Raw genomic sequence first — 230,686 nt, forward strand, 5'->3', positions numbered from 1 at the left:
ACGGGGACCATAGGGCGCCCGTGCCGAATCTCCAATATAGACGATTTCTTCATGGGGAAGTTGGCGCATGAGCTCGCTCACAACGGTCAAGCCCCCGACACCCGAATCCAAAAAACCAATTGGTCGATTATCCATACAGTCTTCTTTCTAGTCTTTTTTCTGATTGATAGTTCATTATGATTATTGATCCTTATGAACAGAATGATAGCCTAATCAACAACTATCTCTCTTAATCATAATCAAATATCAATAGAATGCAAGGAAAAAGTCTCACCCCTAAACCATAGCCAACATAGTGAGAAGTCTGGAACTTTCATCCCAGACTTTTCCTTATTTATTTTTTCTTTTTATTGTTAGCAAGGGCTGCCTTTTGTTGGCGGATGATTTGGTGGTAAACTTGTTGTACCTTAGCCTCGCTTGGTTTTTGACCATTTGCACTCAAAAGAGTACGAACTGCTTCAGCATTCAAACGTGGGTTGTCAGCAAATTCCTTTTCGATTTGCTTACGAACCAAGTACATTCCTCCAATAGCTCCTCCTAAAAAAGCTAGCACAATCAATACAATTGCTAAAAGTAAATCCATCATTTTTCTCCTGTTTCTTTTTGAGTCCCTTTCATTATACCACAAACTAGTCACCCTGACTAGTTTGTTTTACGCTATCAGGGATGGAATGTAATTCGAATGTGAGAATGTCTTTAGTAAATCGAACGTGAAAATGTCCCATTTGGTAGAAGCTTTTTAAAACTAAATGACTATATCAAGCAGATAGTAAAGAACCTTGGGCCTACTACTGGTTAGGAATCACTGGAGGGAAAGCTCCTGATTTTTTTTGCCCTTTCTCAAATTTCTGATCAATCCTATCTCATCCAATCTGAAACTTGTCATACCCAGACTACTGCAAAACTCATCTCAGACATTGTTCGCTTCGCTCAGATTACAAAATCCAATGAATTAGCTCAACTCCATATCATGGGACAACTCCATGAACTGATGTTTCATCTGGGAACTATTGCTCCCAATCAGAAAAAAGAATATTTCATCAACCTACCAACTCTATCTTGAATGCAAACGATTAATTGATAGCCACTATCCTCAATCACTTACAATTCAAGATTTAACAAAAGAACTATCCGTTCACAGAAGCTACTTATCAAGCGTATTCAAAGAATTTAATACCTTATCACCCAAAGAATACCTACTCTACGTTCGAATGCACCGAGCTAAACAACTTCTCGAAAATACCCAAGAATCCATCAAGGTAATTGCATACTCGGTAGGTTTTTCAGATCCACTACATTTTTCGAAAGCTTATAAACAATACTTTAATCAGACTCCAAGTCATACAAGAAAAGAATACTCTCAATACCAACTAGTGAGAAAGGCAACATTATGAAATCCTACCAAGCTGTCTACCAAATCCTATCTAAAGAAACCGACTATATCAGCGGAGAAAAAATCGCAGAAAAACTATCCCTAAGCCGAACATCAATTTGGAAAGCTATCAAGCGACTAGAACAAGAAGGGATTGAAATTGATAGTATCAAAAATAGAGGATATAAACTGATGAATGGTGACCTTATTCTTCCAGAGATTCTAGAAGAAAATCTTCCAATTAAAATCAGTTTTAAACCCGAAACAAAATCAACACAACTAGATGCAAAAGAAGCAATTGATTTAGGCTATGAAGCAAACACCCTCTATCTAGCTTCCTATCAAATAGCAGGGCGTGGCCGTTTTCAACGCTCCTTCTACTCTCCTCAAGGTGGCATTTATATGACCCTCCATCTTAAACCAAATCTTCCCTATGACAAATTACCGTCCTACACACTACTTGTAGCTGGAGCTGTCTACAAAGCCATTAAGAACCTAACTTTAATAGATGTCGACATAAAATGGGTCAATGATATCTACCTAAACAATCATAAAATTGGAGGAATTCTCACTGAAGCAATGACCTCTGTAGAAACTGGCTTAGTCACAGATATCATTATTGGAGTAGGTATCAATTTCACTATTAAAGACTTCCCTCAGGAATTAAAAGAAAAAGCTGCCAGCTTATTTAAAGCTACAGCTCCTATAACAAGGAATGAATTGATCATAGAAATCTGGCGTACTTTCTTCGAAACACCAGCAGAAGAGCTATTATACCTATACAAAAAACAGTCATTCGTTCTTGGAAAAGAAGTTACTTTCACACTAGATCAAAAAGACTACAAGGGACTTGCTAAAGACATCTCTGAAAGTGGAAAACTTTTGGTGCAATGTGATAACGGAAAAGAAATCTGGCTCAATAGCGGAGAAATTTCTCTCAAGAGTTGGAAGTAATAATAAATTAGAACAACCATAAAATCGACAATATATAAAGATTTTAGCTTTTCTTCAACCCACTACAGTTGACAAAGAGCCTGAAAACTTCAAAAAACGGATTTTTATCGCTCTGAACATCAAAAAAGAAAGGACGAAATTTGTCCTTTCTCGAGCTTAGCTGACTTCAACCCACTACAGTTGACAAAGAGCCAAATGAAAAAGAGAGTTACAAACTCTCATTAAAACGGAGAATAAGGGATTCGAACCCTTGCGCCAGTTACCCGACCTAACGATTTAGCAAACCGTCCTCTTCAGCCTCTTGAGTAATTCTCCAATTAATGGGCACGAGTGGACTCGAACCACCGACCTCACGCTTATCAGGCGTGCGCTCTAACCACCTGAGCTACGCGCCCAAGTTAAAAAACTTGGTAATTTGAACAAAGTTCAAAGCGGGTGACGAGAATCGAACTCGCGACAACAGCTTGGAAGGCTGTAGTTTTACCACTAAACTACACCCGCATAAATACTATCAATAAAATGGCGCGAGACGGAATCGAACCGCCGACACATGGAGCTTCAATCCATTGCTCTACCAACTGAGCTACCGAGCCTTATTGCGGGAGCAGGATTTGAACCTACGACCTTCGGGTTATGAGCCCGACGAGCTACCGAGCTGCTCCATCCCGCGTTAATATAAAAGGAGGATGTGGGATTCGAACCCACGCACGCTTTTACACGCCTGACGGTTTTCAAGACCGTTCCCTTCAGCCGGACTTGGGTAATCCTCCAATATTCAAATGGACCTTGTAGGACTTGAACCTACGACCACTCGGTTATGAGCCGAGAGCTCTAACCAGCTGAGCTAAAGGTCCGACAAGATCATTATAGCGGCGAAGGGAATCGAACCCCCGACCTCCCGGGTATGAACCGGACGCTCTAGCCAGCTGAGCTACACCGCCATGAAATCCCTCCACAAACCCATCCGTGGAAACTCACATCTTTCAAACAATATCTTCAGAAAAATAAAAAGGATTATGAAGAGTTTACTAGTGAGGAGCTTCATTCTCCTCAGCTACAAGTATAATCTATTTCTCGCTAAATGGGAAGCTGTTCCTTAAAGGAAATCACTCTATCCCTTACATTTAGGAGAGAGAAAGTAAGGAGTCTAAGACAAGCATTTCATTTGATAAGAGGCTTGGAGCTGTGAGGCTAATGAAAGCAAAATAATTGCCCTCAATCTCACCATTTTTTGGGGCATCATCACTTTCGATTGACACTACTTTTTTAAAATTTTTTAATTAATTTTACAACTGCTTCCGTTCGAGCTGTATGTGGGAACATATCGACCGACTGGATATAATGAAGATCATAGACTTCTACTAAGCGTACCAAATCACGAGCCAAGGTCGAAACATTACAAGAAATATAGACCATTTTTTCTGGTACATAAGTAAGAATAGTATCTAATAACTTATCATCCAGACCTGTACGTGGTGGGTCAACAATCAAAGCATCTGCTCGGTAGCCTTCCTTGTACCAACGAGGAATAATCTCTTCTGCCGTTCCAGCTTCATAATGAGTATTGTCAAATCCCATTCTTTTAGCATTTCGCTTGGCATCTTCAATAGCTTCTGGAATAATATCCATACCTCTGAGTGTTTTTACTTTCTTTGCAAAGGCAAAACCAATTGTTCCAACTCCACAATAAGCGTCAATCAAATGGTCTTCTTTACTAACATCCAGCGCTTTTACTGCCTCGCTATAAAGGACTTCTGTTTGTTCAGGATTTAGTTGATAGAAAGCTCGAGGGGATAGTGAAAATTCATAATCGAGTACACCTTCTTGAATACTCTCTTGCCCCCAGATAATCTCTGTCTTTTCACCATATATCTCACTGGTTTTAGCTGTATTTGTATTAACAGCTACTGTCACAACTTCTGGGAAATCTTTAACCAACTCTTTTACCAATTGGGTTAAATTAAGCTGGCGGTTTGTAACAATAATAATCTGAACCTGTCCGGTCTTTCTCGCGCGTCGGACCATAATAGTACGGACACCTAGAACTTTTCTCTCATCCGTGATTGGAATCTGGTGATAAGTAAGTAATTCTGCTAAGCGATTAGCAATCACTTGGGTTTCCTTATCTTGTACCAGGCAGTCTTTCAACTCTACTAAATAGTGAGAGTTTTGTGCATATAAGCCCGCCTTGACCTGATTTTTAAATTTTCGAGTCTGAAATTGTAACTTAGCTCTGTAATATTTTGGTTCCTGCATTCCAATAGTTGGACGAATTTCATAATTTTCATATCCTGCAGGAGCAAATTTTTTCAGCGCTTGATGAAGCAAGTCCGTCTTGAACTCCAGCTGCTTATCATAATGCAGGTGCATGATTTGGCAGCCTCCGCACTCATTATAAATAGTACAAGCTGGCACAACGCGGAATTTAGACTTCTTGTTGACCTTTAATAATTTCGCTTCAACAAAGTTGCGTTTAATAGAAGTAATCTGACAGTAGATATCTTCTCCTTTGAGAGCTCCAGGTACAAAGACTAATGTTTTTTGATAAAAGCCAATTCCCTCACCATTAATTCCCATACGCTTGATTTTTAATGGTATTTTTTGTTTTATTTTTAGATTCATAGGTCTATTATACCATGGAGTTTCTAAGATATTTAAGAATATGTTACAATAAAAGCATGAATTCAAAAACACCTCGCTTTAGTATACTAGATTTCCCTGAACAATTACGAAGCTATATCAAGGGAGCTAATCTCTCTGATAGTTCTTCTCATTCAAGTGCAACTGTCCTATATATAGATTCAGGTTACTATTTAAAAATAGATCAAAAAGGTAGATTAGCTCAAGAAGCTAAGATTGCAACTTGGTTCGAAACTGAAGGATTGGGAAACCCAGTGATTACCTATTTATCAGCAAAAAAGGACTTCCTTCTGACCAAAGAAGCCATTGGCAGAAACGCTCTCGATTTTTTAAATCAACCCGAAAAACTCTGTCAAACCCTGGCACAAGCATTAAACAAACTTCACAGTCTTAAACCACAATCTTTTCCGTCGGAAAATCATCTGAAGCGTTATAAAGAAGAAGCCTTAAAAAACTATCAGGAGGGGACTTTTTATAACAAGACTCTTCTGCCTCAATTTCATATTCACAGTCGTGAAGAAGCTTACCAACTGATACAAGAGAAAGGTCACCTTCTCAAAGCTGATGCTTTTATTCATGGAGATGCCTGCCTGCCAAATTTCATCTTGAAGGATGCCTCGCATTTTTCTTGCTTTATTGACTTGGGATTGGCTGGTTTTAGTGACCGACATATTGACCTCTTTTGGGCAATTTGGTCCCTTCATTACAACCTACAAGATGCTACGTATGCTGAATTATTTCTCGACTATTACGGTAGAGAATATGTAGATATGGATAAACTCCGACTTGTTGCAGCTTTCGAAGCATTTAGATGAAAGGAAATTATGAAAATCACAAAACTTGAAAAGAAAAAAAGACTCTATCTGATGGAGCTTGATAATGGCGACAAATGCTATATCACCGAAGACACAATTGTTCGTTTTATGTTATCGAGAGATAAGGTTATAAGTGAAGAGGAATTGAAAGAGATTCAGGACTTTGCTCAATTTTCTTATGGTAAGAATCTGGCCCTCTACCATTTATCCTTTAAAGCACGCACTGAAAAAGAGGTCAGAGAATATCTGAAAAAATACGATATTGATGAAAACATCGTTTCTCAAGTCATTGATAATCTCAAAGAAGATAATTGGATTAATGATAGCCAATACGCTTATGCTAGCATCAATGCCAATCAACTTTCAGGAGACAAGGGTCCTTATGTGCTGACTCAGAAACTAGCTCAAAAAGGGATTTCAAAATCTACTATAGAAGAGAACTTGAAAGAATTTGATTTTTCTGAAGTTGCTCAACGTGTAGCTAATAAACTATTGAAAAAATATGAGGGAAAACTTCCAGCTCGTGCCCTGCAAGATAAGATTATCCAGAACTTGACTAACAAGGGCTTCTCTTATTCTGATGCTAAAATTGCCTTTGACGACTTAGATAGCCAAATTGACCAAGAAACGACTCAAGAACTCATCTTCAAGGAACTTGATAAGCAATATACTAAGTATGCTCGAAAGTATGAAGGATACGAACTGAAGCAGCGTTTAACTCAAGTTTTAGCACGAAAGGGCTACGATTTTTCGGATATAGCAAGCGCTCTTAGAGAATATCTTTAATATTTCCAAGTGAAATTCACAGATTTTAGGTAATTTTATGGTACAATAGTAAATGATAAACTTATAAATTGTAGAAAGTTGGTTAGTTATGAAGCTTCCAAAAGAAGGCGACTTTATTACAATTCAAAGTTATAAGCATGATGGGAGTCTCCACCGAACTTGGCGGGACACCATGGTACTAAAAACAACAGAAAACGCCATTATTGGTGTCAACGATCATACACTTGTTACCGAAAGTGATGGTCGTCGTTGGGTCACTCGAGAACCGGCTATTGTTTACTTTCACAAGAAATATTGGTTTAATATCATTGCCATGATTCGTGATAATGGAACTTCTTACTATTGCAATATGGCTAGCCCCTACTATCTGGATGAAGAAGCACTGAAGTATATTGATTACGATTTGGATGTTAAAATTTTTACAGATGGGGAAAAACGTCTCTTGGACGTTGAAGAGTACGAGCGTCACAAACGCAAAATGAATTATTCTGATGATTTGGACTATATTTTAAAAGAACATGTCAAAATTCTTGTTGATTGGATTAACAATGGACGTGGTCCTTTCTCAGAAGCCTATGTAAACATTTGGTACAAGCGCTATGTAGAACTAAAGAATCGGTAAAGTTGTCAAAGGTCAGGAACAAAATCCTGACCTTGTTTTTTTGGTAGTATAAAATAAATTGTGTAAAAACAAAAAGGAATAAATCCATTATAGCAGAGTTACAACACCTTACTAGAAAGAGATTTATGCAGAATTCGTAAAATATATAAAACAAATAGATATACTGTTATTTTTTAATGTCTCTGTTCCTTGTAAGTTTACAACAAACTTATATCGTTTAATACAAAAAATACGAAGATGATTAGTATAAAAAATACAGGTCAACTTCGTATTTTTTTATTTCCACATAGCATCAATCACTTGGTACAACATTTTAAAAACAATATCTCGACAGAGAAAATGGTATTTAATCTACCAGCTCATTTAATCGTTTTTGAAAATATAAAGCAATACTTTTAGATTCAATAAACTCAAAATATTTTATGACATCGTTCATTTGTTTAATTCCAGATTCTTTAGATTCAGTCAGATATATTTTATATCCTTTTACAAATTTGAATGTAGATTTTTCAAAAACTTTTGTGTCATCTTTTAATAATTTTTTTAATTTCATTTCAAAGTAGTCTGCATATATTAGATGTGAATTTTCAAGGCAACAGAACCAAAAATTTAAACAAGCTGACACAACTAAATTTCTATTCTTACCGATTTTTTCGTAATAATGTGTACGCTCTAGTATTTCTTTTCCGACCATGTAAATATAATCTATTTCAAAAAGATGATATAAATTACCAATCAGCGTTATCTCATAGGACTCCCATCGTTCCTTTTGGAATAAATAGTCATATACTAAATTTAGATCATCTCTACTAACTACATGATTACAATCTATCTGATTTAATAATCCCTGGACCATAATTGTATTTATTTTATAAGTTTTTTCCCCACTCTTCTCAAAAAGTTTTTGTTGCTCATTTTTTATTTCCTCCAATCCTTTAGTATTCAAACTATAAAAATTCGGAGATAAATTAACCAAAAAATCATCAAGCTCCGATCTTTTATAATGTTCTAGGTAATTACAAAAATTCTCTATCGAAACATTGATATTTGATAATAATTCAAAAAACGTTGAAAGAGAAATTTCATTTTCTCCCCTTTCAAATCTAGAAAGTTGAGATTTTGATATAGAATCAGCTGCAGCATACTCTAAAGAATATCCGTTTAATTTTCTAAAATATCGAAAAGCTTCTCCGTAATTTTTCACACTTTCATTCCCTTAACTTTCTTTTCGAGCGATAAACATACCATATTCTTTAGGAATGATCAACATACCATTATTAAACTCAGTTTCCAATCTTTTACGTATTATTTCCTCTTCTAGTGAACCTATTTCTGAAATTCCTTTAAACGATTGGATGTATTTAACTAGGTCATCTATACTAGTTACCTGTAACTCATCATCATAGAGTAATGTATCGACAGAGTTAAAACACCTACTCAGGTACCTTTTACCATTTTGTAAAGTAAACGTTTTATTTTCTAAATCTTGATTAACCTCATCTTTAAATAAATTTGCCAAATAATCTACAACTCCATTTTCACCAAATGTAGCACAGTAAAAAACACCTCCTGTTTTTAAGACTCTATTCACCTCAGATAGCGCTCTAGGAATATCATTCACATGATGTAGAAGCATATTAGCAATAACAATATCAAACGTTTCATTCTCAAAAGAAATCTTTTGAATATCCATTATCTCATAGTTGACATTGTCTCTATTTCCAATCACTGACTTCGTTGATTTTACCATATCTTTAGAAAAATCTGTAACAATCAACTGCTTCATTTTATCTATAGAATCACTATTGCTTTTCCACAGTTCTCCTGTACCACATCCTAATTCTAGAACCTTTACTTCATCAGTGATTTGGTAGTTAGAAAATATCCAATTATTAAATCCCAATTTATTTTTTGAATACTTCTTATGCAATTCTACTCGAATATCAAGATTATCATGACTTTTATATTGTTCAATTACTTTATCAATCATTTTAAACGACCTCCACTCTATAATTTGACATTATATCACAAGAATAAAGATAGTGTTAAATAAGTTGTATAAATGCAAAAAAGGAATATTCCGTTATAGCAGAGTTGTAACACATTTCTATAAAGAAATTTATTCCTACGACTCAGTTTGGCATGCTTAACTTCCTAACTCAAAAACAAAGCATCGATTAATTTATCCGTTCTTCTTTTGAAACAGATTTGAACTGATAATTGCTCGTTTTAATTTAAGAAGCTCTTTTGAGCAAAACTTCATTTTTTTAAGAGTCCAACAATTTCTGTCTATCGCTTTTCTACTAGCAAAAAAAACTACCTTGAGGCAAGTTTTCATTTATATATCTAATTTCGTAATAGTATAGTAAAATGAAATAAGGACAGTCAAATCGATTTCTAACAATGTTTTAGAAGTAAAGGTGTACTATTCTAGTTTCAATCTACTATAAATTTGATATGAGAATAGTCTTTCTCAACATCCTTATCCAACAAGCATGCTGTGGCGTCCTTCTTAACTTGAACCAGGTCAATATTCTGGGCTTGGGCTGCATAGACGCAGCCACAATAATATTGACGATAGATGTCATACTCCTCACACATCTCTACTGAACGTTTGTAGCCTTGATTTTTCTTGAAATCGTTGGGAAGATAGTGGGTCGTGTAAATTTTTTGCACATCGATTCCGATGCTATTGATGGTTTGAGAATTCTTATGAGGACTGATGGTCAAGGCTGAACCAAAGTAGTCAAAGCCCAAGTCCATAGCCACTTGCGCTGTTTTATCCAGTCGGTAGTCAAAACAAACCTTGCAACGGTCGCCACCTTCAGGCTCTTCTTCCAGTCCTCTGACTAACTTACGTTATTCATTTGGTTCATAGGGAGCCTCTAGGTACTGAACCACATCTCCTGTCCTCTCATTGAAATCACTGACAAATTTCTTAGTAACATAGGCACGCTTATGGTATTCTGCCTTAGGATGGATATTAGAATTTGTAAAATAGATGGTCACATCTGCATACTTGGTCAAATATTCTAGGGTATAGGTACTGCAAGGGGCGCAGCAAACATGCATGAGAATGGTTGGCCGATGCTCATTTTTCTCTCATACTTGTACCATCTTCTGCATGACACGGTCATAATTAATCTTCTGATTGGGGTTCATCTTGCTCAGAATTTCTTCTACATCGATCATGTTATTCTCCTTTTTCTAGTCTTATACTCAATCATTTTCAAAAAGCAACCTTGTCCATTGTCTGCTGACAGTGGACTTTAAAACGCTTTTTTCCAGTCCTTGAATAACTTCTTGAAGCTTATTAATGACGGCTTCCAATGTTTGGAAAGCCTTATTTTTGTTTAGTACAGTATTATTTTATCATATAAATTAGGAGAGCTCAAATCAATTTAGAAGTGAATAGCATAAAAAGGAGGGGTAGGCATTCCCTCCTTTTGTGTTTTTTATAAGTTGTTTTCTATAGAAAGCTTACATCATGCCGCCCATCATGCTTGGATCCATTGTCGGAGCCGGAGCTACTGGTTCTGGTTTATTGGCTACAACTGCTTCCGTAGTCAAAATCAAGCTGGCTACAGATGCTGCATTTTGAAGAGCTGAACGGCTCACTTTAACTGGGTCGATGATTCCCTCTTCAATCATGTTAACCCACTCGCCAGTTGCTGCGTTGAATCCTATACCAAGCTCAGCATTTTTCAAACGATCGATAACGATAGAGCCTTCAAATCCTGCATTGTGAGCAATTTGACGAACAGGTTCTTCCAAAGCACGGAGAACAATATTACGTCCTGTTGCTTCATCTCCTGTCAATTCCAAGGTAGCAACAGCTGGAATCACATTGGCAAGAGCTGTTCCACCACCTGCAACAATACCTTCTTCAACAGCTGCACGAGTAGCGTTGAGGGCATCTTCAATGCGGAGTTTCATTTCTTTCAACTCAGTTTCAGTTGCGGCTCCGACCTTAATAACCGCTACACCACCTGACAATTTGGCCAAGCGTTCTTGCAATTTTTCACGGTCAAATTCAGAAGTTGTAGTTTCGATTTGAGACTTGATAACCGCAACACGGTGAGAAATCGCTTCAGGATTTCCTGCACCTTCTACAATAACCGTGCTATCTTTGTCCACGGTCACTCTCGCTGCTTGACCAAGAGCTTCAATTGTCGCATCTTTCAACTCAAGACCAAGGTCTTCTGTGATAACTGTTCCGCCTGTTAAGATGGCGATATCTTCAAGCATGGCTTTGCGACGGTCACCAAAACCAGGTGCCTTGACTGCTACTACGTTGAAGGTTCCACGAATCTTGTTCAAAACAAGAGTTGGAAGAGCCTCACCATCCACATCATCCGCAATAATCAAGAGTGGACGATTGCTTTGGAGAATGCTTTCCAAAAGTGGCAAGATTTCTTGGATATTGGAAATTTTCTTGTCTGTAATCAAAATGTACGGATTTTCAAGGTCAGCCACCATTTTTTCGCTATCTGTCACCATGTACTGTGAAAGGTAACCACGGTCAAACTGCATTCCTTCTACGACTTCAAGCTCTGTTTCCATACCACGTGACTCTTCGATGGTGATGACACCGTCTTTGCCAACTTTTTCCATTGCTTCAGAGATGTACTCACCAACTTTTTCAGAACGAGAAGATACGGCTGCAACTTGAGCGATAGCTTCTTTATTGGCAACAGGGATGGCGTTGTTTTTCAAAGCTTCAACTGCTGCGGCAACTGCTGTTTCAATCCCACGACGAATACCGATTGGATTTGCACCTGCTGTGACGTTTTTGATTCCTTCACGGACGATAGCTTGGGTCAAGACTGTTGCAGTCGTAGTTCCGTCACCTGCGATATCATTGGTTTTAGAAGCTACTTCTGATACTAACTTAGCACCCATATTTTCAAAATGGTCTTCCAATTCGATTTCTTTGGCAATGGTCACACCGTCATTGGTAATCAAGGGTGAACCGAATGACTTTTCAAGAACGACATTGCGACCTTTTGGTCCCAAGGTTACTTTAACAGTGTCTGCAAGAATATCGACACCACGAACCATGGCTGAACGGGCATCTGATGAAAATTTAATTTCTTTTGACATACTTACTTTCTCCTTCTATTCCTCAATGATTGCCAAAATGTTAGCTTCGCCTACGATGATGTACTTTTCATCTCCATCTTTGACATCAAGACCTGCGTGGGCTTCAACTAAGACACGATCTCCAGTTTTAACACTTGGAGCAACCAAGTCACCGTTCAAGGTACGAACACCTTGTCCAGTAGCCACAACTTGAGCTGTTTTGGTTTTTTCTTGGGCTGAGCCTGCAAGGACAAAGCCCCCAACGGTTTGTTCTTTTTCTTCTATTTTTAAGACCACACGGTCCCCTAATGGTTTCAACATCTGATTTCCTCCATAATGAGATAGATATTATTAGCACTCTTTGAACTTGAGTGCTAATTCATAATTCTATTGTATCACTTGGTCAGAAATAGTCAAGAAAAAAGTCTGACTTTCTCAAGATAAAAAGCCTGAGACCAACTCAGACTTTTTAATTCTTAAAATGGCAATTCTTCCTCTTCCAAGACTAGGTCTGCCAAGTCTTGACCTGCATTATTTTCACGCATGGCACGTTGAGCACGACTTTCCAAGAGTTGGAATCCAGTAACAAGTACTTCAGTCACATAGTTCATTTGACCATTTTTCTCAAAGCGACGGGTACGCAATTCTCCATCCACAGAAATAAGACTACCTTTGGTTGCATAGCTTGCCAAGGTTTCTGCTAGTCTGCCCCATAGAACCATATTAACAAAATCAGCTTCACGTTCCCCGTTTTGGTCTTTGTAACGACGGTTGACTGCAATAGTCGCTCGCGCTACTGACTTGTCATTGTTGGTTTTGTGCAATTCTGGTGTAGACGTTAAACGTCCAATCATGATAACTTTATTATACATATTTTTTCCTCCTACTTATCTATTCGTAGGAAATCAAAAAAAGTTACAGAAATTTGTAACTTTTCGAGAAAATTTTTTAGTTTTTATGAACCATGAAACCTGTCGCTTGTTGATTGGCCATGATGGTCATATCTGTAATCTGAACACGACGAGGTTGACTGGTCACATAGACTACTGTGTCTGCGATGTCTGGTGCCTGCAAGGCTTCGATTCCCTGATAAACCGTCGCAGCTCGTTCTTTATCACCGTGAAAACGCACTGTAGAAAAATCTGTTTCAACAATTCCAGGCTGAATGGTCGTCACCTTGATATCCGTTGCGATGGTATCAATTCGCAGTCCATCCGAAAAGGTCTTAACCGCAGCCTTGGTAGCTGAGTAAACAGCGGCACCAGCATAGGCATAAATTCCTGCGGTTGACCCCATATTGATGATATGTCCTTGATTGGCTTTTACCATTGCTGGCAAGAAAGAGCGAGTGACTGCCATTAAACCTTTGACATTGGTATCCAGCATGGTCAACATATCCAACTCTTCATAGTCCTGATAGGGTGCCAAGCCAAGAGCTAGTCCAGCGTTATTGACCAATATATCAATCTGACCTATCGTTTCTAGAATATCGGAGCAGACAGTCTTGACCATGGCCATATCCGTCACATCTAGTGAAAAAGTCCAAACTGTTTGATTTGGATAGAATGCTGCAAACTCCGACTTAAGAGTTTCTAATCTGTCTGTCCGTCGTCCAGTTAGAACGACATTCTCACCCTGCTCCAGATAAGCACGCGCAATTGCTTCACCAATACCTGATGTCGCTCCTGTAATCACTACATTTTTTGCCATCTTATTTCCTTCTATCTGGTCTATCAGATACTAACAACTTCTTAGGCAGTCCAGTGTTTAGCTGGGTCGAATGGTGTTCCGACAACTTGGTCTTCTGATAATTCAATAATACCACGTTTTTGTGGAGCATTTGGCAGATGCAATTCACGAGGACTGCACATCATTCCAAAACTCTTTTCACCACGAAGTTCGCCTGGGAAAATAAGATTGCCTTTGGGCATCATAGCTCCAGGAAGAGCGACAATGGTTTTCAACCCCACACGCGCATTGGGAGCCCCTGCAACGATTTGCACGATCTTATCACTTGCGACTGCAACTTGGCAGATGTTGAGGTGGTCACTATCTGGATGGGCTACCATCTCAACAATTTCACCAACAACAAACTTAGGTTCCTTGTCATTGACAATTTCTTCTGTAAAACCTTCCGCCTGTAATTCTTGGTTCAAACAAGCGACTTGCTCATCTGATAAAAAGACTTGACCTCGCTCTGCAATTTCAAACAAGCTCGAAACCTCAAAAATGTTCCAAGCTACTGTTTCCCCATTTTCTTTGAGGAAAACACGGGCTACCTTGCCTTTGCGTTCCACATTCAGTTTGGCATCTCCGCTATTTTTCACGATGACCATAAGGACATCACCGACATGTTCTTTGTTATATGTAAAAATCATTGTTTACTTTTTCTCCTATTTCAATCCTGCTAAAAAATCGTTAATTTGCTCCTTACTTTTACGGTCGCGATTGACAAAACGACCGATTTCCTTGTCCTTTTCTAGAACAACAAGGCTAGGAATTCCGTAAACATCCCAGAGTTTGGCCAAATCCATATACTGATCTCGGTCCATTCGAATAAAGGTGAACTCTGGATTGGTCTCCTCAATCTCTGGTAAGACAGGATAAATATAACGGCAATCGCCACACCAGTCTGCCACAAAAAGGAAGACCTTCTTGCCCGCTTTTTCCACTAAAGATGCTAATTCTTCTAAACTTGCTGGCTGTATCATAAGACTTCCTCCTCATAGACTAGGTCTTCATTTTCATAGACAAAGGTATAATGACGGCCATCCTCAAAAATGACGCCACCAAGCAAGCTCTCCAGACTGCTTTCGTAAACTTGAACATAGAGGGTCGCAATTTCCCCCATGTCGGAAAAATGGTCTCGCACAATCTCTGTCAACTCTTCCTGAGTCTTCATGAGCTTACGGTCATCTGCAACTTTTTTCGTAGCAAGAGCAAGGCTTCCGATACCTAGCAGAGCCAAGCCTGCCATCCACATTTTTTTAGCTTTCATACCATTCATTTTAACACAAAAAAGGCTTCAGGACAAATGAGGAAGCAGCAGAAAAGCAAGTAAAAAGCCTCTTCCTTTAAGGAAAAGGACTTCTTATACTAAGAGCAAACTAGGAAGCTAGCCGCAGGCTGCTCAAAGCACTGCTTTGAGGTTGTATATAGAACTGACGAAGTCAGCTCAAAACAGTGTTTTGAGGTTGTTGATGAAGCTGACGTGGTTTGAAGAGATTTTCGAAGAGTATTATTCTTATTGCCAGGCACCTAAGTTGCCAACGTAGTAACCATCAGGTGTGTAGGTATTGCGAAGCATCTTACCTGATGAAGCTAGATCATACCACTTGCCATTATCTTTGACCCAATCATTCGCAATCATGGCACCAGAAGAACTTACATAGTACCATTTTCCCTTGTCATAAACCCAAGCGCTTGCTTTCATGGCTCCTGAGCAATTAAAGGTTCAAAAAACTGTCCAATATCCTTCATTTTTTTAAAGCATTTTACACTACATCATCCACGCTGTAGGACATAGATACATCAAACGTAAGAGCCAAAATATCGAAAAATATACAACTTTTAAAGGCAACATTTCATTTTTTAAAGTCTAACAACCATAGAACTGAAATCAGAGCAAGGCTTCAATTTCCTACTCTTAGTACGCCTATTTTGATGATTGAAGTGAAGATTTTTTATTTAACGTAGACAATTCCCAACTTCCCAAAGGCCACATCTCCACGGATAATCAAGGTTTTGCTGGTTGGGGCTAGAGGGGCATCTGCCTTGGCTACACCACAGAAAGTTTCCACCTTCAAATCAACTCTCCAATGTTGGGGAACATAGATAACTGCATTGCCAAAACCAACTTCTACTTTCAGGGTTGCAGTGTCTCCTAAAATCTCTGCATTGTCGTAATATATCTTGGCATTTCCGAAGCCAACTTCTACTTGGTCTTCTACCAATTCTTGATTTTGCTTGTAGAAAGTCCCAGTCCCAAAAGCGACTTCCTTATCTGTAAGAATGGTCTTTTCACCATCATACCACCATTTTTTCCCGTTCCAAGTTCTGTTAGAATGAGTGAGTACGCTGACACCCATTACGATTAAAATACTAGCCCAGAACAATGACTGATTTGGAATCGGTAAAATGTCATAAAAATGATTAGCAATCATGAGAGCTACAAAAGTTGTAAAAACTGCTGATGTCAGATGACGACGAAGCAAAGCTTCAACTGATTGATAGGCAAAAAATGCAATACCAAGCAAGGGCCAAATATGCCCTCCCAGAGAAGGGATTCCAAAATTTCCTTGTAATAATATTAAAGCCGCCAAAATAAGCAACACAATACCAAATGCTTTCTTTTTCATGTTCTTACCTCATGTTTCTTAGATTTTCTTTTAGGAGGGATTGGTAATGCCGTGACACATGAACCTCCTTGTGGGTCTGATAAAAGGAAATGGTGCCCGTTCCTGAAAAGGACTTGTCCACCGAATAGATTTGCCGAATATTAGCGATCGTTGACTTGGATACCCGACTAAAATAACGAGGAAGGATAGCCTCTAACTCATAGAGTTTAAGCCGAACCTCGTAGGCGTCTTTCTGGGTATGGGCGTAAATCTTGCTACCTTCTGTCTCAAAGAAGAGAATTTCCGACAAGTCCAGATAATATTCACCTGTTCCCTTGTAAAAAATCAACCTAGGAGACTTGGATTCTTGCAAGAGGCGCTGTAAATCCGCAATCTCATCTGTCAAAGCCGCTGCCTTGATGACAATTTCAGTTTCCTCTAAATTGCTGTCAATTTCGATTCGTAACTTCATTCCATCTCCTTTCTGACTCTACTATATCAAAGGCAAAATAAGAAAACAAGAGCAAAAAAGCAAGTGGTTACTTTAGGCACGTAAGTGGTTCTAGGACCGCCTTATACTCTTCGAAAATCAAATTCAAACCACGTCAGCGTCGCCTTACCGTACTCAAGTACAGCTTGCGGCTAGCTTCCTAGTTTGCTCTTTGATTTTCATTGAGTATTAACTTACAGGTCAAAATAGAAAGAAAAGCACACCCCACACAAGACCACAAATATAACCAACTACTACATCCTTGGGATAATGCACTCCCCCTAAGACTCTCACTAGACCGAGGAGGGCTGATAATGTCAAACAAATCATCCCCATAGTTAGACTAGCATGCAAGCAAGCCATGGAGATAATGGTTGCTGAAAAGACATGACGACTGGGCATAGACTGACCAGGACTATCTCTGTCAAGCAAGGGTTTAATATCCCATTCCTCATAAGGCCTAGGGGCATTGATTTTCTTACGGAAAAGAGACAAAATTACAAAACCTGACGCAGGGACAAACACATAGATACAGACCTGTTTCCCTAAGCCTTCTTGGAAATAGGTAGTGGCTAACAAGGTTAGATAAACTATAGGCATAACTACTGTCATCAACCGATTGAAAGTTCTTAACAAGCTCAGAAGAAAGGGCTTATTTTCAATCTTACTAGCAATGTGGCCATACCATTCTTGATAATTTTTCATTTCAATTTCTCATATTTTTCTAGAACTTGTTGAGATGTTTTCCCCTTGGCAAGCCAATCTACTAATTTATCCAAGCGACGTATTTCTTGCAACAAAGGATCATCAATTTCCTCAATACTAACCCCACAAATCTTTCCTGTAATCGCTATCCGTTCAGGAGCATAAGACGGCGCCTGTCGAAAAAAATCTCCATCAGTAAGATCTTTATTCAGACAAGTGAGGATGTCACTCACTTCATAACCTGTCAGCCAACTGGTCACTTGGTGAACGGATTCTGCCCTTCCCCCCTTTCGCTCGACCTTGGCAAGCAAGGCTAGATAGACCGCAACAAATTTCATATTGTATAATTTCTGACTCATACTTCTCTCTTTCTATGTATACTAGTATAAATAAGAAAAAGAAGGCCGTCAAGCCTTCTTTCGATTTATTCTTCTGCTTCGTATTCTGTAAATTGACTGTTGTAGAGGTCAGCGTAGAAACCAGCTTGCGCCATTAGCTCATCATGATTGCCTTGCTCGATGATATTTCCATCTTTCATAACCAGAATAAGATCAGCATTACGAATGGTTGACAAGCGGTGGGCGATGACGAAGGAAGTTCTGCCCTCCATCAAACGATCCATGGCTTTCTGAATCAATTCCTCTGTACGGGTATCAACAGAAGAAGTCGCCTCATCTAGGATTAGGAGTGGCGCATCTTTTAACAAAGCACGAGCAATGGTCAAGAGTTGTTTTTGTCCGACAGACAAGGTCACTGTATCATCCAAGACGGTATCATAAGCATCTGGTAGGGTCATAATAAAGTGGTGAATCCCTACAGCCTTGCTGGCTTCAATCACACGCTCATCACTAATACCTGTTTGGTTATATATGAGATTGTCGCGAATAGTCCCTTCAAAGAGCCAAGTGTCCTGCAAGACCATTGAAAAGGCATCATGTACTTCCGAACGCTTCATCTCCTTGGTATCCACGCCATCGATGCGGATACTTCCCTTATCAATCTCATAAAACTTCATCAAAAGATTGACAATGGTTGTCTTCCCAGCTCCGGTCGGTCCGACAATGGCAACCTTTTGACCTGCATGAGCAGTCGCAGAAAAGTCATGGATAATGGTTCGCTCTGGTGTATAACCAAAGGAGACTCGATCAAAGACTACTTGACCTTTCATATCGCTCAATTGTCTTTCTTTATGGGATTCGTCTTCCATTTCCTCTTCAGCTAGGAATTCGAAGACACGTCCCATGGCTGCACTAGCCTGCTGCAAACTAGTAATCCCTTGGGCGATTTGTGAAAGAGGCTGAGAAAAGATACGAACGTAGGCCATAAAGGCAACGATAATCCCGATACTGATGTGCCCATTTAAGGCCAAGGCCGCACCAACGATAATCACCAAGGCATAGCTAAAGTTCCCAATAAACATCATAATCGGCATCATAATCCCTGAAATAAATTGAGATTTCCAGATACTATCATACAGACGATGGTTTAATTTCGCAAACTCTTCTTTCGTGCTCTCGATGGCATTGTAACTGGTCACCACATTATGGCCAGAGTACATTTCCTCCACATAGCCATTGACAGCCGCCAAATCCTGTTGTTGACTCTTAAAGAAGCCCTGCGATTTGCCCATAAAGACGAACACGAAAACAAAACCAATAAGGGTTGACACAACCGTCACCAAGGCTAAAATCCAGTTCATTCCAAACATGGTTACCAAGACTGCCACGACCAGTAAACTAGATGAAAGAACTGTTCCCAGACTTTGATTGAGGGACTGAGCTGCAGTGTCAACGTCATTGGTTACACGAGACAAAGTATCCCCCTGAGAGTGTCCATCAAAATATCCCAATGGTAGGCGATTGATTTTCTCTGCAATAGCTCTTCTCAAACGCTCTGAAAAACGTTGAATAGCTGTTGTAAACAGAAAGGCCTGTAAATAATTTGATAGAAGTCCGATCACATAAATCACGGCCAAAAAACCACCAATAGCTGCAACCGCCGCGACATCCACACTTGTTTCCAGACCACTGGCAATAATATTAGTCATTTCCTTGATGCGAATCGGCCCATAAACAGTAATGATATTGGATACGATTGTTGCTAGAAAGGCTATCAGAAGGGCAAACTGGAGGCCTGCAAGATAGGGTTTACTCTGTTTCCAAAGAGACATTTTCTTATTTTCCATGTTCCAATTCCTCCTTCGATAGTTGTGAATAGGCAATTTCTTGGTAAACTTCGTTATTAGCTAGAAGTTCCTTGTGGGTGCCTTGTCCCACGACTTTTCCTTGATCCAAGACCAAAATCAAATCAGCATCCATAATCGTTGAAATACGCTGTGCGACGATGAGTTTGGTCATAGACTTGGTTTTCTCTGCTAGCTCTTGACGAAGAACTCGATCTGTCTTGTAGTCCAAGGCTGAGAAGGAGTCATCAAAGATGAGGATTTCTGGCTTCCGAGCTAATGCACGCGCAATTGCTAGACGCTGTCTTTGACCACCTGAGAAGTTGGTTCCTCCTTGGGCCACTTCTGACGCTAAGCCCGCTTCCTTGTCTTCGATAAAGTTCTTAGACTGGGCCAATTCCAAAGCTTGCCACATAGCCTGCTCACTAAGTGGTGTTTCTTGACTCTGTCCAAAGTCTAGATTGCCCTTGACATCACCTGAAAAGAGAACCGCTTTCTGAGGAATATAGCCAACCTTGTTGCGCAAATCTTCTAAGGCATAGTCTTGAACATTGACACCGTCCACCAGAATTTCTCCTGCTGATACATCATAGAAACGTGGAATCAGATTGACCAGAGTTGATTTACCAGAACCTGTTGACCCAATAAAGGCCACTGTTTGACCAGCTTCTGCTCTAAAGCTAACATTCTCAATAACCGCCTCCGAATTTGCCGCATAGCGGAAGGTCACATCCTTAAATTCGACCTGACCTTGGAGGTTTTCATCAGCCTGCTGCACTTGAGCAGGATTTTGGATAGAAGAATGCAAATCTAAAACTTGATTAATCCGCTTAGCAGAGACCATGGTTCGGGGAAGAACGATGAAGAGCGCCCCCATGAGAAGGAAGCCCATGACAACCTGCATGGCATAAGACATGAAAACAACCATGTCACTAAAGAGAGGCAGACGCGCTGTCGCAGCAGCATCGTTGATTACATAGGCCCCAATCCAGTAAATCGCCACACTCAAACCACTTGAAATCCCCATCATGATGGGATTTAAAATGGCCATAAGACGGTTGACAAACAAATTCAAGCGTGTCAATTCATCATTTGCTGCTGCAAATTTTTCATTTTGGTAATCCTCTGCATTATAGGCACGAACGACACGAATACCTGTTAAACTCTCACGAGTGATACTGTTCAGTTTATCAGTCAGACTTTGAATCAAGGACTGTTTCGGAAAGGCTAGCGTCATCAAGACTGTTGTCATTAAAACGTTGACAATCACTGCCACAAGTACGGCCCAGAGCCAGTATTCTGAATGACCTAAAATCTTCCCGATAGCCCAAATAGCCATAATTGGACCACGCGTAACCACTTGCAAGCCCATAGTAATCAACATCTGAACCTGAGTAATATCATTGGTGGTACGAGTTAAAAGACTGGGAATAGAGAATTTCTTAATCTCTGTCTGCGAGTAATCCAAAACTCGGTTAAAATATCACTTCTCAGCCTACTAGTATAAGAAGCCGCCACTCGGGATGCAAAAAATCCAACTGCAACTACGGACAAGAAGGCAAGAAAGGACATTCCCACCATCATACTCGCCGGCTGCCACAACTCATCTAAATTAGTTCCTTGACTACCTAGCAAATCCGTAATTTTCGAGATATAGGTCGGCACTTCCAACTCCAGATAGACCGAAAAGCAAGTAAAGAGAATGGCTAGTAAAATCATCCCCCATTCTTTTCTACTAATTCGTTTGGCTAATTTCTTCATTCTCTCCTCCTATTCCCTTGATATTTGCCTGTAGTTGACCGAGAACTTTCTCAAAAATCAGTAATTCATCTTCATCAATGTCTTCCATCAACTGCTTGTCTATGCGTTCAAAAAAAGCCTTAACCTCTTGCATCTGAGAACGTGCTTTGTTCGTCAGACGAACAAATTTAGCCCGCTTATCGCTGGGATTCTCCTCCAATTCCACCAAACCATTTTGCACCATACGCTTGACCAAATTACTAGCAACAGACTTGGTAATATTGAGTTCCTGCTCGATATCTTTAATCAAGACCAAGTCTTGGTTTTTCTCACGATTATCCAAAAAACGTACAACCTGACCTTGAGGCCCACCCATAAATTCAATACCACAACGTTTGGCTTCCTTTTGCACCATGAGGTGAATCTGATGACCAAAACGCTTAAAGACTAACATCGGTTTGTCCATACAAACTCCTTTCTAACTATCACATTTAGTTCCCCTAGGAACTAAATAAGTTTCCGTGAGAACTATTTTACCACTTTGAAAAGAGATGTCAAGAAAAAGTTTCCTAGAGAACTATTTTTTTGATTTAAAAAATCCCAAGTGATTTTTTCACTTAGGATCATGTTTGCTAGGTTAATTTAGAACCCGTCTACGTTTGTGTAGATTTTTTGTACGTCTTCGTCGTCTTCAAGAACGCTGTAAAGTTTTTCAAAGGTTTCAAGGTCATCGCCTGACAATTCCACTTCTGACTGAGGAATCATTTCCAATTCAGTCACTTGGAATTCTTCGATACCTGACTCACGAAGGGCAACGATAGCCTTGTGAAGGTCAGTTGGAGCTGTGTAAACTGTGATTGTACCTTCTTCTGCTTCTACATCATCCACATCCACATCTGCTTCAAGCAATTGCTCAAAGACTGCATCGGCATCTTCACCTGCAAATACGATAACTCCCTTGTTGTCAAAGAGGTATGAAACCGAACCTGAAGCGCCCATGTTTCCTCCGTTTTTACCAAAAGCTGCACGGACATTAGCCGCTGTACGGTTGACATTTGAAGTCAAAGTATCCACGATCAACATAGAACCATTTGGTCCAAAACCTTCGTAACGTCCTTCTGTAAAGGTTTCGTCTGTGTTTCCTTTTGCTTTATCAATCGCTTTATCAATAACGTGTTTTGGCACTTGGGCTTGTTTAGCACGGTCGATAACGAATTTCAAAGCTGAGTTTGATTCTGGATCTGGATCACCTTTTTTAGCTGCTACATAGATTTCTACACCAAATTTTGCATATACTTTAGAGTTAGCTCCATCTTTAGCCGTTTTCTTGGCTACGATATTGGCCCATTTACGTCCCATTAGGAATCTCCTTTTTTCACATTTTAATCTTTCTTATTATAACACAAGTTTTTTCGATTTTCACTAGAGGAAATGGATTTTATTCAGTAAATCCAACTAGGATAGCACTTTTGTTGCCAAGATGGTCTTGCCTTTCCATCCTTATCAACATTCAAAAAACAAACTAGACCATTATCTGAAAATAGAAAGTTTCTACCAAGTTTGACAAAGTCCGCTCAAACTACTGTTTAGAGTTTGTAGATATAATCGACAAAAACAATCATACTGCACCTTTTATTGACAGTCTACTCCAGACATATCATAGTTCAAGTAAATACTTTGAAATTCAACAGTTCTTATAGGCGCTATTGTATTCTAAGAAATCAATAGAAGAATTTCTAACCAAACATCTATTACTCAATGAAAATCAAAGAGCAAACTCGAAAACTAGCCACAGGTTGCTCAAAACACTGTTTTGAGGTTGCAGATAGGGCTGACGTAGTTTGAAGAGATTTTCGAAGAGTGTAATTTATGTGTTCCTGAAACAGAAATCTATGCTCTTTTTGATTTCACATGATACTGAAGTTAGACTAGTACAACGGAACTTCTAAAACAAGCAAAAGGTAGCTAATCCCCTGTATAGCAAGGAGTTTCACTACCCTTTTTACTTTTTTACACATCCTGTTTGATAGACTTATTTTAACATCACGAGCATACTCCAATGGAAATCGCTAGGCAAGAGATTAACTTTGCAGATATTCGCAGAGAGATCATCGCCTCTTTTTGTCGCAAGCATTCTTCTCTCCTAATCATTTTCTACCTTATCCTCTACCTGAGGATAAAGAGTCGTTCCCCAAATAGAAATCGTCCGCTTACGCACTAGTGGCAAATCGGTTTTTTCATAAACCGTACGCCACCATTCCCAGGCAAGTCCGGTACACTCTCTAATTTTGATAGAGAGATTGCGAACATTCCCTTTTAAAGGAATACTAGTGGTAAAATGAGCCGTCAAATCCTGCCCATTTCTGTCCCAAGCCTTAGGAGTCAAGATTTCCTTACCTTGATGATCATAGGATAATTCATCCCAAGTAATGTAATATTGGGCAACATAGGCACCACTATGATCCAAGAGTAAATCTCCGTTTCTGTAGGCTGTCACCTTAGTCTCAACATAGTCTGTACTGTTTTGAAAGGTCGCAACTACATTGTCTCGTAAAAAAGAAGTTGTATAGGAAATCGGCAAGCCTGGGTGATCTGCTGTAAAGCGACTGCCTTCTTGAATCAAGTCCTCTACCATATCCACCTTGCCTGTTACAACTCGGGCACCCGAACTCGGGTCGCCCCCTAAAATAACTGCCTTCACTTCTGTATTGTCCAAAATCTGCTTCCACTCTGTCTGAGGAGCTACCTTGACTCCTTTTATCAAAGCTTCAAAAGCAGCCTCTACTTCATCACTCTTACTCGTAGTTTCCAACTTGAGATAGACCTGACGCCCGTAAGCAACACTCGAAATATAGACCAAAGGACGCTCTGCAGAAATTCCTCTCTGCCTCAAATCCTCTACCGTTACAGTATCTTGAAACACATCTCCTGGATTTTTAACAGCATCTACGCTGACTGTATAATAAATCTGCTTAAAATTAACAATCTGAATCTGCTTTTCGCCCGAATGGACAGAGTTAAAATCAATATCAAGAGAATTCCCTGTCTTTTCAAAGTCAGAACCAAACTTGACCTTGAGTTGTTCCATGCTGTGAGCCGTGATTTTTTCATACTGCATTCTAGCTGGGACATTATTGACCTGACCATAGTCTTGATGCCATTTGGCCAACAAATCGTTTACCGCTCCGCGAACACTTGAATTGCTGGGATCTTCTACTTGGAGAAAGCTATCACTACTTGCCAAACCAGGCAAATCAATACTATAAGTCATCGGAGCACGATCGACCGCAAGAAGAGTGGGATTATTCTCTAACAAGGTCTCATCCACTACGAGAAGCGCTCCAGGATAGAGGCGACTATCATTGGTAGCCGTCACGGAAATATCACTTGTGTTTGTCGACAGGCTCCGCTTCTTTCTTTCGATAACAACAAACTCATCGGGTAACTGATTCCCCTCTTTGATGAAACGATTTTCAATACTCTCTCCCTGATGGGTCAAGAGTTTCTTTTTATCGTAATCCATAGCTAGTATAAAGTCATTTACTGCTTTATTTGCCATCTTCTACCTCCTAATAAGTTCCTGGATTGAGTTGCATAAACTCAGACTTGTTTAGTGAAATCAGCTGTGGTTGGACTAGGTGATCCAAAACTTCCTCGTACAATTCTTCTGAGACATTGCGTCGCCGTCTGGCTAGATAAGAAGTCGGAATGACCGTATTATCCAACATAAATACCTTATCTAAGTCAATCAAGGTTGGTCTTGTAAAAGGATTACGAGCTAAATCCGGCTCTTCTATCATAAAGTTCTTGACCAAACGTCTGGTCAAGAGAGCTGGTTTGAAGGTCTGATTTTTAACTAACTCTTTGTTTTTAGTCATGCTGTTGTCAATACAAATATACATATGATTCTTCACAGCCAAATCGCTACTAATAGTCGGAAAAGGCATATAAAGAGCTACAACATCTCCTCTCTTAATCAAGTAAGAGCACCCCCTTTTCTCCTAATGTAACATAGACAGGATTGACCAAGTCTTCTGATTGACTCAGAATTTCCAAAGTTTGAGTTTGGCGCGCTGTCAATTTAGTAGCATCTTGTCTCTTCAATACAAAATGCTTGTCGCCAATTACCTTGACACTATAATCCTTCTCCAAAGCTGACTGGTAAATCCACATCAGATATTGTCTGTCCTGAGAACTCAAGAGAGAAGGATGTTCAAGTCTCCCTACAGACTGATAAAAATCAAAAACAGGAGCCAAAGCCTGCCAATCTGACTGGCTAGTTGTCAAGGCTAGAAAAAGGGCTTTGCGAGCTGATACTTCTTGGTTAGCCTTGAGAGTTCCTTTTCCCTCCAAGTTTTTTAGAAATTGGGAAACTCCAGAAAGCAAATCTTTCTCTAACTGCGAGAAATAAAAACCTTGCCTTCCCAGACATAAGTCTCTCAAGTCGCTTTCTCTAGCAAATAAGAGTTCAAACAGTTGATAATAAAAGAAAAATATCTGGCACTGGGTTGCGCTCATCTCTTCTTTATTAGCCTCTTTTTTTAACCAGAGCAAGGGCAATAGGTAACTGGATTGAAACATTTCCTCCACCTCCTACTCTTTTTTCCCTGGAGCTTCTGCACTAGCTGCCACTTCTTTTGACTGGATACTTTCCCACTGGTTGATTTCCTCTGAGATAAGACCTTCGCATGTCTTGACAAATAGGGCAAAAGCCTTGGTTTTTCCTGCATATTTCTCCGTTTGGCATTGATAGAGGAATTTTTCCCTTTCCAGGAGTTGCGCAGTCTTTTGGTAAGAAATCCAGTGTTCCTTTGCATTATACAGATTGAGAATCCCTTCACACAGCAAGCCTAAACTGGACAAGGCAACCGAAATCAAACGGTAGCGATCACCTGGCATAGGAATAGCACAGAAGACCGCTATGAGAAAACCTGCCACGATTTCTGTTATTTTTAATACCTTATAGCGCCTACGATGTTGAACACTTTTCTTTAAAAAATGAGCTATCTGTACATCCAATCGCTCTGTCAAGTACATTTCTTCTGGCGTCATGTTTGTAACCCCTTTCATTTACTTTAATAGTCATAGTATAACATATTTGAATATCAAAGTATAGTAAAAACTGGAAAGCTATAACTTATTATAAAATCCAAATATGAAATATTTGTGAAATGAGAGAAAAATATCACAAAAAGGATGGAACAAAAAGTTTCAAAATGATAAAAACGCATAATACCTTGCCTTAAAAAGCTTGATATTATGCGTTCTATCAGAGAAAGATTTTCTGAATGTTCACCTCAAATTGAGTTTTTCCAACATTCTATCAATCACTATTCTAGCTAGTTTCCGACTAGTCTAAGCTTGACTTATCTTAGTTGAGCAAGAATAGCTTTGAGTTTCTCAATCAACTCCTCTTCTGTGTGGTCAGACTCTTTCTCATTGGCTAGGAAGGCAACGGCTTGAGCGAGAGCTTCTCGTGCTTGGTCGAGAACTTTCGCATCTACACTTGTAAGGTCGCTTTCTTGCAGAACCTTAGTCAATTCCTTGGTCAATTTCTTGAGTTCTGACTCTTTCTTACGACGAGCGATGAGGAAGAGAAGGAGACCAAGAAGGGCGAGCAGGCTAGCAATCATGGTACCGTATGGGAGATGACCTTGCTCTTTGCTTGTTTCTTTCGTTTCTTCATCCTTAGTCGCTTGCTTGCCTTTCAAGGATTCGAGTGCTTCTTTGACCTTAGCAGTAATCTCTCTCAAGCCTGCCTCTGTCAAGTCAGCATTTCTAAGGGCTGCTTGACCCTCTCCGAGAATGACCTTCGCAGCGTCGATGACAGATTGATCAATACCATCCAAGTCTTTCAAACGAGTTTCCAAGTTTTGAATCAAATCTCTTAAGACGGATTTATCAACCTGTTTCTCTTGACTCGATTGAGCGCCGCCAGCAAAGGCTACACTTCTACGGCTACGGGCTGGAGCCATCACAGAACTTTCAGATATTTCTTGTGGAGACTCTGGTCCTGTCGCATTTCCTGCTTCCCTCTGTTGAGTAGATTGACCAGCAGCTTGATTCGTCGAATCACCTGAATTAGCTGGAGTGCTTGGAGTAGTAGACTGATTTTGGTTGTTTGAACCGTCTTGACTGCCATCATCAGATGGAGCTGGTCTGTCTCCTTGGCTAGCCGTATCCCCTCTACTATCTGAACCAGCTTGGTTAGCTCCATTACCTGGTGTGGATGAGTTTCTTTGGTTAATACGATCAGAAAGATTTTCAAGGATTTTATCTAGGGCGCTTAAGTTGGATTCACACCGTTGATATTTCCCAACCCCCGGCGCAAGGCATCATCCACCTTAATAAGGCTGTCGGCAATTTCAATATCGCGTGTAGCTTGGCGTGCATAGGTACTAACTGTTGCAGTGGCACCATCTCGCTCTACAGACGAAAGGTTTCTATTCTTAGTAAGACTATCATTTTTACGGTTTTTAGCTTGCTCTATTTGATTCTTAGCATCATCTTTTGCTTCCTTATATGTTCTGGAATGCCATTGGTTCAAAAGGAAAACTTCGCGGCCATATTGTCCTCGCAGCCCTGCTGCATAGTCTAGTTTACTAATATCAGTATTTCCCTCAGTTTCAAAGGTTAGCGTATAAGACCGGTTTGAGTTAGGAAGTTGGAAGTAATACAACGATGCATTGGCATCTTTTTTAATATTATTTAGCTTTTCATTGGATATAGCTTGAGCTTCCTGACTTTCAGCTTGTCTTTCATAAGGATTAGCATCATAGCGTCTTCCTCGGGCTAATTCTTCTAAACTACTACGCGGAAAAACCGTAGGCCCAAGTCTTCTAGGTAAGCCACTATTTGAAATAGTTCCTTTTGTTACATCTCCGAGTCCTATATTTGCATTCTTTAATTTTGCTACCAAATCTGGACCATCTTGAGACGGAGCGTAGGTTCCCCCACCACTTTCACTATAACTGATTCCCACAGTATTCGTTTTAACAGTTTGCCCGCTTGGGACAGTGAACCACACTTCTGTGTGACCTGGAAATGTCCTATTATTACCTTTGTTGATTTCAATTGTCCATTTAAAACCGTTATTAGTAGGTTTTACTGTGACGTTTAGATACTTATATCCCTCTTTAATAAATTTAGTAGAATTATCCCTCGGAACTCTGTCTGAGAAGAATACATAGGTGTACTTATCGTAAGGAGAATGCCCCTTTTCGCCCGTCATCTCAAAGTAACTTTCTCTAGCTGTTAGATAGTCCTCAGAGTAGTTTTCGCCGGCTCTTGCCGCCCTTGCAAACCTTCCAGCATTACGAAAGGCAGAGTAGCCACCATCACGTGGTTCGATATTTACCCTTCTAGTTGTAGCATCTTCTCCGTATTTGCTTTCCAGCACTCCTTCGATAAGGTCTCGAGATTTTTTAAGATCTACCAGGGCAGCATCAAAAGCATCTTGGCTGATGGTATCACCCTTAGAAAAAGCTTCATTGAACTTATCAGCTGCTGCTTTTGCTGCTTGGATTTTACTTTCTTCAGCCCCCTCTTTTCGAAGTTGTTTATAGATAAATTCCAACTCATCTTTTAGTTTATAGGCTCCATCACCCTGATTGCTATAGGTTGGAAGTTCTTGTCGACTAGGCTTTTCACTAGATTCAGTTTTTTCTGAGTTGCCTCCAGTTTCTGGGCTAGTCTGGTCTACAGCTGGTGTAGCTTGACTCACTCCCCCTCTTTTACGACGCTTTCCACCAGTTGCTTGCTCAGTTGCAGTTCCGTTTGGTTCGACAAGCTTATTATTTGTCGAACCTGCTTCTCCCAAGTCTGTCAATTTTGGTTGCGATGGCTCCAAGACTTGATTAACACGACGAATTAGGTCTTCCATCAGTCTTACTTGCTCATCAACTTGCGCTTGCGTCGCTTTTGGATTTTCTAAGACAGCCTTAGCTGCTGCTAGACCTGCTTCCACTTCATCGTGGAGCGCTTTCATGGAGCTAAGAGTTAGTTTTTCCAACAAAGCTTGCAGATTGCCTTGGAGTGATTTAGCTTCTGTCGTTTTAGTGGCAGATGTGGGCTGGTCTTGCTCTTTTACTGCTCCTCCTTGAGAAGTTTCTTGAGCTGCTGGTTTCGTCTCTGGTTTGGTAGGAGCAAGGTCAGCTGTTTCCTGCCCCTTACTAGCATCCTCGGCTTTAGTCTCTGGAGAGTTTGACTCCCCTGTAGACTGGAGCTCAGCCGACGGTTCAGTCTGAGAGACCTTCTCTGGCTCTTCCCCATCTGAATTTCCAGCAGATCCAGCAACTACATCACTGGCTGTTGCCGAAGATACTGCAGGTGCCTGCGCTTGCACCCCATTTGCAAAGAACATCAGAGCCGCAACCGCAACGCTAGCAGCCCCAAAATGGTATTTACGAATGGAATAACGGAAAATTTTCTCTCCATTACCATCATTCTTTTTCTTGAACATAAGTAAATCCTTTCCTCGTCTAAGTGCTTTCTCAAGCTTAGAAAGCGCGCAAAAAGCCGATAGACGATAATATATACTATATACTAACACTTCTGACATACAAATCAACCCCCTCGCTGACAAGATAGAGTCAGGAAATGCAAGAAAAAAGTAGACATTATATATATATATATATGCACAGACATATAAAGTCTTTTAATACAGCTTATTTTTCAACAAAGATACAAGAGTTATACTACATTTATATATGCTCAACATCCTCTGTGCCAATGTTACAATATTATTACATTTTGATTACACAAACATTTCGAAATATATGATAGAAGGCTGAGTATTTTATAGTAATTCTCTTCCTATCAATTAGGTCAACAGTCGAGTGTTACACCCTATCCTCATCAAAGGACTATGATCAGCATTTCCTAGCCACTAGGACGCTCCAAACCACCTATTTAAGTCCATCATCATAGCTTGGTCAGTAAAATACAGACTGCAAGGCGACGCTGATGTGGTTTGAAGAGATTTTCATTGAGTATAATTTTAACTTCTTACTTTTCATTCCTATTCCTTAAATAAAAAGCTCACTAAAAAAGTGAGCAACATTTCCAATGAGATACTTCTGTTGACGAGCGCGTCTCTCCGCCCCCTCATTGCCTTGCGAAGAGGCTTGGCGAATCGAAAGGAGGTGTTTTTTCCTGTTTTCAATTCTACTTATTTTTGCACATTTTTTTAATTTTATCAAACAAAAAAAACGCAAGCCGAAGCCTGCGAAAAGTTTTTTATAACCATTTAATTTCTTTCACATCTGTTTTACGAACTTTAGCATATTTCTTAGCGCTTGTAAAATGTAGAGTAACCGGTTTAAACACTCCACTTTTATCTCTTCGTAAACCTAAAATTGCGGATCTTTTGTTTCTATCTTCAAAAAATATGACGTCCAACTTCATAGTGTTTTTAGATAAATCTTTGGCTAGGATACAACAACTTGTTATCTTAGAATAGAAGATATCACCGATAAAACTATACAAAGATATCCTTTCTATAACATCGTTGTACATGGGATTATTTTTATATTCTTCCAAAATAAAAACACCAGCTTGAATAGCAGGTATTGTTTGACTAGCATAATCTCGTGTGATTTTGTGCAAGCCAAATAAGTGATGTAAATCAGTCAAGCAAAAATCTACTTCGAAAGTCTCTAAATGCTTATAATTCGTTGATACTTGACATGTTTTTCCATCGAATTTCTCTTGATAATCTAAAATACAATCAAGTAATTTCAACGACAAACTCCATATTTTCTCAAAATAAAAAAAGCACGGGGCAGTTCTCACTACTGCCCAAAGTGGATGATTAGAGTCGGCTTCTCTAACTCCCTATGTTGTGCTTATTAGGCTTATCGCAAGGGAACAGTTTTTAGCTCTGCCAAGCCACATAGCGTGCTTACTACTATGTGTCCATGTCTCCATGGATTGCCGAGCGGTTTAACGACGTTTTGGGAGTCGGGATAACGAGAAAAGTGATACTTTTACGTTTTTTCCAACTTAATTATGACATCTTTCTTTAAAAAAGTCAATATTTATCGCTTTCTTTAACGAAAAAAATCCCACAAGAACGAATCCTGTGGGGAGATACACATTTTAGAAAAGCTTTCCTTTATTCTACTATTTTTCTTGTATTTTATCATTCAGTATGATAAAATACAAGTTTTTTGATAAAATAACCAAAAACTACTCGCTATCCCTTCTCACATTACCCTACATATCGTTTGACATGCGACTGATAGTTCAGGGAAACTTCAAGGACAACTTTTCTCTCATCCCCTATGTAGGTCATTTCTACTCTTATAGGCTCAATTTGACACTTTTCTTCTTCGAATTGCTCATATTCCTCCTGAATAGTAAGTTCGATTTATCCAAATTTATTTTTGTCTATTTTGATGAACACTTCCACGAAGATAGTCTGAAAATGAATTTGCACCAATTTTTCTTCTCTTTTTAAGCATATTATTCCAGATATGATTGCCCTCTTGTTCAGTAATAAATTGCGCTTTAAACGCTTCAATCGGTTTACATTGTCAAATTTAGATTTTATTTGATCATAACTTTCTAGTTTGCTTTTTGATTTTTATTTAATATAGTAACAAAAATTGAAGGAAATATCTCCACAAGAAAACGCATACTATTAAGCTTTTTCAAGATCTAATAATATGCGCTGTTCTGATTTGAAAGACATTCCATTATTATTTTACTGTTATCAAGCCTTCAGGCTCGACTGTAAATTCTGGTCTGTCTGCTATCGTGCCATCTTCTTTAAGGTAATACCAGCCATCATTTGATTTGACAAAGGCATTAGAAACCATGTCCCCATTTTGACTATCAAGATAGTACCAAGTCTCCTTGTATTTGATCCAGCCTGTTTTCATAGCACCTTCTCTATCGAAATAGTACCACTTCTCAGCGATTTTCTTCCAGCCTGTAGCCATTTCGCCTGACTGGTCAAACCAGTACCAGTTCCCGTCTATGTGCTTCTTCCAGCGGTCTGCAAGCATATAGCCTGAACCGTCAAAGTAATACCAGGTACCATTGACTTTCTCAAACTTATCTTTTGGATAAGAACCGTCTGAGTGTACATACCAGGTGCCAGTATCGTTCTGTTGCCATCCTGCTTCAATCGTCAAGCCGTTTTCAATATCCTGCTTAAACTGCTCACGGCTAATACCCCATTTGGCAAGATAAGGATAGGGGTCAATGTGATCTGAGTTGTTGTCAGGTTGATTATTGGTGCAATATTCGTGTGTCTTGATACCTGCCAAGTCGTCTGTATCAAGTGTTTTCGGTATACCAGCTTCATCCGCTAGATTGCGCAAGAGTTCGATATAGAGACGATAGTCAATCAGAAACTCTTCTTTTGATTCATGGCTTTCAATCAGTTCAACTTGTGCATAACCTTCTGCATTCCAACCGCCCCCAACGTCCCAGGCACCATTATCAACAGGTCCTACCTGCATAATACGACCATTACCGACTACGTGAGAAAAGAAGCCCAATTCAGGATCTTTTCTGTAATGGTAGTCAGCCTCATTTTGCACCGTTGAGTTGCGGTTGCCTGTGGAATGGGCATGGACTTGCCTATATGGTTGCACCCCGACTTGAGGCAAATCTGTTCTTAATTTACTCACATCAATTTCCATATTCTACTCCTTATCAATTAAAACAACTTATTTTTTACAATCCAGAGCTAGAAACTCCTTTATTTCTACCTTACAAAGAAGACAATCCTAGTCACGATTAGGCTTGTAGATAGAACTTCAAAACGCACTATTTTGACACTGTAAATAGGACTGATAAGGTTTGCATTCTATCTACAATAACACCCCAGACTAAAAAGCTTTTCAAAAGTATATTTTTACAGTCTCTATATGTCCTTTTCATAAATACTATACTTTATTATATCATATAAAAGAAGTCAAAAGTATATTAAACTATTTTCAAGACCAAACTAAAGATGACAGCACAAGTTTTTTCGATTTTCACTAGAGGAAATAGATTTTATTCAGTAAATCAAGCTAGGATGACACTTTTGTTGCCAAGATGGCCTTCCCTTCTTTTATCAAGGGGTGACGGAAAAGCGAAAAGTACAGTTGAACTGTCATGGCAACCCAGATAAGGGGTTCACAAAGAATAACTCCTCTATAGCCTGCCCAAGGGATAATCATGACCACAAAAGCGATTTTCCCGATTAGTTCAATAAAGCTGGAAACCAGAGGAAGGATCTTTTGCCCCAAGCCCTGCAAACAATTACGATAAATCAACAAGAGACTCAAAATAGGATAGAAGGCTGAACTAATTTGCAGGTAGAGACTTCCATTTTCTACCAAATAGCTATCCATCGAACTGGCCAAGAAGGAAACCAAGGTAGGACTGGCAAAAAAGAGGAAGATACAAACAAAAACTGCCCAGAATATACTTAGAAGACTACCGATTCGAAGACCTTGAACAATGCGGTCTGGGCGCTTAGCACCTAAATTCTGAGAAGCAAAGGTCGTCATCGAGGCAGAGATAGCGGTCATGGGAAGAAGGGCAAAGGCCATAATGCGTCGAGCTGCCGTCTGGGCACTAATAATCACTGCACCAAAGGTATTAACAGAAGACTGTAAAATCACACTGCCTATAGATACAATTGAACTCATCAAGCCCATAGCCAAACCTTGCTCCAAAAGATCCGCATACAAGGCCTTGTCCCATTTGAAATGCTTGCGCTGAGGCAAAAGTTCTGGCACACTCTTACGGATATAATAAAAGCAAAGAACCGCTGATAAACCTTGCGAAATGATGGTAGCAAGTCCCGCAGATTGAACCCCCAGTTGCAGTTGCGTAATAAAATAGAGATCCAAAACCACATTAACCAGAGCAGAGAAAATCAGAAAACCAAGCGCTGCTAGACTGTCACCAATAGACCGCAACAAGCCTGCAAAGAGATTATAAGCAAAACTGACACCAACACAGGTCACAATCATAGAAATATATTGATAGGACTGGGGAAGAATTTCTGCAGGGGTATCTAGGTATTGCAAGAGAGGATACAAACCAAGAAAGCCCAGCAGCATCACTACAACACTCAAAAGAGCACCTAAAATCCAGGTAGCTGCTACTGCTTCCTTGATTTTAGTGAAATTCCGAGCCCCATAATAGCGGGCAATGACAATTCCCATGCCATTGCCAACACCAAGAGTAAAACCTACAATCAGGTCAAAAATCGCTGTCGTCGCCCCTACTGCAGCCAAGGAGTCTTGTCCAAGAAAACGTCCAACAATCAAGACATCAGCAGTGTTATAGAGCTGTTGAAAAATATTTGATAGCAAGATTGGGAAGGCAAAACTCAAAAGCGAAGGAAGAATCGGACCATGTATCAGATCCACTGTTCGTTTTTTATTCATAAGGCTATTATATCAGCTTTCTAGAGGAGCAACAAGAAACAGCAAACTATGCGTGAGCTGAAAACCAGAAAAAGACAACGAAAAAGCAGTGGATTTCTCCACTACTTTAAAAGCTTATTCTTCAATTTCGATTTCAAGTTCATCGCCTAGGTCAAGCGTAACTTCTTCATTCACGGCTTCTTCTTTCTTTGGCTCATCTTTTTTGTTTTCAGTATCTTGTTCTGAAGCTTCTTCTCCATCAATCAAGCCAAATTTAGAACGGACTTGCTTATCAATTTCATCAAAGATTTCTGGGTGCTCTGCCAAGTATTTCTTAGCATTCTCAGAACCTTGCCCAATTTTTTCATCTTTGTAAGAATACCAAGCTCCTGCTTTTTTGATAATATCCAAGTCGCTTGCAATCTTCAAGAGTTCACCAGTCTTAGAAATTCCTTCTCCGTACATAATTTCAACTACGGCTTCCTTAAACGGTGGAGCTACCTTATTTTTTACAACCTTAATCTTAGTTTCTTTACCGACATTGGTTTCTTTTTGGTCACCAGTTCCCTTAATTTGTGTATTACCACGAACATCCAATCGGACTGAAGCATAGAATTTCAGAGCACGTCCACCAGGAGTTGTTTCTGGATTTCCAAACATGACCCCAACTTTTTCACGCAATTGGTTGATAAAGATGGCAATTGTTTTGGTTTTATTGATAGAAGCACCGAGCTTACGCATAGCCTGGCTCATCATACGAGCCTGCAAACCAACGTGGTTATCTCCGATATCTCCATCAATTTCCGCACGAGGGACAAGGGCAGCAACCGAGTCAACCACGACAAGATCTACAGCACCTGAATCAATCAATTTTCCTGCAATCTCAAGACCTTGCTCTCCTGAGTCTGGTTGTGACAAGAGCAATTCATCAATGTTGACCCCAAGGGCCGCAGCATAAGCTGGGTCAAGGGCATGCTCCGCATCGATAAAGGCTGCAATCCCACCTTCTTTTTGCGCTTGCGCAACTGCATGAAGAGCAACCGTTGTCTTACCAGATGACTCTGGCCCATAGATTTCAATGATACGTCCCTTAGGATAACCACCTGAACCAAGGGCAATGTCAAGAGCCAAAGAACCTGAGCTCATCACTTGCACCTTTTGCTCGGCACGTTCACCCAAACGCATGATTGATCCTTTACCAAAGTCTTTCTCAATCAGTTTAAGAGCGTCATTCAAGGCCTTTTCACGTTCAGCCCCGAATTTTTTTGAAATTTCATCTAATTTTTTGGTTTTTTCGCCATTCTATTCTCCTACATTCTAATGGTCCTCAGACCTATCTACTATTATATCAAAAGTTAGTCACTTAATAAAGCCTTGCGAACTAGGTTAAAGGCATGCATAACCGCAATGTGACGTACATCTGCTCGACTTCTGCCTCCAATATTCACCTTGATAACCTCAGTTCCTTGCTCCTGTGCCAATCCTATGTAAACTGTCCCAGCTGGGTGCCCTTCTAGGCTATCTGGTCCTGCCACTCCAGTCAAACTAAGGCCAAAATCAGACTGGGTCTTGTTTCGTGCCTGCTCAGCCATCTTCTGAGCTGTAAATTCAGACACCACACCGTGCTTTTCCAAATCCTTGACAGGAATATCCAACATGTTTGATTTTTCCTCCAAGCTATAGGTCACAAAACCACCCTTAAATATACTGGAAGCACCAGAAAAATCCGCTACGGTAGCTTGGAAAAGACCTGCCGTCAAGCTCTCTGCAGCCGTGATGGTTTTCTCTTGTTTTTTCAGTTCTTCTACCACAATGCTGGCTAAACTAGTTTCTTCCCCATAACCATAACAAAGGTCTCGTAAAGAAAGATCTTCAAAGGTCTGGCGATCCAAGATTTGATTTTCCAAAATATCCAGCACTTGATTCGCCTCTTCTTGACTGCTAGCCTTTGTTGACAGACGCAAGGTTACCTCTCCTGTCTTGGCATAAGGTGCCAAGGTCGGATCGGTTTGATTGTCAATCAAATCAGCCAAAATGGTCACCAACTGACTTTCGCCAATTCCAAAAAAACGAAGAACTCGGGAATACAGCTTACTCCCTGTCATTAACTTGGGTAGAAGTTGGTTTAAGACCATGGGTTTTAATTCACTTGGTGGACCTGGAAGGACAACGTAGGTCACTCCATTGGCTTCCAAAATGCCTCCCACAGCCAGTCCTGTTTCGTTTGGTAGTGGAATCGCCCCTTCTACAATTTGAGCTTGTCTTTCGTTATTCGGTGTTCGGGCATAGTCTGGTCTCTGGGCAAAAAAGATATCCAACTTCTCCTGAGCCTGAGGATTGAAGACTAATTCTTTCCCTAAAAATTTAGCTAGAGTTTGTTTGGTCAAATCATCCTCAGTTGGTCCCAAACCGCCTGTCAAAATCACCAGACTGCTACGTTGACTGGCAATCTCAAGTAAAGACAAGAGACGAGCTTCATTGTCTCCTACAGCCGTCTGAAAATATACGTCTACCCCAATTTCTGCTAGTTTTTCCGACAAAAACTGAGCATTGGTATTGACAATCTGTCCTGTCAAAATCTCTGTTCCAACAGCAATGATTTCTGCTTTCATGTTTCCTCCTACCTATCTATTCGTATTTTTTTGAAAAAATCGCAGGAATTTTCCTACGATTGATTTTTTATTTGTATCAAAAGTTAATTATCTTCATCACCAACAGGGGCTCTGCCAAATAAATCTTCAAATAAAACCGCATTAGTTTCAAGCTGAGTGACTTCTTCTTGTCCCAAAGAACGTCGGAGTAAATTTTGCATTTCCAACATATGGGCTCTCGAAACAATCTGGTAAGAAACACCTTGAAGCATCTCTCCTTCACCCTGCAACTGCTGAGTTTCAATGGTTTTAAATGAATCTTTATACCCTAGCAAGTTAGGGATACTTTTTGCAGACAAATCAATATTGGTCTGCATATTGTCACTCAAAGCTTTTAGAATCTCTTGATAATGACCAACGCTATTTAAACTGAGAGCTTTTTCCATGACTTTTTGAATAACTTCACGTTGACGTTTTTGACGACCATAATCCCCCTCAGGATCTTGGTAACGCATTCGTGCATAGACTAGGGCTTCTTCTCCCCCAATATGTTGCTCCCCAACACCAATAGAAATGGTATTAAATTCTTCTTGGTCACTGATAGAAATTGGGAAACCTAGGGTATTATTGACTGTAATACCACCTACTGCATCCACTAGTTTTTGTAACCCTTTCATATTGACCATCACATAGCGATCAATATGGATATTCATCATTTTTTGAATGGTTTCTATAGCAAGCTCTGCTCCACCATCTGCATATGCTGAATTCAGTTTCGCTTCATGAACCTGACCATTCCCTGATTCAATGCGGGTCAGAATATCCCGCTCTAAACTCATCATCGTTGTTTTTTTCGTTTTAGGATTCACTGTCATCAAGATCATGCTATCACTTCTACCGACCCAAGTTTCAGTTCGTTCAGCATTTCCGGTGTCAACCCCCATTAACAGAATGGTCAAAGGTTCAGTCGCTTCAATAACCTTGGTTTCTTCGCCGATTTTTTTATAGGTTTTAGCTAAGGTTTCTGTCCCTTGTTGATAAATAGTATAAGCAAAAATACCTGCTCCTACTACAGTTACAGAAAGTAAAGCTAGCACCATTCCAATAATTTTTTTAACCATATTTCTACTAATCTATCAGTTTACCCATCAAGTAAACATCGATAAATTTCCCTTCTTCTATATATGCTCCACGCTCTTGGCGACCTTCAATTACAAAGCCATGCTTTTGATACAGATGAACTGCTGCTTGATTACGAGTTTGGACAGTCAGCTGGAGACGACGCAGAATGCCACTTGCTTGTGCCCACTCTATCGCTTCTTCTAGCAACAAACTTCCCAATCCATTATTCCAATATCTTTTGCCAATCACAATGAAGAGATCTCCAATATGATGGACTCTCTTGCGCTGGTCAGCTGTAATATTTACAATACCAGCAATTTTATCATTTAAGAATGCAAGTAAGGTTATCTGATTGTCCGAACTAGCTTGCTTGTTGAGGAATACTTCAATCTCCTCACTGGTCAAGAGAATACCATCTCCGTCTAAGCTGGTAAAATCTGTCTCCAAACTTACACGATTTAAAAAGGCCACTAATTCAGCTGCATCTTTAGGCTCTGCTTCCCTAATGAGCAATTCATACTCCATGTTGAAGCTCCTCTAAGAGTTTTTCTGCACGCAAACCCTTTGCCTGAAAATTTAAACGACGTCCATCTGCTTCTTTTAGAATTTCCAATTCTAAATAAGTATCTGGCAAGGCATCTCCTAAGAGATTTCCCCACTCGATGACAGTCACTCCGCCACCAAAGAGAAACTCATCCAAGTCGATAGAATCCGCATCTCCTTCAATACGATAAACATCTAAATGGAAAAGCGGAAGACGCCCCTCATACTCTCTTACGATAGTATAGGTTGGACTTTTAATCATTTGAGAAATCTGTAAACCTTTAGCAAGTCCTTTAGTAAAGGTCGTTTTACCTGCACCCAGTTCTCCAGTTAAGATTAAAACATCATTCTTTGCTAATAGATGACCCAAACGCTCCCCTAAGGCTTGTAGCTCTTCTTCATTTTTTGTGTACATACTCTTATTATACCAAAAACTTTTCTTTTGTGTCTATTTTCCTGCTAAACTTATACTCAATGAAAATCAAAGAGCAAACTAGGAAGCTAGCCGCAGGCTGTACTTGAGTACGGCAAGGCGACGCTGACGTAGTTTGAAGAGATTTTCGAAGAGTATTACCATCATAACATCCATAAAAACAAGCTTTCTCTAAAAGAAAATGAGCGTAGCAATGACCAATACAAGATCTCGGAAAATATGACCATAAAAGGAAACTTCCTTCTTGACCGAATTTGGGACAAGATAGGCTGCAAAAAACAAACCCAGTCCAATATACATCAGAAGAGAGACAATGGTCATTGGATTTCTTAAAAAGAGAAGTGTTGCTAAAATAGTCACCAACACTGTCTTTTTTCTGTCTAGCATAGCAAGAAAATCGCGCATGTATTTTTTCAAGGGTAAAAAAATCAGCAAATCTAGCCCAAATAGAAAGAAAAAGGATGGCAATAAAAAGTCAACTAATTCTTGCTGCAGCGTATTTTTAATGAACAAGTTATCTGACAAGACAAGGACAGCTCCTAATAAATTAATTAAGAGTAACATACTGTAAAAAAGCTTCACTGACTTCTTACTGGCTAGGACACTATGGACTTCTTGCTTACGGGTATAAAGATAATTTACTCCAGCACAGATTCCTGAAACGAAGACCATACTTCCGATGAAAAAAGCTGTACTTTGTTTAAAGGACAAGATGCATTCCTTCCATAGAAAACAGCTACTCAAACTGATTTGAATTAAAGCTAACAAAAATAAGATTCTCATTGTTTTCATCTTTTCTCTCCCTTCCTACCAATCATTATACTAGGAGAAAAGAGAGAACTGTTTTCAATCTTCTCAAATGTCTCTTTTAGACGCTAAACAAACATGAGAGACTACTACTCAATGAAAATCAAAGAGCAAACTAGGAAGCTAGCCGCAGGTTGCTCAAAACACTGTTTTGAGGTTGCAGATAGAGCTGACGTGGTTTGAAAAGATTTTCGAAGAGTATAAAGTCGCAACAACTGTGTCAATTGCACCAATTTAGTAAGAAAGTATAAAAAAAGAACACCCCGAAAGGTGCTCTGTATAAGTATAGTAATTCTTTCGAATTAACGTTTACTAAATTGTGATGCTTTACGAGCTTTCTTAAGACCTGGTTGGGGCACCACTTATTTCATCTAATTTCAAAGTGCTTTAAAATCAACGTTTTCATGGAGTCTCTAAAAATAAAATTTCAACTAATTTCAATCAATTTCATCAAAATAAGGTAAATTTTCATTAAAAATAAGCTAAAATCGAACCAGAATATCAAAAGTTTACCTTATTTAGTTTTACAGAAGTGAAATAGGGATTCACTACACGTCAATATACGGTAGAAACCTTGATTTAAAGCGATTCTTGAAATTTCAAATTTCACTACATTGCAATAAAAATCAGCCGAATCACTACCTTTTTTTGAAATAAGAATATTGATTCGGACAATTAAAAGTAAGAGGAACTCAAATGTAAATTGGAGTTCCTTTTTTGTATATTTTTCAAATAACGCCTCTACACTATTTGTAGCAAATTCACCACTACAGTTTTATCTTAGTTAAAATAAGTTAGAATATGTAAGTGAGTATCAGATATACCAAGACATCGTCACCATCTAAGGTATATTCAAAATACAAAAGTTGACCAACTAGATTTCTGAATATCCTTATATATCCATTCTCAAAATTGGTTTAAATAGCGTAGTCTTTTAAACTAGTTTTGAGAATCCAAAAAATCTTCCTACATATGTAAGAAGATTTTTTAGTTCAGAATGATTAGATTTAGCTAATGGATACCTATCCTACCCACTCACCGTTAGCATTGACTCGATAGCCATCGGGTGTAGTGGTGTTTACTAATAAATCTCCTGAATTATAGGTATAGTACCATTTACCAGAAACTGTAAACCAACCTGTCTTCATAGCTCCAGCAGTATCAAGATAATACCATGATCCTTTGTCTTTAACCCAACCAGTAGCCATTGAACCTGATTCGTTTAAGTAATACCATAAGCCTTTATCTTTAGCAGCGGCAGCCTTGAATGTATCAGATATAGTAGCAGGAACTCAGCCTACATCGTATCAAACGAGAGCAATGTTGCCTAATACTGGTATACGATCAGATAATACTACAGCTGCTCTAGGACTTCTATCAATCTTTGGAGCAGTAGGTTTACTCTTTTCTAAAAAGAAAAAAGATGATGAAGAAGCTTAAGTAAATGATTCTATTTGATTCTCAATCGCTTTTACATACACAATTTTTTATCAATTAAAAAGAACTAGGGTAATCTACACATTAGCTGGATATACTTACCCTACAGTGGATAGTAAAAAAGGGGCTCTTGGTCAACTGTAGAGTGTTGAAGTCAGCTAAGATCTAGAAAGGACAAATTTTGTCCTTTCTTTTTTTATGGCTTCAAGCCAGTTTTTCTCGTAGAGAAAAACAAGAAAACCACCAGCTATGCTGGTGGCTGACAAGGCTTCTAGCTTCCATTTATTTTTCCAAGTATAATCTAATTGTTCAGGTTAGATAAAGGAGGAAAAATAAATGGCTAAAACCAGTTACAGTTTATCACATACTAAATGGATGTGCAAATATCATATAGTTTTTACACCTAAGTATCGCCGTAAGGCGATATATTACAAAGTCAGGTCGGATTTGATAGATATTATTAAACATCTATGCGGTTGTCGTGGCGTGGAGATTATCGAAGGTCATATGATGCCAGACCATGTACACCTGCTTGTATTGATACCTCCCAAACTTTCGATTTCCGATTTTATGGGGTATCTCAAGAGCAAAAGTGCATTGATGATATTTGATAAGCACGCTAATTTAAAATATAAGTATGGAAATCGAAAGTTCTGGGCTAGGGGATACTATGTAAGTACCGTTGGACTAAACGAAAAGACCGTAGCTAAATATATTCGCGAGCAGGAAAAGAATGACATTGCACTCGATAAGCTGAGTGTAAAAGAATATGAAGATCCGTTTTCTGATGGCGGATTTAGAACAAGGTAAAAGCCCGTTGTGACGGGCATTAGTCAAGTAATATAGCACGACCTGAACGAAGTTCAGCGAGCGTCTTTAGACGCCGCTGGAGAGAAACGGCTTATAGCCGGTGTACAAGCCACCCGTTTTCACGGGTGGTTATGACTGATGTTCAGAGCGATGAAAATCCGTTTTTTGAAGTTTTCAAAGTTCCGAAAACCAAAGACATTGCGTTTGATGAGTTTAATGAGATTATTCGTTGCTTCCAATTTAGCGTTGGAGTAGAGTAGTTGAAGGGCGTTGATTTGTCTTTCAGAAAGATTGAGTTCGACACAGGCTCGTTTCTTTGTTTTCTTTCCTTTAGTACAGATTTTAAACAGCGAGCATTAGATTACATCAAAGAGGGGGCACAGCCATGTCGAGGCAGCCAAGGTTTTTGATGTTGGCGTCAGAACTCTCTTCACGTGGGAAAAGAACTTACGTGAACAAGGACACTTAGAGAGGAAAAAGCGAGTCGTCAAAAACCGAAAGATTCCTTTAGAGGAATTGAAATCCTTTGTAGAGGCTTATCCAGATGCTTTTTTACGGGAAATTGCGGCACATTTTAATTGTGCTACATAATGCCCATTCTCCAAGCGAAGATTTATAGCTTCAGGCCGCTGTTCGATGGATTGACCAGCAGGTTTAAAGTTGGTGCTAGCCTGTTTCTTATCAAGCGAAAATTTTTGGTTATGATAGTGGAGAATCTTTTCCTTTAGTTCCTTGGTCAAGCTTGATTTCTTGACCGAGCGCTTGCGATTGTTTTCATAAGACTGTTGAGCATAGTCGGCAGAATAAACCTCTTTGAAGCACCCTTTTCCAAGACATTGTCGGACTGTCCCACGCTTGATTTCAGTGTGGATAGTTTGAGGAACTTTTCCAAGCAGAAAGGCAATTTCTCTATTTGATTTCCCTTCCTTTTTCCATCGTTCGATTAAGCGACGGTTATCGATTGTCAAATGTTTGGCTTTTGTAGTATAATGGTTTTGCATCTCTGTGCCTTTCTTGTGTTTGTGGTTGAACAACAAGTATAACTCAGAGGTGTTTTCTTATGCCTAGAAGAGCTTTCATTTTAATGTGATAATCGGACAAGGAGACTACTATTTCTTCAAAAAATATGTCAAAAATACTTGACACTTTATATTTAAAAGAATATAATATAGTCAAATATATACGACATAAATCAGAAAGGAGACCAGATGAATCGTGTGAAAGAATTTCGCAAGGAACTGGGCATTTCCCAGCTAGAACTAGCCAAGGATATCGGTGTCTCGAGACAGACCATCAATATGATTGAAAACGACAAGTACAATCCAACCTTGGAACTCTGTCTCAATCTCGCCCGCAGCCTCCAAACTGACCTCAACAGTCTCTTTTGGGAGGATAATTTTTAAAAAAGGAGCAAACTTATGAAAAAAGAAACCTTCACGGAAAAACTGATCAAACGCATTTATGGCATTTCAGGACCACTTGATGAACACAAACGACGTGAGGCTGATCGTATCGGCAATCAAGTCTTTATCATCCTCTTTTATCTGATGACATTTGGAAATCTCATCCCCTTTGTCCTCGCTTATAAATACCCACAAATTGTCGCTATCGGCTATCCTCTTGTGGTATTCGGCATTTCGATGATTTCTGCTCTCTATGTGCTCTCCCAAACCAAAAAAACAGGGATTACAGCTATTGATCCAGATATGCTGAGCGAGAAAGAAAGCAAGCAACTACACTACCCTGGTCTGAAAGCAGGTCTACTCTATGGATTAATGAGTTTTTTTACAACCCCTCTTCTCCATATACTGCTAGGTGAGAGTCAGGACTATCTTCAGTCACTTCTTGCTTTTAAAAATATTTTTTCTAGTATTCTCCAGTCTTTCTTCTTCGGAGTGATTATACAAATTATCATCTCCCGTCGCATTGCAAAAACTAAGAAAGATCAAGATGAGGATTAGGAGGAAACTCATGAAAAAAGAAAAGAAACAGTTACGTTATCCTGGTCTGAAAGCAGGTTCGATTTATGGAACAGTGATATTTTTTATAATTCCACTCATTGATACCCTAACAAGTGAAAATCCAAATTTTATCAGTTCTCTTCTAAATACAAAACATATTTTTAAAACTATACTGGGAGCTTTCTTTTTCGGAGTGATGATACATATTGTCGACTCACTTCGCATTGCAAAAGCTAAAAAAGACCAGGATTAAGAGGTGACTTATGAAATCACTAGTAACTTTACTTACCTATCATCTTTTGTTCAGTTCTCTGCTCATCTTCATCATCATTTCAGGGGACTTACCAATCAGAGAGATATTCCTCCTTCTAGTCTTTATTCCAGCCCTCAACAAAGGACTGACTTATCTAAAGATTGACTCCCCAAAAACGCGCATACTCAACTTAGCACTATGCTTTATGATTCTATCTTTGCCACAACTGATGCTCGTCTCAGGCAATTGGAAATATTATTTACTGCTGACTATCGCTAGCATTTCTTCTATCACTTATCTTTATTATCTCTATCAATTCGTAAAAGAAAATCAGTAAAACTGCTCATTTAGGAGGTTATTAGCATGAACAAAGAAGACTTCACCACTCGCCTACTTCGAAATTTCTTTCATATCCAAGGGCCTTTTGATGAATGCCGTCAAGAGGTTATCTACAAGGCTTGCGCCCGTTCCATGATCCAAATCTTTTACTCTTCCTTCATTCTCTTCCTATTCTATATTTTGTTCGGAAGCTTTATCGAAATTGTTCGAAATGTTATACCCTACATCTATTTTGGACTCATTTTTTTCATTACCTTAAAAACTCAGAGAGCCGTCAAAGAACTCCAGCTGGAAAAAGATGACAAGTCAGAAATCATCCTCAAAACCTACAGCAAAGCCCAAATCAAATTCCGAAGTTGGATTGTGTTTATCGGTATTCAGATTGGCCTCTTTACCCTACTCATCTTTCATAAAGTATTCGTTCAGCAGATGTCCCTTTCAGATTTTGCGAAGTTGCTCATGCAATTCGATAAAAGTGTTCCTTTCCTGATGTATGGCCTGATTATCGGTAGTATTTTCGGAACCCTGACCTACGGATTTCTATCACTACAAGAGGAGAAAACTCCTAAAAATACCAAACAGAAGGAGAAAAGCAATCAATGACTTCACTATACGATTTTTCAGTCTTAAACCAAGACCATCAAGAAACCCCACTAGATGCCTATCGTGGAGAAGTTCTCTTGGTTGTCAACACTGCTACTGGATGTGGTTTAACGCCCCAGTACCAAGGACTTCAAGAACTCTATGATCGCTATCAAGAACAAGGTTTTGAGATTTTAGACTTCCCTTGCAATCAGTTTATGGGACAAGCACCAGGTAGCGCAGAGGAAATCAACGCCTTCTGTAGCCTACACTATCAAACCACTTTCCCACGTTTTGCCAAGATCAAGGTCAACGGTAAGGAGGCAGATCCCCTCTATGTTTGGTTGAAAGAACAAAAATCTGGCCCACTAGGAAAACGAATCGAATGGAATTTCTCTAAATTTCTCATCGGTCGTGATGGGCAGGTCTTTGAGCGCTTCTCTTCAAAAACAGACCCAAAACAAATTGAAGAGGCGATACAAAAATTACTATAATTCACAATCTCACTATGATTAGGTTTCTTTTAGCCTGATGAATAGTGAGATTTTTTGATTGGCTTTGACTTAAATAGAAAAACACCCCATGATATGAAACATGAAGTGTTGTAAAGTCTATGTTGTAGCTACTTATTTCACATTTTCAATGTGACCAATGATAACAAATACCATACCGAAGCTTCATATACACTAAACAAATAACTTTCTAATTATCTCAATTAGTTTTCGCTAGTAAATATTATTTCCAACAAACGCCCTCTCAATTCCTTATCCTGATGATGCAAGATATTCATTAAGTCATGAGAATTTTTGGCATTGATGAATTGATTTAACACTCTATCTTTTAATTCATATGGAAGAGAAGCCATTTTTAGTAGTCTAAAAACTTCATCATTTAGGGATGTCCTTTTATGATCTTTCCATTCAAATCTAGCTGTATCATTCTTATTTGGCAATTCAATTATAGGCACATTCGTTCCTTTAAAATGAATTCTATGCCTTCTATTACTTGGAACGATACTAGAATCTCCTTGTAATGTTAACTCTACCATCCCCATTTCCCAATCGATTGATAATCTTGTTTTATATCTTTGACCATTTTGATCTTCAAGCATTTCAAAAGAATGTTGTTTGCCTGGGAATACATACCAATCTACAACTTCAGGTAAATCAACACCCATATCTATCTCAGAACCAACCAAGGGAATGATTGCACCACTTTTTGCGAACACAGGTATCGTCGAAATGTCTCTATAAACACTCAACTTCACACCACCTGTATATTTTTTCTCTGAAAAGAAGTCATACCATTCACCTTCAGGGAACCATACATCTACTTTTGCAGATTGGAATGCCAAATCCATCTTTTCTACAATGGGAGCCACCATCAGTTCTGTTCCAAAAAAGTATTGATTTGGAACATTATAACTCTCATCATTCTCTGGGTAGAAATAATACATTGGGCTGATTAATGAGGCACCTTCCTCATGTGTCTTTACATTCATGGTATATAGATATGGAATCATCTGATGTCTCAAACGAAGGTATTTCTTCATAATCTTAGATGTTGTTTCTGAAAAAAACCAAGGTTCTTTACTATTGAAGGGACTTCTAGAACTATGTAATCGAGTGATCGGACTAAAAACACCAAACTGTAGCCATCTAGTTTGTAGCTCCCCGTCATAATCCCCCAGCATGTGCCCACCGATATCATGGCTCCACCAACTATAACCGATATTTGATGCTGTCGCTGTAAAATAAGGTTGAAATCTTAAGGAATTCCAACTAATAATAGTGTCCCCTGAAAAACCAACAGGGTAGCGGTAACTACCAGGACCTGCATACCTTGATAAAATCAAACCACCTTCTGCATTTTTACAACTATCCTGATAATGATAATGGTTTAAAAGCCATAGTGGATCCAATATGCCTTGAGTCCCTTGTTGCCAGTCAATCCACCAAAAATCTACTCCCTGCTTTTCTAGCTCATAATGAACATCTTTAAAGTAGGATTCCCTAAAAGATGGATTAAAAAAATCAAAAATAGCAGGTTCTTCTAGTTCTACATTTAACCCCAATCGTTTGGCGACTCGAGGATAAGCTTCTTCATAAGCCCGTATACCATCAGCAGGATGGACATTTAAGGAGAGTTTTAACTTTCTATCATGAAGTTGTTGCAATAACTGTTCTGGATTTGGTATTAAGTTTCTATTCCAACTATATCCTGTCCAGCCACTTCCAAAACGAGCTGGAATGTCAGTTATATGCCAATCCATATCTAACACACCGATAGATAATGGAATTTTCTCTGTTTCAAATCTATCTATTAAATCCAAGTATTCATCCGACGTATAAGGCCAATACCTACTCCACCAATTCCCTAAAGCATATCTTGGCAACAAAGGTGTTGAACCAGTCAAATGGTAAAAGTCTCTGATTGCTCCTCTATAATCATGCCCATAGGCAAAGAAATACAGGTCAATTTGATTTTCTCTCTCAATATAACCAGACTGTTCATCCCAAATAAATCCTTGAGAATCATCCAATAAGGCTATACCATTTCGGCTAATAATTCCATCTTCTAACGAGATTGCTCCATCTGCCTCATCCAGAGTCCGAGCTGTTCCTTTTAACGTTTCAATAGATTCACCAAAATACCATCGACTACCATATACGGCAAAATTTCCTTTTAATTCTATAAATAAATTTTCGGCGTTAAATTCTCCTTTATTAAAGTGCAGATGAAAATAGTCCGTCATAATATCTAGTACGTTTGATGTCTCGATATAATCTAACGAAACTTGGCCAAAATCTCTATTATAGATAAGTTGTGTCGTTCTATCCTCAAAACTTCCAGTTTGAGAGTATTCTAGCCTTACTAGCTTGTCTGTTAATACAGAGATTCGATAAAACTCTCCCTTAAAAATTTTCACTTTGTTTTCCTCCTTTTATGATAGCATAAAAACAGAACGCACCATTTTTGATGCGTTTTTCATTATTCTGAATGCAATGTTCTATCTGTTATATCTATGACAAATAATAGTCAATTGAAAAAATGTAGTGGACAAAATATCTTTTAACAAACCAAGAGTTTATTAAAGAGTTATCACTTTTCAACTTTTCTAAGCTTATGCAGTTGTGAAACAAACTACTTTTAAACTATTAACTAAGATAGGATTGATAAATAATTTCAAACTCTTACTAGCAATCATACGATATTCAAGCTCACATGCTTTTTTCCTTCCTGCTTATTTCTTAGAACTGAAGAACCCGGATCGGTATATAAATTATCCGGATCAACATAGTCATAAGATTCATAACAGTTGCGCTTCATTAAGTCATCCCCAGAGCAAGAGCTTCATCTCGTAATTTTTCAACATCACTAACCGTAGGTCGCCATCCTTCAATCATATTTGTACTTAAAGCATACCAAACACTCTTAAAAACGGATCTGTTTTCAAAAGCTATTCCCATGATTGTCATCTTTTCTTTATCTATATCTAAGGACATATGCTACCTCCTTATATTTCTTCAAATTCCTCCAAACAGTTGTTTTATTGCAATCTAGCAGATCCATGATTTCCTTATAACTCTTTTGAACAAAAATATAATCTGTAGACGTTTGTGATATTTGGCCTACGACGAATCTCTTAGGAGTTTTTCAATTTTCTGTATTTCTTCGTTTGTAAGATTAATAACTACTAATGTAAGATGTTTTTTGATTTTAGTCTAGTATTAACATCAGATAGATAGGCTAATTTCTTTGAAAAATTGGTTCATTGAAATACATTGAACATTAAGTTTTTCACATACATCTGGAACTTTAGCATTCCTGCTAGGGTTCACATCATTAAGATTGACATTTTTAATTTCATCAGTTACGATTGTATAATTCTCTTTTTTAGCAATAGCAATCAACCATGGATCAGCAATTCTTTCATTTGCCCAGCCTTTTTCCGATAAAAGAGCAGTATCTTTATATAAAGGACTATCTTGAATGTATTGAATTACTTCACTCCACTCTCTAGCATAAGATTTATGATCTATTAAATCTTTTTTGTAGTTTTCCTCTAACCACTCCCTAAACCATGGATTTTGATAATTCTCTGAAACCACTATTCTAGGAACTACCACATTTGAATTTAAAATACTGCCCAACTTAAGCCAGAAAGTTGGGAAAAATTCTTTACGATAATATCTATCATAAAAATTTATGTATATGTTTGAATCTAATAAATACATCTATCCCTCCCCCTTACTCAATATCTTATATCCTTTATAACCTACTCCAACAATATTAAAAGCATCTGTATATGTAATCTTATTTTGTTGAACAGCATTATTCACATATTTAAAAAAGTTGTTGTCAATTCTGAATCTAAGATTATTACTATAATTGCCACCACTAGAAGGTTTTCTATGTTTTTGTATTTGATTAAATTCTTCCTCTAGTTCAAAATTTATAGATTGATAAGTATCTTTGGAAATAATGGAAAAATCATATAAACGCCTTAAAATGACAAACTTACTAACCTCAGTTTTCTTTACAATAATTTCTAAATTATCTTTTATCGTTTTCTCTCCATCAAACATATCTATAATTAAAGATTTTGGAGCTAAAATTTCGGCTGTTATCGAGTTTATTACCGCCTCTTTTTTATTTTGCTTACCCACCTCTTCAGGTTCTAATAAGTCACTATCACCAAACAATACATGAATAAATTCATGTATTAGCGTGAATAATTGACCTGCTTTAGAATCTAACTGATTGATAAAAATAATAGGCGCCTTTTTATCAGACAGAACAAATCCTCTAAATTCTTTAACATTTAACGGGCGATGCGTGTTATCCTTATACTTACCATTTAAAAAAATATATATTCCTAATTTACCTAGCACTTTTCTGTAATATCTAAAACGATTTTGAGTAATCTCAGGTCCCAGAAGAGTTCGTGCTTTCTCTATTACTTCTTCAAGTTTACTATTAAAATCAAACATACCTACAAAATAACATTCATCCTCAACTGCATCTCTCAAAAACTCTTGTTTTTCTTGCATTTCAAGAATTGTAGCTTTTAATTCCGAACTCATTTCAGATATACGTTGTGAATTTAAAGTTCTAAAATCAACATCTAAACTAATAGGTATAATTTTTTCTTTGAGTACTAACAATCCAGTAGGAACATTAATAAGTTTCGAAAGTACTGATAATTGATTGAATGTTGGTTCTAAATCTCCAGATAAAAACTTATCTATATTAGGCAATTTTTTACGTATTAATTCAATAGGAGTATTAGAATTATGAATATATGATAATAAAACTTTAGTATTTATTTTTATACGTTGCGTCATAATACACCTCCTCGTAATATATAATCATGGGTATATTTCAATCCCAAGTTTTATTTGTTATCACTTGACTATTGCAAGGTTTTCTAGAACAATAGAGTCATGGAATGGACTCATGGTTTTTCTCCTTGTTGCTTGGACTTCATTAAAAAGTCTGTTACCCAAGCCTTGTTCAAACTTCCAACACACTAGCTGTTTCCACAGCTTGACTTCTGCATCTAGTAGGATGCAGGCGGCTCTGTCAGGCTGTGATAAGGATTCTCTTATGCGAGGATGTTGGAACAAGATGTTTCTGGGAAACCTTACAATAGTCAAGAAAACTTCCAAATCTAATAGAAAGGAGACCTTCCTTAATGAAATGTTTTGTCTGTTTAGACGTGAGCTCTACAAAATTAGATGTGTGTATCATGTTGAGTGATACTAGCACCCCTGTCACAGCTTCCCTCTCTAATGACCTTTCTGGGGCAACAGAGATTAAGAATCATATTCTTGATTTGAATCATGCCTTTAGATACATTATACCATGTTTCTATGTAGCTTTTAAAAATTTTATTTTGTTTGTCATATCTAAGTTTTCAGCACGCTTATCCTATTTTATAAGCCTCAAACCCAAATATAAAACGCATTCTTTTTGCTTTTTTACTATTGTATCGTATTCTACGATAACATACTTTACTGTATTGTTTTTTTAAAGTAACAGCAGTTCCCTGTTTATCAATTATTCAAACTACTTTCTATTTTGCTTCATACCCTACATAGCAAAAAAATAAAATGAAAAAGCAGAGAAGAATATCTTAAAAAGATCTCTTCACTGCTAATGTTAACACTCATTATTTAAACTATATGGATTTTATCATCGAATATGCTTTTTTACTTATTAAATACTTTGCTCCTCTTTCACCAATTTTTGATCATATACACGGATGAATGGAAGATAGACTAGGAATGCTGCAAATGCACATACTAGAGCAACTAATACAGCTCGAAGATCTGCTGTCCCTAAGAAAGCTCCAATCCCTACTGGAGTTGGCCATGGAACCTGTGCGATAATTGGCTTAATAAAGTTTAGAGAATTCGCTACGTAATAAATAGTAGCAGTAACCATTGGTGCTAAAATAAATGGTATAGCCAAGGCTGGATTATAGATAATAGGTAATCCAAAAATTAATGGTTCATTAATATTAAATAAGGCCGGAACTACAGATGCTCGTCCTATTGCTTTAAGCTGTTCAGATTTAGAGGCAAAAGCAATATATAAACATAGGCCTAATGTTGCACCAGAACCACCTGCAATTACAAACATATTAGAAAATTCACCTGCAACAGCGAAGTGCCCGCCAGCAGCATTTTCAGCCATGTTAGCAAGAGCAATTGGACTAACAAATGCAAAAACAATGTTCGCACCGTGGATACCTACAATCCAAAGTAGTTGAGTCAACAGATAAATAATCATTAAACCAATCCATGAATTAGTCAGATTGGATACAAAACCAAATGGAATTGCAATGACTTTAAAAATATCTGTTCCCATTGCTACAAGAAGACCGTTGATAAAGATAACAACGAATGCAACAACAAATCCTGGAATCAAAGCGGTAAATCCACGAGAAACTCCTTCTGGAACAGCTTCAGGCATTTTAATAACCCAATTATTTTTAACACACATACGATAAATAAGAACAGTCACAATTGCCATAATGATTGCGGTAAAAATCCCTGTTGTCCCAAAACGTGCGACTCCATTTCCCATTGCCCATCCATCTGCAATTACTGCGCCTTCTTTTAGACTTGTCACAGCCTTCATCATTCCACCATCAAAAATGATTTGCGGTACTGTCATGACAAAAGCCATCAAGGCAAGCAAGGCACCATTAAGAGGATTCATATTGAGTTCTTCTTCCTCTGCATAAATTTTTGTCAATTCATATGCAAGTGATAGAACGAAATAAAGAGATAGAGAACCCATAGTCGCATAGTTTGCAACCATGTAAAGTGATGTGAATTTATCAAATGAAGCAGAGAAAATATCTGCCACAATTGGCCAAAATGAGAAAGCTTGTGGCAAAATACTGAATACCAAAAACATTGATCCTACAATAGTAAATGGTACAGCTGCCATACCAGCAGCCGTGATAGCACGTACTACTTTAAACTGGGCAAGTTTGCCCATTGGTTCCATAACATGGTTTTCAAGGAAACCAAACAACCCGTTTTGTTGATCCATAAATAGACCTCCTTAATAAAACATAATAATTTTTACTTTTTGAAGACTAGTTTCAAATACAAATGATACTAGATCAGGATTATAAACGAAGTGAGTTCTTTTCCAATTGGACAAATTGTTGATAAGCCTTATCTGTTCGTTTATAAATTTTTTTAATTCTTCTAATGTCTAACAAACTCAGAACTAAACCTAATAGAAGAACTACAAAAACAAATAAACGTGCTACTTGGTTATTTTCAAAAATCGGAAAAAGATTCGTAAACCAACTTGTCCAAGTTAAAACAAGTAATCCTATTGAAATAAGCATTTGTATTCTAACAAACATTAGTGTTATTCCCAGCTTTTCTTTCCTATTTCCATAGAGTTTAAATTGTTCAATAGTTGCTAAAATAGAAAATACTATGAGCATAATGGGGAAAATAATAATAGGCGAGGGACTAATAAACTGATTCAAAAGCCAATAAATATTCCCAAAAAAGAAGAGTGCTATTGAATAACGTAGAAGAAGATATCGATTAAAAAAAGTATTAGTTAGAGCCATCTCTCGACGTTGTTGTTCAATTTTTTGTCGTTCTTTTCTATCCATATCATTCCCTCCTTATATTTAGTTAACTTTCTTATAAAGAGCTAACATTTCCTTTGCTACTTCTAATAATGTCATAGTGGTCATTAAATGATCTTGAGCATGTACCATGATAATTTCAATTTTAATTTCCACTCCACTTGCGTATTCTTGCAAGAGTTTGGTTTGTGCATGATGCGCTTCAAGAATTATCTCATTTGATTGATTTAATTTACTTTCTGCATCATCAAAACTACCTTCTCTCATTTTTGCAAATGCTTCATGTATTTCTGACCTTGCATTTCCCGAATGCAGGATAATTTCAAATGCTGCAACCTGCAGTTCCTCTTGATTCATATGAACCTCCTATTTTATCTTCTCAAATATGTTAATAAAATCTTCAAAGTTATTGCAAGATATTAGCTGATTTTGCAATTCATCATTCTCTGTCAGAGAGACTATCTTTTTAGTCACAGTTGCCAAACCTTCGTTCCCATATATTGATGGAGATAGAAGAAATACTAGCTGGACATGTGAACTTTGATTATCCCAGAGTAGCGAATCTTTACAAATTGCAACCGAAACCTTTCCCTCTGTACCAAAGGGCTGAATAGGATGCGGAACTGCAATTTTTTCAGAAAAAACAACTGAACTTAATTCTTCGCGCTGTTTAATTCCATAAAGTAAAGATTGTTCAAACTCATTTGATTCACCAACAGATAAACCCTCAACCATCTTTTCAAGTAAATTTACCTTGTCTGATTCAGTACATATTAAAAAATTTTCTTTACTAAAATACTGTCTAAAGCCGTTGTTTTCAAATTTGTTAATCTTTGATGATTGTACATAACTAGAAACTTGCATCTGATCCATAGCTTTTCTAATCATTTCCATCTCATCACTTTTAAGAAACACACTAACTTTAAAAACTGGGATTTGAAAATATAGATTTGATAAATCAACAGCTGACACTATAAAATCTATTCCTTTAAGTTTTTCTTGATTCAATTCATAGTAGCCTATTACATCAACAACTTCTACTCGCTTCCCAAACTCCGTTTCCAAACGATTTCTTAACATTTGGGCTGCACCAAATCCTGTTGCACAAATAGCAAGAATATTAAACTTAGTACTCTCTTTGCTACGTTCCATAGCAGCTAAAAAGTGAAGACTTACATATGCTACTTCATCATCTGATATTGTCCACTCCAAGAACTTGTCCATATTTGCAAGAATTTCTCTAGTCATAAAGAATATATCACTATAATTCTGTTTAATTTCATCTACCAAAGGGTTATTTAAGGTAATCCGGCTTTCTAAACGTACTTGTAGTGTCATTAGATGAGTTATCAATCCTTCAATTAGTTGGAAATCTGAAGAAAAGTTATACATATCATCTAATCCTAAATCCTGAAATGTTTTAAATAAAGATTTTTTTAAAACTTCTTCAGAAATATTCTTCTGATTTTTTTGACATTGTTGACTCTTAGCTAACAAATGCAAAGTAATGTAGTCTATTTCCTGAACTGGAAATTCCTGATTTGTTACTTCACTTACTTTAGAAAGAATTCTTTGAGCAACCTTTCTCTCTATTGCATCATCAGTCATCTGACAGTCTATATTTTTTATTTCAAATCCGGATTTTAAACGAATCATAGACAATGCTATGTGAACTACTAAGTTCTGTAGTACAAAATCAGATAGTTTTAGGTTGGCTTCTTGGCATTCATCCAAAACAATTCTAGCAAATTCTTCTAATGGTACAGTTTGATCAAAAAAGTTAAATTTCACATAACAATGTAATGTTTTAAAAAATTGATTCTCTAGGAAATAATGCATGATAAAACGTCGTTTATCACGTTCCTCGCCTGAGACATAAACTCCTTTATTCGCCCTACTCTCAATAGACAAATTATACTCTGATAACATCACTCGTATCTTTTTGAAATCATGAGATAATGTTGAACGACTAACGTAAAGTTCATCAGCTAAATCATCAAAAAGAACTGGAACTTGCTCAAATAATAATTTATTTAAGATAAATACTAAACGATCATCACCTTTTGAAACCGCAGTTTTCGTATAGTCTTCTTCCAGTTCATAAGTTTGTCTAAACTCCTGGTAAGCGCCTTGATTTTCAAAAAATATTTGATACCCTTGACCTTGTTTTGAAATCAACTGGACGCCTTGAATTATCATGGTCTTCTCAATTAGTTTCAGTGCATTACGAACAGTTCTATCTGAACAGGATAAATATTCTGCCAGTTCTTTGCTTGTAACAAAACGCTCCTTATTTTTTATTAAAAATTGAAGGATATCTTTCTCCTTAATGTTTAACACATTTATTCCCTCCTAAAACGTAGGTTTTCATATATTAAAGCATATTATACACTTAAATCAGTTTATATCAAACTCAAAACAATTTAGCTTAACTTAAATATTTAATGGCATTTTATATGTTTATTAAATATTCTCAAGAATCAAATTGGCCATTTTTTCAATACCCATTGGAATAGGAATATATGCTTGAGGAGGTATTTGTACAACTGGTTTTCCTGCTTTAGAACCAGCCTCTTCAAATTGCTTAAAGTACATTTTTGTTTGAGGGCTGACGAGATATAAATCAAAATCTGCTGCTGCGATAGCTTTCCCTCCTTCAGTAGCACTAACAGCATCAACTACAATATCTTTCCCTTTTCCTTTTAGAAACTCTGTTGTTTTCTGTGCCATAAGTGATGAAGACATTCCTGCTGCACAAATAATTAAAGCTTTTGCCATAATATTTTCTCCTTTTCTTAAATCCAATCAAAGCTGTGCTAAGTTGGCTTATTTGTTATCTAATCTCATTATAAGATAAAGCGTTTTCAATGACAATTCCCTCATTTTCCTAAATGATATGGAAAAAAATTATTTATACTTCAATTTATAAAATAAAATTATTCCTGAAAATAGAAATGAAACACTATTTGCTAAAATCAAAGGTAAATCACCTATACGAATACCATGAGCAAGCCACAATGCAATACCAATAACTTGCATAACATACATGCCTAGAGCAATAGATTCCGTATCCTTTGTCTTAACTACACGAAAAACTTGTGGTAAAAATGCAAATGTTGTTAAAATTGCTGCAATACTTCCAATCATATGTCACCCCAATATGCTAAACAAACTGAGAATAACCTCAGTTTGTTTACACTATTCTACTGATTCGCCGTTAGATGAAATAACTTCCTTATACCAGCCAAAAGATTTTTTCGGGGAACGATTATAACTTCCCTGACCATTATCATCTTTATCTACATAAATAAATCCATAACGTTTCCTCATTTCACCGGTACCAGCCGAAACCAAATCAATACATCCCCATGGAGTATATCCCATTAAATCAACACCATCTTCAACTACAGCTTTTTTCATTTCACGAATATGGGCACCTAGATATTCAATTCTATAATCATCATGTACCATACCATCTGCTGCAACTTGATCTATAGCTCCAAAACCATTTTCAACAATAAAGAGTGGTAAGTGATAGTGGTCTGTAAACCAATTTAACGCATAACGCAAACCTTCTGGATCAATTTGCCACTCCCATTCAGAAGCCTTAACATAATTATTTTTTACTAAATCCTCTGTTTCAAGATAATCAAAATAAGGATTATTTTCACGATGAGAGTCGATAGCAAAGGACATATAGTAACTGAAGCCAATGTAATCTACAGTCCCACCAAGTAAATCTTCTTTATCCTGGGCAGTAAAATCAACTGAAATACCTTTTCGTTCCCAATACTTGAAAATATGTTCAGGATATTTACCTAAAACATGCACATCAGCAAAATAATAACGCTTCTGCATAGCTTTCATTGCCATTAAGATATCCTTAGGATTGCAAGTAGCTGGATAAATTGGACACATCGCAATCATACAACCTATTTGAAAATCTGGATTAATTTCATGACCAATTTTTACAGCTCGTGCAGAAGCAACTAATTCGTAATGTGCTGCTTGATACATAATTGCTTCTCTATTATCACCTTCCTCATATACAATACCTGAGTTAGTAAATGGTGCAAAATCTTCCTGATAATTCGCTTGATTATTGATTTCATTGAAAGTCATCCAATATTTAACCTTATCTTTGTAACGTTTAAATACGACTTCTGCAAAACGAGCAAAGAAATCAATCAATTTCCTATTTTTCCAACCACCATATTCGGTCACTAAGTGATAAGGCATTTCAAAATGAGATAGAGTGATGACAGGTTCAATACCATTCTTTAAGCATTCATCAAAAAGATTATCATAAAACTGTAATCCTTCTTCATTCGGCTCTAACTCATCACCTTTTGGAAAGATACGTGTCCATGCAATAGAAGTACGGAAGCACTTGAATCCCATTTCAGCAAAAAGTGCTATGTCTTCTTTATAACGATGATAAAAATCTATCGCCTCATGATTTGGATAATATTTACCCTCTAAAACTCCCGAAGTAATTTCACGAGCTACTCCATGGCGACCAGCAGTCATAACATCAGCAACACTAATTCCCTTGCCACCTTCTTGCCATCCGCCTTCAAGTTGATGAGCAGCAACAGCACCACCCCATAAAAATCCATCTTTAAAAGTAGTCATCTTTTTTCCTCCTGACTTTGATACTCTTATTATAAACCTCAAACCAAAAGATTAAAACGCATTCTTTTTCCTTATTGTTAAGGAAAGAAGTAATTTCAAATGGAAATAGAACAATATCTTCTTGTATTCTCGTAATGATATCTTTACGATTTGCAATACTTTCAAACTACAAAAACTCTCACAATAATTCTAATCCCCCATGTCTATAAACGACTTATCGCTTTCTGGTATCCCAGAATCATCTTCTATATAACGTTCAACTTGCATCTGCAAGTGATATTTTTTTCTTAAATCTAAGATTTTCTGCATTGTCTTTGATTGATGATGTTTATCTAAAGCTTCTTGATTTGTCCACTGATCAATAAGGAGAATAGTTCACTCTTTTTCAATTGGTAAAAAATATTCGTATTTCAAGTTACCTTTTTGATTTCTAATTTCTTCAACAAGGCCACTATCAAGCATTTCTCTTGCAAACTTTATTTCACTATCTCCATCACCCTTATAATATACATGAATAATCAATGTCATCTCATATCCTCCAAAATCATCCTTCAATTTTTAAAAAACAAGTTTAGATGAGGATCTAAACTTGTTTTTTTATGAACTAATTATCTAACGTTTCGCCATTACTTTCAATCACTTCTTTATACCAATAAAATGATTTTTTCTTATAGCGATTTATAGTCAATTGAAACAAGAGCAGGACAAAAGAGCCCATGTTTTCTCAATAGGATTGTACTCAGGTGAGTAGGGAGGAAGAGGTAAAAGTTTATGCCCAAACTCTTCGCATAAAAGTTCTAGCTTCCCCATTCTATGGAATCTTGCATTATCCATAATAATAACCGATGGTGTGGTTAATGTTGGTAAGAGAAATTTCTGAAACCAAGCTTCAAAAAAGTCACTCGTCATCGTCTCTTCGTAAGTCATTGGAGCGATTAATTCACCATTTGTTAGACCTGCAACCAAAGAAATCCTCTGATATCTTCTTCCAGATACTTTACCTCTTATTAACTGACCTTTTAATGAGCGACCATATTCTCGATAAAAATAAGTATCGAATCCTGTTTCATCAATCTAAACAGGTGCTAGGTGCTTTAAACTATTAAAATTTTTAAGAAATAAGGCTACTTTTTCTGGGTCTTGTTCATAGTAGGTGTGGTTCTTTTTTTCGAGTGTAGCCCATAGCTTTGAGCGCATAGTGGATGGTAGTTGGATGACAGCCAAATTCAGAAGCTATTTCAGTCAAATAAGCGTCTGGATTGTCAGTAAGATAGTTTTTAAGTCTATCTCTATCAACCTTTCTTGGTTTTGTTCCTTTTACTTGGTGGTTTAGCTCTCCTGTTTTCTCTTTTAGCTTTAACCAGCCATAAATGGTATTACGTGAGATTTGGAAAACGTGTGATGCTTCTGTTATACTACCTGTTCGCTCACAATAAGAGAGAACTTTTTTACGAAAATCTATTGAATATGCCATAAAAGATTATACCACATTGTGTACTATTTTTGGTTCATTTTACTATATTTCTAAATACTTAGAAATAATCAAACGAATTAAATATTATTTCTAAATATTTGAAAATAATGTCTATTTGTATTATACTATCTTTGAGGTATCTATTTATGAACTATATTAAAAGACCACATTATTTAGATTTTTTAAGAAGACATCGTGACCGTCAAATCATTAAGGTTGTGAGTGGAGTTAGACGAGCTGGTAAATCTGTGCTTTTTCAACTCTATAAAGAGGAGTTACTAGCAACTGGGGTAGACGAGGATCAAATCATATCCATCAATTTTGAGGATCTGAGTTATTATGACCTCCGACATTTTCAAACATTATACGCTTATATAAAAGAGCAATTAGTTAGCGAGAAAACATACTATATCTTTTTAGATGAAATTCAACATGTTGAAAAATTTGAACTAGTTGCAGATAGCCTATTCATCCTACCAAATGTTGACCTCTATTTGACTGGATCCAACGCCTACTTTATGAGCAGCCAATTAGCAACAAACTTAACTGGTCGGTATGTTGAGATAGAGGTTCTTCCTTTGTCATTTGAAGAATATCTATCAGGTCAATCTCTCACAGAAAATCTGAATACAACAGAAATTTTTAACAATTATCTCTTTAGTGCTTTCCCTTACTTATTACAAACATCATCTTACGCTGAAAAAATTGACTATCTCAGAGGAATATATAACTCCATACTGTTAAATGATATTGTCACTAGATTGGGAAATCCAAATCCTACTATTATTGAGCGCATTGTCCGAACCCTTCTCAGTAGTACAGGTAGCTTAATATCAACAAATAAGATTCGTAATACCCTGGTCAGCCAAAACGTTTCAATCTCCCATAATACTTTGGAAAATTATTTGACGACTTTGACAGATAGTTTGCTTTTTTATTCCGTTCCACGTTTTGATGTAAAAGGTCGAGCATTATTGCAACGCTTAGAAAAATATTATCCCGTTGATTTAGGTTTACGACATCTCTTATTACCAGACCACAAGGAAGACATTGGGCATATCTTGGAAAATATGGTATATTTGGAATTAAGACGTAGATATTCACAAGTATATGTTGGTAATTTAGATAAATATGAGGTTGATTTTGTTGTTGTAACTGATCTTGGTCACTACGCTTATTATCAGGTCAGTGAAACAACACTTGCTCCAGAAACACTAGAAAGAGAACTTAGACCACTAGAAGCCATTAAAGATCAATTCCCAAAATATCTATTAACAATGGATACGATTCAGCCAACAGCAAATTACAATGGTATTGAGAAGAAAAATATCATAGATTGGTTACTAGAAAAATAGATAAATATAAATCATTCAGCTGACTAGATTTGCAACAGTCTGTTATCAATGATTCTACCCAAATCCTAACAAGATATAAGGAATTTAGAACATATTATCTAATACAGACACTTGAAGGATAAAATGAAATCTTTAACTTCTGGAAGAACTATTATTACTCAAAATGATGAATCTCCATAGAATTAATGAAACTATAAATCAAACGGAACTATAATGAAAAAGAGACTGAGCAATCAGTCTTTAAAACCCTAAAAAACGCATACTATCAGGTGTTGAATGAACTGCACCCGCATAGCGGGTGGTTTTTTTGTCTCGCACCTAACGGAGCGAGACGAACTAATAGTCACATAATCATAAGGCTGATAGTATTAATCTAACTATCAGCCTTACAGGCTATTTAATGTTTAAGTAACACTCCAATATCAAGATAAACTAAACAGCATCTAGTTCCTTCAAATAATTTTCTATCTTCATCAACATTAAAGCATTGTTATAAATCTTACATAACTCTCTTGCTTCTATATAATAATTTTTGACTTGTTCTTTGTCTAGAAATTTGGCTCCAGCATTTCCTACAAGAATAAGTAGAGGAGCCAGTTGGTAGCTTGTCTGTCTTTGTTTACAGAGTTCAATCGTCTCAAGAGCTTCTTGGATGGCTTCATTATATTTTTCCTTTGATACTAGGTAGTGAGCGTAGTTGTAACGAACTCTGATGTAGCCAAATAAAAACTCTTGATGCTCAAAATTTTTTGTCTGATATAACTCCATCAAATGAGAGTAGTTTGCCTCATATTCTTGTTCACGACCCTCTAAGGAATAGAAATTAGATAGAGTATTCAAGGCCTTTAAATAAATCAGAGTATTTGAAGAGACTTTTAATAATATATTTTCCAATGACGAAATTGCCTCACACTTACTGTCATATTGATAGAAGTCAATTATAGATTTAATCCATTCAAGGTAAGTTCGGTCTTCTAATGTTAGAAAAGTGCTTCGTTCTACCTCTATTTTATAAAGATATTCTAAATCGTCATAATTTCTGTCATCTAATAGGCGAGCAGATAGATGTTTGAAATTAGAGAGGTTAGACTTAACTTCGATTTGTTCATTGAAAAAGTAATCCAAAGGGACTTCAAGTCGTTGAGAGAGTTTGAATAACAAGTCTGCGGAGGGAATAAAATGACCTCTTTCAATTTTACTAATCTGGCTTTGTTCACAAATTCCTTCTGCAAGAGTTTGTTGGGAGAGTCTCAACTCTTTTCTTTTCAATCTGAATTTCTCTGCGAGTGTATTCATTAAAGATAATAATCCTTCCTATTTGCTTAATTTCATTATAAAATTTTTAGTTCAAAATAGCAAGTTAAAGGAATAAATAATTCTCTATAGTAATAATAAAAAAGTTCAAAATATAATAAAAACACTTGACTAAATAAAATATATCTGTTAGAATAAAAAGAAAGGGGTTTCATAATATAAGATGAGGAGAAATCGTGGAATTAAAAAAATAGTTATATTTGTATTACTAAGTGTTCTTGCATTTGGTAATACAATTCCCTATCAACAGTTTGTTCAGAAGAATAAACAATTGGAGATTCGAGTGCAATCGCAAAAGAAGTCCAATGGTCTTGATGTTGGGAAGGCTGATTAGTTGATTAAATGATGAAAATACTATTAACTATATAGTATTTCTGTTTTATCTAATTTTTAATTAGAAAGAAGGGATTCCGATGTACTAGGGTATGATTTGTTGATATTTCTAAATGCAGTCATTGTTATTGTTAGATTTTAAGTGAAAGAAATGAGGGCTTTACGATGAAGAAAAGCATAAAAAAAATAATTACAACATCTTTACTTGCACTGACTTTAGCTGGTGCAGGTGGTTCGATTGTTTCAGCTGCAACAGTTTGGTATAAAGGTACTGCAGTTTATTGGGATTATGGTCGTACTGCTGGCCTTTGGAGCTATTCAAATGTTCAGTCTAGTGTTTACGAACACTCAGCAACTGCTAACGGGGCATTCTCAGGTTGGCAATCACCTGGAGTAGAAGCACGTGTTTCTAAATTCATCGGAACTGCTACAGCTGAATGTTACTGGAATTGTAGGTAAGTACCTATGACATACAAAAACATGTTATTAGGTAAAATGAAATACTTAATCCTGTTTTTGATTGCCATCCAGAGTGTCTTACTTGCTCTGGTGGCAATTTTTTTAGCAGGTTTACAGTATCAACAGTCATGGCAGAGTTATAATCATCATTCCGAAACTGTAACAGTTTATCTTCAGAAGTTAACAGAAGAGCAATCACAAGATGTATTTAATTATTTTTTAGAACAGAGTGACTTGTCCATATGGACAAAACGTTCTGAAAGTAGTGATACAGGAGAAGGTCTAAATAGGATTTATATAGACATCCTTGGCAGCTCTGCTGGTTTTTCAGATTTTGAAAGTACGGGTAAAATAGTAGTCTCACAACAACAATTTGCAGATTTATTATCTCATAGTGATAATAGTATGACTATTGGACTTGACAAAGGCTCAAATAATATGCTTTACGAGCTTCCAGATTTATTATTTAGCACACCTGTAGTCATTGAACGATTAGATTATACTTTTCAAAACACTAATACGATCAATGGGATATACCATATCAATGGTCTCCACGATGCTGTCTCAAGAGATAACTTTCTGTTGCATCTTTCAAAGATGTCAGGTATTTCTGTTGAGGATTTGACAAAAGAAAGTTTTGGAAGTAGTACTGATCAGGGAATTTGGGGAATAATACTTGCTATCAGCATCTTAGTAAATGCCTTCATTTTACTGATTCTATTCTTAATCTGTGTTCTTCAATCCTTTAAACATTTCGGAACATTGATTCTTTTAGGATGGGATAGAAAAGAATTATGGTCTGCTTTTTTCAAAAATTCTCTACTATTTTCAATCTACATTATTCCAATTATCTCTTTATGTAGTTGGTTGTTGTCAGGCTGGTCTAGTTTTGGTTTATCATCGTTTATTCTAGTTTTTGCTGGAGTCAGCCTCTCAGTCTTGTTGCTACTATTGATATTCATTATTCCAACGATTATTGTTTATTCGGTTTCTCCATTAGCCGCAATTCATAAACGATTACCAATGAAGCCTTTAATGGTAACCTGCTTGTTATTCTATACCTTGGTAGCTGGTTTGTTAATCGCAGTCAGTTACTCTTTAGATGCTCCAACGAATCAGTTTATTGATAATATGAAAGTATCTAGGGAGTGGAAAAATGTTGAAGATATGTACGTTATCTCCAGCTTTGTTGAGGGAGATGATGTAGGTACATATGCAGGAACTACAAATTCCCTTGAGCGTAGTATGTATAACTTTTACCAGCGTATATCTGAGCTTCCAGGTGTCTATATTGCCCAAGGAAAATTTCTTAATCAGGAGTACCTTGATGCAGTCTATGGGACATACCAACATGTCCCTAAAAAACCATTTTGGTATTTGAAATTCTCCTATAATTACCTGCAAGAGTTAGGTATTCCCCTAAGTGATGAGGAGTTGCTAGAGATGAGGAATGGTACTCGACTTTATCTTCTACCTAACACGCTCAATACAGAAGAACTTGAGGCGATGAAGGCTTATTTACAGGAAAGTGTCACTGTAAAACCGGGAGATTTACAAACTAATTTCACAGAAAATCCGAAATTTATGTTCAAGGTTTACCAACCGTCTCGACCAATATTTACTTGGTCAGATTCCATTTCTTATGGTACAACTAGTGAGAATCCAGTTATTTTTGTCTCAACACCAGAGAATCTATATTTCATGGAGTCGGCAAACTTAGTTGTCAGCGGCTATAATGGTCTTTTGAAGATTCGTGATAGGGAAACAATGGAACAGGTAGTGTCCGTTTTAGAAACAGAATTTCCAGATTTAACGGATAATCGGTTGAGTTTTACAACTGTCAAGAACTTTATCAATGGTCTTCAAAAAGATCTGAGTTATACATTTTATCTTTTCGGCACGATTATAGCGATTATCATCATTACGATGATGGCTATTTTCTGGAGTTTTGTCTTAATGTACCGCTTGTTATTTGAAGAAAAATTGTATGTTCAATACTTTATGGGATTCTCACCATGGAAAAGATATATTGGTGTGGTTTCTCTCATTATTAGTTTTTCTGTGATGGAACTAATCGTTTCTATCTTGGTGGGTTCTAAGTTGGGAATAGTCATGACACTAGCTACATTTGCTTTTCAGATAATGCTTCTTTACTTCAGTTTGTTCCGTAAAGAAGGAGAGAGTATCATACAATCATTTAAGGAGTAATCTCATGTCTAGAATTTCAGTACAAAATGTATCAAAACAATTTGGTTCAAGAGAAATTTTCAAAGACTTAAGCTTTGATATTGAGGAAAATGAATTTGTAGCTTTAGTAGGACCTTCTGGTTCTGGAAAATCGACTATCCTCAATATGATTGGACTATTGGATACTGTTGACAGTGGTAAAATCCTAATCAACGGAAAAGTTTTGCCTAAGGTAAATTCGCAATCAGCAGTTCATTATCGAAGGAATGTCATCAACTATCTTTTTCAATCCAATGCACTCATTTCTACATCTAGTGTGAAAGATAACCTGATGCTTGCCATGACTTTTTCGAATTTCTCTAGACAGGAGAAAGAGCAGAGAATCAAGGAAACGCTAGAATTTGTTGGTCTACAAAATCGGTTAAATAGTAAAGTCAATGAATTATCGGGAGGTGAACAGCAGAGAATTGCGATTGTGAGAGCTATTTTAAAGCCCGGAGATATTGTCCTAGCAGATGAACCAACCGGATCGTTAGATCCTGAAATGTCTCAAAAAGCATTCGATTTGATTCGAACTTTGAGAGATCAATTTGGTAAAACAATTTTGATTGTTACGCATAACATGGAGCAAGCACGGCAATGTGATAGGATCATTTCACTGGAGTAGGTTCTTGTAAATTAACTCAAGCATTATTAGCACTTGATACGGTTACTTCTGAACCCGTTTCAAAAGAAAACTATCTTTATTCCATGTTATTTTGAGAAAGATATTGTGAAAGTCAAATATGATGATAAAGTTGAGTGGAATTTGTTAGAATTTCAAAAATTTAGAGCATTTTTGGCTTAGTAATCTGTGTTGAAGGCTCAAAACCTATGGTAAAAAAGTAGCTTTGAAAACGTATTGCCTCCAAAGATTTAGTTAAATAATGATTTAACACAAAAAGAAATTATTGAAATTCTGGAAAGATGTTGTTTCAGTATTGAGAAAAGGTGGGAAAAACTTGCGATTTTCACAGAGAAAGGATTGTTATAAATCTTGCATAGCTCTCTTGCTTCTATATAATAATTTTTGACTTGTTCTTTGCCAAGGAATTGTGTTCCACAATTTCCAACGAGAACGAGCAGGGGAGCTAGTTGGTAACTTGTTTGCCTCTCTTTACAGAGTTCGATAGTCTCAAGAGCTTCTTGGATGGCTTCATTATATTTTTCCTTTGATACTAGGTAGTGAGCGTAGTTGTAACGAACTCTGATGTAGCCAAATAAAAACTCTTGATGCTCAAAATTTTTTGTCTGATATAACTCCATCAAATGAGAGTAGTTTGCCTCATATTCTTGTTCACGACCCACTAAGGAATAGAAATTAGATAGAGTATTCAATGCCTTTAAATAAATCAGAGTATTTGAGGAGACTTTTAATAATATATTTTCCAATGAAGAAATAGCCTCACACTTACTGTCATATTGATAGAAGTCAATAATAGCTTTAATCCATTCAAGGTAAGTTCGGTCTTCTAGTGTTAGAAAAGTACTTCGTTCAATCTCTATTCTATAAATATATTCCAAATCGTCATAATTTCTGTCATCTAATAGTCGAGCAGATAATTGCTTAAAATTAGAGAGGTTAGATTTAATTTCAATTTGTTCATTAAAAAAATAATCTAATGGCACTTCGAGTCGTTGGGAGAGTTTGAACAAAAGGTCTGCGGAGGGAATGAAATGCCCTCTCTCAATTTTACTAATCTGGCTTTGTTCACAAATTCCTTCTGCAAGAGTTTGTTGGGAGAGTCTCAACTCTTTTCTTTTCAATCTGAATTTCTCTGCGAGTGTATTCATTAAAGATAATAAACCTTCCTATTTGCTTAATTTCATTATAAAATTTTTAGTTCAAAATAGTAAGTTAAAGAAACAAATAATTCTTTATGGTAATAATAAGAAAAAAAGTTCAAAATGCAATAAAAACACTTGGCTAAATAAAATATATCTGTTAGAATAAAAACAAGGAAAAAGAAAGGGGTTTCATTGCATGAGAAAAAAACGTGGAATTAAAAAATTAGTTACATTTGCATTGCTAGGTGTTTTTATGTTTAGTAATACAATTCCTTACCAACAGTTTATTCAGAAGAATAGACAATTGGAGATTCGAGTGCAATCACAAAAGAAGTACAATGGTCTTGATGTTAGAAAGGCAGATTAAAGAATAATGGAATAGAATTAGTCTCTAGTATATTCGCTTTTATTATTCATTAAAAATTGTAGGGGCAAGTTTGAAAAAATAAAAGTTAGTTGATTGATTACTTCTCTAAATTTTGGGCACACTAAAAAGAGGTCTTGATACCCAACCTTTAAAATTAAAGCACCTTGAATCCGTGCTGTTGTGCAAAACGAACGGCATCTTGGACAGACATTGTCTTATCTGAATTTCTTATTTCTGTAAGACCTTGTAATCTTGGATTATAACTCTCCTGTTTTAAAAGTACGTGGTAGATGGCAACCAATAATCTGCGACAGATAGCGATGATAGCTTTTCGATGCCATATAAATAATTTTTAACATGAGGGGGCTCCCTTCATAAAATTTGAGTCTGCCTATCCCTTGACTATTCTTTCCTTTCACAAACGAGTCGCTTATTCAATTATAAGTTTACGTGCTCCTAGTCACAGTTCTTGTGCTTGATGGAAAGAATGACACCTATAAAAATGCGAGGTAGTGGCTGTACCACTCACTTATTCACCTCCCCGTGATTTGTAGTAGTGATAGGCTTTCTCACTATTATTATAAAACAAAGAGCACAACACTTTTTCATTCTGTGTTGTGCCTTGAGTGAAACGAAAGGAATGAATTATAAAAATGAAGAAAACATTTTATCGCAAATTCGGTATTTCAATTATTGCTAGTACTTTATTAGCTAGTCAGCTACCGACAGTATCTGCGTTGACTGTTATTTCAAGTACAGGCGAGGAGTATGAGGTAAGTGAAACATTACAAGAGGATCCAGGAACTAATAATTTTTCACTTCCCGATGTTTCACCGACTTATGGTCAATATTATACAAATCAGTCAGAAGTCATTATTGGCAAAAATGATTTAGTTAAGGTAAAAAATACTTTACAATATCCTTACTCTACATCAGCTTATGTAAAAGCAACATTCAAATTTAAAAATGTCGATTCAGTAGAAATAGGTACAGGTAGAGGAAGTGCTTCCTTTATCAAAGACAATGTTTTGATTACAGCAGCTCATGTCGTTTATGACCGTGAATCCAAAACAGAAGCGACTGAAGTAGAGATTATGCCTGCGGCTACTCCAGATAGTAATCCATTTGGTGAAATAAAAGTCAAAGAAGTTCGTTATTTAAAAGAATTTCGAAATACTGATCCAGATGAGCTTACTACCTATGACTTAGCAGTTTTAATTTTGGAAGAACCGATTGGCGCTCAATTGGGGACGTTAGGACTTCCAAATAATTTAGAAAATACTAAAAATCTAGATGTAACAGTTACGGGATATTCTGCTGTTAATAAGGATATTAAGCAGATGTATACTGATACAAAAACGATACTTCAAGATACAAATGATTTTTTATTCTATCAAGTAGATACTTTGCGTGGTGCAAGCGGTTCAGCAGTATATGATTCTACCAATAGGGTTGTCGGAGTTCATACCAATGGGAGTGAGGCAGAACAAATGAATTATGCTGTCAAGTTAAATGAGAAGGCTCTATCTTTCATCTACTCTGTTATTCGAGGGCATTCTATTGATGGTTGGAAATTGATTGGTGGTACTTGGTACTATTATAAGAACAGTACGAAACAAACAGGTTGGCAAAAGATAAATGACACTTGGTACTATCTAGACGCCTCCGGTAAGATGCTCACAGATTGGCAAAAAGTAAATGGGAAATGGTATTATCTGGAAACCTCTGGTTCAATGGCAACAGGTTGGAAATATGTACGAGGCAGATGGTATTACTTAGATAATAAAAATGGAGACATGAAAACCGGTTGGATAAAAGTGGGAGGAAATTGGTATTATCTCAATTCAAGTGGAGCAATGGTTACAGGTAGCCAAACTATTGATGGGAAAGTTTATAATTTCGCTTCATCTGGTGAGTGGATTTAATATTGGAGGTATATATAAATGAAACTTTTGAAAAAAACTATGCAAGCTGGACTAACAGTAATTTTCTTTGGTTTGCTAGCTACGAATACAGTATTTGCAGATAACTCTGAAGGATGGCAGTTTGTCCAAGAAAACGGTAGAACCTATTACAAAAAGGGGGACCTCAAAGAAACGGACTGGCGAGTGATTGATGGGAAGACCTATTATTTTGATTATAATGGCGAAATGGTTGTTGGTTGGCAGTACATTCCAATGCCAGTTAAAGGATATACAATTGGTCCTTACCCTAATGGTATCAGATTAGAAGGTTCCCCAATGCCAGAATGGTACTACTTTGACGAAAATGGAGTGCTACAAGAGTTTGTTGGTTGGCAAGAATTAGAGCTAAAATATTCCTTAACCGTTGGGAAAAAACATGGTGAAGGCTGGGAAGGTCCCGAAGTTCTTAAATTAGCATACTACTACTTTGATCAAGATCATTATTTAAAGACAGGTTGGCTTTATGATCAATCTAACTGGTATTACCTAGCAAAAACAGGAAATTCTGGGAATAAGAATCTTGGTGGTGAAAGACGTGTAGGTTGGATAAATGATGGTTCAGCTTGGTACTATCTAGATTCAGAAACTGGTATCATGCAAACTGGTTGGAAGCAAATTGGCAATAAGTGGTACTACCTCCGTTCATCAGGTGCAATGGCAACAGGTTGGGCTTATGTTGGTAATAACTGGTACTATCTTCGTTCATCAGGTGCAATGTCCACAGGTTGGGTGAAAGATGGTTCAATATGGTACTATCTAAATGCAAGTAATGGAGATATGAAAACAGGCTGGTTCCAAATCAATGGTAAATGGTATTATGCCTATGGTTCAGGTGCTCTAGCTGTTAATACCACAGTAGATGGTTACTACGTAAACTATAATGGTGAGTGGGTTAAGTAACGAATGCTAATCGTAACTGTAGTTGATACTTAACTTATTAAAAAGAGCTTTTTTCTACCATTTGTCAACTCTATCAATTTTTAAGAATTAAATGAGTCAAGACAGTAGCTATTCAGTATATTTATCTACTGTAGTAGGTTGAAGAAAAACTAAGAATGAGAAAGGACGAAGTTAGTCCTTTCTTTTTTATGTGACTATACTTTCTATTCAAATGAGCTTTTAACCGATTGATTGAGCCAATCAACTCTTAAAACCAAAGAGCAATTTCTCGCTTAGCTGACTCTTCTGAATCTGAACCATGTACAACATTTTGGATAGTCTCATTTTCTCCAGCAGCTTTTGCAAAATCAACTCGAATAGTTCCTGGTAAAGCTTCTTCTGGATCAGTTGCACCCATCATGGTCCGCCAAGTTTCGATTACTTTGGGATCAGAAATGATACCTACAAGAACCGGTCCTGAAGTCATAAATTCACGAATCGGTGGGTAAAAACTTTGACCAACCAAGTCCTGATAGTGCTGGTCAATTAACTCTTCTGAAAGCTGTGTACGCAACTCCAATTTTTCAATTGTAAATCCACGTTGTTCGATACGTTTCAACACTTCACCCACTAGTCCTCTTTTTACACCATCTGGTTTAATGATAAAAAATGTTTGTTCCATACCTGTCTCCTTTGTCAGCTTCTTTCTTTTATTTTACCACATTCCATGGAAAAATGGAGAAAGTTTTCAGAAAAGAGAAAGAGAACCCGAAGGCTCTCTCATCTGCTTTTATTCTACTGTTTCTTCCACAGTTTCAACGGCAGTATCCACAACTACTTCTGTTGTTTCTTCATTCCCTTCTTCCTCTACTGGAGGATTAAGGTATTCTTCTTCGTTGATAGCATGTGGTTCAAGGTTACGGTAACGGGCCATACCAGTACCTGCTGGGATGATTTTACCGATGATAACATTTTCTTTAAGTCCAAGGAGATGGTCTTTCTTACCACGGATAGCCGCATCTGTAAGGACACGAGTTGTTTCCTGGAAGGAAGCTGCTGACAAGAAACTGTTTGTTTCAAGTGAGGCTTTGGTAATTCCCATAAGGACTGGTCGACCAGTCGCTGGAACTCCACCTGCGATAAGAACATCCTTGTTAGCATCTGTAAAGTCATTGATATCCATGAGGGTACCCATGAGAAGATCTGTGTCACCTGGATCCATGACACGCACTTTACGGATCATTTGACGAACCATTACCTCGATGTGTTTGTCACCGATTTCCACCCCTTGGCTACGGTAAACTTTTTGTACTTCACCAAGAAGGTAAGTTTCAACTGACAAGACATCGCGAACTGCAAGGAGACGTTTTGGTTGGATAGAACCTTCTGTAAGAGCAGCACCACGCGCTACTTGGTCCCCAACTTCAACACGCATACGAGCTGTAAATGGAACGACGTACTCACCTTCACCAGTTTCGCCCTTAACAAAGACTTTCTTGGTACGAGTTGATGCATCTTCTTCGATAGCAGTAACTTGTCCTTTAACCTCTGTGATAACCGCTTCCCCTTTAGGATTGCGGGCTTCAAAGATTTCTTGGACACGAGGAAGACCCTGAGTGATATCGGTATTTGAGGCAACCCCACCCGTGTGGAAGGTACGCATTGTAAGCTGTGTCCCCGGTTCCCCGATAGATTGGGCAGCGATTGTACCAACTGCTTCACCAACTTCAACCGCATCACCAGTCGCCAAGTTGATACCATAACAGTGACGGCAGACACCATGACGAGTGTTACATGTAAATACAGAGCGGATAGTCACTTCTTCCACACCAGCATTAACAATTTCACGCGCCTTGTCTTCTGTAATCAACTCATTTGGACCGATAATCACTGCACCAGTTTCTGGATGTTTAACAGTTTTCTTAGTGTAGCGACCATTGAGACGCTCTTCGAGAGACTCAATCATCTCCTTTCCTTCTGCGATAGAACGGATCAAGAGACCACGGTCTGTTCCACAGTCGTCCTCACGGATGATAACATCTTGGGCAACGTCAACCAAACGACGAGTCAAGTAACCTGAGTCGGCTGTCTTAAGGGCCGTATCGGTCATACCTTTACGCGCACCGTGAGTTGAGAAGAACATTTCGAGTACTGACAAACCTTCGCGGAAGTTTGAAAGGATTGGCAATTCCATGATACGTCCATTCGGAGCAGCCATCAGACCACGCATACCGGCCAGCTGTGAGAAGTTTGAGATGTTACCACGGGCTCCAGAATCCATCATCATAACGATTGGGTTCTTAGGATCTTGGTTAGCAATCAAACGTTTCTCTAGTTTTTCACGGGCAGCACGCCATTCAGCTGTAACGGCATTGTAACGCTCGTCGTCTGTAATCATACCACGACGGAATTGTTTTGTGATTTGTTCTACACGTTTGTGTGATTCTTCAATGATTTCAGCCTTGTCATCAACGACTGGGATATCGGCGATACCCACTGTCAATCCTGCAAGAGTTGAGTGGTGGTAACCGAGGTTCTTCATACGGTCAAGTAGGGCAGAAGTTTCTGTCGTACGGAAACGTTTGAAGATTTCAGCGATGATATTTCCAAGGTTTTTCTTCTTGAATGGAGGGTTAAGTTCAAGTTTTCTGATAGCTTCCTTGATGTCCCCACCTAGTGGCAAGAAGTATTTGGCTGGAACGCCTTCTGTCAAATTGGCATTGTTTGGTTCTTGCAAGTATGGTAACCCCTCTGGCATGATGTCGTTGAAGAGGATTTTACCAACTGTTGTAAGCAATACCTTGTGTTTTTGCTCTTCTGTCCAAGGCTTGTTGAGACTGTCTGTTGCGATACCAACACGTGAGTGAAGGTGAACATAACCATTACGGTAAGCCATAACCGCTTCGTCACGGTCTTTGAAGACCATTCCTTCACCTTCACGACCAGCTTCTTCCATAGTCAAGTAGTAGTTACCCAAAACCATGTCCTGAGATGGAGTAACAACTGGTTTACCATCTTTCGGGTTCAAGATGTGCTCAGCAGCGAGCATGAGGATACGAGCTTCTGCTTGGGCTTCTTCTGAAAGCGGTACGTGGATGGCCATTTGGTCCCCGTCAAAGTCGGCATTGTAGGCTTCACAGACAAGCGGGTGCAAGCGAAGGGCCTTACCATCAATCAAGACTGGCTCGAAGGCTTGGATACCCAAACGGTGAAGGGTCGGTGCGCGGTTCAAAAGCACTGGGTGTTCTTTGATCACTTCTTCAAGGATATCCCAGATACGCTCATCTCCACGTTCGACCAAGCGTTTAGCTGCTTTGACGTTTTGCACGATATCACGCGCAACAATTTCACGCATCACGAATGGTTTAAAGAGCTCGATCGCCATTTCACGTGGCACACCACATTGGTACATCTTAAGAGTTGGACCAACGGCGATAACGGAACGTCCTGAGAAGTCAACACGTTTACCAAGCAAGTTTTGACGGAAGCGTCCTTGTTTCCCTTTAAGCATGTGGCTCAATGATTTAAGAGGACGACTACCTGGTCCTGTGATTGGACGACCACGACGACCATTGTCAATCAAAGCGTCAACCGCTTCTTGAAGCATACGCTTCTCATTTTGAACGATGATACCAGGCGCATTCAACTCAAGCAAACGAGCCAAACGGTTGTTACGGTTGATAACACGGCGGTAAAGGTCGTTCAAGTCAGATGAGGCAAAACGGCCACCATCCAACTGCAACATTGGACGAAGATCTGGTGGAATAACCGGAAGGATGTTGAGAATCATCCATTCAGGTTTGTTTCCAGATTTGTAGAAGGCATCTAAAACATCCAAACGACGGATGGCTTTGACACGTTTTTGTCCAGTAGCTGTTTTCAATTCTTCTTTGAGTTCAGCAATTTCTTTTTCAAGATCTACTTGTTTCAAAAGGTCTTGGATGGCTTCGGCACCCATCTTGGCAACGAATGATCCATAACCATATTCACGCAAGCGCTCACGGTATTCGCGCTCTGTCATGATAGACTTGTGCTCCAGTGGTGTATCCTTAGGATCAATCACCACATAAGCCGCAAAATAGATAACTTCCTCGAGGGCACGAGGGCTCATATCAAGGGTCAAGCCCATACGGCTTGGAATCCCCTTGAAGTACCAGATGTGAGATACAGGAGCTTTCAACTCGATGTGCCCCATACGCTCACGACGAACTTTTGTACGCGTTACTTCAACCCCACAACGGTCACAAACAATTCCTCTGTAACGAATGCGTTTGTACTTACCACAAGCACATTCCCAGTCTTTTGTAGGACCAAAGATAACTTCATCAAAGAGTCCTTCACGTTCTGGTTTCAAGGTACGGTAATTGATTGTTTCAGGTTTTTTGACTTCTCCATAAGACCATGAACGGACTTTACTTGGAGAAGCTAGGGTGATTTGCATACTTTTAAAACGATTTACATCAACCACTATTTCTTCCCTTTCTATTCTAAGTGAACTGCCTATTCTTGTTCAGCAGCTTCTTCTGTTGCTTCCGCTTTTGTTGCTTTCTCAGCTTCTTCAGCTTCAAAAGCTGCTTTAGCCTCTTGGGCTGCTTTTTCGCGGGCTTTTTCAAGGTCATCTACGTGGATGACATCTTCGTCCATTCCTTCATCCAAGTCGCGAAGTTCCACTTCTTGGTCATCTTCATCTAGGACACGCATGTCAAGACCAAGAGATTGCAATTCTTTGACAAGAACTCGGAAGGATTCTGGAACACCTGGTTTTGGAATTGGTTTTCCTTTTGTAATAGCTTCATAAGCTTTCAAACGTCCGTTGATATCGTCAGACTTGTAAGTCAAGATTTCTTGAAGGACATTTGACGCACCGTAGGCTTCAAGAGCCCAAACCTCCATCTCACCGAAACGTTGTCCACCAAACTGAGCTTTACCTCCGAGTGGTTGTTGGGTAACGGTTGAGTATGGTCCGACAGAACGCGCATGCAATTTATCGTCAACCATGTGGTGGAGTTTGATCATGTACATGACTCCGACAGAAACACGGTTATCAAACGGTTCCCCAGTACGTCCATCGTAAAGGATTGTTTTGGCATCGCTATCCATACCAGCTTCTTTAACAGTTGACCAAAGGTCTTCAGAACTTGCTCCGTCAAAGACTGGTGTTGCGATGTGAATACCAAGAGTACGAGCAGCCATACCAAGGTGAAGCTCCATAACCTGACCGATATTCATACGTGATGGCACCCCAAGTGGGTTCAACATGATATCGACTGGAGTTCCATCTGGAAGGTAAGGCATGTCTTCTACAGGAACGATACGAGAGACAACCCCTTTATTTCCGTGACGTCCGGCCATCTTATCTCCGACCTTGATCTTACGTTTTTGAGCGATGTAGACGCGAACCAGCATGTTGACACCTGATTGCAACTCATCTCCATTTGCACGTGTAAAGATCTTAACATCACGAACGACACCATCGGCACCGTGTGGTACACGAAGAGAAGTATCACGCACTTCACGAGATTTATCTCCGAAGATAGCGTGCAAGAGACGTTCTTCAGCTGAAAGGTCCTTCTCACCCTTAGGTGTTACTTTACCTACAAGGATATCACCTTCTTTAACCTCAGCACCGATACGGATAATACCCATTTCGTCAAGGTCTTTAAGAGCGTCTTCCCCAACGTTTGGAATTTCACGAGTGATTTCTTCAGGCCCAAGCTTTGTATCGCGTGTTTCTGATTCGTATTCTTCAAGGTGAACAGATGTGTAGACATCGTCTTTAACCAAGCGTTCACTCATGATAACAGCATCCTCGAAGTTGTAACCTTCCCAAGTCATGTAGGCAACGATTGGGTTTTGTCCAAGCGCCATTTCTCCATTTTCCATAGAAGGTCCGTCAGCGATGAAATCGCCTTTTTCAACGACATCGCCAACTTTTACGAGAGTGCGTTGGTTGTAGGCAGTACCTGAGTTTGAACGACGGAATTTTTGGATGTGGTAAACGTCCAATGAACCATCTTCACGACGAACTTCTACCTTGTCAGCATCTGCGTAAGTAACTTTACCATCATACTGAGCAATCACAGCCGCTCCAGAGTCGTGGGCTGCTTGGTATTCCATACCAGTACCAACGTAAGGTGCTTGAGGATTGATCAATGGCACAGCCTGACGTTGCATGTTAGCACCCATGAGGGCACGGTTGGAGTCATCGTTTTCCAAGAAAGGAATACATGCTGTCGCAACGGCAACTACCTGTTTTGGTGATACGTCCATGTAGTCAACAACATTAGCTGGATACTCTTGGTTGACCCCTTGGTGACGTCCCATGACAATCTTCTCAGCAAATGTTCCATCTTCATTCAGACGAGAATTAGCCTGTGCTACAGTAAATTCATCTTCTTCATCGGCTGTCAACCAAACGATTTCGTTCGTAACAACACCTGTTTCACGGTCAACTTTACGGTATGGTGTTTGAACAAAACCATACTTGTTCAAATGTCCGTAAGATGACAAGTTGTTAATCAAACCGATGTTAGGTCCTTCAGGTGTCTCGATTGGACACATACGGCCGTAGTGAGTGTAGTGCACGTCACGGACTTCATATCCAGCACGGTCACGTGTCAAACCACCAGGTCCTAAGGCTGACAAACGGCGTTTGTGAGACAACTCAGAAAGTGGGTTGTGTTGGTCCATGAACTGTGACAACTGTGATGAACCAAAGAATTCTTTCACCGCAGCTGTTACAGGACGGATATTGATGATTTGTTGTGGTGTCAAGACTTCGTTGTCCTGAACAGACATACGTTCACGGACATTACGTTCCATACGAGAAAGTCCAAGACGTACTTGGTTGGCAAGCAATTCACCAACCGCACGGATACGACGGTTTCCAAGGTGGTCGATATCATCTACACGGCCAAGTCCTTCAGCCAAGTTGAGGAAGTAGCTCATCTCAGCAAGGATATCTGCAGGAGTGACGATACGAACCTTGTCATCTGGATTAGCATTACCGATGATGGTTACGACGCGGTCTGGATCAGTTGGTGCAACAACCTTGAATTTTTGAAGAACAACTGGCTCTGTTACTACAGCAGCATCATTTGGAATGTAGACAATCTTATTCAAGTCACCATCCAAATGGCTTTCAATGCTTTCAATCACACTACGAGTCATGATTGTACCAGCTTCGACCAAGATTTCTCCAGTTTCAGGGTCTACCAATGGCTCTGCAATGGTTTGGTTAAGCAAGCGTGTTTTAACATTGAGTTTTTTATTGATCTTATAACGACCAACTGCTGCCAAGTCATAGCGACGTGGGTCAAAGAAACGAGCTACAAGTAAGCTACGTGAGCTTTCAGCAGTCTTAGGCTCACCTGGACGAAGGCGTTCGTAAATTTCTTTCAAGGCTTCGTCTGTACGAGAGTCCATTGGATTCTTGTGGATATCTTTTTCAACAGTGTTGCGAACCAATTCGCTGTCACCAAAGATATCAAAGATTTCATCATCACCTGAGAAACCAAGTGCACGAACCAAGGTCGTAAATGGAATCTTACGAGTACGGTCGATACGAGTGTAGGCGATGTCTTTTGAGTCGCTTTCAAGTTCCAACCAAGCTCCACGGTTAGGGATAACAGTTGAACCGTAACCCACTTTACCGTTCTTATCTACTTTGTCATTAAAGTAAACACCTGGTGAGCGGACCAACTGAGATACGATGATACGTTCACCACCATTGATGATAAAAGTACCCATTTCTGTCATGATTGGGAAATCACCAAAGAAAACTTCTTGGGTCTTGATTTCGCCTGTTTCTTTATTGATCAAGCGGAAGGTTACAAAAATTGGTGCTGAGTAGCTAGCATCATGGATACGAGCTTCTTCTAGCGTGTATTTTGGTTCCTTGATTTCATATCCAACGAATTCCAACTCCATCGTGTCTGTGAAGTTTGAAATTGGCAATACATCTTCAAATACTTCCTTAAGACCGTGGTCTAGGAAAGCTTTGAATGAGTCAGTTTGAATTTCAATCAAATTTGGTAAGTCAAGAACTTCTTTGATTCTTGAAAAACTACGACGGGTACGATGTTTCCCGTATTGAACGTCATGTCCTGCCAAGATGATTCTCCTTTGTAAATAAGTTCCAAGCCTTGTCAATCAGGCTTTCTAATCGTCATATGGTTGTAAAACCCTTATCACCGTGTCCCTTTGATGAATTTTCAGAATTTTTAAGTCTTTATTACAAGTACTCAAAATCCTGAAAAAAAGCACAAAAAGAGCAGCTAAATCTGACTTTTTCAGAAGATTTAACTGCTGTGAGCCTTGTCTGGACAATATTTCAGACAAAACCTACGACAAATGATTATTTATATTATACCCTAATTAGCTAGATTTTTCAAGGGGATTCAGTAGATTTTTGGTAATCTTTTTCCCATAGAAAACTTAGCATTACATTCGAATCACACTATGGTACAAAAAACTGAAAAAACTATTGACTGAAAATCATTTTCAAGGTATAATAAGAAACGTTAAGGCGGTATAGCCAAGTGGTAAGGCACGGCTCTGCAAAAGCTTGATCGTCGGTTCAAATCCGTCTACCGCCTTCTATAACTTGATTTATCAGGTTTCAAATGAACAGAAAGCCCAATTTGAAGGGCTTTTTTATTTTTTCTTCTGATAAATACGGATAATTTTGAAAAACTTTTGGGGCAAAGTTCTTTCCATGACATAATTCCCTCATGAAATCAACTGAAAAAAGCTTCGTCACGTATGGTGACAAAAGCCTCTAGTTTACTCTGTTTCTTCTTCTATTTCGACTTCTGTAATTTGGATCTTTACCTTGGTAACACGTCCATTTTTCACTTTATCATTGGTTAAGATAAGTTGTTTGTTTTGGCTGACCAATTCATAGCTGAGTTTCTCAGTCGTCGGAATGGTTCCAACTCCTGTCAAATAGTAACCAGCGATGGTATCAACGTCATCACTTTCCAGTTCAACATCAAAGTAATTATTGAAATCATTGAGGGTCATAGTTCCTTGAACAATGTAGGTATCCTCACCAATCTGATGAACATCTATTGCTGCCTTGTCCGTTTCATCATCAATTTCACCAACAATTTCCTCTAAAAGGTCTTCCAAGGTCACCAAACCAGCCATACCACCGTATTCATCCAGCAAGATTGCCATTTGTCTTTGGGTATTTCGCAATTCTTTTAGCAAGTCATCCACAAAAATAGTTTCAGGTACAAAAAGTGGATCTTGTAAGATTTTCTTCCAAACAATATTATCAAAACCGTCCACAAAACCAGCCTTAAGGAGACTCTTGGTGTGAATGATTCCAATCACATTGTCCTTATCCCCATCGTAAACTGGTATACGGGAAAAGTTTTGTTTTAAAATACTTTGGATAATGGCTTGACTATCATCCTGAATATCCACCATAAAGGCATCCGTTCGAGGAACCATAACCTCTCGTGCCATCAGTTCATCGAGCGAAAAGACACCTTGTAGCATCTCAATCTCATCAGCATCCAACGTTTCTTCACTATTTGTCAGCATATAGGCAATTTCATCACGGGTCATCTTTTCATCCGCATCATCGAATGACATAGGAGTCAAACGGCTCAAGAAATTGGTCGAAGCAGCTAAAAGCCAAACAAAAGGACTGACTAGTTTTCCGATCCCAATGATAACCGGCGCTGTACGAATGGCCAAGGCATCCTTTAGATTAAGAGCGATTCTCTTAGGATATAATTCCCCAAAAACGATGGAAATATAGGTCAAAAATGCCAAGGATAGAAAAGTTGCCACGGCTTGTGCTGTTTCGCCATTCCCAAGCCAAGAGGCAATCACACGTCCTAGAGTATCAGCTAAACTCGCCCCTGATAAGATTGTAATCAGGGTGATTCCTACCTGAATGGTTGATAAAAAGTGGTTAGGATTTTCTAGTACCTTCAGCAGGCGGATGTAGCGTCTGTCTCCTTCTTCCGCCTTTTGTTCAACTCGGGCACGATTAAGAGAAACCATGGCCATTTCTGTAGCTGAGAAAAAGGCATTTAATACCGTCAAGATAAACAATAAAACAAATTGTAGCAACAAATTCTGACTACTTGGGTCTTCCATAGTTCTTCTCCTAAAATAGTATCTTATCCTTTATTATATCACAAAATTTTATCCAATACATATTATTTTTTTCTTAGCGTAACTTCTCAAAGTAACTTCCATCTCTCTCCCAAAACTGGAAGTTAGTTTTAGAAGTTACCATTTTTTCTTAGTACCTACTCTAGCCCTACTTAAACTAGAAAAAAGAACTCCTACATCCATAAGTGATATAGGAGTTTATCTTATCTTTTACTGATACTCTTCGAAAATCTCTTCAAACCACGTCAGCTTTATCTGCAACCTCAAAGCTGTGCTTTGAGCAACCTGCGGCTAGCTTCCTAGTTTGCTTTTTGATTTTCATTGAGTATGAGTAACAGTGACTTCTCCAGTTCGGTAATCCAGTTGAAGCCCCTTTTGAACATTGGGAACTAGAACATTAAATTCCAATTCTCCATCTGAAGACTTGGCTTCAATCTGTGAAGCTGAAGGAACTAAATCCTCGTTTGAAGCGTAGTAAAGGGTTACACGGTAACGGACACGCTTGTTTTGGTCCAAGGCTTTACGCACCTTACTTTCATAGTAGTTTTGACCAGTCGAATCCTCGGCCTGCGCCTGATTTGCCCAGGCTGTCTGAACAGCAATGTTTTTAGGATTGCTTGTCGAGGCATCAAAACCATCCAAACCACCGATTAAGGCATAGCCTAACAGATGACCTCTATCGACTGCATGGGTATAAGAGCCCTTTAGATTCTTGACCTGATGCCAGCCTGGAGGAGTCCATGAAGTCGAACCATTCCCAGTTTCTTCACGATTCTTGTACTGACGAGTAGCCTTAGACAAGAGGGCATTAGCCACGGTTGGTACGGTCTCCTTGCCCACCGTCTTTGTTTTATTATCAGCGTAGGGCTTACTTGAAACCTTGGCATTTAGGTTTGTTTTATTACCATTGACGATAAAAGCACCTGATCCGTTCCACTCCAGACTCCCTTTTACTTGGTTTTTGACTGCGTCTGTTAAGACACTCTCTGCCAATGCTTGACCAGGCGCGTCTGGTGATTGACTTTTCTGACTCATTTTTGTCTTAGCAGCCTGATTGCCTAGTTCATTCTGCTTGATATAATAGCTCCCCGCAGATAAGAGCAATAACACTAGCAAGCCAATCAGTGTCTGTCTTGTTTTTTTGTTCATATTTCTCCTTATCTTTATAAAAAGGCTGGTCTCCCAGCCTAATTTCCTGTAAATTTATGAATCAATTCCTGCCATTTTGCTGGAGACAGGATGGCCCATGGATCTTGACCCTTGCCCAAAATTCCATAGCCGACCATTAGACCGATTCCTAGGGCTAGAAGCCCTAAAACCAGTACCAAAATGACTAAAAGTAAACGCTTGACTACGTAGCTTGATTTCTTATTCATCTTCATCATTTGCCTCAATCCGCTGAATCTTAGCACCTAGCTGTGCCAACTTCACATGGAAACGGTAGTAACCTCTATCCAAGTGAACCAATTTACCAACCACAGTTTCTCCCTGTGCTACCAAACCTGTCAAAATCAAGGCTGCACTGGCACGAAGGTCAGTTGAAAGAACTTCTGCTCCCTGCAAAGCTTGTCCACCAACAATACGAGCTGTATCACGGATAATCTCCGAGTGTAAGCCCATACGACGCATTTCTTCTAGGTGTTGGAAACGATTTTCGAAAACTGTCTCCACCATGGTTGATTCGCCTTTTGCAACTGTCATCAAGGCTGTAAATTGAGCCTGCATATCCGTTGGAAATCCTGGGTGGGGCAAAGTTTTTACATGGACAGCTTTTAGATTTTCTAGTTGAGAGCGAACGCGAATGCCTTCAGTCTCCTCCGTCACTCCCACTCCCATTTCAAGCAATTTAGCAATCAAGGGACGGTTGTGCTCCCAAACAGCGTCTTTAATCAAGACATCACCACCAGTCATGGCAGCAGCTACCATAAAGGTTCCTGCTTCGATACGGTCTTGGACTACATTGTGAGTCGTACCATGAAGTTTCTCAACACCAGTAATGGTAATAGTCTCTGTACCAGCACCTTTGACCTTGGCTCCCATTTCATTGAGGAGAATGGCTAGGTCCACAATCTCAGGCTCACGCGCAGCATTTTCAATCACTGTCACCCCATCAGCTAGGGTTGCAGCCATCATCAAGTTCTGCGTAGCACCAACACTTGGAAAATCCATATAGATATGGGCACCATGTAAGTGATCTGCCTTAGCTTCGATATAACCAGCAGTCTGGCTAATCTTAGCCCCCATAGCTTCCAGACCTTTCAAATGAAGATCGATAGGGCGACTACCAATCGTACAACCACCTGGCATGGATACCTTGGCATGACCCACACGGGCAAGGATTGGCCCTAAGACAACTATGGAGGCGCGCATCTTGCTGACATACTTATAAGGGGCTTCCTCAGTGATGTCGCCAGTAGCATCCACCTCAACAAGATGGGCTTCCTCATCAAAGTCAACCTTGGCATTCAAACCACCAACTACCTGATTCATAATAAAGACATCCGACAAGATCGGTACATTCTGTAAGACTGTCTTTCCTTCACTTGCTAGAATAGTCGCTGCCAACAAGGGCAAGACTGCATTCTTTGCTCCTTCGATGGTTACACTTCCTACCAGACGATTATCGCCACCTTGAACCACAATTTTGTCCATACTCGTTTCCTTTACTCTTGATTTTATAATAATCCTCTAAGCGCTTCTTGCCACAACTGATATAGGCTGATAAAGAAAGAACTCAGGATGTAGCCCATGACAATGCTGAAAAAGGCTACTAATAAACGAACTTTTCTTGTATTCTCATCTGTCACTTTTAAAACCTTTTCCCATCTAACAAGATCCTTTAAAAGGTAAAAACTCACATAAATAAAGAGCATGTGACTGCTTAGAGTGAATAATAATTGAACCATTTGACTATTATACCATCTTCTCTGTTTGCGCGCTAGTTTGGAAATCCCCCTCAAAATCTAGGGATTGTTTTTCAAGTAATCAATCGCATCTTGTAGGGTTTTAACGGGCACGATTTTCATATCCGTCTTGATTGTTTTAGCCGCTTCTAGGGCTGTTTGGTAGTTGTTTTTCGCGTCCGGATGCGCCTTTTGTTCTTCTTCGCTAACTGGGTTATCAGGAGCAAAGAAAATAGCGGCACCTGCTCTAGCCGAAGCTACAACTTTCTTGTCAATACCACCAATGTCCCCCACATTCCCATCACGGTCAATGGTACCTGTACCAGCAACAATACGACCATTACGAAGACCTGGGTGAGCTATTTGAGTATAGATAGCTAGACTAAACATGAGACCTGCACTTGGACCACCGATACCAGCTGTTGAAAAGCGAATTGGGACATCACTGGTCACTTCTGTACGGTCAATCAAACCGATTCCAATCCCATTTTTGCCATTTTCTAGAGTAATGATTTTTCCTTCTGCAGACTTGGTTTGCCCATCCTCTTCATAGGTGACCTTGACGGAGTCCCCTAGTTTTTGAGAATTGACGTAATCAATCAAATCTTTGGAACTATCAAAGGTCTGATCATTGACTGCTGTAACTGTATCAGAGATGTTGAGAATCCCTTTAAAGGTCGAATTATCCGTTACAGTCAAGACATAAACCCCAAGGTATTTGAGTTCGATATCTTTACCAGCTGTTTTTAACCCTTGATATTTGGCCATATTTTGCGATGTTTGCATGTAAAATTGATTGATTCGCATAAATTCAACATCGGAAGAGCCACCTGTAGTCTCTTGGGCACTACGAATATCTGTAAAAGGCGTCAACCATGCATAAATCATATGGGCTAAAGTAGCGTGCTGGACACCAACCGTAACGAATTGATAGGCCCCAGCTTCCTTATCTTCTGTGTCATTTACTTTAAGGACTTGGCGAATATCTTCCGAACCACCTGGAACTTCTATATAGTAGGGCAAGGGCACTACAAATGCCAAGAAAGTCACAATTAAGGCCGCAATGACATATAAGGGCCATCTAATCTTTTTTTTCATTTCTTATTTCCTCCAAAATACTCTCGGGAACATAGCAAGCAATATCCTGACCAAATTTCAAAAGCTCTCTAACGCCTGATGAACTGATATAGAGATGTTCAGGTCGACTATGTAAATAAATAGTCTCTATATCAGGAGACAGTTGATGGTTGTAGTAATCAAAACTGGCTTCGTATTGCAAATCCGACGCATTCCTCAAACCCCGCACTAGACAAGTAGCCCCCAGTCTTTTCGCAACATCAACCACCAATTCATCATGAGAAGACACGACTTCAACATTTTCTAAATGTTTCAAAGCCTCTTCTAGCCCCCGTTTACGATTTTCGATAGGGAGAAATCCTTGTTTGTGGGGATTAAAAAAAATACCGACATAAAGCTTATCAAAGAGTCTGCTCGCCCGTTCAATGATATCCAGATGCCCATTTGTCATCGGATCAAATGAGCCTGTGAATAAGCCAATCTTATCTGACATAGACCGTCACCTTACTAATTCCATAAATTTTTTCCTTCCAGATGCCCAGGCAGGCAATTTCTTCTGGAAGCTCAACGGCCTTATCCGTCTCACACACGACCATGACATCTTCAGAAAAAAGCTCTCTCTCAGCCATTTTTTCAATATCTGCTACGATTTGTTCCTTGGCATAAGGAGGGTCTAAGAAAATGAGGTCAAATTCCCCAGATACCTGTTCCAATGCCCTTTCTGCATCCATCTTGAGGAGTTGAAATTTTCCAACTTCCTTGGTCATCTGAATATTTTCAGCTACGATAGCCTGAGCCTTACGGTCTCGTTCCACCAAAACAGCGCTGGACATGCCACGCGATACTGCCTCGATAGATAAACCACCACTACCTGCATAAAGGTCCAAGACTCGTCCCCCTTCAAAGTAGGGACCAATCATGTTAAAAATGGCTCCCCTAACCTTATCCGAAGTAGGTCTTGTCGTCTTTCCTTCTAGTGTCTTGAGGGGACGTCCCCCATAGATTCCTGATACGATTTTCATACCGTTTATTATACCAAATTATGGGCGAAAAGAGAAAGAAAACCGAACCTTGCGGTTCGATTCTCTACAAAATATTTTCGTAAGTATCGCGGACTTCTTGAGGCCAAACACTTGTTTGCACTTCTCCGATGTGTTTCTTGCGAAGTAGGAACATGGCCATCCGAGATTGTCCAATTCCTCCACCGATTGTCAATGGGAATAGGCCGTTCAACAAAGACTTGTGCCATTCCAATTCTAAACGGTCTTCATCACCTGTGATGGCGACCTGACGGCGAAGCGTTTCTTCATCTACACGAATCCCCATAGAAGACAACTCAAAGGCTCCACCTAAAGACTCATTCCAAACAAGAATATCACCATTTAGACCCTTGTAGCCATTTTCAGACTCGCTTGTCCAGTCATCGTAGTCTGGTGCACGCCCATCATGCGGTTTACCATCTGGCAACTCGCCACCGATACCAATCAAAAAGACGGCTCCAAATTCTTTACAAATAGCATTTTCACGTTCTTTCGGTGTCAAGTCTGGGTAGCGTTCTACCAACTCTTCTGTGTGGATAAAGGTGATTTGTTTTGGCAAGATAGACTCAATGTCATAGCGGGCTTCAACAGCTAGTTCTGTCAAACGAATGGCCTTATAAATCTTCTCAACTGTTTCTTTTAGATAAGCGATGTTACGCTTACCATTTGGGATAACCTTCTCCCAGTCCCACTGGTCAACATAAACAGAGTGGGTCGCATCCAACGAGTCTTCGTCTGGACGAAGGGCCTTCATGTGGACGAAAAGACCTTCACCTTCACCAAAACCAAAGCGAGCCAAGGTATGGCGTTTCCATTTAGCAAGGGAGTGCACCACTTCATAAGTAGCATCAGGGATTTGGAGAACCTTGACCGATACGGCGTTCTCCACACCTGATAAGTTGTCCTGCATCCCGTCACCGACCCTGCTCAAAATAGGACCTTGAACTTCGACAACTTCTAACTTATCTTTCAAATACTGGGTAAAAGTGTTTTTGACAAAGGAAATCTCTTCTTGTTGATGGATAAAACTTTTCTTCATAAACTACTCCTCAAAAAATTAATTAAAAACATTATACACCTATTTTCAAGAAAAGGAAAGAGCAAATACGAAAAAAATCAGTGCTCCTTCGAACACTGATGTTAGGGACCTTCTAGTCATTACGACCGAAGATACGTAAAATACTTAGGAAGAGATTGATAAAATCAAGATAGATACTGAGAGCCATTGACACAACCCAACCTGTCGCTACACGACCTTGTGATTGCTCATAAGCAAGGCGAATCTTTTGGTTATCCCAAGCAATCAACCCTGAGAAAACCAAAACCATGGCTACGCTAATCATATAATCAAAGAAGCCACTAGCCAAGAAAATATTGACTACCATAGCAATCAGTAAACCAATGAGAGCCGCCATCATCGCTCGACCAAGGCCACTCAAATCTTTCTTGGTGAAGATACCAACTGCCGCCATGACAAAGAAGAGAAGGGCGCTCGATACAAAGGCAGATAAAACTGTACCCGGAGTATAGAAGGCCACCACAAAACTGAGTGTAAAACCGTTTAAAACAGAGTAAAGTAAAAATACTGGAAGAGCAGCTGGACTATTCCTTGAAGCCATGCTACTGGCAACGAAAACCAAGGCCAACTCCGCAAAAGTAGCAATGGTCAACCAGAGACGCCCCTGCATCAAAAAGTAAACCAACTGAGACTGAAAGACCGTCAACATAAGGCCTGATACCAAAGCAGATAGTCCGATTCCTAGACCAACAAAGGCATAAACCTTAGCGTAAAATTGATTGAGACCTGCACGGTCATGTATAATAGTGTGATTCATCCTTTTCTCCTTTTCTATGAACATCTTTCCTTGATTATAACAAAAAAAGTTAAAATTAGCTTAAATGGAAAATCAAAATACCAGCTGCAATGGCAACATTCAAACTCTCCGCCTGCCCCTTCATGCTAATATGGACCAACTGGTCTGCACTTTCAGCCATAAGGGGACTAATTCCTTGACCCTCATTTCCCATGACTAGTACAAAATTTTCTATAGGAGGCAGTTCTCTGTAATCAACAGAATCTTTAGATAGGGTTGTTGCTAGCACTGGGATAGCTGCCTTTTTAGCTTCCTCGAGAAGCGCTTGACTAGACATCCGGTAAATAGGCAGATGAAAATGACTGCCTTGCATGGAACGTAGAGTCTTGAGACTGTAGATGTCTGCCGACTTTTCTGAAACAATCACTCCTGTATAGCCTGCTGCATCCGCAGTCCGAATGATCGTTCCCACATTACCAGGATCTTGCACATCTTCCAAAAACAAGAACTTGCCCTGACTCAAATCAGCTTGTACTACTTCTTCTTTTTGAACCACCGCAACAATTCCCTGAGGAGTCTGAGAATCTGCCAAATCTAGCAAAATATCCTCTGAAACCCAGACAGTTTGCGGAAAAGCAACTAACTGATCTCGGTAATTTTCTAGGGCAAAGATTTTCTCAATCGTCACTCCAGCTTGAACAGCTTCTTCAAACAAGTGCCAGCCTTCAATCAAATAGGAAGACTTGCGGTATTTTTTTTGGTGTAATTTCTTGGCATTTTTTACCACAGAATTGGCTTTTGAGGTTATAATAGTCATAGAAATATTATAACACAATCAAAGGGGTTTGGTATGCAAAAGGTTAGAATGATTGCCCAAGGTAGGGTGCAAGGAGTCGGCTTTCGTTGGGGTGTTTACAGCCTGGCGCTTGAAATTGGTGGCATCACAGGTCGAGTGTGGAATAACGACAATGGCACAGTGGAAATCTTAGCCCAAGCAGACTCATCTGCTATCATGGCAAAATTTATCCAAGAAATCCGCAAAGGACCCACACCTTTTTCAAAAGTCAGCTACTTAGATGTCAAACTGAGCAACTTTCCTCCCTACTCTGACTTTAAAATCGCAAATTAGGTCTCTAGAACTATTGTATATTTTGTAAAAAAACAGTAGAATAGAAAGGTATAATTTTTAAAGAAGGAATAAAAACAGTGAAATCTATTAAACGTTTTGCACTCTCAGCTATGGGAGTGGCTATGTTGCTTGTCTTGACTGGCTGTGTCAATGTTGATAAATCCACAGGCCAGCCAACAGGAGTCATTTGGAATACTTTCGGAGCGCCTATGGCTGAAGCTATCAAGTACTTCGCCAATGATAAAGCTCTAGGCTTTGGTGTCGCTATCATTATCGTAACCATTATCGTGCGCTTGATTATCTTGCCACTTGGTATCTACCAATCATGGAAGGCAACGCTTCACTCTGAAAAGATGAACGCCCTCAAGCATGTCCTTGAGCCACACCAAACTCGTCTCAAGGAAGCGACTACTCAAGAAGAAAAACTCGAAGCCCAACAAGCTCTCTTTGCTGCTCAAAAAGAGCATGGCATCAGTATGTTTGGTGGTGTAGGATGTTTCCCTCTCCTCCTTCAAATGCCTTTCTTCTCTGCAATTTACTTTGCTGCCCAACATACTGAAGGGGTTGCTCAAGCAAGCTACCTAGGCATTCCTCTAGGTTCTCCAAGTATGATTTTGGTTGCCTGTGCTGGTGTCCTTTACTATCTTCAATCGCTCCTTTCACTTCACGGAGTAGAAGATGAAATGCAAAGAGAACAAATCAAGAAAATGATTTACATGAGCCCACTCATGATCGTCGTCTTCTCCCTCTTCTCACCAGCTAGTGTCACACTTTACTGGGTTGTCGGTGGTTTCATGATGATTCTCCAACAGTTTATCGTCAACTATATCGTTCGTCCAAAACTTCGCAAAAAAGTCCGTGAAGAACTAGCCAAGAACCCACCAAAAGCAAGTGCTTTCTCTAAACCAAGTGGACGAAAAGACGTTACCCCTGAACAACCAACTGCTATCACAAGCCAGAAAAAACACAAAAATCGCAACGCTGGAAAACAACGTTCGAGATAAGAAGAAAAAGGCTTAGCTGATTTGCTAAGTCTTTTTGCAAGTCAAAAGCCCGATGTTTCCATCAGGCTTCTTTTCTATCCATGTACACGTTTCGTATAGTCTTGGTAACTTTCGGTATCCATGAGTTGTTTAGCGTTCTTAACGCGGTCTGCTGTTGGTGGTTTAACCCCTTCGAGGGAATAGGGAATTCCCAATTCACGCCATTTAAACTCACCCATGGTGTGATAAGGCAGAATTTCAAACTTATCCACATTTTTAAGAGTCTTGACGAACTTACCAAGTTCAATCAAGTCATCGTCTCTGTCTGTCAATCCTGGAACTAGCACGTGGCGAATCCAGACAGGTTTTCCAATATCTGATAGATACTGGGCACAGGCCAAGATATTTTTATTGGTTTGGCTAGTAACAATCTTGTGCTGTTCTTCGTTGATTTCCTTGATATCTAAGAGAACCAAGTCAGTGACAGCCATGAGTTTGTCAAACTTTTCAAGGTAACGTGGTTTATTACGGAAAGGAAGGGCACAGGTGTCCAAGGTACAGTGGATTCCTTGTTCCTTAGCCTTGGTGAAAAGGGCAATCAGGAAATCAATCTGCAAGAGTGCTTCTCCTCCGCTGACTGTAATCCCGCCCTTATTTCCCCAGAAACCACGGTAGCGCAAGGCTTCTGTCAAGACATCATCTACCGTCCGTTCACGTGATTTATTGGACTCCATAGCCCAAGTATCTGGGTTATGGCAATACTGGCAACGCATGTGACAGCCCTGTAAAAAGACAATAAAGCGAATACCAGGGCCATCTACCGCCCCAAAACTTTCTGTCGAATGCACCATTCCTGTCACTTGTCCATAATCAATTGTTTCTTCAGACATATCGTTACCTTCCTTGAAAACGTTTTATAGTTTTATTATATCACGACTTGAAGGAAAAACAAGATTTTTACCTATTTTTTAGAAAGCAATCTGTTTTTCAATTTCATTTTCAATCTATTCTCAGATTATTCTTCAAAATCAAAACCATACAAGGTTGCAAAATAGTCTTCAGGGCGCTCTGCACGGCGGATTTGACGGGCTTTGCCTTCTTCAGTATAAAGGATTTCCGCAGAACGAAGTTTGGCATTGTACTGGTAGCCCATTGAAAAACCGTGGGCACCTGTATCATGAATGACCAGCAAATCACCGATTTCTGTATAAGGCAGTTCGCGATTGACTGCAAATTTATCATTGTTTTCACAGAGTGAACCAACCACATCTACCACTTCAGCTGATCCATCTGGATGAGTCATGTTGCTAATATGGTGATAGGCTCCGTACATAGCTGGACGCATGAGGTTGACTGCTGATGCATCCACACCTAGATAGGTACGGTAGGTTTTCTTCTTATGAGTGACTCTTGTGACTAAAGCACCGTGAGGTGCCAGCATAAAACGACCCAATTCGGTGAAAATCTTGACCTGACCAAGACCTGCTGGCGTAAGAACCTCTTCATACACCTTACGAACTCCCTCACCAATCAAGGCGATATCATTTGGCTCCTGCTCAGGACGATAGTTGACTCCAATACCCCCGGAAAGATTGATAAAGTCTAGTGAAATACCCAGCTTTTCCTTGATTTCAACAGCCAATTCAAAAAGCTGACGCGCCAACTCTGGATAATAGAGATGGGTGACAGTATTGGATGCTAGAAAGGAGTGAATCCCAAAAGTCTTGGCTCCTTTTTCCTTCAAGATGGCAAAGGATTCAAAGAGTTGATCCTTGGTCATACCAAACTTAGCCTCCCCAGGATTATCCATAATGTCTGTCCCCAGTTCAAAAACGCCTCCAGGATTATAACGACATGAGATGATTTCTGGAATGCCTGCTGCTCGCTCCAAATGTTCAATATCTTCAAAGGCATCCAAGTTAATGATCGCACCTAATTCACGCGCATAGGCATATTCCTTATCTGGCGTATTGTTTGAAGAGAACATAATCTCAGAACCAGGGAAATCCAGTTTATGGCTCATCAAAAGCTCTACGTAACTAGAGCAGTCCACACCACAGCCTTCCTCTTGGAGAATTTTCAAAATAGCTGGGGTTGGAGTAGCCTTAACTGCAAAATATTCCTTAAAGCCCTTGTTCCACGAAAAGGCTTGGTTGACGGCTCTTGCCTTCTCACGAATTCCCTTCTCATCATATAAGTGAAAGGGAGTTGGGAACTCGGCTACAATCGCTTCTAAGTCTTCTTTATTAATAAATGGTGTTTTCATAAGTTTCCTTCTAATTCTATTTGCAAAGAAAGGCTGGGACAACCGTTCCAACCTTTATCCTTTATTCTTCTGTGTCAAAAATATTACCAATCTCAACATCGATGGCTTGGTTCTTGACATCAATATTGGTTACCTTCAAGAGTGACTTGTAGTCAAACTGCTTTTCACGTTCTTCTTGGGCATTGTCCGCAAAGACCGCTACACCTGCCAATTCTGAGTCGAATTCGCGCAAGAGACTAATCATCCCATTGACAGTTCCGCCGCCTTTCAAGAAATCATCCACAATCAAGACACGGCTACCTGCCTTGAGACTCCGTTTTGAAAGGAACATTTTCTCGATACGGTCACCACTTGAACCGGATACATAGTTGACGCTAACCGTTGAACCTTCGGTAATTTTCAGGTCACGGCGCACAATGACAAAAGGGACATTGAGGACATTGGCAACTGCATTTGCAAGTGGCACACCCTTGGTTGCTACTGTCATAACCGCGTCAATTTTTTGATCCATAAAGCTCTTGGCAATAATGCGACCAATATTTTTCAAGATGGCTGGTGTGCTAAGTAAATCAGACAGGTAGATGTAGCCACCTGGCAAGATACGGTCACTTTCTGACAACTTGGCACGCAAGTCTTCAACCATTTCCTTAGCATCATGGTTTGAGATTGATGGTGTAAAGATAACACCTCCGCCAGCCCCAGTCACAGTCTGGAGGTGACCGATTTCGATTTCCTCAAAGGCGCGTTTGATAATGACGATATCTTCTGAGATGGATGATTTAGCAGATTCATACTTTTCAGCAAAAGTATTGAGACTAGTTAGTTTATAAGGATGATTAATCAAATAGTTGGAAATGACAACCATCCGATCACTTCTTCTTAATTTCATTTCTATTTCCTATTCCATTTTTATTCAAAAAAATCAAAAAGCAAACTAGAAAGCTGGTCACTGGTGGTTCAAAACACTGTTTTGAGATTGTCGATAGAACTGACAAAGTCTGTAATATACCTGCATATATACATACGACAAGGCGATACTACCCTAGTTTGAAGAGATTTTCGAAGAGTATTCATTTTTGTCTTTTACTTATTATACCATATTCACAGAAAAAAACGAACATTCTTATTCTAAAAAATGTTCATTTTTCTTAAATTATAAATCTAAACCTGGTTTATAGAAGGAACGATTGTCCATAGCGAAGATTTTATTGGTCATCTCTCCTTTATCCACCAAAGCCAGAGCTGTTGACATCATCATCATGCTGGCATCCAGATTGTCAATCATATGAATAATCTCTGCTTCCATAATGCGTGGACGGACTGGGCTTCCATACTCAAGTAAGCCGTGGTGACTGAGGATGACGTGACGAAGCAAAACGACTTCTTCCTTGGTATCATCGATGCCGAGCTCCATAACCGTCTTGGTAATTTCGCTATCAATGAGAGCGATATGTCCAAGAAGATTGCCTCGCACTGTATACTCAGTCTGTTCTGGTCCCGTCAACTCGATAACTTTGGCCAAGTCATGCAGCATAATTCCCGCATAGAGCAGGCTCTTATTGAGCCGAGGATAAATATTGCTAATGGCATCTGCCAAGCGCACCATGGTCGCCGTATGATAGGCCAAGCCTGTTTCAAAGGCATGGTGGTTGGTCTTAGCTGCTGGATAGGAGTAGAATTCCTTATCATACTTGGTGTAGAGATTTCGGACAATCCGTTGCCAGACAGGATTTTCAATTTTGAAAATCATTTGCGACATGTAGTCACGAATTTCCTTGATATCAACCGGTGGCTTGACCTTGAAATCAGCTGGGTCATTGGGTTCACCAGCTTGCGGCAGGCGGAGAGTGATTTGATTGACCTGTGGAGTGTTGTTATAAACTTCTCGGCGCCCTTTCATGTAGACAACCCTACCTGCGGTAAAGGCCTCAATGTTATGAGGTTGGGCATCCCAGAGCTTCCCCTCAATCTCACCACTATCATCTTGGAAGGTAAAGGCTAGGTAGTTTTTCCCAGCTCGAGTTTGCCTCAGGTCAGCTGATTTGATTAAGTAAAAACCTTCAAACAGCTCATCTTTTTTCATGTGACTAATCTTCATATTCTTCCTCATTTTCTTGGAAATGGAGTAGATCAAGCGCAGGCTCACCTTCTGACAACTCAATGTGACGGAGCGTCCGCTCGATAGCTGTGGTACGACGGTTTAATAATTCATCAATATTGCCAGAGGCATGTTGGAGATGTTTTTGTGCCTTTACCAGAATACCACCAAACTTGCCAAACTCGGTCTTGACGCTGGCAAGAGTCTTACTGATATGGTCGGCACTCTTTTGGATATTGAGAGTTTTGAATCCAACTGATAGGGAGTTAAGAAGGGCTGATAGGGTACTTGGACCTGCAACAATAATCTGCTCTTCCCGCCTCAAATCATCAAAGAAGACAGGATTGCGGACAATTTCTGAGTAGAGACCTTCTGTCGGGACAAACAAAACTCCAAAATTGGTCGTCCGAGGTGGTGCTATGTACTTGCTCTTAATATCCTTTGCAAAGCGTTTGACGCTGGCTAGGAGCGACTTACGACAGCGTTCGATTTCGTCCTTGTCACCTGCTTCATAGGCTTCTTCTAAGCGATAATAATCTGCCAGTGGAAACTTAGAGTCAATCGGTAAGTAGACATATTCTTGGTCGCCTTGTCCGGGTAACTTGATGGCATACTCCACTCGTTCACTGGAGTTTTCAACTGTTGCGTATTCTCGTTCGTACTGGGCAGGTGTCATAATGTCTTCAATGATTTGCCCCAGTTGCAATTCTCCCAGAATCCCTCGTGTCTTGGTTCCAGAGAGAACCTTGTTGAGGGCGCCGACATCGCGGGCAACTATCTGCATTTCCCCCAGGCCACGATTGACCGACTCCAGTTGTTTGGAAACTGTCTCAAAGGAAGCCTGCAAGCGTGTTTGCAAGGTCTTTTCTAGTTTTTCCTCGACTGTCTGGCGCATTTGTTCCAAACGTTGCTCGTTTGATTCCTGCAAGGCTTGGAGACGTTGGTCGGTCTTATCTCTGGTTTGGAGGAGATTATCTGTCATTTCTTGACGGACTTGCGTCAGACCTTGGTGCAATTCGATTCGCACTTCTTGCAAACGGTCGCTGACAGCTACTTCCAAGTCTTTTTGATCTAACTGCCTGGCTTGTCTGGCTTGTTCAAAACGGTAATCCAACTGGTCTGACAAGTGATCTGCCTGATCCTCCAAGCTCTTGCTGAGATGTTTTTCCTGCTTATCTTGTCTTTGCCAAATCAGAAAGAGGCCAGCTAGGTTGGCAATCAATAATAGAACAAGTAAACTTTCCATCCTACCTCCTGTCCTTACTATGCAGCACGACCACATAGCCATCTGGGCAAGTCACCGAAACTTCCCTATCTATATATTCGTTAGAAGCGTACACTTTTTTAAAGAAAAAATTTTCCTCTGTCAACTCATACTTGGCACCAATAATAGTCAGCTGGCTATCCCGAACTGGCATAAAGGCTAGGTAGTCATAGTCTGAACGAGGTTCTAGCTGACTGGTTCCTTCTGGACAATAGGAAATCAAGTTTTGTCCATCTTCAATCGCTATCTGGCGCATATAGGGCGCCAACTTGGGATTACTAGGCAGAAAGACATTAGCCAGCATATGGTCAATACGACCACCCAAAGCACCGAAAATAGTGACCTGAGCCTGAGGATTTTGCTCAAAGATAGTCAAGAGAGCCAATTCCAAATCAGTATCATCTTTTTCTGGTCGGGCTTGAACAAAATGCTGGGCACGTTTTTGAATCACCTGTCGCTCTTCTTCGGTCACAGAATCAAAATCCCCAACCGCTAGAGCAAGAGGCAAGTCTTCTTCCAAGACCCATAGCGAGCCCCGATCCACACCAACAAAACCATCAAAGTCCGTCCGATAATGACCACGGTCTCCGCCTGCAAAAACGGCAACCCTAGTCCAGTTGTTTTCTGAGAGTTTGTACTCGCTCATTGACATCTCCCTTAAAGACATAGGAACCTGCTACAAAAACGGTCGCACCAGCTTCTTTGGCTTGAGCAATCGTTTTATCATCAATCCCACCATCCACTTCAATCTCAAATTTCAAACCTTTTTCCTGACGAAGAGCAACCAACTCACGGACCTTATCCATGGTCTCTGGTAGAAAGGCTTGCCCACCAAAGCCTGGGTTAACTGTCATGACTAAGACTTGGTCAACTAGGTGAAGGACGTGCTTAATGGCCTCGACAGGCGTACCAGGATTAATGACAACCGAAGGTTTGACACCTAGTAAGCGAATTTTTTGGAGGGCACCATGAATATGAGGCGTTGCTTCCACATGGATGCTGATGATATCCGCACCTGCACGCGCAAAGTCTTCCAGATGATGTTCAGGATTAGCTATCATCAAGTGGCAGTCAAAGACCATCTTACTATGAGGACGAAGGCTCTCGACCACACCTGCACCAAAACTGATTTGTGGCACAAAATGACCATCCATGATATCGATATGGGCATACTCTGCCCCAGTTGCTTCTAGGCGCTTGATTTCACGTTCAAAGTTGGCATAATCTGCTGCCAGAATTGACGGAGCAATCTTGTATTGAGACATAGGTTTCTCCTTATTTTGGAATTTTTTTGCTGACTTTTTTGTAGGTTTCTCTACGATTTTCAATCTCACTGAGGAATTGCAGGTAGTTGTCAAAACGGAAGGGCGCAATGGTACCTTCTTCAACTGCTGGTTTGACAGCACAGGACGGCTCATGGGTATGGGTACAAGTACGGAACTTGCAGTCTCGACTAACACTAGCAATCTCTGGAAAGGCCTGATTAAGGTCTTCCGCCCTTGATACTTCATAGTCCAAGGATGAAAAGCCTGGTGTATCTGCGATTTTACCCCCATTGAGGTTGTAAAAACTAACAGTTCGAGTGGTATGGCGACCGCGCCCCAGACTGTCTGAGATTTCTCCTGTTTCAAGGTTGAGGTCCGGTGCGATTTTATTGAGAAGAGTTGACTTTCCAACACCTGTCTGCCCCATAAAGACCGTAACCTTGCCTGTTAACAAAGGCAGGAGTTCCTCTTTACTGGTCACAAAGTCATAGCCGATGTCACCATAAGTCTGTTGGTAAAAATCCAGTTCTCCTCTATCTTCCAACAAATCCATTTTGGAAATATAGACGATGGGATGAATACCCTTGTGCTCCAAAAGAACCAAGAAACGATCCAGCAAATTGCTGTTAAAATCAGGTTCCTTGACGGACATGATTACTACAGCTTGGTCAATATTGACAATGGGCGGACGGACCAGACTGTTTTTCCGTTCGTGAATTTTGAGAATGTAACCCTCTGAATTTTCCTCGGCAGAGAAATCGACCCAGTCCCCAACGTAAGGGGTATGCCCTTTTTTACGAAAATTTCCACGCGCGCGTGTTTGATAGACCTGACCATCACTCTCTACATAGTAGAAGCCTGCCAAGGCTTTAATAATTTGTCCCTGCATCTTAGAGTCCTTGCCCTTTAAGTGCGTCTGCTAGGCTGGCAAACTCTTCCAAGCTGAGAGCTTCCCCACGCACACTTGGTGACAAGCCTGCTTGGTCCAAAGCCTTGGTCAGCTTGTCCTTAACTTCCTCAGTCTTGCCAAAGTAACCTGTCAGGTTATTCCATAAAGTCTTGCGTCGATGAGTGAAACTAGCCTTGGAAACCTTAAAGAAGAAGTTCTCGTCTTCTACTGCTACAGCTGGCTCTGGACGACGCACCATTTTCAAAATAGCAGAGTCCACGTTTGGCGCTGGCACAAAGACCGTACGAGGCACGATAAAAGCAACCTTGGCTGTCATGTAGTACTGAACCGCAATCGACAAGCTACCGTAAGCCTTGGTATTAGGCTGGGCCGAAATCCGATCCGCCACTTCTTTCTGCATCATAACGACAAACTCACTAAAAGGAATGCCACTTTCAATCAAGTGCATGAGAATAGGCGTCGTGATGTAGTAAGGCAAATTAGCCACTACCTTGATTGGCAGGTCAGGATTTTTAAAATTCTGGATATGCTGCGCCAAATCGACCTTGAGAATGTCCTCGTTGACTACGGTCACATTATCAAAATCACGCAGGGTATCCGCCAAAATCGGTACCAAACGGTGGTCGATTTCAAAAGCCATGACCTCTGCTGCACGCTCAGCCAGAAACTCCGTCAAGGCACCAATCCCTGGTCCAATTTCGATAACATTGACTTGATCATCAATCTCAGCCGTATCCACAATCTTTTGAAGGATATTGGTATCCGTCAGGAAATTTTGCCCAAAGGACTTTTTAAAGGTAAAACCGTGACGCTCCAGCACTGCCTTGGTCACGCTATAATCTGCAATTCTCATCTATTCTCTTTTCTATTATCTGTTACTACTATTGTAACACATTCCCCTTGTATTTTGGGGGTGAAAATCATATCAAAAAACTATCTTTCCTCATGAAGAAAGATAGTCTTGAAAATCTTTAAAGGTGGATTTATCGTTTCTCTCGAAACATCCGTTCGAAAAAATCAGCTTCTTTATAACTTCGATTTTCAGGTAGGGTCAAATCTACATCCTCCTCCACATCATCCACTGTCAGTTCAACCGTTTGAGGTAAATTTTTCAAACGATAATGCTTTTGCCTTTGCCCTTCAATGCTAGCAAAATCAAGCAAATACCCATTCACTCGGATTTGAACCAAAAGGAGATGATTGGTCATATTTTCCATGATGAGAATATCTTCTAAACCACCTCTGGCACTAGGATAATCAGATACCCTGCGAATACGGATTTTTTCACACATGAGCAAGCTCCCTCATATCAATGATTTCATCTGCCTTATTCCAGACTAGGGGATTATGGGTCGCAATGATGATCATTCTATTTTCATCTTTCAAGCCCACCAAAAGATTCATAACCTCCTCTGAATTTTCAGGATCAAGAGCTGCTGTTGGTTCATCTGCCAAAATCAAGGGTGGATTTTTCAAAATAGTCTTCGCAAGGGCAACTCGTTGGGCCTCTCCCCCAGATAAAGTATAAATTTTTTGTTCCAAATCCAAATATCCTAGATTAACCTTTTCTAAAGCCTCCACTTGCCTTTCCAAACGTTCTACTTTTGAGATTTTCTGACCGACAAAGCCCAAATCCAAATTCTCTTTGATTGATTGGTTTTCTAAGAGGCCAAAATTTTGAAAGAGATAGCCCATCTGGTCTCGAAAATACTCACGAGTGGGAATGGTTTTTAAATCTTTCCCCTGATAGAGAACCCTTCCACCATCTATCTTTTCTAGTTTGCCTAAGATATTCAGCAGCGTCGTCTTTCCGCTCCCACTCTTCCCGATTAAGGCATAGACCTTGCCCTTCTCCAGCTTGAGATTTAAGCCAGAGAAAATCGCGCGGTCATTAAATTTCTTTTCCAATCCTTGAATATCAATCATCTTATTTTCCTTTCAATACTGCCATGCTACCAGCTTCTTCTTTTTTATCCTGCCTTACTAAAATCAAGAGGGCGTTAAGAGTAAATAAAGCTACAACTAGAGCGCTAATCAAAGCATCTCCTGTCAAAATACTAGATAGGACTAGGCCAAGCAAGAGAACTCCTCCTTGCGCCAGTAAATACTTGCCATGAAGCTCATAGATTGTCATACCAGAAAGACGTTTAATCATAAGCTCCCGTCTGAACTGCTCAAAATAGAGAAGATTCATGGAATCAAATAACAAGATAGCCGTAGACAGGGTCAAAATCGTCCCAATAAGGAGAGAGTAAAACTCCACCCGTTTGTCATTTAGTACCTTGGCAAAAAATAGCTGGCTTTTTACCAAGTAAGAGACCTTGTGATACAGACCTTGCTCTTTTAGAGCGGTAATGCTGTCTCCATATCGATCTAGTTTCAAGGCACTATTAGCCGTAGTTCCCCACAACATCCCTGCAACAGGTCTTGTTCCAGTCGCTTGTGGCGTTAGAACTACAATAATCGGATCTTTTAAGTACTGGCGTGTCGTCTTGTACCCATCGTTATAGAGGAAGCGTTCCTGTCCTGTTTCTGTAAAATCTAGCCTTAGCTGTGGGAGGTAGTGTTTCTGACTCGTCACTTCTACACTTTCAGATGAAAATCTTTGCAGGTAATCTGTAAACAATCCTTGGTAGTAGGCAGACTGCTCTCGCAAGCTCTCAGGCAAAATCAGCCCAAACTCTCCCTCAGACAAGTTTTGCATCTTATCCATAAACTCTGAAGAAACGGTAATCTTTTCTTCTATCAGATAGCGCGGTGAGACATAGATGACATTCCCTGACGGTGTATAGTCATTGAGACGATTGCCATCTAGGTCCACTTCTGCTCCATCTGAGAAATTGTCAACATTGCTCATAATATAAAAAGAGTCTGTATTGGCTAACCGTTCTTCAGTAAATGTCTGCCACTCACGATTATCCTTACGCATTCCTTCTTCATCGGCAAATGCACTAGACCAACCAAAGGATAGACGGTAACGGTCTGAGGACTGGCTCCATTTATCGCTAGCTTTCTCCATCTCCTGCATTTCACGGTAGTGGGGTAGGAGAGTAGTCGCACTCGAACCGACAACCAATACAGCTAATAGTTGCCCCATCATCATCAATGTCATCATCCGTTTGAGAGGGAGTTTCCCTTTCAATAAATCCACCAGACTATTTTCCTGTAATCCAAGTAGATACACGACACTTAGTAAGGTAGAAATCCCGGCCAAGGTCAATCCATAAAGTAGAAGAGCAATGATGACCAGTTGCACCGTTGCCATAAATAAGGCACCTTGATACCAGAGAATCCCCAATCCCAAAAGACTGGATAGCAGCACTGAGCAGATAAGCTGTCTCACATCTTCTAACACTGGTCTAAGAGCCACCCCAAACAAGCTCTCACCAGCGATTAAGCGAATCCCTGCCTGACGAAGGGACTTGATCCGATAAATCAGGGTCAGACTCATAAAAGTCAGCAGAAAAATAGCTAGACTCAGTAGCCCCATTGGGGTAGCAGCCAAGAGGACGACCATCGAAAATGCCTCCGTTCTATTCGAGACAACACCATTATAACCAAGTTCTTGCAGGGCGGTCTGTAAGCTCACTCCATCCAAACTTCCTGATACAATCAAGTAAGACCCTAATAAATCACTCGTTTCTGCACTCTCCTTGGAGGAAATGGTCAAACCTTCTGGAAGCTCTCCCTGACCATAAGTGGCATAGGTAAAGCGTGTTTCTCCAGCTTCATTTGGCTCAACAATCCGACGAGCGATGAGACTATTGTGCTCTACCGCCAAGTGACTCAAAGCCTCTGTCAGTTTTTCTCGATCAGCTACTGATTGGTCTAGCCCAGTACCCATCACATCAACAGAGGGATAGTTACCAAATAAAATCTCTTCTCGATGATCAACGGAATTTATCACCATATAAAGCGATACCAATACCATTGAAATCAAAATAAATAAACGTTTCATCATTTCCTCCAAAAAGTTACTTGGTCACCTGCTAGAGAGATGACCAAGTAAAGCATTGTTATCAACTCACCCAGAAATGTTTTTACTTTCTCGTGTATAATTTTTAATAATCATAATAAAAGCTTACTTGCTCGCCCCACGCAGTACGAATCCAAGCTCGAGATGTTCCTCCTGCATCAGCATATCCCTTATCAGATGAACTATTCCATCTGCTAGAAACTGTTGAACTATGGTATTTTGAGGGGTGATAGTAGTTTGAGTAAGCACCTCCGTTAGCCGAACCATACGTCCAGACACCACCACCTGGATACTTAACCGCGGCCGATACTACTGCTACTCCTCCACCTAATGTTGCTACAAGACTCGCTACAAGGGCTAATTTTTTAACTGTTTGTTTCATATTGATACTCCTCTATTTTTTATTATATCATAAATATTTATTATATATTGTCTATTTTCTATTCAAGTAAAACTAAGTCATGGATTATAGACCTTTTCAAAGCAACACCTCATTACATTCTCCTTTCTATCCGTGCCACCAATCTCCAAAACTAAAATATGTTAAAAACATGATAAAACCAAACATATCACACCTCCTTATTTCTATGTCATCTATTATAAAACTTATATCAATAAACTCCAAGGACACCAATGTCCTTAAAATCTAACTATTTCATATTATTTTTAGCTTATATCTAAAAAAACAGTTCTAAAGACGAACTTTAGAACTGTTTTGATGCGAGAACAGGGACCTTTTTGTCACTGATTCACTATGTTTATAAATATTTTTTGACATCCTCTTGCCATTCCTCTGTCAATTTCTTTACTAGAAATTCATCTCCAATTAGCTGCGCAAATGTTTTAGAAGACTGATAAAATGATTCAGCTAAACTAAAATCTCTTTCTTCTCTTAATGCTTGCTTCCACAAAAACATAAATATAAGAGGTTTCTTTTGATAATCTTGAGTTTTATCCATAATTTCTTGTAAACACGATAGATAATCATTAAAACAATCAGTTACTCCTACCTTTTCAAGACAACACATTCCTGAAATAAGAGTATCTCTAATTATAAAGTAATTCTCTATTTGAGTTACCTTCTTCTGTTCCAAAAGAAAGAGCATTAGCTTTTCGATTTGATTTATAAATTTGGCAAGATCTTTTCTAATGAGCATTTGATAAAAAAACAAACGAATCAACAACATATCATTTGTTGAATAAACTTCTTTTTCTATGATCTGAGGCATATGTTCCTCAAGTATTAACTCTGCATATTCAGGCCTTCTAGTTCTAGAAGTATCCAAACACGCCTGCAATACTTCACATGCTAATTGTTCTTCTTTAGGAAGATTATCAAAGTATGTTTTATAAATCTCTTCCAAACACGCTTCTTTCTTATCATACTCCTCTTCTTTACCATAGATTGGTTCACGTAAAATCTGGTATTTCAATTCTAAATAAGCAGAAGGAAGAGCTGAAAAATCTGGCATAAGGCTATAAGCTGGAACTCCTAGCCGGCGAGCAATATAGTCTAACTTGGGCAAACTCGGTTGCGAAGCTCCACTCTCAATTCGCGACAGTTGACGAACTGTCAGTTCTTGCTCATCTCCACAGAAATCTGGACGACTAATTCCTTTTTCTATCCGAATCTCTTTAATTTTTTGACCAATTAACATCAGACACCTCCTCTTCTACCTGCTTCGAAAAATACTGTGAAACTTAAAAAATTGTAACGGCTACATCTTTCCTACTCATAAGATTTCATAGCTTCTTCCACTTCTGCCAAAGTAACCCCAAATAACTCTAGGCGTTTGAGGAGTTGCTTGCCGTTGGAATAACCGATTCGGAGAGCCTCTCCCAGATACTCTCTGCGTCTACGACTGTCTGCTCCCGCTAAGAAACCTAGGCGAATCAAGTCGCTACGACTAATGTCAAACTGACTCTCATGTTCAAATTGTTCTGTCACCTGAGCTAGAGCCGTTTTCAGGTCTTCATAGCTGGCATGCTCAATTCCCAGAGACCGCCCCTTGGTCTTGGACTTGGGAACAGCTTCATCTCGCTTGAGAAAGGCATGCCGAACTGTTGGAATGGCCGTCATAATCATGCGCCGAATCCGCTCCCCATTAAAATCTGGGTCTGTAAAGACAATGACTCCATGACGTTGGTGTAGACGCTGAATCCGCTCTATATCCTGATCATTGATGGCAGAACCTCGTGTCTCATAGGTCTCTACATCGAAGTAACGTTTGAGATTGGCCGTATCATCGCGACCTTCAACCACGATAACTTGGGAAATTTTCTCTTTCATTACTTGCTGTCCAATCCAAAAATTCGCTCTGCATTTGCAGTCGTTGCCGCCGCTAACTCTTCTGCCGTCATCCCACGCAAGGCAGCAATAAAGTCCACCACATAGCGAGTATAGGCTGTTTTGTTTTCGCGGCCACGCTTGGGTACAGGAGCCAAGTAAGGCGCATCTGTTTCCACCAACATCTTGTCCAAAGGTAACTCTTTAGCTGCTTCTTGGATATCAGTTGCCTTCTTGAAAGTCACCACTCCTGAGAAGGAAATAGTCATGCCAAGCGCGACAAACTTCTCTGCCCATTCAAGAGTTCCTGAGAAAGAATGCATGATGCCACCTCGAGGGCCAACTCCCTCACTTTTGATGATCTCATAGGTATCTTCCAGCGCATCACGGGTGTGGACAACAAAAGGCAAATCCAAGTCCTTAGATAACTGAATCTGACGACGAAAAACCTGCTCCTGCACCTCTTTGGGCGCTGTCATCCAATGATAATCCAAACCAATTTCACCTAAAGCCACAACCTTGGGATGCTTGAGCTTGTCAAGCAAGTAAGCCTCGACTTCCTCCGTGTAAGTCCCTGCTTCTGTAGGATGCCAACCGATAGTCGCATAGAGCTGGTCATACTCATCTACCAACTCCAAGGCACGCTCAATCGTCGGTTGATCAAAACCAACAATATTCATCTGTGTCACACCCATCTCAGCAGCCAAGGCAATTTCTTCTGCCTCACGACCTGCAAATTCTTCTACATTCAAGTGTGTATGTGTATCAAAAATCATCTCTTCTAACCTCGTTTTCTATCTTCTATTATACCAAAAAAGAGGAGGGGTACCCAATTTTTCGGTTTCCCTCCTCTCTTTAATAGAGCTATTCTGCTAGCTTTTCTACTCGATATTACCCATCTCCTGTCCCACAGTTAGAGACAGAAGAGACTGGTTACATTGATAGAATATCCCTTTTCAGCTAAAGTGTGCGATTATCTTGGGTTCTCACTTTTCTCACCCATCACTAGGATTGATGATTTCTCCAAATCCCCCTTATAATCTAACTTTAAGTAGAGAATAGAATTTTCTAGCTATCCTATTTTCTACGTCTAGCCTTTCTTCCTAGCAAAGCAAAACCACTTGTTGCCACCACTAGACCAAGACTAGCAAGTGCTGCACTTGATGCTGAACCTGTGTTAGGTAATTATTTGCCAGCAGGCACTTTAACAGTTGATTTTTCATCAGTAACTATGTACTACTCTAGATTCAATCTATTATATAAGAATGTTGAGTTACTAGCTCATCCTTCCATTATCTCTTATATTACAAAATACTCCATAATCTCCAGTAGCATAAATCTGGCTAGAGATTATGGAGTTATTTTCAGCCTTAATATCCTATCAAAAAATAATATTAAGATTCATTCAGTTAGATTTAGTTTACCAATTCACCATTAGCATTGACTCTATAGCCGTTTACTGTTGTATTGACTGCAAGCATACCTGATTCATCTACATAGTACCATTTCCCACTAACTTGGAACCATTGGCTAACTTTCATATCGCCATTACTATTGAGGTAGTACCATGAACCATTGTCTAGTAACCATCCTGTGGCCATTGAGCCATTACTATTGGTTACTTTGACTGGAACTTCTTCTTTCGAGCCATCTGGATAGGTTACCGTTACTTTACCGGTAATCTTGTTTCCTGGTTTAGCTTCTTTTGGAATTGTAACAGTGACTTTTCCTTTATCATCTACTGTGATTCCTGGTGTTCCACTTTCGAAGGTTGTTCCCGTTGGAATGTCCTTACCATTTTCTTCTGTTAATGGAATTTCCACCTTAGTTCCTGGTTTGCCATTTCCATCTTCGTATTTCGGTGTGTAGATATCTTTATCTTGTTCACCTACTGTAACCGTTACTGGAACTTCTTCTTTCGACCATCTGGATAGGTTACCGTTACTTTGCCGGTAATCTTGTCTCCTGGGTTCTTATCTGCTGGAATTGTGACAGTGACTTTACCATCTTTATCTACTGTGATTCCTGGTGTTCCACTTTCGAAGGTTGTTCCATCTGGAATTTTCTTACCGTTCTCTTCTGTTAATGGAATTTCTACATTAGTTCCTGGTTTGCCATTTCCATCATTGTATTTCGGTGTGTAATCATCTTTATCTTGATTTGTTACCGTTACTTTGACTGGGACTTCTTCTTCTGATCCATCTGGATATCTTACTAGAACTTTTCCTGTTATTTCATCACCTGGTTTTTTATCTTTTGGAATTGTTACGGTTACTTTTCCTTTGTCATCTACTGTGACTACTCCTGGTGTTAAGCTTGTGTATGTTGTGCCTGATGGAATGGTTTTTCCGTTCGCTTCTGTTAATGGGATGTCTACTGATGCTCCTGGTTTACCACTACCATCATTGTACTTCGGTGTGTAATCATCTTTATTTGGACGTCCTACAACTACTGGAATATTTACTGTATCATGTGAACCATCTGGGTATGTTACTTTCACTACCGCATTTCCTACATTACCTGATGTATTTGTTGACGGTTTACTTTGTACCGTTAAAGTTCCTGGAGCAAAGTTTTGTACTTTTGCCTTCACTTCATCATCCGTAATGTTATGGTTATACGGAACTGTTAATGTTTCTCCTGTCGGATTATATTTGCTAGCTTGCTCTTCAACAGTGATTCTTATTGTTTTTTCTGAAGAATTATTATTTTTATCATATGCTTTAATTTTTACAGTATAGAATCCTGTCGCAGCATTCGTAGTCCCTGTAATCTTGCCATTTTCATATTTTAATCCTTGTGGTAAATTGCTTACCTCTATTGGATTATTATCACGCAAGCCAACACCACCTGTATTATCTACAGCTGTTACAGGGATTGGAGTAATTGGTTCGTTTTTAGTTACTGTAGCATCTGCTGCTGTAATGGTTGGTCCCATCTTATCACCAGCTGTGACAGTGAAAGTAAAGGTCACAGGTTCTGCTGAGTGCCCTGCTTCATCAGTAGCCTTGAAGGTAATTGTATGTGTACCAACATCTTCTGGTAGGGCTTTAAGGGTGATTTTTCTGATTTGATTAGTATCTGTGGTTCCTGATGCGTCTACAAATGCTTTCCCCGTGTTAAATCTATCACCATATTTTGTTAGTATATCACTAACATCCAGCTTAGCCTTCTTATCATCTGTTGCTGTAACTGTAAATGTTACCCATTCACCTTCTGCTACTGTTTGGTTTTCTGGTGTGATGGTCAAGGTTGGGGCTTGTTTGTCTGGTGCTTCTGTCGGTGTTACAGCCTCACTTCGGTCTGAAGTTACTGCTGAAACCATTGTTAACAATGGTTTCAGCAGTAATAGGTTTTCCAGGTAAAGCTCCTTCAACTGTAACCACTGCGGTTTGACCTTGTGTTCTACCTTCTCCGATGACTTTATCTCCATCGTAAAGTTTCACTATCGAGCCATCCTTTACTCCACTTCCTACATTCACTGTAAGTTGTTGTCCAGTGAGACCTTTCTTGTTCTCAAAGCCTGTGATAGTCGGTTTTTTAGGTCTAACGTTTAATGTAACTGTTCCGTCTGAGCCTGAGTTAGCATCTTCTGATGATGAACTATCCCCATATCTGGCAATTACTTTATAAGTAAAGACTCCAGCTTGATCTGTACTTGGTTTACGATTGTCTTTCCAGTTCCAAGTCATTCTTGGTGGGAAGTCTTTACCAGTTTTTGAAGTGACATACTTATCAGCTACAGGGTTATCTGTATTTGGAAGACTATCTCCCACCGTTTTGGTGTGTGAACTACCTTGGATAGGGTAGGTTTCTGCCTCTGTGGTCGTTTCTAACCTAGCACCCATTGCCGCCATAATATAAGACTGATTAGTCGTGTTTCCGTATGTTGTCGTGGCTGCGTAGACACGACCGTATTTAGCTGCTTCATCAGCAGTCACATCGTCTTTAAGTCTAATCTTCGCATGCATATGAACAGCATAATCTATACTTTGTTCTCCAACCTTAATCCCCAAATAATATGATAGTCCTGGATAATTACCATTTTTATCTCTTGTAAGAGTATTTAGGACAGAGTTGTCTTGGTTATTTTTGAATACATACCAACGCTGGTCATCTCTAGTTACTCCTGAACGTGGATCATACAAACTGATATAATCATTGTTAAAGATATATTCCTTCTGTTCCCACTGTTTATCGATGAAGGCTGTTTCTCCATATTTTTGAAATCCGCTATTCCCATCAGAAAGCCTTCTTCCACCATATTTCTTGTATCGAGTGAAACTCAAGTCTTTTACCGTGTTAGAGGAATGCATGATATTAAACGGAGCTTGGAAATAATACTGTTGCTGGTATGAGCGATTCACCATTCTTTTTCCATCGTTATTAAAGAAGACATCGTAGACCATCCATTTTTGTCCATTTTCTTCCTTATAATTTGCTCTGATTACTGTCTTATCCCTAGTGAAATCTTCATCATTATTTCTTGTTTTGTTACCATTGTTAGCAGATGGATCAACAGAAGCAAAGTATCTGACATCAGACAAAGCACCTTCGTTAACAGTACCTGGGATAGATTCCAGAGCCCTCTTAGATCTTCTAGATCTCTTAGGTTTATCTTCTGCTCCAGATGCAGAAGCAGCCCTGTCTGAACCCTCCTCCTTATGGTCGCTCCTTTCAGAAGAGGCATTTTTATCCGCTGATTCACTTCCCTGCGGCTGACTTTCTTCTTTAGAAGATTTTGATAAGACTGCCAAGTCCTTTTCCAAGTCCTCAGCAAGACTGTCAAGCTCCCCTTGACCTGCATCAGCACGGGCTAATAATTCTTTTCCTTTTTGAAGTCGCTCCTTAATAGGACTTACAACTGAAGGATCGTGCTTCGAGTCGGTAGAAAGAAGAGCACTTACCTCTTCCATTAGCTTGCTCAAGCGGCTGCTATCAACTGTAGCAGCTTTCTCTTCAGCAGGTTGAGCTTCTTTATTTGCTGAAGGCTCACTGGCTACTTCGGCTTGATTTTCATCCCTTGCCTGCCCTGCTTCAGACGACTGCTCCCCATCTTTCGGGCTAGCTAGACCAGTAGTCGATGACGACGTGTTTTGGCTTGGGCTATCTGCACTCACGACGTTGGCTCCCATAAACATAAGAGCCGCAACCGCAACAGAAGCTGCACCAAAGCTATATTTACGAATAGAGAAGCGCAAGACTTTTTCGCGTTGATGGCGCTTTACCCTACTGAGTGAATTCGATTTATCTTCCATGTTACCTCCTTAAGAAGACTAATGATATAATAAAAAATAAGTTTCCCAACTCCCACTCTTTCAGAGAGTGAAGCTAGAAACAGCACCGTGATTCTTACTAGTGAGTAAATGATAGGAGATGATACTAGGTCCCCCTTAAGCCTCAAGTAACTATAATATCACAGCTATCACAGCTATCACAGCTATCACAGCTATCACAGCTATCACAGCTATCACAGCTACATTATACCACTTTGATAAAATTAGTCAACACTTATCCTGACACTTTTATCATTTTTTTCATCGCTGAATCTCACTGAAAGTTCTATAAGGAAGTTAGCCATCCATCCCTCCTAAAAATGAGATGGTTCAACTTGAGATGGTTCAACTATAGTGAAATGAAATAAGAACAGGACAAATCGGTCAGGACAGTCAAATCGATTTCTAACAATGTTTTAGAAGTAGAGGTGTCCTATTCTCGTTTCAATCTACTATAGCTTATGACGAGCCCTTCCTTTACCAGACAGATCTATAGCGAAAGGAAATAAAAACGCAACAGATTGATTAGGAAATGCAAAGCAATTTCTAGAACTGTTTTAGCAGTCGCTATCTACTTTCCTAGCTTCCAGCTACTCTATCTTTGACACCGGACTCATCTACTCTTGCCCCTATTTTTAAGCACAATAAAAGCCAGTAGACTCGAGTTCCTACTGACTTTCCTTCTCCGTGGTTTGGACTAGGCAGCCAAAACGTTGCGTCCTTTACGACGACGAGCTGCCAATACGCGACGACCATTTTTAGTTGACATACGGTTACGGAATCCGTGTTTGCGCGCACGACGAAGTTTACTTGGTTGATAAGTACGTTTCACGATGAATACCTCCTCATAGATTTTGTATTCGTTTAGCCGGCTATAAAGTGATCAGTTACTAAACATACTTTACCATTCTATCTGATTCTGTCACTTTTGTCAATAGCTCTAGGCAATTGTTTCCAGCTTTTTCTCATGTAAGCCCTATCTGCGATACTGTTTTAAGAAACGAGTCATCTTTTCTTGGATTTGGGCTAGTTCCTCGACACGAGGAAGGTAAACGATACGGAAGTGGTCTGGTTCCTGCCAGTTAAAGCCTCGACCATGAACCAAGAGCACCTTTTCCTGCTTCAAGAAATCAAGGACAAACTGCTCATCATCATCGATACGGTACATATTGCGGTCGATTTTGGGAAAGATATAGAGACCCGCCTTGGGTTTAACGGCAGACAAACCTGGAATCTCTTGAATGGCATGGTAGATGAAGTTTCTTTGTTCATAAATCCGTCCACCAGGAAGGAGCAATTCATCGACTGATTGGTGACCACCTAAGGAGGTTTGGACGACTTGTTGGGCCAAAACGTTAGAGCAAAGGCGCATATTGGACAGCATATTGAGCCCTTCGATATAGCCCTTAACATGAGTCTTAGGGCCAGACAAGACCATCCAACCCACACGGAAACCAGCGATACGATGCGATTTTGACAGACCATTCATGCTGACACAGAAGAGATCCGGTGCCAAACTCGCCACAGGCGTATGCACATGTCCATCCATGACCATGCGGTCGTAAATTTCATCCGCAAAGATAATCAAATCGTTTTGACGGGCAATCTCAATAATCTCCAACAAGAGTTCCTTAGGATAAAGGGATCCAGTTGGGTTGTTTGGATTGATAAGGACGATTGCCTTGGTATTGGAAGTGATTTTTGACTTGATATCGTCAATATCTGGGTGCCATTCTGCAGCTTCATCACAGATATAGTGAACGGCATTTCCACCAGCTAGGCTGACAGCGGCCGTCCAGAGAGGATAGTCTGGCATTGGCACCAAGACCTCGTCTCCATTGTCCAAAAGCCCCTGCATGGACATGACAATCAGCTCACTGACACCATTTCCAAGGTAAATATCATCAATATCTACGTTTGGGAATTTCTTCAGTTGGCAGTACTGCATGATGGCCTTACGGGCTGAAAAAATCCCTTTGGAGTCAGAATATCCTTCACTATCACGCGCATTCATAATCAAGTCATGAATGACCTCATCTGGCGCTGTAAAACCAAATTCTGCTGGATTTCCTGTATTCAGACGTAAAATCTTTTCTCCATTTGCTCGCATCCGCATGGCTTCTTCCAAAACCGGACCACGGATATCATAAGCAACATGCTCTAACTTACTAGACTTGTTATATTCTTTCATCTTGTTTCCTCCATTCATCAGACTAGTAACATTATACCACTAGAAAAAGAATGCGACAAGTTTGCTGGAAGCTGTTACTAGATTTATATAGAAGAAAATCCTCGCTAAAAGCGAGGTCAAGACAAGTGAGATAGCAGGTGTTTTGCCAAAGAAAGATCACATACCAAAAGATAAACCTAGAAAAAGCAAGCCTAAAAAGGAGTCATAAAGAAGATTAAACATGAGGAAAAGCCCCCATATCATCAAGTAATCCCAGCGACCACTTCTTTTAGCGACTAGGAATAATATCAGATGGTAGAATACATGAAAGACTAAAAAGCCAACAAAACCTGGATAAAGAAGCGGTACCAGACTCTCTAATTGCCAAATCATGATCACTTCTACCAAGACCGAAGCTAAGATGATTCCATAATAAAGGAAATTTATTTTTTTTGATTTTTGAAAAGAGTTTTTCATAACCACTCCTCTCCAATATATTCTATCTTTACTCTCACTCTTTTTTATATATTTTAACATATATACATATATATGTCAAGCGCTAACATTTTTTGAAAAATACTTTTTTTGCTTTACTTCTATAGTGAAAAGGTTTACAATTGTAGTAAGAAAATTTCAGGAGGTTTCATTATGACACAACGTTACCAAAATATCATGGTCGCAATCGATGGTTCTAAGGAAGCAGACTTGGCTTTTGTCAAGGGAGTTCATTCTGCTCTACGAAACGACGCTAAACTCACCATCGCCCATGTCATTGACACACGCGCTCTCCAAAGCGTATCCACCTTTGATGCTGAAGTTTACGAACAACTCCAAGTCGACGCTGAAAGTCTGATGAAAGAGTACGAAAAACGTGCTAAAGATGCTGGTGTGGCCGATGTTCATATCGTCATTGAAATGGGAAATCCAAAGACCCTACTAGCACGTACTATTCCAGATGCTGAGGAAGTGGACCTCATCCTCCTTGGCGCAACCGGTCTCAACGCCTTTGAACGCCTCTTGGTCGGCTCTTCATCTGAATACATCCTCCGCCATGCTAAGGTCGATTTGCTGGTGGTGAGAGAACAAGAGAAAACCTTATAATTACAAAGAAAAGGAGCTCAGCGCTCCTTTTTGTTTACTATTTATACTCTTCGAAAATCTCTTCAAACCACGTCAACTTCCATCTGCAACCTCAAAAACATGTTTTGAGCTGACTTCGTCAGTCTTATCTACAGCCTCAAAGCAGTGCTTTGAGCAACCTGCGGCTAGTTTCCTAGTTTGCTCTTTGATTTTCATTGAGTATTATTTCTCTCTTTATGGCGTTCATACGCCTTGAGCTGGCGCTGCAGTTCCTTTTTAATAGCAGGTTCTGGAGCATATTTTTCTTCCCAATCATCTGGTTTTAAGATTTTGTGGGTCACTGGATCAAAATGAGCCTTGCCATCTGGGAAGATTTTCCCCATATTGGCCTGGTGGACAATATCAAAAATACGTTCTGGATCCACCCCCATCAAGACAAAACTACCGTAGGTAAAGTAAAGCGTGTCAATCAAGGCATCCACTTGCCCTATCAAATCTTGCTGGGCAGGCGTCTTCTTGGCTACTTTATCTGCCGCCTTATCAAGAGCCTGATGAAGTTGCGATAGAGCTTGACCAAAGTCCTCTTCAGAAGGACTGGCTGCTCGAACAAACTCCACCAATTCTTCTATTTTAAAGCCAGCCCTATGGGTTGCACCTTCTAAATCCCAAGCTCGAGGTTCTTCTTGAGTCCGTTCATCCATCATATGGTGGAAGGTCTTGACCTTATTGAAATGATAGTCACGGCTGACAAAGACTTTTTCTGAAGCCAAAACACCAAAATGTTCCAAGGCCTTGTGGATTCCGTCTTGTTGATTGCTGGTGGTAATGTGCTTGGCAACTTCCTTGACACTGCTACTACCATTTCCCATAGCGACCGACATCCCAACACCTGCCAGCATTTCAAGATCGTTATCTGAGTCACCAAAGGCCATGACTTGGTTGAGGTCAAAGCCATATTCTTTCCCGACTAGTCGAATGCCTTCCAATTTAGAGTTTCCTTGATTGATGACATCCGCAGCAAAAGGATTGCTACGTGTCAATTTCAAGTCTTCAAAATCAGCTGCCGCCTTCTCAGATTCTTCTGGCGTCATCAGCATCAAGACTTGATAAATAGGCTGATTCATCAGATGAAGCAGGTCTTCTTCCTTTTGGGGAACAACCTTACTGACCATGCGATTAAAGGAATGACTCACCGTCCGAGTTAAAACAGAGGGAACGAAGCGACTGATTCGTTGGGAAAAAGAACCCAAACCAAAAGACATGATTTTGGAACCCAACATGGCATCCTTGGTCCCTAGGGCAATCTCCTTGCCCTCTTTTTTAGCATAGCTAATTAGATGGCGCAAGTGCAACTTGGAAATAGGGCTCGTGAACAAGACTCTGTCTTTACTAAAGATGTACTGGCCATTATAGGTTACCGCAAAATCCAGGTCCAAATCGTCCATCAATTCCTTAACAAAAAAAGGTCCTCGTCCTGTCGCTACACCGACAAGCACCCCTTGTTCTTTAACAATCTTAATCGCGTCCCTAGTGGATTTCAAAACACTCTTGCGATTGTTGACTAGTGTTCCATCGATATCAAAAAAAACAGCTTTGACTTCCATCCTATCCCAATCTCCCCTTTTGTGATACAATGATTATACCACATTTCAGAAAGAGTAAGTAAATCATGCCTAAGAAAATCCTTGTTTTACATACGGGTGGGACTATTTCCATGCAGGCCGATGCTTCTGGCGCTGTTGTGACGAGTTCAGATAATCCTATGAATCATGTGTCCAACCCACTTGAAGGAATCCAAGTTCATGCCTTGGACTTTTTTAATCTACCAAGCCCTTATATCAAACCCAAGCATATGCTGGCTCTCTACCAAAAAATCAAAGAGGAAGCAGATAACTACGATGGGGTGGTGATCACACACGGAACCGATACTTTAGAGGAAACAGCCTATTTCCTTGATACCATGGAAATCCCCCACATGCCCATCGTTCTAACAGGAGCCATGCGCAGCTCCAATGAACTCGGTAGTGATGGTGTTTATAACTATCTGAGTGCTTTACGGGTAGCTAGCGATGACAAGGCTGCTGACAAAGGAGTTTTGGTCGTTATGAACGATGAAATCCACGCTGCCAAGTATGTCACCAAAACACATACGACCAACGTCAGCACCTTCCAGACCCCAACACATGGCCCCCTCGGTCTCATCATGAAACAGGAAATCCTCTACTTTAAAACAGCTGAACCTCGTGTTCGCTTTGATCTTGATCACATACAAGGCTTGGTGCCTATCATCTCGGCTTATGCTGGTATGACAGATGAGCTGATTGATATGCTGGATTTAGAACACTTGGACGGTTTAATTATCCAAGCCTTCGGAGCTGGTAATATTCCCAAAGAAACGGCTCAAAAATTAGAAAACCTTCTGCAAAAAGGAATCCCAGTCGCCCTGGTTTCACGATGCTTTAACGGTATCGCTGAGCCTGTTTATGCCTACCAAGGTGGGGGCGTGCAATTACAAAAATCTGGTGTCTTCTTTATTAAAGAACTCAACGCCCAAAAAGCCCGCTTGAAACTCCTCATTGCCCTCAATGCCGGACTAACAGGGCAAGCTTTGAAAGACTATATGGAAGGCTAAGACTCTTGAAAAATCTCTTCAAACCACGTCAGCTTCCATCTACAAGCTCAAAGCAAGGACTTGAGCTGACTTCGTCAGTTCTATCCACAAGCTCAAAGCAGCGACTTGAGCTGACTTCGTCAGTTCTATCCACAAGCTCAAAACAGGGACTTGAGCTGACTTCATAGTTCTATCCACAAGCTCAAAGCAGCGACTTGAGCTGACTTCGTCAGTTCTATCTACAAGTTCAAAACAGTGTGTTGCGCAGTCTTTAACCAGCCGCCTAGTCCGCTCTATGGTATTCATTAAGTCAACATCTCTTGTTTAAGAGCACAAAATCAGGAAATCTTCTCGATTCCCTGATTTTTTCTATTTACGTTTTCGTGTTGAGCTACGTTCTGTTAATCCATGAGATAATAGAACTTCACGTTCTTCCAACACTTCCTTGTGCATAATCTTAGTCAACATACGCATACTAATGGCACCAAGGTCATAAAGAGGTTGGGCAATAGTTGTCAAGTTTGGACGGGTAAAGCGAGAGACTTGCGAATCATCACTGGCAATGATCTCAAATTCTTCTGGTACTGACACACCTTTATCAGCCAAACCGTTCAAGACACCTGCCGCCAACTCATCACCTGTTACAATTGCTGCAGTTGCATTTGATGAAATCAAGCGCTCTGCCAAGGCATAGCCATCTTCATAAGTGTATTTAGATTCAAATACCAATCCTTCGCTATAAGGAATATCTGCTTTTTTCAAAGCTTCCTTGTAGCCAACCAAACGAACCTTACCATTGATGTCATCCACTAGTGGACCACTGACAAAAGCAATGCGCTCATTTTCTTTAGCGAGGTAGGTCACTGCATCAATCGTAGCTTGTTTGTAGTCAATATTGACACTTGGAAGCTGATGCTCTACATCCACAGTTCCTGCGAGAACAATCGGAGTACGTGAACGCGAAAATTCTGAGCGAATTTTATCTGTCAAGTGATACCCCATAAAGATAATGCCATCTACCTGCTTTGAAAAGAGGGTATTGACAACAGAAACTTCTTTCTCGTTATCTTCATCGCTATTAGCTAGGACAATATTGTACTTGTACATTTCTGCAATATCATCAATCCCCTTAGCCAAACTCGAAAAATAACCATTGGTAATATTTGGAATCACGACACCGACAGTGGTTGTCTTTTTACTTGCAAGACCACGCGCAACTGCATTTGGACGATAATCCAAACGATCAATTACCTCTAACACTTTTTTACGGGTATTCTCTTTTACATTTTTATTGCCATTAACCACACGGCTGACCGTCGCCATGGAAACACCTGCTTCACGAGCGACATCATAAATGGTTACTGTATCATCTGCATTCATTCCTTTTCCTGCCCTTTCTATCCCACACATTCTTTTACAAGTAGAGGCACCGATTGAAACTCTATATCTACTTACAAAAGTGAAGATGTGAAAATTTCGTTTTCATATTTTTACTTATTCCATTCTATCACTAATTGTAAACACTTTCAAGTGTTTTTTGAGGATTGATTGAAAAAATTTCATAGAAAGCCTAGGTTTAGCTCCTTGCTACCACCTTAGACGAAACAAAAAGGAGGAAACTAAGCCCCCTCAAGTTACAAATTGTTTGATTGAATAATTTTAATTTTAACACATAATGGTTTTCGCGTTATGATAGTATCACAACCAACCAGATTCTTTCGCGATATTAGCTGCCTCTGTTCGATTACCTGCATCTAGTTTTGAAAGAATATTGGTGACATAGTTTCGAACTGTTCCGTTGGATAGATAAAGTTGATCTGCAATTTCTTGGTTAGAGAAGCCTTGAGCAATTCCCTTTAAAACAGCAATCTCTTGTTCTGTTAATGGATTGGGATGCGTCATCACCACTTCCATCAATTCAGGCGAATACTCCTTGCCTCCTTCGAGGACAGTATGCAAGGTTTGCATGAGGTCTGCAATGCTTCTTTCTTTCAAGACATAAGCATCCACTCCAGCCTTAACCGCACGTTCAAAATACCCAGGACGTTTGAAGGTCGTCACCACAACCACCTTTGTTTCAAGCTTTTCTGCTCGTATCCACTCCAAGACTTCAAGACCTGTCTTAACAGGCATTTCTACGTCAAGGATGGCGATATCTACAGACTCCTTTTCTAATAGTTCGATTGCTTCTTGCCCATTTTTGGCTTGAAAGACAGACTCTATATCCGGTTGAAGCGTGAGCAACTGGCACATGGCATCTCGCAACATACTTTGATCTTCTGCGACTAATACTTTCATCTACTTTCTCTCCTTATAAGGTAGTCGAACCTGAACTTCTGTCGGTTGTTTCTGACTAATCACATTTACCTCTCCCGAAAATGGAAGGACACGATCTCGAATTGTATGGAGCTCATCCCCCTTTATAGAAGTAAAGCCACAGCCATCATCTCTCACTGTTAGAATGAGTTCTTTCTCTGTCCGTTCTAATTTCAGGTAGGCCTTCGACGCTTTGGCATGTTTGATGATATTGGTCACTAACTCAAGCAAAATCATGGAAGCCATTGACTCCAATTCTTGAGTAAGGCTAGCAGTATCTAGTTGGTTATCCGTTTCCACCTCAATTCCAGCAATTTCTAACATCTTTTTCACATTCTCTAGTTCGGATGTCAAAGTTCTAGACTTAAGATTTTCCACAATGGTTCGCACTTCACGCATTGATTCTTTGCTAATTTGCTGTATTTCTCTTAATTCCTTTTCCACCTGTGGATAAGCCTGTATTTGAAATAACTGCAAGGCTAGATCAGTTTTGACACTCAGCATAGCAAAAGTGTGTCCCAGACTATCATGCAAATCTTGACCGATACGACTGCGTTCATTTTCTGCTAGCAATAGATTTATCTGGGTATTTTGCTTGACCTGAGCTTCTTTCAAATCCTCGACAAGTCGAATCCGAACCGAGCCCAAAGTCATCAAATCAACAAAAGCAAGAATTACAAGCAGATAGACTAGAAACTCAACTTCGATTCTCTGAAAAATCAAAAGTTGCCCCACAACAAGGACTTGAGCAAGGAGAAATGTCCATACATGTAAAGACTTTAAACTACGTAGGCCAAAATGATAAATTAAGAGATTGGAAAGGAAAAAGAAAAACCAGATATAATTCACAGCAACAAAGGCGGTATTCCCAGCTACATAGACCAGCATGATCCCCCAGAAAAGCCATGATATGCGCTGGCTCTTAGTTGTTAAAACACCCAAATACGCCACTACAAATAGAATATCAATCAATAAATGCCAGGCAGAAAGCCATCCAGTCACTACAGGTAGGATGGGGAAAATCATAAAAATTAAACTGGCCCAAAACATATAATGTATGCTTTTCAGTCTTTCAAGCATTAAGCATTCTCCTTATGACCTTGAAGGTAAATGGTCAAACCAAATAAAACTGCTGAAAAAACAAGTAAATAAACTGTGGCTGATAGATTGATACCACCCTCGTTTAAAAAGGTCTTGAGCAACTCCATCAACTGATAGGTCGGGAGACACTTACCGACTGCTTGCATCCAGTCTGGAAATAAAGAGATAGGCATCCAGAGCCCACCTAAAACAGCCGACCCTAGATAAAGAAGATTGCCCACAACAGACATCAGCTGACTAGTCGGTAAGAGCGTCAAGGTCAAGCCAAGCGCTACAAAAGCAATACTTCCCAAAATAAGCAAAATCGCAGCACCAACCCAACTTGCTAAAGGCATATCCACACCTCTTACAAAATGCCCAACTGTAAAAACAACCAAAATTGAAACCAAATAATCAACCAGCATACTTGTTATCTTTGATAGATAATATTCTACCATATTTACAGGGCTATGACGCAATGTTTTCTGCCAGTTGTTCATCTTATCGGTATGTAAGACAGCTGGGAATGAAAAGATAGCGGTCGACATCATGGAAAAGGCAGTCATGGAGATGAGGTAGTCGCGCATAAAATTAGCCGGTCCACCTGGTGTGTCCTGGTACATGCCTGAAAAGAATAGATAGAAGGCTGTCGGCATCCCTACGGATAATAGATAATAGACTAATTGTCGTTTGGTCAATAGAAATTCTATCTTATTTAATGCGATCCATCGTTTCATCTTAGTCATCTCCCTTCTGTGTTTCTTCAAAGATTGTATCTAGCAAACTACGGTTATTAACTTCGATTTCTTGTATGCTACATCCTGCTTGAACTAACAGTTCCCAAAAAGCATTTGCCTCTCGTGTGACTACTTGCAGAGCATCTTGTTTTTGTACCCAATTTTCAACCAAGTTAGACTGCTCAACAATTTCCTTGTATGCCAGAGGAAGGATAAAATGCTTTTCAATTCCCTCACTACGCATAGCTAGAGGCGTCGTATCACGAATCAACTCTCCCTTATTCAAGACCAAAATCCGGTCAGCTGTATGCTCTACCTCTTCGATGTAATGGGACGAATAAAGAATGGTGACTCCCTGCGCTTTTAGGTCCTGAACAATTTCCCAAAAACGTAGACGAGTAGAGGTATCCATAGCAGCAGTTGGCTCATCTAAAAATACAAGCTTTGGTCTGCCAATCAAGGTCAAGACAAATGAAAAGAGACGCTTTTGCCCACCTGACAATTTTTCTGCAAATTGCTCTTTCTGTTGCTGATCAAACTGCAATAGTTGATCGATCTCCTGCTTGCTCAAGGGATTTGGATAAATACTTTGAAAGAAAGCAATCAACTCTTTGACCTTTAATTTCTGAACGATAACATTTTCTTGAGGGAGATAGGATCTTGTGTAGTCTAACTGAGAACTCGTCACTGGCAAGCCTTGGATGGATACTTGACCGCTTGTGACCAGTTTATCTCCAAGCAAACAGTCCAAGAGTGTCGTCTTCCCAGCACCATTGGGCCCAATCAAGGCGACGCATTCACCTTCAGCTACCTCAAAGGAAATATCCTTCAAAATAGCCTTGCCCTTGATGTTTTTATTTAGGCTTTCTACCTTAATCATGTTCATGATATTCTCCTTTCAGCCACTCCTTTCCCATAGGAAAGGCGATAAAAATCATAAATCCTAATCCCCATGCACCACGGATGAATTGGTAAAGGAAGTCTTGATCAAACCAACCTGTAAACATTTCTACCAACCATACCAAGAGTGACAGACCAATAAAGAGATAGATAATCGCTTTTTTCATTCCTCAAACTCCTTTTTCACATCTGAGACTAATTTCAAACCTTCTCTAACAAGCCAAGACATCATTCCAAATCCAGCAAAGACCTCCCAAGGAAAATGGTAGAAATCCTCATCCAATCCCGAAAACATGAGATAGGTCATAACTCCTGCTGCTACTAAACTTACAGCGATAATCATTTTATTTCTTATCTCTTCTTCCTCCATTTGGTACTACAATTATAGTCTTTTGAAATCAGAGGAGATAGAAGCTTCTGTCACTAGAAAATATGACAAATGTCATAAAAAATTATGTTCAAAACAAGCAAGATACACTATACAATAAAACACAATTAGAAAAATCTAAGGCAACTTCCTCAAAAGAGATATCAAACCCAATTCACACCATAATGTAAACTAATACTTATTTAAAATCAAAAAAGTAGAAATTTTTATCAGGCAAACATATATATTATACGTTGAACAAAACCCTAAAATTTATAAGAGTTATAAAATCTGTTAAATTTCAATGTGGATACCTAAACTACGGTATTTATTGAAAAGACTGGAGACAAAAAGTATACGCTACCAAAATGAATTACTGAAATTCAAAAAAAGAGAGAACCAAACTGATTCTCTCTTAATGTATATAATATCTAGTTATAAAATACACACTCACCTATCTCTGTAATGTAGGAACTTTTTTAAGTTTTTTAAAACTTTTTTCATCAAGTGTTTCAACCGCAACATACCCATAGTCCGTACGGGATTCGAACCCGTGTTACCGCCGTGAAAAGGCGGTGTCTTAACCCCTTGACCAACGGACCAGAGTTGTTATTTTCAACTCTTACTATTATACAGGCTTTTTAAACTTTGTCAACACCTTTTTTAAAATTTTTTACTTTTTTGCATGAATTCCTAATGAGTACGGATGTCAAACTCTTTAAACACAATACGTAAGTCCTTTAGCACTCTTTGACGCCCTCGGAAGCGTTCATCTCTTAAGACGCGTTCTAACTCTTCTTGTTGCTCTTTAGTTTGTTTGTTTCTATAATCTCTTAGTGTTTCATGAAAGAGATAACAGTCATCTAGCCACAGACCTCCCTCACTTATACGATGACTTATCTCACCCACTTCATCATAGGGTTCTTTATCATATCTTCGTTTGTGGCTTTCTTGTTTACGGATATGGTCTAAAATTCGATTACGGAATTTAGTTTTGAAGTATTTACGTAAACGAGGAATATCTTCTACTAGTCCTTCTTCTCTACTAATCAATTCATGTAAGCAAATCATTCCCTCTTGGTCCCAGTCCGATAGCTCCCATAAATGAAGGTAATATTCATTTCTACACTTATATATAATTCCCTGGACTTCTTCATACAATTCTTTAATCATTCTTTTCCCCTTTCTGTGTACAGTCTAACAGATTCAGAAACACTTTTGGCACATTTCATCCATTCTGTTCTCTACACCGTCTCAACTGCACAAAAAAGAGAGGTCTTGCCTCTCTTTGGGTTATAATTCTGCGATTTGGTTTAGGTTTACTTCTGCAACTGTGTCATTACCAAACATAGAGATAATCATCTTCACTTTGTTATTATCAATTTCTGTAATCTTACCAGTGTAGTCTGCAAAAGCACCATCAATAATACGTACGGTTTGACCAACCTCAACATCGAAATCAAATTCTTGAACAGTTTGTCCCATAGATACCAAAATGTCACGAATTTCTTGTTCCAATAATGGAGTTGGTTTTGATCTGTTCCCGTGTGATCCGACAAATCCTGTAACGTTTGGTGTGTTTCGCACAACAAACCAAGCTTCATCTGTCATGACCATTTCTACAAGAACATAACCTGGAAATCGATTTTCTTCTACTTCTTTTCTCTTTCCATTTTTTTCAACTTGCACTGTTTGCGTTGGAATTTCAACACGTAAAATATTATCCAACATATTGTAGGTTTGCGCACGTTGCAATAGATTTTCTTTTACCTTATTTTCATAACCAGAATAAGTTTGTAAAACAAACCACCCTTTATCAAAACTATCCATGATATTTCCTTTCATAAATAGAAGATTTCTAGTGTAATTAACTCCACTAACCTTCTAAAAAATGTTAATAAATCGAATCAAACCTGAAACAATCAACTGGTCAAAAATGTAAATAATTACTACAAAGAAAGCTGTGTATTCCATAATAGAACGAAAATCTCTCCAGCTTTCCTTGCGAGTTGGCCATGTTGTGTCTTTAAGAAGTCTAAAAATATCTCCAATAAAACGCATCGCTCTCTCCTATCTCGTTTCTCTGTGTGTAGTGTACTTGCCACAATGTTTACAAAATTTATTTACTTCTAGTCGTGTAGGCTTGGGGGTTCCACTGATCTTGATTGAATAGTTTCTCGAACCACAAACCGCACAAGCTAGGCTTGCTTTTTTTAGTGCCATAACGCCTCCATCTTATCTATTATAACAAGAAAGCTAGGCTTTGACAAGCATCTTAGCGAAATAGATTGACTACCGAATCCCATATTGTTTGAGCCTTTTCCTTAATCTTCGCATCCGAGATAGCCCGACTAGCCTCATCTACTAGACTTTGCGCACGTCCTCGAATATCAGACAAATTATCATCTGTCTGGCTATTATCATTGGTTTGTACTTGTCTTTTTGTATTGGCTGGTGCAATTCCATTTTGCTTATAAGCATTTTCAACCGTAAAGGTACTTCCTGGCGTATAAGGTAAAATGGTATTTGCAATATTTCTAAAGACATGGGCTGCACCGTTTGAAGTAGAACCTGCTAGATAGTGATTTTCATCAGTGGTCGGAAAACCAAGCCAATGACTAATCACCACATCAGGAGTATAACCAATCACCCACTGGTCACTTGTGTACTCCGGATTGAAAACTGCTTCAGTTGTTCCAGTTTTCCCTGCCATGACATAATCTGCAGGCGATGAACTAATACCGGTTCCGTTAGTGAATGTACCCAACATCATACTGGTCATCTTATCAGCTACAGACTTATCAAGCACCCGTTTTTGTGAATTTTTATGGCTAGCAATAACTTGTCCACTAGCATTTTCAATTCTACTAATAAAATGAGCTTCCGGCATTAAACCTTCATTTGCAAAGGCAGCATATGCTTGAGCCATTTGCAGAGGATTGGTTTCGACACCACTTCCTAAAGCGACGCCGAGAACACGGTCGACCTTTTCCATGTTGAGTCCAAATTTTTCTCCTGCCTCAAAAGCCTTGTCAAGGCCCAAATCATTAACAGTGGCAACAGCAGGTAGATTAAGCGATTCTGCCAAGGCTTGATACATAGGAACTTCTCGACTCGTTTTAATTCCTGCATAGTTATCAACCTTATAGCTGTCATACTGCATGGTATGGTTATCCAAGAGCTTATTCAAAGCCCAACCTGCCTCAACTGCTGGCGTATAAACAACTAAAGGCTTAATTGTAGAACCAGGGCTACGTTTTGATTGAGTTGCATAGTTGAAATTCCGGAATCCAGTTTTATCATTGTCAGCAACTTGACCGACAACTCCACGAACTCCTCCTGTTTTCGGTTCAAGAGCTACACTTCCTGATTGAGCAAATGTTCCATCCTCTGCCCTCGGAAATAGCGAGGTGTTTTCATAGACAACCTGCATATTTGCTTGGTAGTTTTGGTCCAGCTCTGTGTAAATGCGGTAGCCATTATTGACAATCTCTTCCTCTGTTAGATTATACTTGGAAACAGCTTCATTAACCACCGCATCAAAGTAAGAAGAATAGCGGTAATCTGAGATTTTTCCTTCATACCTATCGTGCAATTGCGAAGTCATATCAACTTCAGTAGCTTCGGTTTCTTGGTTTTTATCAATATATCCTGCTGCAACCATATTTTGTAAGACAGTGTCGCGACGATTAGTTGAATCTTCTACGGAATTCAAAGGATTATACAATTCCGGTCCTTTGAGCATCCCTGCCAGAGTCGCAGCTTGATCCAGACTCACCTCTGATGCAGAAACTCCAAAGTATTTCTTACTCGCATCTTCAACGCCCCACACACCATTTCCAAAATAAGCGTTGTTAAGGTACATGGTTAGAATTTGATCCTTACTATATTTTTTTGTTAATTCTAAGGCCAGGAAAAATTCTTTTGCTTTTCTCTCAACAGTTTGATCCTGAGACAGATAGGCGTTTTTAGCCAGCTGTTGGGTAATAGTAGATCCACCACCTGAACGACCAGCAGTGACAATCGCCAAGAAGAAACGACCATAGTTAATCCCGTCATTTTTATAGAAAGAGCGGTCTTCTGTCGCAATAACAGCATTCTGCAAATTTTTACTGATGTCAGTCAGTTCAACATAAGTTCCTTTTTGACCAGACAAGGCACCAGCCTCTTTTTCTTCACGGTCAAAAATGATAGTCCGAGTTTTCAAGGCGTTTTGCAAATCGTTAACATTGGTTGACTTAGCTACAGCAAACAAATAGGTTCCAACTAGCAAGCCTGCACTCAAACCTAGTATAAGGACAATCTTTGTTAGATGATAGCGACGCCAAAATTTTCGAATTGGACCCACTTGGGCTAATTTTTTTCGATCACTGCGAGAACGACGTAAGCTAGTAGAATCAGAATCCTCTAGTTCACTTGTTTCTTTTTTAAAAAGAGAAAGAAATTTCTCAAATAATTTATCTAATTTCATGCGTTTATTTTATCATCTTCATCATTGGAAGACAAGAATTTAGCTATTTCCTATCCAAATAGGGCTTTTTTTGTTACAATATCTGTATGCAATTCACATTTACATTACCAGACTCTCTACCTCAAATGACGGTAAAGCAATTACTGGAGGAGCAACTCCTCATCCCTAGAAAAATCCGTCATTTTTTAAGAATCAAGAAACACATTTTGATTAATCAGCGAGAAGTTCATTGGAACGAGATGGTAAGTCCTGGAGATGTTTGCCAGTTGACTTTTGACGAGGAAGATTATCCCGAAAAAGAAATCCCTTGGGGCAACCCAAACCTCGTTCAGGAAGTTTATCAAGATCAACACTTGATTATTGTGAACAAACCAGAGGGGATGAAAACGCATGGTAATCAGCCAAACGAAATCGCCCTTCTTAACCATGTCAGTGCCTATGTTGGCCAAACCTGCTATGTCGTTCATCGTCTGGACATGGAAACCAGTGGCTTGGTTCTCTTTGCCAAAAATCCTTTTATCCTGCCCATTCTCAACCGCTTATTGGAGAAAAAAGAGATTTCTAGGGAATATTGGGCGCTTGTTGACGGAAATATCAACAGCAAAGAACTTGTTTTCAAAGACAAAATTGGGCGTGATCGCCATGACCGCAGAAAACGAATAGTTGATACAAAAAATGGGCAATATGCTGAAACGCATGTAAGCAGATTAAAGCAATTCCCAAACAAAACGACCCTTGTCCGTTGTAAACTAAAGACAGGGCGAACCCATCAGATTCGTGTGCACCTTTCGCATCATAACTTCCCTATTTTGGGCGACCCTCTCTATAACAGCAATTCAAAGACGAGTCGGCTTATGCTCCACGCCTTCCGACTGTCCTTTACCCATCCGCTTACTCTAGAGAAATTAAGCTTCACTGTCCTATCAGATACTTTTGAAACAGAATTAAAAAAGAATGGATGATTGTGTCATCCATTTTTAAATATTTGAAAAGCAAGACCAAGAGGCCTTGCTTTTTATCGACTCAAGAATTATTTAGCAATTTTTGCGAAGTATTCAAGAGTACGAACAAGTTGTGCAGTGTATGACATTTCGTTGTCGTACCATGATACAACTTTAACCAATTGTTTACCGTCAACGTCAAGGACTTTAGTTTGAGTTGCGTCAAACAATGAACCGTAAGACATACCTATGATATCTGAAGATACGATTGGATCTTCTGTGTAGCCGTATGATTCGTTTGAAGCTGCTTTCATAGCTGCATTCACTTCATCAACAGTAACGTTCTTTTCAAGAACAGCTACCAATTCAGTAACTGATCCAGTTGGAGTTGGAACGCGTTGTGCAGATCCGTCAAGTTTACCGTTCAATTCTGGAATTACAAGACCGATAGCTTTAGCAGCACCAGTTGAGTTAGGAACGATGTTTGCAGCACCAGCGCGAGCACGGCGAAGGTCACCACCACGGTGTGGTCCGTCAAGGATCATTTGGTCACCAGTGTAAGCGTGGATAGTAGTCATCAATCCTTCAACAACACCAAAGTTGTCTTGAAGAGCTTTAGCCATTGGAGCCAAGCAGTTTGTAGTACATGAAGCACCTGAGATAACTGTTTCAGTACCGTCAAGAACGTCGTGGTTAGTGTTGAATACAACTGTTTTAACGTCGTTTCCACCAGGAGCAGTGATAACAACTTTTTTAGCTCCACCTTTAAGGTGTTTTTCAGCTGCTTCTTTCTTAGCAAAGAAACCAGTAGCTTCAAGAACGATTTCTACACCGTCAGTAGCCCAGTCGATTTGTTCTGGATCACGTTCAGCAGAAACTTTAACGAATTTACCGTTAACTTCGAATCCACCTTCTTTAACTTCAACAGTACCGTCGAAACGACCTTGAGTTGTGTCGTATTTCAACAAGTGTGCAAGCATAACTGGATCTGTAAGGTCGTTGATGCGTGTAACTTCAACACCTTCTACGTTTTGGATACGACGGAAAGCAAGACGACCGATACGTCCGAAACCGTTAATACCAACTTTAACTACCATTAGTGATTTCCTCCTTATGAAAATCATGAAATTTTTATTGTGAAAAGAGTAACTTGAATCACTACAAATCACCTTTCAACAAACCTATTATATAACTATTTGAGTTGAATTGCAAGTATGGGCATTGTTTTTCTATGTTTGTTTCTTTTTAAGGCTATAAATCAAGAACTTCCTTACTATTCATATCGTAGCGATTCTACAGGATCCATTTTACTAATTTTACGCGCTGGGAAGTAGGCTGAGACATAACCAAGTAATAGAGCGAAAGCTAGAGTTCCTAAAACAGATAAAAGATTTAATTCAAAAACCTTAGTGATAGATGGGTAAAAGTGATTTACAACCGCATTCGCCAAACTTCCCACCCCTTGTGCAACCAAAAATGCCAGCAGCAAGGCGATCCCTACAATCCAGATAGCCTCGTAAATAAAAATTCCTTTGACATCACGATTTTGATAACCAACTGCCTTCATGACACCTATTTCCTTAGAACGTTGCATGATATTGATGTAAATAATGATACCAATCATGACCGCTGCTACCACAATAGCTTGTGATGAAAGTACAATCAACAATCCCTGAATGACACGAATAAAAGTAATCACAATATCAAGAACCTTCTGTTGAGAAAGAACAGTATACTTCTTGTTTTTCTGCAATTCTTCTGTTATCGCTTTTGTTTGTGATGGATCTTTGAGTTCCAAGATAAAATAAGATACAGCTTTTGTAAATCCAGCCTCTTTCAAAATCGTTTCCATTTGATGAGACGGCATGAAACTGTTGCTGTCCTCCAAGTCATCTTCATCATTGATTACACGTACAATCTTTGTTTGAAATTGAGCAGTCTTGCTAGCTTCAGCATCATTTTCTACAATGCTGGCTGAGACTGATTTGCCAATAATATCACTAGCTGTCAGATTTTTTCCTGTCTGTTCATTCCAATTTTTTAGTAAACTGCTTGGAATCGTCAATCCCTGTTCATTTGAATCCGTATAGAGGGAACCGGCTAATACTTTGTCCGCCTCATTACTACTAACAGAAATACTTGTATCCTCATATAGACTCACTACTTGAGCATAAGAAGGCATCGTTTGACTCAGATCCGTTTCTTGACCATCTATAGTCATATTTGACATGGTCATCCCAAAAGGACTCTCCAAATATTTAATAGCTTCTTTCCCAACTGTATCCGTGATATAGTTCTTATCATCTTGGTTCAAAAAGCCTCGTCCAACATTTTTTGTGTTTAAAGCAATCTGAACTTGAGAAGGGATTTGACCTCCATTCGTATTTTCATCAATCATCGAAATCAATGCATTTCCCAAGCCGAAAGAAATTAAGACTCCTACAAAACCGATTGAGGTTGCTAGCGCAATCAATAGATTACGCCACTTTCTTTCCATAAAGTTATTTAAAGAAAGTTTGAATTTGTTTTTCAATGATAATCCTTTATTTTTTGACTTCTTCAACGATTTCACCATCCTTCATTTTGATAATCACATCTGCATACTCGGCAACCTCTGGATTATGGGTTACGATCAATACTGTTTTCCCTGTTTGGGCTAAATTTTTAAATACCTCCAATACCATTTCTTGAGATTGAGAATCCAGCGAACCCGTTGGCTCATCTGCTACAATCATATCTGGCTGATTTACCAGTGCACGCGCGATTGCTACACGTTGCTTTTGCCCACCAGAAAGTTGTTTAACATTTTTAGCTACAAAAGGCTCCATGCCCAAGTTACTTAATTGCTCCTTTGCAACCATTGTCATCTCCCTGTCAGATAAATCTTTGACATAGAGAGGTAGCTTGACATTGTCCAAAACAGACTGATGAGGAATGAGGTTAAAGTTTTGAAACACAAATCCAATCTTATCTTTACGAAATTGAGTTAGTTCAATCTCTGATAAGTCACGGAGGGATTCCCCTTTAAACTCTAAATCTCCTTCATATTGTCTATCTAAACCGCTGATGATATTGAGTAGACTGGTTTTGCCACAGCCTGATGGACCGTAAATCGCTGTAATTTTACTTTTTGCAATCTGCAGGTTAACATTTCTTAGAGCCTGCTCTTGATGTTTACCGTCCAAAGTGTAAAACTTTGAAATATTTTTAATGGATAAAATGGACATTCTTTCCCCCTTATTTAAAACTGTTATCATTATACATCATACTGATAGAAAATCCTTCAAGTTGATTGACCCTATGGGTCTACTACTTAGAGTTTCCTCTCTATTGCCTCGTTTGCTTCTGGATGTATATCAAGTAATACTCTTCGAAAATCTCTTCAAACCACGTCAACGTCGCCTTGCCGTACTCAAGTACAGCCTGCGGCTAGTTTCCTAGTTTGCTCTTTGATTTTCATTGAGTATGAAATTCATTTTAACAAAAAAGCGACATTTCCCCAATGACAGAAATGTCACTCCTATAAACTCTTTAACGATATCTCTCTAGATCCTCGGCCCATTCATTATCTAAACTAACGATTAACTTCTCATTGCCAAACATCCTCGCCATCATTTTTGCTTCTTCATACTTTTGTTTGGCTGTATCATAATCCGTCTGAATATAATATTTCCACTCCACCATCAAGACAATCGGTTGTTTTTGAAAATCTCGTGTTTTTTGCCCTATTTTATTTAAGGTCTCGACTGCCCTCTTAAAATAATGAAGCAACCCCATAATCTCTATACAAGTTAAAGAAGCTAACAAGGAGTCTCTAAGTAAGTCCAAACAATCGAACTCTATCTTATCAACCTGAGAACTTAGTTTGTCATGAAAACAAAGAATGGTTTCATGCTCAGATTCTTTTATCTCACCCATATTTAAACCATCCATTAACTGACAGTTGAAATACAGTCTCAGTTTCAACAAGTCCTCGGCTTTATATACATCTCTGGATAGTAAGTCTTGAAGACTGTCCTCAATCACACTGCTTCCATATAAGGAATTACTAGTCATTCTCACTGCATCTATAGCTTGAAGACAATCCACTAGCACTTTCTCATCACGTGGCAAATCATCATAAAAATTCTCAAAAATCTCATCGAAATATTCTTCCTTTTGTTCCTGCAACTCCTTGTCTCCATAGTCAGGATGATGTAAAAGAAAGTACTTTAATTCTTGGTAGCGTTTAGGCAATTCCTTATAATCTGGCATCAAGACGTAGGACGGAATTTCTAATCTATCTGCAATATATTCTAGGGTTTTTATCGTCGGGCGAAATTCTCCTTTTTCAATCCGCACCAACTGACGCACTGATAATTCAGACTCATCTCCGCAAAAAACTGGACGACTAAGGCCTTTCTCCTCTCTTAAAAGTCGCACTTTATCCCCTAACTCATTTATCTTGTTCATTTGCCCCTCGCATGATTATTAAAGATTTGATTTTCAAATAAATATATGCGATGATTATACCATTTTTCAAATAGAATTACAAAAAAGAGACAGGATAACTCCTGCCTCTAAACTGATAAACAATTATTTACGGCGTCCTGGTCTTTCTTTGTAGCCATAATATGCATCTGCCATAATTTCTTCCATGTCAGCTACCATTGGCAAGCGTGGGTTAGCAGGAGAACATTGGTCTTCATAAGCAAGCAAAGCAATTTCATGCAAGCTGTCTTTCCAAGCTTTTTCATCAATTCCTTGATCCTGGAAGTTCATCTTGATACCTACTGCAACACCAAGTTCGTAAACAGCTTTAGCGTATGCCTCAACTGCTTCTTCTGGAGTTGAGTGAGGCAAGCCAAGCATTTTCGCGATGTCTTGGAATTTCTCATCAGCTTTCCAGTAGTTGTATTTAGGCCATGTAGTAGTCTTAGCTGGACGAGTTCCGTTGTAACGGATAACGTACGGAAGCAAGATAGCATTTGTACGTCCGTGAACAGTGTGATGAACACCACCAATCTTATGGGCCATTGAGTGGCTCATTCCAAGGAAGGCATTAGCGAAGGCCATACCAGCCATTGTAGACGCATTGTGCATTTTCTCACGAGCTTCTGGGTCAGCTGTCTTAACAGATTTTTCCAACCATTCAAAGACAAGTTTGATTGTTTGAAGCGCAATACCGTCTGTATAGTCGTTAGCAAAGTTTGAAGTGTAGGCTTCAGTCGCGTGTGTCAAGACATCCATACCTGTATCAGCAGCGATAAAGTCTGGAACTGATTCAACCAAAGCAGGGTCAACAATGGCAATAGTCGGTGTCAATGAGTAGTCAGCCAATGGGTATTTGCGGTTGTTTTTCTTATCAGAGATAACGGCAAATGGTGTTACTTCTGAACCAGTACCTGAAGTTGTTGGGATACCGATGTACTTCGCTTTCTTACCAAGTGATGGGAAGCGGAAGGCGCGTTTACGGATATCCATGAATTTTTGAACCAAGTCACGGAAGTCGATTTCTGGTTGTTCGTAGAAGAGCCACATTACTTTGGCTGCATCCATTGGTGAACCACCACCAAGAGCAATGATTGTGTCTGGTTCAAATGCTTTCATCACCTCAGCACCACGTTCTACAGTTGTGATGTCTGGATCTGGTTCAACATCTGAGAAGACTTGGATAGTTACACGGTTGCTACGTGCGTTCAATTGATCGATAACACGTTGAACGAAACCGAGTTTTTCGATAGATTTGTCTGTAACAATCAGAACGCGTTCAATATCTTCACATGTTTGAAGGTATTGGATAGAATTGCGTTCGAAGTAAATTTTTGAAGGAACTTTAAACCACTGCATATTATTTCTCCGTCTTCCGACTTTTTTGATATTCAAGAGGTTAATGGCACTAACGTTATCCCCAACTGAGTTGCGTCCGTAAGAACCACATCCAAGTGTCAATGATGGCAAGAAGGCATTGTAAACGTCCCCGATACCACCGAAAGTAGAAGGTGAGTTACAGATAACACGAATAGCTTTAACAGCTTTACCAAATTCTTTAGTCAATTCGTCGTCAGCTGTGTGGATGGCTGCTGAGTGGCCAAGACCGTTAAATTCAACCATTTGACGAGCCTTAGTAATACCATCTTCACGGCTTTCAGATTTCAAAACTGCGATAACTGGTGACAATTTCTCACGAGTCAATGGCTCATTTTCGCCAACTTCTTTACATTCTGCAGCAAGAATGTTTGTTCCTTCTGGAACTGTAAATCCTGCTTGCTCTGCAATCCAAGTTGCTGGTTTACCAACGATGTCAGCGTTCAATTTTGCACCAGCACAGTTTTTGCTGTTTGCTTTGACGCCGAAACAGAATTCTTCAAGAAGAGCTTTTTCTTTTTTATTTACAAAGTAAGTGTGGTAAGATTTGAACTCTGCTACAAATTCATCGTAGATTTCTTTGTCAATGATAACCGCTTGTTCAGATGCACAGACCATACCGTTATCAAATGATTTAGACATGACGATATCGTGTGCTGCTTGACGGATATTTGCTGATTTTTCAACATAAGCTGGAACGTTTCCGGCACCTACTCCAAGAGCTGGTTTACCACATGAGTACGCAGCCTTCACCATGGCGTTACCACCTGTTGCAAGAATTGTCGCAATACCTTCGTGGTTCATAAGCGCACTAGTTGCTTCCATAGATGGTTCAGTAATCCACTGTACACAGTTTTCAGGAGCACCAGCTGCGATAGCTGCATCGCGGACAATACGTGCTGCATGAGCAGATGATTCTTGTGCTGATGGGTGGAAGGCAAAAACGATTGGATTACGTGTCTTCAATGAAATCAATGATTTGAAGATTGCTGTTGATGTTGGGTTTGTTGTTGGGGTAATACCACAAACAACACCAACTGGTTCAGCAATAAGAGTCAATCCTGTTACATCGTCTTCTTCGATAACGCCAACTGTCTTAGTGTGGCGCATGTTGTTTACTACGTGTTCACAAGCAAACAAGTTCTTAGTTGCTTTATCTTCAAATACACCACGTCCTGTTTCTTCAAAGGCATGTAAAGCCAATTCTCCGTGGGCATCCAAAGCTGCTACTGATGCTTTGGCAACGATGTAGTCAACCTGCTCTTGATCCAACTTACGCATTTCTTCAAGAGCAACTAGAGCTTTTTGCACCAATCCATCGACATGCTTTTCAGCAGCGAGTTTCTTTTCCTCTGGTGTCACAGTTTTTTTATCAGCCATATTTTCCTCCATAGCTTTCAAGGATCGATATCCTTTGTTAATTTTTTCACAAGTTTATTATAACGCATTATTTCAACTTTGTAAACAGTTTCATAAACATTTCACAAAGAATTTTTAGCACCTTGTGAAATGTTTGCTAGTTTCTTTTCTTAGCAAGCTTTTTCTTTAAAGTTTGTGAAATTTATTTCAAATATTTTTTTATTTCACAAACTTGCTTGGAAGAGGAGCTTGGAAAGAAAGGGATTTACAGGTAAGCGCTTACTTATTTGGTTTTAACAATACCTCCTTTGATAAGGAGGCTTTATTTTTGTTGAAAAACGCCTTGTTTAAAAGTCCCTTCATAAACGACTTCTTGTTCTGTTGTTAGTTTCCCTTTTCCTTCAGCTTGACCATTTACAAAATCCCCTTCGTAGGTCCAGCCTTCTTTAGATTGAAAGGTACCTTTTCCGTTGAAGGCTCCATTGTTGAAGCCACCTGTATATTGGTCTCCATTTTGGAAGGTAATGGTACCTTGGCCATTCATTTTACCACGGACAAGACTGCCGTCGTAAACAATCGTTCCATTATCAAGCTTTAGAACACCTTTTCCGGGAATATTTAGAAAAAAGACGAGTAGAGCACAAAAAACAATGGCAACTACTGCTAAAAGCTCTAAACGTGGACGAGTCAGATAGACACGATACTTGTTGTAAAAATTCTTAAGATTTTCCATCTTCACTCTCCTTTTCTAAACGTTCTAGCCAAACTTGACAACCCTCTTGAACACGTCGATAGGTTTCCTCAAAATCTCCTGTATACCAAGGGTCTGGAACACTTTCAGATGCAAATGAGTAAATCTTATCTTGACAGTCTACTGGACACATCTGACGTAGGTCAGAAACATTTGAAGCGTCCATTCCGATAATATAATCAAAGGATTCAAAATCTTCCTTACTAATCTGAAGCGATGTTTTGGCTTTGTCATAAGGAATCTCATACTCTTGAAAAATCCCTTGAGTTCCCTTATGAATCGGATTGCCATGTTCCCAAGAGGACGTTGCTCGACTTTGGATTTCGTAGTTATCTGTCATTGATTTCATCACAAACTCAGCCATAGGACTGCGGCAAATATTCCCCAGACAGACAAAGACTAATTTTTTCATCCCATTTCCTTTCTTTTATAGAAAAACGGGAGTTCGTGATCCCGTCTTATTTTTCAATTGCGCCTTCTAGTGAAGCTGTTTCTTTCAGCGGTAATACTGTCTTAATAGCAGCTAGTTCAAAAGTCAAGTAAACTCCATCTACGTCAAGAACTATTGTTCCCTTCTCCGTATCCACTTCATCGACTGTTCCATAAAGTCCACCGATTGTAATAACTTCATAGCCTTTTTGTAGTTTATTCAAGCTTTCCATACGTTTTTGTGCTTGTTTCTTTTGAGAGCGTTGCGTAAAGAACATCAAACCCAGCATAGCTACAAGCATGATTAAAAATGTATAATTTGGATTCATTGTCTTCTCCTTTGTCTTTTACATAGGACTACTATATCAAATTTCAGCTACTTTTACAAGATTGTACCTTACTTTTCTAGTAAGAAAAAACCAGAGCTTGCGCCCTGATTTTTAGAATTATTTCAAGTTTTGAACGACTTTTACTAGATTTTCGACAGTAAAGCCATATTCTGCCAATACTTTTGGTGCTGGGGCAGAGGCTCCGAAGGTATCAATACCAAGAACAGCACCATCTAGTCCAACATATTTGTACCAGTTTTGAGTTGCACCCATTTCGACTGCAACACGACGGCGAACTGCATTTGGAAGAATTTCTTCCTTGTATGCTGCATCTTGTTTATCAAAGACATCTGTAGATGGCATGCTGACTACGCGGATGTTTTCGCCTTGACTAGCCAATTCTTTAGCAGCTGAGACAGCAAGATTAACCTCTGAACCTGTCGCAATCAAGATGGTATCAAAGTCGGCTGCATTTTCATAGACAACATAAGCACCTTTAGCAACCTTGTCGAAGTCTGTTCCATCTTCAACAGTCAAGTTTTGACGTGTCAAGACAAGGGCAGTTGGTGTTTTCTCACTTGTCACTGCAAGGTACCAAGCTGCTTGCGTTTCACGCGCATCTGCTGGACGGAAAACATTTAGATTTGGCATAGCACGAAGACCGGCTAAGTGTTCAACTGGTTCATGAGTTGGACCGTCTTCCCCAACTGCGATTGAATCGTGGGTAAAGACATAAGTCACAGGAAGTCCTTGCAAGGCTGACAAGCGGACAGCTGCCTTCACATAGTCAGAGAAGACGAAGAAAGTTCCACCGTATACACGAAGTCCACCGTGAAGAGCCATCCCGTTCAAGATCGTTCCCATGGCAAATTCACGAACACCAAACTGAATGTTACGGTTCAAGCGATTGGCATCGTCTTGAAGTCCGTCAGTCTTGATATAAGTCATGTTTGAGTGAGCAAGGTCAGCTGATCCACCTAGGAAGGTTGGTAATTTAGCTGCCACAACATTCAAGGCATCTTGACTTGAATTACGAGTTGCTTGAGAAAAACCATTTTCTAAAGCTGGGAAGTCTGCTGGAGTCACTTCGACTGGATCACGTCCGTCGATGATGGCTTCTACTTCTGCAGCCAGTTCTGGATGCGCTTTTTTATAATCTGCAACTAATTTAGTCCAAGCTTGATAAGCTGATGCGCCACGGTCTGCAACATGTTCTTTGAAATCAGCATATACTTGTTCTGGAATTTCAAATGGTTCGTAGTCCCAACCGAGGGCTTGACGAGTTGCTGCAGTTTCATCTGCTCCAAGAGGAGCACCGTGTACGGCATTAGTTCCCTGTTTGTTTGGAGAACCGTATCCAATAACCGTCTTCACTTCAATCAAAGATGGTTTGCCTGAAGCTTTAGCTGTTTCGATAGCAACATGGATTGCTTCTAAATCTGTTCCATCTTCAACCAAGGCAGTATGCCAACCGTAGGCATTGTAACGGTCACGAACACTTTCTGTAAAGGAATCCTTTGTCTCACCATCCAAGTTGATATCATTTGAATCATAAAGAACAACCAACTTATCCAGTTTTTGCAAACCTGCGTATGAAGCCGCCTCGCTTGAGACACCTTCCATCAAGTCTCCGTCTCCACAGATAACGTAAGTATAGTGGTCAAAGATATTGTAGCCTTCTCGGTTATATTTGGCTGCCAAGAAACGTTCTGCTTGGGCAAAACCAGTAGCAGTTGAAATCCCTTGCCCTAGAGGACCTGTTGTAGCATCAATCCCTGCTGTATGGCCAAATTCTGGGTGACCTGGTGTTTTTGAACCCCATTGACGGAAGCTCTTGATCTCATCCATACTAACATCTTCAAAGCCAGAAAGGTGAAGAAGGGCATAAAGAAGCATTGAACCATGACCAGCTGAAAGAATGAAACGGTCGCGGTTAATCCAGTTTGGTTGAGCTGGATTGATACGAAGTTGTTTTGTCAAGAGGCTGTAAGCCATCGGAGCTGCTCCCATAACCACACCTGGGTGACCTGAGTTGGCTTTGTTGATAGCGTCAATACCTAGGAAACGGATTGCATTAACAGATAGATTTGACATAGAATTTCCTTTCTATTTGAGGTGATTATTGAATCACACATTCTATTCTACTATTATATGAAAAAATACATAGAATAGCAATTAAACAATTCGACGTAAATAAGTATTCTATTTGCTACCCTCTGGTCGCCTGATAGTAGGGAAGTAAGCGCTCATAAGCTTCATCTAATTTTTCTAAAATCACTTCCAATGATTGATTTTCAATAAAAGAAACATCTGCCTTAACTAGCACTTTTCGGACTTCCTGATTGGATAGTTTATTTCTTAAAATTTGACGATTTTCTTCGTTCGCCTCCCACCGTTGACTTTGGCCATCAGAGTAGGCTAGATAATAAATTCCTTTAACGGTTGGAATGTCTAAAATCTTGGCCTGTTTCTCTAAAGTTTGCTCATCCTTCTTACGTTCGATGAAACTGACTTCCAAAGAAATTCCAAAGTCAGTAGATATCCCATACAAACGTAAGGCCATCATAGGTTCTGTCACTTGTCCGTCTCTCTGTAGATAAACCCAAAAATGTGGTCTCAAACGCTGGGCCTGATTCATCCACTGACTAGTCTGTTGGAGTTGCCATTCTGGATGGCTTGCTTGAAAGGCTTTGGCCAGTTCTGTAAAAGCCTTTCGGGCCTCTTGTCCTTTGTGGCGGAATGCCAGCATCTTCTCTCGCTCTGCTCCCGCTTTATCAGGATTACGGTACTGCAAACCAGCAAAGTCTAAATAGTCTCTTATCTTATTCAACATCAGTTTAACCTCCTCTAGCTAGCAAAAAATCAGGTCAACCCTGATTTTACTTATTCTGTATCTACAACGACATAGCGATTGGGCTCATCACCTTCAGAGTAACTAGTCACACCATCCATACGTGAAATAATACGATGGATAATCTTGCGTTCGCTATTTGACATTGGATCTGTTTTATGACTGCGCCCTTCTTCCAAAACACGAGTCGCCAATTTTTGCGCATAGGTCTGCAAAACTTCTGCACGGTGTTCAACATAATCATTGACATTGATTGTAATATAGAAGGTTCTTGAATAGCTATTATAAAGATAATTTTGAGCCAACAGTTGCAAGGACTTCAAGACTTTACCATGGTAACCGATAATACGACCTGGTTCGTTGGTGTTAATTTGTAGATTGATGCTACGACGGTTATAGTCATTTGAAATCGTCGCCTCAACGTCCATGTCATCCACAATCGCTTGAACATAGGCAGTCACATCCGTAGCCACCTGGGCAATATCAAAGCTCGGTTCAACTTTCAAGCCCATCTCTGTCAAGTCTTGATTTTCAGTCTGGTCTTGCTCAGTTTCAAGGTCATCAGCGCCCGTTTCTTCCCTCATCGCTTCCTCGATTTGAAGTTCATTTAAAATCTCAATGTGACCAGTTTCTTCTAAGATAGTGCTGGCATGTCTTTCATGTTTTAAGATTTCAGCCTTGACTTCATCAGAAATACCTTGACCTTCTTCCTCAATCTTTTTAATTGCCTCTACAACATGACCCAAATCAACGGTCGCTTCACTAACTGTTTTAACAGGCTCATTCAAATCATTGATTTGTTTTGGAACTCCCTTTACAGCTTGTTGATTTGCTTTGACAACAGTCGTTTCACTAATCGCTTCAATATGCACTTGGGCTGGTTTTTTACCAAATAAACCAAGAAACCCTTTTTTCTCACGAGAAATGACTTTAATATGTGCCTTCTTCCTTGGAATATCTAATTCCTTCAATCCTTTCTGGATTGCTTCTTCAACAGTTGAACCTGTAAATACTACCATTACCAGATTCCTCCTTATTATTTCGTTTTCTGAGCCTTTTTCTTGGCTTTTCTTTTTCTATTTTCCAAATCTTTCTGTGCCTGTACTACAGCCTCGCGCTCTGCGATAATCTTGAATGGATTGTTCAAGAAATAGGTTTGCAAGACTTGGTAAGCATTGGACACTGTCCAGTATAGGGCAACTCCACCTGGCGCATAAACTGCAAAGATAAAAATCAAGACTGGAATCCCATACATCATCGCTGTCGTAGCTCCATTACGCTCAGACAAGGCTTTGTTGGACAACCAAGTACTTAAAAAGGTGAATACTGCTGCTAAAATCGGAAGAACAAGGGTTGTATCTACACCACCAAGGTTAATCCATAAGAAATGACCTGTCTTTAAAAAGTCAACTCTTGATAGGGCTTGGAACAGGGCCAAAATAACCGGCATCTGAATCAAAATCGGCCAAAGAGAGTCTGACTGTCTGACACCCATTTCTTTAAATACTTTACGCATTTCCTTCTCTAGTTTGGTTCTGCTTTCCATATCTCGACCTGGATATTGTTCTCGAAGCGCCTTAATGCGTGGCTGAGCTTCCTGCATTTTCCTAGAAGCCACCATTTGCACCTGAAAGACTGGCAAGAGGACTGTACGAATCAAGACCGTAAAGAGAATAATCCCCACTCCGATACTAATATCAAACGATAAAAAGCGAATGATTTCCGCAAAGAAGTAAACAAATTTACTCCAAAAATCAGCCGAATTGGCTGTAATATCGCTAGTTGTCCCACTAGTCGCACAGGCTGTCATGATCAATAGAGACAGTCCTAGCAAACTAGTCAACTGTAGTTTCTTTTTCACTCCCATTTCCTTCCTGGTAAATCTTTGATAATTTTAATACGTGGAGTAGATTTCTCTCCATCTCTGCGTATCCCAAGGTTTCAACCCCTTTTCGAGCAATGACAACAAAGTCGACATCTTCTACCAGACTCCCTTTTGCATTCTGGATAACATGCCGAATCCGTCGCTTAATTTGATTTCTAGTGACGGCATTCCCCAGTTTTTTGCTAACTGATAGACCTACTCGAAAATGGTTTTTCTGGTTTTCCAACTGGTAGACAACAAATTTGCGATTGGCAAAACTTGTCCCCTCCTTGAAAATCGCCTTAAAATCTTTCTCTCTTTTTACACGAAAGTTTTTCTTCAAAACTCAACTCCATCTATTAAATTACTACTATTATACCATATTTTTCAAAAAAGCCAATCATAGCAAGGTTTTGGACAATTTCATCAGAAAAAGGAGCCGGAAAATCTCTTTCCCAACTCCTTGTCCTAAATATTTTTTCTAGTTTTACTTATTTTTTCAAGCGTTCAACGTCACGGGCAATGACCAATTCTTCATCAGTTGGAATAACCAAAACACGGATTTTCGCTGCATCTGTTGAGATGTCTCCTGTCACACCAAAGACATTCTTTTCATCATCAACATCACAACCAAACCACGAAATTCCTGAGATTACATCACGACGGAAATTCGCTGCATTTTCACCGACACCTGCTGTGAAAACAATGGCATCTGCTCCATTTAGCACTGCAAGGTACTGACCGATATGTTTTTGGATACGGTCAACATACATTTCATAAGCCAAGCTAGCGTCGTGATTCCCTTCTGCTACAGCTGCTTCTATATCGCGCATATCGCTAGAATTAGCAGAAACTCCCAAAAGACCTGATTCACGATTCAGAACACGACTAATATCTTCTGGTGTGTTAAAATCATCTGTATATTGCATTAAGTAAGGAATGATAGCTGGATCAATGTCCCCTGTACGAGTTCCCATCATAATACCACCCAGAGGAGTGAAGCCCATAGAAGTGTCGACAGACTTACCAGCTTTCACAGCTGTAATTGAGCCTCCGTTACCAATATGACAGGTAATCAACTTCAAGTCTTCTAATGGACGTCCCAAGAGTTTTGCTGCTTCTCCTGCTACAAACTGGTGACTTGTACCGTGGGCACCATATTTACGCACCTTGTTTTCTGTGTAATATTTTGTTGGTAGAGGGTAGCGATAAGCTTTCTCTGGCATACTTGTGTGGAAGGAAGTATCAAAAACAACTACACTGGTAATGTCTGGCAACAATTCCTTAAAGGCACGAACACCTGCCGCATTGGCTGGATTGTGGAGAGGAGCCAACAAGCTCAACTCTTCAACTTTTTCTAAAACATCCCCCTCAACAACTGTTGATTCTTTGAAATATTCTCCACCGGCAACAACACGGTGTCCAACACCTGTAATCTCGTCATAAGTCTTGATAATATCGAAACGAATCAAGTCATCCAATAAGATTTTAACAGCTTGTGTGTGATTTTCGATATCTAAAATTTGTTGTTCAGAACGACCATCAAATTTTACAGTTGAAATTGAATCTTTCAAACCGATACGTTCAATCAAACCTTTGGCTAATACTTTTTCTTCTGGCATTAAGTATAATTGCCATTTCAAACTTGAACTTCCTGCATTGATTGCAATTGTTTTTGTCATAACATGATACCTCTTTTTAAGCGTTTTCATCTATTATAACAAAATCTATTTTATATTTCAGTACCTTGAGTCCATTTTTGAAAATTTTCTTTAAATTTCATTAAAACACTTGCATCTTGCAAGCTAGCAAGTGGATAAATAAAAGGCTCCACTGCTATTTCACTTTTCTTCTGTAGGATAAAAATAGTCTTAGATTGTTTGGCATTAGCAAAGAGATTTTCAGGCAAACTAATCATAGCAACCAGACTTGCTTCTTCTTTCAACCACCCTTTCAACAAATCACTTTGAGGGCTGGTCAACAAATCACTCGGAGCTAGAAAAATAGCATATCCATCTGACTTGAGGTACTTAAGTCCTTGTTCCATAAGCAAGTGATGGGCGTAAGTATGTTCTTGGCTAGAAGCAACTTGATGGCGCGCTGCAACGGCATCATCAGGATAATAGCCGACAGGCAAGTCGCTGATGACCACATCACTTTCTTTGAGCATTTGTGGACGAACGGCATCTCCTTGGACAAAACCAGCCTGCAAACCAATTACATCTGCCATGCTAGCTGCCAAATCAATCAGCAAATCATCCACTTCCATTCCCAAGTAATCCACTTTCTTAGCAAGAGAGGTTAAGAAAGTAGCGCCCAGAATTCCCATCCCAGACCCCATTTCGAGGATAGTAATTTCCTCCTCTTTAAACAACTCTTCCACAATAAACACCAAAAGCAAAGCAATGACATCTGGTGTAAACTGGTGATTGGCCTGCAAGGGTTCTGTTTGCCCAGCCTTCATCAAGAGAAACTGGTAGGTCTTGAGCCATTCTTCTTTGCGAAGCGCTAAGCGTTTAAGGGCTTGATTGTTGTCTTTGACCTGGTTTAGCTCAGTCTCACCATCCAAATAGATGCTATTTTGCTCCACCAAGGCGTCATAAAAGTTGGTCGCCAAATCACTTTGGATAATTTGGACATTCTCTAGTAAATAGGTATAAGCTTGTTCAATTTTTTCAAAATCCATATTCCTATCTTATCAAATTTCCCTTCTTTTTTCCATCCTTATAGAAAGTCCTATATGAAAGAGTATAAATGATAAGTTGGGCATCTAAATCTGATAACAAAAGTTTTTCTATAGACCCTTGGTAAGGATGCTTATTCCGGCAAATGGTACTAGAAATATATCCGCCCAACTTCCCTAGAGAAAAAACGGAACATGAATTGACTTACTATTTTTACAGAGTTTTCCAAGTGTTATACTAAGTTTCCATTTATATCTTTTCCCGTTTTCCCAACAAAATTTTAAAGAATTTTTATTTATTGTACAATAAATAAAAACTGAAAGGAAGTTTGAGATGAAAAAATTTTTAAGATTTGTACCCATTTTATTATTGGCTATGGATATCATCATTATTGTTGGTGGATAATTCTTATCTATATAGGCATGGACGTGTTCATTATTCGATATCTCATACAACTGCTAAATAAGTTATATGAGATTAATTCAATAAACTTAGAATTATATTTAGAAAAAGGAGAAATGGGTTGAGCCTATCGTGGAGTAATTATAAGAAAAATTTTTTGATAATACTTTGTTCTACTTCATTCATAAGTTTTGGGAATGGTATGTTTAATATTATCGTTGGTAAACTTTTATATGATAGAACTGGTTCAAGTGCTGCATTTGGATTAACTTTTATTATTGAGGCTCTTATTGGTATATTGTTGCAGGTATTTGCGGGGACTGCTATAGATAAACTTAATCCAAAATGGATTATGAATCTATTTGGTTTTATAAAGGGATTTTCTACTCTTTTGACTTCATTATTAATCATATTTACAGAGTTTTCACCGATAGTATTATTAGGTATTCTAGTTATTATTATTAATTTCGGAAAACCATTTGAAAGAACTGGTTCGTTTGTAGTAGTAACAGAAGTAGCTCCTAACCATAGTGAGTTGATGAAACTCAATGGCTATAATGCTAGCTTGTTACAAGCAGGACAAATTCTAGGAGCTTTTGTAATAGGACTATTATTAAGTTTAGCTAAAGCTGAATACTATTTAATTTTAGTTAGTATATGTTATATCGCTAGTGCAACATCGTTGTTATTCCTTGATATAATTAGTAGCTTATCAAAAAATATATTGCATATTTTTTCAATAAAGGAAAATTTTAAATCATGGAAAAAATTTATAGGAACTGTATCAGTCAATAAAAAGTTGGTGTCATTGATTATATTAAATGGAGGGGACTATAATTTTTCAAATTTTTTCACACTTTCTATTGTACCTGCAACTTACATGTTTTTTAATAATGACAATAAAATGCTTTCTTATATCGATGTAGCATATGCTCTTGGCGCAATATTATCTGGCCTTTTCATATCAAAAATATCCCGAAAAATCCAATTAAGACATATAAATATATTAGGTATGATTATTACAGGACTCATGTTTCTTTCCCAAGCAGAGTTTCACAATAAAATATTCTTTTTATTCACATGTCTTATTTTAGGCTTTAGTAATGCTTCTTCCTACACTACATTCTTAACTCTAATACAAAAAAATACTGAGTCCGATAATAAAGGAAAGATCGCTGCATTACGTAATTTTTCTTTTTCTCTAACCTCACTATTTTTTATACCTATTATTACATATTTTCAAGACATCTCTATTTATCTTGGATATATTTCTTCAGCTATTACTGCGTTTTTATTCGCTCTAATTTATAAATTGACAATTAAAAAAGGAGAGTAAATTGATACCATTTAAAAATTGGGAATTACCCAAATTTGATTTATTAAGAGACAATTTATATTCTGCTAGTTTTTTCTTAATGAAGCTAATGCCTGCTCGTTACATTATTGAATCTTCCCTTAAATCAGGTGAACTCCGTGAAGGAATGACAGTTATTGAAACTACTTCTGGCACTTTTGGTCTAGCTTTAGCAATGATTTGTGCTGAAATGAAAATACCATTGAAATTAGTTAGTGATCCTGCAATTACTCCTGAGTTTAAACGTAGGATAGAACTATTAGGAGCAGAAATTCATATAATTTCAGTGGATAATCCTGAAAAATATGGTGGATATCAGCCCCTTCGATTAAAGAAAATTAAAGAATTCTTAGATAAAGGGAATTATTTCTGGCCAAATCAGTATGACAATCTAAATAATCGGAGGAGTTATTTCAAGTTGGCTGAATATATTTCTAATAATTTTTCTAAATTAGATTATATTATTGGTCCAGTAGGTTCTGGTGGTTCAATGAATGGTTTAGCCATCTATTTAAAGAATTATTTCCCTCATTTGAAGTTTGTTGGTGTTGATACTCCAAATAGTATATTATTTGGACAAAGAAACGGAAAAAGAGAACTAAGAGGATTAGGAAATAGTATTTTACCTGCTAATCATAATATTAATAATTTTGATTTAGTAACTTGGGTACCACCTCAGCAGGCATATTATTATACGCGAGAGTTATATAGAAAGCACGGTCTTTTTATGGGTCCAACAAGTGGAGCAGCGTATTCCTTTGGACAGTGGCTCACTCAAAAAAATAAGAATTGTAATGTATTATGTATATTTCCTGATGAAGGATATAGATATTTTGATACAGTTTATAATGATGAGTGGATAATGAATAATAAATATAATATTATTGACTCAAATGATTTAATACCAAAAGAAGTTTATAACCCCATGGAAAATATAGGGAGTTGGACATACAAGTACTTAACGAAAGAGGACAAAGATGAAAGTAATTATTTTGAGAAATAGTTTGACATGTTTAGATGAAAACAATATTCTAATTGGTAATGCATTTCTTGAATTAGGACATGAAGTGAGTTTTGGATTAATAAATTCAGTCTACTCTCAAAACTACAGTGTAGCTGTCAAAGGAATTGAATATAAAGAAAAATTAGAAATTGATTCAAATCTAGTCGGAGACCTTAAAGACATGTATTTAATTGATTTTAATTTAGTCTGGGTAATGAATCAGCCACATCCTAATTTAGAAAAGGATGTTTATCAATTACTATGGCTAGCCAGCCAAAAAGTAAATTTTGTAAATAGTATTGAAGGAATCTACTTCTTAAATAATAAGAATAGTTTAGGATTTGTAGACGATATAAAAGAATATTTAATTGAGAGCTATACTTCAAATGATTTTAGTTTTATTAACAGATTAGTTACTCTTTCTGATGATAAGTGGGTTCTCAAACCAACAAATTCTGGCTGTGGCTCAGATGTATTTGTTATTGATAGAAACGAATCAAACACTAGAGCCTTGTTACAGTCGGCAACTGGGAATTCGGAAATGGGAGCTGTTATTTCTGGAGATAGTATTTTGGGGATTACTGAAAAATATACCGTGCTTCAAAAATACATTAGAGAGGTTAAAAAAGGCGAAAAGAGAGTTATTTTATGTGCTGGAAAGATAACTGCAGTACATGGAAGAGAGATTCAAAATGGAGAGAATCGTTCAAATATTAGTCAAGGTGGGAAACTAACTTCAGCAGAATTAAATAATGAAGAAACCGAGATGTGTGAACTAATTGGAGAGGCATTGTTGGAAAAAGGAATTAGATTTGTGGGGATAGACATTTCGTTCCCATATCTGCTAGAATTCAATATTGTTAATCCTGGTGGTCTTTATGATTGTTACTTATCAAGCGGAAAAAACAATTCAAAGCTTGGAGTTTATAATATATTAAGTTTTTTTGATTTATTGTGAGGTTATAAATGAGATATAAGCATTTACTTATTATAAGTGGTAGAGACACTAGTCTAAAGTATATTAGTCACTTGCCAATAAAAGTTACTATGGTTCAGACCTTTTCAAGAGTCACTAGTTTTCAAAAATCTACGTGTAGTAATATGATTTTAGTTGATGATATAGAACAAAGCGAGCAAGAGATATTACTAGAATTAAAAAAAATTCATGAAATTAATCAGTTTGACGCAGTCATCTCATTCTTAGAATTTTATTTAGAATTTGCAGCGAAAATTTCAAGAGACTTGAATATTTTAGGTAATAGTGTAGAATCAGTTCAAATTTGTAATGATAAATATCTGATGAGACAAAAATTGGATCAGCTTGATATTCCTAATATAAAATATAAAAAAGTAAATACAATTGAAGATATAGCAGAATTTTGTAATGACAATAAGTATCCCTTTATTTTAAAACCTAAAAGTGGATATGGAAGCATTGGGGTATATAAAATTAATTCATCCGACGATTTAGAAAAGGCTTTTGTATGGAGTAAACATTCCTCTGATGAATTAATAATTGAGGAATTTATTGAGGGAGACGAATACAGTATTGAGGGATGGATGAATGAAAAAGGTGACCATGAAATATTGGCAATAACAAAAAAAATAACATCCTCTGAGCCATATTTCATTGAATTAGGTCATACTCAACCAACTAATTTATCTTTTCCTATTGAGGATAAAATTAGACACTATACAGATAAATTTTATAAAGGGATCAATAATAAAATTGGTCCTACACACACAGAGATAAAAGTTATTGAGAATAGTGATATAAAGTTTATTGAAGCTCACACGAGATATGGAGGTGATAGAATTTGGGAATTGTTATTGATGACTCAAGGGATCTCTATACAAAATTTGGTTATTAGTTCACTATTTTCTTTTGATATAACAAAGTATAATCGAATTGCTAAATATGCAACTATTTTATTTTTATTTTCGGACAAGGAAAGAAATATTGTAATTGAAAAAATTAACGAAATCATCTCGATCACTGATCTTATAGCTTATGAATTACCTAGGAACACTGAAGTGTCAAAATTAGAGAAATCTGATGATAGATTTGGATACGTCATTTGTAAAGGAGAAACTGAGGCTAAGAGTTTAGAGAATGCAATGAAAATATTACGTAGAGTAGAAGATAGTATTAGAGAGGTATAAATGAAGCTATTGAAGAACGTGAAGTATATATCTAAATTCTATGCACATCATGGAGAAATTATTCAGGGAATATTTACTGATTCATGTGATCATGAAGTATCTGCACTGGTAACTTTACCTTTTAACTTAATGTACTCAGAAGCAAAGTTTCAGATTATTGAAGGTATGAGAGAAATATATGTACTTCCTAAAAGTAAGAAATTTTCTCAAGAAACCATAGATTATTTGAAAGATAAGTACAAACTTTACAATAAAGGCGGTATAATAGAATTAACCAGTAACATAAGGGAAACTAAAGGATATGGTTCTTCCACGGTAGATATCTGTTGTATTATTTCAGTAATATCTAAGGCCTTTGCTTTAAATATCACTGAAGATAAAATGGCTAAAATAGCACAGAAAATTGAGAAGGCTTCTGACTCCACAATGTACATAGATAAATGTATTTTATTTCAGCAGAGAGAAGCTATAGTAAAAAAAGAATATACACATAAACTTCCTAAAATGATCATTGTTGGTGTTGATACAGATGTGAATAGCAAAGTGATTACTTCAGATTTGGAAGTTCCAGATTATTCTTTGGAGGAGAAAAAGATGCTCAATCAAGCATTACGGTATTTTGAGGAATCTCTTCTAACCGAATCTGTAGATTTATTGGGTGAAGCTGCAACGATAAGTGCAAAAATTAATCAAAAGTATCTAAAAAAGCCAAAATTTAAAGAGTTGTTAGAAATAAAAAACAAATCAGCAGCGTTGGGGCTGCAAATAGCACATAGCGGTACGTTGGCTGGTTTAATTTTTTCTCCTGAGCAAAAGGATTTAGACGACAATCTAAGATTGTGCAGTAAGTTACTAGATGAGATAGGTTTAAAAAAGCATTATATTTTTGAGGTTGAGTGATATGAAAACATTAGTAATAATTGAAACGACTACAAGTGGAGCAGGGAATAAAATAATTAAATCAGGAATACAACATGGTTATAAAATTATTTTCCTTTGTTCAAATTTAGACAGGTATGTTAATCTCGAATTAGAACAGTTCTCTAATTTTGAAATCATCATTACAGATACAACCTCATTAGAGCAGGTAATATCTACCATTAACAATATAAAAAACTTAACGGAAAACCTTTTCGGGATAATATCTCTATCTGATTCTTATATTGAAATAGCATCAAAGGCAGCAGAATATTTTAATCTTACCTCATCTAATTCTGAATCTTTAGAAATGATAAGAGATAAAGGGAAGGTACGAGAACTTTTTAAGGGTTATAAATTTTCTGTAGAGAATAAGGTGATATACGATGTTAAAGAGCTTGAAGAGTGGAATACTTTTCCAGCAGTTACAAAGTCAGTAAATGGAACAGGAAGTATTGATGTAAAAGTCTCTTTACATAAGGATGACTTATATAAAGAGACAAAAAAGATGCTAGCAAAATATGGAGAAGTACTTATTGAAAAGTATGAAACAGGTAATTTAATTAGCCATGAATTACTAGTACAAGATGGTAGGATGTTAAGTTTAGGATTTACAAATAGAATTCTTGGGCATATACCACATTTTGTTGAGGTTTCCTATTCTTTCCCTTATATATTAGATTTACAAGAAAAACAAAAATTGGAACAATATAGTGATATAATTATCTCTTTACTTGGTTATAGAAATGGCGCACTTCATATTGAATATATTCTAACTGAGAATGGACCAAAACTAATTGAAATAAATGGTAGATTAGGTGGTGGAATGCTCGGTCCAATGATTTCAAAATCTTTTGGAATAGATATCTATGACTACATCATTAAGATTTTTTGCTCTGAAAAAAATGTGGAAATGAAACACTTCTTACCTCAAAAAGCCTATTCTACTACTGTTATTTACTCCCAAAAAGAGGGAGAATTATTATATAAAGATGATTCACTGGTACATAGTTACCCTAATATTGAAGAATTCTATTTTAGTGCTAAAATTGGTGATTACTTAAAAGAACCTACTAATTTTAAAGGTGATTTAGGTTATATAATGTCTTTTGGTAAAAATACTGAGGAAGCATATCTTAAGGGGCAGTCAGCGTTATCTACCTTAATAATGAAAATAAAGGACTAAAGTAATAACTCTAAATATATCTGATTTTTATAGGACATTTCATAAAAAAATCTACATACCTAGAGTCCTATTTAGTTATGTATCTTACATAAAGAGAAAGGAATTAATTATCATGAAATTATCTTTGTATAGTGAAGTTGACCATTACCATTCTTTAAGTTCTTATTCTTTAAATGATATTACACATACTGATACCCCAAAAAATATTATTGAAAAGTCTAAAAAAGATAAGTATAGATACCCAATAGTAATACTTAATAAAGAACATAAAGTAATTGGATTTTTTTGCCTACACCTAAACACTGGTCCTAAAGAGTATGGCTATTATCAAAATGATTATGCGCTTATTAGAGGATTTTCTATTGATGATAATTTCAGAAATCAAGGATATGGTTCTAATGCTCTGAATAAAATATTTGAATTCATAGACTCAACTTTAAAATTAGAAATTAACCATATTGTATTGGCTGTAAATGAAAAAAATATATTGGCTCAAAAAGCATATAGAAATTCAGGTTTTTTTGTTGTGAAAAAAGATTTAGAAGGAAAAAAGGGGAAATTAATTATTATGGAGAAAAGCAGAAACTAGTATCATTGCTAATTTCTGCTTTTCACTAAGTCTGCTATAAATTTAGTATCCTAGCTTATTTGCATATTTGAGAGAAATGCCAAATTTCAATTTAAAAATTTTTTAAATTTGTTTCTTATAGTTTGTCTTTTAATAATTTTATTATATAATAGATGTATTTTAAATAAATATTGGTTGTGAAAGTTGGAATATCGACATGAAATCAAATTTTGGACAAACCTTACGAAAAATTAGAAAAAGTAAAAATATCTCCATCACTCAATTAGAAGATGGTTGTTTATCGAAATCTCAAATTTCAAGATTTGAACGAGGAGAGTCTGAAATTTCATGTATAAGACTGATTAATCTTCTTAATAAATTAAATGTTACTATTGATGAGTTTATTTCAATACATAACAATAATACGTTGCCTCATTTCCCAACACTAATTAATAACATAAGAAAACTCTATTCTCGAAATGACGTGGAATCGTTAAAAATCTTACTTAATGCAAACTCAAAATACACCACTAACTCTCTAGAAAATACGATGCTGAAATCTCTATTATATACACTTACTCCTGACATTTCACCAAGTGAAGAGGAATTACTTGAATTAACTGATTATCTATTCTCAGTTGAAATTTGGGGTTTTTATGAAATAGTGCTACTTGGAAATTGTGTTAGAACCCTCAATTATAACACTGTCTTCTTGTTAACCAAAGAAATGCTCAAAAATTACCACTTTTCAGTAACTAATAAAACTAATAAAATTTTAGTGACTCAGCTCTCAATAAATTGCTTAATAAGCAGTATAGATAATGAGATTTTTAGTAATTGCCAATTCCTTATCAAAAAAATTGAAAATCTACTCCGAGATGAGTTAAACTTTTACGAGGAGACTGTTTTTATCTATGCTAATGGATACTATGAGCATAAACTTGGACTAAGTACAGGTAAGAAAAAGATGGAAAAATCCCTTAAAATCTTAGAACTATTAAATAAACATCATTTGCATTCAAGTTATAAGAAACATTACCTAGAACATATAAAACAATAAAGGCTTATCGCTATCTACTGTTTAGTAGCAAACACGGCAAGTGTACGGACACTTACTGAAAAATTGACGAAGCAGGCCTTTTAAGGTACTGCTTCGTCAATTTTTATATTAGGAAGAATCCTACCTCTACTCTTTCAAATTTAAAAGAGATCTCATTATGACAAATTGCACTTTTCAAAGAGAAGTTGACACAAAGTCATACCAAAACTATGACTGAGTTTTTTATAAAATGTGTTTCTGAGGAACATATCTACATCATTAATATCAGGCTGAGCAAAAAGTCTTTAAAATCAGAAAAACGCATAGTATCAGATATTCAAGACCTGATATTATGCGTTTTATTTCACTTCATTTTCTCCTGAAATTGAGTTTTTCCCATCCTCAACATCTTCTAGCCAATATTGCCAACAACACCAATTAAATGGCAAAGTATGTGAACACCCTTATAGAAAAGACGTGGGCTAGGAATTCTCTTTCTTTTCAAGCTCCTCTTCTGATTTTTTCTTCTCTACTTTTTCGCTTGAATCGGTCGCTACCTCCTCCTTTTTATCCTTTTTCTCTTCTTTGATTTTGACTGAGGGAAATAGGAACTCATATTGACTCTTAGGCGTACGAACCGTCGTCACCAAGCTTGTTTTCTTATTTTGATAGCTCACCTGACCTAGGTTATAAACCTGTTCTCCACTTTCTTGCTCAACCTTATCTTTGGTTCGCTTGGCCATGGCAAAAGCAATTAACTTTTCTTTATTTAAAGCATAGTCTCGATGGTGGACGACTTGTCGGTTCAAGTAAAATTGTAACAAAAGACTAAAGATGGCTGCCATGGTGACTGCATAGAGGAGAACACCTGCCTTAACTTTTTTCTTTTTCCACACGATAGATGAACTCCCTTTCTAAGCCTTTTTTGAACTGGAAACGAAAGCGAACCACTTGATTGTCCTCTGTAATCTGTGCGGATTTGAGGCCATAAACCATCGGCTGATAACCCCGTCCACTGGCATCGGTTTTCCGAAAATCATCTGATTTAGACTTGCCTATCGCAATTTCCTTGCCATCCTGCTTCATATAGAGGCGATTGCCTTCTACTTTTTCGAACTGCGAACGGTCTAATTCTACCTCCAACTGGTCCACAAACAAGAGCCACTCTTTTTGCTCGCTTTGCTGCTGATAGCGAACATCTGAAATGAGGAGCTGACTCATGGCTTGAAAGAGAAGTAAGCTTCCACTGATGACAATGAGGGCAATCAAGGATTCTAACAAGGTAAAAGCCTTGACCTTATGGCTCTTTGATAGCCAACAACTGTTCTGAACCATGATAAACCTCCAATCCCTTTTCACTAGAAAACACCTGAATCTCAACTCCATTTATGTTTACCTGATTTTGACCTGTCTGCAAGGCCATCTTAGCTACCCTCAAGACTTCTTCCTTTTGCAAGATTTTTGCTTCTTCTTGTCTATTTTTTTGAATTTGTCCCAAAAGGAGGGTCGCAATGCTGGCAAAGATAGCTAGAGCGACTACTGCTTCCAGTAAAATTACTGCCCTAATTTTTTGTTTCCTTAATGCGTTTAATTTTTCCATTTCCTAGATATAATTGATAACGAATCGCTCCTTTACTGGTCTGAAATTCAACCTTAGCCAGGGACGAATTGCCCCCAGCTCGGTCAAATGTAATACTTTGTCCCGATGGTGACTGAATCCCTTTAGGGACTGTCAACTTTTGACTGCCATTGCTAATCGTCTGCCCATCTAAGTTCAGACTAGTCTTTTGCTGACTAGCTACACTGCGTTTTTGGGTTTCCCGATAGAGTTCTTCAAACTCCATAAAGAAAATCTGCTCCTCTACCGCCGCAAAAGTAGACTGGACAGAGCCTGACAAGCCCAAGGCAAGGATACTCACAAGTCCCAAAACCAAGAGGCTTTCCAGCATGGTAAAGGCCTTAATCTGCAACGGTTTGAGTCTTATTTTGTTTTGCATGATATTCTTTATAAGCTTTAGCTTGCTCTTCTGTGATTCGATCATTTGCTTGTAATTTGCTTAGGCTAGCATCTTCATTTTTTTCTAAGCTATAAAGCTCTGCCTGGCTTTCCACTACCTTAACAACAGCAGCTTTTCCTTTATCATTGACAGCCTCTTTTTGCTTGGTCAAATTTGGTACAAAGAGTAATAGAAGCACGCTGATGATGAGCAAGACCACCAACATCTCCACAAGTGTAAAAGCTTTAACCTTAGCTTTTTTCAAGAATGTCATCATTTTTTTCATTTTAAAAATTTACCTCCATATTTTGATACATGGGCATGAGCATTGCCGCATAAAGTAAAACGATAATCAGTGCTACAAAGATAAAAACCAGTGGCTGCACCAAATTCATGGTGCGGTTGACTCGGGTAAAAAAGGCTTCCCAAGTTTTTTCAGCATAGATTTCCAACTCACTCCCCAGCTTAGACTTGACTTCACCATACTCGATGATGAGACTCAACTCCTTTTTAAAGAAAGGATAGGTTCCTATAGTTTGAGAAAATTCTCGACCATTTTGGAGAGAATGAGCCAAATCTTGACCGATTTCTTTAAAGAACTGGGAACCTTGTTCCTGCATCATTTGAAAAATCTGCGTCAACTCCATTCCCTGTGAAATCATATTCCCCCATTCACGTGCATAATAGGCTGTCAAATAGGTCTGCACAAAGATTCCAATAAAGGGAAGGCGCGCTAAGATAGAAAAGACGCGCATCTTAGAACTTCTTTTATAAAAAGTGAGTGCTAAAAGGACACCTACTGAAACAAAAACTATCATTCCTAGAAAGATTTGTGGCAGATTACCGATAATTTGGGTGGCAATATTGCTACTATCCAGTTGTGGGAGCAGGTAATTCCGTAACCCCAGCATAATTAAGAGAAGAAAACCCAGCAAAATCAAGGGATAGGTCGCTACTTCAATCAATTTTTTCTTGACCTTAGCCAGATTGTCCAGATATTCTTCTATCTTTCCCAAACTCAGGTGGAGATTGCCATGAACTTCAGCTAGGGATAACTGGGTGACAATGGCACTTGAACATCCCAAACTTTCCATCATTTCTGAGAATGATTTCCCCTGAGACAAGCCCACACGCATCTGGGTCACACACTGCCTGTCCAACAAAGCACTCCTATCTAAAAAGGAGATGGTCTCCACCAGATGAAAACCGCTAGAAAAGAGATTGTTAAATAGGGTGATGATATTTTTTTGCTTAGCTGTAGCTAATTTTTTCCGTCTCAGCCTGAAGACTTGTGATATGTCCATCTTTAAGAAGCTGGTCAATTTGCTCATTCCACTTGGCTGCTTGGTGTTCTTGATAATCTCTGCTTGCAAAGTCAACGATTCCTCCTCCCCCGATTAATCTCTGGTAGCAGACTCCTTGCAGAACAACTGCCAATTCTTCTTCACTCACACCCAACTCCAGCAGACGCTCATAAACACCTCGGATACTCTTGGCGTGAATGGTTGAAAAAACTGTTGCACCTGTCAAACTAGCTCTGACCACTGCACGCGCCGTCTCGCTGTCCCGAATTTCTCCGATAATCAAGAGATCTGGTCGATGACGCAAGGAAAGTTTGATTAGATTTTCATAGGTTAGGCCGATTGCTTCGTTCAACTGCAACTGAAGCATGTCGTCCTGCTTGATTTCTACAGGATCTTCGATGGACATAACTTGTTGCCCCTTAAAGAGTGACTTGGACAATTCATGCATCAGGGTCGTCTTACCACTCCCAACCGGGCCAGCAAAAAGATAGAGTCCCCGTTGCCTGTACTGCTTGCCTAATTCTTCAATATCCTGAAACCAAAAATGCAAGTCCTGCTCTTCATCGTGCAACAAGCGAATGACTAAACTCTCATGCCCTCGATAATCGCCTACGGTAGATAAACGTAGGGACGCCATCTTCTGGTCATATTCATAGTCACAGGAACCGAGTTGACTACGTCGCTTTTCTCCCACATTCATACCCGCCACAAACTTAAAGTGACTGATGACGGCCGCAAATTTTTCGAAGTTATAACAGCCAATTTTACAGCGCTCGTCTCCTACCCTCATATGAAGCTCATAGGCATCTAACTTAGGGACAAAATAAATATCTTGCGCTCCTTTTTTCCGGGCCGAACGAATGATTTCTTGTGCAATTTCTTGAACCATACCTACCTCCTCACCTATACTATTCGCAAAGATTTGGGAAAAATAAAAAAGCAACTCCAAAAAGTTACTTTTTCTCTATTTTACTTTCATACGGCAAGAACGGTGCCTTTCCTTACCTGTTTGTTTTTCATAGCCTGGACGTAGTTTTTCATCTGGAATAACCTGCTCATCCTGTAAAAGAGCCAAAGAATGGTATTGTTGTAAATACTCGTCACATTCATCACACCAGCGTTGGTCTTCTGGGTCCCAAAAAATGGTCATCAAATCACTTCTACTTTTATAAAGAGGGGATTCTTGTTCCAATCTAAACCAGCAAGTTTTGTAGTATTTGAGAGCATCATAATACTGGTCAAATTTCTTACTAGCTACAATATCTTCTTCCCAACCTTCTAAGAACCACCAGGGTTCAAAATCTCCGTACATTTCTATAACACGATACATATTCATTCATTCCTTTGTACCGTATATTATAACCAATTCCGCTAAACAAGGAAAGAAATATGCTCATTTCTTAATTTCTTGATAAAAAATCCAGCCATCTGATGGATGACTGAATTTCTATTTGCTTGTGTTCCAAAATCTTTTTACTACCTATGCTTCAGAAATATCGTTTTCGATGATGACCTTAATGGCATGGTGGTCTGCTGCCTTACCGAAGACTTCGTAGGCTTTTTCAATTTCACTGAGTTTGAAATAGTGAGTTACCAATTTTTCTGGTTCAATCTTATGACTTTCAAGTGCTTTCAACAATTGTGGAGTTGTATTTGTAGATACCAAACCAGTTGTTACATTGATGTTGCGAATCCAAAGTTTGTCCAAATCGAATTCAACTGGTTTACCATGTACACCACAGTTGGCAACTGTTCCGTCTACACCGATAATCTTTTGACAGAAATCAAATGTTACAGGAATACCAACAGCTTCGATAGCGACATCCACACCACGACCATCTGTCAAATCATAAATTTCTTTAATGGCTTTTTCAGGATCTGAAGAATTAACCTTATGAGTCGCACCGAATGATAGGGCAGTTTCCAAGCGGTTATCATCTAGGTCTACCATAATCAATTGAGCTGTCAAAAGTGCAGCCAATCCAACTGGTCCTGAACCAATAATAGCTACGCTACAACCAGGTTCCACTTCCCCTTTTAAGACACCAATTTCATATCCAGTAGGCAGAATGTCTGATAGCATAACCAAGGATTCATCTGACAAGTCTTCTGGAGTATGGTAAAGAGTGTTATCTGCATGAGGGACACGTAGATATTCAGCCTGCATACCATCAATCAAGTGACCGAAAATCCAGCCCCTTCGTCTTCACAGTGGGCATAAATTCCTTTTTTACAGTAGTAGCATTTACCACAGGCGCAGACACAAGAAATCAAGTCCTTGTCGCCTTTTTTGAAGTTAGAAACTCCTTCCCCAACTTCTTCAACAATCCCAATCCCTTCGTAGCCAAGAATGGTACCACTTTGACAAGCAGGAACATCCCCTTTGATAATATGGAGGTCTGTTCCACAAATAGTATTTTACGATACGCACAATAGCGTCTGTTGGCTTGCGAAGCACTGGTTTATCTACATCAACAAAAGAAGCAAGTCCTGGTTTAACATAAGTATAGGTTTTCATAAAGCACTCCTCCGTTTTTTAAATGTACTATTTATAATATAATTGCAAGCCTTTTCAATTGGCTCTTTAGGTATTTTTGTGATATTTTTAACTTTTTTATTTACCGGTAAAGCAATGTAGATAAAAAAGCAGAAGCTAGCCTCTAACTTCTGCCTTCTCTCTTATGACTCATCTCCAATTTTTCTGATACCTGCAACAAAAATCGAAGATAATAATAATTGGGTAACACTCAACTGATCAAATCCAAAAATGTAATGTTCTAGCAAATGAAATAAGAAAACAAACAAAAACAAAGATAATAAAATCTTACACATAGATTTAAGCCCAGAAATTAATCCGTCCATTATTTGGATATACATCCCTAGCATCAACCCATTGAGCTACCGCATAACCTACATTGTAGAAAATGTTAATATAATCAAATATACGTTCAAGAAGTTCAGCTAACCGATTGCTATAAATGCCTAAACGAATAGCAGCTTTTTTAGCTACCCTACTTAAAGTAGCTTTAGCAACTGCCAATCCTTTTTTCTTTACCAAATTACCAATGCCTGCCACACCACCGGAAATAGCAGTAGCAATTAGATTTTCTACTTTTTTAAACTTTTTTCATTTTTTCAAGTACAGTTTTTCAAATTATAGTAAAAAGAGCCAGAATTATACTGACTCTTCTATTGATTATTAAACTTAGAAGCACGTTCTTCTCCCCACCAATAGGGCATTAGTTCTGCGACTTTCACTGTCTTTCTTGTATCGTAGTCCATCATGAATTCTGCATCTTTATTTTCAGCGTTCAACTCTAATAGGAATTCTCTGCAAGCTCCACAGGGCATTCCTGAACTTCCACCATAAGGTGGTTTGTCGCGAAAGGCTAATACTTTTTTAACCTTAGTTTGTCCTGAAAATTGGTACATATTGAAGAGAGCTGCCCGCTCTGCGCAGAGATGGAAAACACCACAGGTTCCCTCCATACAGAATCCTGTAAATATTTGTCCATCTTCTGCTTCTACTGCGGCAACGACATGATTAGCATAAACAAAATCAGATACTTCATGTGGATTATACAATTTCTGTGCTTCTTCGTACATCTTTTCCCAGATGTCCATTATTGCCTCCTTCTTATTTAGAGATCTCTTTTAGCATGTTTTCGATATGCTGAATTGATTTTTTACGTCCAAGCAAGAAAATTGTATCTGGTAATTCTGGTCCATGCATTTCACCTGAAACTGCGATACGAATAGGCATGAAAAGATTTTTCCCTTTAATACCTGTTTCTTTTTGGACTGCTTTAATTTGTGGGAAGATATTCTCTGTCACGAATTCATCGTCTGTCATCGATTCAAGTTTTGCTTTGAAGGCTTCAAGAACTGTTGGGACTGTTTCCCCCGCCATGACTTCGCGCTCTGCTTCGGTCAATTCTGGGAAATCTGAGAAGAAGAGATCTGTCAATGGGATAATCTCATCTACTGATTTCATTTGTGGTTTATAGAGCTCAACTAATTTTTCAGCCTTGTCAGTCAATCGACCCGCTTCTTCTAAGAATGGTTTTGCCATTTCAAAGATGGTTTCTAGGTCCGCATTCTTGATATAATCATTGCTCATCCAGTCTAGTTTTTTCTGGTCAAAGGCAGCTGGAGACTTGCTGAGGCGGTTTTCATCGAAAAGTTTAATAAGCTCTTCACGAGAGAAAATCTCATCTTCGCCACCTGGGTTCCAACCAAGAAGAGCAATAAAGTTAAAGACTGCTTCTGGTAAATAACCTTTTTTACGGTAGTCTTCGATAAACTGAAGGGTGTTGGTGTCACGTTTAGACAATTTTTTACCAGTTTCAGAGTTGATAATTAAGGTCATGTGACCGAACTCTGGAGCTTCCCAACCAAGTGCTTCATAAACCATAAGCTGTTTTGGTGTATTAGCAATGTGGTCATCTCCACGGATTACATGAGAGATTTGCATATCGTGGTCATCGATAACAACGGCAAAATTGTAAGTTGGGTAACCGTCTTTCTTTTGGATAACCCAGTCACCACCGATATTGCCACCTTCAAATTCGATATCTCCTTTGACCATATCATGCCACTTGTAGATACCTGATTCATTGACAGCCAAACGAACCGTTGGGATGATACCAGCAGCTTCGCGTTCTGCGATGTAAGCAGCTTTTTCCTCTTCACTCATACCAAGGTATTCATTGATGTAACGAGGGGTTGCACCAGCTACTTCTTGGCGTTCGCGTTCAGCTGCCAACTCTTCTTCTGTAACGTAAGATTTGTAGGCCTTTCCTTCAGCTAGCAATTGGTCGATGTATTTTTGATACAAGTCCAAACGTTCAGACTGGCGGTAATTTTCATGTGTTTCTGGGCTTTCATCCCAATCCATGCCCAACCAACGAAGGTTTTCAAGCTGTGAACGTTCTCCATCCTCGACATGACGTTTACGGTCAGTATCTTCGATACGGATAATAAAAGTTCCACCGTGATGACGGGCGTATAGGTAGTTGAACAATGCTGTACGGGCATTTCCGATGTGTAGTAGTCCTGTTGGACTTGGTGCGTAACGTACGCGGATATCTTTTGACATAGTTTCTCCTATAAAGTATCTAGGCGTCTGCCTTTTTGCTCTCTATATTATATCACAAGTCTTGGCTGAGTCCAATTTCTATGGATAAAGAGAGTAAAAAGAGTGGGCAAACCACTCTTTTCTTCTCTTCTATTATAGACGTGCGTTAAGTTCTTTGCTCAATTCTTCAAATCCTGGTTTTCCAAGAAGGGCAAACATGTTACGTTTGTAAGCTTCAACACCTGGTTGGTCAAATGGGTTGATGGCATTCAAGTAACCTGAAAGGGCAATAGCCAATTCGAAGAAGTAGATAGTGTATCCAAGAGTGAAAGCATCTTGCTCAGGAAGAGTCACGTACATGTTTGGTACATCACCATCTGTGTGGGCAAGAAGAACACCATCAGTTGCTTTTTTGTTTACAAAATCAACGTCTTTTCCTTGAAGGTAACCAAGTCCATCAAGATCTTCTTCCAAAGTAGGGATAATCACGTTCTTACGAGGTTTGTCAACACGAACAACTGTTTCAAACATGATACGAGTTCCCTCTTGGATAAATTGACCCAATGAGTGCAAGTCAGTTGAGAAGTTGGCTGAAGTTGGATAGATACCTTTTTGGTCTTTTCCTTCTGATTCACCAGCCAATTGTTTCCACCATTCTGAGAAGTATTGAAGTGATGGCTCGTAGTTTACCAAGATTTCAGTTGCATAGCCTTTACGGTAAAGGATGTTACGAACGGCTGCGTATTGGTAAGCTTCGTTTTCAGAGATTTTGTCTGAAGTGTAGTCTTTACGAGCTGCGTTGGCACCTTCCATAAGGGCTTTGATATCAGCTCCTGACGCTGCGATTGGAAGCAAACCAACTGCTGTCAATACTGAGAAGCGTCCACCGATGTCATCTGGAACCACGAATGTTTCCCAACCATTGGCATCTGCTTCAACCTTAACAGCACCTTTTTGGCGGTCAGTTGTTGCATAGATACGTTTGTTGGATTCTTCTTGTCCGTATTTCTTAACCAAGAGTTCTTTGAATACACGGAAAGCGATGGCTGGTTCAGTTGTTGTACCTGATTTAGAAATCACGTTTACTGAGAAGTCTTTGTCTGCAACATACTCTACCAAGTCAGCAAGGTAAGTAGATGAGATTGAGTTTCCTGCGTAAAGGATTTGTGGAGCTTTGCGTTCTTCTTTTGTTTGCAAGTTAGCAAAATGGTGGTTCAAGAAGTCGATTGCTGCTTTCGCACCAAGGTAAGATCCACCGATACCGATCACAACCAAAACATCGCTGTCTGACTTGATTTGCTCAGCAGCTTTCAAGATGCGGTCAAATTCTTCACGGTCGTAGTTTTCAGGAAGGTCCAACCATCCCAAGAAGTCGCTACCAGCACCAGTTCCTTTACGGATCAATTCATCTGCTGCTGTTACTTGTGATTGCATGTATTCCACTTCATGTGGTGCAACAAATTTGTCTAAAACTTTTGAATAATCAAATTTAATATGTGACATGTTATTCCTCCAATATTTCTTCTTTTCTATCATAACGCTTGCCTTCGTTTTTTTCAAGTTTTTTTGTCGAATTTCTCCAATTTTTATCATAATTCAAACGTTTGCGTAAAAATCCCATATTCAAAAAAATTGAAAAAATAAAATAAAGAACGACCAGATACACCAGCCGTTACAGTTCATTCAATAAATACTCAAATAATTTTAAATTGCCATCTTCTTCATTAACTAGAAACTCTGGATGCCACTGCAAACCGATAATACGGTGTTCGTCGATAGACTCAATCGCTTCGATGGTTTGGTCTCTTGGATCAATAGCAGTTACACGGAAATTAGGTGCTAAATCTTTAATGCTTTGACGATGGACGGAGTTGACCTGACTTTCTTTTCCAAATAGCTTAGCCACCACGCTTCCTTCCACTGTCTCAATAGAGTGAGATGTCCCGAAAGGTAGTCCTTGCCAGTGACCTTCGATTTCTTGATTGAGGGTTCCACCAAAGGCAACATTGACAAGTTGAACACCGCGACAGATTGCCATAATTGGTTTGTTCTGACGGAGAGCTTCCTTCAAGAGTGCCAATTCAAATTCATCACGGACCAGATTGTAATCATCGCTCTCGATGGTCTTTTTCTCTCCATAAAACTGAGGATGGACATTTTGCCCACCTGTCAAGATGAGCTTGTCAATCATTTCTACATAATCGCGCACGACTGACTCATCACCGACAGGAATGACTAGAGGGAGACCGCCGACTTGACGAATGCTCTCTGCGAATCTACAAGATACAGATGAATGAATGTTTTTGCCTTCTGCGTCTACGGGACATAGATTTGCAGCAACTCCTACAACCGTTCTAGCCATGATGTCTCTCCTTTCGAATGTTAATACTCTTCGAAAATCTCTTCAAACCACGTCAGCATCGCCTTACCGTATATATGTTACTGACTTCGTCAGTTCTATCTACAACCTCAAAGCAGTGCTTTGAGCAACCTACGGCTAGCTTCCTAGTTTACTCTTTGATTTTCATTGAGTATAACGATAGTCCTATCATATCACTCAAAGCGTCTTTCGTCTAATATGTTTTTTTTAAGACTGTGATAAAAATTTTTTATGGACAAGAAAAAGCTGCCCCATAGGACAACTTCTTTCTTATTCAAAAACAAATTGATTGTGATAGAGTTCTGAGTAGAATCCACCTAGTTTCAAGAGTTCATGGTGGTTACCACGTTCAATGACCTCTCCATCTTTAAGGACAATAATCTGATCAGCATTGAGAATAGTTTTCAAGCGGTGGGCAATAACGAAACTGGTTTTGCCTGCTACAACTGCCTCCATGGCATGCTGAATCTTGCTTTCTGTCACCGTATCTACGTTTGAAGTGCCTTCATCGAGAATGAGAACTTCTGGATCTGTCATCAGGGTTCGAGCAATGGAAATCAATTGCTTCTGCCCTGTCGAGAAGATACTCTGCTCATCATCAATAAGAGTATCGTACTTATCAGGCAAACTTTCGATATAGTCGTGAATGTGGCTTGCTTTGGCTGCTGACTCAACCATTTCCTGACTGGCATCTGGCACACCGAAACGGATATTGTCTCGAATGGTTCCGCTAAAAAGAACGGAATCTTGCAAGACAATTCCCACTTTACTTCTAAGACTATCTAAATCATAGTCACGAATGTCTTTATCATCAAAATAAATACCGCCAGCATCAACATCATAAAAGCGATTGATGAGGTTCATAATAGTGGTTTTCCCTGAACCCGTTGGCCCAACAACTGCAGTCATCTGGCCTTTAGGGGCAGAAATGTTGACATCTTTCAAAATAGGTTTATCAGGCAAGTATGAAAAATCGATATGACTGATTTCAACACCTTCTTGCAACTGAGTGAAGATTGGAGCCTTTTCAGGTCGGATTTCTTCCTCTGCATCAAACATTTCCTGTATCCGTTCAGCCCCTGTAAAGGCCAACTGAAGACTTCCCCAACTAGCTGCAACTTGAATAATAGGCTGGTAGTACTGTTGTGAAAATTGGGCAAACATCACAATCAAACCTAGGGCTGTACTTGTTTCAATAGTCTTATCGTTTAATAGAACGGCCGAACCAGCAAAGATAACGACGGCTGTATTAACCAGACTCATCCCATTCATGACAGGGAACAGAATTCCTGAGAACATCCTTCCTTTAAAGGTTGCCTTGCGTACGCGCTCATTTTGTTCAAGAAATCCTGCCATCATATCCTCTTGAATTCCTTGCACAATCACGGCTTTTTGGCCTGAGATACTCTCATCCATATAGGCGTTGAGCTTCCCTACCTCTTTCTGCTGGAGATTGGTGTATTTGCGTGCCATTTTCACGATGAAAATCAGCATAAGGAAAGCCAATGGGGTGCTGGCAATGGTGATAAGAGCCAGCGTCACATTTCTCGAAAACATGACAAGAATCAGACCAATGTATAAAACAATATTGCTCATGACCTGAATCAAGCTTTCGTTAAAGGCTTGGAGGATATTATCCAAATCACTGGTAAAATGAGACAGGATATCGCCATCTTGTCGGCGGTCAAAGAAAGAAACCGTCAACCGAGCAAGCTTGCCAAAGAGGCCTTTGCGCATCTCGTTGGTCGACTCTGCAATCACGCGCGTCATGAGACACATGTATATGACACTGGAGATAAAGAGAACCAAAACCAGCAGACCAAGATTGACCATGATTCCTGATAGACTTTGCCAAACAAGTTCTGAATTGCCATCTTGATAAGCTTGAACTAAATTAGCTAGCTGCGTCACTGCTTGTCCAGAAAAGACTGGAAAGAGGGCTTGGGCAAGAGTCGCTAGAACAATCATCAGAATGACAACTACAAATGATAGCTTATAGACTTTAAAATAATGCCAAAAAAATTGAACTGTCTTCATTTTACTCCTCCTTTCCTTTCTGTGTTTCATATATTTCACGGTAAACAGCATTATTGACAACCAAGTCTGCATGCGTGCCTTGACCAATCAATCGTCCTTGATCTAGAACCAAGATTTTATCTGCATTAACAACCGAGCTAATCTTTTGCGCGATGATAATGGTTGTTGTTCCCTTCAAGTCCTTATTCAAGGCTTCTTGAACCAGGCGCTCTGACTTAGCATCCAAGGCCGAGGTCGAATCGTCAAAAATCAGAATACGTGGATTGCTGACAATCCCACGCGCAATCGACATCCTTTGTTTTTGTCCACCTGAGAAGTTGGTTCCTCGTTCCTCAACTGGACTTTCAAAGGTTTTCTCCATACGATGAATGAATTCACTGGCTTGGGCAATATTGGCTGCACGCTCCATTTCAAATAGAGTGGCATCTCCTTTGCCCTGTCTCAAGTTATCTGCAATGGTTCCACTGAAGAGAATAGCACGTTGGAGAACGATAGAAACAGTTTTACGCAGGGTTCCTTCACTCACTTTGCGAATATCCTTGCCTCCGATTTTGATAGCCCCTTCCTGCGGGTCAAAGAGACGTGGAATCAATTGAGCCAAGGTTGACTTTCCTGCACCAGTGGCTCCAACTACACCAACCATCTGACCAGGTTCAATAGTAAAGCTCACATCTTTCAGCATCGGTTCCTTATCCATTGGATAGGTAAAGGTCACATTTTCAAAGCTAAGACTTCCGACCAACTCTTCATCTGGGACATCCTTGAAGGTCATGGCTGGCTCTGCGTCAAGAATTTCTCGAATACGACGCATAGAAATCATGGCACGACTGACAGAATTTCCTAAAAATCCAACCATAACAATGGTAAAGATAATCTGGCTCAGGTAATTAACAAAGGAAGCAATAGAGCCAACAACTGACGGATCCGACTGAACCATCCCTGCAACTAGCCAAATAGAGAGGAATACCGCCCCATAACCGACCAACATCATGAAAGGTTCCACTACTGAAAAGGCATAACCAATGTAAAGGTTTTGACCAAGAAGCTCGTCTGAAACCTCCGTAAACTTAGCAAATTGCTCTTTTTCTTGGACAAAGGACTTGACCACGCGAACGCCACGCAGATTTTCCTTGGCAATGGCATTGATACGCTCAAGAAGGGTTTGAAACTTGGCAAAACGAGGCCCCATCATTCCCATCATGACAGCAGTCAAACCAAAAATCAAGACTACCATGAGAACAATCACCCACCACAGAGAAGGTAAGGTTTGAACTGCCAAGATAAAGGAACCGATGAACAAGAGGGGGAGTCTGAAAAGAATTTGGAAGGTCATCATGACGACGTTCTGAATCTGGTTGATATCATTTGTCATGCGAACGACTAGATTTCCCGCATTAAATTGTTCAATATTAGCATAAGAAAAGGTTTGGATTTTACGGAAGGCATCCTCCCGAAGGTCAGATGAAACTCCTTGGGCAATATAGGCTGCGAGGACAACATTGAGTCCACCAGCAACTAGACCGACTACGGCCACACCAATCAACCAAGCCCCGATACTATAAATAGCTTCATATTTTCCAGCAAGGAGGGCGTCTAACACTTCCTGCAGGTAACGCGGTTGCAAAAGTGAACTGGCAACCATCAAGCCTGTCATCAGGAGCGAAGCCAAGGCCTGCCACTTGTAGGTTTTTATTTTCTGAATCAGCATACTTTCTCCTTAAAAAATAGACAAAAGGGAGCGACAATGCGTCAGCTCCTTTTCATTCTGTTTGTGTGATGTTATTCTAGCAAAAAAGTGGGAACTTGTCAAAGAAGTCTCCTTGATACAGCTAGACTAACTAGTGAGTCTTGGTTTTATAGTTTCTGTTTTAACTCAACTAAGACATTCATAGCCTGCATAGGTGTCATATTGTAAACATCCAGTTTAGCTAATTCTTCTAGGATAGGATGTTCTTCAGTCGTATCAAAGAGTGAAATCTGTTCTGTGACAGCACTTGTTTGCCTCACGGGAGCAGGACTTTCTGTCCCTTGATTCTCTAACTGAGTCAAAATCTTATCCGCCCTTGCTAAAAGGTCTGCCGGCAAGCCAGCAATCTTGGCAACATGGATACCGTAGGATTTATCAGCTGGCCCTGGTTCAATCTTGTGAAGGAAGGTAACCTGCCCATCCTGTTCCAAAGTTGCCACGTGGACATTGACTAAGTGTTCCAAGCTAGACTCCAGACTAGTCAACTCATGGTAGTGGGTCGCAAAGAGGGTCTTAGCTCCGATGCGCTCATGGATATATTCGATGATAGACTGAGCAAGAGCCATCCCGTCATAAGTTGCAGTTCCACGTCCCAATTCATCAAAGAGAATCAAGGAATTTTTGGTCGCATGCGAAATGGCATTGTTGGCCTCCATCATCTCCACCATAAAGGTTGACTGACCTGAAACCAAGTCATCGGCTGCTCCGATACGGGTAAAGATTGCATCAAAAATCGGTAAATAGGCGCTTTCTGCTGGCACATAAGACCCCATCTGGGCCATAACCGCCGTCATAGCCAGCTGGCGCATGTAGGTAGACTTCCCACTCATGTTTGGCCCTGTAATCAGTTGGATACTGGTATCTTCTGCCATCTGAATCGTATTTGGAATATAGGTCTGAGCCCCCATAACCTTTTCAACGACAGCATGGCGCCCTTTCTGGATATCAATTCGCGAATCATCTCCGAATTCAGGTCGAATCAAATGCTGGGTTTCGGCCACAACTGCTAGACTTTGCAGGACATCAACTGTCGCTATGCCTTGAGCTAAAGCCTGCAAACGCTGGATATACTTGCTGACCTCTTCACGAATACGCATAAAGATTTCGTATTCTAGGTTGGCTGACTTCTCACGCGCCTCCAGCATATCGCCCTCGATACGGGCCAATTCTTCAGTCCCAAAGCGTTCCGAGTTTTTCAGCGTCGCCTTGCGGAAAAAGTGGGCTGGCACATTCCCCAGTTGTGAATTGGTCACATGGAAATAGTAGCCATCCTTTTTATTGTAGTCAATCTTGAGCGTGCTGATACCAGAGTTTTCTCGCTCCTTAGCCTCAATTTCAGCAATCCAACCAGTCCCTTCTCTGAGCACACGACGGTACTTGTCTAAGGTATCGTCAAATCCCGTACGGATAATGCCCCCATCTGTAATCACATGAGGGGCTTCAGGAGCAATCGCTGCGCTAATCAAGCTCTCCAACTCAGGGATTCCATCCAGTTGTTCGATGAGATAAGCTAGAGCAGGTTGCTCCATCCCTTCTAAAATCGCACGAATCCGTGGCACACTAGACAAGGTGGTCGCCAACTGCAAGAGATCCTTGGGATTGGTTTTGCCAAAAGAAACCCGACTAGCCAAACGTTCGATGTCATAAACACCCTTGAGACTGTCTGTCAAATCACTACGCTCAAAGAAATGGCCGAGAAAGACCTGCACTACTTCTTGACGTTGGACGATTCGTTCCTTATCAATCAAAGGACGATGAATCCAAGAACGCAAGAGACGCATGCCCATAGCCGTCTTGGTTTCATCCAAAAGCCAGAAAAGACTGCCTTGCTTCTTGCCTGAACGGGCATTCTCAACCAAATCCAGACTAGCCTTGGTCGCATAATCCATCTGCAAGAAATCTTTAATTTCATAACGGATAACAGGCTTGAGGTGGTTCAATTCCCTCATCTGAGTCCGATGAACATACTGTAGCAGCTTACTGGATGCCGCTTGCTCCACCGTTGCCAATCGCGAATCCAGTAAATGAAGGTCTTCAAAGTTTTCTTTTTCATAAGAGAGCACCAGATTCATCTGGCGGCTGAGGATTTGTTCTTCTTCCTCAGACAAGTCATAACCCAGCACCACTTCTCGCGCCTTGAGATTACGGATTTCCCCACAAACCAGCGTAAAATCCAAAAGACCTGTCACATAAAAATCACCCGTCACCAGGTCCATATAAGCTAGGCCAAATTGATTGCCTTCGCGGTCTATGGCAACCAAAAAATTATTCTGACTGTCTGGCTTACTACTATCGACCACTGTCCCTGGCGTAATGACCTGAACAACCTCTCGTTTCACAACCCCAACTGCTTGTTTAGGATCTTCCATCTGCTCTGCGATAGCCACCTTATAACCCTGCTCAATCAAGACATCAATATACTGTTGGGCAGAATGATAGGGAACACCCGCCATAGGGATCGGATTGTCGGCATTCTTGTTACGACTCGTTAAGGAAATTTCCAGAATCTGCGCAGCATTGACCGCATCCTCATAAAATAATTCATAAAAATCACCCATACGAAAGAGCAAAAACGCATCTGGATATTGCTTTTTAATCTCCACATACTGTTGCATGCCAGGTGATAGCTTTTCTGTCGCCATTGTCCGTCTCTCCTTGTCAAAAATAAGTCTTGAGAGCAACTCCCAAGACCTTACTTATCTTTCATCAAATCTAGCAAACGATCTTCCATGAGTTTGGCAACGTGCTGGTCTCGACAAATAACCAATAAGGTATTGGCACCAGCAACTGTTCCTAAAATCCATTCATCCTTGTTTGCATCTACAATATTTGCCAAAACAGAGGCTTCTCCTAATTTGGTATGAAGTACCAAGGTAAACTCTGCTCTTGCAACACCTTCTAAATGATGAGACAAGAATTCCACCAAATCAATCTTTTCTGTCTCATTTGCTAGTACATAATACACCATATCATTTTTCTTGACCTTGGTCAAGCCGATTTCGCGCAAATCACGAGACAGGGTTGTCTGCGTCACAAAAACATTGTGCGCCTCCAACCGATCTTGAATTTCTTTTTGTGTACTTAATTTCTCCTCAGTAATCATTTTTTTTATTAACTGATGACGATCTCTTTTTCTCATAAAATCCTCTTATGTGAATATTTATAACTATTTTTATAACTATATTATACCAAAAAAATAGGAGATTTCAAAAATTTTTTCTTCTTTCTTTAAAATTGTGATAAAATAGTAGAAAAGTCCAAAAAGGAGCTCTTAATGAATACAAAAGAATTGATTGCTAGCGAATTGGCTAGCGTCATTGATAGCCTGGACCAAGAGGCTATTTTAAATTTACTGGAAACCCCTAAAAACTCAGAAATGGGAGACATTGCTTTCCCTGCTTTTTCACTTGCAAAAGTCGAACGTAAAGCACCTCAAATGATTGCGGCTGAACTGGCTGAAAAGATTAACAGCCAAGCCTTTGAAAAAGTTGTTGCAACAGGACCTTACGTCAACTTTTTCCTTGATAAATCTGCCATTTCTGCTCAAGTGTTGCAAGCTGTTATCACTGAAAAAGAACACTATGCTGACCAAACTATTGGCAAACAAGAAAATGTTGTTATCGACATGTCTAGTCCCAATATCGCTAAGCCATTTTCTATTGGTCACCTACGCTCAACTGTCATCGGAGATAGCTTGTCACATATTTTCCAAAAAATCGGTTATCAAACAGTCAAGGTCAACCACTTGGGAGACTGGGGTAAACAGTTTGGGATGTTGATTGTTGCCTACAAAAAATGGGGCGACGAAGAAGCTGTAAAAGCTCATCCAATCGATGAACTCCTTAAACTCTACGTCCGCATCAATGCTGAGGCTGAAAATGACCCAAGTTTGGATGAAGAAGCACGCGAATGGTTCCGTAAACTTGAAAATGGAGACGAGGAAGCTCTCGCTCTTTGGCAATGGTTCCGTGATGAAAGTTTAGTGGAATTTAACCGCCTTTACAATGAATTGCAAGTCAAATTTGACAGCTACAACGGAGAAGCCTTCTACAATGATAAGATGGATGCAGTTGTAGACATTCTTTCTGAAAAAGGACTTCTTGTTGAGTCAGAAGGTGCCCAAGTTGTCAACCTTGAGAAATATGGAATTGAACATCCCGCCCTCATCAAGAAGTCTGATGGTGCAACTCTCTATATCACACGTGACTTGGCTGCAGCCCTTTACCGTAAAAACGAATACCAATTTGCTAAATCTATCTATGTCGTTGGTCAAGAACAATCTGCCCACTTTAAACAGCTCAAAGCTGTCTTGCAAGAGATGGGCTACGACTGGAGTGACGACATTACTCACGTTCCTTTTGGTCTGGTTACAAAAGAAGGGAAGAAACTCTCTACTCGTAAAGGGAATGTCATCTTGCTAGAGCCTACTGTTACAGAGGCTGTTAGCCGTGCCAAAGCCCAAATTGAAGCAAAAAATCCTGAATTGGAAAATAAAGATCAGGTAGCACATGCTGTTGGGGTTGGAGCCATTAAATTCTATGACCTCAAAACCGACCGTACAAATGGATACGACTTCGACCTAGAAGCTATGGTATCCTTCGAGGGTGAAACTGGACCTTACGTTCAATATGCCTACGCTCGTATCCAATCTATCTTACGTAAAGCCGATTTCAAACCAGAAACAGCTGGCAACTATAGCTTGAATGATACTGAAAGCTGGGAAATCATTAAACTCATTCAAGACTTCCCACGTATTATCAACCGTGCGGCAGATAACTTTGAACCTTCTATCATTGCTAAATTTGCAATTAGCCTGGCTCAATCCTTTAACAAATACTATGCACATACACGTATCTTGGATGAAAGCCCAGAACACGACAGCCGTCTAGCCCTCAGCTACGCAACCGCAGTCGTTCTCAAAGAAGCCCTTCGCTTGCTTGGAGTAGAAGCGCCAGAGAAGATGTAAATCGCCAAAGTTACTTGATTGCAAAGCAATCTAAGTAACTAACGCCAAATCCTATTCGGACTTTGGCTAGGCGCTTCACTAGTTTTAGGACATAAATATGATCGATTTATGTCCTAAAACGAGGAGTTCTTGAAATCGTAAAACCACTTTGAACAAGAGTTACTTCAACCCATTGGCCCCGATGGATAAAGAAGACTTGATAAGAACTCTAGAGTTAGCTCCCCATGTTGAAGGTGGCTATTTTAGACAAACAAAAAAAGCTTCAGACACTATAAACCTTGCTGGTAAGGGAAGGGCGCTTTATACCAGTATTTATTTCTTATTAGAAGAAACGAATCCTTCACATTTTCACCGATTGACAGCAGATGAAATCTGGTATTTTCATGCAGGATCCCCACTTACTGTTCACATGATTACAGCAGATGGTCACTACGAAGTAGTCACTTTAGGCCTGGACATATCCAAAGGGCAACAACTTCACTACTGTGTTCCTAAGGGCACTATTTGGGGATCAACAGTTGATAAGGATTATGCTCTGGTTTCTTGTCTTGTTGCTCCTGGTTTTGAATTTGAGGATTTTGAATTATTTGAAAGGGCAGATCTACTGGCGACCTATCCAGAGCACAAGGAGATGATTGAGCATTTGACCAGATACTAGTCTTGATAAGCAAATTTAATCTAATTTAGCAATGTTAGGATTTCTGATAATTGTGTTATAATGTTACCAATAGGAGATAATAGATGACAAAACAAGTCTTATTAGTGGATGATGAAGAACACATTCTGAAATTGCTTGACTACCATTTAAGTAAGGAAGGCTTTTCTACTCAATTGGTAACAAATGGACGGAAGGCCTTAGCTTTGGCAGAAACAGAACCCTTTGATTTTATCTTGCTTGATATCATGTTACCACAATTAGATGGCATGGAAGTTTGTAAGCGGCTGAGAGCCAAAGGCGTCAAAACTCCAATTATGATGGTTTCTGCGAAAAGTGATGAATTTGATAAGGTTTTGGCCTTGGAATTAGGGGCTGATGACTACCTGACCAAGCCTTTTAGCCCTAGAGAATTGCTGGCGCGTGTCAAGGCTGTCCTCAGGCGAACTAAAGGAGAACAAGAAGGAGATGATTCAGATAATATCGCTGACGATTCTTGGCTATTTGGGACCTTGAAAGTATACCCTGAGCGTCATGAAGTCTACAAGGCGAATAAGTTACTGAGTTTGACCCCAAAAGAATTTGAACTCTTGCTCTATCTTATGAAACATCCCAACATGACACTGACTAGAGAGCGTCTTTTGGAACGTATCTGGGGGTATGACTTTGGGCAGGAAACACGTTTGGTGGACGTTCATATTGGTAAGTTGAGGGAAAAAATTGAAGACAATCCTAAAGCCCCTCAATTTATTCGAACCATTCGGGGTTATGGTTATAAGTTCAAGGAGTTATAGATGAAACACTACCTTCAATTTTGGCTAGTCAATCTAAGTGTTAGCCTCATTCTGATTGCAGGGATGGCATTAACTTGGATCAGTAAAGGCATCGGTCTCTTTCTTCTAGCCCTTTCTTTGGGACTGGGTGGCTACTGGCTCTTTTGCCTTTGGAAATGGGAAGTTGCTTTTGAGACCTTGCACCAACCTCTCTTGACCAGTAGTGAATACTTTTTAGAAAAAGGGCAAGAAGACTTAAAGTCTTTGGCTCAGTATGTGTCTGGCCTAAAAACCAAAGTCTCCCAACAGGATCAGCAATACAAGGACCTAGCCGAAACAATGGAGGTTCTTCTGTCGCACCTAACCATGGGGACGTTTTTAGTTTCCGCTCAAGGTCAGATGTTATTATCCAGTCGCTCTCTGCCTCATTATTTTCCCGATGTGGACGGCGACATAAGTTCACTTGATGACCTCAAACGGATGGATATTCGGAATTTAGTTCACCAAGCCTTTGATCAAAAAACAAGGTTAAAACAAGAAGTAAGTGGGTTTCATGAGGGTGACTTGATTTTAGAAGTGACAGCAGTTCCCGTTTTTAGCCCCACCCAATCTGTGGAAGCTGTGCTCGTCTTGCTATATGATTTAACAACGATTAGAACTTATGAAAAGTTAAATTTAGCCTTTGTCTCAAATGCCTCCCATGAATTGAGGACACCAGTTACTTCGATTAAGGGCTTTGCTGAAACCATTAAGGGGATGTCAGCTGAAGAAGAAGCGCTCAAGGATGACTTTCTAGACATTATTTACAAAGAAAGCTTGCGTCTTGAGCATATTGTTGAGCATCTTCTTACCTTATCTAAGGCTCAACAAATGCCTATACAATGGACGACCCTTTCTTTGGCAGAATTTGTACAGGATTTGACTCAAAGCTTGCAACCTCAGCTCAAGAAGAAGGATTTACAGCTAAAGGTGCAGGTGCCAGATGATGTCACCCTCGTATCAGATAGTCAATTACTTTCCCAAATCTTACTCAATCTTTTATCCAATGCCATCCGTTACACTGAACAAGGGGGGAAAATTGAGGTCAAGACCCAAAAGGTGAACGAAGGCATTAAGATTTCTGTATCAGATACAGGGATTGGTATTAGTCAATTAGAGCAGGATCGTATTTTTGAACGTTTTTACCGAGTTAATAAAGGTCGAAGCAGACAAACTGGTGGCACTGGTCTTGGCCTTGCCATTGTCAAAGAACTCAGTCAATTATTAGGTGGTCAAGTCACGGTGACGAGTCAGCTTGGCAGAGGCAGTTGCTTCACGATTTTTCTTCCTAACCAATCTTTCGCACAGGACTAATAATTTTTAAAACTATTTTTAGGAGCAGCCATTTTTCAAAAGTGGCTTTTTTTGATTCTTTACACAATCTTTACATGAATCAGGGATAAACCTTTACAAAGACTTGTTAGACTATAAATGTAGTAAGCCTACACAAGAAAAATACATAGAGATAAAGGTGATTATTATGAAATTCAAAAAAATGCTTACTCTTGCAGCCATTGGCTTATCAGGATTTGGGCTTGTTGCCTGTGGCAATCAGTCAGCTGCTTCCAAACAGTCAGCTTCAGGAGCGATTGAGGTGATTTCACGAGAAAATGGCTCTGGAACACGGGGTGCCTTCACAGAAATCACAGGGATTCTCAAAAAAGACGGTGATAAAAAAATTGACAACACTGCCAAAACAGCTGTGATTCAAAATAGTACAGAAGGTGTTCTCTCAGCAGTTCAAGGGAATGCTAATGCTATCGGCTACATCTCCTTGGGATCTTTAACGAAATCTGTCAAGGCTTTAGAGATTGATGGTGTCAAGGCTAGTCGAGACACAGTTTTAGATGGTGAATACCCTCTTCAACGTCCCTTCAACATTGTTTGGTCTTCTAATCTTTCCAAGCTAGGTCAAGATTTTATCAGCTTTATCCACTCCAAACAAGGTCAACAAGTGGTCACAGATAATAAATTTATTGAAGCTAAAACCGAAACCACAGAATATACAAGCCAACACTTATCAGGCAAGTTGTCTGTTGTAGGTTCCACTTCAGTATCTTCTTTAATGGAAAAATTAGCAGAAGCTTATAAAAAAGAAAATCCAGAAGTTACGATTGATATTACCTCTAATGGGTCTTCAGCAGGTATTACCGCTGTTAAGGAGAAAACCGCTGATATTGGTATGGTTTCTAGGGAATTAACTCCTGAAGAAGGTAAGAGTCTCACCCATGATGCTATTGCTTTAGACGGTATTGCTGTTGTGGTCAATAATGACAATAAGGCAAGCCAAGTCAGTATGGCTGAACTTGCAGACGTTTTTAGTGGCAAATTAACCATCTGGGACAAGATTAAATAAAATGTTTGCTCCATAAATCTCTAAAGAGATGCAGACGTTTCATCGTACAATAAGATAAAGAAGGCAAGTAGGGAGGTGTCGTATCTCCCTTACTTTCTTCACTAGAAAGGACAAAATGTGACAAAACAAGCCTTCAAGGAAGCAGTTTTTAGGGCAATTTTTTTCATGAGTGCAACAGTAGCTGTTGTAGCTATTTTGCTAATCTGTTTCTTTATTTTTAGTAATGGCTTACCTTTCATGGCTAACTACGGCTTTGCCCGTTTTTTATTAGGCAGTGATTGGTCGCCAACGAACATTCCGGCAAGCTATGGTATTTTACCAATGATCGTTGGTTCCTTATTAATTACCTTAGGAGCGATTGTGATTGGGGTGCCAACAGGCATCTTGACATCGGTGTTTATGGTTTATTATTGTCCAAAGCCCGTCTATGGCTTCTTAAAATCAGCTATCAACTTGATGGCGGCCATTCCATCTATTGTTTATGGTTTTTTCGGCCTACAATTATTGGTGCCTTGGATTAGAAGCTTTTTAGGAAATGGCATGAGTGTCCTAACCGCTTCGTTACTATTAGGAATAATGATTTTGCCAACCATTATCAGTTTGTCAGAATCTGCTATCCGAACAGTTCCCAAAACGTATTATTCTGGTAGCTTGGCTCTAGGAGCTAGTCATGAACGGAGTATTTTTAGTGTCATCTTGCCAGCTGCGAGATCTGGTATTTTATCAGCAGTTATTTTAGGAATCGGTCGCGCAGTAGGTGAAACCATGGCAGTTATTTTGGTGGCAGGCAACCAGCCAATTATTCCAAGTGGACTCTTTTCAGGAACCAGAACCTTAACAACCAATATTGTTCTGGAGATGGCTTACGCATCAGGTCAGCATAGGGAAGCCCTTATTGCAACCTCAGCAGTTCTCTTTTTCCTTATTCTCTTGATTAATGCCTACTTTGCCTACTTGAAAGGAAAATCATCTTATGAGTAAATACCTGCTAAAACTTCTCGTTTATTGTTTTTCAGCTTTAACCTTTGGCTCTCTCTTTTTAATCATTGGTTTTATCCTCATCAAAGGCTTACCTCATCTAAGTCTATCCCTCTTTTCTTGGACTTATACTTCTGAGAACATTTCCCTTATGCCAGCGATTATTTCCACCGTTATTCTGGTCTTTGGTGCTCTTCTTTTAGCCTTGCCCATAGGGATTTTTGCTGGTTTTTATCTTGTGGAATATACAAAAAAAGATTCCCTTTGTGTTAAAATCATGCGATTGGCCTCAGATACCTTGTCTGGGATTCCTTCCATTGTTTTTGGTCTGTTTGGCATGCTCTTCTTTGTAGTCTTCTTAGGTTTTCAATACTCTCTGTTATCAGGAATCTTAACCTCAGTCATCATGGTGTTGCCAGTCATTATTCGCTCAACAGAAGAAGCCCTTTTATCTGTTAGTGATAGCATGCGTCAAGCAAGTTATGGACTTGGGGCAGGTAAGTTACGGACTGTTTTTAGAATTGTTCTACCAGTTGCCATGCCAGGTATTTTAGCTGGAGTGATACTAGCTATTGGCCGTATCGTTGGTGAGACAGCTGCCCTCATGTATACATTAGGTACCTCTACCAATACGCCAAGTAGTCTCATGTCTTCAGGTCGTTCTCTAGCCCTGCATATGTATATGCTGTCAAGTGAGGGGCTACATGTCAATGAAGCCTATGCTACCGGTGTGATTTTGATTATTACTGTTTTAATGATAAATACTCTATCAAGCTTATTATCTCGAAAACTTGTGAAAGGAGCTTCCTAGTATGGGAACATTTTCAGTCAGACACCTAGACTTATTTTACGGGGACTTTCAAGCCTTAAAAAATATTTCGATTCAATTACCAGAAAGACAGATTACTGCCTTGATAGGCCCATCTGGTTGTGGTAAATCAACTTTTCTAAAAACCCTTAATCGGATGAACGATTTGGTTCCTTCTTGCCATATTGAAGGCCAAGTCCTCTTAGATGAGCAAGATATTTATAGTAGCAAATTCAACCTTAATCAGCTACGTAAGCGTGTAGGGATGGTTTTTCAACAGCCTAATCCCTTTGCCATGTCTATCTATGATAACGTGGCTTATGGCCCAAGGACACATGGTATTCGAGACAAAAAACAATTAGATGCCTTAGTGGAAAAATCTTTAAAAGGGGCAGCCATTTGGGACGAAGTCAAAGATAATCTTAAAAAGAGTGCCATGTCCTTATCAGGCGGTCAGCAGCAACGCCTTTGCATTGCGCGAGCTTTAGCAGTAGAACCTGATATTCTGTTAATGGATGAGCCGACTTCAGCCTTAGACCCTATCTCCACTTTAAAAATTGAAGACCTCATTCAGCAACTAAAAAAGGATTATACGATTATCATTGTTACCCATAACATGCAACAAGCTTCACGTATTTCAGATAAAACTGCTTTTTTCTTAACAGGAGAAATTTGCGAATTTGGAGATACCGTTGACGTGTTTACCAATCCAAAAGATCAGCGCACAGAAGACTATATTTCAGGACGGTTCGGATAAGGAAGGAAAAACCTATGAGAAATCAATTTGATTTAGAATTGCATGAATTAGAACAATCCTTTTTAGGACTAGGACAACTTGTCCTTGAAACAGCTTCAAAAGCCTTACTGGCCTTAGCCTCCAAAGACAAGGAGATGGCAGAGCTAATTATCAATAAGGATCATGCTATCAACCAAGGTCAAAGCGCTATCGAATTGACCTGTGCCCGTTTGTTGGCCTTGCAGCAGCCACAAGTGTCTGACCTTCGATTTGTGATTAGCATCATGTCTTCTTGTTCAGACCTTGAACGTATGGGAGACCATATGGCAGGCATTGCTAAAGCTGTTTTGCAACTAAAAGAAAATCAACTAGCCCCTGACGAAGAACAGTTACACCAAATGGGTAAATTATCCCTCAGCATGCTAGCCGATTTATTGGTTGCCTTTCCTTTGCACCAAGCCTCAAAAGCTATTAGTATTGCTCAAAAAGATGAACAGATTGACCAATATTATTATGCCTTATCAAAGGAAATCATTGGACTTATGAAAGACCAAGAAACCTCAATTCCCAATGGAACTCAATACCTTTATATCATAGGGCATCTGGAACGCTTCGCTGATTACATTGCTAACATTTGTGAACGCCTAGTCTACCTAGAAACAGGAGAACTAGTGGATTTGAATTAATTCAACTAATCCTTAAAAGAGAAGAGTACGATTAAGTGCTCTTTTTTATGGTTGTAAAAAAGTTCATTTGACCAATTTAAGCAGTGTAGATAGTGAGGAGCTGTTTCAATTCTATCGTGAACGAGGGAATGCTGAAAACTTTATCAAAGAAAGGAAAGCAGGATTCTTTGGGGATAAGACAGATAGTTCGACCATGATTAAGAATGAAGTACGTATGATGATGGGCTGTCTGGCTTATAATCTCTACCTCTTTTTAAAGCAGCTAGCTGGTGATGAAGTAAAGGCCTTGACTATCAAGCGTTTTCGACCTCTCTTCCTTCATATTGCCGGAAAATATGTCTCTACTGCTAGACGACATATTCTCAAATTCTCAAGTCTATATTCCTATTCAAAACAGTTTCAAGCCTTATTTGATACAATCTGCCAGATAAATCTGATACTCCCTGTTCCATATAGAGCTAGAGGGCAGGGGAAAACATGCCTAACAGAATAAGTCACCTTATTTTAAAAATCGAGCATCAAACCAAAGGAGGAGTCTGCCCTTTTTTAGGAAAAAATCAAGACAAATCTCCTCAATCATGTCTCGAACATCAGAAATTAAGCAAAATCACCAGAAGGACAGTATTTCAACTAGCTTTTCTGGTAATTTTTGAACTGTGTAGTTCGTTAGTGCCAGATATGAATAATTTGGGATGATAAATCTTTCTTCCTCAGGTAGCCTATCATAATACTCTTCAAAAATCTTAGCAAAAACACTCTCTTTCTTTTGGGCGATAGTTTCATCTTCGTATGTAGGAGTCCTCATCAAGAAATACTTCAATTCTAGGTATTCCTTATCCAACTCTATATAACTTGGCATCAACTTGTAATCTTCAACCCCCAAACGTTCAGCGATATATTTTAACTTTGTTAGTGTTGGTCTGGATTCTCCATTTTCAATTCTAATTAATTGACGGATACTTCATTCAGACTCATCACCACAAAATTCTGAACGACTGATTTTTTTAGCCAAACGTAATCTTTTAATTTTTTCGCCAAACTCTCGCAACCTACAAGAACCTCCTGAGTTGTTTACCTCTATTATAAGCATATACTGAATCAAACTATCTATCAGATTTCTTCTCACTTTAACTAAAGACTGAGAGTTTAATACTAGCCCCGGTTTTTGTGTATTTTTGAAGTCACAAAGACACCACTTCCCAGCAATGCAAGTGCAAAATCCTCTAGAATATGATAGAATAATGGAAAGGACTCTATTAAGGAGGAAATCATGAAAAAACAAACCGTCGCCGTCTTGGGGCCTGGTTCCTGGGGAACTGCCCTTTCACAAGTCTTAAATGACAATGGACACGAGGTACGTATTTGGGGAAACATTCCCGAACAAATCAATGAAATTAATACCTATCATACTAACAAACACTACTTTAAAGATGTCGTTCTAGATAAAAATATCATTGCCTACACCGACTTAGCAGAGGCACTGAGAGATGTGGATGCGATTTTGTTTGTTGTCCCAACAAAAGTGACACGACTTGTTGCCCAACAAGTTGCACAAACATTGGACCATAAGGCTATCATCATGCACGCATCAAAGGGATTAGAACCTGATAGCCATAAACGATTATCAACCATCCTTGAAGAAGAAATTCCTGAACATCTCCGTAGTGATATTGTCGTTGTTTCAGGCCCTAGTCATGCAGAAGAGACCATTGTACGTGACCTGACTTTAATTACTGCTGCTTCTAAAGATTTACAAACAGCTCAATACGTTCAGGAGCTATTTAGTAATCACTACTTCCGACTTTATACCAATACGGATGTTATCGGGGTCGAAACCGCTGGTGCTCTCAAAAATATTATCGCTGTCGGTGCCGGAGCTTTACATGGTTTGGGATTTGGTGACAACGCTAAGGCAGCCATCATCGCTCGAGGCTTGGCAGAAATCACCCGCCTAGGGGTAGCACTCGGGGCTAATCCACTGACCTATAGCGGCTTATCTGGTGTGGGAGATTTGATCGTAACAGGAACCTCCATCCACTCTCGTAACTGGAGAGCCGGAGATGCTCTTGGTCGTGGAGAATCCCTAGCTGATATCGAAGCCAATATGGGCATGGTGATTGAAGGAATTTCAACGACTCGAGCAGCCTATGAGCTAGCGCAAGAACTTGGAGTCTATATGCCGATTACGCATGCCATTTACCAAGTTATTTACCAAGGAACCAATATCAAAGATGCCATTTATAATATCATGAACAATGAATTTAAAGCAGAAAATGAGTGGTCTTAACCCTCTAGAGAAAGGATTCTTATGGCACTGAAAGTTAGAAAAGCAGTCATTCCTGCCGCTGGACTAGGAACTCGATTTTTACCAGCAACCAAGGCCCTTGCCAAAGAAATGTTGCCAATTGTAGACAAACCAACTATCCAGTTTATCGTGGAAGAGGCTCTCAAATCAGGTATTGAAGATATTCTGGTTGTCACTGGTAAGTCAAAACGTTCTATTGAGGACCACTTTGATTCAAATTTTGAGCTTGAGTACAACCTCAAAGAAAAAGGTAAAACAGATCTGTTAAAATTAGTAGATGAAGCAACTGGCATGCGCCTTCATTTCATCCGCCAAACTCACCCTCGTGGTCTTGGAGATGCTGTCCTACAAGCCAAAGCTTTTGTGGGGAATGAGCCCTTCGTTGTTATGCTGGGCGATGACCTTATGGACATCACAGATGAGAATGCCGTTCCTTTGACAAAACAACTGATGAAGGATTACGAGCGGACACACGCATCAACCATTGCTGTCATGCCCGTACCACACGAAGACGTTTCATCATATGGAGTCATTGCTCCTCAAGGTGAAGGAATCAACGGACTCTATAGCGTTGAAACTTTCGTTGAAAAACCAGCGACCGAAGATGCACCAAGTGATTTTGCAATCATCGGTCGCTATCTACTCACACCTGAGATTTTTGATATCCTCGAAAAGCAAGCTCCTGGTGCTGGAAATGAAATCCAACTTACTGATGCTATTGATACGCTCAATAAAACACAGCGTGTTTTTGCCCGTGAATTTACAGGAGCTCGTTACGACGTTGGGGATAAGTTTGGATTTATGAAAACATCTATTGACTACGCCCTCAAACATCCACAAGTCAAAGATGACTTAAAAGATTACCTCATCCAACTGGGAAAAGAATTGGCTGAGAAGGAATAATACTCTTCGAAAATCTCTTCAAACCACGTTAGCTTCACCTTGCCGTACTCAAGTATAGCCTGCGGTTAGCTTCCTAGTTTGCTCTTTGATTTTCATTGAGTATAAAATAAAAAAAGATAAGGTTCAAAAAATGCCTTATCTTTTTTCATTTCACAAATTTTCATCCCATTCCCTTGTAGAGAAGTAAGACTGCGAGTCCTACGAACAAGACTAACGCTCCTAATCTCTGGCTGGCACTATACATCCGTCTTTCTCCTCGAACTGGAAAGATAACTGCTAGAAATGCGCCACCTACTGCACCACCGATATGGCCTGCTAGGCTGATTCCTGGAATCAGAACACTTCCAATAATGTTAATCACAAAAAGTGTCAGATAGGATTGACCCAACTGCTGGATATAAGGATTGCGAGTTGCATAGCGAAGAACAATAATGGCAGCAAATAGTCCGTAAAGAGAGGTGGATGCGCCTGCTGCTAAGGATTTGGGACTAAACTCAAAAACAAAGAGATTGCCCATCATTCCTGATAAGAGATAGAGAAAGAAAAACTGCTTAGAACCGAAAATCTCCTCTACTTGCCTACCAAGATAATAGAGAGAAAGCATATTAACAATGAAATGCTCCCACCCAATATGAACAAAAATGGCAGAAAAGAGACGCCAAATCTGCTCAGGAAAGAGGCGAATGACAGGCCCATACATAGCTCCAAATCGAAATAGGGTATCTGCCCTGTAAAAGTTTCCTCCTGTGGTCACCAACATTAGTAGAAATACCAAGGCCGTCACTAAGAGAAAGAAACTCGTCACAGGGTAACGCCTATCAAAGATTTCCTTCATCAATCAGAACCTCCTGAACAGGAATATCATGCTTTTCAGGACTAAAGTCCTGAACTTGATAATGATAAACCGTACTCAAAGTATGACCAGTAAACTGTTCCAGATAGCGGTCATAATAGCCTCCGCCATAGCCAATCCGATAGCCTTCCATCGTAAAAGCCAGCCCTGGAACATGAATCAAATCAATTTGAGAGGCATCTACCACTTCCAAATCTCCCTGTGGTTCCAGTAATCCAAAGGAAGTTTTTACCAACTGCTGTGGATCATAGACCACAAAGTCCATGCGCCCCTTGGGATATGTTTTGGGTATCAGAACCTTCTTGCCATCCTTCAGCGCCTGCTCAATCAGTTCCTGCGTTTGAAACTCATGAGGAAAAGAGAGGTAGGTTGCGATGACCTTGGCTTCTTGGTAGAAGGGATGGTGTAAAAGCCGCTCGGTTAAAGCTTGGTCTATAGCCTGTTTTTGCTCTTGAGATATAGCCTTCATTTCATGCAAGACTTGCTTGCGTAATTCCGATTTCATAGACAAGCCCTCTATTCTGCTGCCTTCTTTTTCAGGAAACTAGACACCGCAGCCACCCCAATAGCTAAGACTTCTTCCTTAGGACTCATTTGAGGGTGATGAAGAGCGTAGGGACTATCGATACCTAGCCAAAACATCACGCCATCAACCTTTGAAAGGAGATAACCAAAGTCCTCGCCTGTCATAGCAGGTTCGATATCAATCAACTCGATTCCGTCTTTTTCGTCAAAGAAGTCCATCAGTTCACGCGCCAAGGCTGGATTGTTCTCAACAGGTAGGTATCCACCTTGTTTGAGTTCCACATCAACTTCCATACCAAAGGCTGCTGCAACTCCTTCTGCAACTGTTTTGACCCGCTTTTGCACCAAGAGACTCATGTCCTGTGTCAAGGCCCGAATAGTTCCATGCAAAAAGGCTGTGTCTGTGATGACATTGTTTGTTGTTCCAGCCTGGAAAACTCCAAAGGTCACCACTGCTCCCTCGATTGGGTTAACATTGCGGCTGACAACTGACTGCACCTGAGTCACAAAGTAACTAGCCGCCACCAAGGCGTCATTAGCTTCATGTGGAAAGGCTGCATGTCCTCCTTTACCTTTGAAACGAATCTTCACCTCACAGGTCCCTGCAAAGAGTGTATGAGTATTGGTCGCAATCTGTCCAACCTTCAGATCTGGTCGCACATGGAGCCCATAAAACTGGTCTGGCAACCAGTCTCCAAAAGCGCCATCCTCATACATAAGCATGCCACCAGCTTCATTTTCTTCAGCAGGTTGAAACAGAAAGAGCAGATTATTCTTTGGTTGCTCCTCAAGGGCGCGCTCTAGACAGCCTAAGGCAATAGTCATATGAAAATCATGTCCACAAGCATGCATGCGACCTTGATGCTGAGAAGCAAAAGGAAGGCCTGTTTGTTCGACGATAGGCAGGCCATCAATATCTGTTCTCCAACCAATGGTACGCTCTGGCTGACTTCCCTGCAAATAAACCAAAATCCCTGTCCGCCAAGTACGAACTTGAACAAAATTCTTGCCCGCAGTCAATTTCTCAATCACATCTAGCAAATAAGCATGAGTCTTGAACTCCTCCAAGCCAATCTCTGGAATCTGGTGCAAATCTCGTCTAGTCTGAATCAAATCTAACATCTATCTATCCTCCTATATAGCAGAAAGAGGCTGGAAAAAGGGTCCCGCCTCTATTTTTCTTTTACAAATTACAAGGTACGAAGCGCATCCTCTAGCGCTGTTTTTTGTTGAGTTTGGGCATCAATCTCTTTGATAATGCGAGCTGGAACACCTGCTACTACTACATTTTCTGGAACATCTTGGGTAACGATAGCTCCTGCTGCGACAACTGAACCACTACCGATTTGGACTCCTTCGATAACCACTGCATTGGCACCGATAAGAACATTGTCTCCAACACGGACTGGTTCTGCGCTAGCTGGCTCAATCACACCTGCTAAAACTGCACCTGCACCAACGTGGCTGTTTTTCCCAACGATGGCACGGCCACCAAGGATAGCCCCCATGTCAATCATGGTTCCTGCACCGATTTCAGCACCGATATTGATAACAGCTCCCATCATGATAACAGCATTGTCACCAATTTCTACCTGGTCACGGATAATAGCGCCTGGCTCGATACGAGCGTTGATAGCACGTTTATCTAGCAAAGGAACTGCAGAATTGCGAGCATCTTGCTCAACAACATAGTCTTGATTTTCTACCAAACCATTGAGAAGCGGAGCCACGTCCTTCCAGTCTCCAAATAAAACATTCCCTAGTCTAACAACCGAGCTAGGTACAGCAGTTGCGAGTTGTCCCTCAAAAGTTACTTTCACACTGGTTTTCTTCTCAGCATTAGCGATAAATTGGATAATTTCTTGAGCATTCATTTTTGTAGCAGTCATAAAAAAACCTCTCATTCTTTATAATGATAACTATTCTACCAAAAAAAGCCTCAAATTTGAAGCCTTTTTGTCTGTTTTTAGGTATGATTTTTTAGGGATGTGAGATAAAACGTGCTGTCGGTAAAAGCAAACCCCTACCGATACAACCTAAAAACACTCTTCACAACTATCTCCCCGTGTTTTATTGACTATTCTAGTATAGCACACTTTTAGAATTAAGAAAAGACTTTTTATCTACTTTCTTTCGCTTCTTCTATAGACAAAAATATCATGGGTAAAATAATCAAGGCCATAGCTAGAAGAAGTGACCAATCCACTACCAATCCTAAGAACAAAACACTCAAGAGAGCAGAAGAGAGAGGTTCACTGGCACTGATAACGGAAACCACCAAAGGAGAAACCAAGGACACAGCCTTCATGGAAATAAAAAAAGCAAAAGCCGTCCCAAAGAAAGCGATAATGAGGCAAATCAAGATACTCCAAATATCAAGAGTAAAGGAAAGCTGGTAAACCGGCGAGAGGACATTGCTAAATAAACCGGCCAAAATCATTCCCCACCCGACCGTGGGTACAAAACCATAGCGCTTCGCGAAAGGCTGGGGTAGGATAACATTAAACATAACACCCATGGCACTCAGCAAACCCGTCACAAGTGCTAGTGGTGTCATGGATAATTGAGAGAGATCGCCCTTTGTCGCCATCAGGCCAACACCCAACATGGCAACCAAAACATAAAAAATAGCGCTTTTTGACGCTCGTTTTTGATAAACCAAGCGATTGTAAAAGAGGATAAAGACAGGGCTGATAAACTGTAAAATAGTCGCTGTAGCAGCATTAGAAAATTCTACACAGAGATAGAAAAAATACTGGACTGAGAAAATTCCCAAAATAGCGTAGGCCAAAAAGGGCAGGTAATTTTTCTTATCTCGCCAAATATCTAGCACTTGTGATTTTAATTGCATTGCAGACCAAATGAGCACAAGACTTCCTGCCAGTGTTAAACGCATAGAGGTAATCCAGCCAGAGGACACCTGATAATGAGTAAAGAAATACTCTCCTAAAATCCCACAAATTCCCCAGATTAAGCCAGATAAGAGCGAATAAATGGTTCCTTTAACAATCTTTTTCTGATACTGATTCATACCTTTATTGTAACACGAAAGGAAAAAAGAAAAAAGTGGCAATCAATTGATTAGCCACTTCATTTAGCACAGTTTATAGAACTTATCGTCTCGCCCTTGAAGAAGAAGGTCGTGTAGTACTTGAGTTACTGCTATCGCTAGAACTACTACTTGAACTGCTGGAGCTTGATGGAGTTGGTAGACTCCCCACAATGCTTGACCAAGCATTTTGATAATCCGCATCACTTCCGCCAATAGCAAAGCGATAACTGGTCGTTGGCGCTCCTGCCTTATTAGCCCAATAGCTGGTAACAGTCGAACCTGTGACCTCTACTTCTTTTCCTTCAACAGAAACCTTCCCTGGTTTTTGACCTGTTGATTTCAAGACTTCGGATTTTACGACACTAGGATCTAAAGCGAAGCGCTCGTTCCCCCAAATGCTTGGTGAGGCTTGCTGAATCGCATTTACCAGATGAGCCATGTAATTAGAGTTATTGGAATAACCTGCTCTACGTGACAGTGAATGATTATCATCATGCCCAATCCATCCACCTAGGGTTAATCTAGGTGTCGAAAGCATGAGCCACATATTTTCGTCTTGGTTGGTTGTACCAGTCTTCCCAATCCAATCTGCATTAGCCAGAGTAGGATTTAAAGAAGTCAGATTCGTCTTGAAGGTTGTTGTCACACGAGAGGATAGAACTTCTCGCAACAAGCCCTGCATAATCGTCGCAGTAGCTTTTGAATAGACTTGAACCGGTTTATCCTGATACTCATACACCACTCTACCATCTGCTGCTTCAATCTTTGAAATCACATGCTTCTGATGATAAACTCCGTTATTAGCTAAGGTCTGATAGCCATTGGTATGCTGGGCAACTGTGACTTCAATACCACCACCCATCGGCAGGCTCTCAATACCGTACTCAGGAATCTCGTAACCCATCTTTTCCATATACCCCTTGACATCAACCCCCTTTTCACGAAGCATACGATAGGTCCAGTAAGCAGGGATATTCCATGAATAGTTCAGAGCTTCTCCCAAGGTCATCATTCCTGTTCCCTTGCTATTAGCATACATAATCGGATTACCATTAGCAAAGTTTGTTGGATAGTTAGATAGAATCGTTTCGCTTCCCATCAAGCCCTGGTCAATAGCAATACCGTAGGCCAGCAAGGGCTTGGTAGTAGAAGCTGGCGAACGTTTAGTATCAAAGGCATGATTATTTTGATTTTCTTGATAATTACGACCACCTACAAAGCCTAGAATAGCACCTGTTTGGTTGTCCATCAAGACATTCCCTACTTCTACACGACCTGTTCCATCGTCTAAAAGATAGCCATAATCAGCAACCGCACTTTGCATAGCAGAATGAATTTTCTGATCTATAGTAGTAGTAATCTTATAACCACCATTTTCAATTTCCTTGGCTGCCAAATCGCGATAAAACTTCTGAGTTGCCTCATTTTTCAACTCCTTAGCGGAGACATTGTCTCTCTGAGCTAGATAGTCATACATACGTTCTTGAGCTTCCGCCAAAGTTGTAAAGTATAAATAGTCTCGCGAAATTCCTGTGACCGTGCCCGATGGTAAAAAGTCCTGTTTAAGATCATAATCCTTGTATTGAGAATACTCGTCTTTGCCTAAGGCACCTGTACGATACATACTGTAAAGAACTGCCTTAGCCCGTCTTAAGCCAATTTCTAGGTCTTCATCACTCTTCAACTCCCCAGTATTTTCATAAGGAGAGTAAGTAATGGGACTCTGTGGAAGTCCTGCTAAAAATGCTGCTTGAGGAACCGTCAACTGACTCGCATCTACACCGAAAATCCCCTCGGCTGCCTGCTGAGCTCCTGCAATATTCTGCCCCTTATTATTTCGACCAAAGGGAGCCACATTGAGATAGGTCGTTAAAATCTCATCCTTATTCATGGCACGTTCCAAGGCAAGAGCATCCACAATCTCTGTCGCCTTACGAGCCAAGGTCGGCGCATCCCCAACCACCTGCTGTTTAATTAGTTGCTGGGTCAAGGTTGAACCCCCACTTGAGGAACCCAAACCTACAAATTTCCCCAAGGTCGCACGAATCACCGCCTTCGGCACTACACCCTTATGTTCTTTAAAGTGTTCATCTTCTGTCGCAATGATAGCCTTCTTCAGATTTTCCGAAATTTGCTCAGATGAGATAGAAGTGCGCAACAAATCACTCTCTATGGAAGCAATTACCGTCCCGTCCGCATAGGTAATCTCTGAAATAGAAGAGATGTCCTTGACCTGATTCACCAATTCTTCTGTCTGAGGCACACGTACCTTGTCAAATAAGGCCACTCCGTACCCCAAAGCAATCCCAGCTCCCAACATTCCTCCTAGAAAACCGAGTACAAAGAGTAAGTTAAATAAGGCTTTTATACTCAGTAAAATAGCTGGAAAAATGGCTGGCTTCTCTAAGGATTTAGATTTCTCAGCACTTGAACCTTTCTTGGCCGGCCTAGCTGATTTTTTATGTTTTTGTTTTTGCTGGAAAAATTCCAGCATTTTTCGTTTTAATTCATTTAATTGATTTTGCATGGATTTCCTCACTCTATCTATTATACCACAAAAGGGAAACTTTCAATAAAATAGCCACTTTCTTCCCTATTCTGCTAGGCTATTGCCCAAGTTTGTGATACAATAGGTAGAAACAATAATTTTAAAAAGGAGAAAAGACACATGCACATTTTTGATGAGCTAAAAGAGCGTGGTTTGATTTTTCAAACGACTGATGAAGAAGCTTTGCGTAAAGCCCTAGAAGAAGGTCAAGTTTCTTACTATACTGGCTACGATCCAACTGCTGACAGCCTTCACCTAGGCCACCTTGTCGCAATCTTGACAAGTCGTCGCTTGCAACTAGCAGGTCACAAACCTTATGCGCTCGTTGGCGGTGCTACTGGTCTCATCGGAGATCCGTCCTTCAAAGATGCTGAACGTAGTCTCCAAACAAAAGACACAGTAGATGGCTGGGTCAAGTCTATCCAAGGACAACTTTCTCGTTTTCTTGATTTTGAAAATGGCGAAAACAAGGCTGTCATGGTCAACAACTACGACTGGTTTGGCAGCATCAGCTTCATTGACTTCCTCCGTGATATCGGAAAATACTTCACTGTCAACTACATGATGAGCAAGGAATCTGTGAAAAAACGAATTGAAACAGGAATTTCTTACACTGAGTTCGCTTACCAAATCATGCAAGGTTACGACTTCTTCGTTCTTAACCAAGACCACAACGTAACGCTTCAAATCGGTGGTTCTGACCAGTGGGGAAATATGACAGCTGGTACCGAATTGCTTCGTCGTAAAGCTGACAAGACTGGCCACGTAATCACAGTACCGCTTATCACAGATGCAACTGGTAAGAAATTTGGTAAATCAGAAGGAAATGCCGTCTGGCTTAATCCTGAAAAGACTTCTCCATACGAAATGTACCAATTTTGGATGAACGTTATGGACGCAGACGCTGTTCGCTTCTTGAAGATTTTTACTTTCTTGTCACTTGATGAGATTGAAGACATCCGTAAACAATTTGAAGCAGCTCCACACGAACGCTTGGCACAAAAAGTCTTGGCTCGTGAAGTCGTTACACTTGTTCACGGAGAAGAAGCTTACAAAGAAGCCCTCAACATCACTGAGCAACTCTTTGCAGGAAACATCAAAAACCTTTCTGTCAAAGAGCTCAAACAAGGACTTCGTGGTGTGCCAAACTACCAAGTACAAGTAGATGAAAATCACAATATCGTGGAACTGCTCGTGTCATCTGGTGTGGTTAACTCAAAACGTCAAGCCCGTGAAGATGTCCAAAACGGAGCTATCTACGTAAACGGCGACCGTATCCAAGACCTTGACTATGTCTTGAACGACGCAGATAAGCTTGAGAACGAACTGACTGTTATCCGTCGCGGGAAGAAAAAATACTTTGTACTGACTTACTAAACTGTTCAACATTTACCTATAGAAAAAAGGAGTTGCCCTCGAGAAAGGTAACTCCTTTTTGTTGTTGATAATCACATCTATCTAGCCTTAATAGACAGGCTACGCAGGACTATGCGTAAGGTTGTTAGATTATGTAAGATAGAGAGATTTGAAGGACTGAGCCAATTAAACAAGCCAAAGCCAATCAAACTACTATTTACGACAACGGTATCTTGAATATTCTTCTTGATGAGTGTTTGCAAAGATGATGATAGCCAATCCAACTCTTGGAAGAAATCCAAACGATTATCTAACAATAAGATATCGCTCATCTGCTTAGAAATATCTGCACTCTCATTCATCACCACACCGATATCTGATAGGGTTAGAGCAGCTGAGTCATTCAACCCATCCCCAACCATCAAAATAGTGTGACCTGCTTTCTGCAGTTCCTCTACTAACTCAAATTTCCCATCAGGTTTCAAGTCTGTATAGACCTGATCAAAGGGCAAATCTTTGACTAATTCCTCTGTTCTAACCAAGGTGTCCCCTGTTGCCAGAATCAATTTTTTCCCTTGTGCCTTAAGTTTCTCCAAGGCTGCTTTTGCTTCTTTTCTCAAAGGAGTATGAATACAGAACATTCCAATCAATTCATTCTGATAAGCCAAGAATAAGAGATTGTAGTGACTCTTGTACTCTTCAATTAAAGCATGTTGTTCTGAACTGATATGAATCTGTTCATCCTGCATCAAGACATAATTCCCAATAAGAACTGGTTGCCCATCTATATGAGATTTAATCCCCTTGCTTGCGATATATTGGAGTTTCCCATGCATTTCCTCATGTTCAATCCCCTCTATCTCAGCTTGCTTGACGATGGCATTAGCAATAGGATGATAAATGTGTTCCTCAAGACAGGCACTGATTCTGAGAATATCTTCCTCACTATAGTCTCCAAAAGGTAACACCTTTTCAACTATCGGATAGCTAGTTGTGATTGTTCCCGTCTTATCAAACAAGAAAGTATCAACTTCCAGATATTTCTCCAGAACATCCCCATCCTTAATCACCATTTCACGATTCAACCCCTCCTTGATAGCTGTTAAATAAGCTACAGGAGTAGAGATTTTCAAAGCACAGGAGAAATCGACCAATAGGAAAGAAATAGCCTTAGAAAAAGAACCTGTCAATAGGTAAGTCAGCCCAGCCCCCAAGAAATTATATTTGACGACCTTGTCCGCCATCTTGATGAAATAGCGTTGTTTCGTTTTCTTGTTTTCTTCAGATTTCTTCATCAACTCAATCAGTTGTAAAATCCGGCTGTTCATCTGATTATCGGTTACACGAATGCGTAACTCTCCAGTTTCTAATACTGTATTTGCACAAACCAAATCAGACTCTCTTTTTTCAACTGGAAAACTCTCTCCCGTCAAGGAACTTTCGTTGACCATACCTAAACCTGAAACTACTTGTCCATCAAACAAAATTTCATTTCCTTGAGATAGGACCAAGACATCTCCTATTTGAACATCGGAACTCTTGATACTAACGACCGTATCGCCCTGTACTAAGAATACGTCGCTCTCTTTTGCAAGAAGGCTCTGTTCTAAATCTGTTGCCGTTTTTTTCAAGGACCACTGATCTAAATGATTCCCCAAATCAAGCATAAACATGATATTGCTAGCTGTCTTGGATTGGTTCATAAACAAGGACAATAAAATCGCCGAACAGTCTAAGACTTCCATCGTTAGTTCCTTACGCGCTAGTGTTTGATAGGCTTCTCTAATATAGCCAAAAGCCTGATAACAAGTCCATATATAGCGAATAGGATATGGCACAAAACTACGAAAAAGTATACGCTTAATCGCTGCACCTGAAACAATAGAATAAGCACTCTCTTCTCTACGAATGGGAAGAGTCATCAACTCAGAAACTTTCCCTTTATCAATTCTTTTTAAAAAGGCTTCTGCATTATCTAATACAGAAAAGCCTTCTTTTATACGTAGAGTAAAGTGCTGTTGATCCATGTAAAACTGGATAGACTCAATCCCCTTTTCATCTCTCGCCAAGGAACGAAGATAGTCTTGAATATCCAAGGTGAGTGAAAAAGAAGATGATAGTCGGATATGTTGGTATCCTCTATGTAGCACTTTAAAAGACATATTATTCTCCTATAAGGCTATCTAATTGCTCTTCTTTTTTCTCTTGCTCGTACAAATATTTGGCATCTTGCAAGACATCGTCTCCATGTTGCTTCACAACAGAAACAGATGCGTCTAGCCCGTCTTTCAACTTGTAAGCCTTAGCCAAAGCTTTAGAATAACCTTTTTTAGCTTCCTTACTTGCCAAGATTTTCAAACCAAGGGTACCAAATGCGACACCACCCAAAAATAATGAAGATTTTTTCGCAACTTTTGCAACGGTTAATACTTCTTTTAACATACTTATTTCCTCCTTATCATTATTATATAGCAATTTAGATATAAAAGCAATTTCATTCTATAAATTGGAGAATTAGTTTTATTTCTACTGAATCTCCCATCTACTTATTCCTAAAGTTGCTTTCATTTGCCTCTTTTGATACACTTAAACTATGAATACAAATCTCAAGCCCAAACTTCAGCGTTTTGCTTCTGCGACTGCCTTTGCCTGTCCTATCTGTCAAGAAAATCTGACTCTGTTAGAGACTAGTTTCAAGTGCTGCAACCGTCATTCTTTTGACTTGGCGAAATTTGGCTATGTCAATCTGGCACCTCAAATCAAGCAATCTGCTAACTATGACAAGGAAAATTTTCAAAACCGTCAACAAATCCTAGAAGCCGGCTTTTACCAAGCTATCTTAGATGCTGTATCTGACTTGCTTGCAAGCTCAAAAACAACCACAACAATTTTGGATATCGGTTGTGGTGAAGGATTCTATTCTCGCAAACTACAAGAAAGTCACTCTGAAAAAACTTTCTATGCCTTTGACATCTCCAAAGATTCAGTCCAAATCGCTGCTAAAAGTGAACCCAACTGGGCAGTCAATTGGTTCGTTGGTGACTTGGCTCGTCTTCCTATCAAAGACGCCAGCATGGATATCCTACTAGATATCTTTTCACCTGCCAACTATGGAGAATTTCGTCGCGTTTTATCCAAAGACGGTATCTTGATCAAGGTTATCCCAACTGAAAATCACCTCAAGGAAATCCGTCAGAAGGTACAAGACCAGCTGACAAACAAGGACTATTCCAACCAAAATATCAAAAATCATTTCCAAGAACACTTTACCATCCTATCTAACCAAACTGCCTCTCTGACTAAGACTATCACAGTAGAACAACTCCAAGCCCTACTCAGTATGACTCCTCTCCTCTTTCACGTTGACCAGAGCAAGATTGACTGGAGCCAACTGACAGAGATTACTATTGAGGCTGAGATTCTGGTTGGGAAAGCATTCTAAACTAGACTTCCCAAAGGTATAAAACTTACCGAAAATCTTCAATATTACAAAAACGCATAAGAACAGGTACTCAAACCTTAATCTTATGCGTTTTGTTATGCAAAAATCACTGGAGTTTCTATACACATTAAGAGGAAATAGTTGAAATCAGTTCTTTTAATAACCATTGAATACCATATACTACATTTACCTCAAATATGATATAGGCCGTATAAATCAAGTATTTCGATTTCTCCCGCCTCAAAGAATAAATCTTGTACAAGATAAATAAATTTAAAATAATAAATAATAGAGACAAAATCTTCCTCCAAAATCAATATTAAAAGTAGGCAGTCAGGCATATACCTCATATTTATTTTCGATTCGAGATAACAAACTTATCAATAAATAGCAAGTGATATAAGGCAAGTACAGACCCCCAGAAACTACCTCGAAGAGAGATTTCTTGATGATTGAGAGGAAACAAATCATGGTTACCTATATAGAGGCAGGTCAAAATAACAAATAAAATCCAAAACAAATCCGTCCATTTATATTTTGAAAAATATTTTTTTAACATAAAAACACCTTCTTTCTTTACTACACTTACATTATATGATAAAATGTAAGTGAATACAAATAAAAAGGAGAAAAGCTCATGAAAACTACTAAATTTTTTGCAGTTGCTATTTCTGCAGGTATCTTAACTCTTAGTCTCGCTTCACCGTCTCTTGCCTTTGCGCAAAGTGTGGCACACCCACCAAAATCTCATGATGCAAGACTCCAGACTAAGCGACTTGTTCTTGAAGAAAGTAAAGTTTATAGTTTACAGGATGTATTCAATTCATCTAATTTAAGTGTTGAAGAACAAGAACAAATTACTAAAGATGTTTTAAACTTCGTTGAAATTGAAGGAAATTCAATGGATAGAACTATTATGAGGACTGTTATACGAAGATTAAGTCCTTCAGAAGTTAAAGAGATAGCACTTTCTAGTGATCCAGCTGGGACTCTAGTAGGAATGCTCCCTGGTATAGGTAATGTGTATTCGGCCTTAAAATATTTATCTGACGATATGTATCTTACAGCGGCTAGAAATGGTTGGGGATTGGAATACGTGATTGCTGTAGATAGAGATAACCCAACATCTACAGGAATAAACTTTTATTGGAACTACGTTAAATAAAATTTAAAGAAATTGCCTTATTCAATTAATATTCCTATAAGAAAGCAGATGATTCCAATGTACAAACTATAATTATCAACTCTTAATATCCAACTTAGTTATGAAAGAATGGTAGGTGATTGTCATGAAAAAATACTAGTTACTCTATTATTTAGTTGTTTCGCATTATTTTGTTTGCCTATTTCTGTAAATGCCGACACTAATAATAATCTTGTCATAAAATTCAATGAACTAACATTTACTTCTGGATTATAATATCCCTAATCCAGAAGTAGTATATTCGAAATCAGGATTCAACGAAGTTGCAACTGTTATTGATAGTGATACTGGAAAGGTTGTTGAAACTATTGAATTTATTCCAGATCTCTCTCGATCTACAGTTACTTCACACACATTAAAAAGAAGTGCAACATTTGCTAGAACTACAGTTCAATTAAGTGTAAACATTGAATTATATAATGAGGGTTCTTTCCGTCAGATTAACTCAGTTCAAGGTTATTACTTAGGAATAACAAATTCTATTACAAACACATATATTGAAGGACAAAACGTTGATGTTTGGTCTCCAAAAGGATACCCCACAACAAGTATAAAGTATGCTTATAATGGTACTTTAACAGCAGCTATAAACAGTAGTGGTTCAGCTCAAGTTAAAGCAGAGTTGTTAGGAGCTGGATTTACATTTGGAGGTACTATTGGAGGTACATCATATTATAGAGTTCCATTTAATCAAAACGGAACTATTAGTCTATACAACTATTAGTCTATACTAACTTAGGAGGTAGTCGATATTATGAATGAAAAAAAACGTACATATTTTATTTGTGCAAGTATTATTATTTCATCTATAATTTTAGGACTCTTTATTTATAACGGACTTGACGTTTTGGGTCAATTTATAAACGATGGCCTCAGGGTAATTAATAGTAATAGGTAGTTAATAGAATTTAAATAAAAAAACGGTAATTTAGTGAATGAACTGCACCCCAAAAGTTAGACAGAAAAAATCTAACTTTTGGGGTGTTTTTATTATGAAATTAACTCATGATGATAAAGTTCAGATCTATGAACTTAGAAAACAAGGATATAGCTTAGAGAAGCTTTCAAATAAATTTGGGATAAACAATTCTAATATTAGGTACATGATTAAATTGATTGATCGTTACGGAATAGAGTTCGTCAAAAAAGGAAAAAATCGTTACTATTCTCCTGATTTAAAACAAGAAATGATTCATAAAGTCTTACATGAAGGCTGGACTAAAGATAGAGTTTCTCTTGAATACGGCCTCCCAAGTCGTACGATACTTCTTAATTGACTAGCACAATACAAGAAAAACGGGTATACTATTGTTGAGAAAATAAGAGGGAGAGTACCTAAAATGGGACGTAAGCCAAAAAAGAGACCTGAAGAGAGAACAGAATTAGAACGTCTTCAAGCAGAAAATGAGTACCTGAGAGCGGAGAATGCCATCCTAAAAAAGTTAAGAGAACTCCGATTGAAGGAGGAAAAAGAGAAAGAAGAAAGACAGAAATTGTTCAAGAATTAATGACTGATTTTTCGTTAGATATTCTTCTAAAAGCCATTAAATTAGCTCGTTCGACCTACTACTATCACTTGAAACAGCTAGACAAACTAGATAAGAATCAAGAGCTTAAAGCTGAAATTCAATCCATTTTTATCGAACATAAGGGAAATTATGGTTATCGTCGGATTCATTTAGAACTAAGAAATCGTGGTTATCTGGTAAATCATAAAAGAGTTCAACGCTTGATGAAAGTACTCAATTTACAAGCTAAAATGCGACAGAAACGAAAATATTCTTCTCATAAAGGAGATGTGGGTAAGAAGGCAGAAAATCTCATTCAACGTCAATTTGAAGGCTCTAAAACAATGGAAAAGTGCTACACAGATGTGACAGAATTTGCCATTCCAGCAAGTTCTCAAAAGCTTTACTTATCACCAGTTTTAGATGGCTTTAATAGCGAAATTATCGCCTATAATCTTTCAACTTCACCCAACTTAGAACAAGTAAAAACGATGTTGGAACAGGCCTTCACAGAGAAACGCTACGAGAATACGATTCTCCATAGTGACCAAGGCTGGCAATACCAACACGATTCTTATCATCAGTTTCTTGAAGGTAAGGGAATTCAAGCATCCATGTCACGTAAGGGTAACAGCCCAGACAATGGTATGATGGAGTCCTTCTTTGGCATTCTGAAATCGGAGATGTTTTATGGTTATGAGAAGTCATTTCAGTCGCTTAAGCAATTGGAACAAGCCATTGTAGACTATATTGATTACTACAACAATAAACGAATTAAGGTAAAACTAAAAGGACTCAGTCCTGTACAATACAGAACTAAATCCTTAATCTTATGCGTTTTGTTATGCAAAAATCACTGGAGTTTCCATACATATTAAGTGGAAATAGTTGAAATCAGTTCTTTTAATAACCATTGAATACCATATAGTACATTTACCCCAAATATGATATAGGCCGTATAAATCAAGTATTTCGATTTCTCCCGCCTCAAAGAATAAATCTTGTACAAGATAAACAAATTTAAAATAATAAATAATAGAGACAAAATCTTCCTCCAAAATCAATCATAAAAGTAGCCAGTCAGGCATAGTTCTAATATTTATTTTCGATTCGAGATAACAAACTTATCAATAAATAGCAATTGATATAAGGCAAGTACAGACCCCCAGAAACTACCTCGAAGAGAGATTTCTTGATGATTGAGAGGAAACAAATCATGGTTACCTATATAGAGGCAGGTCAAAATAACAAATAAAATCCAAAATAAATCCGTCCATTTATATTTTGAAAAATATTTTTTTAACATAATAGCATATTTTTTTGACTATAATAACAGTATATGATAAAATGTAAGCAGATACAAATAAAAAGGAGAAAAGCTCATGAACAAATTAATGAAATTTATTTCGGTTTTTTTGACGTCAATTGTGTTAATTGTATCAGCGATTCCAAGTGTTTCAGCTGTATACGCTTCTGAACAAGTATCACAAATTGAAACAAATATGGAACTTCAACCTGTCACTTCTCTAACAGAAGAACAAATCAATACACTTGCAAACGAAATCCAATCTTTTCATCCAGACGTCTCACAACAATGGATCAAAGAAGTAATTAACCGACAATTACAAGGCGATTATACAATCCCACCTACATACTCTCCATTTAGAGCAGCTTGGCAAGGTATTACAGTTAATCAAATGGGTGCTCTATTAGATACTGCAATAGCTTTAGCATTAGGAGGAACTACTGCAGGCCTTGCAAATCTAATTAAAGTAAAAGGAAAACATGTAGCAAAAAGTGCTATTCGTTCAGCAATTTCTAGATATCTAGGTAGTTGGTTTGTAAATGATGTTGCTTTAGAATTCGCTATGAATTTATTATCACCGGGGACTTATTTAGCACAATTATGGGATAAAAATGATGCCATTCCTAACAACGGAAGGATTAACTTTTAATCATGAGATATACAATAAAATTAATTGGGTATAACGTATTTTCGTTGTTTATATTCTTTATCTTATCAATGTTGTTTAAAGTTCCCTTTAGGTGGTGGATCAGCATTGCAATGACGACTTCGTCGTACATTGTATATAATTACTTAAAGAAAAAGAGAGAAAAGGAATGATCTTATACCAGATCATTCCTTTTCTGCTTTCTGTAAATCCCTCGGAGTGTGTTTGGCGCTTTGATACGAAGTGTCAAAGCTGTATAAACGTTACTATTTCCAAAAAAGTAACAGAAAATTCCTGCTTTGTAGGACTGCTTTGGGTGAGTAATAGACATGTCGACTCACCCTATCTCCTGATGGCGAAAAGAATTTAGCAATGATGCAAGTTGTTCTGAACTCGAGAAAAAACATGCCGAAATCGAAGAAAAGCGTGCAGAACTTGAAGCGAAGAAGCAAGAAATGTTGAAGCGCTTGGATAAATAGAATTTAGAAAACAGAAAAAACTAAAAAGAATGTAGGGTTTATTTCCCTACATTCTTAAAATAACTTAGTACATAAATGACAATGCTGCCACTGCCGTCAATATTGCAAAAACTATTTTCCAAATTTTTTTATTTTTTCCAAAAATCTTATCAGGTAACAAGCTTATTACAAGAAAGGCAATAAACAACACCAATTTAAGTGTGTATATCATAAAAACACCTTCTTTCCTACAATTATATTATAATACTTTATGTAAGCGAATACAAGAGATATGAGGTAACCAACTACGAAAAAATATAAGGCTGAAGACAGTAAAAACCAGCATTTAAAGCCTTCACTGTATCTAGGATTTCCCTATTTTTAGACAAGATTGACCCAAATCTACATCATTAAAAAAGCGAATTTCAATCGAAACTCGCTTTTTTACAAAATGTATTCGTATAAATTTGTATCTTAGTTCAAGTGCCAGATATCTTCGTTGTACTGAGCGATTGTACGGTCAGATGAGAAGAATCCTGCTTTAGAAATGTTAACAATGACTTTATCCAACCATGCGTCACGGTCTTCGTAGTCAGCCAACATTTGCTCTTTCACTTTGATGTAATCTTCTAAGTCAAGAAGAGTCATGAACCAGTCTTTGTTGATCAATTCATTGTAAAGACGTTCCAAGCGCTCTTTGTTTCCAGCTGCAAGAACTGCATCGCTAACGATGAAGTCAACCAATGGTTTGATAGCTTTACGAGCGTAGAATTCGCTTGATTTGTAAGCTGCTTTTGCGTAAAGGTCGATAACAGTTTCTGAATCTTCACCAAAGATGTAGATGTTTTCGTCACCAACCAACTCAGCGATTTCCACGTTAGCTCCGTCCATAGTACCAAGAGTCAAAGCTCCGTTCAACATGAATTTCATGTTACCAGTACCTGAAGCTTCTTTAGAAGCAAGTGAGATTTGTTCTGAGATGTCACATGCTGGGATAAGGAAGCTTGCTGCAGTAACGTTGTAGTTTTCAACCATAACTACTTGCAAGTGTGGAGCTACTGCTGGATCGTTAGCAATAACTTCTGACATGCAAAGAATCAAGTGGATGATGTCTTGAGCGATTGTGTAGGCTGGAGCTGCTTTACCACCAAAGAAGATTGTGATTGGACGAGCAGGGATGTTACCAGCTTTGATGTCAAGGTATTTGTGGATTACGTACAAGGCATTCATTTGTTGGCGTTTGTACTCGTGAAGACGTTTGATTTGGATATCAAAGATAGAGTTTGGATTGATTTCCACACCTTGGTGTTCTTTCAAGTGACGTGCCAATTTACGTTTGTTGTGAGCCTTGATGCTTTCCAATTTTTCTTTGACAGCTGCTTTGTCTTCATAAGACAAGAGTTTTTCAAGCTCATCTGCTTCATGGTGCCAACCATCTCCAAGAATCTCATCCAAGTAGTGAGACAATCTTGGGTTAGCATGCATGAGCCAACGACGGAAAGTGATACCGTTTGTTTTGTTGTTGAATTTTTCTGGGTAAAGGTCGTAGAAGGCTTTCAACTCAGAATTTTTCAAGATTTCAGTGTGAAGTGCTGCAACCCCGTTAACGCTGTATCCGTAGTGGATATCCATATGAGCCATGTGAACACGTCCGCTCTCATCGATGATTTGAACAGCTGGATCTTTGTATTCTGCTTTCACGCGACGGTCCAATTCTTCGATGATTGGTACCAAGTGAGGAACCACTTCTTGCAAGAATTCAAGAGGCCATTTTTCAAGCGCTTCAGCAAGGATTGTGTGGTTAGTGTAGGCAGTCATGCTACGAACGATTGAGATTGCTTCGTCAAGCTCGATACCACGTGCAGTCAAAAGACGGATCAATTCAGGGATCACCATTGATGGGTGAGTATCGTTGATTTGGACAACTGCGTAGTCAGCAAGGTCATGCAAGTTGCTTCCTTTTTCGATTGCTTCGTCGATGATCAATTGCGCACCGTTTGAAACCATGAAGTATTGTTGGAAGATACGGAGCAATTCACCTTGACGGTCACTATCATCTGGGTAAAGGAAGAGAGTCAAGTTGCGAGCGATATCTGTCTTGTCAAAGTTGATACCATCTTTAATAATAGAAGAATCAACTGAATCCAAGTCAAACAAACGCAAGCGGTTCTTCGTTTCTGTCTTGTAACCAGGAACATCAATATCATAAAGAGTTGATGTCAAAGTAAAGTCTGCAAATGGTACTTGGTAGCTACGGCTTGAGCGAACCAACCAGTTTTGCTCTGTCAACCATGCGTTTGGAATTGTTTCTTGTTGGTTGTTTTTAAGAACTTGTTGGAAAAGACCAAAGTGGTAGTTCAGACCAACACCGTCACCATTCAAACCAAGAGTCGCAATTGAGTCGATAAAGCAGGCAGCCAAACGTCCCAAACCACCATTACCAAGAGATGGTTCCAATTCAACTTCTTCAACTTCGATCAAGTCTTTACCTGCAGCTGCAAGTTCTTTTTTGACATCGTCGTAAAGACCAAGGTTAATCAAGTTGTTTGACAAGAGTTTACCAATCAAGAACTCAGCTGAGATGTAGTAAACTTTTTTCTTACCAGTGTTAACTGGTTTTTGGCTACTTGCAAGCTTGCTGTAGTTAAGAAGAGCAAGGTAAAGCTCTTCATTGCTACATTCTGCAATGGTTTTATTGTAACGATTTTGTACAAATTCTTGTAGTGATAACATGTTTAAGATGTCTCCTGATATTGTATTATTTCTTTAATTCTACCAAATTTTCATTTATTCGGCGATAGATTGTTGTTAAGTCAAGCAAACCTTCCTCAACAGCTGGTGTCAATTGCTCTTCAGTCATACGCCAAGACCAGTTTCCACCAAGGGTAGATGGGAAGTTCATACGAGCCGCCTCATCCAATTCTAGCAAATCTTGCATAGTTGCAATTGCCATGAAGCTAACTGATGAAAAGACTGTACGAAGCATAGCATGTGGAACTGTTTCGTATTCTTTACGGTTCGTGTAACGAGCCATGTACTCACGAGTCGCATCATCAATCTCGTTACGGTACCAACCAAGAACCGTATTGTTATCGTGTGTTCCTGTGTACATAACTGAGTTAGCAGGTGCCAAGTGTGGGCTATCAATGCTTTCGTCTTCTGGGTTGAAGGCAAATTGAAGAATCTTCATTCCTGGGAAGCCAGTACGTTCACGCAACTCAATAACTTCATCTGTCATGAAGCCAAGGTCTTCTGCGATGATGTTTAGCTCACCAAGTTCTTCCTTAACGGCTGCAAAAAGCTTGTAGCCAGGACCTTTCACCCACTCACCAGGTGCTGCTGTATCAGAACCAGCAGGGATTTCCCAGTAAGATTCGAAACCACGGAAGTGGTCAATACGAACGATGTCGTAGATTTTGAAGCTTTCACGCAAGCGTTCAATCCACCATTTGTAACCGTCTTTATCCATTGCTTCCCAGTCATAGATTGGGTTACCCCAAAGCTGACCAGTTGCAGAAAACTCATCTGGCGGGCATCCTGCGATGCAAGTTGCTTTACCGTTGACATCTGTCTTGAAGAGATGTGGATTTGCCCACATATCGCTTGAATCTTCTGCTACGTAGATTGGCATGTCCCCAACGATTTCGATGTGGTTGTCGTTAGCGTAAGCTTTCAATTTCAACCATTGTTGGAAGAAGAAATATTGAGTCACACGGTGGTAAACCAACTTGTCTGCCAATTGCTCACGGTAGCTTTCAAGTGATGAAGCTTTACGAGCACGAGCATCTGCATCTGGCCATTCTGTCCAAGCAAGATTGTCAAAATGCTCTTTGATAGCCATATACTCAGCAAAGAGCTCAAGCCATGATTGGTTATCTTGAGCAAATTTCTCAAAATCTTTAACATCTCCGACTTCAAAGAAACGTTTCACAGCTTTTTCTAAAAGAGGACGACGTGCATAGTAGATTTTAGCATAGTCAACTTCAGACGCATCGCTACCAAAGTCAACTCCTTCAAGGTCACTGGCTTCCAACAAACCTTGCTCCATCAAGATATCTAAATCGATAAAATGAGTGTTTCCTGCGAAGGCTGAGAAAGATTGGTAAGGAGAATCCCCGTAACTAGTTGTTCCTAATGGAAGGATTTGCCAGTAACGTTGTTTTGTACGAACCAAGAAATCAACGAAGTCGTAAGCACTTTGACCAAATGATCCGATTCCGTAAGCTCCTGGAAGAGAAGAGATGTGCATCAACACACCACTTTGACGTTTTTTCATAATAGCACCTCATGTGTTAAAATTAATGGAACGTTGCGTATTTTTGCAGACGCAAACGTTTGCGCTACTTATAAGTATACTCCTTTTCAAGCATAATTGCAAGCGTTTTTAAAAAACTTTTTTGATTATTTTTAAGGAGATTAACCCATTTTAGCAAAGATAACTTATACTCAATGAAAATCAAAGAGCAAACTAGGAAACTAGCCGCAGGCTGTACTTGAGTACGGCAAGGCGACGTTAACGCGGTTTGAATTTGATTTTCGAAGAGTATTAAAACTATCTAATCCTAAAATTTGACTCTCACAGAATCCGTCTACAAACTGCAAATCCTCCCCTAGAAAACTTGAATTTAGATGCAAGGAGGCACAAAGGTCTATAGAAAATAGATAGGAATTAGAAACAGGGAGGTAGCCCCTCCTGATTTCCTTCTTTAGATAGATTACATCTATTTTTTATTAAAAATACTGTATTCTTATCTATTTCACACTTTTCTTCTATTAAAAAGCAAAATCATGCTATCAAATCAAGCTTAAAAATTTTTTAAAATTTTTGTCAAAAACACTTGCAACCGTTTTCTATTTGTGCTATACTAAGGTCATAAAGGAAAACGTTTGCGTTTCCTTATCAATAAAACTTGTTATTCTTTAGGAGGAATACACTATGTCATCTAAATTCATGAAGAGCGCTGCGGTGCTTGGAACTGCTACACTTGCTAGCTTGCTCTTGGTAGCTTGCGGAAGCAAAACTGCTGATAAGCCTGCTGAGTCTGGTTCATCTGAAGCGAAAGAAATCACTCTTTACGTTGAGGACCAATACAAAGCTTATGCTGAAACAGTTGCTAAAGCTTATAAAGAGCAATCAGGCACAACAGTTAACATCAAATCTGGTGACCAACTTGGTGGGCTTGACAAACTTTCTCTTGACAACCAATCTGGTCAAGCTGCTGACGTTATGATGGCTCCATACGACCGTGTGGGTAGCCTTGGTTCTGACGGACAACTTTCAGAAGTGAAATTGAGCGATGGTGCTAAAACAGAAGATACAACTAAATCTCTTGTAACCGCTGCTGACGGTAAAGTTTACGGTGCTCCTGCCGTTATCGAGTCACTTGTTATGTACTACAACAAAGACTTGGTAAAAGACGCTCCCAAAACATTTGCTGACTTGGAAAACCTTGCTAAAGATAGCAAATATGCCTTCGCTGGAGAAGATGGAAAAACTTCTGCCTTCCTAGCTGACTGGACAAACTTCTACTATGCATACGGACTTCTTGCTGGTAACGGCGCTTACGTATTCGGACAAAACGGTAAAGACCCTAAAGACATCGGTCTTGCAAACGACGGTTCTATCGCAGGTATCAACTACGCTAAATCTTGGTACGAAAAATGGCCTAAAGGTATGCAAGATGGTACAGCTGCTGGAAACCTAATCCAAACTCAATTCCAAGAAGGTAAAACAGCTGCTATCATTGATGGGCCTTGGAAAGCTCAAGCCCTCAAAGATGCTAAAGTAAACTACGGTGTTGCGACTATCCCAACTCTTCCAAATGGAAAAGAATATGCTGCATTCGGTGGTGGTAAAGCTTGGATCATTCCTTCAAGTACTAAGAACCTTGAAGGCGCACAGAAATTTGTAGACTTCCTTGTTTCAACTGAACAACAAAAAGCTTTCTACGATGCAACTAACGAAATCCCAGCTAATACTGAAGCTCGTTCATACGCTGAAGGTAAAAACGATGAGTTGACAACAGCTGTTATCAAACAATTCAAGAACGCTCAACCAATTCCAAACATCTCTCAAATGTCTGCAGTTTGGGAACCAGCTGCTAACATGCTCTTTGATACTGTAAGTGGTCAAAAAGATGCTAAAACAGCTGCTAACGACGCTGTAACATTGATCAAAGAAACAATCAAACAAAAATTTGGTGAATAAAAAATTTGTTCAAGGGGGGTGGAATTCAAATCCCCCTTTGAATTTATCAATAGAGACACAAATAATTTAGCTTTCTTATAAAAAAAGTAGTATCCTATGAAAGGAGTTATTATGGAAAAGCAACAACCTAGTAAAGCAGCCCTGCTGTCTATCATTCCTGGGTTAGGACAGATTTACAATAAACAAAAAGCCAAAGGTTTTATCTTCCTTGGTGTAACCATCGTATTTGTCCTTTATTTCCTAGCACTTGCAGCACCTGAATTGAGCAATCTCATCACTCTTGGTGACAAGCCCGGTCGTGATAATTCCCTCTTTATGCTGATTCGTGGTGCCTTCCATTTAATCTTTGTAGTCGTTTATGTACTCTTTTATTTCTCAAATATCAAAGATGCATATACGATTGCAAAACGCATTAACAATGGAATTCCAGTTCCACGTACCCTCAAAGACATGATCAAAGGGATTTATGAAAATGGTTTCCCTTATCTCTTGATTATTCCATCTTATGTTGCCATGACCTTCGCGATTATCTTCCCAGTTATCGTAACCTTGATGATCGCCTTTACCAACTATGACTTCCAACACTTACCACCAAACAAATTGTTGGACTGGGTTGGTTTGACAAACTTTAGTAATATCTGGAGTTTGAGTACCTTCCGTTCTGCCTTTGGTTCTGTTCTTTCTTGGACCATCATCTGGGCTTTGGCAGCCTCAACTTTACAGATTGTGATTGGTATCTTCACAGCTATCATTGCTAACCAACCATTTATCAAAGGAAAACGTATCTTTGGTGTTATTTTCCTTCTTCCTTGGGCTGTCCCAGCCTTCATCACTATCTTGACATTCTCAAACATGTTTAACGATAGTGTCGGAGCTATCAACACCCAAGTATTGCCAATCTTGGCTAAATTCCTTCCTTTCCTTGATGGCGCTCTTATTCCCTGGAAAACAGACCCAACTTGGACTAAGATTGCCTTGATTATGATGCAAGGTTGGCTTGGATTCCCATACATCTACGTTCTGACCTTGGGTATCTTGCAATCTATTCCTAACGACCTTTACGAAGCAGCTTATATTGACGGTGCCAATGCTTGGCAAAAATTCCGCAACATCACTTTCCCAATGATCTTGGCTGTTGCGGCACCTACTTTGATTAGCCAATACACCTTCAACTTTAACAACTTCTCTATCATGTACCTCTTCAACGCTGGAGGACCTGGTAGTGTCGGTGGTGGAGCTGGTTCAACCGATATCTTGATTTCATGGATTTACCGTTTGACAACAGGTACATCTCCTCAATACTCAATGGCGGCAGCTGTCACCTTGATTATCTCTATCATTGTCATCTCAATCTCTATGATCGCATTCAAGAAACTACACGCATTTGATATGGAGGACGTCTAAGATGAATAACTCAATTAAACTCAAACGTAGACTGACTCAAAGCCTTACATACCTTTACCTGATTGGTCTATCAATTGTCATTATCTATCCACTTTTGATTACCATTATGTCAGCCTTCAAGACTGGTAACGTAGTAGCCTTTAAACTAGACAGCAACGTCGACTTTAGTTTTGCTAACTTCCAAGGCCTCTTCACTGAAACCTTGTACGGTACTTGGTACCTCAACACCTTGATCATTGCCTTGATTACCATGGCTGTTCAAACAAGTATCATCGTACTTGCTGGTTATGCCTACAGCCGTTACAACTTCTTGGCTCGTAAACAAAGTTTGGTCTTCTTCTTGATCATCCAAATGGTGCCAACTATGGCCGCTTTGACAGCCTTCTTCGTTATGGCGCTTATGTTGAACGCCCTTAACCACAGCTGGTTCCTCATCTTCCTCTACGTTGGTGGTGGTATCCCGATGAATACTTGGCTCATGAAAGGCTACTTCGATACAGTGCCAATGTCTTTAGACGAATCTGCAAAACTAGACGGTGCAGGACACTTCCGCCGCTTCTGGCAAATTGTTCTTCCACTTGTTCGCCCAATGGTTGCCGTACAAGCTCTCTGGGCCTTCATGGGACCTTTCGGGGACTACATCCTCTCTAGTTTCTTGCTTCGTGAGAAAGAATACTTTACTGTTGCCGTAGGTCTCCAAACCTTCGTTAACAATGCGAAAAACATGAAGATTGCCTACTTCTCAGCAGGTGCTATCCTCATCGCCCTTCCAATCTGTATTCTCTTCTTCTTCCTACAAAAGAACTTTGTTTCAGGACTTACAAGTGGTGGCGACAAGGGATAATTTATCCCCGCCACCCTTTTTCATTTTATACTCTTCGAAAATCTCTTCAAACCACGTCAGCTTCCATCTGCAACCTCAAAGTTGTGCTTTGAGCAACCTGCGACTAGCTTCCTAGTTTGTACTTTGATTTTCATTGACTATTAGCTATTGTCACTGTAAATAATATCCTTACAACAAGCAATTTTTCTCCTAGACTTGAAATAAAGCGAATTTAACTATATAATACTCATATAGAAAACACCTTTTAGAAAGATACCCATGCTTCCATATCCATTTTCCTATTTTTCAAGTATTTGGGGATTTCGTAAGCCCCTGTCCAAACGTTTCGGGCTCAACTGGTTTCAACTACTCTTTACCAGTATCTTCCTTATCAGCTTGTCTATGGTACCCATTGCCATCCAAAACAGCTCCCAGGAGACCTATCCGCTAGAAACTTTTATCGATAATGTCTATGAACCTCTGACAGATGAGGTTGTCCAGGATCTCTCTGAACATGCTACAATTGTCGATGGCAACTTAACTTATACAGGAACTGCCAATCAAGCCCCTTCTCTTGTGATTGGTCCAAGCCAAAGCAAGGAATTACCTAAAGACTTGCAACTGCATTTCGATACAAATGAGCTAGTCATCAGCAAGGAAAGCAAGGAACTGACCCGCATCTCTTACCGAGCCATTCAGACTGAGAGTTTCAAAATCAAAGACAGCTTGACCCAAGCAATTTCTAAAGACTGGTACCAGCAGAATCGTGTCTATATCAGTCTCTTCCTAGTTCTCGGTGCCAGCTTCCTCTTTGGTTTGAATTTCTTTATCGTCTCTCTAGGAGCTAGTCTTCTCCTTTATATCACTAAGAAATCACGCCTCTTTTCATTTAGGACCTTTAAAGAGTGCTACCATTTTATCTTGAACTGTTTAGGATTGCCGACTCTGATTACACTTATTTTGGGATTATTTGGCCAAAATATGACAACCCTGATTACTGTACAAAATATTCTTTTTGTTCTGTATCTGGTCACTATCTTTTATAAAACACATTTCCGTGATCCAAATTACCATAAATAGGAGATTTTTATGCCCGTTACGATTAAAGACGTGGCCAAGGCTGCTGGTGTTTCGCCTTCAACCGTAACCCGTGTTATTCAAAATAAATCAACCATTAGCGACGAAACAAAAAAACGCGTTCGCAAGGCTATGAAGGAGCTCAATTACCACCCCAACCTCAACGCTCGTAGCTTGGTAAGCAGCTACACTCAGGTGATTGGTTTGGTTCTTCCTGATGACTCAGACGCCTTCTACCAGAATCCTTTCTTTCCATCGGTTCTACGTGGCATCTCTCAAGTCGCATCTGAAAACCACTATGCCATTCAGATAGCAACAGGAAAAGATGAAAAGGAGCGTCTCAACGCTATTTCACAAATGGTCTATGGCAAGCGTGTAGATGGGCTAATCTTTCTCTATGCCCAAGAAGAAGATCCCCTCGTCAAACTCGTAGCAGAAGAACAGTTCCCCTTCCTTATTTTAGGTAAATCTCTATCTCCTTTCATCCCACTTGTCGACAACGACAATGTTCAAGCTGGTTTTGATGCGACTGAATATTTCATCAAAAAAGGCTGCAAATGCATTGCCTTTATCGGAGGAAGTAAAAAGCTCTTCGTGACCAAAGACCGTTTAACAGGCTATGAACAGGCGCTTAAGCATTACAAACTGATCACTGACAACAATCGCATCTACTTTGCCGACGAGTTTCTGGAAGAAAAGGGCTATAAATTTAGCAAGCGATTATTCAAGCACGATCCACAAATTGATGCTATCATCACAACCGATAGCCTCCTAGCTGAAGGTGTTTGTAACTATATTGCCAAACACCAGCTGAATGTCCCTGTTCTCAGCTTTGACTCGGTTAATCCCAAGCTCAACTTGGCAGCCTATGTCGATATCAATAGCCTAGAACTTGGTCAAACATCATTTGAAACGATTCTTCAGATTATCAACGATGCTAAAAGCAATAAACAAATTTGTTACCGCCAGTTGATTGCCCATAAAATTATAGAAAAATAAGAGACTGGGCAAAAAGTTGTTAAAAGCAAAAACGCATACTATCAGGTATTGAAAAAACTTGATACTATGCGTTTTAATGTGGGAAGATTTACTTTTTTTCTTCTGAAATTGAGTTGTTACCCAAGATCTTTTTATACTCAATGAAAATCAAAGTGCAAACTAGGAAGCTAGCCGCAGGTTGCTCAAAACACTGTTTTGAGGTTGTGGATAGAACTGACGAAGTCAGCTCAAAACATGGTTTTGAGGTTGTAGATGAAACTGACGAAGTCAGTAACCATACCTACGGCAAGGTGAAGCTGACGTGGTTTGAAGAGATTTTCGAAAAGTATTAATCACTAATTATCTATCTCAACAAATCGTCCCAGAATATGAACATTCTCCGAGACAGAGACAAAGGCGCTTGGATCTACTTGTGTCATAATCTGTTTAAATTCATTAAACTCTGCACGTGTAATGACAGTAATTAAAACTGCCTTTCTCTCGTGATTATAGGTTCCTTCTGCATCGTGGATCATGGTTGCTCCGCGGTGCAATTTTTTATGGATTTTTTCAATTACCTTCTCTGGATGATTTGTCACAATCATGGCCTGCATACGCTTTTGCTTAGTAAAGACCGCGTCTGTCACACGGCTAGAGACAAAGATGGTAATCATAGAATAAAGAGCGTATTTCCAACCAAAGGTCAAACCTGCTATCAGCATGATAGTTCCATTTACCAAGAAAGAAATACTACCGACATTCTTACCCGTTTTCTTGCGAATAGTCAGGCTGACGATGTCCGTCCCACCACTGGAGATATTGTTTCGAAGAGCAAAACCAATCCCTAAACCCATAACACCACCCCCAAAAAGGGCATTGATAATGGGATCCTCCGTCAAGGTTGCCACAGGGACAAACTGGATAAAGAAGGAACTCATAGATACCGTGATAAAGGTAAAGACGGTGAACTTATGGCCAATCTGATACCAAGCTAAGACCATCAAAGGGAAGTTAATGGCGTAGAAGGTTAGCGAAATCGGAATATGAAAACCAAACCAGTGATTACTCAAGGCAGAGATAATCTGTGCCATACCTGTTGCACCACTCGAATACACATGCCCTGGTTGGAAAAAAAATTAACTGCTACTGCTGATAAAAAACCATAGACCAGAGAGGCCGAAATCTTCTCATCATACTTTTCTCGAGAAATACTTTGTAAGACACGTAAAATTTTTATCTGATAAGCAAAGCGGCGCAGATAATAGCGCCACCGCTTAATTCGTTTTGCTTGTTTCATCTTCTTCTACTTGTAAGCTGAGTTCCTCTAGTTGGTTGAGAGCGACTGTTGATGGAGCTTGTGTCATTGGGTCAGTTGCCTTGTTGTTCTTAGGAAAGGCAATGACTTCACGGATATTTTCTTCTCCAGCAAGCAACATGACAAAACGGTCAAGCCCGATAGCCAAACCACCGTGTGGTGGGAAACCATAGTCCATGGCTTCAAGAAGGAAACCAAACTGGTCATTGGCTTCTTCAGCTGAGAAACCAAGGGCCTTGAACATGCGTTCTTGAAGGTCTTTTTGGTTGATACGAAGGCTACCACCACCAAGCTCATAACCGTTCAAGACGATATCGTAAGCAATGGCATGAACCTTAGCCAAATCACCTTCTAATTCGTGAGCAGTCTCTTCCTGTGGAAGTGTGAATGGATGGTGGGCGCTCATGTAGCGGCCTTCTTCTTCAGACCATTCAAACATCGGCCAGTCAACCACCCAAAGGAAGTTGAACTTATCATTATCAATTAAGCCAAGCTCTTTAGCAATACGTCCACGAAGGGCACCCAGTGTTGCATTAGCCACTTCAAGCGTATCCGCCACAAAGAGAACCAAGTCCTTATCTTCAAGAGCAAGCGCTGTTGTCAATTCTTCTTGGATACCAGTCAAGAACTTGGCAACTGGTCCGTTTAATTCTCCATCAACCACCTTGACCCAAGCAAGACCTTTGGCACCATACTGTTTGGCTACTTCCGTCATCTTGTCGATGTCTTTACGTGAATAGTTGTCCGCAGCTCCTTTGACCACAATGGCTTTTACAGCAGGTGCTTCTGAAAAGACTTTAAAGTCTACACCTTTGACCGCTTCTGTCAAGTCCTGAAGCAACATGTCAAAACGAGTATCTGGCTTGTCAGAACCGTAAAGAGCCATAGCATCATCGTATTTCATACGAGGGAACGGTAGCGTTACTTCGATACCTTTTGTTTCCTTCATCACGCGCGCAATCAAGCCTTCTGTGATATCTTGGATTTCTTGCTCAGTAAGGAAGGACGTTTCCAAGTCGACCTGGGTAAACTCAGGCTGGCGGTCTCCACGCAAGTCCTCGTCACGGAAACATTTGACGATTTGGTAGTAACGGTCAAAACCAGCATTCATCAAAAGCTGTTTCGTAATTTGTGGACTTTGAGGAAGCGCGTAAAAATGCCCTTTATTGACACGAGATGGCACCAAATAGTCACGCGCCCCTTCTGGTGTTGACTTAGAAAGGAATGGTGTCTCTACGTCGATAAATTCCAACTCATCCAAGTAGTTGCGGATAGAGTGGGTCACCTTAGCACGAAGTTTAAGATTTTCCAACATTTCTGGACGACGAAGGTCAAGGTAACGGTAACGCAAACGTGTATCGTCATTGGCCTCAATACCATCCTTAATCTCAAATGGGGTTGTCTTAGCTGTATTAAGTACTGTCAGAGCTGTCACGTTTAACTCAACCGCACCAGTTGGTAACTTATCATTGGCTTGCTCACGCGCAGCAACTTGACCAGTCACCTCGATAACAAATTCACTACGAAGGTTTTCAGCTGTTTCCATAACCTCTGCAGATACTTTTTCAGGGTTGATAACCAACTGCATGATTCCTTCACGGTCACGAAGGTCGATAAAGATCAAACCACCAAGGTCACGACGACGGCCAACCCATCCTTTCAAGGTCATTTCTTTTCCGATGTGTTCCTCACGAACACGACCAGCATACATACTACGTTTCATTGTTTCTCTCCTCTTTTATTCTGTTACTATTTTACCATAAAAGCGCAGGCTCTTCATGAAAATCCATCAGAAAAGTTTGCCAGTCTTTAAAAATCAGGTAAAGTCCCTAAAAATTAGCGTCCATACAAAAAATCCGATGAAGTTCACCGGACTCTTTTATTTTGAATTGTTGCCTGCTTTACGCTTTTCAGTGATTTCGGCTGCCTTTCGAGGCAAGACAATTTCCGTTATGTAAGCCGTCCCAAAACGCAGTACACCTGCAATAGGAGCAAAGACAACTGCTAGATAGTTATAGAAGAAATCGCCTTTGAAGGCATAAGCTAGCGCTCCAATGATGAAAAATAGAACGACTGCCTGAATCACTGCTAATAAAATTACTCGTTTCATGTGACCTCCTGACTCTATTATAGCATGAGAATCATCAAAAAGCCGACTAAATTATTCAAAGCGTGAAGAGAAATACTGTAGACCAGACCTTTTCTGCTAATGTAAGCCAAACCCAAACTAAAACCAAGGCTAAAATAGACAAAAAATTGTTGCACATCACCTGGAAAATGAATCAAGGCAAATAGAAGACTAGATACCAGAAGAAAAATCAGGGTTCGTTTACTATTGTCCTGCTTAGGAAAGAGATAGCGTGCTAACATCCCTCTAAAAACAATCTCTTCCGTCAAAGGAGCAAAAATAACCACAGCAAAGAATGAGAAAAGTGGTTGAGACAAGGTCAAGTCTGTCGCTATTTGCTGATTTACTGAAGGATCATCTGGCAAGAAGAATTGAACGACCAGAGATAAGAACCAAACCAAGGCAGGAAGCCAAATAAATCGGTTAAAGCCGCTCTTCTCAATATAAACAGGAGCTTTCTGATACCATTTGTAAATGCCGTACACATATACTCCAGCCAAGACCACATAGAGTAGAGTAACAGCATAGGGTGAAGCGCCTAAAGCAAGCGACGCAGTCGCGAGCCCCTGAATAAAGCCATAGATAAATAAAAAGGATAGAAGGGCTAGAAGAATCCAGCCAAGGTTTTTAAGTAATTTCATAAATAACTCCTTTATTTGAAATAACGTTTTACCATAGGTAACTGCATCACATTGATATAAACATGGATGGCTCCTACAAGCAAGAAAGCTAGTAACTGAATCTCTCCTGTCAAGAAAGAAATGATAATAAGAAAAATATATAAGGCTGGTAAGACATATTGGTGTAATTGGAATAAAATTCGAAAACTCTGTTCCAAATTAGCCTGACGCTCCCCTTCATCATAAGAATTTATATAGTTCAAGACATCCTTTGGTGTAGCGAAAAATTCCAAATCAAACTGACGAACAATCGCAATGGTTTTAAAAAGAGATTTTTGAGCGACTAAGAATACCACAAAGAGTAAGAAAGAAAGGAAAAATGTTTGAGGGTTTGTATGCAATATAATCACCTCACTTAATGAAATAAAAATAGCCAATGGAATCGCTACACCTGTAATATTAAAAGCAATGGTTCCAAACTCAAGATTCCGGTACATTTGCACATAATAGGTTTCATTCAGATCGTCATCCATTTCCTCTTGATACAAGGAATGAAATTTTCTGCTTTTCTTTAAGAAATTGAAAGTCAAAAACATACTAATGAAACCTATCAGTAAACAAATAGCTGATATCCATGGCATCAAGGCTTTTACATCTAAAATAATTTCGTGGGATTCGACACGTGCCTTAAACATCCCTACAAACATGCCCAAGAACCCCCCCAAGACAATAGACATCAAAAATAACAATCTACGTTTCTTTTTCATATTCATTCTCCTTTTTCACTTGCTAGATTTTTGGATTTCTTTTCAATCCATTCAATTACTGGGATGAGGGCAAAATAGGCCCAGATAAATTGGTCGCTGTAATAGAGATCAAACCATCCTAGATTTGTTCCAATTAGTAGAAATACGCTGACTAATAGAGCTATGGCAACTACATAATAAATCACTTTATACTTGTTCATCACTCGTCCTCCTCCAAGCGAAATACTGATTCGACTGTTTCGTTGAAAATTTGAGATATTTTCAAGGCAATCACAACGGACGGGGTGTATTCGTCCCGTTCTAATAGGCTAATGGTCTGTCTGGAAACCCCTGCTAGCTTAGCTAGGTCGGTTTGATTAAGGCCATCGCGAGCCCGCAGCTCTTTTAGACGATTTTTTAGTTGCATGTTACACACCTACTCTCCGTCAAATTCAACGGCTTGGATATCCTCAATACGTTGCAACTTGATTTTTTCTTTTCCCGTCTTATCTACGTATCGTAGCTTGACCCATTCCTCATCAACATCCACAACTTCCCAAAAATTTGTTCCAAATAGTTCTCCAATGATTGTTGGTTTCTTTCCAATCATTTCTTTTAAGATTCTTGACATTTCTATATTTCCTTTCTCTTTTCTTTCGATTACCTTTAACCTCTTCTCTATCCGCTTGATTTTCTTAGATTGACTCATATAAATCAAGACGAGAAAAGGAAACAAAATCCATACCCACATGTGGCTCCCTCCTATTTCTTTATTTCTTAACTTGCTTATATTGTAACACATCTTTTTCTTTTTGACAAGCATATTTGTCAAAAAGTTTATGATTTTTGTCATTTTGCAAAAGAAAAAGGTCAGGAGTAAAATCCTGACCAGTTTATCTACTATTAAAAGCCTAATTTTTCAAAGATTTCTGAGAAGTTTTGATTGATAGCATCAAGTGACACTTGCAATTCTTCTCGGGTTTGGTTGTTCTTGACCGTCACTTGTCCGCTTTCGACTTCGCTCTCTCCTAGGGTGATGAGGGTCTTAGCCGCAAAGACATCTGCTGACTTGAACTGAGCTTTGAGCTTACGGTTGAGGTAATCACGCTCTGCTTTGAAACCTTGTTGGCGAAGGGCTTGGGCTAGTTCTAGGGCTTTGACATTTGCTCCATCACCCAAGACTGCGATATAGACATCTAGGGCGTTTTCGATAGGGAGGGCCACACCTTGCTTTTCAAGAATGAGAAGCAGGCGCTCTACACCAAGTCCAAAACCAAAGCCAGCAGTTTCAGGGCCTCCAAAGTAAGAAACCAAACCATCGTAACGACCACCCGCACAGACGGTCAGGTCATTGCCCTCAATCTCAGTGATAAACTCGAAAATGGTGTGGTTGTAGTAGTCCAGACCACGCACCATATTGGTATCGATGATATAGTCTACTCCAAGATTTTCCAACATCTGACGCACAGCATCAAAATGAGCTTGACTTTCTTCATCAAGGAAGTCCAAGATAGACGGTGCATTCTCCACTGCCACCTTGTCTTCTTTTTCCTTAGAGTCCAAGACACGAAGAGGATTTTCCTCCAAACGACGTTGGCTATCCTTAGACAAGGTCTCCTTGAGCGGTGTTAAGTAGTCAATCAAGGCTTGACGGTAGGCCGCACGGCTCTCAGGATTTCCAAGAGTGTTAAGATGTAATTTGACACCTTGGATACCGATTTCTTTCAAGAAATGGGCTGCCATCGCGATGGTTTCCACATCGGTAGCTGGATTGCTAGAGCCAAAACACTCAACACCAATCTGGTGGAACTGGCGTAAACGCCCTGCCTGTGGACGCTCATAACGGAACATAGGTCCCATATAGTAGAACTTGCTTGGCTTTTGCACTTCTGGGGCGAAGAGTTTATTTTCCACATAAGAACGGACTACTGGCGCAGTTCCTTCTGGACGGAGGGTAATATGACGGTCACCCTTGTCATAGAAATCGTACATTTCCTTAGTTACGATATCCGTTGTATCTCCGACAGAGCGACTGATGACCTCGTAATGCTCAAAAATAGGCGTGCGCACTTCTGCATAGTTGTAGCGCTTGAAAATCTCACGGGCAAAGCCCTCAACGTACTGCCATTTGGCAGACTCAGCAGGTAAAATATCCTGCGTTCCTTTTGGTTTTTGTAATTTCATAGGGAATCCTCTTTAAACTTAATAGTCTTATTTTACCATAAATAGAGTGATTAAAACAGTGAGAAAAAATTAGGATTCAAATATCATTTTTGAGATTAAGCCCTGTCAAAAAAATAGCTATCAAGGAAAGACCAACAAATAGCATCCAAGTCAACTGTATATTCCATACGGCTACAAGTGAAAAACAGGCTGTTCCCACAGGTATGGATAAGGTAAACAATAAACCTAAAAAATTACTGGTACGAGCTAAAACCTCTGGAGCTAGATTTTTCATGAGCATGGCACTAATCTTTGGTTGAACTTTACCAGACACATACAGAGTTAAAAAGAGAAATAGCAAACCAAGCACGACTTGATTGAATACGTTAGCCAGAGCAATTAGAGTGAGTCCTACGGTCGCCCACATCATCAATCTAGGCAGGGACTGCTTCCCAAAATAATCATTGCCCGTAAGGCTACTGATGATGATTGCTAACAAAGCACAGAATTGACTGATAAATAATGCCTCTGTGTAAGAAAAGTCCAAAAGAGAATGGCTCAAAAAGAAGATATTATAAATTCCACCCAAAGCGCCACCCAAGGCATTGATAAGCAAGACAGCAAAGAGCATAAAACCAAAGTTTTTCTGTCCACCTTTAAGAAAAACGAGACGTAAATTTCGATAAATCGTTAGGAACTGGTCTTTGATCGGAAGCTTCTCATTTTTTAGAATTTCACCATCAGCAGATGACATTGACAGGCTCAATTTGCTTTTTCCTAAAAAGAGGATGACGGCTGATACTAGGAAGAAACAGGCATTGATTCCCGCAACGAGGGAAAAATTGTTGACCGATAGACCTAAGAGCCAGACTCCAAAAGCTTGACCACCAATAGCTGAAATATAGGTGATGAATTGGGAAAAAGAATAAGCCTCCATCAAATCATTTTCAGCTACTTTTTCCTTAATGAGAGGCATGCGCAAACCACCTGCAAAATCACTGATGACATCACTAATGACATTGATTAAACACAGGCTAGAAAAGGCAAAGAGACTAGCTTGCTGAACAACTAGGGCTGCTAGAAAAAATAAAACCGCCTGAAACAAACCGCTATAGACCATCCATTTGACCTTGTCCCTTGTGTAATCTGCCCGAATCCCTACAAAAACTGTAAAGAGAGTCGGAAGAATCATGACAATATTCGCCATAGCAACAGCAAAAGAGGCTTGTGGCAAGGTCGATGCATAGACGATAAAGACCAGATTGAAAATTGAAGCACCAAAAGCATTGAAGAAGCGTGACAAAGTCAAGAGTCGATAAGCTTGATTTCTGAACAATAGTTTCATAGATAATCTCCCTTCTTGTTCGAAGTTCTATATAAAGTATGACTATAGTATAGCACTTAGAAATTCTAGAGAAAAAACTTTTGAATATATGCAACAAACGAAATGAGAAAAAAGAAACGATAGAATTTCTCCAGTGACACGAGAGAGCCCAATAGTTCTATCGCTTCAAATTTTAAATTATTTTCTTAGTTTGCAGATATTCAAGAATCAGTCGTTTTTCTATAGTAATCTGCCGATTTATTACAGCCAAGCATCTCAAAAATACGGACAGCATCCTCCATCTTTTTCTGTCCTTCCTTGACTCTACCTTGCTTGCTATCAAGGAGACCTTCCGCCCACAGATAAACAATCCGGAAATAGGTCTCATTTTCCTTGTAGAAATGCTCTTCGATAACACGTTTAAAATAAGAGGCATTGGTAAATTCTTCACACTCAATGCTGGCTAAAAAACCATTCAATAGTATAGTGTGAAACAGGTTTCGATTACCAGACATTTCCATTAGAAAATCAGATTTTCGTACCATCTCTCTAACATACCTAGTGAAAAGAGAAGCAGATAGAAATTGTGAACTGACTGAAAATAAATTGAGTTCATAGATTCCCCAAATCTCGGTAGAAAACAAATAATCATGAAGGACTTTCCCTTCCTCTGCCGTTAACTCTACCGTATCATCCATGCTCTTCATATAAGACTTAATCATAATGGCATTTAAAATATGTTTCTGTTTGTTTTGAGAATGGACATGCTTTTGATACTCCTTGCGATACAAGTCCTCAAGAGGAGCTATATTCTTTGGATCCAAGACATCTATGATTTCTTTTCTCAACTCAGAATCTGTATCATACTGAAAACCTCTCGCCAGAAAGAGAATTTCCTCTACACTGGCAGATATATTTCCCAAGGCAAATAGAAACTTTTCCACCGAAAGCTCACTCTGACCTGTTTCAAAGCGGGACAACATAGACGGCGAAAATTGTCCCCCGGTTGCTTGTCTCAGTGAGATATTTCTTGACTCTCGTAATTGTCTAAAGACTTTTCCAATCTGCTCCATAGACTTCCCCTTGATTCCGTATTTTCTTCATTTTATCATATTTTTCAGAAAATTCATCAAAAGCTTGCCAAATTGTCAGAGTTATGAGAAAATAGGGGATATTTATCATGTGGAGGGACTGTAATGAGAGAGGATATCAAAATCAATGACCGTGCTTTGGCCTTGCAAGATCAAATTATCGAAAAACTAGAGAAGGTTTTTGATACAGATGTGGAATTGGATGTTTACAATCTAGGGCTGATCTATGAAATCAATCTGGACGAAACAGGTCTCTGCAAGATTGTCATGACCTTCACTGACACCGCCTGTGATTGTGCCGAAAGCCTGCCTATTGAAATCGTTGCAGGTCTGAAACAAATCGAGGGGATCGAAGATGTCAAGGTTGAAGTTACCTGGTCGCCTGCTTGGAAAATCACACGAATCAGTCGCTATGGCCGTATTGCCCTTGGACTACCACCTCGTTAATCAGACCAATCACTTTTAAAGATGAAAAAAGCAAGCCGAAAATGGCTTGCTTTTTGATACTCAATGAAAATCAAAGGGCAAACTAGAAAACTAGCCGCAGGTTGCTCAAAACACTGTTTTGAAGTTGTGGATAAAATTGACGAAGTCAGCTCAAAACACTGTTTTGAGGTTGTGGATGGAACTGACGAAGTCAGCTTAAAACACTGTTTTGAGGTTGTGGATAGAACTGACGAAGTCAGTAACCATACCTACGGCAAGGCGACGTTGACGTGGTTTGAAGAGATTTTCGAAGAGTATGAGTTTATTTTTTACCTGACTTGTCCATATTCCAGAAGTCTGTCACGGCTCCGCGTGAAGCAGATGATACGATGTGGGCATATTTACCGAGGACACCACGGCTATAAAGTGGTGGCAAGGTTGTTTCTGCCTTGCGTTTTTCAAGTTCTTCTTCGGATACGGCCATGGAAATTTCTTTGGTATCTTGGTCAACCGTAACGATATCGCCTGTACGAAGATAGGCAATTGGTCCACCATCCTGAGCTTCAGGAGCGATATGTCCAACAACCAGACCATAAGTACCACCAGAGAAACGTCCATCCGTCAAGAGGGCCACCTTGTCTCCTTGACCTTTACCAACGATCATTGAAGAAAGGGACAGCATCTCAGGCATACCAGGACCACCCTTAGGTCCAACGAAACGAACAACGACTACATCGCCATCAACGATTTCATCTGTCAAAACAGCCTGAATGGCATCTTCTTCTGAGTCAAAGACCTTAGCTGGCCCAACGTGACGACGCACTTTAACACCTGATACCTTGGCAACTGCACCGTCAGGAGCAAGGTTTCCGTTCAAGATGATAAGCGGACCGTCCGCACGTTTTGGATTTTCAAGTGGCATGATAACTTTTTGACCTGGTGTGAGGTCTGCAAAGTCAGCCAAGTTCTCAGCAACTGTCTTACCAGTACATGTGATGCGATCTCCATGAAGGAATCCATTTGCCAACAAGTACTTCATAACCGCAGGGACACCACCGACTTCGTAGAGGTCTTGGAAGACATACTGACCAGATGGTTTCAAGTCGGCCAAGTGAGGCACACGCTCTTGGATCGTATTGAAGTCCTCAAGTGACAAGTCAACATTGGCAGCATGGGCAATGGCAAGCAAGTGAAGAGTGGCGTTTGTAGAACCACCGAGAGCCATCGTCACAGTGATGGCATCTTCAAAGGCTTCACGAGTCAAGATATCTGATGGTTTGAGACCAAGCTCCAACATCTTAACAACAGCACGTCCTGCTGCTTCGATATCTTCTTTCTTATCAGCTGATTCAGCTGGGTGAGATGAAGAACCTGGCAAACTCATACCCAAAACTTCGATAGCAGTCGCCATGGTATTAGCAGTATACATACCACCACAGCCACCAGGGCCAGGGCAGGCATTACATTCAAGACGTTTCACGTCCTCAGCTGTCATGTCACCGTGGTTCCATTTTCCGATACCCTCAAAGACAGAAACCAAGTCAATGTCTTTGCCATCAAGATTTCCCGGTGCAATCGTTCCACCATAGGCAAAGACTGCAGGGATATCCATATTGGCAATGGCAATCATAGATCCAGGCATGTTCTTGTCACAGCCACCGATAGCGACGAAGGCATCCACGTTGTGACCACTCATAGCCGCCTCGATGGAGTCCGCGATGATGTCACGAGATGTTAGAGAGAAACGCATACCAGGCGTTCCCATAGCGATCCCGTCTGCTACGGTAATAGTTCCAAACTGTACAGGCCAAGCGCCTGCAGATTTGACACCTTCTTTAGCCAGTTTCCCGAAATCATGCAAGTGAATGTTACATGGTGTATTTTCCGCCCAAGTCGAAATCACTCCCACAATCGGTGTTTCAAAGTCCTTATCTGTCATACCAGTCGCACGAAGCATAGCACGGTTTGGTGATTTTACCATACTGTCATAAATGCTACTGCGGTGACGTTTATCTAATTCAGTCATTTGTTCCCTCCCATTTCAGTTTTTACTATTATAGCACATTTTAAAAGCAATGAACAGAAGAAAATTCTTGAATTTTCAGAAAATTCTATATACATATGAAATATTTAAAACTAAAAACAACAAAGCGGATTAGGGCACTTTCTGATGACCAGAATATGCTTTTTAATCCGCTTTCTTTAAATAACGTACTGTAATTGTTACAAAAATTCTTTCAGAACAGTGTATTCAACATCTATCTTGCATTATAAATTTCTAGAACTTTCTCTTTTATATTCGATTCACTCAAACCATACTCATTAAGAAGATAATCCACTTTCCCTACTTGACCGAATCTTTCTTGAACACCCATCCGATGAATTTTTGTTATTCCATCATCAGAGAATAATTCACATAAAGCACTGCCAATTCCACCTATCTGATTGTGGTTTTCTACAGTAAATATAGTTTTTCCACTTAACATTGTTTTTATCTGTTCTGGTATCGGTTTGATTCTAAATAAATCTATCACACCTACTGAATAACCTAATTTAGACAGTTCATCTGCAACTCGAATACTTGGAGCAACCATTATACCAGAAGCAACGATTACAACATCTTCACCATGTCTTAACTCAATGTAGCCTTTAGAAAAATCTTCTCCACCTTGATATACAGCCTCTGGAGCTTTTCTAATTGTTCGAATATATTTCAGTCCTTTTAAGTCTAATGTCTGGTTCAATATTTCACGAAATTGGATATCATCAGTTGCTTCGAAAATGATCGATTTAGGAATTAAACGTAACAATCCAATTTCTTCAAATGGCATATGTGTCCCACCATTCATTTCCGCAGTTACTCCTGCATCTGATCCAATAACAGTGGCATCCAATTGTGCGTATCCAAGAGAAATAAATAATTGATCAAATACTCTTCGTGAAGCAAAAGGGCCAAATGTATGAAGATAAGGTCTAAACCCCTGAATAGACAAGCCTGCTGCAAGGCCGACCATTTCTGCTTCCATAATCCCAACATTCACATAACGGTCTCCAAAGTCCTTTTCAAGATTATGAGTAGCCATCGAACTTGACAAATCGGCTTCTAAGACTACTATATCAGAATAACTTTGATTAGCCTCTAAAAGGAAGTCTCTATATACATGCCGTAATTCTTTCGTACTTCTCATCATTCTGTTTCCTCCAATTCCTGACTTAATCTTTCTACAACTGAAGTTAACATTTGTTTCTCCTCTACAGTAGGGCGAAGATGATGATTGGATTTCATTTCTTCCAGCTCTTGAACCCCTTGACCTTTAATAGTATCTAATACAATGCACTTAGGGGATGAATTATTTGACTGTTTTAATTGGACAATCCCTTCATAAATTTCTCTAATATCTGAACCCTTGACCCTAATGGATTCAAATCCAAATGCTGAAAATTTTTCTACGAAATCACCTGGATTACAAATATCCTTTGTAAAACCATCTAATTGTTTTTTGTTATCGTCTACAAATACAATTAAGTTGGATAACTGTTGATGAGAAGCAAACTGTATAGCCTCCCAACATTGTCCCTCATTTAACTCACCATCTCCAACAATAGCATAGGTATAAAAGGGACTTTTTCTTATTCTCTGACCATATGCAAGTCCGGTTGCAACACTAATTCCCTGTCCTAAAGAGCCAGTTGTCATATCTATGCCCGGCGTTAGATTTCTATCAGGATGAGACGGTAATTTGGTTCCATTTGTATTTAAAGAATATAAGAATTCTTTGTCAAAGAAACCATTCAAATAGAGTGTACTGTATAGAGCTGGTCCTCCATGACCTTTTGATAATATGAAATAATCTCTATCTCGTGATGCAAATATTTCTGGAGTCATTGGCATTATTTCACCATAAAGCACTGCTAGAACTTCTACGATAGACAGACTTCCTCCGTAATGTCCGAATCCAAGATGATTCAATGTTCTAAGAGTATTTAATCGGATGTTAGTCGCAAATTTTCTTAACTCATCTTCTCTATTTTCACTTAAAATCATCCCTTATTCCTCCTTTACAGATGGCTTTTTAATAAAGGATACTCCAAACATAACTGCTAAAATAAGAACAAGACCAATGACAATGCCTGCTTGTGAGCCAAATTGATTTAACATTCCTAAAATAATTCCTGATAGACCAAAATCTGCATCTGAGAAAGTTGATCCTTGGAAACCAAGTCCTCCCAAAACTGGCATTAAAAAGACTGGAAGAAAACTAATTAAAATACCTTGTAAAAATGCTCCAATAGTAGCTCCACGAACACCACCAGATGCATTCCCAATAACACCTGCAGTCGCTCCACAGAAGAAATGAGGCACAACACCTGGTAAGATAACAACCGTTCCTGAAGCAATCATAATTGCCATACTTACTAAACCACCAATAAAACTAGAGATAAATCCAATTAGAACTGCATTGGGTGCATAAGTATAAACAATCGGACAATCCAAAGCAGGTTTTGAATTAGGTACAAGACGCTCTGAAATACCTTTAAAGGCTGGAACAATTTCACCCAAAATAAGGCGAACACCTGCTAAAATAACAAATACCCCTGCTGCAAATTGACCTGCTAATTGTAAAGCATAAACTAGACCACTTGTACCACTACTGATTTCTTTTTCTATATATTCTGACCCTGCAAAGATAGCTACAATAATGTAAATAACTGCCATGGACAAAGTAATACTAACAGTACTATCACGTAAAAAAGCTAAACTCTTTGGAAATTTAATGTCCTCTGTTGATTTTGATTTGTCACCGATAAGGCTACCAGTAAAACCACTCAACCAATATCCCAAAGAACTGAAATGACCTAAAGCCACCTTGTCATTTCCAGTTAATTGAACCATATATTTTTGCACAAATGCTGGGGAAATACTCATAATAATACCGAGTGCTAATCCTCCTAGTAAGATAAGAGGCAAGCTAGTAAAGCCAGCAACTGATAAAATGACCGCAATCATACACGCCATATATAGAGTGTGGTGCCCTGTTAAAAAGATATATTTGAATCGAGTAAAACGAGCAATTAAGATATTGAATACCATACCTGCAAACATAATCATTGCAGTAGCTGAGCCATATGTTGTTAAAGCTACAGCTACAATTGCTTCATTATTCGGCACAACGCCAGATAAATGAAAAGCATGCTCAAACATGGTACCAAATGGATTCAAAGAATTTTGTACAATTCCTGCACCACCAGATACAACTAAGAAACCAACAAAGGTCTTAATTCCACCTTTAATAATATCAGGTAATTTCTTCTTCTGAAGAACTAATCCTAAGATTGCAATTAAAGCTACTAAAATAGCTGGTGTACTAACAATATCCAATATGAACTTCATCATGACGCTAGCCTCCTATATAAGTCCTTTTTCTTCACAAAGTTTAGTAATTAATTCTCGTAGTTCATCCATATCAATAATACTATTTAAGATACGAACATCTCCAAGATGACTAGCTGAATCAGCTAGATCACGACCAACAATCCAAATATCCGCTGCATTTGGATCTGCTCCACCTAAATCATAGTGTTCAACTTCTACATCCGAAACATTCAAATCACTCAATACAGATTCAATATTCATCTGTACCATAAAACTTGAACCTAATCCTGAACCACAAGCTGTACCAATTTTTAACATTATCTAATCCTCCTGTTTAATTATCATTTTAATGTCATCATAGTTTTTTGATGAAATTAAAGCTTGAACATGATTTTTATCTCTTAAAATTGTTGTTAAATGTGACAAAGCCTTTAAATGACTCTCATTATCAATGGCTGCAATACAAATCAACAATCTTACCTCTTGTTCTGGATTATCCAATAAATAAATCGGTTCTTCCAAAACTAACATTGACATTCCTATTTCATTCACACCTTCATCTGGCCGAGCGTGAGGAATTGCTACTCCCTTCCCTAAATTAATAAAAGGCCCAAACTCTTCTACTTTTTGAATCATTGCCTCAGGGTAGTTCTCCGTTATCTTATCTTGATCCAAAAGCGGTTTAGCTGCTAAACGAATCGCCTCCTTCCATCCTAATTTTTGCGAACTAACCTGATAGGTTTCTTTGGTAATAAGTTGTTCTAGCACTGGTACAATTTCCTTTCTATCATTTTTTTGATAAAGATAATTCTTTAACGCCAATCTTAATTCCAATTCTTGTGTAATAATTCCATATCTTTTGACAATATTCAGGATTTGTTCAATCTCAAAATCTCCATACTCTAAATTCGGAAAATCTTTTAACACTAGTTCTACTAGTTGTATTGCTTGCTCTTCAGTCATCATAACCGAAACTAGATAATTTGGCTTTTCTGTCTCCACCTTTATGGTAGAAAAAACCATATCATAGTCACTACTAACTTTCACCTGTAAATCATCAATCTTTGAGGTTCCTATAAACTCAATTTGAGGAAATAATGCTAATAGATTCTCTTTTAACATCAATGAAGAACTAACACCATTAGGACAAATGATTGCTGCTTTATACCATTTTTGAGGCAAAGTATCTGCTTTCTTTAAATAACCTCCGAAATGGATAACAAAATATGCTGTTTCACTATCAGGTATGGGATTGTCAATAGCGTCCATCAAGGGCATCAAAGAATCTTTGACTAATTCAAATAAATCAGGATAATGTTCTTTAACATGCAATACATATTCATTTGAACTAGGTAGGCCGAACTTTAATCTATAGTAAGCCGGTATAAGGTGGCGGCGAAGATTTTCTCTCAATCCTTCCCTTTGTTTAAAATGTAACAAAGAAATATCTTCCATTCTACTTATAATAGCCTCTGTTAATTGATTAAAGTAAACCGGAGCAACATCTACTTCACCTTCAAAGCAACTTGATAATAAAACGGTGATATAGCGATAATCATCCTCAGAAAACACCGTATCTATAATTCCCAAATCAACCACTGTATCCAATAAAATAGTGGTTATATCTTGAATAACAGGAGATACTAATGTCTCTGAAAGACATACTCTTTCAACATCCCTTTGATACCTACACAGAATGAATACTAAACCGAAAAGGTAAACTTTTAATTGATTAACAATAGGTACTAGCTGTAGCTTCTCATAATAATCTTTAACTACCTGATTTATCAAATCATAAGTTAATGAATACCCCCAACTGGATAAAACATAATCCAAACCCCAAATCCCTATGGAGGATTCCAGCAACTCACTAACCATTTGAAAAGCTAAGCGGTGCTTATTCCACTCTGAACCGTGTAAAGTATAACCTTTTGCTCTACTGTACCCTAGCTCCAAATCATTATCTAACATAATCTTTCTTAATGATTGAATATCAGATAAGGTTGTATTCTTACTTACTTTCAAAAAGTCTTGGTAATGATTATTCGATATAAAATCTAATCGGCAAAAAGTGTAAAGATAGATTAAAGCTAAGCGAGTCGACTTTGGTAAAACCAATTCATCCGACTTAATAATATCTGTCAAAGACTGCTTCGTACGATTTGATAAACTATAGCGACCTTGCTTTTTATCCAGCACTATCCCTTTATTAGCTAAATAAGGCACTAAATAATCTATTCCTTCTTTGACTTCCTTTATAGGTAAGCTCACCTTAACAGATAACTCATATAATGATAGCTCACAATGATCCATCAAAGTCATCAAAATAACTAGTGCTCTATAATCAAACATTTCTCTTCCTTTCTAACTACAATTATAGTATAAAAGTTATAAGAATAAAAGAGTATTTGAGCACAATATAATCTCACCTTTTAAAAGAAATTATTGGGCTGAAAGTTTTTAGTGATTATTTTTCAACTTTCTATTGACGTTATAAATTAAAGCGATATCATTTAGATAACAATTAATAGGAATGGTTGAAATGGCACTAGAACGGCTCAATGAAGGGGAATTGGTAGAGCTTGACAAAGAGCGAAAAGCTGCCATGGTTTCAAATCTCCTTGTCGTTCTTTGTGGCAATCATGATGCACAACCAATTGTCAACACAGGAAGTCTTTACTAAAGATGGCTGAAGCTAAAAAAAAGCAGATCCCCCTTCGACTCTCAACAAAGTTATACGCTGCACTCGCATCATGGGCAGAAGATAACTTCCGATCAGTCAATGGGCAAATCGAGTATCTCCTCACAGAATGTGTCAAGCAACGGAAAAAAGACGGAAAATACGTATCAGAAACCATTGACGAACCATTTGAGATTGATATTTAACACCTTCTCCTGTCTGCTAGGTCTGACAGGAGAATTTTTTCATCTTTTTTTGTCAAGTAACTTTACTTTACAAAAAAAATGTGTTATTCTAGTATGGTTGATGAAAATCAGTAGATTGAATCGAATATAAATACCTAAAGGAGAAATCAAAATGGCAGTACCTGCACGTCGCACTTCAAAAGCGAAGAAAAACAAACGTCGTACACACTACAAAGTAACAGCTCCATCTGTAAACTTTGACGAAACTACTGGAGATTACTCACGTTCTCACCGTGTATCACTTAAAGGATACTACAAAGGACGTAAAATCGCTAAAGCTGCATCAGCTGAATAATAGAAGGGAGATACCATGCGCGTAAATATTACACTTGAACACAAAGAATCTGGTGAACGCTTGTACCTTACTTCTAAAAACAAACGTAACACTCCAGACCGTCTTCAATTGAAGAAATACTCACCAAAACTTCGCAAACACGTTGTGTTTACCGAAGTTAAGTAAGCATTCAATACGAATCAATACAGAAGAAAAACGCTTAATCAGCGTTTTTTCTTTTTGTCAACTATACTTATATTTCAATTCAAACTCTACTCGTCCTACAATCTTTTTTTGTAAAGCTGATTTGAATCAGGTAATTTTAGGACGTTACTACACTTTACTGCACTCTACTGCACTCTACTGCACTCTACTGCACTCTACTGCACTCTACTTAACCAATGTATAGTATTGATTTCTATCTTGCTTGCTAGTGCCATGCCATTCAAGTATTCCTTTATTTGCAAGATTCCTTAATAACTTACTAGCAAAATTTCTACTTCGATTAGTTATTTCAGAAGCTAGAGATGTTGTCATTTTTTCACCTGTATTATACATGATGTGTAAAATAGTTTTTTCATCATCGTTTAGATCACTAAATTGGTCATATTTTTGTGCAATTTTATCACTAACTCTTAAATTCCTACTGACAATATTATTTTCTAAAGTTAACATAACCTTATTCCCCGATTCAGAATATTTTGGTTCATGTAGAAAGAATGATTCCATTTCTGTATAGATACGTTTCACCCCTTCATTCATTTCCCTAACCCACCCAAATTCTGTCAAAATTCTAGCTATACGAGGATTTCTAGAAAAGCGTTCATGTTTTATATTCTCAACTGTAACAATATTTGGTAATTTGCCTGGACTATGAATTTCCAAACGATTATCAAACATCATAACTCTAATATAATCACCTGATACTGAGTAATTCCTATGCGTCACTGCATTGACAACTCCCTCAAACCAAGCAAATTCAGGATATTCAGGTAGAATTTGGAATTGGCCATTATCATCTAAATATTGAAACTCCCGAAGCTGTGTACGAATAAAATCCCTTACTTTATTAATTAGAATTGGAAGGGCATCTTCAAATGTCACATCTTTAACGACATTGAATGTACTTCCCGTACCCATATCAACGCCATCAAATCGTAAAAAACGTATCCTTGCTTGAGGGAAGAAACTAGATGGATACTTCCCAAATAATAGAATAGAGGCTTTAGTCAACTGACCATCAACTAATAAGCGCCTAGCTTTCAGTATTTCTTCTGTACTTCTATCTTTGCTCACAAATTTGGTCTTATACTCATTCACAAGTTCTTCATCAATATCATCTAAAGTTGCTCCTGCTACAATTTCATCCTCAAAATGACGTTGCCCCTTATCGTAACTCAACTGTATACGTTGTTCAAAACCTAATTTAACAGATTCATCACCTTGTCGTAAATAAACATCATCGTTGGGAGCAGTAATCACTCTATCAGTAGATACTTCTACAGAAATAATTAAAATAAAATCTTCTTCCTCTTTATAATTTTTAACTTCTAATTTAGTAAATTTTAAACTTAGAGGATTATCTCTTAATGCTCCCTTAAGTTTTTCAAACTCTTCAATTGGATACGCATTCCCATCCTTAAAACCTGTAATAATATTATTTCTTTTTTCATCCTCAATACCAATGACTAATTGGCCACCTTCTGCATTCGCGAAGGCAATCAAATGTCTTAAGAGTTCCAATGGTTTTTTACGAGCACTTTTCCTATCCAAATACTGACTTTCTGGCGCAAACTGCCAGTATGATAAACCTTGTTCCATTTACTTACTCCTAAAAATAATTAACTTTATTATATCACAACAACTAGACCATTTTCTGGGTTAAATCAAACTTCCGAGTCTAACGACTGTCAATTCCACTAAAAATTATTTGGCAAAATATTTTCTAAAAATCAACGAAATCCAAAAACACCTCGTACAATTTATACGAGATGTTTTCATTCTTAGCCTACTCTCTAAATCTCATTCAACTTTTCGAGATAGGCGGTTAATTCTGCTTGGGCTTCTGGTGTTGTGCCTACTAGTTGGCTGCGCATGTGTGCGAGTCTGGCTTCTACCTCTCCAATCTCTTTATCAATCTCTGCGAGCTGGTCTGCGAGGTCGGCTAGAGGAACAACGGGTTCTTCCTCAAAGGTATCGACATAGCGTGGAATGTTGAGGTTATAGTCATTTTCGACAATTTCTTCAAAGCTGGCTAGATGAGCAAACTTCTCGACATTCTCGCGTTTTTGATAGGTCTCCAAAATCTTGGCAATATGGTCTTCGGTCATATTGTTTTGATTTTTCCCTTTTTCAAACTCTTTTGAGGCATCGATAAAGAAGACATCCTTATTGGTGCGATTCTTTTTAAGGATAATAATGGTTGTCGGAATAGAGGTATTGTAGAAGATATTTGCTGGCAAGCCGATAACTGTATCAATAGCGCCTTCTTCTAGCAGGTGCTGGCGAATCTTCTGCTCGGCTGCTCCTCGGAAAAGGACTCCGTGAGGAAGGACGATGGCCATAACTCCATTATGCTTGAGATGGTAAAAACCGTGAAGGAGGAAGGCAAAATCTGCTTTTGACTTAGGTGCCAAAACTCCATAACTTGAAAAGCGAGGATCTTGCAGGAAGCCACTATCTGCTGACCACTTCAGTGAATAGGGTGGGTTCATCAAAACCCCATCAAAGTCTGTCGGCTCGGTAGTCGGCCAATCTTCGTCTAGGGTGTCGTGATTGCTGAGGTGATAGTTCTCAATCGCAACTCCATGAAGCATCATATTCATACGAGCAAGGTTGAAGGTCGAAGTAATCAATTCTTGACCGTAGTAAGAAATCGTCGAAGCTTCCTTACTATAGCGCTTGGCATTAAGCAAGAGGGAACCAGAACCCATGGTCGGGTCGTAAACCGACATGCCCTTTTGATGCTCCCGCCCTGCAAAGACAATCTGAGTCATGAGGTGAGAGACTGCTTGAGGTGTATAGAACTCACCAGCTTTTTTCCCAGAATCACTGGCAAATTGGCCTATCAAGTACTCATAAGCATCACCCAAGATATCACCAGCATGACCAGACACATTGAGGTCGTTGAGCTGTTTCATAACCTCAGAGATGGTCTTGTTTTGCTTTTGTGGGGTATTACCTAGTTTTTTGGCATAGAGGTCGATATCTTCGAAGAGATTTTCAAATTTTTCATTGGCCTGCTCGATATCACGGAAACTTTGGGCTAGGGATTCTAGCTGGAAGGTTCCTTCATGGATAGACTGAACCAGCTTGGTAAAGGTTAGAGAAGGCTCAATCACATAGCCCAGATCGTCATTTAAGACCTCGATGAGGTCTTCACGGACATCTGCATCCACAAAGTTTTCCTCATAGAGAAGCTGCACTTGCTGGAAGGACTCAAAAGTCTCGTCCAAGTTATCACAGACGGCTTGGAGGAGGTTGTCGGATAGGTACTTGTAGAAAATCAAGCCCAAGAGGTAGGACTTGTATTCATTGGCTTCCATCTGGCCACGCAGGATATCCGCGGCATTCCAGAGGGATTGGTAGAGTTCTCTTGATAAATCTGTTTGTGACATAGGGTCTCCTATCAATTTATGTTGTTAGTAGTATTCCATGTTTTAAAATATTTTTCTTTTTTATATCTTCCTTAAATAGTGCGGACGGGAGGTAAAATTATCCAGTGGATGATTTTAGAAATCCAAGGAATTTCATCCCTAATTTTTGAGCACTTCGCCCTTTCATTGACATGCTCAGGCTAAAATAGTTCCCCGAACTATTTTACTCTCCAAAATCCCATCCTATACAATAACTTTGTTATTGTATAGGATACCACCATGGCGGAAAATATCCTCTAAAAGCTCACTTCGTTCGCACTCATTTTACGATAAACTCTTTTAAAAATGAATCACTGGGCTTTTGACGGTTTTAGTATCTTAGATAAACATTTTTCTGAGTAGGGTTTGTTTGCTTTCTTTGAGCTGGTTAACTTTTTCCTCTTGCTTGGCAATGGCCTTGTCTAAGTCTTGGAAGAAAGAACCGATAGCTTCTTGTTCAGGGAGAGAAGGTATATGAATAAACATATCCATAACTTTTGTTTTTGAAATATTAAATCTTGAAATTCCTTGAGCTAATAACATAAACTCTCTTCTTACACTAAAAGAGCGTAATACAAAAGCTAAGTAATACAGGTCAAATATACCTTTTTGGAGGCGATAGCCAAAACAAAAACTATTCAGGTATACATTATCTTCCGTCCCCATCCAAACCGAACTCAAACCAACATCTTCAGGTGTTTCTGATGAAGTTGTAAATAATACATCTCCATATTGAACCCTTCTCTGTTTATCATCTATCTCAATACTGTCTAATCCGTATAAA

The 230,686-nt window shown here is 39.3% G+C and carries 223 protein-coding genes, 10 tRNA genes and 21 pseudogenes (2 of these 254 running past the window's edge); 66 read left to right on the forward strand and 188 right to left on the reverse strand.

Features of this window, described 5'->3' with window-relative positions; all coding sequences use genetic code 11:
* Together racE and SPPN_RS09470 are read right to left on the reverse strand one after the other, a co-directional pair.
* Positions 1 to 135, reverse strand: partial view of a glutamate racemase gene (gene racE, locus SPPN_RS09465; RefSeq protein WP_000370389.1) — the 5' portion only. It extends 660 nt beyond the left edge of the window; only the first 135 of its 795 coding nucleotides appear in the window; it begins with the start codon at positions 133 to 135; the stop codon falls past the left edge of the window.
* Positions 136 to 334: 199 nt separating this feature from the next.
* Positions 335 to 583, reverse strand: a complete 249-nt coding sequence (locus SPPN_RS09470; protein WP_000364983.1) for a YneF family protein — start codon at positions 581 to 583, stop codon at positions 335 to 337.
* Positions 584 to 756: 173 nt separating this feature from the next.
* Here SPPN_RS09470 and SPPN_RS09475 point away from each other — a divergent pair.
* Both SPPN_RS09475 and birA read left to right on the forward strand, forming a co-directional pair.
* Positions 757 to 1,394 (forward strand): annotated as a pseudogene (locus SPPN_RS09475) (AraC family transcriptional regulator); the annotation flags it as partial.
* On the forward strand, positions 1,391 to 2,326 hold the full coding sequence (gene birA, locus SPPN_RS09480) for a bifunctional biotin--[acetyl-CoA-carboxylase] ligase/biotin operon repressor BirA (RefSeq protein ID WP_000844510.1): 936 nt from the start codon (positions 1,391 to 1,393) through the stop codon (positions 2,324 to 2,326). The pseudogene SPPN_RS09475 and the gene birA, both read left to right, overlap by 4 nt.
* A 227-nt stretch (positions 2,327 to 2,553) precedes the next feature.
* Here birA and SPPN_RS09485 read toward each other — a convergent pair.
* The 9 genes from SPPN_RS09485 to rlmD all read right to left on the reverse strand — a co-directional run bounded on the left by SPPN_RS09485 (position 2,554) and on the right by rlmD (position 4,948).
* Positions 2,554 to 2,641 (reverse strand) — tRNA-Ser (locus SPPN_RS09485).
* Between the two features lie 6 nt (positions 2,642 to 2,647).
* Positions 2,648 to 2,721, reverse strand: a tRNA-Ile gene (locus SPPN_RS09490).
* A 35-nt stretch (positions 2,722 to 2,756) separates the two neighbouring features.
* Positions 2,757 to 2,827: transfer RNA gene (locus tag SPPN_RS09495), tRNA-Gly, on the reverse strand.
* A gap of 19 nt (positions 2,828 to 2,846) precedes the next feature.
* Positions 2,847 to 2,919 (reverse strand) — tRNA-Phe (locus tag SPPN_RS09500).
* Positions 2,920 to 2,922: 3 nt separating this feature from the next.
* Positions 2,923 to 2,996, reverse strand: a tRNA-Met gene (locus SPPN_RS09505).
* A 10-nt stretch (positions 2,997 to 3,006) separates the two neighbouring features.
* Positions 3,007 to 3,096, reverse strand: a tRNA-Ser gene (locus tag SPPN_RS09510).
* A 10-nt stretch (positions 3,097 to 3,106) separates the two neighbouring features.
* Positions 3,107 to 3,180: transfer RNA gene (locus SPPN_RS09515), tRNA-Ile, on the reverse strand.
* 13 nt (positions 3,181 to 3,193) lie between these two features.
* Positions 3,194 to 3,267 (reverse strand) — tRNA-Met (locus SPPN_RS09520).
* 325 nt (positions 3,268 to 3,592) lie between these two features.
* Positions 3,593 to 4,948, reverse strand: a complete 1,356-nt coding sequence (rlmD, locus tag SPPN_RS09525; protein WP_001049497.1) for a 23S rRNA (uracil(1939)-C(5))-methyltransferase RlmD — start codon at positions 4,946 to 4,948, stop codon at positions 3,593 to 3,595.
* Between the two features lie 56 nt (positions 4,949 to 5,004).
* On the opposite strand from rlmD, the gene SPPN_RS09530 reads away from it, so the two are divergent.
* The 3 genes from SPPN_RS09530 (at position 5,005) to ntdP (ending at position 7,189) form a co-directional block, all read left to right on the forward strand.
* On the forward strand, positions 5,005 to 5,781 hold the full coding sequence (locus SPPN_RS09530) for an aminoglycoside 3'-phosphotransferase (RefSeq protein ID WP_001086339.1): 777 nt from the start codon (positions 5,005 to 5,007) through the stop codon (positions 5,779 to 5,781).
* Positions 5,782 to 5,790: 9 nt separating this feature from the next.
* A complete protein-coding gene (gene recX / locus SPPN_RS09535; RefSeq protein ID WP_000705092.1) occupies positions 5,791 to 6,567 on the forward strand; it encodes a recombination regulator RecX in 777 nt (258 codons plus the stop codon).
* An 88-nt stretch (positions 6,568 to 6,655) separates the two neighbouring features.
* The gene (gene ntdP, locus SPPN_RS09540; protein ID WP_000775321.1) at positions 6,656 to 7,189 is read left to right on the forward strand and encodes a nucleoside tri-diphosphate phosphatase; all 534 of its coding nucleotides are present in this window, start codon (positions 6,656 to 6,658) and stop codon (positions 7,187 to 7,189) included.
* Positions 7,190 to 7,535: 346 nt separating this feature from the next.
* On the opposite strand, the gene SPPN_RS12365 is transcribed toward ntdP, so the two are convergent.
* The 37 genes and pseudogenes from SPPN_RS12365 to SPPN_RS09740 form a co-directional block, all read right to left on the reverse strand.
* Complete coding sequence (locus SPPN_RS12365; RefSeq protein ID WP_000800706.1) at positions 7,536 to 8,393, reverse strand: Rgg/GadR/MutR family transcriptional regulator; 858 nt, start codon at positions 8,391 to 8,393, stop codon at positions 7,536 to 7,538.
* A gap of 12 nt (positions 8,394 to 8,405) precedes the next feature.
* Positions 8,406 to 9,179 (reverse strand): class I SAM-dependent methyltransferase, encoded by a 774-nt coding sequence (locus SPPN_RS09555; RefSeq protein WP_000566045.1) that lies wholly within the window; start codon positions 9,177 to 9,179, stop codon positions 8,406 to 8,408.
* A 446-nt stretch (positions 9,180 to 9,625) separates the two neighbouring features.
* Positions 9,626 to 10,381, reverse strand: a pseudogene (locus SPPN_RS09560) (epoxyqueuosine reductase QueH).
* A gap of 27 nt (positions 10,382 to 10,408) precedes the next feature.
* Positions 10,409 to 10,540: pseudogene (locus tag SPPN_RS13010) on the reverse strand (IS630 family transposase); the annotation flags it as partial.
* Positions 10,541 to 10,669: 129 nt separating this feature from the next.
* On the reverse strand, positions 10,670 to 12,292 hold the full coding sequence (gene groL / locus SPPN_RS09565; protein ID WP_000031576.1) for a chaperonin GroEL: 1,623 nt from the start codon (positions 12,290 to 12,292) through the stop codon (positions 10,670 to 10,672).
* A 15-nt stretch (positions 12,293 to 12,307) separates the two neighbouring features.
* On the reverse strand, positions 12,308 to 12,592 hold the full coding sequence (groES, locus tag SPPN_RS09570) for a co-chaperone GroES (protein WP_000917330.1): 285 nt from the start codon (positions 12,590 to 12,592) through the stop codon (positions 12,308 to 12,310).
* A gap of 155 nt (positions 12,593 to 12,747) precedes the next feature.
* A complete protein-coding gene (locus tag SPPN_RS09575) occupies positions 12,748 to 13,143 on the reverse strand; it encodes a single-stranded DNA-binding protein (RefSeq protein WP_000282467.1) in 396 nt (131 codons plus the stop codon).
* 76 nt (positions 13,144 to 13,219) lie between these two features.
* Positions 13,220 to 13,981, reverse strand: a complete 762-nt coding sequence (locus SPPN_RS09580; protein ID WP_001107792.1) for an SDR family NAD(P)-dependent oxidoreductase — start codon at positions 13,979 to 13,981, stop codon at positions 13,220 to 13,222.
* Positions 13,982 to 14,022: 41 nt separating this feature from the next.
* Positions 14,023 to 14,649, reverse strand: coding sequence for a YtpR family tRNA-binding protein (gene ytpR / locus SPPN_RS09585; RefSeq protein WP_000578305.1), 627 nt, complete (start codon positions 14,647 to 14,649; stop codon positions 14,023 to 14,025).
* A 15-nt stretch (positions 14,650 to 14,664) separates the two neighbouring features.
* Positions 14,665 to 14,982 carry a thioredoxin family protein gene (locus SPPN_RS09590; RefSeq protein ID WP_000615773.1) on the reverse strand — a complete coding sequence of 106 codons (318 nt, stop codon included), beginning with the start codon at positions 14,980 to 14,982 and terminating at the stop codon, positions 14,665 to 14,667.
* Positions 14,979 to 15,278: a DUF4651 domain-containing protein gene (locus tag SPPN_RS09595; RefSeq protein ID WP_001013973.1), complete on the reverse strand. Its 300-nt coding sequence runs from the start codon at positions 15,276 to 15,278 to the stop codon at positions 14,979 to 14,981. Before SPPN_RS09595 ends, SPPN_RS09590 begins: the two co-directional genes overlap by 4 nt.
* Before the next feature lie 237 nt (positions 15,279 to 15,515).
* A pseudogene (locus SPPN_RS12375) lies at positions 15,516 to 15,713 on the reverse strand (N-acetylmuramoyl-L-alanine amidase family protein); the annotation flags it as partial.
* A 241-nt stretch (positions 15,714 to 15,954) separates the two neighbouring features.
* Positions 15,955 to 16,629, reverse strand: coding sequence for a LiaF transmembrane domain-containing protein (locus SPPN_RS09610; RefSeq protein WP_000725711.1), 675 nt, complete (start codon positions 16,627 to 16,629; stop codon positions 15,955 to 15,957).
* 4 nt (positions 16,630 to 16,633) lie between these two features.
* Positions 16,634 to 17,080: a LytTR family DNA-binding domain-containing protein gene (locus SPPN_RS09615; protein WP_000776605.1), complete on the reverse strand. Its 447-nt coding sequence runs from the start codon at positions 17,078 to 17,080 to the stop codon at positions 16,634 to 16,636.
* 219 nt (positions 17,081 to 17,299) lie between these two features.
* Complete coding sequence (locus SPPN_RS09620) at positions 17,300 to 17,803, reverse strand: phosphatase PAP2 family protein (protein ID WP_000800914.1); 504 nt, start codon at positions 17,801 to 17,803, stop codon at positions 17,300 to 17,302.
* The gene (locus SPPN_RS09625; RefSeq protein WP_000078815.1) at positions 17,800 to 18,162 is read right to left on the reverse strand and encodes a DUF2200 family protein; all 363 of its coding nucleotides are present in this window, start codon (positions 18,160 to 18,162) and stop codon (positions 17,800 to 17,802) included. The genes SPPN_RS09620 and SPPN_RS09625 overlap by 4 nt, the downstream gene beginning before the upstream one ends.
* 65 nt (positions 18,163 to 18,227) lie before the next feature.
* A complete protein-coding gene (locus SPPN_RS09630; protein ID WP_000428272.1) occupies positions 18,228 to 19,988 on the reverse strand; it encodes an ABC transporter ATP-binding protein in 1,761 nt (586 codons plus the stop codon).
* Positions 19,978 to 21,746 (reverse strand): annotated as a pseudogene (locus tag SPPN_RS11445) (ABC transporter ATP-binding protein). The gene SPPN_RS09630 and the pseudogene SPPN_RS11445 overlap by 11 nt, the downstream one beginning before the upstream one ends.
* Positions 21,721 to 22,191: a MarR family winged helix-turn-helix transcriptional regulator gene (locus SPPN_RS09645; protein WP_000360544.1), complete on the reverse strand. Its 471-nt coding sequence runs from the start codon at positions 22,189 to 22,191 to the stop codon at positions 21,721 to 21,723. The pseudogene SPPN_RS11445 and the gene SPPN_RS09645 overlap by 26 nt, the downstream one beginning before the upstream one ends.
* Before the next feature lie 176 nt (positions 22,192 to 22,367).
* Entirely contained in the window at positions 22,368 to 23,084 is a 717-nt protein-coding gene (locus SPPN_RS09650; RefSeq protein WP_000532877.1) for a YebC/PmpR family DNA-binding transcriptional regulator, read from the reverse strand.
* 784 nt (positions 23,085 to 23,868) lie between these two features.
* A complete protein-coding gene (ply, locus tag SPPN_RS09655) occupies positions 23,869 to 25,284 on the reverse strand; it encodes a cholesterol-dependent cytolysin pneumolysin (RefSeq protein WP_001284351.1) in 1,416 nt (471 codons plus the stop codon).
* A 10-nt stretch (positions 25,285 to 25,294) separates the two neighbouring features.
* A complete protein-coding gene (locus SPPN_RS09660; protein ID WP_000595760.1) occupies positions 25,295 to 25,705 on the reverse strand; it encodes a hypothetical protein in 411 nt (136 codons plus the stop codon).
* Positions 25,698 to 26,306, reverse strand: coding sequence for a hypothetical protein (locus tag SPPN_RS09665; RefSeq protein WP_000487849.1), 609 nt, complete (start codon positions 26,304 to 26,306; stop codon positions 25,698 to 25,700). The genes SPPN_RS09660 and SPPN_RS09665 overlap by 8 nt, the downstream gene beginning before the upstream one ends.
* 12 nt (positions 26,307 to 26,318) lie before the next feature.
* Complete coding sequence (locus SPPN_RS09670; protein WP_000186957.1) at positions 26,319 to 26,777, reverse strand: DUF4231 domain-containing protein; 459 nt, start codon at positions 26,775 to 26,777, stop codon at positions 26,319 to 26,321.
* A 314-nt stretch (positions 26,778 to 27,091) separates the two neighbouring features.
* A complete protein-coding gene (locus SPPN_RS09675; protein ID WP_000035094.1) occupies positions 27,092 to 27,700 on the reverse strand; it encodes a hypothetical protein in 609 nt (202 codons plus the stop codon).
* Positions 27,700 to 27,942 carry a hypothetical protein gene (locus SPPN_RS09680; RefSeq protein ID WP_000424052.1) on the reverse strand — a complete coding sequence of 81 codons (243 nt, stop codon included), beginning with the start codon at positions 27,940 to 27,942 and terminating at the stop codon, positions 27,700 to 27,702. Before SPPN_RS09680 ends, SPPN_RS09675 begins: the two co-directional genes overlap by 1 nt.
* 69 nt (positions 27,943 to 28,011) lie before the next feature.
* A complete protein-coding gene (locus SPPN_RS13260; RefSeq protein WP_000473603.1) occupies positions 28,012 to 30,186 on the reverse strand; it encodes a YSIRK-type signal peptide-containing protein in 2,175 nt (724 codons plus the stop codon).
* 776 nt (positions 30,187 to 30,962) lie between these two features.
* A complete protein-coding gene (locus SPPN_RS13265) occupies positions 30,963 to 31,466 on the reverse strand; it encodes a PBECR4 domain-containing protein (RefSeq protein ID WP_000770308.1) in 504 nt (167 codons plus the stop codon).
* Positions 31,467 to 32,425: 959 nt separating this feature from the next.
* Positions 32,426 to 33,376 carry an N-acetylmuramoyl-L-alanine amidase family protein gene (locus SPPN_RS09700; protein ID WP_000401882.1) on the reverse strand — a complete coding sequence of 317 codons (951 nt, stop codon included), beginning with the start codon at positions 33,374 to 33,376 and terminating at the stop codon, positions 32,426 to 32,428.
* A 375-nt stretch (positions 33,377 to 33,751) separates the two neighbouring features.
* Entirely contained in the window at positions 33,752 to 35,122 is a 1,371-nt protein-coding gene (locus tag SPPN_RS09705) for an MATE family efflux transporter (protein WP_001036246.1), read from the reverse strand.
* A gap of 114 nt (positions 35,123 to 35,236) precedes the next feature.
* Positions 35,237 to 36,373, reverse strand: a complete 1,137-nt coding sequence (gene recA, locus SPPN_RS09710) for a recombinase RecA (RefSeq protein WP_044012269.1) — start codon at positions 36,371 to 36,373, stop codon at positions 35,237 to 35,239.
* Between the two features lie 83 nt (positions 36,374 to 36,456).
* On the reverse strand, positions 36,457 to 37,713 hold the full coding sequence (locus SPPN_RS09715; protein WP_000642693.1) for a competence/damage-inducible protein A: 1,257 nt from the start codon (positions 37,711 to 37,713) through the stop codon (positions 36,457 to 36,459).
* A gap of 83 nt (positions 37,714 to 37,796) precedes the next feature.
* Entirely contained in the window at positions 37,797 to 38,813 is a 1,017-nt protein-coding gene (lytR, locus tag SPPN_RS09720; RefSeq protein ID WP_000239276.1) for a glycopolymer--peptidoglycan transferase LytR, read from the reverse strand.
* A 7-nt stretch (positions 38,814 to 38,820) separates the two neighbouring features.
* Positions 38,821 to 39,339 (reverse strand): GNAT family N-acetyltransferase, encoded by a 519-nt coding sequence (locus SPPN_RS09725; protein WP_000455532.1) that lies wholly within the window; start codon positions 39,337 to 39,339, stop codon positions 38,821 to 38,823.
* Positions 39,329 to 39,772, reverse strand: coding sequence for a tRNA (adenosine(37)-N6)-threonylcarbamoyltransferase complex ATPase subunit type 1 TsaE (tsaE, locus tag SPPN_RS09730; RefSeq protein WP_000288231.1), 444 nt, complete (start codon positions 39,770 to 39,772; stop codon positions 39,329 to 39,331). Before tsaE ends, SPPN_RS09725 begins: the two co-directional genes overlap by 11 nt.
* A 189-nt stretch (positions 39,773 to 39,961) precedes the next feature.
* Complete coding sequence (locus tag SPPN_RS09735) at positions 39,962 to 40,582, reverse strand: hypothetical protein (protein WP_000855698.1); 621 nt, start codon at positions 40,580 to 40,582, stop codon at positions 39,962 to 39,964.
* Positions 40,583 to 41,619: 1,037 nt separating this feature from the next.
* Positions 41,620 to 41,847, reverse strand: a pseudogene (locus SPPN_RS09740) (hypothetical protein); the annotation flags it as partial.
* Between the two features lie 13 nt (positions 41,848 to 41,860).
* Here SPPN_RS09740 and SPPN_RS12400 point away from each other — a divergent pair.
* Both SPPN_RS12400 and tnpA read left to right on the forward strand, forming a co-directional pair.
* Positions 41,861 to 42,037 carry an LPXTG cell wall anchor domain-containing protein gene (locus SPPN_RS12400; RefSeq protein ID WP_080673665.1) on the forward strand — a complete coding sequence of 59 codons (177 nt, stop codon included), beginning with the start codon at positions 41,861 to 41,863 and terminating at the stop codon, positions 42,035 to 42,037.
* Positions 42,038 to 42,370: 333 nt separating this feature from the next.
* Positions 42,371 to 42,844 (forward strand): IS200/IS605 family transposase, encoded by a 474-nt coding sequence (gene tnpA / locus SPPN_RS09745; protein WP_001140801.1) that lies wholly within the window; start codon positions 42,371 to 42,373, stop codon positions 42,842 to 42,844.
* Between the two features lie 119 nt (positions 42,845 to 42,963).
* Here tnpA and SPPN_RS09750 read toward each other — a convergent pair.
* Positions 42,964 to 43,122: pseudogene (locus SPPN_RS09750) on the reverse strand (transposase); the annotation flags it as partial.
* Positions 43,123 to 43,134: 12 nt separating this feature from the next.
* Here SPPN_RS09750 and SPPN_RS12405 point away from each other — a divergent pair.
* A pseudogene (locus SPPN_RS12405) lies at positions 43,135 to 43,429 on the forward strand (IS630 transposase-related protein); the annotation flags it as partial.
* 2 nt (positions 43,430 to 43,431) lie between these two features.
* Here the strand turns inward: SPPN_RS12405 and SPPN_RS09755 are convergent.
* Positions 43,432 to 43,845: pseudogene (locus SPPN_RS09755) on the reverse strand (helix-turn-helix domain-containing protein); the annotation flags it as partial.
* A gap of 207 nt (positions 43,846 to 44,052) precedes the next feature.
* Between SPPN_RS09755 and SPPN_RS09760 the strand changes: the two are divergent.
* From SPPN_RS09760 to SPPN_RS09785, 6 genes are read left to right on the forward strand one after another with little or no spacing between them, the layout of a single operon-like run.
* Positions 44,053 to 44,247: a helix-turn-helix transcriptional regulator gene (locus SPPN_RS09760; protein ID WP_001082471.1), complete on the forward strand. Its 195-nt coding sequence runs from the start codon at positions 44,053 to 44,055 to the stop codon at positions 44,245 to 44,247.
* A 15-nt stretch (positions 44,248 to 44,262) separates the two neighbouring features.
* Positions 44,263 to 44,805 carry a DUF3278 domain-containing protein gene (locus SPPN_RS09765; protein WP_000712339.1) on the forward strand — a complete coding sequence of 181 codons (543 nt, stop codon included), beginning with the start codon at positions 44,263 to 44,265 and terminating at the stop codon, positions 44,803 to 44,805.
* A 10-nt stretch (positions 44,806 to 44,815) separates the two neighbouring features.
* Positions 44,816 to 45,058, forward strand: coding sequence for a hypothetical protein (locus SPPN_RS09770; RefSeq protein WP_000711738.1), 243 nt, complete (start codon positions 44,816 to 44,818; stop codon positions 45,056 to 45,058).
* A 10-nt stretch (positions 45,059 to 45,068) separates the two neighbouring features.
* Positions 45,069 to 45,395: a hypothetical protein gene (locus tag SPPN_RS09775; protein WP_000839383.1), complete on the forward strand. Its 327-nt coding sequence runs from the start codon at positions 45,069 to 45,071 to the stop codon at positions 45,393 to 45,395.
* Between the two features lie 26 nt (positions 45,396 to 45,421).
* Positions 45,422 to 46,000 (forward strand): DUF3278 domain-containing protein, encoded by a 579-nt coding sequence (locus SPPN_RS09780; RefSeq protein ID WP_001030849.1) that lies wholly within the window; start codon positions 45,422 to 45,424, stop codon positions 45,998 to 46,000.
* Positions 45,997 to 46,473 (forward strand): glutathione peroxidase, encoded by a 477-nt coding sequence (locus SPPN_RS09785; RefSeq protein ID WP_000203037.1) that lies wholly within the window; start codon positions 45,997 to 45,999, stop codon positions 46,471 to 46,473. Before SPPN_RS09780 ends, SPPN_RS09785 begins: the two co-directional genes overlap by 4 nt.
* A gap of 221 nt (positions 46,474 to 46,694) precedes the next feature.
* Here the strand turns inward: SPPN_RS09785 and SPPN_RS09790 are convergent, their stop codons facing one another.
* From SPPN_RS09790 to SPPN_RS09805, 5 genes and pseudogenes are all read right to left on the reverse strand, one after another.
* A complete protein-coding gene (locus SPPN_RS09790) occupies positions 46,695 to 48,908 on the reverse strand; it encodes a glycoside hydrolase family 31 protein (protein WP_000688722.1) in 2,214 nt (737 codons plus the stop codon).
* A gap of 400 nt (positions 48,909 to 49,308) precedes the next feature.
* Positions 49,309 to 49,485, reverse strand: coding sequence for a hypothetical protein (locus SPPN_RS13525; protein WP_000050748.1), 177 nt, complete (start codon positions 49,483 to 49,485; stop codon positions 49,309 to 49,311).
* A 7-nt stretch (positions 49,486 to 49,492) separates the two neighbouring features.
* Positions 49,493 to 49,671: pseudogene (locus tag SPPN_RS14060) on the reverse strand (helix-turn-helix domain-containing protein); the annotation flags it as partial.
* 45 nt (positions 49,672 to 49,716) lie between these two features.
* A complete protein-coding gene (locus SPPN_RS09800; RefSeq protein WP_000281041.1) occupies positions 49,717 to 50,217 on the reverse strand; it encodes a DUF4411 family protein in 501 nt (166 codons plus the stop codon).
* Positions 50,218 to 51,327: an ImmA/IrrE family metallo-endopeptidase gene (locus SPPN_RS09805; RefSeq protein WP_000194091.1), complete on the reverse strand. Its 1,110-nt coding sequence runs from the start codon at positions 51,325 to 51,327 to the stop codon at positions 50,218 to 50,220.
* A gap of 350 nt (positions 51,328 to 51,677) precedes the next feature.
* Here SPPN_RS09805 and SPPN_RS13035 point away from each other — a divergent pair.
* Positions 51,678 to 51,839: pseudogene (locus SPPN_RS13035) on the forward strand (IS110 family transposase); the annotation flags it as partial.
* Between the two features lie 362 nt (positions 51,840 to 52,201).
* On the opposite strand, the gene celB reads toward SPPN_RS13035, so the two are convergent.
* From celB to SPPN_RS12425, 9 genes and pseudogenes are all read right to left on the reverse strand, one after another.
* Entirely contained in the window at positions 52,202 to 53,548 is a 1,347-nt protein-coding gene (gene celB / locus SPPN_RS09815) for a PTS cellobiose transporter subunit IIC (protein ID WP_000372711.1), read from the reverse strand.
* Between the two features lie 79 nt (positions 53,549 to 53,627).
* Positions 53,628 to 54,134 (reverse strand): hypothetical protein, encoded by a 507-nt coding sequence (locus SPPN_RS09820; RefSeq protein WP_000375180.1) that lies wholly within the window; start codon positions 54,132 to 54,134, stop codon positions 53,628 to 53,630.
* An 18-nt stretch (positions 54,135 to 54,152) separates the two neighbouring features.
* Positions 54,153 to 54,467: a PTS cellobiose transporter subunit IIA gene (locus SPPN_RS09825; RefSeq protein WP_001070943.1), complete on the reverse strand. Its 315-nt coding sequence runs from the start codon at positions 54,465 to 54,467 to the stop codon at positions 54,153 to 54,155.
* Positions 54,468 to 54,476: 9 nt separating this feature from the next.
* On the reverse strand, positions 54,477 to 56,450 hold the full coding sequence (locus SPPN_RS09830) for a BglG family transcription antiterminator (RefSeq protein ID WP_000932062.1): 1,974 nt from the start codon (positions 56,448 to 56,450) through the stop codon (positions 54,477 to 54,479).
* A 123-nt stretch (positions 56,451 to 56,573) separates the two neighbouring features.
* Positions 56,574 to 56,888, reverse strand: coding sequence for a PTS cellobiose transporter subunit IIB (locus tag SPPN_RS09835; RefSeq protein WP_001029639.1), 315 nt, complete (start codon positions 56,886 to 56,888; stop codon positions 56,574 to 56,576).
* 129 nt (positions 56,889 to 57,017) lie between these two features.
* A complete protein-coding gene (locus SPPN_RS09840) occupies positions 57,018 to 57,257 on the reverse strand; it encodes a SemiSWEET transporter (protein WP_000580381.1) in 240 nt (79 codons plus the stop codon).
* A 51-nt stretch (positions 57,258 to 57,308) separates the two neighbouring features.
* Complete coding sequence (locus SPPN_RS09845; RefSeq protein ID WP_000206480.1) at positions 57,309 to 58,745, reverse strand: 6-phospho-beta-glucosidase; 1,437 nt, start codon at positions 58,743 to 58,745, stop codon at positions 57,309 to 57,311.
* 189 nt (positions 58,746 to 58,934) lie between these two features.
* Positions 58,935 to 59,273, reverse strand: a pseudogene (locus SPPN_RS14360) (antibiotic biosynthesis monooxygenase family protein).
* Between the two features lie 156 nt (positions 59,274 to 59,429).
* Positions 59,430 to 60,219: pseudogene (locus SPPN_RS12425) on the reverse strand (IS630 family transposase).
* A 146-nt stretch (positions 60,220 to 60,365) separates the two neighbouring features.
* Here SPPN_RS12425 and SPPN_RS09870 point away from each other — a divergent pair.
* The gene (locus tag SPPN_RS09870) at positions 60,366 to 61,574 is read left to right on the forward strand and encodes an ATP-binding protein (RefSeq protein WP_001106640.1); all 1,209 of its coding nucleotides are present in this window, start codon (positions 60,366 to 60,368) and stop codon (positions 61,572 to 61,574) included.
* Positions 61,575 to 62,006: 432 nt separating this feature from the next.
* Here the strand turns inward: SPPN_RS09870 and SPPN_RS09875 are convergent, their stop codons facing one another.
* Complete coding sequence (locus tag SPPN_RS09875) at positions 62,007 to 62,870, reverse strand: helix-turn-helix domain-containing protein (protein ID WP_001093640.1); 864 nt, start codon at positions 62,868 to 62,870, stop codon at positions 62,007 to 62,009.
* Positions 62,871 to 63,051: 181 nt separating this feature from the next.
* On the opposite strand from SPPN_RS09875, the gene SPPN_RS13530 reads away from it, so the two are divergent.
* From SPPN_RS13530 to SPPN_RS09895, 4 genes are all read left to right on the forward strand, one after another.
* Positions 63,052 to 63,222 carry a PhrA family quorum-sensing system peptide gene (locus SPPN_RS13530; RefSeq protein WP_001254078.1) on the forward strand — a complete coding sequence of 57 codons (171 nt, stop codon included), beginning with the start codon at positions 63,052 to 63,054 and terminating at the stop codon, positions 63,220 to 63,222.
* A gap of 164 nt (positions 63,223 to 63,386) precedes the next feature.
* On the forward strand, positions 63,387 to 63,680 hold the full coding sequence (locus SPPN_RS09885; protein WP_000748217.1) for a hypothetical protein: 294 nt from the start codon (positions 63,387 to 63,389) through the stop codon (positions 63,678 to 63,680).
* A 6-nt stretch (positions 63,681 to 63,686) separates the two neighbouring features.
* Entirely contained in the window at positions 63,687 to 65,888 is a 2,202-nt protein-coding gene (locus tag SPPN_RS09890; RefSeq protein WP_000221426.1) for an ABC transporter permease, read from the forward strand.
* A gap of 4 nt (positions 65,889 to 65,892) precedes the next feature.
* Positions 65,893 to 66,534, forward strand: a complete 642-nt coding sequence (locus tag SPPN_RS09895) for an ATP-binding cassette domain-containing protein (protein ID WP_000087002.1) — start codon at positions 65,893 to 65,895, stop codon at positions 66,532 to 66,534.
* A gap of 248 nt (positions 66,535 to 66,782) precedes the next feature.
* On the opposite strand, the gene SPPN_RS09900 is transcribed toward SPPN_RS09895, so the two are convergent.
* On the reverse strand, positions 66,783 to 67,700 hold the full coding sequence (locus SPPN_RS09900; protein WP_001093621.1) for a helix-turn-helix domain-containing protein: 918 nt from the start codon (positions 67,698 to 67,700) through the stop codon (positions 66,783 to 66,785).
* 190 nt (positions 67,701 to 67,890) lie between these two features.
* On the opposite strand from SPPN_RS09900, the gene SPPN_RS14240 reads away from it, so the two are divergent.
* The gene (locus SPPN_RS14240) at positions 67,891 to 68,061 is read left to right on the forward strand and encodes a PhrA family quorum-sensing system peptide (protein ID WP_001227866.1); all 171 of its coding nucleotides are present in this window, start codon (positions 67,891 to 67,893) and stop codon (positions 68,059 to 68,061) included.
* Positions 68,062 to 68,215: 154 nt separating this feature from the next.
* Here the strand turns inward: SPPN_RS14240 and SPPN_RS14245 are convergent.
* Positions 68,216 to 68,398, reverse strand: a pseudogene (locus SPPN_RS14245) (IS110 family RNA-guided transposase); the annotation flags it as partial.
* A gap of 646 nt (positions 68,399 to 69,044) precedes the next feature.
* On the opposite strand from SPPN_RS14245, the gene SPPN_RS09910 reads away from it, so the two are divergent.
* Both SPPN_RS09910 and SPPN_RS09915 read left to right on the forward strand, forming a co-directional pair.
* The gene (locus SPPN_RS09910; protein WP_237701468.1) at positions 69,045 to 69,986 is read left to right on the forward strand and encodes a trypsin-like serine peptidase; all 942 of its coding nucleotides are present in this window, start codon (positions 69,045 to 69,047) and stop codon (positions 69,984 to 69,986) included.
* A gap of 18 nt (positions 69,987 to 70,004) precedes the next feature.
* Positions 70,005 to 70,925 carry an N-acetylmuramoyl-L-alanine amidase family protein gene (locus tag SPPN_RS09915; protein ID WP_000771127.1) on the forward strand — a complete coding sequence of 307 codons (921 nt, stop codon included), beginning with the start codon at positions 70,005 to 70,007 and terminating at the stop codon, positions 70,923 to 70,925.
* 247 nt (positions 70,926 to 71,172) lie between these two features.
* Here SPPN_RS09915 and ndk read toward each other — a convergent pair whose 3' ends face one another.
* The 3 genes from ndk to rpoB form a co-directional block, all read right to left on the reverse strand.
* Entirely contained in the window at positions 71,173 to 71,586 is a 414-nt protein-coding gene (ndk, locus tag SPPN_RS09920; RefSeq protein WP_000438300.1) for a nucleoside-diphosphate kinase, read from the reverse strand.
* A gap of 108 nt (positions 71,587 to 71,694) precedes the next feature.
* A complete protein-coding gene (gene rpoC / locus SPPN_RS09925) occupies positions 71,695 to 75,372 on the reverse strand; it encodes a DNA-directed RNA polymerase subunit beta' (protein WP_000228739.1) in 3,678 nt (1,225 codons plus the stop codon).
* 32 nt (positions 75,373 to 75,404) lie between these two features.
* Positions 75,405 to 79,016 (reverse strand): DNA-directed RNA polymerase subunit beta, encoded by a 3,612-nt coding sequence (rpoB, locus tag SPPN_RS09930; RefSeq protein ID WP_000907129.1) that lies wholly within the window; start codon positions 79,014 to 79,016, stop codon positions 75,405 to 75,407.
* A 414-nt stretch (positions 79,017 to 79,430) separates the two neighbouring features.
* Here rpoB and SPPN_RS09935 point away from each other — a divergent pair.
* Positions 79,431 to 79,501 (forward strand) — tRNA-Cys (locus tag SPPN_RS09935).
* Here SPPN_RS09935 and SPPN_RS14250 read toward each other — a convergent pair.
* The 12 genes from SPPN_RS14250 to SPPN_RS09995 all read right to left on the reverse strand — a co-directional run bounded on the left by SPPN_RS14250 (position 79,493) and on the right by SPPN_RS09995 (position 88,689).
* Positions 79,493 to 79,627, reverse strand: a complete 135-nt coding sequence (locus SPPN_RS14250) for a hypothetical protein (protein WP_259390846.1) — start codon at positions 79,625 to 79,627, stop codon at positions 79,493 to 79,495. The two genes, SPPN_RS09935 and SPPN_RS14250, sit on opposite strands and share 9 nt — an antisense overlap.
* A gap of 61 nt (positions 79,628 to 79,688) precedes the next feature.
* A complete protein-coding gene (locus SPPN_RS09940) occupies positions 79,689 to 81,020 on the reverse strand; it encodes a hemolysin family protein (protein WP_000390028.1) in 1,332 nt (443 codons plus the stop codon).
* Positions 81,021 to 81,356: 336 nt separating this feature from the next.
* The gene (locus SPPN_RS09950) at positions 81,357 to 82,187 is read right to left on the reverse strand and encodes a DNA/RNA non-specific endonuclease (protein ID WP_001036778.1); all 831 of its coding nucleotides are present in this window, start codon (positions 82,185 to 82,187) and stop codon (positions 81,357 to 81,359) included.
* 38 nt (positions 82,188 to 82,225) lie between these two features.
* Positions 82,226 to 82,414 (reverse strand): DNA-directed RNA polymerase subunit beta, encoded by a 189-nt coding sequence (locus SPPN_RS09955; RefSeq protein WP_044012464.1) that lies wholly within the window; start codon positions 82,412 to 82,414, stop codon positions 82,226 to 82,228.
* Entirely contained in the window at positions 82,407 to 83,690 is a 1,284-nt protein-coding gene (gene murA / locus SPPN_RS09960; protein WP_000358020.1) for a UDP-N-acetylglucosamine 1-carboxyvinyltransferase, read from the reverse strand. The genes SPPN_RS09955 and murA overlap by 8 nt, the downstream gene beginning before the upstream one ends.
* Before the next feature lie 23 nt (positions 83,691 to 83,713).
* Positions 83,714 to 83,944, reverse strand: coding sequence for a DUF1146 family protein (locus SPPN_RS09965; RefSeq protein ID WP_014017351.1), 231 nt, complete (start codon positions 83,942 to 83,944; stop codon positions 83,714 to 83,716).
* Positions 83,945 to 84,001: 57 nt separating this feature from the next.
* A complete protein-coding gene (locus SPPN_RS09970; RefSeq protein ID WP_000727282.1) occupies positions 84,002 to 85,039 on the reverse strand; it encodes a SepM family pheromone-processing serine protease in 1,038 nt (345 codons plus the stop codon).
* The gene (coaD, locus tag SPPN_RS09975; protein WP_001280725.1) at positions 85,023 to 85,511 is read right to left on the reverse strand and encodes a pantetheine-phosphate adenylyltransferase; all 489 of its coding nucleotides are present in this window, start codon (positions 85,509 to 85,511) and stop codon (positions 85,023 to 85,025) included. The genes SPPN_RS09970 and coaD overlap by 17 nt, the downstream gene beginning before the upstream one ends.
* Entirely contained in the window at positions 85,501 to 86,040 is a 540-nt protein-coding gene (gene rsmD / locus SPPN_RS09980) for a 16S rRNA (guanine(966)-N(2))-methyltransferase RsmD (RefSeq protein ID WP_000706954.1), read from the reverse strand. The genes coaD and rsmD overlap by 11 nt, the downstream gene beginning before the upstream one ends.
* A 64-nt stretch (positions 86,041 to 86,104) precedes the next feature.
* Entirely contained in the window at positions 86,105 to 87,097 is a 993-nt protein-coding gene (gene asnA / locus SPPN_RS09985; RefSeq protein ID WP_000748004.1) for an aspartate--ammonia ligase, read from the reverse strand.
* A 112-nt stretch (positions 87,098 to 87,209) separates the two neighbouring features.
* Positions 87,210 to 87,893 carry a Bax inhibitor-1/YccA family protein gene (locus SPPN_RS09990; RefSeq protein WP_001016914.1) on the reverse strand — a complete coding sequence of 228 codons (684 nt, stop codon included), beginning with the start codon at positions 87,891 to 87,893 and terminating at the stop codon, positions 87,210 to 87,212.
* 55 nt (positions 87,894 to 87,948) lie between these two features.
* Positions 87,949 to 88,689, reverse strand: coding sequence for a TrmH family RNA methyltransferase (locus SPPN_RS09995; RefSeq protein WP_000152696.1), 741 nt, complete (start codon positions 88,687 to 88,689; stop codon positions 87,949 to 87,951).
* A 33-nt stretch (positions 88,690 to 88,722) separates the two neighbouring features.
* On the opposite strand from SPPN_RS09995, the gene SPPN_RS10000 reads away from it, so the two are divergent.
* Both SPPN_RS10000 and yidC read left to right on the forward strand, forming a co-directional pair.
* On the forward strand, positions 88,723 to 89,001 hold the full coding sequence (locus SPPN_RS10000; RefSeq protein ID WP_001174618.1) for an acylphosphatase: 279 nt from the start codon (positions 88,723 to 88,725) through the stop codon (positions 88,999 to 89,001).
* 77 nt (positions 89,002 to 89,078) lie between these two features.
* Positions 89,079 to 90,005, forward strand: coding sequence for a membrane protein insertase YidC (gene yidC / locus SPPN_RS10005; RefSeq protein ID WP_000835954.1), 927 nt, complete (start codon positions 89,079 to 89,081; stop codon positions 90,003 to 90,005).
* 74 nt (positions 90,006 to 90,079) lie between these two features.
* Here yidC and pflA read toward each other — a convergent pair whose 3' ends face one another.
* The 24 genes and pseudogenes from pflA to SPPN_RS10115 all read right to left on the reverse strand — a co-directional run bounded on the left by pflA (position 90,080) and on the right by SPPN_RS10115 (position 111,973).
* Entirely contained in the window at positions 90,080 to 90,874 is a 795-nt protein-coding gene (gene pflA / locus SPPN_RS10010; RefSeq protein WP_001288274.1) for a pyruvate formate-lyase-activating protein, read from the reverse strand.
* A gap of 125 nt (positions 90,875 to 90,999) precedes the next feature.
* Complete coding sequence (locus tag SPPN_RS10015) at positions 91,000 to 92,250, reverse strand: diaminopimelate decarboxylase (protein ID WP_000856498.1); 1,251 nt, start codon at positions 92,248 to 92,250, stop codon at positions 91,000 to 91,002.
* A gap of 61 nt (positions 92,251 to 92,311) precedes the next feature.
* Entirely contained in the window at positions 92,312 to 93,139 is an 828-nt protein-coding gene (gene purR / locus SPPN_RS10020) for a pur operon repressor (protein ID WP_000776875.1), read from the reverse strand.
* 264 nt (positions 93,140 to 93,403) lie between these two features.
* Entirely contained in the window at positions 93,404 to 94,348 is a 945-nt protein-coding gene (locus tag SPPN_RS10025; RefSeq protein ID WP_000703190.1) for a 3'-5' exoribonuclease YhaM family protein, read from the reverse strand.
* Entirely contained in the window at positions 94,338 to 95,594 is a 1,257-nt protein-coding gene (locus tag SPPN_RS10030) for a DNA recombination protein RmuC (RefSeq protein WP_000444772.1), read from the reverse strand. The genes SPPN_RS10025 and SPPN_RS10030 overlap by 11 nt, the downstream gene beginning before the upstream one ends.
* 1 nt (position 95,595) lies before the next feature.
* Positions 95,596 to 96,258: a thiamine diphosphokinase gene (locus SPPN_RS10035; protein WP_000006131.1), complete on the reverse strand. Its 663-nt coding sequence runs from the start codon at positions 96,256 to 96,258 to the stop codon at positions 95,596 to 95,598.
* Positions 96,221 to 96,877, reverse strand: a complete 657-nt coding sequence (rpe, locus tag SPPN_RS10040) for a ribulose-phosphate 3-epimerase (protein WP_000085007.1) — start codon at positions 96,875 to 96,877, stop codon at positions 96,221 to 96,223. The genes SPPN_RS10035 and rpe overlap by 38 nt, the downstream gene beginning before the upstream one ends.
* 10 nt (positions 96,878 to 96,887) lie before the next feature.
* Complete coding sequence (rsgA, locus tag SPPN_RS10045; RefSeq protein WP_001161975.1) at positions 96,888 to 97,766, reverse strand: ribosome small subunit-dependent GTPase A; 879 nt, start codon at positions 97,764 to 97,766, stop codon at positions 96,888 to 96,890.
* 1 nt (position 97,767) lies between these two features.
* Positions 97,768 to 98,640 (reverse strand): 16S rRNA (adenine(1518)-N(6)/adenine(1519)-N(6))-dimethyltransferase RsmA, encoded by an 873-nt coding sequence (gene rsmA / locus SPPN_RS10050; RefSeq protein WP_001216839.1) that lies wholly within the window; start codon positions 98,638 to 98,640, stop codon positions 97,768 to 97,770.
* A 130-nt stretch (positions 98,641 to 98,770) separates the two neighbouring features.
* Positions 98,771 to 99,079, reverse strand: coding sequence for a hypothetical protein (locus SPPN_RS10055; RefSeq protein WP_000333260.1), 309 nt, complete (start codon positions 99,077 to 99,079; stop codon positions 98,771 to 98,773).
* Positions 99,072 to 99,713 carry an ABC transporter ATP-binding protein gene (locus SPPN_RS10060; RefSeq protein ID WP_000565529.1) on the reverse strand — a complete coding sequence of 214 codons (642 nt, stop codon included), beginning with the start codon at positions 99,711 to 99,713 and terminating at the stop codon, positions 99,072 to 99,074. The genes SPPN_RS10055 and SPPN_RS10060 overlap by 8 nt, the downstream gene beginning before the upstream one ends.
* Position 99,714: 1 nt before the next feature.
* On the reverse strand, positions 99,715 to 101,745 hold the full coding sequence (locus SPPN_RS10065) for a bacteriocin-associated integral membrane family protein (RefSeq protein WP_000825237.1): 2,031 nt from the start codon (positions 101,743 to 101,745) through the stop codon (positions 99,715 to 99,717).
* 103 nt (positions 101,746 to 101,848) lie between these two features.
* Entirely contained in the window at positions 101,849 to 102,145 is a 297-nt protein-coding gene (locus SPPN_RS10070) for a lactococcin 972 family bacteriocin (RefSeq protein WP_000815399.1), read from the reverse strand.
* Between the two features lie 376 nt (positions 102,146 to 102,521).
* Positions 102,522 to 103,421 (reverse strand): helix-turn-helix transcriptional regulator, encoded by a 900-nt coding sequence (locus tag SPPN_RS10075; RefSeq protein WP_000904845.1) that lies wholly within the window; start codon positions 103,419 to 103,421, stop codon positions 102,522 to 102,524.
* Positions 103,422 to 103,492: 71 nt separating this feature from the next.
* Positions 103,493 to 104,053 (reverse strand): ribonuclease M5, encoded by a 561-nt coding sequence (gene rnmV, locus SPPN_RS10080; RefSeq protein ID WP_000659983.1) that lies wholly within the window; start codon positions 104,051 to 104,053, stop codon positions 103,493 to 103,495.
* Positions 104,053 to 104,826, reverse strand: a complete 774-nt coding sequence (locus tag SPPN_RS10085) for a TatD family hydrolase (RefSeq protein WP_000575626.1) — start codon at positions 104,824 to 104,826, stop codon at positions 104,053 to 104,055. The genes rnmV and SPPN_RS10085 overlap by 1 nt, the downstream gene beginning before the upstream one ends.
* A 301-nt stretch (positions 104,827 to 105,127) precedes the next feature.
* Positions 105,128 to 105,256, reverse strand: a pseudogene (locus SPPN_RS12450) (LPXTG cell wall anchor domain-containing protein); the annotation flags it as partial.
* Positions 105,257 to 105,465: 209 nt separating this feature from the next.
* Positions 105,466 to 105,666 (reverse strand): annotated as a pseudogene (locus tag SPPN_RS14070) (N-acetylmuramoyl-L-alanine amidase family protein); the annotation flags it as partial.
* Positions 105,667 to 105,726: 60 nt separating this feature from the next.
* A pseudogene (locus SPPN_RS14075) lies at positions 105,727 to 105,873 on the reverse strand (Rib/alpha-like domain-containing protein); the annotation flags it as partial.
* Positions 105,874 to 105,950: 77 nt separating this feature from the next.
* Positions 105,951 to 107,375: a YPDG domain-containing protein gene (locus tag SPPN_RS10095; protein WP_014017352.1), complete on the reverse strand. Its 1,425-nt coding sequence runs from the start codon at positions 107,373 to 107,375 to the stop codon at positions 105,951 to 105,953.
* Positions 107,344 to 109,308 (reverse strand): YSIRK-type signal peptide-containing protein, encoded by a 1,965-nt coding sequence (locus SPPN_RS10100; RefSeq protein WP_014017353.1) that lies wholly within the window; start codon positions 109,306 to 109,308, stop codon positions 107,344 to 107,346. Before SPPN_RS10100 ends, SPPN_RS10095 begins: the two co-directional genes overlap by 32 nt.
* 715 nt (positions 109,309 to 110,023) lie before the next feature.
* Entirely contained in the window at positions 110,024 to 110,158 is a 135-nt protein-coding gene (gene rpmH, locus SPPN_RS10105) for a 50S ribosomal protein L34 (RefSeq protein WP_000831907.1), read from the reverse strand.
* Positions 110,159 to 110,302: 144 nt separating this feature from the next.
* Positions 110,303 to 111,517, reverse strand: a complete 1,215-nt coding sequence (locus SPPN_RS10110; protein ID WP_000666452.1) for a pyridoxal phosphate-dependent aminotransferase — start codon at positions 111,515 to 111,517, stop codon at positions 110,303 to 110,305.
* 156 nt (positions 111,518 to 111,673) lie between these two features.
* Positions 111,674 to 111,973, reverse strand: a complete 300-nt coding sequence (locus tag SPPN_RS10115; RefSeq protein ID WP_000797858.1) for a hypothetical protein — start codon at positions 111,971 to 111,973, stop codon at positions 111,674 to 111,676.
* Between the two features lie 171 nt (positions 111,974 to 112,144).
* On the opposite strand from SPPN_RS10115, the gene SPPN_RS10120 reads away from it, so the two are divergent.
* Complete coding sequence (locus tag SPPN_RS10120) at positions 112,145 to 112,597, forward strand: universal stress protein (protein ID WP_000194272.1); 453 nt, start codon at positions 112,145 to 112,147, stop codon at positions 112,595 to 112,597.
* Between the two features lie 72 nt (positions 112,598 to 112,669).
* Here the strand turns inward: SPPN_RS10120 and SPPN_RS14255 are convergent, their stop codons facing one another.
* The gene (locus tag SPPN_RS14255) at positions 112,670 to 112,792 is read right to left on the reverse strand and encodes a hypothetical protein (RefSeq protein ID WP_000692922.1); all 123 of its coding nucleotides are present in this window, start codon (positions 112,790 to 112,792) and stop codon (positions 112,670 to 112,672) included.
* Positions 112,789 to 114,180: a Cof-type HAD-IIB family hydrolase gene (locus tag SPPN_RS10130; protein WP_000453148.1), complete on the reverse strand. Its 1,392-nt coding sequence runs from the start codon at positions 114,178 to 114,180 to the stop codon at positions 112,789 to 112,791. Before SPPN_RS10130 ends, SPPN_RS14255 begins: the two co-directional genes overlap by 4 nt.
* 65 nt (positions 114,181 to 114,245) lie before the next feature.
* Here SPPN_RS10130 and SPPN_RS10135 point away from each other — a divergent pair, with 65 nt between their 5' ends.
* A complete protein-coding gene (locus SPPN_RS10135; protein WP_001124785.1) occupies positions 114,246 to 115,208 on the forward strand; it encodes an asparaginase in 963 nt (320 codons plus the stop codon).
* Between the two features lie 39 nt (positions 115,209 to 115,247).
* Here the strand turns inward: SPPN_RS10135 and SPPN_RS10140 are convergent, their stop codons facing one another.
* The 14 genes from SPPN_RS10140 to pbp2a all read right to left on the reverse strand — a co-directional run bounded on the left by SPPN_RS10140 (position 115,248) and on the right by pbp2a (position 125,058).
* Entirely contained in the window at positions 115,248 to 115,493 is a 246-nt protein-coding gene (locus SPPN_RS10140) for a hypothetical protein (RefSeq protein WP_148255726.1), read from the reverse strand.
* 63 nt (positions 115,494 to 115,556) lie between these two features.
* Positions 115,557 to 116,567 carry a catabolite control protein A gene (gene ccpA, locus SPPN_RS10145; RefSeq protein ID WP_000990605.1) on the reverse strand — a complete coding sequence of 337 codons (1,011 nt, stop codon included), beginning with the start codon at positions 116,565 to 116,567 and terminating at the stop codon, positions 115,557 to 115,559.
* Between the two features lie 318 nt (positions 116,568 to 116,885).
* Positions 116,886 to 117,485, reverse strand: coding sequence for a response regulator transcription factor (locus tag SPPN_RS10150; RefSeq protein WP_000866710.1), 600 nt, complete (start codon positions 117,483 to 117,485; stop codon positions 116,886 to 116,888).
* On the reverse strand, positions 117,486 to 118,583 hold the full coding sequence (locus SPPN_RS10155; protein ID WP_000893521.1) for a sensor histidine kinase: 1,098 nt from the start codon (positions 118,581 to 118,583) through the stop codon (positions 117,486 to 117,488).
* Positions 118,583 to 119,320 carry an ABC transporter permease gene (locus SPPN_RS10160; RefSeq protein ID WP_000832830.1) on the reverse strand — a complete coding sequence of 246 codons (738 nt, stop codon included), beginning with the start codon at positions 119,318 to 119,320 and terminating at the stop codon, positions 118,583 to 118,585. Before SPPN_RS10160 ends, SPPN_RS10155 begins: the two co-directional genes overlap by 1 nt.
* Before the next feature lies 1 nt (position 119,321).
* Positions 119,322 to 120,206, reverse strand: coding sequence for an ABC transporter ATP-binding protein (locus SPPN_RS10165; protein ID WP_001055973.1), 885 nt, complete (start codon positions 120,204 to 120,206; stop codon positions 119,322 to 119,324).
* Entirely contained in the window at positions 120,193 to 120,387 is a 195-nt protein-coding gene (locus tag SPPN_RS10170; protein WP_000709173.1) for a hypothetical protein, read from the reverse strand. The genes SPPN_RS10165 and SPPN_RS10170 overlap by 14 nt, the downstream gene beginning before the upstream one ends.
* A complete protein-coding gene (locus SPPN_RS10175) occupies positions 120,384 to 120,590 on the reverse strand; it encodes a hypothetical protein (RefSeq protein WP_014017355.1) in 207 nt (68 codons plus the stop codon). Before SPPN_RS10175 ends, SPPN_RS10170 begins: the two co-directional genes overlap by 4 nt.
* A gap of 527 nt (positions 120,591 to 121,117) precedes the next feature.
* Positions 121,118 to 121,189, reverse strand: a tRNA-Glu gene (locus tag SPPN_RS10180).
* Positions 121,190 to 121,280: 91 nt separating this feature from the next.
* Positions 121,281 to 121,760, reverse strand: coding sequence for a hypothetical protein (locus SPPN_RS10185; RefSeq protein WP_000588855.1), 480 nt, complete (start codon positions 121,758 to 121,760; stop codon positions 121,281 to 121,283).
* Between the two features lie 120 nt (positions 121,761 to 121,880).
* A complete protein-coding gene (gene nusG / locus SPPN_RS10190; protein ID WP_000376739.1) occupies positions 121,881 to 122,417 on the reverse strand; it encodes a transcription termination/antitermination protein NusG in 537 nt (178 codons plus the stop codon).
* Positions 122,418 to 122,471: 54 nt separating this feature from the next.
* Positions 122,472 to 122,648 (reverse strand): preprotein translocase subunit SecE, encoded by a 177-nt coding sequence (gene secE, locus SPPN_RS10195; protein ID WP_001210991.1) that lies wholly within the window; start codon positions 122,646 to 122,648, stop codon positions 122,472 to 122,474.
* Positions 122,649 to 122,657: 9 nt separating this feature from the next.
* Entirely contained in the window at positions 122,658 to 122,810 is a 153-nt protein-coding gene (rpmG, locus tag SPPN_RS10200) for a 50S ribosomal protein L33 (protein ID WP_014017356.1), read from the reverse strand.
* 52 nt (positions 122,811 to 122,862) lie between these two features.
* Positions 122,863 to 125,058: a penicillin-binding protein PBP2A gene (gene pbp2a / locus SPPN_RS10205; protein ID WP_000762636.1), complete on the reverse strand. Its 2,196-nt coding sequence runs from the start codon at positions 125,056 to 125,058 to the stop codon at positions 122,863 to 122,865.
* Between the two features lie 86 nt (positions 125,059 to 125,144).
* On the opposite strand from pbp2a, the gene SPPN_RS10210 reads away from it, so the two are divergent.
* Positions 125,145 to 126,020: an RluA family pseudouridine synthase gene (locus tag SPPN_RS10210; RefSeq protein WP_014017357.1), complete on the forward strand. Its 876-nt coding sequence runs from the start codon at positions 125,145 to 125,147 to the stop codon at positions 126,018 to 126,020.
* Between the two features lie 68 nt (positions 126,021 to 126,088).
* On the opposite strand, the gene gap is transcribed toward SPPN_RS10210, so the two are convergent.
* The 15 genes from gap to SPPN_RS10285 all read right to left on the reverse strand — a co-directional run bounded on the left by gap (position 126,089) and on the right by SPPN_RS10285 (position 142,115).
* Positions 126,089 to 127,096: a type I glyceraldehyde-3-phosphate dehydrogenase gene (gap, locus tag SPPN_RS10215; protein ID WP_000260684.1), complete on the reverse strand. Its 1,008-nt coding sequence runs from the start codon at positions 127,094 to 127,096 to the stop codon at positions 126,089 to 126,091.
* Between the two features lie 176 nt (positions 127,097 to 127,272).
* Entirely contained in the window at positions 127,273 to 128,574 is a 1,302-nt protein-coding gene (locus SPPN_RS10220) for an ABC transporter permease (protein WP_167317604.1), read from the reverse strand.
* Entirely contained in the window at positions 128,543 to 129,226 is a 684-nt protein-coding gene (locus tag SPPN_RS10225) for an ABC transporter ATP-binding protein (RefSeq protein WP_014017359.1), read from the reverse strand. The genes SPPN_RS10220 and SPPN_RS10225 overlap by 32 nt, the downstream gene beginning before the upstream one ends.
* A 304-nt stretch (positions 129,227 to 129,530) precedes the next feature.
* Entirely contained in the window at positions 129,531 to 130,451 is a 921-nt protein-coding gene (locus SPPN_RS10230) for a helix-turn-helix domain-containing protein (RefSeq protein ID WP_001033773.1), read from the reverse strand.
* A gap of 123 nt (positions 130,452 to 130,574) precedes the next feature.
* A complete protein-coding gene (gene adhE, locus SPPN_RS10235; RefSeq protein WP_000763954.1) occupies positions 130,575 to 133,226 on the reverse strand; it encodes a bifunctional acetaldehyde-CoA/alcohol dehydrogenase in 2,652 nt (883 codons plus the stop codon).
* Positions 133,227 to 133,527: 301 nt separating this feature from the next.
* Entirely contained in the window at positions 133,528 to 133,938 is a 411-nt protein-coding gene (locus tag SPPN_RS10240; RefSeq protein WP_000429321.1) for an MORN repeat-containing protein, read from the reverse strand.
* Positions 133,925 to 134,368, reverse strand: a complete 444-nt coding sequence (locus tag SPPN_RS10245) for a low molecular weight protein-tyrosine-phosphatase (RefSeq protein WP_000737437.1) — start codon at positions 134,366 to 134,368, stop codon at positions 133,925 to 133,927. The genes SPPN_RS10240 and SPPN_RS10245 overlap by 14 nt, the downstream gene beginning before the upstream one ends.
* Before the next feature lie 46 nt (positions 134,369 to 134,414).
* Positions 134,415 to 134,714 carry a preprotein translocase subunit YajC gene (gene yajC / locus SPPN_RS10250; protein WP_001069290.1) on the reverse strand — a complete coding sequence of 100 codons (300 nt, stop codon included), beginning with the start codon at positions 134,712 to 134,714 and terminating at the stop codon, positions 134,415 to 134,417.
* 117 nt (positions 134,715 to 134,831) lie between these two features.
* Positions 134,832 to 136,808, reverse strand: coding sequence for a transketolase (gene tkt / locus SPPN_RS10255; RefSeq protein ID WP_000067913.1), 1,977 nt, complete (start codon positions 136,806 to 136,808; stop codon positions 134,832 to 134,834).
* Between the two features lie 115 nt (positions 136,809 to 136,923).
* Positions 136,924 to 137,547, reverse strand: coding sequence for a hypothetical protein (locus SPPN_RS10260; RefSeq protein WP_000932634.1), 624 nt, complete (start codon positions 137,545 to 137,547; stop codon positions 136,924 to 136,926).
* 50 nt (positions 137,548 to 137,597) lie between these two features.
* Complete coding sequence (jag, locus tag SPPN_RS10265; RefSeq protein WP_000260000.1) at positions 137,598 to 138,584, reverse strand: RNA-binding cell elongation regulator Jag/EloR; 987 nt, start codon at positions 138,582 to 138,584, stop codon at positions 137,598 to 137,600.
* Positions 138,585 to 138,601: 17 nt separating this feature from the next.
* Positions 138,602 to 139,426 (reverse strand): membrane protein insertase YidC, encoded by an 825-nt coding sequence (locus tag SPPN_RS10270; protein WP_000728104.1) that lies wholly within the window; start codon positions 139,424 to 139,426, stop codon positions 138,602 to 138,604.
* Complete coding sequence (gene rnpA / locus SPPN_RS10275; protein WP_000739252.1) at positions 139,401 to 139,772, reverse strand: ribonuclease P protein component; 372 nt, start codon at positions 139,770 to 139,772, stop codon at positions 139,401 to 139,403. The genes SPPN_RS10270 and rnpA overlap by 26 nt, the downstream gene beginning before the upstream one ends.
* A gap of 148 nt (positions 139,773 to 139,920) precedes the next feature.
* Positions 139,921 to 141,111, reverse strand: coding sequence for an acetate kinase (locus SPPN_RS10280; protein WP_000167777.1), 1,191 nt, complete (start codon positions 141,109 to 141,111; stop codon positions 139,921 to 139,923).
* A 50-nt stretch (positions 141,112 to 141,161) separates the two neighbouring features.
* On the reverse strand, positions 141,162 to 142,115 hold the full coding sequence (locus SPPN_RS10285) for a class I SAM-dependent methyltransferase (protein WP_000345093.1): 954 nt from the start codon (positions 142,113 to 142,115) through the stop codon (positions 141,162 to 141,164).
* A gap of 331 nt (positions 142,116 to 142,446) precedes the next feature.
* Here SPPN_RS10285 and SPPN_RS14445 point away from each other — a divergent pair, with 331 nt between their 5' ends.
* From SPPN_RS14445 to SPPN_RS10325, 9 genes are all read left to right on the forward strand, one after another.
* Complete coding sequence (locus SPPN_RS14445; protein ID WP_148255730.1) at positions 142,447 to 142,518, forward strand: SHP2/SHP3 family peptide pheromone; 72 nt, start codon at positions 142,447 to 142,449, stop codon at positions 142,516 to 142,518.
* Between the two features lie 199 nt (positions 142,519 to 142,717).
* Positions 142,718 to 143,851 (forward strand): MFS transporter, encoded by a 1,134-nt coding sequence (locus SPPN_RS10290; protein WP_148255727.1) that lies wholly within the window; start codon positions 142,718 to 142,720, stop codon positions 143,849 to 143,851.
* 1 nt (position 143,852) lies between these two features.
* On the forward strand, positions 143,853 to 144,872 hold the full coding sequence (locus SPPN_RS10295; protein WP_000612003.1) for a pyridoxal-phosphate dependent enzyme: 1,020 nt from the start codon (positions 143,853 to 143,855) through the stop codon (positions 144,870 to 144,872).
* Positions 144,847 to 145,830, forward strand: a complete 984-nt coding sequence (locus SPPN_RS10300; RefSeq protein WP_000864435.1) for an ATP-grasp domain-containing protein — start codon at positions 144,847 to 144,849, stop codon at positions 145,828 to 145,830. The genes SPPN_RS10295 and SPPN_RS10300 overlap by 26 nt, the downstream gene beginning before the upstream one ends.
* Positions 145,831 to 145,973: 143 nt before the next feature.
* Positions 145,974 to 147,035, forward strand: a complete 1,062-nt coding sequence (locus tag SPPN_RS10305; RefSeq protein WP_000604329.1) for an ATP-grasp domain-containing protein — start codon at positions 145,974 to 145,976, stop codon at positions 147,033 to 147,035.
* Complete coding sequence (locus tag SPPN_RS10310; RefSeq protein WP_000771264.1) at positions 147,036 to 147,935, forward strand: GHMP family kinase ATP-binding protein; 900 nt, start codon at positions 147,036 to 147,038, stop codon at positions 147,933 to 147,935.
* Position 147,936: 1 nt separating this feature from the next.
* Positions 147,937 to 149,139, forward strand: a complete 1,203-nt coding sequence (locus SPPN_RS10315; protein ID WP_000855226.1) for an ATP-grasp domain-containing protein — start codon at positions 147,937 to 147,939, stop codon at positions 149,137 to 149,139.
* 112 nt (positions 149,140 to 149,251) lie between these two features.
* The gene (locus tag SPPN_RS10320) at positions 149,252 to 149,728 is read left to right on the forward strand and encodes a GNAT family N-acetyltransferase (protein ID WP_000777684.1); all 477 of its coding nucleotides are present in this window, start codon (positions 149,252 to 149,254) and stop codon (positions 149,726 to 149,728) included.
* Between the two features lie 196 nt (positions 149,729 to 149,924).
* Positions 149,925 to 150,767: a helix-turn-helix domain-containing protein gene (locus tag SPPN_RS10325; RefSeq protein ID WP_000840058.1), complete on the forward strand. Its 843-nt coding sequence runs from the start codon at positions 149,925 to 149,927 to the stop codon at positions 150,765 to 150,767.
* A gap of 461 nt (positions 150,768 to 151,228) precedes the next feature.
* On the opposite strand, the gene comGG is transcribed toward SPPN_RS10325, so the two are convergent.
* From comGG to argR, 18 genes and pseudogenes are all read right to left on the reverse strand, one after another.
* Positions 151,229 to 151,642: a competence type IV pilus minor pilin ComGG gene (comGG, locus tag SPPN_RS10330; protein WP_000265635.1), complete on the reverse strand. Its 414-nt coding sequence runs from the start codon at positions 151,640 to 151,642 to the stop codon at positions 151,229 to 151,231.
* The gene (gene comGF, locus SPPN_RS10335) at positions 151,620 to 152,081 is read right to left on the reverse strand and encodes a competence type IV pilus minor pilin ComGF (protein WP_000250511.1); all 462 of its coding nucleotides are present in this window, start codon (positions 152,079 to 152,081) and stop codon (positions 151,620 to 151,622) included. Before comGF ends, comGG begins: the two co-directional genes overlap by 23 nt.
* Entirely contained in the window at positions 152,044 to 152,346 is a 303-nt protein-coding gene (comGE, locus tag SPPN_RS10340; RefSeq protein ID WP_000413380.1) for a competence type IV pilus minor pilin ComGE, read from the reverse strand. The genes comGF and comGE overlap by 38 nt, the downstream gene beginning before the upstream one ends.
* Positions 152,309 to 152,743, reverse strand: a complete 435-nt coding sequence (gene comGD, locus SPPN_RS10345; protein ID WP_044012294.1) for a competence type IV pilus minor pilin ComGD — start codon at positions 152,741 to 152,743, stop codon at positions 152,309 to 152,311. Before comGD ends, comGE begins: the two co-directional genes overlap by 38 nt.
* Positions 152,706 to 153,029 (reverse strand): comG operon protein ComGC, encoded by a 324-nt coding sequence (gene comGC, locus SPPN_RS10350; protein WP_000738647.1) that lies wholly within the window; start codon positions 153,027 to 153,029, stop codon positions 152,706 to 152,708. The genes comGD and comGC overlap by 38 nt, the downstream gene beginning before the upstream one ends.
* Before the next feature lies 1 nt (position 153,030).
* The gene (gene comGB, locus SPPN_RS10355) at positions 153,031 to 154,047 is read right to left on the reverse strand and encodes a competence type IV pilus assembly protein ComGB (RefSeq protein WP_080564700.1); all 1,017 of its coding nucleotides are present in this window, start codon (positions 154,045 to 154,047) and stop codon (positions 153,031 to 153,033) included.
* Positions 153,995 to 154,936: a competence type IV pilus ATPase ComGA gene (gene comGA / locus SPPN_RS10360; RefSeq protein ID WP_000249547.1), complete on the reverse strand. Its 942-nt coding sequence runs from the start codon at positions 154,934 to 154,936 to the stop codon at positions 153,995 to 153,997. The genes comGB and comGA overlap by 53 nt, the downstream gene beginning before the upstream one ends.
* A 75-nt stretch (positions 154,937 to 155,011) precedes the next feature.
* A complete protein-coding gene (locus SPPN_RS10365) occupies positions 155,012 to 155,377 on the reverse strand; it encodes a DUF1033 family protein (RefSeq protein WP_000286407.1) in 366 nt (121 codons plus the stop codon).
* Positions 155,378 to 155,527: 150 nt separating this feature from the next.
* Positions 155,528 to 156,565, reverse strand: a pseudogene (locus SPPN_RS10370) (zinc-dependent alcohol dehydrogenase family protein).
* Between the two features lie 318 nt (positions 156,566 to 156,883).
* Entirely contained in the window at positions 156,884 to 157,123 is a 240-nt protein-coding gene (locus tag SPPN_RS10375; protein WP_000907298.1) for a hypothetical protein, read from the reverse strand.
* A gap of 113 nt (positions 157,124 to 157,236) precedes the next feature.
* Positions 157,237 to 157,671: a cytidine deaminase family protein gene (locus tag SPPN_RS10380; protein WP_000355912.1), complete on the reverse strand. Its 435-nt coding sequence runs from the start codon at positions 157,669 to 157,671 to the stop codon at positions 157,237 to 157,239.
* A 13-nt stretch (positions 157,672 to 157,684) separates the two neighbouring features.
* Entirely contained in the window at positions 157,685 to 159,145 is a 1,461-nt protein-coding gene (gene gltX / locus SPPN_RS10385) for a glutamate--tRNA ligase (RefSeq protein WP_000031058.1), read from the reverse strand.
* A 132-nt stretch (positions 159,146 to 159,277) separates the two neighbouring features.
* The gene (locus SPPN_RS10390) at positions 159,278 to 160,627 is read right to left on the reverse strand and encodes a glucose-6-phosphate isomerase (protein WP_000018271.1); all 1,350 of its coding nucleotides are present in this window, start codon (positions 160,625 to 160,627) and stop codon (positions 159,278 to 159,280) included.
* 169 nt (positions 160,628 to 160,796) lie between these two features.
* Positions 160,797 to 161,486: a gamma-glutamyl-gamma-aminobutyrate hydrolase family protein gene (locus SPPN_RS10400; protein ID WP_000124771.1), complete on the reverse strand. Its 690-nt coding sequence runs from the start codon at positions 161,484 to 161,486 to the stop codon at positions 160,797 to 160,799.
* 288 nt (positions 161,487 to 161,774) lie between these two features.
* Positions 161,775 to 163,541: a multidrug efflux ABC transporter subunit PatB gene (patB, locus tag SPPN_RS10405; protein WP_000859874.1), complete on the reverse strand. Its 1,767-nt coding sequence runs from the start codon at positions 163,539 to 163,541 to the stop codon at positions 161,775 to 161,777.
* Between the two features lies 1 nt (position 163,542).
* The gene (gene patA / locus SPPN_RS10410) at positions 163,543 to 165,249 is read right to left on the reverse strand and encodes a multidrug efflux ABC transporter subunit PatA (RefSeq protein ID WP_000908125.1); all 1,707 of its coding nucleotides are present in this window, start codon (positions 165,247 to 165,249) and stop codon (positions 163,543 to 163,545) included.
* A gap of 146 nt (positions 165,250 to 165,395) precedes the next feature.
* Positions 165,396 to 167,930 carry a DNA mismatch repair protein MutS gene (gene mutS, locus SPPN_RS10415; RefSeq protein ID WP_000179943.1) on the reverse strand — a complete coding sequence of 845 codons (2,535 nt, stop codon included), beginning with the start codon at positions 167,928 to 167,930 and terminating at the stop codon, positions 165,396 to 165,398.
* 50 nt (positions 167,931 to 167,980) lie between these two features.
* Positions 167,981 to 168,427, reverse strand: a complete 447-nt coding sequence (argR, locus tag SPPN_RS10420) for an arginine repressor (protein ID WP_001231476.1) — start codon at positions 168,425 to 168,427, stop codon at positions 167,981 to 167,983.
* A gap of 135 nt (positions 168,428 to 168,562) precedes the next feature.
* On the opposite strand from argR, the gene argS reads away from it, so the two are divergent.
* The 10 genes and pseudogenes from argS to SPPN_RS10470 form a co-directional block, all read left to right on the forward strand.
* Positions 168,563 to 170,254: an arginine--tRNA ligase gene (gene argS / locus SPPN_RS10425; RefSeq protein ID WP_001092727.1), complete on the forward strand. Its 1,692-nt coding sequence runs from the start codon at positions 168,563 to 168,565 to the stop codon at positions 170,252 to 170,254.
* Between the two features lie 181 nt (positions 170,255 to 170,435).
* Positions 170,436 to 170,912 carry a cupin domain-containing protein gene (locus SPPN_RS10430; RefSeq protein WP_044012301.1) on the forward strand — a complete coding sequence of 159 codons (477 nt, stop codon included), beginning with the start codon at positions 170,436 to 170,438 and terminating at the stop codon, positions 170,910 to 170,912.
* An 83-nt stretch (positions 170,913 to 170,995) separates the two neighbouring features.
* Positions 170,996 to 171,703 carry a response regulator transcription factor gene (locus tag SPPN_RS10435; RefSeq protein ID WP_000166475.1) on the forward strand — a complete coding sequence of 236 codons (708 nt, stop codon included), beginning with the start codon at positions 170,996 to 170,998 and terminating at the stop codon, positions 171,701 to 171,703.
* Entirely contained in the window at positions 171,704 to 173,035 is a 1,332-nt protein-coding gene (pnpS, locus tag SPPN_RS10440) for a two-component system histidine kinase PnpS (RefSeq protein WP_000683619.1), read from the forward strand.
* 166 nt (positions 173,036 to 173,201) lie between these two features.
* Positions 173,202 to 174,077: a substrate-binding domain-containing protein gene (locus SPPN_RS10445; RefSeq protein ID WP_000669491.1), complete on the forward strand. Its 876-nt coding sequence runs from the start codon at positions 173,202 to 173,204 to the stop codon at positions 174,075 to 174,077.
* A 117-nt stretch (positions 174,078 to 174,194) separates the two neighbouring features.
* Positions 174,195 to 175,058: a phosphate ABC transporter permease subunit PstC gene (gene pstC, locus SPPN_RS10450; RefSeq protein ID WP_000165892.1), complete on the forward strand. Its 864-nt coding sequence runs from the start codon at positions 174,195 to 174,197 to the stop codon at positions 175,056 to 175,058.
* Positions 175,051 to 175,866, forward strand: coding sequence for a phosphate ABC transporter permease PstA (pstA, locus tag SPPN_RS10455; protein ID WP_000049768.1), 816 nt, complete (start codon positions 175,051 to 175,053; stop codon positions 175,864 to 175,866). Before pstC ends, pstA begins: the two co-directional genes overlap by 8 nt.
* 1 nt (position 175,867) lies before the next feature.
* Positions 175,868 to 176,620: a phosphate ABC transporter ATP-binding protein PstB gene (pstB, locus tag SPPN_RS10460; RefSeq protein WP_000536446.1), complete on the forward strand. Its 753-nt coding sequence runs from the start codon at positions 175,868 to 175,870 to the stop codon at positions 176,618 to 176,620.
* A 14-nt stretch (positions 176,621 to 176,634) separates the two neighbouring features.
* Positions 176,635 to 177,285, forward strand: coding sequence for a phosphate signaling complex protein PhoU (gene phoU / locus SPPN_RS10465; RefSeq protein WP_001245781.1), 651 nt, complete (start codon positions 176,635 to 176,637; stop codon positions 177,283 to 177,285).
* Between the two features lie 40 nt (positions 177,286 to 177,325).
* Positions 177,326 to 177,778, forward strand: a pseudogene (locus SPPN_RS10470) (transposase); the annotation flags it as partial.
* Positions 177,779 to 177,892: 114 nt separating this feature from the next.
* On the opposite strand, the gene SPPN_RS14080 reads toward SPPN_RS10470, so the two are convergent.
* Positions 177,893 to 178,144: an arginyl-tRNA synthetase gene (locus SPPN_RS14080; protein ID WP_078374308.1), complete on the reverse strand. Its 252-nt coding sequence runs from the start codon at positions 178,142 to 178,144 to the stop codon at positions 177,893 to 177,895.
* Positions 178,145 to 178,555: 411 nt separating this feature from the next.
* Here SPPN_RS14080 and SPPN_RS10480 point away from each other — a divergent pair, with 411 nt between their 5' ends.
* Together SPPN_RS10480 and galU are read left to right on the forward strand one after the other, a co-directional pair.
* Positions 178,556 to 179,572, forward strand: coding sequence for an NAD(P)H-dependent glycerol-3-phosphate dehydrogenase (locus SPPN_RS10480; RefSeq protein WP_000745043.1), 1,017 nt, complete (start codon positions 178,556 to 178,558; stop codon positions 179,570 to 179,572).
* Positions 179,573 to 179,593: 21 nt separating this feature from the next.
* Complete coding sequence (gene galU, locus SPPN_RS10485; RefSeq protein ID WP_001185620.1) at positions 179,594 to 180,493, forward strand: UTP--glucose-1-phosphate uridylyltransferase GalU; 900 nt, start codon at positions 179,594 to 179,596, stop codon at positions 180,491 to 180,493.
* A gap of 160 nt (positions 180,494 to 180,653) precedes the next feature.
* Here the strand turns inward: galU and SPPN_RS10490 are convergent, their stop codons facing one another.
* From SPPN_RS10490 to pbp1b, 6 genes are all read right to left on the reverse strand, one after another.
* Positions 180,654 to 181,328: a rhomboid family intramembrane serine protease gene (locus SPPN_RS10490; protein WP_000658505.1), complete on the reverse strand. Its 675-nt coding sequence runs from the start codon at positions 181,326 to 181,328 to the stop codon at positions 180,654 to 180,656.
* Entirely contained in the window at positions 181,312 to 181,851 is a 540-nt protein-coding gene (locus SPPN_RS10495; protein WP_000834304.1) for a 5-formyltetrahydrofolate cyclo-ligase, read from the reverse strand. The genes SPPN_RS10490 and SPPN_RS10495 overlap by 17 nt, the downstream gene beginning before the upstream one ends.
* 11 nt (positions 181,852 to 181,862) lie before the next feature.
* Positions 181,863 to 182,993 carry an N-acetyldiaminopimelate deacetylase gene (locus SPPN_RS10500; RefSeq protein WP_000885082.1) on the reverse strand — a complete coding sequence of 377 codons (1,131 nt, stop codon included), beginning with the start codon at positions 182,991 to 182,993 and terminating at the stop codon, positions 181,863 to 181,865.
* Positions 182,994 to 183,061: 68 nt separating this feature from the next.
* Entirely contained in the window at positions 183,062 to 183,760 is a 699-nt protein-coding gene (dapD, locus tag SPPN_RS10505; RefSeq protein WP_000127477.1) for a 2,3,4,5-tetrahydropyridine-2,6-dicarboxylate N-acetyltransferase, read from the reverse strand.
* 230 nt (positions 183,761 to 183,990) lie between these two features.
* Positions 183,991 to 184,902 (reverse strand): DMT family transporter, encoded by a 912-nt coding sequence (locus SPPN_RS10510; RefSeq protein WP_001077843.1) that lies wholly within the window; start codon positions 184,900 to 184,902, stop codon positions 183,991 to 183,993.
* 82 nt (positions 184,903 to 184,984) lie between these two features.
* Positions 184,985 to 187,450, reverse strand: a complete 2,466-nt coding sequence (gene pbp1b / locus SPPN_RS10515) for a penicillin-binding protein PBP1B (protein ID WP_001180945.1) — start codon at positions 187,448 to 187,450, stop codon at positions 184,985 to 184,987.
* A 141-nt stretch (positions 187,451 to 187,591) separates the two neighbouring features.
* On the opposite strand from pbp1b, the gene tyrS reads away from it, so the two are divergent.
* Complete coding sequence (gene tyrS / locus SPPN_RS10520; protein WP_000546889.1) at positions 187,592 to 188,848, forward strand: tyrosine--tRNA ligase; 1,257 nt, start codon at positions 187,592 to 187,594, stop codon at positions 188,846 to 188,848.
* A 77-nt stretch (positions 188,849 to 188,925) separates the two neighbouring features.
* Here the strand turns inward: tyrS and SPPN_RS10525 are convergent, their stop codons facing one another.
* Both SPPN_RS10525 and SPPN_RS10530 read right to left on the reverse strand, forming a co-directional pair.
* Positions 188,926 to 190,989, reverse strand: a complete 2,064-nt coding sequence (locus SPPN_RS10525) for a heavy metal translocating P-type ATPase (RefSeq protein WP_000008768.1) — start codon at positions 190,987 to 190,989, stop codon at positions 188,926 to 188,928.
* Between the two features lies 1 nt (position 190,990).
* Positions 190,991 to 191,269: a DUF6110 family protein gene (locus SPPN_RS10530; RefSeq protein WP_000910910.1), complete on the reverse strand. Its 279-nt coding sequence runs from the start codon at positions 191,267 to 191,269 to the stop codon at positions 190,991 to 190,993.
* Positions 191,270 to 191,420: 151 nt separating this feature from the next.
* Between SPPN_RS10530 and SPPN_RS10535 the strand changes: the two genes are divergently transcribed.
* Positions 191,421 to 192,269, forward strand: coding sequence for a putative RNA methyltransferase (locus SPPN_RS10535; protein WP_001095519.1), 849 nt, complete (start codon positions 191,421 to 191,423; stop codon positions 192,267 to 192,269).
* Positions 192,270 to 192,621: 352 nt separating this feature from the next.
* On the opposite strand, the gene SPPN_RS14085 is transcribed toward SPPN_RS10535, so the two are convergent.
* Positions 192,622 to 192,828, reverse strand: coding sequence for a hypothetical protein (locus SPPN_RS14085; protein ID WP_000915300.1), 207 nt, complete (start codon positions 192,826 to 192,828; stop codon positions 192,622 to 192,624).
* A gap of 78 nt (positions 192,829 to 192,906) precedes the next feature.
* Between SPPN_RS14085 and SPPN_RS10550 the strand changes: the two genes are divergently transcribed.
* Both SPPN_RS10550 and SPPN_RS12475 read left to right on the forward strand, forming a co-directional pair.
* Positions 192,907 to 193,434, forward strand: coding sequence for a DUF4148 domain-containing protein (locus SPPN_RS10550; protein ID WP_000858870.1), 528 nt, complete (start codon positions 192,907 to 192,909; stop codon positions 193,432 to 193,434).
* Positions 193,435 to 194,465: 1,031 nt separating this feature from the next.
* A pseudogene (locus tag SPPN_RS12475) lies at positions 194,466 to 195,859 on the forward strand (IS3 family transposase).
* 221 nt (positions 195,860 to 196,080) lie between these two features.
* On the opposite strand, the gene SPPN_RS14365 reads toward SPPN_RS12475, so the two are convergent.
* Positions 196,081 to 196,287, reverse strand: a complete 207-nt coding sequence (locus SPPN_RS14365; RefSeq protein WP_078934242.1) for a hypothetical protein — start codon at positions 196,285 to 196,287, stop codon at positions 196,081 to 196,083.
* 76 nt (positions 196,288 to 196,363) lie between these two features.
* Between SPPN_RS14365 and SPPN_RS10570 the strand changes: the two genes are divergently transcribed.
* Positions 196,364 to 196,936 (forward strand): hypothetical protein, encoded by a 573-nt coding sequence (locus SPPN_RS10570; RefSeq protein WP_001037919.1) that lies wholly within the window; start codon positions 196,364 to 196,366, stop codon positions 196,934 to 196,936.
* A gap of 929 nt (positions 196,937 to 197,865) precedes the next feature.
* Here the strand turns inward: SPPN_RS10570 and glgP are convergent.
* Entirely contained in the window at positions 197,866 to 200,124 is a 2,259-nt protein-coding gene (gene glgP, locus SPPN_RS10580; RefSeq protein ID WP_000950146.1) for a glycogen/starch/alpha-glucan family phosphorylase, read from the reverse strand.
* A 25-nt stretch (positions 200,125 to 200,149) separates the two neighbouring features.
* Positions 200,150 to 201,667 (reverse strand): 4-alpha-glucanotransferase, encoded by a 1,518-nt coding sequence (malQ, locus tag SPPN_RS10585; RefSeq protein WP_000747298.1) that lies wholly within the window; start codon positions 201,665 to 201,667, stop codon positions 200,150 to 200,152.
* Positions 201,668 to 202,327: 660 nt separating this feature from the next.
* Here malQ and SPPN_RS10590 point away from each other — a divergent pair.
* The 6 genes from SPPN_RS10590 (at position 202,328) to SPPN_RS10615 (ending at position 208,234) form a co-directional block, all read left to right on the forward strand.
* The gene (locus SPPN_RS10590) at positions 202,328 to 203,599 is read left to right on the forward strand and encodes an extracellular solute-binding protein (RefSeq protein ID WP_000095469.1); all 1,272 of its coding nucleotides are present in this window, start codon (positions 202,328 to 202,330) and stop codon (positions 203,597 to 203,599) included.
* A gap of 111 nt (positions 203,600 to 203,710) precedes the next feature.
* Positions 203,711 to 205,003, forward strand: coding sequence for a sugar ABC transporter permease (locus tag SPPN_RS10595; protein WP_000414964.1), 1,293 nt, complete (start codon positions 203,711 to 203,713; stop codon positions 205,001 to 205,003).
* Between the two features lies 1 nt (position 205,004).
* On the forward strand, positions 205,005 to 205,847 hold the full coding sequence (locus SPPN_RS10600; protein ID WP_001065638.1) for a sugar ABC transporter permease: 843 nt from the start codon (positions 205,005 to 205,007) through the stop codon (positions 205,845 to 205,847).
* A 258-nt stretch (positions 205,848 to 206,105) separates the two neighbouring features.
* On the forward strand, positions 206,106 to 206,906 hold the full coding sequence (locus SPPN_RS10605; RefSeq protein ID WP_000938253.1) for a DUF1189 domain-containing protein: 801 nt from the start codon (positions 206,106 to 206,108) through the stop codon (positions 206,904 to 206,906).
* 9 nt (positions 206,907 to 206,915) lie between these two features.
* The gene (locus SPPN_RS10610; RefSeq protein ID WP_001145437.1) at positions 206,916 to 207,902 is read left to right on the forward strand and encodes a LacI family DNA-binding transcriptional regulator; all 987 of its coding nucleotides are present in this window, start codon (positions 206,916 to 206,918) and stop codon (positions 207,900 to 207,902) included.
* A gap of 140 nt (positions 207,903 to 208,042) precedes the next feature.
* A complete protein-coding gene (locus tag SPPN_RS10615) occupies positions 208,043 to 208,234 on the forward strand; it encodes a hypothetical protein (RefSeq protein WP_000695831.1) in 192 nt (63 codons plus the stop codon).
* 3 nt (positions 208,235 to 208,237) lie between these two features.
* Here the strand turns inward: SPPN_RS10615 and SPPN_RS10620 are convergent.
* The 11 genes and pseudogenes from SPPN_RS10620 to SPPN_RS10670 all read right to left on the reverse strand — a co-directional run bounded on the left by SPPN_RS10620 (position 208,238) and on the right by SPPN_RS10670 (position 217,250).
* Positions 208,238 to 209,178, reverse strand: a pseudogene (locus SPPN_RS10620) (YitT family protein).
* Complete coding sequence (aspS, locus tag SPPN_RS10625; RefSeq protein WP_000830859.1) at positions 209,156 to 210,919, reverse strand: aspartate--tRNA ligase; 1,764 nt, start codon at positions 210,917 to 210,919, stop codon at positions 209,156 to 209,158. Before aspS ends, SPPN_RS10620 begins: the two are co-directional and overlap by 23 nt.
* Positions 210,920 to 211,075: 156 nt before the next feature.
* Positions 211,076 to 211,306: a hypothetical protein gene (locus SPPN_RS10630; protein ID WP_000832183.1), complete on the reverse strand. Its 231-nt coding sequence runs from the start codon at positions 211,304 to 211,306 to the stop codon at positions 211,076 to 211,078.
* Between the two features lie 17 nt (positions 211,307 to 211,323).
* A complete protein-coding gene (locus SPPN_RS10635; RefSeq protein ID WP_000771243.1) occupies positions 211,324 to 211,965 on the reverse strand; it encodes a CPBP family intramembrane glutamic endopeptidase in 642 nt (213 codons plus the stop codon).
* An 11-nt stretch (positions 211,966 to 211,976) separates the two neighbouring features.
* Positions 211,977 to 212,711 carry a DUF3169 family protein gene (locus SPPN_RS10640; RefSeq protein ID WP_000730279.1) on the reverse strand — a complete coding sequence of 245 codons (735 nt, stop codon included), beginning with the start codon at positions 212,709 to 212,711 and terminating at the stop codon, positions 211,977 to 211,979.
* A gap of 2 nt (positions 212,712 to 212,713) precedes the next feature.
* The gene (locus SPPN_RS10645; RefSeq protein WP_001046136.1) at positions 212,714 to 212,911 is read right to left on the reverse strand and encodes a hypothetical protein; all 198 of its coding nucleotides are present in this window, start codon (positions 212,909 to 212,911) and stop codon (positions 212,714 to 212,716) included.
* Positions 212,911 to 213,117 carry a helix-turn-helix transcriptional regulator gene (locus tag SPPN_RS10650; RefSeq protein ID WP_001176230.1) on the reverse strand — a complete coding sequence of 69 codons (207 nt, stop codon included), beginning with the start codon at positions 213,115 to 213,117 and terminating at the stop codon, positions 212,911 to 212,913. The genes SPPN_RS10645 and SPPN_RS10650 overlap by 1 nt, the downstream gene beginning before the upstream one ends.
* Before the next feature lie 9 nt (positions 213,118 to 213,126).
* Positions 213,127 to 213,594 carry a hypothetical protein gene (locus tag SPPN_RS10655; protein WP_162467686.1) on the reverse strand — a complete coding sequence of 156 codons (468 nt, stop codon included), beginning with the start codon at positions 213,592 to 213,594 and terminating at the stop codon, positions 213,127 to 213,129.
* A complete protein-coding gene (hisS, locus tag SPPN_RS10660; RefSeq protein ID WP_000775864.1) occupies positions 213,594 to 214,874 on the reverse strand; it encodes a histidine--tRNA ligase in 1,281 nt (426 codons plus the stop codon). The genes SPPN_RS10655 and hisS overlap by 1 nt, the downstream gene beginning before the upstream one ends.
* A gap of 76 nt (positions 214,875 to 214,950) precedes the next feature.
* Positions 214,951 to 216,198 (reverse strand): MFS transporter, encoded by a 1,248-nt coding sequence (locus SPPN_RS10665; RefSeq protein WP_000770636.1) that lies wholly within the window; start codon positions 216,196 to 216,198, stop codon positions 214,951 to 214,953.
* Between the two features lie 200 nt (positions 216,199 to 216,398).
* Positions 216,399 to 217,250, reverse strand: a complete 852-nt coding sequence (locus SPPN_RS10670; RefSeq protein ID WP_000434986.1) for a helix-turn-helix domain-containing protein — start codon at positions 217,248 to 217,250, stop codon at positions 216,399 to 216,401.
* A gap of 123 nt (positions 217,251 to 217,373) precedes the next feature.
* Between SPPN_RS10670 and SPPN_RS10675 the strand changes: the two genes are divergently transcribed.
* Positions 217,374 to 217,715, forward strand: a complete 342-nt coding sequence (locus SPPN_RS10675) for a metal-sulfur cluster assembly factor (protein ID WP_001206380.1) — start codon at positions 217,374 to 217,376, stop codon at positions 217,713 to 217,715.
* Between the two features lie 301 nt (positions 217,716 to 218,016).
* Here SPPN_RS10675 and ilvD read toward each other — a convergent pair whose 3' ends face one another.
* From ilvD to SPPN_RS10710, 6 genes are all read right to left on the reverse strand, one after another.
* Positions 218,017 to 219,720 carry a dihydroxy-acid dehydratase gene (ilvD, locus tag SPPN_RS10685; protein ID WP_000137354.1) on the reverse strand — a complete coding sequence of 568 codons (1,704 nt, stop codon included), beginning with the start codon at positions 219,718 to 219,720 and terminating at the stop codon, positions 218,017 to 218,019.
* Between the two features lie 232 nt (positions 219,721 to 219,952).
* Positions 219,953 to 220,885: a transketolase family protein gene (locus SPPN_RS10690; RefSeq protein ID WP_000986390.1), complete on the reverse strand. Its 933-nt coding sequence runs from the start codon at positions 220,883 to 220,885 to the stop codon at positions 219,953 to 219,955.
* Positions 220,882 to 221,739: a transketolase gene (locus SPPN_RS10695; RefSeq protein ID WP_000603572.1), complete on the reverse strand. Its 858-nt coding sequence runs from the start codon at positions 221,737 to 221,739 to the stop codon at positions 220,882 to 220,884. Before SPPN_RS10695 ends, SPPN_RS10690 begins: the two co-directional genes overlap by 4 nt.
* Positions 221,740 to 221,742: 3 nt before the next feature.
* On the reverse strand, positions 221,743 to 223,089 hold the full coding sequence (locus tag SPPN_RS10700; RefSeq protein WP_000975294.1) for a PTS ascorbate transporter subunit IIC: 1,347 nt from the start codon (positions 223,087 to 223,089) through the stop codon (positions 221,743 to 221,745).
* 12 nt (positions 223,090 to 223,101) lie between these two features.
* Positions 223,102 to 223,386, reverse strand: coding sequence for a PTS sugar transporter subunit IIB (locus tag SPPN_RS10705; protein WP_000912476.1), 285 nt, complete (start codon positions 223,384 to 223,386; stop codon positions 223,102 to 223,104).
* A gap of 3 nt (positions 223,387 to 223,389) precedes the next feature.
* Positions 223,390 to 225,420, reverse strand: a complete 2,031-nt coding sequence (locus SPPN_RS10710) for a BglG family transcription antiterminator (RefSeq protein ID WP_000460933.1) — start codon at positions 225,418 to 225,420, stop codon at positions 223,390 to 223,392.
* A gap of 190 nt (positions 225,421 to 225,610) precedes the next feature.
* Here SPPN_RS10710 and SPPN_RS13330 point away from each other — a divergent pair, with 190 nt between their 5' ends.
* From SPPN_RS13330 to rpmG (SPPN_RS10730), 4 genes are all read left to right on the forward strand, one after another.
* Positions 225,611 to 225,751: a hypothetical protein gene (locus tag SPPN_RS13330; protein ID WP_001162849.1), complete on the forward strand. Its 141-nt coding sequence runs from the start codon at positions 225,611 to 225,613 to the stop codon at positions 225,749 to 225,751.
* 2 nt (positions 225,752 to 225,753) lie between these two features.
* Complete coding sequence (locus SPPN_RS10720; protein ID WP_000796545.1) at positions 225,754 to 225,954, forward strand: type II toxin-antitoxin system antitoxin; 201 nt, start codon at positions 225,754 to 225,756, stop codon at positions 225,952 to 225,954.
* A 151-nt stretch (positions 225,955 to 226,105) separates the two neighbouring features.
* Complete coding sequence (rpmF, locus tag SPPN_RS10725) at positions 226,106 to 226,288, forward strand: 50S ribosomal protein L32 (protein WP_000290417.1); 183 nt, start codon at positions 226,106 to 226,108, stop codon at positions 226,286 to 226,288.
* Positions 226,289 to 226,303: 15 nt separating this feature from the next.
* Entirely contained in the window at positions 226,304 to 226,453 is a 150-nt protein-coding gene (gene rpmG, locus SPPN_RS10730; protein WP_001265622.1) for a 50S ribosomal protein L33, read from the forward strand.
* Between the two features lie 204 nt (positions 226,454 to 226,657).
* Here the strand turns inward: rpmG (SPPN_RS10730) and SPPN_RS10735 are convergent, their stop codons facing one another.
* From SPPN_RS10735 to SPPN_RS10745, 3 genes are all read right to left on the reverse strand, one after another.
* A complete protein-coding gene (locus SPPN_RS10735; protein WP_000434831.1) occupies positions 226,658 to 228,088 on the reverse strand; it encodes an ATP-binding protein in 1,431 nt (476 codons plus the stop codon).
* A 194-nt stretch (positions 228,089 to 228,282) separates the two neighbouring features.
* Positions 228,283 to 229,884, reverse strand: a complete 1,602-nt coding sequence (locus SPPN_RS10740) for a type I restriction-modification system subunit M (RefSeq protein ID WP_000083785.1) — start codon at positions 229,882 to 229,884, stop codon at positions 228,283 to 228,285.
* A gap of 357 nt (positions 229,885 to 230,241) precedes the next feature.
* Positions 230,242 to 230,686: the end of a restriction endonuclease subunit S gene (locus tag SPPN_RS10745; protein ID WP_000162947.1), read on the reverse strand. The gene runs 767 nt beyond the window's last position; the window shows 445 of its 1,212 coding nt (coding positions 768–1,212); its start codon lies off the right edge, out of view — the gene reads right to left on this strand; its stop codon occupies positions 230,242 to 230,244.

Origin of the sequence: Streptococcus pseudopneumoniae IS7493, from assembly GCF_000221985.1 — a bacterium.
Lineage (GTDB): Bacteria > Bacillota > Bacilli > Lactobacillales > Streptococcaceae > Streptococcus > Streptococcus pseudopneumoniae.

What these genes read in the sequence shown, in the direction of transcription:
- SPPN_RS09470 (WP_000364983.1), bottom strand. Translation starts at nt 583, where the DNA reads ATGGATTTACTTTTAGCAATTGTATTGATTGTGCTAGCTTTTTTAGGA.
- birA (WP_000844510.1), top strand. Translation starts at nt 1,391, where the DNA reads ATGAAATCCTACCAAGCTGTCTACCAAATCCTATCTAAAGAAACCGAC.
- rlmD (WP_001049497.1), bottom strand. Translation starts at nt 4,948, where the DNA reads ATGAATCTAAAAATAAAACAAAAAATACCATTAAAAATCAAGCGTATG.
- SPPN_RS09530 (WP_001086339.1), top strand. Translation starts at nt 5,005, where the DNA reads ATGAATTCAAAAACACCTCGCTTTAGTATACTAGATTTCCCTGAACAA.
- recX (WP_000705092.1), top strand. Translation starts at nt 5,791, where the DNA reads ATGAAAATCACAAAACTTGAAAAGAAAAAAAGACTCTATCTGATGGAG.
- ntdP (WP_000775321.1), top strand. Translation starts at nt 6,656, where the DNA reads ATGAAGCTTCCAAAAGAAGGCGACTTTATTACAATTCAAAGTTATAAG.
- SPPN_RS09555 (WP_000566045.1), bottom strand. Translation starts at nt 9,179, where the DNA reads ATGATTGATAAAGTAATTGAACAATATAAAAGTCATGATAATCTTGAT.
- groL (WP_000031576.1), bottom strand. Translation starts at nt 12,292, where the DNA reads ATGTCAAAAGAAATTAAATTTTCATCAGATGCCCGTTCAGCCATGGTT.
- groES (WP_000917330.1), bottom strand. Translation starts at nt 12,592, where the DNA reads ATGTTGAAACCATTAGGGGACCGTGTGGTCTTAAAAATAGAAGAAAAA.
- SPPN_RS09575 (WP_000282467.1), bottom strand. Translation starts at nt 13,143, where the DNA reads ATGTATAATAAAGTTATCATGATTGGACGTTTAACGTCTACACCAGAA.
- SPPN_RS09580 (WP_001107792.1), bottom strand. Translation starts at nt 13,981, where the DNA reads ATGGCAAAAAATGTAGTGATTACAGGAGCGACATCAGGTATTGGTGAA.
- ytpR (WP_000578305.1), bottom strand. Translation starts at nt 14,649, where the DNA reads ATGATTTTTACATATAACAAAGAACATGTCGGTGATGTCCTTATGGTC.
- SPPN_RS09590 (WP_000615773.1), bottom strand. Translation starts at nt 14,982, where the DNA reads ATGATACAGCCAGCAAGTTTAGAAGAATTAGCATCTTTAGTGGAAAAA.
- SPPN_RS09595 (WP_001013973.1), bottom strand. Translation starts at nt 15,278, where the DNA reads ATGAATGGTATGAAAGCTAAAAAAATGTGGATGGCAGGCTTGGCTCTG.
- SPPN_RS09610 (WP_000725711.1), bottom strand. Translation starts at nt 16,629, where the DNA reads ATGAAAAAGAAAGCATTTGGTATTGTGTTGCTTATTTTGGCGGCTTTA.
- SPPN_RS09615 (WP_000776605.1), bottom strand. Translation starts at nt 17,080, where the DNA reads ATGAAGTTACGAATCGAAATTGACAGCAATTTAGAGGAAACTGAAATT.
- SPPN_RS09620 (WP_000800914.1), bottom strand. Translation starts at nt 17,803, where the DNA reads ATGAAAAATTATCAAGAATGGTATGGCCACATTGCTAGTAAGATTGAA.
- SPPN_RS09625 (WP_000078815.1), bottom strand. Translation starts at nt 18,162, where the DNA reads ATGAGTCAGAAATTATACAATATGAAATTTGTTGCGGTCTATCTAGCC.
- SPPN_RS09630 (WP_000428272.1), bottom strand. Translation starts at nt 19,988, where the DNA reads ATGGAAAATAAGAAAATGTCTCTTTGGAAACAGAGTAAACCCTATCTT.
- SPPN_RS09645 (WP_000360544.1), bottom strand. Translation starts at nt 22,191, where the DNA reads ATGGACAAACCGATGTTAGTCTTTAAGCGTTTTGGTCATCAGATTCAC.
- SPPN_RS09650 (WP_000532877.1), bottom strand. Translation starts at nt 23,084, where the DNA reads ATGGGACGTAAATGGGCCAATATCGTAGCCAAGAAAACGGCTAAAGAT.
- ply (WP_001284351.1), bottom strand. Translation starts at nt 25,284, where the DNA reads ATGGCAAATAAAGCAGTAAATGACTTTATACTAGCTATGGATTACGAT.
- SPPN_RS09665 (WP_000487849.1), bottom strand. Translation starts at nt 26,306, where the DNA reads ATGTTTCAATCCAGTTACCTATTGCCCTTGCTCTGGTTAAAAAAAGAG.
- SPPN_RS09670 (WP_000186957.1), bottom strand. Translation starts at nt 26,777, where the DNA reads ATGACGCCAGAAGAAATGTACTTGACAGAGCGATTGGATGTACAGATA.
- SPPN_RS09675 (WP_000035094.1), bottom strand. Translation starts at nt 27,700, where the DNA reads ATGGCTCCAGCCCGTAGCCGTAGAAGTGTAGCCTTTGCTGGCGGCGCT.
- SPPN_RS09680 (WP_000424052.1), bottom strand. Translation starts at nt 27,942, where the DNA reads ATGGAGCTAACCAAGCTGGTTCAGATAGTAGAGGGGATACGGCTAGCC.
- SPPN_RS13260 (WP_000473603.1), bottom strand. Translation starts at nt 30,186, where the DNA reads ATGTTCAAGAAAAAGAATGATGGTAATGGAGAGAAAATTTTCCGTTAT.
- SPPN_RS09700 (WP_000401882.1), bottom strand. Translation starts at nt 33,376, where the DNA reads ATGGAAATTGATGTGAGTAAATTAAGAACAGATTTGCCTCAAGTCGGG.
- SPPN_RS09705 (WP_001036246.1), bottom strand. Translation starts at nt 35,122, where the DNA reads ATGAATAAAAAACGAACAGTGGATCTGATACATGGTCCGATTCTTCCT.
- SPPN_RS09715 (WP_000642693.1), bottom strand. Translation starts at nt 37,713, where the DNA reads ATGAAAGCAGAAATCATTGCTGTTGGAACAGAGATTTTGACAGGACAG.
- lytR (WP_000239276.1), bottom strand. Translation starts at nt 38,813, where the DNA reads ATGGTTAAAAAAATTATTGGAATGGTGCTAGCTTTACTTTCTGTAACT.
- SPPN_RS09725 (WP_000455532.1), bottom strand. Translation starts at nt 39,339, where the DNA reads ATGGAGTATGAATTGCTCATTAGGGAAGCAGAGCCTAAAGATGCAGCT.
- tsaE (WP_000288231.1), bottom strand. Translation starts at nt 39,772, where the DNA reads ATGTACACAAAAAATGAAGAAGAGCTACAAGCCTTAGGGGAGCGTTTG.
- SPPN_RS09735 (WP_000855698.1), bottom strand. Translation starts at nt 40,582, where the DNA reads ATGAAAACAATGAGAATCTTATTTTTGTTAGCTTTAATTCAAATCAGT.
- tnpA (WP_001140801.1), top strand. Translation starts at nt 42,371, where the DNA reads ATGGCTAAAACCAGTTACAGTTTATCACATACTAAATGGATGTGCAAA.
- SPPN_RS09760 (WP_001082471.1), top strand. Translation starts at nt 44,053, where the DNA reads ATGAATCGTGTGAAAGAATTTCGCAAGGAACTGGGCATTTCCCAGCTA.
- SPPN_RS09765 (WP_000712339.1), top strand. Translation starts at nt 44,263, where the DNA reads ATGAAAAAAGAAACCTTCACGGAAAAACTGATCAAACGCATTTATGGC.
- SPPN_RS09770 (WP_000711738.1), top strand. Translation starts at nt 44,816, where the DNA reads ATGAAAAAAGAAAAGAAACAGTTACGTTATCCTGGTCTGAAAGCAGGT.
- SPPN_RS09775 (WP_000839383.1), top strand. Translation starts at nt 45,069, where the DNA reads ATGAAATCACTAGTAACTTTACTTACCTATCATCTTTTGTTCAGTTCT.
- SPPN_RS09780 (WP_001030849.1), top strand. Translation starts at nt 45,422, where the DNA reads ATGAACAAAGAAGACTTCACCACTCGCCTACTTCGAAATTTCTTTCAT.
- SPPN_RS09785 (WP_000203037.1), top strand. Translation starts at nt 45,997, where the DNA reads ATGACTTCACTATACGATTTTTCAGTCTTAAACCAAGACCATCAAGAA.
- SPPN_RS13525 (WP_000050748.1), bottom strand. Translation starts at nt 49,485, where the DNA reads ATGTCCTTAGATATAGATAAAGAAAAGATGACAATCATGGGAATAGCT.
- SPPN_RS09800 (WP_000281041.1), bottom strand. Translation starts at nt 50,217, where the DNA reads ATGTATTTATTAGATTCAAACATATACATAAATTTTTATGATAGATAT.
- SPPN_RS09805 (WP_000194091.1), bottom strand. Translation starts at nt 51,327, where the DNA reads ATGACGCAACGTATAAAAATAAATACTAAAGTTTTATTATCATATATT.
- celB (WP_000372711.1), bottom strand. Translation starts at nt 53,548, where the DNA reads ATGGATCAACAAAACGGGTTGTTTGGTTTCCTTGAAAACCATGTTATG.
- SPPN_RS09820 (WP_000375180.1), bottom strand. Translation starts at nt 54,134, where the DNA reads ATGGATAGAAAAGAACGACAAAAAATTGAACAACAACGTCGAGAGATG.
- SPPN_RS09825 (WP_001070943.1), bottom strand. Translation starts at nt 54,467, where the DNA reads ATGAATCAAGAGGAACTGCAGGTTGCAGCATTTGAAATTATCCTGCAT.
- SPPN_RS09835 (WP_001029639.1), bottom strand. Translation starts at nt 56,888, where the DNA reads ATGGCAAAAGCTTTAATTATTTGTGCAGCAGGAATGTCTTCATCACTT.
- SPPN_RS09840 (WP_000580381.1), bottom strand. Translation starts at nt 57,257, where the DNA reads ATGATTGGAAGTATTGCAGCAATTTTAACAACATTTGCATTTTTACCA.
- SPPN_RS09845 (WP_000206480.1), bottom strand. Translation starts at nt 58,745, where the DNA reads ATGACTACTTTTAAAGATGGATTTTTATGGGGTGGTGCTGTTGCTGCT.
- SPPN_RS09870 (WP_001106640.1), top strand. Translation starts at nt 60,366, where the DNA reads ATGAACTATATTAAAAGACCACATTATTTAGATTTTTTAAGAAGACAT.
- SPPN_RS09875 (WP_001093640.1), bottom strand. Translation starts at nt 62,870, where the DNA reads ATGAATACACTCGCAGAGAAATTCAGATTGAAAAGAAAAGAGTTGAGA.
- SPPN_RS13530 (WP_001254078.1), top strand. Translation starts at nt 63,052, where the DNA reads ATGAGGAGAAATCGTGGAATTAAAAAAATAGTTATATTTGTATTACTA.
- SPPN_RS09885 (WP_000748217.1), top strand. Translation starts at nt 63,387, where the DNA reads ATGAAGAAAAGCATAAAAAAAATAATTACAACATCTTTACTTGCACTG.
- SPPN_RS09890 (WP_000221426.1), top strand. Translation starts at nt 63,687, where the DNA reads ATGACATACAAAAACATGTTATTAGGTAAAATGAAATACTTAATCCTG.
- SPPN_RS09895 (WP_000087002.1), top strand. Translation starts at nt 65,893, where the DNA reads ATGTCTAGAATTTCAGTACAAAATGTATCAAAACAATTTGGTTCAAGA.
- SPPN_RS09900 (WP_001093621.1), bottom strand. Translation starts at nt 67,700, where the DNA reads ATGAATACACTCGCAGAGAAATTCAGATTGAAAAGAAAAGAGTTGAGA.
- SPPN_RS14240 (WP_001227866.1), top strand. Translation starts at nt 67,891, where the DNA reads ATGAGAAAAAAACGTGGAATTAAAAAATTAGTTACATTTGCATTGCTA.
- SPPN_RS09915 (WP_000771127.1), top strand. Translation starts at nt 70,005, where the DNA reads ATGAAACTTTTGAAAAAAACTATGCAAGCTGGACTAACAGTAATTTTC.
- ndk (WP_000438300.1), bottom strand. Translation starts at nt 71,586, where the DNA reads ATGGAACAAACATTTTTTATCATTAAACCAGATGGTGTAAAAAGAGGA.
- SPPN_RS14250 (WP_259390846.1), bottom strand. Translation starts at nt 79,627, where the DNA reads ATGTCATGGAAAGAACTTTGCCCCAAAAGTTTTTCAAAATTATCCGTA.
- SPPN_RS09940 (WP_000390028.1), bottom strand. Translation starts at nt 81,020, where the DNA reads ATGGAAGACCCAAGTAGTCAGAATTTGTTGCTACAATTTGTTTTATTG.
- SPPN_RS09950 (WP_001036778.1), bottom strand. Translation starts at nt 82,187, where the DNA reads ATGAACAAAAAAACAAGACAGACACTGATTGGCTTGCTAGTGTTATTG.
- SPPN_RS09955 (WP_044012464.1), bottom strand. Translation starts at nt 82,414, where the DNA reads ATGAATAAGAAATCAAGCTACGTAGTCAAGCGTTTACTTTTAGTCATT.
- murA (WP_000358020.1), bottom strand. Translation starts at nt 83,690, where the DNA reads ATGGACAAAATTGTGGTTCAAGGTGGCGATAATCGTCTGGTAGGAAGT.
- SPPN_RS09965 (WP_014017351.1), bottom strand. Translation starts at nt 83,944, where the DNA reads ATGGTTCAATTATTATTCACTCTAAGCAGTCACATGCTCTTTATTTAT.
- SPPN_RS09970 (WP_000727282.1), bottom strand. Translation starts at nt 85,039, where the DNA reads ATGAAAAAAAAGATTAGATGGCCCTTATATGTCATTGCGGCCTTAATT.
- coaD (WP_001280725.1), bottom strand. Translation starts at nt 85,511, where the DNA reads ATGTCAGATAAGATTGGCTTATTCACAGGCTCATTTGATCCGATGACA.
- rsmD (WP_000706954.1), bottom strand. Translation starts at nt 86,040, where the DNA reads ATGAAAATCGTATCAGGAATCTATGGGGGACGTCCCCTCAAGACACTA.
- asnA (WP_000748004.1), bottom strand. Translation starts at nt 87,097, where the DNA reads ATGAAGAAAAGTTTTATCCATCAACAAGAAGAGATTTCCTTTGTCAAA.
- SPPN_RS09990 (WP_001016914.1), bottom strand. Translation starts at nt 87,893, where the DNA reads ATGAATCACACTATTATACATGACCGTGCAGGTCTCAATCAATTTTAC.
- SPPN_RS09995 (WP_000152696.1), bottom strand. Translation starts at nt 88,689, where the DNA reads ATGACTATTATAACCTCAAAAGCCAATTCTGTGGTAAAAAATGCCAAG.
- SPPN_RS10000 (WP_001174618.1), top strand. Translation starts at nt 88,723, where the DNA reads ATGCAAAAGGTTAGAATGATTGCCCAAGGTAGGGTGCAAGGAGTCGGC.
- pflA (WP_001288274.1), bottom strand. Translation starts at nt 90,874, where the DNA reads ATGTCTGAAGAAACAATTGATTATGGACAAGTGACAGGAATGGTGCAT.
- SPPN_RS10015 (WP_000856498.1), bottom strand. Translation starts at nt 92,250, where the DNA reads ATGAAAACACCATTTATTAATAAAGAAGACTTAGAAGCGATTGTAGCC.
- purR (WP_000776875.1), bottom strand. Translation starts at nt 93,139, where the DNA reads ATGAAATTAAGAAGAAGTGATCGGATGGTTGTCATTTCCAACTATTTG.
- SPPN_RS10025 (WP_000703190.1), bottom strand. Translation starts at nt 94,348, where the DNA reads ATGAAGATTAGTCACATGAAAAAAGATGAGCTGTTTGAAGGTTTTTAC.
- SPPN_RS10030 (WP_000444772.1), bottom strand. Translation starts at nt 95,594, where the DNA reads ATGGAAAGTTTACTTGTTCTATTATTGATTGCCAACCTAGCTGGCCTC.
- SPPN_RS10035 (WP_000006131.1), bottom strand. Translation starts at nt 96,258, where the DNA reads ATGAGCGAGTACAAACTCTCAGAAAACAACTGGACTAGGGTTGCCGTT.
- rpe (WP_000085007.1), bottom strand. Translation starts at nt 96,877, where the DNA reads ATGTCTCAATACAAGATTGCTCCGTCAATTCTGGCAGCAGATTATGCC.
- rsgA (WP_001161975.1), bottom strand. Translation starts at nt 97,766, where the DNA reads ATGCAGGGACAAATTATTAAAGCCTTGGCAGGCTTCTACTATGTAGAG.
- rsmA (WP_001216839.1), bottom strand. Translation starts at nt 98,640, where the DNA reads ATGAGAATTGCAGATTATAGCGTGACCAAGGCAGTGCTGGAGCGTCAC.
- SPPN_RS10055 (WP_000333260.1), bottom strand. Translation starts at nt 99,079, where the DNA reads ATGTGTGAAAAAATCCGTATTCGCAGGGTATCTGATTATCCTAGTGCC.
- SPPN_RS10060 (WP_000565529.1), bottom strand. Translation starts at nt 99,713, where the DNA reads ATGATTGATATTCAAGGATTGGAAAAGAAATTTAATGACCGCGCGATT.
- SPPN_RS10065 (WP_000825237.1), bottom strand. Translation starts at nt 101,745, where the DNA reads ATGAAACGTTTATTTATTTTGATTTCAATGGTATTGGTATCGCTTTAT.
- SPPN_RS10070 (WP_000815399.1), bottom strand. Translation starts at nt 102,145, where the DNA reads ATGAAACAAACAGTTAAAAAATTAGCCCTTGTAGCGAGTCTTGTAGCA.
- SPPN_RS10075 (WP_000904845.1), bottom strand. Translation starts at nt 103,421, where the DNA reads ATGTTAATTGGTCAAAAAATTAAAGAGATTCGGATAGAAAAAGGAATT.
- rnmV (WP_000659983.1), bottom strand. Translation starts at nt 104,053, where the DNA reads ATGAAAGAGAAAATTTCCCAAGTTATCGTGGTTGAAGGTCGCGATGAT.
- SPPN_RS10085 (WP_000575626.1), bottom strand. Translation starts at nt 104,826, where the DNA reads ATGATTTTTGATACACATACACACTTGAATGTAGAAGAATTTGCAGGT.
- SPPN_RS10095 (WP_014017352.1), bottom strand. Translation starts at nt 107,375, where the DNA reads ATGGTTTCAGCAGTAACTTCAGACCGAAGTGAGGCTGTAACACCGACA.
- SPPN_RS10100 (WP_014017353.1), bottom strand. Translation starts at nt 109,308, where the DNA reads ATGGAAGATAAATCGAATTCACTCAGTAGGGTAAAGCGCCATCAACGC.
- SPPN_RS10110 (WP_000666452.1), bottom strand. Translation starts at nt 111,517, where the DNA reads ATGAAAGAATATAACAAGTCTAGTAAGTTAGAGCATGTTGCTTATGAT.
- SPPN_RS10115 (WP_000797858.1), bottom strand. Translation starts at nt 111,973, where the DNA reads ATGAAAAACTCTTTTCAAAAATCAAAAAAAATAAATTTCCTTTATTAT.
- SPPN_RS10120 (WP_000194272.1), top strand. Translation starts at nt 112,145, where the DNA reads ATGACACAACGTTACCAAAATATCATGGTCGCAATCGATGGTTCTAAG.
- SPPN_RS14255 (WP_000692922.1), bottom strand. Translation starts at nt 112,792, where the DNA reads ATGAAAATCAAAGAGCAAACTAGGAAACTAGCCGCAGGTTGCTCAAAG.
- SPPN_RS10130 (WP_000453148.1), bottom strand. Translation starts at nt 114,180, where the DNA reads ATGGAAGTCAAAGCTGTTTTTTTTGATATCGATGGAACACTAGTCAAC.
- SPPN_RS10135 (WP_001124785.1), top strand. Translation starts at nt 114,246, where the DNA reads ATGCCTAAGAAAATCCTTGTTTTACATACGGGTGGGACTATTTCCATG.
- SPPN_RS10140 (WP_148255726.1), bottom strand. Translation starts at nt 115,493, where the DNA reads ATGAATACCATAGAGCGGACTAGGCGGCTGGTTAAAGACTGCGCAACA.
- ccpA (WP_000990605.1), bottom strand. Translation starts at nt 116,567, where the DNA reads ATGAATGCAGATGATACAGTAACCATTTATGATGTCGCTCGTGAAGCA.
- SPPN_RS10150 (WP_000866710.1), bottom strand. Translation starts at nt 117,485, where the DNA reads ATGAAAGTATTAGTCGCAGAAGATCAAAGTATGTTGCGAGATGCCATG.
- SPPN_RS10155 (WP_000893521.1), bottom strand. Translation starts at nt 118,583, where the DNA reads ATGCTTGAAAGACTGAAAAGCATACATTATATGTTTTGGGCCAGTTTA.
- SPPN_RS10160 (WP_000832830.1), bottom strand. Translation starts at nt 119,320, where the DNA reads ATGAAACGATGGATCGCATTAAATAAGATAGAATTTCTATTGACCAAA.
- SPPN_RS10165 (WP_001055973.1), bottom strand. Translation starts at nt 120,206, where the DNA reads ATGAACATGATTAAGGTAGAAAGCCTAAATAAAAACATCAAGGGCAAG.
- SPPN_RS10170 (WP_000709173.1), bottom strand. Translation starts at nt 120,387, where the DNA reads ATGAAAAAAGCGATTATCTATCTCTTTATTGGTCTGTCACTCTTGGTA.
- SPPN_RS10175 (WP_014017355.1), bottom strand. Translation starts at nt 120,590, where the DNA reads ATGGAGGAAGAAGAGATAAGAAATAAAATGATTATCGCTGTAAGTTTA.
- SPPN_RS10185 (WP_000588855.1), bottom strand. Translation starts at nt 121,760, where the DNA reads ATGATTAAAGAATTGTATGAAGAAGTCCAGGGAATTATATATAAGTGT.
- nusG (WP_000376739.1), bottom strand. Translation starts at nt 122,417, where the DNA reads ATGGATAGTTTTGATAAAGGGTGGTTTGTTTTACAAACTTATTCTGGT.
- secE (WP_001210991.1), bottom strand. Translation starts at nt 122,648, where the DNA reads ATGCGTTTTATTGGAGATATTTTTAGACTTCTTAAAGACACAACATGG.
- rpmG (WP_014017356.1), bottom strand. Translation starts at nt 122,810, where the DNA reads ATGGCACTAAAAAAAGCAAGCCTAGCTTGTGCGGTTTGTGGTTCGAGA.
- pbp2a (WP_000762636.1), bottom strand. Translation starts at nt 125,058, where the DNA reads ATGAAATTAGATAAATTATTTGAGAAATTTCTTTCTCTTTTTAAAAAA.
- SPPN_RS10210 (WP_014017357.1), top strand. Translation starts at nt 125,145, where the DNA reads ATGCAATTCACATTTACATTACCAGACTCTCTACCTCAAATGACGGTA.
- gap (WP_000260684.1), bottom strand. Translation starts at nt 127,096, where the DNA reads ATGGTAGTTAAAGTTGGTATTAACGGTTTCGGACGTATCGGTCGTCTT.
- SPPN_RS10220 (WP_167317604.1), bottom strand. Translation starts at nt 128,574, where the DNA reads ATGGTGAAATCGTTGAAGAAGTCAAAAAATAAAGGATTATCATTGAAA.
- SPPN_RS10225 (WP_014017359.1), bottom strand. Translation starts at nt 129,226, where the DNA reads ATGTCCATTTTATCCATTAAAAATATTTCAAAGTTTTACACTTTGGAC.
- SPPN_RS10230 (WP_001033773.1), bottom strand. Translation starts at nt 130,451, where the DNA reads ATGAACAAGATAAATGAGTTAGGGGATAAAGTGCGACTTTTAAGAGAG.
- adhE (WP_000763954.1), bottom strand. Translation starts at nt 133,226, where the DNA reads ATGGCTGATAAAAAAACTGTGACACCAGAGGAAAAGAAACTCGCTGCT.
- SPPN_RS10240 (WP_000429321.1), bottom strand. Translation starts at nt 133,938, where the DNA reads ATGGAAAATCTTAAGAATTTTTACAACAAGTATCGTGTCTATCTGACT.
- SPPN_RS10245 (WP_000737437.1), bottom strand. Translation starts at nt 134,368, where the DNA reads ATGAAAAAATTAGTCTTTGTCTGTCTGGGGAATATTTGCCGCAGTCCT.
- yajC (WP_001069290.1), bottom strand. Translation starts at nt 134,714, where the DNA reads ATGAATCCAAATTATACATTTTTAATCATGCTTGTAGCTATGCTGGGT.
- tkt (WP_000067913.1), bottom strand. Translation starts at nt 136,808, where the DNA reads ATGTCAAATCTATCTGTTAATGCAATCCGTTTCCTAGGTATTGACGCT.
- SPPN_RS10260 (WP_000932634.1), bottom strand. Translation starts at nt 137,547, where the DNA reads ATGTTGAATAAGATAAGAGACTATTTAGACTTTGCTGGTTTGCAGTAC.
- jag (WP_000260000.1), bottom strand. Translation starts at nt 138,584, where the DNA reads ATGGTAGTATTTACAGGTTCAACTGTTGAAGAAGCAATCCAGAAAGGA.
- SPPN_RS10280 (WP_000167777.1), bottom strand. Translation starts at nt 141,111, where the DNA reads ATGACAAAAACAATTGCAATCAATGCAGGAAGTTCAAGTTTGAAATGG.
- SPPN_RS10285 (WP_000345093.1), bottom strand. Translation starts at nt 142,115, where the DNA reads ATGGATTTTGAAAAAATTGAACAAGCTTATACCTATTTACTAGAGAAT.
- SPPN_RS10290 (WP_148255727.1), top strand. Translation starts at nt 142,718, where the DNA reads ATGTTTAATATTATCGTTGGTAAACTTTTATATGATAGAACTGGTTCA.
- SPPN_RS10300 (WP_000864435.1), top strand. Translation starts at nt 144,847, where the DNA reads ATGAAAGTAATTATTTTGAGAAATAGTTTGACATGTTTAGATGAAAAC.
- SPPN_RS10305 (WP_000604329.1), top strand. Translation starts at nt 145,974, where the DNA reads ATGATTTTAGTTGATGATATAGAACAAAGCGAGCAAGAGATATTACTA.
- SPPN_RS10310 (WP_000771264.1), top strand. Translation starts at nt 147,036, where the DNA reads ATGAAGCTATTGAAGAACGTGAAGTATATATCTAAATTCTATGCACAT.
- SPPN_RS10315 (WP_000855226.1), top strand. Translation starts at nt 147,937, where the DNA reads ATGAAAACATTAGTAATAATTGAAACGACTACAAGTGGAGCAGGGAAT.
- SPPN_RS10320 (WP_000777684.1), top strand. Translation starts at nt 149,252, where the DNA reads ATGAAATTATCTTTGTATAGTGAAGTTGACCATTACCATTCTTTAAGT.
- SPPN_RS10325 (WP_000840058.1), top strand. Translation starts at nt 149,925, where the DNA reads ATGAAATCAAATTTTGGACAAACCTTACGAAAAATTAGAAAAAGTAAA.
- comGF (WP_000250511.1), bottom strand. Translation starts at nt 152,081, where the DNA reads ATGGTTCAGAACAGTTGTTGGCTATCAAAGAGCCATAAGGTCAAGGCT.
- comGE (WP_000413380.1), bottom strand. Translation starts at nt 152,346, where the DNA reads ATGGAAAAATTAAACGCATTAAGGAAACAAAAAATTAGGGCAGTAATT.
- comGD (WP_044012294.1), bottom strand. Translation starts at nt 152,743, where the DNA reads ATGCAAAACAAAATAAGACTCAAACCGTTGCAGATTAAGGCCTTTACC.
- comGC (WP_000738647.1), bottom strand. Translation starts at nt 153,029, where the DNA reads ATGAAAAAAATGATGACATTCTTGAAAAAAGCTAAGGTTAAAGCTTTT.
- comGB (WP_080564700.1), bottom strand. Translation starts at nt 154,047, where the DNA reads ATGGACATATCACAAGTCTTCAGGCTGAGACGGAAAAAATTAGCTACA.
- comGA (WP_000249547.1), bottom strand. Translation starts at nt 154,936, where the DNA reads ATGGTTCAAGAAATTGCACAAGAAATCATTCGTTCGGCCCGGAAAAAA.
- SPPN_RS10365 (WP_000286407.1), bottom strand. Translation starts at nt 155,377, where the DNA reads ATGTATCGTGTTATAGAAATGTACGGAGATTTTGAACCCTGGTGGTTC.
- SPPN_RS10380 (WP_000355912.1), bottom strand. Translation starts at nt 157,671, where the DNA reads ATGGACATCTGGGAAAAGATGTACGAAGAAGCACAGAAATTGTATAAT.
- gltX (WP_000031058.1), bottom strand. Translation starts at nt 159,145, where the DNA reads ATGTCAAAAGATATCCGCGTACGTTACGCACCAAGTCCAACAGGACTA.
- SPPN_RS10390 (WP_000018271.1), bottom strand. Translation starts at nt 160,627, where the DNA reads ATGTCACATATTAAATTTGATTATTCAAAAGTTTTAGACAAATTTGTT.
- SPPN_RS10400 (WP_000124771.1), bottom strand. Translation starts at nt 161,486, where the DNA reads ATGGCTAGAACGGTTGTAGGAGTTGCTGCAAATCTATGTCCCGTAGAC.
- patB (WP_000859874.1), bottom strand. Translation starts at nt 163,541, where the DNA reads ATGAAGACAGTTCAATTTTTTTGGCATTATTTTAAAGTCTATAAGCTA.
- patA (WP_000908125.1), bottom strand. Translation starts at nt 165,249, where the DNA reads ATGCTGATTCAGAAAATAAAAACCTACAAGTGGCAGGCCTTGGCTTCG.
- mutS (WP_000179943.1), bottom strand. Translation starts at nt 167,930, where the DNA reads ATGGCGACAGAAAAGCTATCACCTGGCATGCAACAGTATGTGGAGATT.
- argR (WP_001231476.1), bottom strand. Translation starts at nt 168,427, where the DNA reads ATGAGAAAAAGAGATCGTCATCAGTTAATAAAAAAAATGATTACTGAG.
- argS (WP_001092727.1), top strand. Translation starts at nt 168,563, where the DNA reads ATGAATACAAAAGAATTGATTGCTAGCGAATTGGCTAGCGTCATTGAT.
- SPPN_RS10430 (WP_044012301.1), top strand. Translation starts at nt 170,436, where the DNA reads ATGGATAAAGAAGACTTGATAAGAACTCTAGAGTTAGCTCCCCATGTT.
- SPPN_RS10435 (WP_000166475.1), top strand. Translation starts at nt 170,996, where the DNA reads ATGACAAAACAAGTCTTATTAGTGGATGATGAAGAACACATTCTGAAA.
- pnpS (WP_000683619.1), top strand. Translation starts at nt 171,704, where the DNA reads ATGAAACACTACCTTCAATTTTGGCTAGTCAATCTAAGTGTTAGCCTC.
- SPPN_RS10445 (WP_000669491.1), top strand. Translation starts at nt 173,202, where the DNA reads ATGAAATTCAAAAAAATGCTTACTCTTGCAGCCATTGGCTTATCAGGA.
- pstA (WP_000049768.1), top strand. Translation starts at nt 175,051, where the DNA reads ATGAGTAAATACCTGCTAAAACTTCTCGTTTATTGTTTTTCAGCTTTA.
- pstB (WP_000536446.1), top strand. Translation starts at nt 175,868, where the DNA reads ATGGGAACATTTTCAGTCAGACACCTAGACTTATTTTACGGGGACTTT.
- phoU (WP_001245781.1), top strand. Translation starts at nt 176,635, where the DNA reads ATGAGAAATCAATTTGATTTAGAATTGCATGAATTAGAACAATCCTTT.
- SPPN_RS14080 (WP_078374308.1), bottom strand. Translation starts at nt 178,144, where the DNA reads ATGCCAAGTTATATAGAGTTGGATAAGGAATACCTAGAATTGAAGTAT.
- SPPN_RS10480 (WP_000745043.1), top strand. Translation starts at nt 178,556, where the DNA reads ATGAAAAAACAAACCGTCGCCGTCTTGGGGCCTGGTTCCTGGGGAACT.
- galU (WP_001185620.1), top strand. Translation starts at nt 179,594, where the DNA reads ATGGCACTGAAAGTTAGAAAAGCAGTCATTCCTGCCGCTGGACTAGGA.
- SPPN_RS10490 (WP_000658505.1), bottom strand. Translation starts at nt 181,328, where the DNA reads ATGAAGGAAATCTTTGATAGGCGTTACCCTGTGACGAGTTTCTTTCTC.
- SPPN_RS10495 (WP_000834304.1), bottom strand. Translation starts at nt 181,851, where the DNA reads ATGAAATCGGAATTACGCAAGCAAGTCTTGCATGAAATGAAGGCTATA.
- SPPN_RS10500 (WP_000885082.1), bottom strand. Translation starts at nt 182,993, where the DNA reads ATGTTAGATTTGATTCAGACTAGACGAGATTTGCACCAGATTCCAGAG.
- dapD (WP_000127477.1), bottom strand. Translation starts at nt 183,760, where the DNA reads ATGACTGCTACAAAAATGAATGCTCAAGAAATTATCCAATTTATCGCT.
- SPPN_RS10510 (WP_001077843.1), bottom strand. Translation starts at nt 184,902, where the DNA reads ATGAATCAGTATCAGAAAAAGATTGTTAAAGGAACCATTTATTCGCTC.
- pbp1b (WP_001180945.1), bottom strand. Translation starts at nt 187,450, where the DNA reads ATGCAAAATCAATTAAATGAATTAAAACGAAAAATGCTGGAATTTTTC.
- tyrS (WP_000546889.1), top strand. Translation starts at nt 187,592, where the DNA reads ATGCACATTTTTGATGAGCTAAAAGAGCGTGGTTTGATTTTTCAAACG.
- SPPN_RS10525 (WP_000008768.1), bottom strand. Translation starts at nt 190,989, where the DNA reads ATGTCTTTTAAAGTGCTACATAGAGGATACCAACATATCCGACTATCA.
- SPPN_RS10530 (WP_000910910.1), bottom strand. Translation starts at nt 191,269, where the DNA reads ATGTTAAAAGAAGTATTAACCGTTGCAAAAGTTGCGAAAAAATCTTCA.
- SPPN_RS10535 (WP_001095519.1), top strand. Translation starts at nt 191,421, where the DNA reads ATGAATACAAATCTCAAGCCCAAACTTCAGCGTTTTGCTTCTGCGACT.
- SPPN_RS14085 (WP_000915300.1), bottom strand. Translation starts at nt 192,828, where the DNA reads ATGTTAAAAAAATATTTTTCAAAATATAAATGGACGGATTTGTTTTGG.
- SPPN_RS10550 (WP_000858870.1), top strand. Translation starts at nt 192,907, where the DNA reads ATGAAAACTACTAAATTTTTTGCAGTTGCTATTTCTGCAGGTATCTTA.
- SPPN_RS14365 (WP_078934242.1), bottom strand. Translation starts at nt 196,287, where the DNA reads ATGTTAAAAAAATATTTTTCAAAATATAAATGGACGGATTTATTTTGG.
- SPPN_RS10570 (WP_001037919.1), top strand. Translation starts at nt 196,364, where the DNA reads ATGAACAAATTAATGAAATTTATTTCGGTTTTTTTGACGTCAATTGTG.
- glgP (WP_000950146.1), bottom strand. Translation starts at nt 200,124, where the DNA reads ATGTTATCACTACAAGAATTTGTACAAAATCGTTACAATAAAACCATT.
- malQ (WP_000747298.1), bottom strand. Translation starts at nt 201,667, where the DNA reads ATGAAAAAACGTCAAAGTGGTGTGTTGATGCACATCTCTTCTCTTCCA.
- SPPN_RS10590 (WP_000095469.1), top strand. Translation starts at nt 202,328, where the DNA reads ATGTCATCTAAATTCATGAAGAGCGCTGCGGTGCTTGGAACTGCTACA.
- SPPN_RS10595 (WP_000414964.1), top strand. Translation starts at nt 203,711, where the DNA reads ATGGAAAAGCAACAACCTAGTAAAGCAGCCCTGCTGTCTATCATTCCT.
- SPPN_RS10600 (WP_001065638.1), top strand. Translation starts at nt 205,005, where the DNA reads ATGAATAACTCAATTAAACTCAAACGTAGACTGACTCAAAGCCTTACA.
- SPPN_RS10605 (WP_000938253.1), top strand. Translation starts at nt 206,106, where the DNA reads ATGCTTCCATATCCATTTTCCTATTTTTCAAGTATTTGGGGATTTCGT.
- SPPN_RS10610 (WP_001145437.1), top strand. Translation starts at nt 206,916, where the DNA reads ATGCCCGTTACGATTAAAGACGTGGCCAAGGCTGCTGGTGTTTCGCCT.
- SPPN_RS10615 (WP_000695831.1), top strand. Translation starts at nt 208,043, where the DNA reads ATGAAAATCAAAGTGCAAACTAGGAAGCTAGCCGCAGGTTGCTCAAAA.
- aspS (WP_000830859.1), bottom strand. Translation starts at nt 210,919, where the DNA reads ATGAAACGTAGTATGTATGCTGGTCGTGTTCGTGAGGAACACATCGGA.
- SPPN_RS10630 (WP_000832183.1), bottom strand. Translation starts at nt 211,306, where the DNA reads ATGAAACGAGTAATTTTATTAGCAGTGATTCAGGCAGTCGTTCTATTT.
- SPPN_RS10635 (WP_000771243.1), bottom strand. Translation starts at nt 211,965, where the DNA reads ATGAAATTACTTAAAAACCTTGGCTGGATTCTTCTAGCCCTTCTATCC.
- SPPN_RS10640 (WP_000730279.1), bottom strand. Translation starts at nt 212,711, where the DNA reads ATGAAAAAGAAACGTAGATTGTTATTTTTGATGTCTATTGTCTTGGGG.
- SPPN_RS10645 (WP_001046136.1), bottom strand. Translation starts at nt 212,911, where the DNA reads ATGAACAAGTATAAAGTGATTTATTATGTAGTTGCCATAGCTCTATTA.
- SPPN_RS10650 (WP_001176230.1), bottom strand. Translation starts at nt 213,117, where the DNA reads ATGCAACTAAAAAATCGTCTAAAAGAGCTGCGGGCTCGCGATGGCCTT.
- hisS (WP_000775864.1), bottom strand. Translation starts at nt 214,874, where the DNA reads ATGAAATTACAAAAACCAAAAGGAACGCAGGATATTTTACCTGCTGAG.
- SPPN_RS10665 (WP_000770636.1), bottom strand. Translation starts at nt 216,198, where the DNA reads ATGAAACTATTGTTCAGAAATCAAGCTTATCGACTCTTGACTTTGTCA.
- SPPN_RS10670 (WP_000434986.1), bottom strand. Translation starts at nt 217,250, where the DNA reads ATGGAGCAGATTGGAAAAGTCTTTAGACAATTACGAGAGTCAAGAAAT.
- SPPN_RS10675 (WP_001206380.1), top strand. Translation starts at nt 217,374, where the DNA reads ATGAGAGAGGATATCAAAATCAATGACCGTGCTTTGGCCTTGCAAGAT.
- ilvD (WP_000137354.1), bottom strand. Translation starts at nt 219,720, where the DNA reads ATGACTGAATTAGATAAACGTCACCGCAGTAGCATTTATGACAGTATG.
- SPPN_RS10690 (WP_000986390.1), bottom strand. Translation starts at nt 220,885, where the DNA reads ATGATGAGAAGTACGAAAGAATTACGGCATGTATATAGAGACTTCCTT.
- SPPN_RS10695 (WP_000603572.1), bottom strand. Translation starts at nt 221,739, where the DNA reads ATGATTTTAAGTGAAAATAGAGAAGATGAGTTAAGAAAATTTGCGACT.
- SPPN_RS10700 (WP_000975294.1), bottom strand. Translation starts at nt 223,089, where the DNA reads ATGATGAAGTTCATATTGGATATTGTTAGTACACCAGCTATTTTAGTA.
- SPPN_RS10705 (WP_000912476.1), bottom strand. Translation starts at nt 223,386, where the DNA reads ATGTTAAAAATTGGTACAGCTTGTGGTTCAGGATTAGGTTCAAGTTTT.
- SPPN_RS10710 (WP_000460933.1), bottom strand. Translation starts at nt 225,420, where the DNA reads ATGTTTGATTATAGAGCACTAGTTATTTTGATGACTTTGATGGATCAT.
- SPPN_RS13330 (WP_001162849.1), top strand. Translation starts at nt 225,611, where the DNA reads ATGGCACTAGAACGGCTCAATGAAGGGGAATTGGTAGAGCTTGACAAA.
- SPPN_RS10720 (WP_000796545.1), top strand. Translation starts at nt 225,754, where the DNA reads ATGGCTGAAGCTAAAAAAAAGCAGATCCCCCTTCGACTCTCAACAAAG.
- rpmF (WP_000290417.1), top strand. Translation starts at nt 226,106, where the DNA reads ATGGCAGTACCTGCACGTCGCACTTCAAAAGCGAAGAAAAACAAACGT.
- rpmG (WP_001265622.1), top strand. Translation starts at nt 226,304, where the DNA reads ATGCGCGTAAATATTACACTTGAACACAAAGAATCTGGTGAACGCTTG.
- SPPN_RS10735 (WP_000434831.1), bottom strand. Translation starts at nt 228,088, where the DNA reads ATGGAACAAGGTTTATCATACTGGCAGTTTGCGCCAGAAAGTCAGTAT.
- SPPN_RS10740 (WP_000083785.1), bottom strand. Translation starts at nt 229,884, where the DNA reads ATGTCACAAACAGATTTATCAAGAGAACTCTACCAATCCCTCTGGAAT.